The following is a 230686-nucleotide window of genomic DNA, read 5'->3' as shown; positions in this document are numbered from 1 at the left end:
CGGGCATCGACACGCTCTTCGTCGAGCATGCGAAAAGCTACCTGGATCACGAGCCGAAGCTGCCACAGCCGGTGTATGCGCCCGAAGTGGTCGCGAAGGCCATACTGCACGCCGCGGTTCATCCGCAGCGGGTCATCTATGCGGGTGGCGCGTCGCGCGGCATGGCCTGGTTCGGGCGATCGGCGCCGCGCGTGTACGACGCCATTACGAGCCGGCTCGGTATGAAGGCCCAGCTCACGAGCGAGCCCCGGCGCGACGGCGATAGCCTCTATGGAAGCGGCACCGGCCTGAGCGAGCGGTCCGGACGACACGGCCGGGTCCGCGAACGCAGCTTCTACACCGATGCGCATACGCATCCCACGAGTGCGCGCGCGGCGCTCATGGGGATGGCCGGTGTGCTGCTGGTCGCGGCGGCGCGACGCTATGTACGCGAGACACAGGGACGTCGACTCCCGCGCTTCCTGCGCTGAAAGTGCGGTCATGAAAGGCCGCGTGCGAATCGGCATCTCAGGCTGGCGCTATGCTGGCTGGCGCGGCGTGTTCTATCCGCCGAAACTTGCACAGGCGCGCGAACTCGAGTTCGCGTCGCGCCGGGTGCAGAGCATTGAGATCAACGGTTCGCATTACTCGCTGCAACGTGCATCGAGTTGGCGTGCATGGCGCGACGCGACGCCCGATGAATTCGTTTTCAGCGTAAAAGGTCCTCGTTATCTCACCCACATGCTGCGCTTTCGCGACGAAACGGCTATCCCTGCAATGGCAAACTTCTTCGCGTCAGGCGTACTCGGTCTTGGCGAAAAGCTCGGCCCATTTCTCTGGCAGTTCCCGCCGAGCTTCGCCTTTCATGCGGAAGATTTCGAGCGCTTCCTCACGCTGCTGCCCATGGATACGGTCTCCGCCGCGGCATTCGCCCAGCAGCACGACGCGCGAGTCAAGGAACCGTGGTTCGATGCGCCAAGGAAAAAGCGAGCGTTGAGGCACGCGGTTGAAATCCGGCATCCGAGCTTTCTGAACGAGACCTTCGTAAGCTTGCTGCGCAGACACGGCGTTGCGCTGGTGGTATCGGATTCCACGGCTGGCTGGCCGTACGCGGAGGACGTGACCGCCGATTTCTTCTATATGCGTTTGCACGGCACCGAAACCCTTTACAGCGGCGCATATTCCGACGAGGCGCTCAACGCCTGGGCGCATCGCATCATGGCCTGGGCAAAGGGAACGCAGGCCGCGGACGCACGGCTTATCACGGCGCGCAAGCCGCGAAGACGCGCATCTCGCGAGATCTTCTGTTACTTCGACAACGATCAGAAAGTACAGGCGCCGTTCGATGCCGAACGGCTCCGAGAACTTCTCGAAGGAGGTCCCTTCAGCGCTTCACCGCGCCAATGAGATCGTCGATGAAGCCATCAATTGGCCAACGCCTGGCGTTCGAGTTCGTCCAGCGGAAGGTGACGCACGTCGCGGCCCTTGACGACATACACGAGAAACTCAGCGATGTTCTTTGCGTGATCTCCGATCCGCTCGAGCGCTTTGGCGATGAACAGGTATTCGAGCGCGACCGAGATGGTTCCGGGCGCTGCGTTCATCTGCATGGCGAGCCTGCGCGAGCACGAGCGGAACAGTTCGTCAATGGCTCTGTCGTCGCGCACAATCCGCGCGGCGTCCACCGTGTCCATTCGCGCGAACGCGTCGAGCACACGATGCAGGACGGAGTGAACCATCTCGCCGCATTTCTTCAGTTCGGCCACCTGGAACAATGCCGCTTCAGCACTCTCGGAAATGCGCCGCATCCGTTTCGAGATCTTTCGTGCTTCGTCGCCCATGCGTTCGAGGTTCGTCACGCACTTGGACATCGCCATTAGTAACCTGAGATCGCACGCAGCCGGCTGTCGCCGGGCAATCACATGTTGTATCTCATCGTCGATTTCAATTTCACGCGAGTTGAGAAGCCGCTCGCTGTCGCGAATTTGCAGCGCGAGCGCAGGATCGTACGCGTTCAGCAGCCGCAGGCAGCGTTCGATCTGCATTTCCACGAGACCACCCATCTCCAGGAGATGGGTCGAGAGTGCATCGAGCGAGGCGTCGAATGCGCGCGAGAGATGTTTGTCAGGCATGGCGAATAGCTGGTTCACGTCCATCATGGTGAGCGCTGAAGTCGTCCCGAGGTCGGGCTTCACGTTGTGGTGTTGGCATTAACGGTATATACCGTTTCATGGCAACTGCGCAAGCAGATAATCGCGCTCGAGGAGCGTTCATTTCGCTAAGCAGATAGGGATTTGGCGCGATGCGCGTTGAGCGAGCCGATGTCTCGTGGCGTATGTCCGGAGGACGCTCCTTTCGGACGCGAAATGGCTCGTGAGGCACGCGCGATGTGGTACGTAGAGTGCTCGAACCAAAGCATTCTCCTGTGTCGAAAGTTCCGGCTAATGCGGGTCTCCGGCGCTGTATCTGTCGCCGCGGTCGAGGCAACCACGCGGGTCGTCGCTTATAGGTCTTAACAAAATGAGTTCCTCAATCTTCGCCAACAGATGATGCAGGAGGCGAGTTTCATGAAGGCCTCGTGGATGAAAGCGAGCCGTTCGAAGCGGATGCGTAGCCGGCGAAAGTTGTGAAGCCACGAAATGGTTCGCTCCACGACCCAGCGTGTTTTGCCTAGCCCGCTGCCGTGAGGCTGACCGCGCCGAGCGATTTCGGTTGCAATGCCGGCGGCATGTAGTGGACGTCGATATTTGTCGTGGTCGTAGCCTCTGTCACCTTGAACGACCCGAGGCTTCGATAGTGGTCGGCCACGCTTGCCGCTGATGGGCGGGATAGCCTCGACCAGCGCTTGAAGCTGAGTGACGTCGTTGCGGTTGGCGCCGGTCAGTATCACCGCGAGCGGGATGCCCTGCGCTTCGGTGATGAGGTGGTGCTTTGCACCGGGTCGCGCGCGGTCTGTGGGATTCGGTCCCGTTTTTGACCTGAGCCCACAGCACGGATTGAAGAGGAGTCGACGATGACGCGAGACCAGTCGATTTGGTCGGCGGCACGTAGCCGCGCAAGCAGCAACTCGTGCAACTGGTCCCAGACGCCTGCCTCCTGCCAGTCACGCAGGCGGCGCCAGCAACTCATACCGCTGCCGCAGCCCATTTCACGAGGTAGCAGGTCCCACCGCAGGCCGGTCTGCAAGATAAAAAGGATGCCTGTGAGCACCGCACGATTGTCGAGCGGCTTGCGTCCTGGGTAACGATGGCGCCGCAGTTTTGGAGGGGGCAGCAACGGTTCGATGAGTGCCCAAAGTTCCTCGTCGAGTATAGGTTTAGCCATTTCCCTTTCGTCGTCGAAGCAATGAGCAGGTTAATCTATGGTCACCCCCGTTTTTGCAACAGTGATCTTGATTGGTGGATGGCTTGCACAAATCTATCCGGCGTCGTTGTGAGGAATAGTCCCCGCGCCACGATGAGAATCGCGCCTGACGGTCCTTATAACAGCAGCAGCATCTGGAAGCTTGCTAACCTGCCAGGGTGTCCGTCAGGCCGTTTGGCCGTTCACGTCATCAATTATCAGCAGTCGCAAAACCTGATGGGTTGACTCTAAAGTTGCGACTCTACGTCCGTCATGCGGCGGTAACGGATGCTTGTCGCTCGAATACCGTGTCATGGCTCACTATTGCGCACGCAACTCGCGCAAGCTTGCTGGCGAGCGCGCAAGCCACCACGCTCGAGTGGCGTCGCGCCAGCATTGCGCGAGTCCAGTCGGCGATCCGACCATTTTGTTTGTCCAGGCGCAGCATGAATGCCCGTGCACATTGGACGAGCAAGTGACGGATATTCTTGTCACCGCGCTTGGATATTCCGAGCAGGTTCGACCTTCCGCCTGTGCTGTATTGCCTTGGCACCAGTCCGACCGACGCGGAGAAGTCGCGACTGCACCGATATTGCTTGCGACACCGAGTTCGGAGGCGAGCAGACTTGCCGTAACTGGTCCGACACCTGGAATTGTCAGCAGACGCTGACCGATCGGAGGATGCGCCCATCTCCGTTGCGGAGCTCGGCGCGTCCGGCGATCTGCGTCCTTATCCCGATCCCGAATGGAATATCTGGCGCAATGCGCGCCGCGACGAAGTCACGCCGCAGGATCATTGGGGTATGCGTGCAGTCCGTCGTGGCGGACAAGCATGGCAACCTCTGGGTCAATCGATCCGGGCGCGCCGGCGCAATCGCTCGTCGTGCCCGGCGCGCCGAAGCTCGTGCGGATCGCCAACTCATCTGGGGAATGCGCGAATCGGTGATATAGATCGTGCCGTCGGCGCCTTCCGAGAACGTGTCGGGCCACATCAAAGCGTGATTCCGTAGCAGCGTGTCGATGCGCTCGCCGTCACGCACGTGAATCCCATGATGCTCGACCGATGAAACATAGAGACGTCCGCGCTCGTCGAACCAGAGCCCGTCCGCGGGTCCGTCGATGCCTACCGCCTCCACGCGCGCCGAGACCTGCTGCGGACTGAGCTGCGCATTCTGCAGCGCATCGGTTGTGATGCGATAAGGCGTTTTGCCCTTGACCGCCTGCCAATAGAGGTAACGCCCGTCCGGCGTCAGCGCGATACCGTCCGCGGAAAAGCTCACACGCCTGCCACCCGTCTGTTGCAGCGGCTTGCCATCGACCTTCACGGTGACGGTCTTGTCGGCCTGCGTGCTCGGATCGCCGTCGGAAACGCGTCGTGCGCTGCCCGACCCCGTGTCGAGCACGACGATCGCTCCGCGCACGCCAGAATCGGTGATGTAGACGAAACGCCCGTCCGGACTGATACGCACGTCGTTGAGATAGCTTCCTTGTGGCGCGATGGGTTCGATCCGCAGAGTCCGAGCGCGCTGCCGACGCGGCTGTATGCGATTCGAGGACGCTAGCGCCGGCGACGCCGGACTCGGCGTTACTCGCAATCTCGCGTCGAACCACGTCGCGCAAGTCTTGTGACGCATTGTGTGTGGCCCGACGCATCGTCGCAGGAAAGGCCGAGCATCCGCTACACGGCGCTCGGCGCGACGATCCACATGGGCAGCGCGGTGTTCTGGGGCGTGCTGTTCGAAGCGCTGTGCGGACGACGGAGCCGTCCCGCGGGAATCGTAAGCGCTGCCGCGGCGACCGCGCTCGTTGCTTATGTGGTCGACTACCACGTCGTGCCGAAACGCTTCACACCGGCTTTTGAGACGCATTTGCCGAGGCGCGCGCTGGCCATGACGTATGTCGCGTTAGCCGCGGGATTCGCAATCGCCGCGCTGGCGCGACGCGCGCCCCGCTGAGGCCACTCGCCGCGCGACGCTTCGTGCTTCACTCCGCGAGCGGCGCAGCGAGCACGTGACGTGCGGCGATGACCGAGCGTTCGTTGATGGCGGGTGGTCGCGCCTTTCTCGGCCGGAAGACGGGATCGCCTCGCTTGATGTGCTCGCCGCTGATGGAGCAGACATCTTCCGCGCGTGCTCTGCCAAGCGACCAGACTTGTTCGGCGAGGCAACCCAGTTGTGAGTCCGACCACGACACGCTCGCCGTGAGGGACGCGTCATGCCAAAACAGCGCACGGCGCGACGCATGGTCGTGTCCGGAAGCTTCCGGTATCAAACGGGGGCTTGTTGCGGGACGCGACCGGACTCCAATCCGCGATCCACGCGCAGTTGCGGTCTCGTCGGAAATGGAGCGGCCACGCATGTCATGGTTGTCCAGAGAAGCGTTACGTCGAACCGCGATTCGCGAAGTACCGGTGCAGGAGCGAGGTCGCGCTCGCGCCCTGAAGGACGACGGAAAGGACAATCGTCGCGAGCACGACCGGCGCAATCGGCCGGACGTGTTCCCTGCCGGCCTGTTCGAGCGCGAAGAGCAGGTAGTAGAAGGCGCCGACGCCTCGTATGCCGAGCCATCCCGCAAGCAGGCGCTGCGGCCGGTCCATGCAGGAACCGGCGAGCGATATCGTCGCGCTGAGCGGACGGGCGACGAAGAACAGAAAGAGCGCGGGCCATATGACCTGCCAGTGAAGAAGCGCCTGCCAATGCGCCGACGCGACGCTCCCGATCAATAGCATCAACGCGAATTCGACCAGCCGTTCGAACTCGAGCGCGAACGCCATCATCGTCTCGGCCATGTAGGCATGCGCGAGCTCGGGATCGCGGGCGGCTTCCTCGCGCTCGCCGCGTTCGACCGATTCGAGCGCCTTGCTGGGCGAGGTCTTGCCGGTTGCGGCGAGCTCCTGCCGGCGCAAGGCCACGCCGGCCGCGAACACCGCGATGAACGCGTAGCCGTGCACGAGCAGCGCCGCGCCATAGGCAAGCGCCATGAGCCCGAGTGCGATGAAGCCTTCGAGCCCGAGCGCCTGCCGGTAGCGCGTTCGCAGGCGAATCACGAGGCGCACGACTCCCGATCCGATTCCCCAGCCGATGACGAGCGCACTGACGATGCCCCAGGCGATCGCCGCAGCGAAGGTCCACGGATTGCCGCTGCCGGGGCTTGCGCTTCCGCATAGCGCGAGCGCGATCAGTGCGAACGGGTACGCGGCGCCGTCGTTGCAGCCGCCCTCGGACGAAAGCGCGAAGCGCAACGGCTCATCGTCGCCGGCCTTGCGCACGCGCAATTCGTTGGCGAGCACGGGATCGGTCGGGGCGAGTATCGCCGCGAGCAGCAGCGCGGGTCCCGACGCGAGGCCGAGGCCGAAGCCGAAGGGCGCGGCGACATACACGAGGCCGATCGTCAGTATCATCGCCGGGCCTGCGAGAGCAGCGTGAGCCGCCAGAGTTCGTTCGAAAGCGGCACGCGCAAATGCATGCCGATCGCAAACAGCGAGACGACGAGACCGGCTTCCGTCAGCACGCGCAACAGGCGCAGATTCCCTTCGATGTCGGGCTCGAGCAGGCCGGCGCCGGCCGGGCCCAGCGCGAATCCCGCGATGAGATAGACCATGGCGCCGGTCATCGGCAGGCGCGAGATCACGCCACGCATGACGGCCATGAGAATCAGCAGCGCGCCTACCACCATTAACCAGACCGCCTCGATGACCACCGCTGACTCCTTGACTTCGTTGAGCGCGCTTGCCAGCGACACACGCTCGTCGGCAACGCGGTCGAGCAATCGACATTCCAAATCGCGCCCGTCTCGACGTGTGAACGTCGATTGAATCGTCGCTCTTCGATGGCGGCCGCGACGACCTACTTGTGCAGGTTGCTGCGCATCGACGCCACATCGTTCGTGGTGATCGGACGCGCATCGTTGCCCCAGGACGCGCGCACGTACGTCAGCACTTGTGCGATCTGGACATCCGTCAGGCGCCCGGCGAACGGCGGCATCGCCTGACGCGGCGGACCGTGGATCGTCCCGGGACTGTTGCCGCCTTCCACGAGCAGCCGTATTAGCGAAGTCGTGTCCTCGCCGATGACGGACGGATTGCCAGCCAGCGCCGGAAATACCTTCGGCACGCCTTTGCCGTCGTCGCGATGGCACTGCGCGCAAAAGCCTGCATACACCGCCGCGCCCTGTGCGGGCGGAATATCGGTCGCGCGCGCTTTCAGGCGTCCGGGCTGCGCATGCGCGGGATCGAAGACACCGTCGGCGGCGCCGGTCGCGGGCAGGCTCTTCAGGTACACGGCGATCGCGCGCAGGTCGTCATCGGTCAGATATTGCAGGCTGTCTTCGATCGCTTCGACCATGCTTCCATACGCGGCCATGCCCGCGCCGTGACCGGTCTTCATGAACGCGGCGAGGTCTTCCGCGGTGACGCGGCCGAGCCCTGAGCCGGGGTCGGCTCGCAGATTCGGCGCGAACCAGTTGTCGTTGATGCCGCCGGAAAGAAACGTTTTCGATGATTCGTCGTAGCCGCGCTCCTGATAGCCGATGCCGCGCGGCGTATGACACGAGCCGCAGTGCCCGAGCGACTGCACGAGGTACGCGCCGCGATTCCAGTCGGCATCGTGGCCCGGTCGCGGCGCGAAGCGGTCCTTCGGTGCAAGCGCCGCGCGCCATAGACGCAGCGCCCATCGCTGGTTGAACGGAAAGGGCACCTTCGTTTCAGGCGGCCGGTGATTTACGGCCGGCACGCCGTGCATCATGTAGGCGTAGAGGGCGCGCATGTCGTCGTCGCTGATCTTGACGAAGGCGGGATAGGGCATCGCCGGATACAGGCCCTTGCCATCGCGTCGCACGCCTTCGCGCAACGCCTTCGCGAAGTCCTCGAAGCTGTATTGGCCGATGCCCGTCTCGCGGTCCGGCGTGATGTTGCTGCTGACGATGGTGCCGAACGGCGAAGTCATTTCGAGCCCGCCGGCATACGGCGCTCCGTTCGATGACGCGGTATGGCAACCCGCGCAGTCCGCGGCTTTCGCAAGGTACGCACCCCGCGCGAGCAGGTCGGGCGAGGGCGCTGCGTCGTCCGCCATGGCGGCGAGGGGCCACAGAAGCAGGACGAGGAAAATGCGTGGGACGTTCATCGTCATTGGTGATGCAGATATGCGGCGATGTCGCGGGCGTCGATCTCGCTCACGGCGAGGTCGGGCATCGCGTTACCGGGTGCGATGCGTTGCGGGAAGCGAATCCACGTCTGGAGATTGTCCGGCGTGTTGGGCAACTTGCCCGCCACGTAAGCGCGCTCGCCGATGTTCTGCAACGTCGGGCCGACCTTGCCGTATGCGCCCGGCACGCCGTCGATCCGATGACACGCGCCGCAGCCGTAGCGCTGGATCGCATCGAGGCCGCGTTGCGGATTGCCTCCCGTGATCGAGTCGGAAGTAGGCGGCTGGCCCTTGCACGCAGCGAGCGCGACGACCGGCAACAGCGCGACGATAACTTTGCGCATGCTCTCATCCCTCTCGGGCGATGCGCTCGCCTAAGCGCGGCGGCGGGCGTCGCATCAGCCAGCGCGCACCGACGATCAATCCGCCGATCAGATAAGCGAGTCCGCCCGGCACCCACATCACGAGGCCGCCGAGTTGCTGATCCTGCAACGGATCGAAACCGAGCGCGCGCGTCGTCTCGATGCACGACGGATACCAGATGCCCGGCGCCAGCGTCAGCAATGCGCCGAGCGCGCCGGTGTGAACCATCGTCGTGAAGAGGGAAAGCATCGCGTGCGCGTTCGACGTGCCTTCCGAGGCACCTGCCGATACGCGGCCGAACACGGCCCACCAGAAGAGCAATGCGCTTGCGAGGAAACTCGCATGCTGCAACGTATGGATGCCGGGCCGCGCGAGCGCCGCCTCGAAGAAGCGCGGCGCATGCCAGACCCAGAGCGCGGCGGCGTGCAGCGTCCACGCGACGAGTGGCAATGTGAGCCAGCGCCACGGCAATCTGATCCAGCGCGAGCGCGTCGCCGCGCCGATGCGTACTCTCGCGTTCGCGGGAAACGCCCAGAGCCACACGCCGAGCGGCCGGCCGATGACGAGCAGCGGCGCCGCGACCAGCATGAAGAGTTCGTGCTGAAGCATGTGCGCGGAAAACAGCCATTCGCTCAGTGCGTGCAGGGGCGACACCAGCGCGACCACGAGCGGGAGCCATCCCGCGATGAATGCGGCAAGCCTCGCGGCGCGCTTTCCGCGGCCTTGCGCGCCGCGCCTGCGCAGCTTTACATATCCGACGAGATAAAGGACCACGCTCACCGTCAGCACGATGACGACCCACGGCTCGAACGTCCACGCGAGAGGCGACGTCTCGGGCGTGTCGGCGAGGACGTGCGCGTTTGCATCGGCACATGCGAGCAGCGCACAGAGCGGTGCGAGTTTCAACACGCGGACAGGAACCATTGCGGTATCGATATGGCGATGACGGACAAGACCGACAGCGCGCCCACGCCTGCCGCGACCGCGGCGATGAACGCCGGGCGCGCGGGACGAGCGGCGGTATCGGGTGTCGGCAGGGCGAGCGCACGCCGCGCGTCGCGCCAGCGCTGCCAGGCGAGCAGCGTCGCGGCCACGCACACGATCGCGCTCGCGCCGCTCACACCGTGCAGCAACGCCAGGCCTCCGAGCCGGCATGCCGGCGTCACCAGCGCATAGTTCACGCTGAGGCAGCCGAGCACGACGGATGGAGCGCCGAGCAGCGCGAGCCAGGTCTGCATAGCCGCGCCGCCCAATAGATCACGCCGTAGATCGGCAGCCAGCTCAACACGACGAAGTACCAGTAGAGCGCGTTCTCGCTGACATCGACGAACCGCTTGCTCTCGAACGGTCCGGTGAACAGGAGCACGGTGAGCACGGCGGTATCGACGGTATCGGTGATCAGGTGCGTGGTGTGCAGGCCGAGCAGCAGCCAGACGACCGATCCATACGCGTTCGTGTACCAGCTCACGTGCAGCGAAGCGAATTCCAGTCCGCGTAGCACGAGAAACGCCAGAGAGGCGACGAGGCAGACGGCGAGCCAGATGGCGGCTCTCGTGCGCTCGCCGCGTTCGGCCGCTTTCTTCGCAAGCTGGTTGGGCCACAGGCTCACGAGCAGCACGGCGGTGTTGAGCGTGCCCCACAACAGGCGCGGCGCGTCGACGGCCATCGGCCACGCGGGCGCGCGCGAGCGCAGATAGAAGTACATCATCACCGCGATGGCGAACACGGTGCCTTCGATCAGCATCAGGCCGGCCGTGCTCCACCACATCAGACTGCGGTGACTGAAGGCGAAGGTGGGCAGCGCGCGCACGTCGAGCGAGAACTCGCCTGTATTGCGCCGGTCGGGCCGCGGCGTCGCGGCGCGGGTATTAGTGTTCATGGCTGACGCTCCCGCGCGACGGCGAGCCGGTTATCGGCGCGGTTCGGCCAGAACCACCCGATCATCGCGACCGCAACGGGCAGCGATGCCCATACGATCGCCCACGGTGTATAAATGGAGCCGATGAAAAGCACGGTCGTCGCCACTGCGCTCACGAATGGCCAGAGGGATGGCTTCGGAAACAGCGGACGGTGATCGGGCTGCGCATCGAGGACGCTCGTGACCAGAACCTCGCGTGCATCCGCAGCAAGACCCGCGACGAATGCGGGCTGCGCGGCGGGTTCCCACAGCGGATCTCGGCCGTGCACCACCGGAATGGCATCGAAGTTATGCGGCGGCGGCGGCGACGGCACGCTCCATTCGAGCGTTCCCGCGCCCCACGGATCGGCGGGAGCGCGTTCGTCGCTCCTCACGCTTCTGACGACATTGACGATGAAGAGCAGCACGGAGAGCGCGATCATGTACGCGCCGACCGTCGCGGTGAGATTCATGCCGTCCCAGCCGAGCCCGTGCGGATAAGTCCACACGCGTCGCGGCATGCCTTCGAGACCGAGCAGGTGCATCGGGAAGAAGGTCACGTTGAAGCCGATGAAGAACAGCCAGAACTGCCACTTGCCGAGACGCTCGTCGAGCATGCGCCCCGCGAACTTCGGGAACCAGTAGAAGAACGCGCCGAAGAGCGGAAACACGCCGCCGCCGAACAGCACGTAATGCAAATGCGCGACCACGAAGTAAGTATCGTGAACCTGCAGATCGAGCGGCACGGACGCGACCATGATGCCGGTCATGCCGCCCATCACGAGTATGAAGAAGAACGCGAGCACGAAGAGCAGCGGCACGCGCAGATTCAGCTTGCCGGTCCAGAGCGTGCCGATCCAGCAGAAGATCTGAATCGCAGACGGAATCGCGATCATCAGACTGGCGGCGGTGAAGAAGCTCTTGCCGAGCTCGGGGATGTTCGTCGCGAACATGTGATGCACCCACAGGCCGAACGCGAGGAACGCGGTGGCGATCAGCGACAGCACCATCGCCGGATAGCCGAACACCGGACGGCGCGCGAAGGTCGGAATGATCGACGAAATGAAGCCGAGCGGCGGGATGAAGACCAGATACACCTCCGGATGACCGAAGAACCAGAAGAGGTGCTGCCACAGCAAGACATCGCCGCCTTTCGCCGGGTTATAGAAATGCGTGCCGACGAGCCGGTCAAGAATCAGCGCGGTGCTGCACAGCATGACGGCGGGCATCGCGAAGATCACCATGAACTGCGTGACGAGCGTGGCCCAGGCGAACAGCGGCATACGGTTGAGCGACATGCCGGGCGCGCGCATCTTGAAGATCGTCGTGATGAGCACGACTGCTTCGAGCAAGCCGGACAGTTCGGTGAAGGTGATCATCTGCGCCCAGATATCCGCGCCCTTGTTGGGCGAGTAGTCGGGACCGGCGAGCGGCACGTAGCTGAACCAGCCGGCGTTGGGCGCGGTGTTGACGGCGAGCGCGCCGAACAACAGCAATCCACCGAATAAAAAGACCCAGTATGCGTAGGCGTTCATGCGCGGAAACGCGATGCTGCGTGCGCCGATCATGAGCGGCACGAGATACGCCGCGACGGCCTGCATCACCGGCACGGCGAAGAGGAACATCATCGTGGTGCCGTGCATCGTGAAGAGTTCGTTGTAGAGGTTTGGTCCGATCAGGCGCTGATCCGGACGCGCGAGTTGCGTGCGCATGATGAGGGCGAGCAAGCCGGCGAGCAGGAAGAACACGAAGGTCGTGACGATGAAACGCCGTGCGATCGTCTTGTGGTTGATCGCGCTCAACATGCCGATGAAGCCGGGCGGATCGCTCCAGGTTCTCGCGAGCGCCTCGCGCACTTCGGGCGCGGCGTGCGGACCGTCGGTCAGCGGCGTGTCCGTCATTTCAAGGTCTCCAACCACGTTAGGAGCGCCTGCAGGTCGTCGGGCGGCAGGCGTGTGGGCGGCATCGCGGTGCCTGGCTTGAGTGTTTGAGGATCGAGAATCCAGCCGGCGAGATTGCCGCGATTGTTCGCGAGCGTGCCGGCAGCGATGAACTGACGGCTTGCGACGTGCGTCAGGTCCGGACCGATGGTTCCCTGCGCCGGTGTGCCCCGGATGCTGTGGCAGCGAGCGCAATCCTGCGTCAGGAACACGTCGCGGCCGCGCGTGGCGACGGTGTCCGACGTGTCCATCGCCGGCTCGCGCTGTCGCGCGGCCCAGGTTTCGTACTGCGCGGGCGGATCGGCGGTGACCGAGAAGGCCATCAGCGCGTGTTCATAGCCGCAGAACTCGGCGCACTGACCGCGATAGACGCCCGGCTCGTCCGCACGGAACTCGATGGTCGCGTCGCGTCCGGGAATCATGTCTTTCTTGCCGTGCAGGTTCGGCACCCAGAACGTATGAATGACATCGGCCGCTTTCAGCGAGACGACGACGGGACGACCTACGGGAACATGAAGTTCGTTGGCGAGCGTGAAGCCGGGCGCGCCGCCATCGGACAGATAGCGCGCCTGCCACCACCACTGGTAGCCGGTCATTTCGATGCGCAGCGCGTTGTCCACCGGCAAGCGGGACAACGCACGGTCGGTGAGCACATCCGCGAGCACGAGCCCGACTAGAAGCAGCGCGGAGAGCCCGGTGGCCGCGGTCACCCACAGGCGCATGCGCGGCTGCGGGAGATTCACTGTAGACACATCAGCCGGCGTCGCGCGGTTGGCGCGCGGGGCGCGCAGCAGCGAGATCAGACACGCCAGCAGGATCGCCGCGAAGACTGCGCAGCAGACCGCGATTGTCAGATGCCAGAGATCGAGAATCCGGGTGGCCTGAACGCCGGCGGGGATCAGGGCGCTTTGCATGGTACGTCGGCCAACTTCTCAAGCGTGTTGCGATTGGTCGGAAATGGACAGAAACCAGACAGCCACGCTCGATTAAGCAATCGCTGTTCCAGAAAATCGCGAGTATCGTGCAGGACCGCGGTCGCTTTGACGAAGGCCGTCGAAAGGGAACGCCATTTGCTCACGCGTGGTGCAAATACATCGAACACGTGCGAGGCAAAGGACATGGCCGAATCAGACAACAGCGTTCGCAAGAGCGCCGCATACCCGTATTCGTCGGGTGGATGGGGATCGCTGAAAGCGGTCACGGGCGCGCTCGTTCAGGAGAAGGTGCCGCTGAAGGAAATCACGGTCTTGCTGAAGCAGAACAAGCCCGATGGCTTCGCCTGCGTGAGCTGCTCGTGGGCCAAGCCGGCGGACCCGCATACCTTCGAGTTCTGCGAGAGCGGCGCGAAGGCGACCGCGTGGGACCTGACCGCGAAGCGCATGACGCCGCAGTTCTTCGAGCTGCACACGGTGACGGAGCTATGCGCATGGCACGACCACGATCTCGAAGACGCGGGGCGTCTCACCGCGCCGCTGCGCTTCGACGCCGCCACCGACAAGTACGTGAGCGTTACCTGGGACGAAGCATTCGAGGATATCGGCCGCGAGTTGCGGGCGCTCGATCCAAAGCGCGTCGCGTTCTACGCATCGGGAAGGGCATCGCTGGAAACGTCGTACATGTACCAGCTTTTCGCGCGCATGTACGGCACCAACAATCTTCCCGACAGCTCGAACATGTGTCACGAAAGCACGAGCGTCGGGTTGAAGGCCGCGATCGGCGTGGGCGTCGGCACGATCAGGCTCGAGGACTTCGAGAAGACCGATCTCATGTTCTTCTTCGGGCAGAACGTCGGGACCAATAGTCCGCGCATGCTGCATCAGCTCCAAGACGCAAGAAAGCGCGGCGTGCCGATCATCACCTTCAATCCCTTGCGCGAGCCTGGGCTGATCAAGTTCGCCAATCCGCAATCGCCGCTCGAGATGATGACGCCGGCGCATACGGTGATTAGCACGCAGTATCATCAGGTGAAGACGGGCGGCGACACGGCCGCGATGCTCGGCCTCTGCAAGGCCGTCATCCATGTCGACGACGACGCGAAGACACGCGGCGAGCCGCGCGTGCTGGATGTCGACTTCATCGAAGCGCATACGACCGGCTTCGAAGCCTTCGCAGATTACGTGCGCGCCGCGTCCTGGTACGATATCGAACGCGTGGCAGGACTGCCGCGCACCGATCTCGAAGCCGCTGCCGCGGAATACATGCGCGCCAACGCGGTGATGGCGCACTACGGGATGGGCATGACGCAGCACAGGCAAGGCGTGCAGAACGTGCGCATGCTGTGCAATCTACTCTTCCTGCGCGGGAACATCGGCAAGCCGGGCGCGGGGCCGTCGCCGGTGCGCGGGCATTCGAACGTGCAGGGGCAGCGCACAGTGGGCATCACCGAGAAGCCGGAGCTCGCGCCGCTCGACAAGCTCGCGAGCCAGTTCGGCTTCGAGCCGCCGCGCGAGAAAGGCATGAACATCGTCGAGACCTTCGAGGCGATGCTCGATGGCAAAGTAAGCGCGGTCGTCAATCTCGGCGGCAATCTCGTGCGCTCGGTGCCGGACCGCATGCGCATCGAACCGGCGTGGCGGAACCTGAAGCTCACGGTCAATGTCGCGACGAAGCTCAATCGTAGTCATCTCGTGCATGGGGAGAAGTCATACATTCTGCCGTGCCTGAGCCGTATCGAGATCGATACGCAGGCAAGCGGCGCGCAGGCGGTGTCGATGGAAGACAGCACGGGCTGCTTTCACGGCTCGCGCGGCGTGGCCGAGCCCGCATCGGCCGATGCGCGCTCGGAGCCGTATATCGTCGCGGCGCTGGCGAAGCATACGCTCGGCGAGCGCTCGACCGTCGACTGGGAACGTTGGCGCGACGACTATGCAGTGGTGCGCGATGAAATCGCGAAGACATATCCCGAGACCTTCCACGACTTCAACGAAAGAATGTGGACGCCGGGCGGCTTCCCGCGCGATCTGCCCGCACGGGAGCGCAAGTGGAAGACGAAGAGCGGCAAGGCGGAGTTCTTCGTGCCCCAGACCATCGGTGAAGACCCGGACATGCCCGAGCGCGAACCGCAATCGCTGCGGCTCATGACGCTGCGCAGCGACAGCCAGTTCAACACGACGATCTACAGCCACGACGACCGCTTTCGCGGCATCGGCGGCGGCCGCATGGTGATCCTGATGTGCGAGGCGGACATGACGCGCCACGGTCTCAGGAAGGATGACCGCGTGACTTTGCGCACGATCGCCGACGATGGCTTCGAGCGGCGCGTTGCGGGTCTGCGCATCGAACCGTACGACATACCGCAGGGATGCATCGCTGGCTATTACCCGGAATGCAATCCGTTGCTGCCTCTATGGCACTACGCGAAGGAAAGCAAGGTGCCCGGCGCGAAGTCGATCCCGGTTCATATCGTCGAGGTGAACGGCACGCCGCGCGAACCTTGAGCGCCGTTACGCGCGATATCCGCGGCGCCCGGCAGCGGGCCGCAGACAGTGCGCGAGCGCGAGCGCGCCGATCGACATCAACGCAAACGATGCGAGCGGAAACGTGCCCACGGTATTCGCCGCGATCGCGCCGGGCCGGTGTTGCGCGACGAGCTGCATGCGGCGCTTCGTCATGCGCATGCCGAGCTCGGATAACTGCGAGGCGAGCGCGCGTTCGGCCGTCGGAAGCAGCACGGTTTCCTCATCCGCGACGTGATGCATCACTTCACGCATGAGCTGCATGAAACGGGAGTCGTAGGCGGCATCCTCCGGACCCATCGAACGCAGCTTCGCGATATCTTCGCGCATCTTGTCGTGCTCGGGCTTGCTCTTCGTGAGTCGCTCGTCTCCGGCCATCGCTTCGCTGAGCGCCGGATAGAAGATCTCTTCTTCGAGTTGCGCGTGTATTTCCAGCGCCGTGCAGGCGAGCTCGACGATAGCGCGCTTTCTCCACCACGCTGTTTCCACGTGATAGCGATGAAAGGCGGCCATCACATGCGTGTGATCCATGCGGATCATCGTCGTGATGGAAGGCGAGCAGAATGGCATGTCCACGATGACCCCTCAGTCGCGTTTCAGGGTGATGATGACGCGGATTCCCGCGTTACCGCTCGGCTTTTCCTGAACATGGTAGGCTGCGGTCCCGTCAGCTACGCTCCCTCAGGGCTTAAGGACCACCTTGATACAACCATCTTCCTTGTCGCGGAACGTTTTGTACATCGAGGGACCATCGTCCAGCCGCATGCGGTGCGTGATGACGAACGAAGGATCGATCGGTCCTTCCTGGATGCGGCGTAGCAGATCATCGGTCCAGCGGTTCACGTGCGTCTGGCCCATGCGCCAGGTGTGTCGCGGCCGACCTCGACCACTTCGCCCATGAATTCGTGACCCATCACGTCGCCGGATTTCATGCCGGGCATGAAGCCGTCAAACAGATGGAGGTCCGAGCCGCAGATTGCGCAGGTCGACACCTTGATGATCGCGTCGCGGCCATGCTCAATGAGCGGGTCGAGAACCGTGTCGTATCGGATATCCCTCTTGCCGTGCCAGATGAGTGCTTTCATGGACGCCTCGGGCGACTGCGCTGCAATGGCGGGTACGCTGTCGTGAACCTAGGCCTGGCTGTCGGCCTTTCCGGGTCTGCCGCTGCGGCTCGAGGGCTCGAGGTCGGGATCGACATGATCGTGCTCGGGGACATACGGACCTTCTTCCGGATGATCCTTTCCTTTGGGCACCAGAGTCGGGTCGATGTTGCCGTGCTCACGCTGTTCGATGGTGCCGTCGCCCTTTACCCTTACATCGCCTTCGCCAAGCGCTTTGCGGCGCTCGTCCGCACGCTCGACGGGATCAGATGGTTCGTTTTGCATCGCCTGCTCCTTCAGCACTCTTGAGGGTGTTGCGGTCCATTCGAGCAATCGGTATGCCTCGGTCACCGAGCGTGCAGGCCGTAGGTGCACGCTTCATCGCGGAGCAAGACGCATTTCGATGGAGTGCCCGGGTGTTGACGCGATTGCCGGGCGGCACGGAGCGTTGCGCACTTGCATGGCCTCGATCACCCCGCGTAAACGCTGCGCCGTGCGTAGCAATCCGTTGTCGAGCGAGGTCGTCGGCGACCAGCCGGGCGCCTCGAGTAGCGCCATATCCGGCTGTCGATGCCACGAATCATCCATCGTCGGAGATTTGAACACGATCTCCGACGACAACCCTGTCAGCTCGATGATGCGCCGCGCGATATCGAGCATCGAAAGCTCGTGGCAACCTCATCGGCGTGAAGTTGAATCGATAGGTTGTACGTATTGCATGTGCTACAGGGAATCACATGCCCCGGCGCTTTTCAGCGGTTGGCGGTCGCAGGCATCGTCGAGCGCCTGCGCGACGCGCGGATGCACGCCCCGCGAGTTCCTGGCGTACGGCGCGACGCCGAATGCGGCGCATGAGACCAGCACGGCGGCGACCGTCGCCGCGGACATGGGCGGTTCGCGCAGCGCGAGCACGAAGCGGCCGCCGCCGTTGACGAGGGACACGAATGCATCCCGACGCGCGAGACAGACGATGGCAAAAGCCCATTACCGGCGCCATCTCCAGGACGCTATGCAGCATTTGTTCGACGGACACGTTGACGCGAGCCGCGGACGCGTAACGGAGATCGGCAGAAACGGTCAGCTCGTGAAGCACGATGAGCGCCGCGATCACGCAGATCGCGGATGCGTTGATGTCAAGAAAGAGCGCGCAGAGCACGATGCCCGCGCCTTCGGTCAGCTGCGCGATATGCATCAGCGATTCCTGCACGCTCGCGTTGTCAGGGAGGTTGGCTCACCCGTGACAGAGCGCGTCGGCGGTGCCGGCGGCAAGCCATATAGGGAGAACGCAATAGAGCAGAAATTGTTGCGCGACTTTCGGGTTCATCTGTACAAGCCCTTGGGACAACTTTCGCCAGAGCAAGAGCGATACCATGCTTCGATTTGGCGTCGGGCTCGTTGCAACGCTGCATCGAAACGCGCGAAATAAGCGACATCCGCAGAAAAATGCTCGCCATGCTGCGGGGCGGGCAAATCCCACTTGGAGATGAACATGCGCCGTCGAAAGGCGCATCTTCAGTATGCTACGTTCGGAGGCGTCCGTCGCTGTACGGAAAGCGTGCCGCTGTGCAGTGCCGGCGTAATGGTAGCCGGATGAGTCGGCAGTCGATCCGCTCGTTGGCAAGGCGGCCGCACGCTCGGATGCATCCCGCGCGCAGTACACGGTCTAGGCAGGAATGATGCGCTCGCGCTTCAGGCGTTGGAACAGATCGGTAAAGGCCTCGGGCGTGCTTTGATATATGGTCGAGCAGGATTCAAGCTGCCGTAAACGCCTCACCAACTCGTAACCATCAAGATCGGGCAAAGGCGGATTCAACCGGTCGTCGCAACACCTTTGATCGAGGAGGTGTTTATGGGACGACCAGCGGGCTGGATGCGTAAGTTGACAGGGCGAGGAGCGATGCGCTCGCCAGGTGCGCCGTCGCATCGACGTGAGATCGAGCGGCGATTCTGGGAGCAAATCGCAACAGGTATTACGAGCGAGAAGGCTGCAGAGGCGGTTGGCGTGTCGCAGGCAGTAGGCACTCGCTGGTTCCGTCATAATGGCGGCATGCCACTTTCCATGTTGAGCCCGATATCCGGGCGGTACCTGTCGTTCGCGGAGCGAGAAGAGATTGGACTACTTTCGCATCAAGGCGTCGGGGTGCGCGATATTGCTCGTCGTATCGGACGCAGCCCATCAACGGTCTCCCGGGAATTGACACGTAACGCTGCAACGCGTGGCGGGCAGCTTGAGTATCGGGCTTCGGTTGCGCAGTGGAAGGCGGAGCTGGTTGCCAAACGACCTAAACCTTCGAAACTGGTGACTAACCCACGGCTGCGCCACTACGTGCAGGACCGTCTGGAGGGCAAGGTTCGCGACGCTGATGGCCGTGAGATTTCTGGGCCCCGGCAAGCACCATTCAAAGGGAGAAACAAACCGCATCGCGGTGCCCGTAAATGGGTCAATGGCTGGTCGCCTGAACAGATTTCCAACCGGCTGCAGACCGACTTCCCGGATGATGAAGCCATGCGCATCTCTCACGAAGCCATTTACCAGGCTCTCTATATTCAGGGCCGAGGTGCTCTCAAGCGCGAGCTGGTCAGCTGTCTGCGCACTGGGCGGGCGTTGCGCGTGCCGAGGGCCCGGGCACAGGCCAAGGCTTGGGCGCACGTTAGCGAGGACGTGATGATCTCCAGCCGGCCTGCAGAAGTGCAGGATCGTGCCGTGCCAGGGCATTGGGAAGGTGACCTTATCATCGGCCTGAACCGGTCCGCAATCGGAACGCTGGTTGAGCGGACAAGCCGGTTCACCATGCTCGTCCATCTACCTCGCGAGGAGGGCTACGGGCTGATGCCCAGAACGAAGAACGGTCCCGCGCTGGCTGGCTACGGAGCTGTCACGATGGCCAATGCGCTCAAGAAGACCGTGACTGACATGCCTGCCCAGTTGTGGCGGTCATTGACTTGGGATCGTGGAAAAGAACTATCTGATCACGCCCGCTTTACGGTTGAGTCCGGGGTAAAGGTATTCTTCGCCGACCCGCACAGTCCATGGCAGCGCGGCACGAACGAGAACACGAACGGCCTTCTGCGGCAATACTTTCCAAAGGGCACAGACCTGTCCCGGTGGAGCGCTCGAGAGATCCAGGCCGTCGCCAATGCACTGAATTCCAGACCCCGGAAAACGCTTGGTTGGAAGACACCGGCCGAAGCCCTGGACGAATACCTGAGTTCTGCTCAATAATCGAGTGTTGCGACGACCGGTTGAATCCGCCAAATGAACGTCGGTAATAACGAGGTCAAACTGCGACTGCTGTGCCGACTCCAGGGCTTGTTGCGCATTTGGTGACGTACTGACCTCTGCTTCATAAAGAGCAAAGAGCTCCGCCATTGCCTGCAACGAATCTTCAGAATCTTCGACGACGAGTACACGGACGCCTCTGAAGATCGACGGGTCTGCGTGCGAGCCGCTGGCTTGTCGATGTGCGAGCGAGGCATCAGTTGGCAGCCAAACCACGAAACGCGATCCTCGGCCCTCGCCTTCGGACGATGCTTCTACCGCGCCACCATGAAGCTTGGCCAGTTGGCGTACAAGGGACAGCCGATTCCCAGCCCGGCGGATCGAACACGAGACGGAACATTGGGCGCCTGCTGGAAGATATCGAAGATCGAGTCAAGCAAATCAGGTCCGATGCCGACCCCGGTATCGGACACTTCCAGGCGCAGCTTGTTTTGCTCCGGGCGAAGCTTGACAGTGACCGTTCCGCCGGCAGGCGTGAATTTCAAGGCGTTGCTCACGAGATTCCAGATGATCTGTTCAATCCGAACGGCGTCGGCACGAATTACGCGGGGCTCAGGAGGCACGTCCATCTCGAGCCGGATTTCGCTCGCGGCAAAATCATGGCGCATTGCTTCAGCTATCGACCGTGCAATCTTCGCGACGTCAGTCGGTGCAAAGCGCAGCGAGAGCTTGCCGGTTTGAATCCGTGAGAAGTCCAGCAAGTCGTCGATGATTTGTGCCTGGCTCAGGACCGACTTTTGAATCGCGTCGGCGATCTCCTGAATGCGGCTGACGTGCTGCGCTTCGGGCATTCGAGCGAGAATCTCTGCTTTCACGTGAATCAGGTTGAGAGGATTCTTGAGTTAGTGAGACAGCACCGCAATGAATTCGTCTTTCAGGCGGCTTAATTTCCGAATCTCGGTGTGGTCTGCGCGCTCCCGAGCGAGGGCCATGTCTTTGCGACCTTCGATGAGCTTTCGGTTGGTGGCGTCGTGCACGATCTTGGCGAAGCCTGGAAACCCCGGCACGTCGATGCGGCTTAGGAAGCCACTGCAGAAGACGCGCTCGCCGCTTTTTGTGACGTGCCAGCGCTCGTCCTCCGCGCGCCCCGTGCTCCGCGCCTTGCTGCATTCTTGGGCAGGCATGCCGGCCGCAACGTCTTCACTAGTAAAGATCGCATCGAGCGGACGACCCTGCATCTCTTCGGTCTGGTACTCGAAGATTCGGCTCGCGCCGACGTTCCAACTTACGACCACGCCGTCATCACTCAGCACAATGATCGCAAAGTCTTGGGTTTCCTGCGCGGCGAGCTTTAGCTTTTCCTCGCTCGCCCGTGCCTCGCTCTGTGCGGCTTTCTGTTCAGAAATATCGATGAGTGCGAGCACGGCCCCGTCAATCCTGTCGTCGTCGGTGCGATAGGGGATGACGCGTGCAAGGAAGGTTCTGCCATCGTTGCTCCGCACTTCTTTCTCGACTGTCTTGAGGGACAGGAACGCGGCGCGCAGATCGTCGATCATCTCCGGATATTCGAGTCTGTGCGTCAGATGCTCCAACAGTCGGCCGGTGTCGCTTGGCAAGATGTTGAATAGGGTTTCCGCAGGCGAAGTATGTCGCTTGATGCTGAGGTTGCGGTCGACAAATACTGTAGCCACGCCCACCAGAGCGATCAGGTTCCGCAGATCGTCGCCGGCCCTTGCCGCCTCCTGAACCTTCGCGAGAAGTTCGGAGTTGACCGTGACCAGTTCCTCATTGAGGGACTGCAACTCTTCGCGACTCGCTTCCAACTCTTCGGAGGCGGAACGCAACTCTTCGTTCATGGCCTGCAGTTCTTCGTTGGATGCGCGAAGTTCTTCGGTCGAACTTCGTGCGTCTTCCAGTGAACTGCGCAGGCGATCTTCGCTTCCAGCAAGCGCTTGCCTCAGAGAATCGAGCGTATCCTCACCAGGCTCGCGGCTCACGGTGACGTCGACCGTGGGAAGGGGCGTGGGTAGATCGCATGTAAGCGAAACAAGATCTTCGTCCCGTGCGAGGTCGCGATATGGCCGGAACGAAAGGTTCACCGCGATCTCGCCCGACGCCGTCGCAAATGGAACAGCTTCCTCTTCGACGCGATGTCCGGAATCGATGCAGCGCTGAATCGCCTGGCGCACTCGAGCGTGGGCGTCGTTACGAGCGACATCGACAAGATTCGATGCACGCGTGCGCCTCAAATCTTCCGTCAGCCTGTTTGCATTCGCAGAACGATAGACAATGGCCCCGTCAGTGCGTACAACAATCACCGGCGGTCCAAACAAGTCAAGCGATTGCGCCTGCGTCGGAGCGGTCGAAGGATTCGGCTTGTCGGGCGGCAAGTGGAAAAACGTCTGACCCAAACCGATAAATGGTTGAACCTGAAAGTTCGGATAGGTGGCCACACCGTTGGATGCCGCTCTCGGTATTGCCCGATAGATCTTCTTCTGCTTGTTCAGCGGCGTGAAGAATTCTTGGGCGAAGTCGGCCGATTCTGCTGTGCCGAGGAAGAGCGGCCCCCCTGGGTGCAGCGCGAAATGAAAGGCTTCGACAACCCGCGCTTGAGCCGGACGGTCGAGATAGATGAGCAGATTCCGGCAAGATATTAGGTTTATCCGAGAAAACGGTGGATCGCGCAGGAGATTATGGGCGGCGAAAATGACTGTATCGCGCAAGGATTTGGCCAGCCGATAGCGGTTCCCGTCCTTGTGGAAATAGTTGGCCAGCCGAACCGGGGAGACGTCGTTCGCGATCGCCGCCGGATAGCTCGCGGCTCTTGCGATCGCGATCGCACGTTCGTCGATGTCGCTCGCGAAGACCGAGACACGAGGCCGGTTAGGCAGTCGACGGGCCACTTCATCGAGCACGATCGCAACAGAGAAAGCCTCTTCCCCGGTCGCGCACGCCGGTACCCACGCACGCAGATCCTCGAGCCCGTATTTGCCGTTGATGAGCTGATTACGCAACGCCTCTTCAAGCGCCTCGAAGGCCGTCGGGTCGCGAAAGAAATTCGTTACGCCGATCAGCATGTCCGCTAACAGTCTGGGTGTCTCATCAACGCTCCCGGTCAGAAAGGCTTTGTAGTCGGCCAAAGTCTTGAGCCCGTTGACTTGCATGCGGCACTCGATGCGACGCACGATCGTCCCGCGCTTGTAATTCGAAAAGTCATGCTGGGTTCGTGCTCGCAACATTTCCAGCACTTCGTCGATGGCGTTGGCATCTGGAATGAGCGAATCCGTGCCACCGGACGCTTCGTCGGGGTCCGACGGGGCCGGCAGTTCGATCTGCGCGGCGTTTCTCACTAAGCCAAGGAGTCGCGGAACGATTTCGGCCACCGGAAGCACGAGATCGACGTCCCCGGTTGCAATGGCGCTGCGGGGCATTTCGCCATACTCGGCTTCTTCCGGTCGCTGCGCGATCGTGATGCCACCCTGTTCGCGAACGCGGGCAATGCCAACCGAGCCGTCTGTTCCGGCACCGGAAAGTACGACGGCGACAGCGCGTGCTCCGTGGGCATCGGCCAGGCTACGAAAAAACACATCGATGCTGGTAGGCGGCGAGCGCGGCGGTTCGGCGTCGCTTAGGCGAAGGTATCCGTCGACCATCGACAGCAGCTTGCCGGGCGGAATCACATAGACGTTGTTCTTCTCAAGCGGCACTGGACCACTTACTTGCTGGACGCGCAGGCCAGTCACGCTCTGAATGACATCGTGAGCATGGCTTGTATGATCTGGTGATAGATGTAACACCACGACGAACGCTACGCCCGCAGACGAGGGCGCGGTTTCGAAGAGTCGTAAAAGAGCTTGTACACCGCCTGCGGAGGCGCCGATCCCGACGACGGCGAAATCCGGCCCGACCCGCTTGCTATGTCCCTTATTTGTCATGCCGCATGGTTCCTTGCCCAACAAGCGAAGCGCCCGATGCCCGGACGACCGTCCCGCGTTCAACCACAGATAACCCGGCCCCTTGCAGGAAGGTCTTGTTTTTTGCCCCAACTACAGCGGTGCAACAAGCGCATCATAGCGAGTAACGGTGCGACCCCTTTGCCTTTTCGGTAAAACCCGTCAAAACCGACTTTTATTCCCATCGGCTTTACAACGCCTTCGTTAATGTACGCTATCAAAACCGCATCGCCGGCGTGGCTGGTAGCGTGAAGACGCGCCGCGAGTTCAAAGCCGTCTGGCCACGGCATATTGATATCGAGCACAGCGACGTCGGGCGTCCACGACTGGATGCGCTCGAACGCCATGTCAGCGCTGAAAGCGAAACGCGCTTCGTGACCTGCTTGCGACAGCGCGAGAGCGATCGCCTCGGCTCCGAGGGCGTAGTCGTCAACGACTAGGCGCAGAACTACATTTCCAGCCGGAGCCGATTGATTGAAAGACCGTCGGCACACATCCGAAATCGCGGCTCAACGGCGTCGTGACGGATCGCGATATCGTGGTTCGCGCGGTATCGGCGGGCAAGGTAGCTTCGTGCGCCGTGCAGGAAGTGGCGAGCGAGCCGGTGGAATGGTGCTTTGAGAGCGACGACATTGAAGACGCCATGCGCCAGATGGAACCGTTGCAGATACGGCGCATGCCCGTCGTGAACGGCGAAAAGCAACTGGTCGGGATGCTTGCACTGGGGGACATCGCGACTTGGTCGGACGGCGAAGCTGCGTCGACGCTCGGCGCGATATCGACGCCGTCCGTGCCGAGCCGCGAACCGAGATAGCGCCGTTGCGAAGTCCGTCCGAGAGGTACGGGACTTGCTCATGTTGCTGCAGGATGCGCGCCTTGTCAAACACCGGGGGCTGGCCGCAGTTGGCCGGAATCGACAGTGCTGTTTCTGTTCGTCGAAGATGATGCAAACGTCGCAGCGGCGTTCGCCGAACTGGCCGCCTCGCTCGGCCATCATGCGCACGTCGCGCGTACCGGCGGCGAGGCGCTGCGCATGACAGCCCAGACTCGCTACGACTCCGTGTTCATGGATATCGGCTTGCCGGATATCGACGGACGCAAGCTTTGCGAATTCGTGCGCTGCGCGGGTGCATCTACGGCGGCGTGCATCGTCGCGGTGACAGGCACGCGTGGATTCGACATGGATTCATCGCGTCAATTCGACGGCTATCTGCGCAAGCCCGTTACCGCATCGGAACTCACGGAAGTCATCCGAAGCTGCTGAGGCGCCCTTCGTGCAACTTTGCGCGGATCGCGCGGCAACGTATCCTGCATAACATTCGCTTAAGGTAAGCCACGCTACGATCGCAGCACGACAACGCACGTGCTGCCTTCATGAACCGATACTTCACCAACAAGCAGGGCGCCATCCGCCGCATCATCGACCTGAAGCGCAACGTGCCCGAGGCGAGCCGCGCGACTGTCGTCGGCCAGCAGAAGGACGGCGGGGAAGTCCACGGACTCGAGCAAGTGCTTCTTCACGTGCGGATCGGACGGATCGCTCATTTCACTTGCAGCGGCTCATACGTCCAGGAGATCGTCTTCGTCAGCTAGTGGATGCAGACAATCGTTAGGTTCCCTGATTGCATAGAGCCGCGTCGGTAACGCGACGGGGCTTTGCGGGTCGAACCAGCTCATGTCGGGAATGCGCGAATCGGTGACGTAGATTGTGCCGTCGGCGCCTTCCGAGAACGTGTCGGGCCAGACTACATGCTTGTCGCGCAGCAGCGTGGTTAAGCGATCGCCGTCGCGCACGCGGATCGCGTGATGCTCGACCGACGACACGTAAAGCCGTCCGGGCTTCGACTTCTGGGCGCTCGGGCCGCATCTCGATCTGCTCGTCATTGTCGGCATATAAATGGTGCTGCCATTCGTGCTGCGCACGGGCACGTGGGGCGCGACGATGTACGGCCAGCTCATGGGCCGCGTGATCTTTCATCGGCTGAAATAGGAAGGGCCGTTCACGCCGCCGTCCGACCAAGGCACGCTCGACAGACGTGCGATTGGCTCGAAAGGGCTCGGCTGTCGTGGCTCGCTGAGCAGGTGGCGCGAATACGTGATCGACGCGCTGCAGGCATCCGGCAAGCCGATCTGGATCAATGAGATAGGCATCCGTCCAGACTTCCCCGGAACGCCGGATCGGGCCGTGACCTTCCTCTATAACAACTTGCTAGAGGCGCTGCTCTCGATCGCACCGAAGTACGACATCGAATCGCTGCAGGTCTTCGAGCTCTACGACGATCCTCCGACCGGGCAGGGTGCGTACGGCATCATTCTGAACGATGGCGTGACCTTCAGGCCCGACTAAGCCGCGGTCAAGAACTTCATCGCCGCGAAATCGAAATAGATCCGGCGAGCCGAGCTTCAGCCCGTGAAGCCCGGCAGGCCCGCCGCCGCCTTGCTGCGCGCGAGGCCGAGCGCGGGCGCGATCAGGGCGTCGAATTCCGCGTCGCTTTGCGGCGGTGCGAAGTGCGCATGAAGGAAATCGGCCCAACGAAAATCCGCGAGCGGCACGTCGGTTTTTGCGTAGCCTCCGGCATCGCGCACGAAGGCCGCGAGGCTGCGGAACTCGTCGTTCACGGCATCCCCCATGTGGCGCGGCATGTCCCTGAACGGCACGCGGCGGCGCGCGGCGTCGTACGGATAGACCCATGAACGGTTCTCGAGCGTCACCCAGAAGTCCGCGACCGACAACGCGGACAGATCCCTGACCAGGACAAACGGCACGCGCGTCACGCCGATCCGCGACAGCGCGCACGCGGCATGATGATGGTCGATCACGAACGGCTCGCTGCCCGGCCCAAGCACCACCGCAATCGGCTTCTCCGCGATGGCCATCTGGAGGTCGTGGCCGCTCATCGCCTTGTATTCGGCGGTCTTCCGCCTGATCTGGCGCTCACCGTGCGTCATCTGGGTCGGGCGCAGACGATCGATTTCGAGCGTGTTCATGACCCGTTCCCCTTTGAAGAAAGACTAGGCTTGCCTGCGTCAGGCAAGCCGCGTTCCCGGTGTGAAATCGCGCTTGCTACCTGCGCATTGCAGGATCGAAAAATGAATACCGAAGCCGGTCACCGAGGTCATACCAATCACGAGCCGACGCCCACGCCGATGCCCAGGCACGCGATGACGAACCCGCTACGCTGGATCGATGGGCTGGCCGTGGTGCGCGCGTACGAGCCGCGCTGGCTCGTGCACGACTTCATCGGCGGGCTCTCGCTGAGCGCGGTGCTCGTGCCCGCCGGCATGGCGTACGCGGAAGCCGCGGGGCTGCCGGCGGTGAACGGCCTGTACGCGTCCGCCGCCGCGATGCTCGTGTACGCGCTCTTCGGTCCGAGCCGCTTTCTCGTAATCGGTCGGACTCGGCGCTCGTCGCGCTCATCGCGGCGAGCATCGTGCCGCTGAGTCATGGCGACGCGCATCGCGCGCTGCTCGCGGACGGCAAGCTCGCGGTGATGGCGGACGTGATCTAACATCGTGATTGGGCGATGCAAGCTAGGCTTCGTCACCGAGCTTCTGTCGCTGCCGATCCGGCATGGCTTTCTCAACGGCGTCATTGTGTCGATCATCTTCGGACAGCTGCCGAAGCTGCTCGGCTACAAGGGCAAGGGCGAGTCGTTCTTCGAGCAGCTGCGCGATCTGATCGGCGGCATCGCGGCGTCGAAAGTGAACCTGACGTCGTTCGGCATCGCCATGGGCGCATTCGCGCTGATCCTGCTGTTCAAACTCGTCTGGCCGAGTTCCCGGCGTGCTGATCGCGGCGGGCGCGGCGACGGCGCTCGTTAGGTTCATGGACCTGCGCGAGATTCACGGCGTCGTGCGGCTCGACCGGCTGCGCAAGAGCGAATTCGTTCAGGCGCTCGTGTGTTTCGTGGGCGTGGTGGCGCGCGGCGTGGCATCGCGCTGGCGCTCGCGCTGACCGTGCCGTCGTTCCTGTGGCGCGCATTGACGGCCTTACGACGCGGTGCTCGGGCGCATCGACGGGCGCGACCTATCCTGTGGTGCGTTGGCAACTGACGGTGCATTGAGAAACGCTTTGCGGCATGCAGGGGACGGCTTTCGGCAGGTCCACAGCATGGCCCCGTTCAGCAACCGCTCTACGTCACGATGCTACCTAGAGCCAGACGAGTACCGAGTGGCGGAAGAGGGTTCGATAGTGATGGAACGGGGCGCGACGGATCAAGCCATTCGTCGTTGCTTTGAAGAAACGAATGTCATCCCCGCAATTTGCCCTGAAACTGAAAACGGCCGGCCACCTCCCGCAGCACCAGCGAAGAGAACCAATGCGACTGCGCCGCCTCCGTCATGCTCGTATGCCCACGGTCGTGTCGAGTCGCCGGGTGGCATCTTGCAGCGGATAGTCAAGGGGATGACGACCGATTGTCGATATGCCGAAGCAATCGTCGAAGCCGGTCTCGTTGTGCTGGTATCAAGCCCGGAGTCTCTAGTGCTTGCAGCACACGCTCCCGCCAATAAGTTCGTGCAAACGTGGAATGCGCGCCTTCACCCGCCAGAATCCGCTCCAGGTGTTCAATCTCTCCATCGAGGGTGAGGGTATGACAGCCCCATATGCCTCGGATTTGGGTCGACGTTCTTCTCATTTGCTCCCTCGGTCTGCCGACAACAGGCTAACCCATTCGCCTCTCAATAGGTCCATAAACAAGCATTGAGTCTACATATTTTTAGGCGAGTGCTAACCCTGGATTTATAGGGGTTTTACCGGCTACCAGCGGCGACCACGGCCCGCTGCGGTCGCAGGACCCTATGTCCGCGCGACGTCACGTTGATGATGGTCGGAATCGCCGCTTCGCTGTCATCGTGTATGGCGCAACGTCTGTCATGGACGTCTTCAACTGCGTTGAGCCTGTCACGTTGAAGCGATTCGAGCGATAGCGAACTAGTGAGGGTTTTAGCGGGTGGGAACGCGACAGCGAGGTCATTCACGATGGAGCCAGAGCCCTATGCCTCGAGTAAGTACTAGAGTTGTTGATTCTCGGCGCCGCTTCGCCCCTCCTTCGACTGCAAACGGGATGCGGGCTGACCCGGAAATGTGCGGCACAAGGCTCGGCTGTCTTGGACGTCGTTTTGGGAGTAGAGACGAGTCTCACTTCGTCGCCCTGCTTGCCCATCGTCCACTGCATCGAATGCTCAGCCACAAAGAGCCACATAAAGCCATGAGCACCCAAACGCCCGACATATTGATCTCAAGCAGCCGGCTGGACACTCCTCTCCTTTGAGAGGCTGTGACCAGCGGTGGCCGGCAAGGGCATCACGTACCAGCGAGTAAATCTCGACGCGGCGTTTTCCCGCTTGGTTGGCCCATACGCTTTGCAAGCACGATGGAGACCCGCGTCAACGTCGTTGTGATGAAAAGCGCGCCGAGGATCGAGCCGCAGCCGTCGGAGATCAATGGTGCGATGCATGTCCAAGCAGCGAAGCTGATGCGTTCTATCACAGCCCCTGCCACGGCGCCCGCCTCAAGATGAGTTAATCGATATGACCCGCTTCGTCGGACTCTGCGCTAAGGGCAATAAGACTGACTTCGCTGACGTAGACGCGATCTGTCAAGCTGCCTATTAGGATCGCGTATTAACATGCGCGGCACGAGAACGGGTCCAAGTCAGCCGTCATCAAATCCAACGGAAAACGAGATTCTCCAGCACGACCTGCAGCCTTCGATGCAGTCGCCCGAACTTTGCCGCTTACGACGAACAGGTTCCAGTTGCCGTGAGACTCAGAACACCGGTACCGGCCCATTGCATCCGACGTTCGGTCAAAGCAAGGCTTCGGTAATCGTTCTTCGTTGTGGAGACAGCCGAGAGGGATGGCAGCATGATCGCGGTCAACTACCTAGGCTGCGTCATTGTGCCCGGGGCAATGTTCGACTGCGCCCGTACGCAGCGATTGTGACCATCATTTGCGCCAGCATCGGCCTTCGGCGCGTAAGCGACGTGCTGGCCATTTTCCTTCGCCGATGACGCTTGCGCCTGCGCGCTGACGGCCGGCAATCACGAAGTCAATCTCCGTTGCTGGCTTCGCCGGCCGCTGCGTGAAACTTTTCCGCTCGGACCGCATCGCCATTCGTCCGGAAATCATGGAGTTTCGCGCATTGGTGCGGGCTTATCGCTGCAATGCCTCTACGTAAGGACGCCGCCCTCCGACAAACGGATCAAGCCGCTCGTCGCCGAAGGGGTCGAATTGACCGGTCGGGAATGTAAGTCCAGCCCACATTAGACCGTAAGTCGCCGCATTACATACAATACAACGTGGTCCGTTGAAACCCTCGGCAGCGAATGCGCATGGACGTGGTCGGCGCGCTCCTCGCCAGCCGGTTCAGAAAATACAAGCGAATCGTGGTGGGTAAAACCCGAAGGAACTTCAAACATGGCCAATGGTCGTTCGAAGGCGGCGCCGTCCAAAGACTTTGAGCCTCTGGCCTTTGCCGTGGTCGGCATGGGCGCGTCGGCGGGCGGCATCGAAGCCTTGCTCAATTTCTTCGAGAACGCGCCGTCCGACATGGACATGGCGTTCGTCGTGATCGTCCATTTGCCGGCGGATCACATGAGCCGCGCGGACGAAGTGCTGCAGCGCGTAACGGACATGCCCGTCAAGCAAGTTTCCAGCACGTCCGCGATCGAGAAGAACCACATCTATATCAATGCGCCGGGCAAGCATCTGGAGATGTCGCAGGGGCAACTGGAAGCGCTGGACCGTGCGGGCGCGACCGGCTCGACCACGACGATCGATCACTTCTTCGCGACGCTCGCGACCGCGCACGGCCCGCGCTCGATCGGCATCGTGATGTCGGGTTCGGGGTCGGACGGCGCGGCGGGCCTCCTGCGCATCAAGGAGATGGGCGGCATCACGGTCGCGCAGAAGCCCGAAGACGCGCATTTCGCCGAAATGCCGCAACACGCGATCACCACGCGCCAGGTCGATTTCATTCTGCCCGCGGCGGAAATGCCGGAGAAGCTGCTCGACCTCTGGAACAACGCGAAGAACATCCATCTGCCGATTTCCGAAGGCAACGAGGCCGCCGAGAAAGATCTCGCGCCCGCGGCGGGCGGCGCCGAGCGCGCGCTCTCCGACGTGCTCATGCAATTGCGCGTGCGTACCGGCCACGACTTCCGCCATTACAAGCGCGCAACCGTGCTGCGGCGCATCGAGCGGCGCATGCAGGTGAACGGGCTGCGCGACATCGGCGCATACCGCGACTATCTGCGCGCCAATCCCGACGAAACCACCTCGCTGCTCGCCGACATGCTGATCGGCGTGACGCAGTTTTTCCGCGATCGCGAGGCGTTCGACGCGCTGCGGCGCGATGTCGTGCCCACCTTGCTCGATGCAACGAAAGGCGAAGCGCAACTGCGCGTCTGGGTGCCCGGCTGCTCCACCGGCGAGGAAGCCTATTCGCTTGCGATCCTGCTCGCGCAGGCGCGCGAAGCCGCGGGATTCGAGACGACCTATCAGATTTTCGCGACCGATATCGACGAGCCGGCCATTGCGCAGGCGCGCGCCGGTTCCTACCTCGGTTCGATCTCGGCCGACGTGCCCGGCGATCTCCTGCGCCGCTATTTCAAGCAGGAAGGCGGCCGCTACCAGATCGTCAAATCGGTGCGCGAGCGTATTCTGTTTGCCGCGCACAGCCTGCTGCGCGATCCGCCGTTCTCGCATCTCGACCTGATCTCGTGCCGCAACGTGCTGATCTATCTCGATCGCGCCGTGCAGCGGCAAGTGCTCGAACTCTTCCATTTCGCATTGCGCGCGGGCGGCTATCTCTTTCTCGGCACGGCTGAATCCGCCGATACGGCCGACGACCTCTTCACCATCGTCGATAAGAAAAGCCGCCTCTACCGCGCGCGCACGGTGCTGAACCGCGTGAAGCCGCCGGTCGCGTTTCCGTCGCTCGGGCCCGCGACCCTGGCGCAGCGCGAGGATGTTGTTTCGGCGGCGGTGCAGGCGAGTATCGCGAGCGGGCCGGAGACACCGGAGCGGCGCAATTTCTCGTTCGCGGCGCTGCATCAGCGCGTGCTCGAGGAATATGCGCCGCCGAGCGTGGTCGTGAACCGCGATTCGGAGATCGTTCATCTTTCCTCGACGGCGGGCCGTTTCCTGCGCCACGGTGGCGGCGAACCGTCCTCGAACATCATGGCGCTCGTGCTGCCCGAGCTCAGGCTCGATCTGCGCACGACGCTCTTTCGCGCGCATCAGACGGGCGGCAGCGTCGAGGCGCGGCGCGTCAAGCTCAATCAGGACGGCCGCGCCGTGTGGGTCAACATGACGGTGCGCCCCTTCCACGACGCGGGCGTGAGCGCGGATTTTTTCCTGGTTCTGTTCGACGAAGTGCAAGAGCATATGGCCGATGAAGGACTGCCCGAAGGCAAGGGGCAGGACCCCCTTCTGGTGCAACTCGAACGCGAATTGCAGCATACCCGCGAGCAACTCGCGACGACCATCGAGCAGCACGAGACGACGGTCGAGGAGCTGAAGGCGTCCAACGAAGAATTGCAGGCGATCAACGAAGAACTGCGCTCCGCCACCGAAGAGCTCGAAAGCAGCAAGGAAGAACTGCAATCGGTCAACGAGGAGCTGACCACGGTCAACGCCGAACTGCAGGCGCGCGTCGAAGATACCGCCAAGGCGAACGACGACCTGCAGAACATCATCGCATCGACGGAAATCGCCACCGTGTTCGTCGACAAGCAGATTCGCGTCAAGCGCTTCACCACGAGCGCGACGCGCGTGTTCAAGCTGATCGATGTCGATATCGGCCGCTCGCTGTTCGACATCACGCATTCGCTGCTGTATTCCTCGCTCGCGGACGACGTGAAGCAGGCGTTCGAGACGCTCAAGCTGATCGACCGCGAAGTCGAAAGCTCGGACGGCCGGTGGTATCTCATGCGCCTCCTGCCGTACCGCACGGCGGACGACCGCATCGACGGCGCGGTGCTCACGCTCATCGACATCACGGCGCGGCACAAGGCCGAGGAATCGGCGCGCATCGGCGAGCAGCGTCTGCGGCTCGTCGCGCAATCGACCAACGACTACGCGATCATCGTGCAGGACCCGGCCGGCGTGATCGTCACATGGAACGCGGGCGCGGAGCGCATCTTCGGTTTCTCCGAGAAGGAAGTGGTCGGCAAGAACATCGCGCTGATTTATCCGCCGGAAGACCGCGCTGCGAAGGTGCCCGCGCTGGAGCGCGAGATCGCCGCGCGCGAGGACGCGCCGACGACGAACGCTGGCACGTCACGCGCGACGAGCGCCGCGTGTATTGCAGCGGCGTGGTCACGCCGATCTCGGACCCGTCGTTTACGGGCTTCGCGAAGATCGCGCGCGATCTGACCGAACGCAAGCTGCGCGAGGATGCGAACCGCGAGGCGCTCGCGCACGAGCACGCCGAGCGCGAGAAGGAAACGCTGTCGAACCAGCTCAAGGACGATTTCATCGCGATGCTGTCGCACGAGCTCAAGCATCCGCTGAACCTGATCGGCATGAAGGCGGAGATCCTGCCGCGCCTGCCGGAAACGCGTGGCATCGGTCCGGACCGGCACGAAGAAGAAAGCGCGTAACGGCGCCGCGCGCCCGCGAATTGCTTGCCCTTACATGGTAAGGAGGGCGTATGGCGGAACGGGACATCGTGGTGATCGGCGCGTCGCGGGGCGGCTTTCAGGGACTGAAGATGCTTGTCAGCCAGCTTCCGGCCGATTTGCCCGCGGCGGTTTTCATCGTGTTGCATATCGGCCGGCACGCGAGCGTGCTGCCCGATTTGCTGAGCGCCTGGGGGCCGTTGACCGCGCGCTATGCCACGCATGGCGAAACGGTCCAGCGCGGCACGATTCGCGTTGCGCCGCCCGACCGGCATCTCGTGCTGTCGAAGGGCCGCGTCTGGCTCAACGACGGCGCGAAGGAAAACTTCGCGCGGCCCGCTGCCGATCCGCTTTTTCGCAGCGCCGCGCTCGAATACGGCCCGCGCGTGATCGGCGTGGTGATGAGCGGCGATCTCGACGACGGCGCGGCCGGACTCGCGAATATCCGCGCGCAGCAGGGCTTCGCCATCGTGCAGGACCCCGCCGATTGCGAATCGCCCGGCATGCCGCGCGCCGCGCTCGAATCGTGCGGCGCGGACGCGTTGTGCCCCGAACACGACCTCTCGCGGTGCATTCTGGACGCCGTCAAAGGCGTGCAGGCGGGCGGGGTATCGAAGGAAGCAACCATGAGCAAGGACGTGTTGGCACAGGAAGCTCGCATTGCCGCGAGCGGCATATCCGATCCCGCCGCGCTCGACGAAGTCGGCGAGCGTTCGGCGCTGACCTGTCCCGATTGCGGCGGCGCGCTGTGGCGCATCCAAGGACGATCGTCCGATGCGTTATCGCTGCCATACCGGGCACGCGTTCACCGGTCTTTCGCTGGAAGATGGCATCGAGTCGCGCGCGGAGGAGGCGGTCTGGTCCGCCATTCGCGCCGTGTACGAACGTGTCATCTTTGCAATGGAACGGCAACGCTGGGCGGAGCGCTCGGGCAATCAGGAACAGATCGAGATCGAACAGGCGCGCATCGAGGAAGCGGAACGGGTCGCGGACCTGCTGCGCGAGGCGATGCAGGTCACGACGCCGTCGCCGGAATGAGCGCGGTTCGTCGTGCGGCCGGACCCTAAATAATGGGCTTGCCGCCCGTCACCGCGACAGTCGCGCCCGAAATGTAACTCGCTTCGTCCGATGCCAGCATCACATAGACGGCGGCGAGTTCGGCGGGCTGACCGGGGCGTTTCATCGGCGTTTGCATGCCGAAGTTTTCGACGCTCGACGGCGGCATCGTCGAGGGAATCAGCGGCGTCCAGATCGGTCCCGGCGCGACGCAGTTCACGCGAATGCCGCGTTCCGCAAGCAGTTGCGCGAGGCCGCCGGTGAAGTTCTGGATCGCGCCCTTCGTGCTCGCATAGGCGATCAGTCCGGGGTTCGGCGCATCGGCGTTGACCGAGGTCGTGTTGATGATCGCACCGCCCGCGTTCATGTGCGCGAGCGCGGCCTTCGTGATGCGGAACATCGCGCCGATATTGGTCGAATAGGTCTTGTCCCATTCGTCGTCGCTGATGTCTTCGAGCTTGTCGTAAGTCGCCTGATACGCCGCGTTGTTCACGAGCACGTCGATGCGGCCGAACGCTTCCGCGGTCTTCGCGACGAGCTCCCTGCAATGCGCGCGGTCGGTGATATCGCCGGGCAAGAGCAGCGCGCGGCGTCCGGCCTTCTCCACCCAGCGGGCGGTGTCCTGCGCGTCCTCGTGCTCGTTCAGATACGAGATGGCGACATCCGCACCTTCGCGCGCATACGCGATCGCCACCGCGCGGCCGATGCCGCTGTCCGCGCCCGTGATGAGCGCCGTCTTGCCTTCGAGCCGGTTACTGCCCTTGTAGCTCGATTCGCCGTGATCGGGCGGCGGGTCCATCGGCGCGGTCAGTCCGGGACGACTGTCCTGCTGCTGCGACGGCAGCGGCGGGCGGGGATAGGCCTGAGTGTCGGTCATGATGATGAGCCTCCTTGAGTTCATCATCGCTACAGCATCGAGCGTTCCAGTTCTTTTCGAATGGGCGAAATGTTAAGGATGACTACGTGTGTGTGTCTTCCGCGAGCTGCAGGGACACTTCCAGAACCTCCCCGCTGTGTTCGACCAACTCGCGCGCCCAAGAGACGATCGCCGATCCCGCCGCCGCCATCGTCGGCATGAGGATGTGGCTGGGCAGCGTCACCTTCGTCACGCTCGCGTGTCGCCGGTAGTCGTTGCGGCGGGAAAAGCGTGCGAAGCCCGTCCAGCCGTCGCCGGGCAGCGGCTCGGGAAGGATTTCGATGAAATAGTTGCCCATTGCATACATGGCATCGCCGCGGAGTTAGTGTGCTTCTTTCGTGAGCATAGAACGATCCACGTTTGCTGTGTGGTTCCGTGCACGCGCGGAGCGGGCGGGCATAGCGGTTGCGGCGCAGATACGAGTTGGCAGCCGAGGAATGACCCATGAATCGCATTAATCGATCGGCAATCGCGCTCGTGCTCGCTGGCGCATGCCTGTGCGGCGCGGCGGGCGCCGGGGCGCAGCAGAACGGCGCGCCGCCCGGCAACAAGTCGCCCGACGACGGCGCATCGGGCAAATCCGCTGGCGTTGCCGGCGGCGCCGGTGCGGCAGGGCAATCCGGCACCGATCCCGCAACGCTCAAACGCGCCGAGGAAGCCCGCGTGCAGCAGAAGCACGCGCCCGGCGCTTCCGCTCCCGGCGCGGCGAAGCGCAAGGACTGGAAGGAGTGACGCCTCACGCTGCATCCGGCACGTCCGATGCGCGGCGCGCTCAGGTGCGCCGCCGTATCGCCGCCGATCTGTGGCGCGCGGTCTGGGCATGGCGCTATCAGACGGCTGCCGCGATCGTCTTGATGATCGGCGCTCGGCTCGCGGTCGTCTCCGTGCCGATGATGCTCAAGCGCGTCATAGACGAGTTCAGCCATCCCGCGACGAGCGCCGTGTTTCCCGTGTTTCTTGTGCTCGCCTACGTGCTGCTGCGCTATCTCGGCGACGTGCTGAACGAGGCGCGCGACATCGTCTTCAGCATCGTCACGCAGCGCACGGTGGCGTCGTTCACCGAGCGAACGTTCGCACATCTTCATGCGCTCGGCGCGCGCTTTCATGCGCAGCGCGAAACGGGCGCGGTCGTTCGCGACGTGCAGAAGGGCGCGGACGGCATCGGCTTTCTGCTCGGCACCGCGTTCTTCACCGTCGTCCCGGTGATGATCGAGATCGGCACGGTCGTCGCGGTGATGGTGAGCAGCTACGCGATCGAGTTCATGGTGATCATCGCCGTGACGTTCGTGCTGTACTCCGTGTGGACCCTCATCTTCACGCGCTATCGCATGCGCTTTCAGCGCGCCGTGAACAAGCTTGAAGCGAAATCCGACAGCCGTCTCGTCGATAGCCTGCTCAACTATGAGACCGTGAAGTTCTTCGCGAGCGAGCGCATCGAAACGAACCGGCTTTCCACCGTGCTGGAAGCGTGGGTGCATGCGCGCGTCGCCAATCAGCGCGCCCTTACGCTGCTGCATGTTGGGCAAAGCACCATTATCGCGGCGGGCATCGCGGCGGTGATGCTGCGCGCGGCGCAACACGTGGTTGCAGGCACAATGAGCGTCGGTGATCTCGTGCTCGTCAACGCGTATATCGTGCAGGTCTGCAATCCGCTGAACACGCTCGGCTTCGTGTTTCGCGAGACTAACGATGCGATCGTGAACGTGGAGCGCATGTTCGCGATTCTGCTTTCGCGCGGCCGCGTCCGTGAGGACGTGGACGAGAAAGCCGCAAAGCCGCTCGTCGTGACAGCGGGCGAGATCGAGTTCGATCATGTCGAATTCGGCTACGACCCGGCGCGGCAGATTCTGCGCGATGTCGATTTTCGCGCGCATCCGGGCAAGAAGCTCGCGGTAGTGGGCGGCAGTGGATCAGGCAAGTCCACGCTCGTGAAGCTGCTGTTCAGGCTGTACGAACCGACCGTCGGCGCGATTCGCATCGACGGGCAGGACATCGCGCAGGTCACGCAGAACAGTCTGCGCGCGATGGTCGGCATCGTGCCGCAGGACACCGTGCTCTTCAACGATACGATCGCCTATAACATCGGCTATGGCCGTCCCGATGCGACGCGCGCCGATATCGTGCAGGCCGCGCGCGCCGCACAACTGGATGGGTTCATCGAGCGGCTGCCGGATCATTACGACACGCGCGTCGGCGAACGCGGCGTGCGGCTTTCGGGCGGCGAGCGGCAGCGCATCGCTATCGCACGCGCCATCCTGAAGAACCCGCGCATCATCGTGTTCGACGAAGCGACCTCCGCACTCGATACGCGCTCGGAACGCGCGATTCAGAACGAGCTCGATCGTCTTGCGAAGGGACGCACGTCGATCGTGATCGCGCACCGGCTTTCGACGGTCGCCGATGCCGACTGGATTCTCGTGATGGAACATGGCCGCATCGTCGAGCAGGGACAGCATGACGAATTGCTCGCGCGCGACGGCGTCTATGCGCGCATGTGGTCGCTGCAATGGCAGCAAGGCGAACTGGAGCATGCGCAGCGCAAGGTGTCAGCGCAGGCTGTCGGCCTCGATGCGCTCGTGGCCGGCGTTGTCGATGCGCTGCATGAAGAGATCGCGGAGCGCGGCGTGAATCTGTACACCGTCATCACCGAGCCGGGCTTGCGCGTGTCGGGCGATGCGAGCGTGCTGCAGCAGATCGTCGCCGAATTGTGCCGCGCGCAGATGAGCGCTGCGACGCGTGGGGAGCGTATCGAGTTGCGCGTTTTTCGCGAAGGCAATCACGCGAGCCTCACGGTGATGGGCCAGCGCCCGACTCCCGCCGAACTCACGCCGCAGCAAGTGCGCCGGCTCGAAAGCGCGCTAACCGAGACGGGCGGCAGTCTTGCGCCGCGCTATATCGACAAGCATGTCGCCTATGTCGCGACGATGCCCCTTCGCCCCGTACTCGACGACACCAGCACACACGAAGCCGCGCACGGCGAAGCGTTGCGGGGCGTCACGGTGATGGTGCTCGACGATCAGGAAGAAGCGCGCGACGCGCTGGAAGCCGTGCTCGAATCCGTGGGCGCGCATGTGGTGCCGTGCGCGTCGGGCAGCGAGGCGCTCGAACACTTGCGCGACTCGCCGACGGCGCAATGGCCCGACGTGCTCTTATGCGACATCGTGCTCGGCGGCGAGCTGGACGGGTATGAGGTCTTGCGCCAGATACGCGAGGAAGAGGCGAGCCGCGGCGCATCGCTCGCCGAGCGTATGCCCGCGATCGCGCTGACCGGGCATACGCAGGCGGAAGCGCGCTCCCGCGCGCAGGCGGCGGGCTTTCAAGCCCATCTGACGAAGCCCGTGCCCGCGCCGAAGTTGATCGGGACGATAGGGGGGGTAACGGCGAGGACGTCTTAAACTTTCTGCATCGCTCGCGCCTGCGCCGCCTCGATCACCGTGCGAAAATGCTGCGCCGTGCGCGTGAGCCCTTCATCGAGCGCTGTGGTCGGTTGCCATCCGAGCAGCTTACGCGCGAGCGAAATATCCGGCTGGCGATGCCAGGGGTCGTCCATCGGCAATGGCTTGAAAACGACCTCCGACGATGATCCCGTCAACGCGATGATGCGCCGCGCGATATCGAGCATCGAGAGTTCATGAGGGTTCCCGAGATTCAACGGACCGGTGAAGTCGTCGGGTGTGTCCATGAGGCGAACGAACGCGTCGATCATATCTTCGACGTAGCAGAACGAGCGCGTCTGCGTGCCTTCTCCGTACACGGTGATCGGCTCGCCGCACAGCGCCTGCATCATGAAGTTCGAAACCACTCGGCCGTCGGATGGATGCATGCGCGGTCCATACGTATTGAAGATGCGCGCGATCTTTATCGACAAGCCATGCTGCCGCCGGTAATCCATGAAAAGCGTTTCGGCGCAGCGCTTGCCTTCGTCGTAACACGAGCGCGGACCGATCGGGTTCACGTTGCCCCAATACGCCTCCTGCTGCGGATGGACATGCGCATCTCCATACACTTCGCTCGTCGATGCCTGGAAGATGCGCGCATGAACGCGCTTGGCCAGCCCCAGCATGTTGATGGCCCCATGCACGCTCGTTTTCGTCGTCTGCACGGGATCGTGCTGATAATGGATCGGCGACGCGGGGCAGGCGAGGTTATAGATCTCGTCCACTTCCACATAGAGCGGGAAGGTAACATCGTGACGCATCAACTCGAAGTTCGGGCTGTCAAGCAGATGCGCGATATTGTCCTTCGTGCCCGTGTAAAAGTTATCGACGCATAGCACATCGTGACCTAGCGCCAGCAGCCGCTCGCATAAATGCGAGCCGAGAAAGCCTGCGCCGCCCGTCACCAGAATCCGCTTTCTATGCGCTTCTTTCATCTCGTCATGTCCTCTCAGGATGTTTCGTTAGCTGCACACGTAGCGCAACGCCTCGTCCCAGTCGCGGGCGAAGCGGTCGATGTGAAAGCGTTCAAGCGCCGTGCGCCGCGCACCTTCGCCGAGCCGCCGCGCGTGCGCCGGATCGCGCAGAAGCTGCTGCATTGCGTCGATGAGCGCGTGCGTGTCGGTATGGATAAAGCCGCTCTCGCCGTTGCGGATGACGGTAGATAGCTCCGTCGTCGCCAGTCCGACGATCGGCATGCCGATCGTCATCGCCTCGACGATGGCAAGCCCGAGGCTCGTCCAGCGAATCGGATTGAAGAAGAAGCGATAGCGCGCGCTAAAGGCCGCCAGCTCGAGATTGCCGACCTCGCCGATGCCGCCCGCCGACTGCGCACTCATGCCGACGAGGTCGAGCGGCACGCGCGCGGCGGCTTCTTCGTAGATATCGTTGCCGAGCCGCCTGCCGCGCTGGCGCAAATGATTGATCACCGCGATGCCGCGGTCCAGTTCGCCGCTGTAACGCACGTGGTCCGGCACGATCACGCCATGCTCGATGACGCGCGTGGGCGTCTCGCCGCTGTCCCACATCAGCCGGTTGAAGTGCGTGACATGCACGAGCAGCGTGTCGCGCTCCCGCACCCAGTGCTTCTGTTCGAAGGGGTTTTCCTGCGGGGGATCATGCTCGATATACACGCGCGGCAGACGCCGTTGCGCATCGTTGAGCAGGTTGAGACGGTCATCGTCCCATTGCTGCCTGTGCTGAAAAAGCACGACATCGAAGGATTGCGAAGGTACTTCGCTGGTCGGAATCTCGTGCACGTTCGCGCCAAAAGGCAATGCCCCGGCCGTGCCCGCATAGCCCGGCGGGTAGCCGGGACGCGTGACGAGATAGAAGTCGTGCGGCGCCTGACTCAGGTAATAGAGGTAATTCCCGTGGATATGCCATGTGAGCACGCGCAAGCGCCGGGAACTAGTCGTGGGCATAGTGAAGCGTCTCCTCTAGAACGATGTTTTCAAGCTGCGCGCATGCCGCATCGAGCACGGCTTGCACGCTTATGTTGAATGCGCATTCGTGGCCATAGGGACAGTCGCGAAAGGCACAAGGACGGCACGCAGGCCAATCCGCGAGCACGCAATGCCGCGCACGATCGAGCGGCGCCCAGCGGCGCGTATCGCTGCCCGACGCGATTACGACACTGGGCGTGCGCATCGCCGCCGCCACATGGGAAAGCCCCGTGTCGTTGCAGACGATGAGCCGCGCCCGCGCGACGAGCGCAGCCAGCGCGCCGAGCGACGTGCGCCCGGCGAGATCAATCGCCCGAGCGCCCGCATCGCTCGCGACGCGCGCAGTGAGCGGCGATTCGCCCGCGCCGCCCGTGACGGCGATCTGCCAGCCCGCGTTCGATAACGCGCGCGCCACGTCGCCGAAGCGCTCGACGGGCCATCGGCGGGAAGGCAATTGCGCGCCAGGATGAACCAACACGAGCTTGCCGCGATCGATAGCGCACGCGTCGATGAGCGCATCGCATTCGCGCGTGTCGTCATCGGTCAGGGGAATGTCGAGATCGAGCGCGTCGGCGTCGATGCCGAGCCGTTGCATCAAGGCGGTATAGCGCGCGGGTTCGGGCAGTTCGTCGGGCCACGGCATGAATGTGCCTTCGCGCATGGGTTCGTCCGGCTTGAGGAAGCCCGCGTTCATGCGCGCACCTATGCCTTCGACGATATCGTTCGCCACGCCGCCGCTGCCATGCAACTGGATCGCGAGATCAAAGCGGCGCTCGCTCAGCGTGCCGAAAAAGGCCGGCAGATGAGCATCAGTTTCTTCCTGCTCGGGAAAGCCGATCGCGCCTGGAAACACGATTAGTTCATCGAGCAGATGCGCATATCGTTCGACGAAACTTGCAGCCCACGGCAAGCCGGCAAGCGCGATATGCGCATGCGGATGCGCACGCCGCAAGGCACGCAACGCGGGCACGGCGCATAGCATGTCGCCGAGTTGCAGCGCGCGAAAAATAACGATGCGTTCGATCATAGAAAGAACACCCTGAACTTGAGCGCGCCGCGAATGCGCCAATAGATCGACAGGTACGGAATGATCGCGGATGTCCATATCATCTCGGCGATATGCGCGGGCGTGCGCGACGTCGTCTTGAGCCGTTGCGCGGCGAACCAAAGTGTCATCGCGGCCCATGCGAGCGCTGCGAACGCCGCGATGCGGCTTCCGCCCGCGATCAGCGAGACGACCGCCACGACGAGCACGGCGAGCATCGCGTAGTAAAGCAGCGGCGGACCGTGACGAATGCGCTCGCGAAAGAGCGCGCGATGCTTCTTGTAGAGCAGGGCGTCGAACTGGCTCTTCTTCTGCTGCGAGATGCACACGCCCCAGCGCGCCGGGCGCACGGGATGCAGCACCATCGCGTCGTCGGCGCGGGCGATCCTGAATCCCGCGTGGATCAACGCGAATTGCAGGTCGGAGTCTTCGCGCCATGCGGCGGTGAAGCGCGCATCGAAACCGCCGGTGCGTTCGAGTGCCGCGCGTGTCGCAAAGGTATTCGCGGTAGCGAACTCGGCGCTCGCAAGTCCCGCCGCGTCCAGTTCATAGTCGCTCGGACGCTCCGGCAGCGGCACCACGATGCGTCCCGAAACCGCGTCCGCGCCCGCATCGAGCGCGCGCACGCCGTTCGCGAGCCAATTCGCATCGGGGATGGTGTCGTCGTCGGTGAAAGCGATGCGTCTCGCGAGAGACGCGTGCCAGCCCGCATTGCGCGCGCCCGCCGGACCTTGTGTGCCCGTCACCGCCACATACCGAATCTTCGGGCCGCGCGGCGCGTGCGCTGCGGCAAGACGCTGCACGCATGCTCGAGTAGCGTCGTCGGGACCGTCGTCACACACGATGATCTCGTAGCGGGCCGCGTCGTAAGCCTGCGTGGCGAGCGCGCGCACGCAGCGTTCGAGCATCGCGGGCCGGCGATACGTCGGCACGACGACGGACACGTCCGGAATGAAATCGTCGCGTGCGGCAGAGCGCGTATCGCTAGCGTGCATCTCGCCGCTTTCGAAATGGCCCGCATACGTGCTCATGCGCGCGCACCCGGCTTTTCGACGAGGAACGAACCGATCACGAGCGCATCGAGCGGGGACGTCCAGAACGATTCGAGCGCATCGCGCGGTGTATTGACCATCGGTTCGCCGCGCGTGTTGAACGAAGTATTCACGAGCACCGGCACGCCCGTGCGTTGCTTGAACGCGGCGAGAAGATCGTAGTATAGAGAATGCTGCGCGCGATTGACGGTCTGCACGCGCGCGGTGCCGTCGATATGCGTGACTGCCGGAATGCGCGCTTTCATCTCATCGCGCACATCGAACACGAAGAGCATGAAGGGCGCGACGCGCGCATCCACGAACCAGTCGATGGCGTGCTCTTCCATCACGACAGGTGCGACCGGACGAAAGTCCTCGCGATCCTTGATCTCGTTCAGACGCGCCTGCATGTCCGCATGAATCGGCGACGCGAGAATCGAACGCGCGCCGAGCGCACGCGGACCGAATTCGGTGCGGCCCTGATACCAGCCGATGACGCGGTTCTGCGCGAGAATCTCCGCCGTTTCTGCGGCGATATCCGTGAGCTTGCGATACGGCGCGCGCGTCCATTTGAGGAACGCTTCGATTTCATCGTCCGCGAATTGGGGGCCGAGATACGCGTGATCCATGCGCCATTTACGGCCACCATCGCCCGCCTTGGCGCGTTCCCGATAATCCGTCCACAATGCCGCGCCCAGCGCGGTGCCGGCGTCCCCTGCGGCGGGCTGTACCCACACTTCATCGAACGGACCGCGGTCGCGAAGGCGTGTGTTCATCACGCAATTGAGCGCCACGCCGCCGGCCATCGCGAGATTGCGCAGCCCCGTTTGTTCATGTAGCCACTTCGCGAGCTTGAGGGCGGTTTCTTCGAGCACGGCTTGCAGCGAATGCGCGATATCGAAGTGATGCTGCGTGAGCGGGCCGCCGCGTTCGCGCGCGGGACCGAAGCGTTCGACGAGACGCGGCGCATCGACGGTGTAGCTGCCATCGTGTCGATACTTCACGACCTCGCGGAAATGATCGACGTACACGGGCTTGCCGAACGAAGCCAGCGCCATCACCTTGTACTCGTCCGACGAATGCAGAAAGCCCAGATAACCCGTCACGGCTTCATACAGCAAGCCGAGCGAATGCGGCAGCTCCACCTGCTTCAGCCGCTTGTATTCGCCGCCTTTGAATTGCCCGAGGCTCGTCGTCACGCCTTCGCCGCGTCCGTCCATCGTGAGCACGGCGGTGTCGTCGAACGGCGCGGCGAGAAACGCGCTCGCTTCATGGCACAGATGATGATCGATGTTATGCCACGCGAAGCGCATCGCACGCCCGCCGCTCGCAAAGCGCTGCTTCAGATGATGCGGCGCGCCGTCGAGCAATTGCGCCCTTGCATTGACGATGTAGCTCAGAAATAGCGGGTCCCACGGCGATTCCGACGGATTGCTCAACGCCTGCGCGGACGGCATTATCGGCAAGGCGATGCTCGCCTTCATGTCGTTCGGCATGCCCGAGAAGAGATGCGGGTCATACGAATAGGCGATCTGATCGACATCAGCGAGTTCGATGCCCGCTTCCTTCAGGCAATAGTCGATCGCATCGAACGGAAGCTGCCAGGTCGAGAAGGGCACGGGGCGCTTCGCGTGCTTGACGTGCGTGAAGCGTTCGTCCTCGGCCGCCGCGATAACGACGCCGTCCTTGACAAGCGCCGCGGCGCTGTCGTGATATACCGCGTTGATGCCCAGTGTGTACATGGCTAGCTGGCCTGTAGGGTCGAGTTGATGAGCGATGGGTCGGCTTCCGTCAGTTCCAGCACGGCGGACACGACTTCGTCCACGCTGACCTGAACGAGACACGCGTGATGCCCTTCAGGGCACACGCTGCGATAACACCAGCGGCACGGCACGTCGTGATAGAGCACGCGATGCGGCGTTTGCCACGGCATGTGCTGCGGATTCGTGAGCGCATACAGATCGACGACGGGCGTGCCGAGCGCGGATGCGAGATGCACCGGTCCGCTGTTGTTCGACAGAAGCACCCGTGCACGGTCGATCAGCGCCGCGAGTTCGCCAAGTTCAAGCGCGCCCGAAAGGTCGATTGCGCGAGCATTTGATCCGCATGCTTCGCGGCATAACAGGCTTTCTCCTCGTGAGCCGGTTACCAGTATCGGCCATTGCAGGTGCGCGCCAAGACGCTGGATGACCTGCGCAAAGCGTTCGACCGGATAGCGGCGCGAGGCGGCGCTCGCGCCCGGATGCACGATGATGAACGGCGCATGCGGATCGACGCCGCGTTCGCGAAGCTTTATCGAGAGCGACTCGACATCGTGGTCATGCACGGCGAAGCGCATGCGCGTATCGCCGGTGCGCGCGCCGACTCGCGCGACGAGCGCGAGTTGCCGCTCCACCTCATGCCGCGTGCCATGCTGCGGCTCGGTTTCCTGTGCCCAATCAGTGAGGAGGCCGTATGGGTTCTCGCGACAATGCGCGAGCCGTAGCGGAATGCCCGCGAGATGACACAGCATCGCGGCAGGCAGCGGATTTTGACTGTAGACGCTGAAGATCACGGCCGCGTCGAATTGCGAGGCTGCGAGGCGCGCGCGCATCGCGAGATCGGCGAGGGCGTCGATGGGCGCATCCTGCTTGACCCACGGCGCGTCGTATTCGATGACGTCGTCGATTGCATCGATGAAAGGCGCCGCCCCCTTGCCCGCGCGCGATGCGAGCAAGGTGAGATGTCTTCCCGGTTGCGCTCCGCGCAATGCGTGCAGCGCGGGCGTGGTCATCAGCACGTCGCCGAGATTGTCGAGACGGATGCACAGAATGCGCTTCACGTGCGCGCCCCAGTCGCGTGCTTCGCTTGCCGCGCTCTTGCGCGCGTGCGCCTCGACAACCGGTGGCAGCGTCGATGGATTCGCCGGATCGCGCTTCATGCGGGACACTCCGCCGCGACGATCGCAAGCGCCGCTTCACGCATGTCTGTGACGACGATATCCGGTTCGCGCCCGTCGCCGCGCAACCATTCGGTTTCGTTGCCGTTGTCGATGAGCACGCAGCGACATCCCGCGCGATGGCCCGCTTCGACATCGTCGAGGATGTCGCCGATGAACCAGCTCCGCGAAAGATCGATGGCATGCTCGCGCGCCGCGCGCAGCACCATGCCGGGCGCGGGCTTGCGGCAGTCGCAGACGCGCGTGTATTCCGGCGCGACGCCTTGTGGGTGATGCGGGCACCAGTAAATGGCCGTGAACCTTACTCCCGCTCGTGCCGCGAGCGCTTGCAGACGCGCTTCGACCGGATCAAGCGCAGACGGCGCGAACTTGCCGAGCGCGACGCCGCTCTGATTGCTGATGACGAAAAGCGGCATGCCGAGCGCCGCGAAAACGCGCAGCGCATCGAGCGCGCCGGGCGCGAGGCGCATGCGGTCCGGATCGACGTTCCAGGGGACGTCGTCTAGAAGCGTGCCGTCTTTGTCGATGAAAGTGGCTGCGCGCGTCATCGCGATCCTCCGCCCATTGCGACGCGGGCGGCGTCCTGCGATTCTGCGCCGCTCACGCGTGCATAGACGTGCGCGAGCGCATGCACGACGCTCGACCACGTAAACATCGCATTGGCGCGCGCGAGCCCCGCATCGCCCAGGCGTCGCGCAAGTGCGGCATCGCGCTTGAGCGTGGCGATCGCTTGCGCGAGCGCGCCCGGATGCTTCGGCGGCACGAGCAGGCCGGTCTCGCCATGCGCGACCGAATAGCGAATGCCGCCCACGTCCGCGCCGATGACGGGCGTGCCACACGCCATCGCTTCGAGCGGCGTGATGCCGAACGGCTCGTACCATGGCGTCGTCACGAACACATCGGCGGCGTTATAGAAGTGCTTCAGCTCGCTTCGTCCATGACGTCCGGCAAAATGCACGTGCGCGTCGATGCCGCATTCGCGTGCGATGCCGCGCAGCCTGCCGATCTCCGGCGTCGCGATGTCGTTGGCTTCGTCGGAGTTGCCGCCGACCACGTACAGATCCGCGCTTTCTCCATGTTCCGCGTGGCACACGCCGAGCGCACGCACGACGTTGTCGATGCCCTTGCGCGGCACCATGCGCCCGAGTTGCAGCACGATAAAGCGGTCGTGCGGCCAGCCGAGCCTGTCGCGCGCCTCGCGTCTGTCGAGCGGATGAAACTCCGCGCGGTCGAAACCGCATGGCACGAGATCGATCCGCGCGGCATCGGCATCGTAGAGATGAATCAAGTCGCTTTCGTCCTGCGGGCATTCGGCGATTACCGAGTCGGAACGCCTGACGAGTTCGTCTTCGATATCGAAGCGCGCATCGGGAAACCCGTCCGCTTCGCCCTGATGCAAGCGCCGCACGCGCCCTAGCGCATGAAACGTGGTGACGAGCGGAACGCCGAGCGCATCTTTAATGCGCAAGCCGACGAGGCCCGACATGAAGAAGTTCGCATGCACGACATCATAAGGCTGCGCTTCCTGCTGCATGAAGTCGATCATGAAATTCGCGAACGCATCCATATACGGCAGAAGCTGTTCCTTCGGCAATTGCACGGGCGGCCCGGCCGGCACGTTGATCACGCGGATGTTTTCGAAGCGCGAAACGAGCGGCAGCAGCGAGCGATCGCAGCGCGTGAAGACATCGACGTCGTGGCCTAGACGCACGAGCTGGCGCGCGACATTCGCCACGTAAATGTTCTGTCCGCCGCTATCGACGCCGCCCGCTATCGCCAGTGGCGATGCATGTTCACTGATCAAACCGATCTTCACGAATGCCTCCCTGTTATGCGATCCCCTTCCGACGTGTACGCGCGGCGCGCAATCGCGTGGATCAGTCACAAGGATTCAGCATTCGCTGTGCCACTCGTTGTGAGTGTCGGAGGAAGTGCGAAACGATTTGCGGTTCGTTGCGCAGTGAACCAAATTTCGTTTGTGCGTTGCGCCCGCACGCGCTTTTACGTGGCGCGTGTAGAACCGACAGGGCCTCTATCAGCCGTCTGCGCTTCGCGGCGCGCGTCGTCTTCATGGACGAGCTCACGCATCTGCCTCACACGTTCGTCGATTACGCGCCGCCTGGCGAGCGCCCAGGCGACGCCCTGGAGGAGCGCCATCACATCGGATCGCGGCCACGGTTCCGCGCGCATGAGCCTGAACGCATCGTAGGTGGCGCGCAGCGCTTCGGCCAAAGGCAGACGCATCCACGCGACCCACGCGGCGTTTCGCGCGAGCAGTCTGCGCCGTTGCGCGCTGTCGCGCAGCGGTGACGGATGATGATGCAGCACGAGTTCATCGATATAGACGATCTCGTGACCTGCACCAAGCACATCGAGCGAGACGAGCATTTCTTCGCCGCCGATGAAAAGCCTCGGCTCGTAGCCGCCCGCTTGCCTGAAGACTTCGGTGCGAAACACGCATGCACCCGCCATGAAGCCGATGAGGGCGGGGCCGGGCAGCCCATCGCGCGGCAGCGGGCTGTCGCGCATGCGCTCGCAGGTATCATCGGCCGCGCCGTGCTCGCCTACGACCACGCGCGCATTCAGCACGCCGACGCGCGGCGCGGCATCGAGCACTTCGACCGCGCGTGTCAGCGCGCCGGGACTCCACCACGTATCGTCATCGCAGAATGCGACGTATTCCGTGTGCACGCGCGCGACGCCGAGATTGCGCCCCGCCGCGCCGAGATTGCGCGGCGCGACAACGAGCTTCACTAACGGAAAGTTCTCCGCAATGCGCGCGGCGGCGCCATCGGTAGAGGCATTATCGACCACGACGATATCGATGCGGTCGGGCAGCGCGGCAAGTCTTGCAAGCGTGTCGAGCACCTGATCGGCACGGTTGTAAGTCAGCACGACGACGGAAAGCCGCGCGCAATTCTCGTCGGCATTAACGGCTCGTTCAGCGGTCATACCTTGGGATCTGAAGCGTCCAGAAGCGCTCGGGCGCGAAGACATCGTCGTAGCCGCTAGGGCCGAACGCTTTCAGTTGGCTGTGGTAGCAGCTCACCGCGCGCTGCTTCGCTTCGTGATGACGTGCGAGCGATGCCGTATCGATGCGGCACGAAACAGGCGTCGCGACGATGCCGTCATTGGCGAGAGCGGCGAGGCGCGCTTGCACAAGGCCGTCCATGCGCCGGTATAACGCGTCTTCGTACGCGATGCAGTGAAGCGCCGGATCGGCTAGCCATGCCATACGGGATGCGCGATGCACAAGATCGTGGTCCGAATGGAAGAGGCCGAGCGGAATATAGACCGCGCGGCAGGCCGTCGTGCAGATCACATCGACCAGCGCCGCGACAATGGCATCGGGTATTGCAACGTCGTCGCCCGCATATTGCGAGTCGAGAAAGTGGAGGTGAACGGGGCGCGCGCCGAGCGCGTCGAGCGCGGCGGCGTCTTCCTCGCGGCGCACCCGCATGGCCCAATGCGCGTTCGTGAAGCCACATTGCATGTCCCATCCGGTGACGTGCGCTTCGCGCGGCGCGCCCGCGAATACTGTGCAGACAATTGCGCCCGGCGCGCCGGCAACGGCCTCGCCGCAACTGAAGACGGCGTCGTCGAGATGGGGGGAGATGATGAGCAAGGGGTCATCGGTGCGCGCCATGGCGATCGCATTCCTGGTCGATATGCGTGGCAGTGCGCAAAGCCTGTGCCGCTCGGCTTGCCACTTTCACGGTCTGAGCACAACCTTTACGCAGCCGTCTTCTTTGTCGCGGAATGTCTTGTACATATCGGGTCCATCGGCGAGCGACACGCGATGCGTGATGACGAACGACGGATCGATCTGCCCTTCCTGGATGCGCCACAAGAGATCGTCGGTCCAGCGGTTGACGTGCGTCTGGCCCATGCGCCAAGTCAGGCCTTTGTTCATCGCCGCGCCGAACGGAATCTTGTCGATGAGGCCGCCATACACGCCCGGCACCGAGAGCGTTCCCGCGGGCCGGCATACGTAGATCATTTCGCGCAGCACGTGCGGCCGGTCCGATTCGAGCATCACGGCCTGTTTGGCGCGATCGTAGAGCGCGTCGAGGGAGCGCGGCGCGTGCGACTCCATGCCGACCGCATCGATGCATTTCTCTGGGCCTTTGCCTTGCGTCAGTTCCTTGAGGCGGTCTAGCACGCTCTCTTCCTTGAAGTCGATGCCGACCGCGCCCGCGGCACGCGCCATCGCGAGGCGCTCGGGGACGTGATCGATCACGACGACCTGCTTTGCGCCGAGCAGGATCGCGCTGCGCAGCGCCATCTGTCCGACTGGCCCCGCGCCCCAGATCGCGACGGTGTCGGTCGGCTCGATCTCGCATTGCACGGCCGCCTGCCAGCCGGTCGGGAGGATATCGCCGAGAAAGAGCACTTGTTCGTCGGTCAGGCCGTCCGGAATCTTGACGTGGGTCTTATCGGCGAACGGCACGCGCACGTATTCGGCCTGCCCGCCGGGATAGCCGCCCGTCAAATGGGTATAGCCGAAAAGGCCAGCAGTAGCGTGACCGAAAACCTTGTCAGCGTCTTCCTTGTTACGGTTACTGCGCTCGCAGACGGAGAAGTTGCCGCGCCTGCATTGATCGCATTCGCCACAGACGATCGTGAAAGGAATCACGACGCGCTCTCCGATTCTAAGCGCCGCATTCTCGCTGCCCACTTCGACGACTTCGCCCATGAACTCGTGGCCCATGATGTCGCCGGACTTCATGCCGGGCATGAAGCCATCGAACAGATGCAGGTCCGAGCCGCAGATCGCGCACGTCGAGACCTTGATGATCGCGTCGCGCGGATGTTCGATGAGCGGGTCCGGCACAGTCTCATAGCGAATGTCTTTTTTGCCTTGCCATACGAGCGCTTTCATGACGTGCATCCTCCGAGTGTGAGCAGTAGCAGCTTCCAGCAATGAGCGTACCGATCGCGCCCGGCGCGCCAGTACGAAAGCCGTGCCTTTCCAGCGCATCGCGTGGCTGGCGTGCATGGCGCAGGTTGCTATCTCGCGCATCGCAATGCGCGGCGCATCGTTGCCCTCTGTCGAGGCAACGAAACGCGAGGCGGTTGCGGAAGCGCCGCCTCTCTCACGCCACGCATGCAAAACGCACAGAGTGCGTTGCAAAGAGCACACTGGAGATGCGCGGCTCGACGGGCCCCATTTCACCGTCCCAGCAAGACGAGACAGCAGCCACGCGTGATCGGTGTGCCAGCGCGGACAGGGAACTCCAAGGGGGGCGCGCGAGCGAGCAGCACCATCGCCGCTGCTCCGAGCGCCTCGCCTCCTGTCGGGGTCGTAGACTACACCGCGGCGGCCTTGGCGCAAAAGGGGCTCTCGATCAGCCACAATCAACGGTACGCGCTGTGCCCGCGTTGAGGCGCCTCGTTGCGAACGGCAGATCGGTTCGAAATCCGGTTCGAGATCCGGGTCCTTGTGATCGTGTTCGGGCGTATAAGCGCCTTCTTCGGGATGATCCTTGCCTTTCGGAACCAGGCTTGCGTCCATGCTGCCGTGTTCGCGCTGGCGGATGGAACCGTCGGGCTTCTGCTCGACATCGCCGGCGCCGAGTTCCTCGCGCCGCTTGCGCCCGTTCGACGGGATCGGAGGGTTCGTTTGTCATGTTTGTCATTCCTGCGGGTTGAACGAAGAACGTCTGAGACGTTCAGGGCGTCAGGCGTTTCACCACTTCACCTTGCGCATCGAGAATCACGCTCGGGCGCGGTGCGACGGCGTCCGGAACGGTCACAACGCTGTCGTCGCCGACGAGGCGCGCAGGCCGGCCGGATGGCGCGCAGAGCGTCTCCGCGACGTCCGCCGCCGCGGCATGCACGGTCGCTAATGCTTCGGCCGCGTAATTTAGCGCATAGCTCGGCCAGCGCGCCAGCAATGCGGGCTGATAGGCACCGCCGGTGCGGTACTGAATGCTCTCGCCGGCCAGCGCAGTGTCGATCGTCTTCCGGTTGAGTTCGCTGAATTGCCTGAACGCGTCGTTGATGGTCAGCGTGAGGCGAAGACACGTTTCGACATTGGCGCGTGCAAGGTCGAGGCCCGGCAGGGCAAGCGTGAGTAAAAGCATGATTGCTCCTAGAAGAGATTCAGTGGATCGGCCGGTTTTCGGCGTTTCAGCGATGCGAGAGCCCGTGGGGACGAATGCTGACGAAAGCGCGGATCAACATGACGATGCCGGCCAGTCCCACCAGCACGTAGACGATGCGTGCGCCCGCCGTGCCCGCGCCAAAGAGGGCCACGACGAGATCGACATTCGCGAGGCCGACAAGCCCCCAATTCAGCGCGCCGATGATGACAAGCGCGCCTGAGATCCAGTCGATCGGGCTTCGATGCACGACGACGGTCCCCTTGGATGTCACGGTATTCATGTTTCGTTTCCTTGCGTAATGGGCGGGGGCAGCAGTCGCCGCCCCCGCACTGCGAGTTTCAATTCAGAGCGTCATCAGACCTGATTCGCTTTGCCCGCGCCCAGTTCCGCGCCGGTGGTCGGGTCCGCAGCCGGGTCCGACGCCGTGCGCGACGCCATCGCTTGCAGTGTTTGGATGTCCTGCTCGGAGACGTTCACGGTGGCCGTGCCGTCGCCGCCGTCGACCGCAGGCTGCGGGTCCTCGATGAACTGCCAGTCGGCTCCTTCGTTCCACGGGCCGCGCGCGTCGTCGCCCTTGGACATGTTGAAGTACACGCTCGTGAACTCCGGATTGCCGGGCAACTTGCCTTGCGGGAAGTTCGGCTGGATCGAATGCAAGGCCTTCTCGAACGACTTCTGATGCGCGATTTCACGGGTCATCAGAAAGCCCAGTGCCTCCTTGATGCCCGGGTCGTCGGTCACGTTGATGAGGCGTTCGTAGACGATCTTCGCGCGTGCTTCGGCGGCAATGTTGGAGCGCAGGTCGGCAGTCGGCTCACCGATGGTGTCGATATACGCCGAGGTCCAAGGCACGCCCGCCGAGTTCGTCAGCGGTGCACCGCCGCCATAGAGAATCGAGGTGATGTGCGAGTCATTGCCCGCGCCGGTCAGCGAACGATACATCTCCGCTTCGGACTGGACGCCCTCGGCCAACTGGCCCTTGGCGCCCTTGTTCAGCATGGCGACGATCGAACCGATCACTTCGAGGTGGCTGAGTTCTTCGGTGGCGATGTCGAAGAGCAGGTCCTTGCGTCCCGGATCGTCTTCGGCGACAGCCTGAGTGAAGTAACGGCAAGCAGCGGCGAGTTCGCCTTGCGGCCCGCCAAATTGCTCGAGTAGCAGGTTGGCAAGTCCGGGATTCGGAGACGCAACGCGAACGGTGTATTGCAAGCGCTTGTTGTGCACGAACATGGAGAAACTCCTTTTCGTAGGGACGAGCGAAGTCCTTGCGTGGACCGCGCAAGCGTCGATTCATGAAATGTGGGTGCTCAAAACGACTGGGAGGAGCGCCGTGGCGTCACTTGCAGTCCTGCTGTTTCGAGCCTCAGCGCAACGAATGCGCGCTGGCGTGATGCGGCAATGCCGCCGGTGTACAAGGGCGAACCACGCGTTGGCTACGATGGCTCGGTTACGGGGTCATTCGAGCAAAGGGTATGCCCACGCATGGAGCGGCCCGCGCGCTCGTGGGGCTAGCGGCCCGGCATGGGCGTTGGGCTGTGTATCACGAGGCGGGTCCGCTTCCTTCCCCGCCGGCACACGCCTGGTCACGAGTGTTGTTGCCCATGCCCGGTTCGTTCGCCAGTTGCTCCTGTGCCATCGCCCAGAAATCGCCAGAGCGCTCATCCGGGCTGCCGGCTTCTTCCCAAAGCCGATAGGCGAGTGTACGGACCTGCTCTTCGGTAGCGGGGACATTCATTCTCTTCTCCTGTGGATGGATGTTGATCGGCAGGGAAACGTCACGCTCAACGCGAAACCAGCATGCCCACGACCACGCCAGCCAGTGCGGCCATCGTGATGGCTTTCCACGGGTTCTCATGCACGAAATCGTCAGTCGTGTCGGAGGCGATCCGGTGCCTTTGGCTGATGGCGTCCTGCACCTCTTTTGCACTCGCGCGTAAATTGCTCGACGACGAACCGTCGCCTCCCGCGTCCCACGACTTGGATGCTTCACGAAAATTGCGCTCGTCGTTTTTCGCGGAGGCTTGATTGTGTTCGCCAGAAGCCATGCTTGCGCTCGTTGGAAAATCGTAGGTACTGTCGGCTCGTTCGGTCTTCAGAGCGTCGACGGGGTCGTTGTCGGTCATGCTTGCCTCCCATGTGCAAAGTGGAATACGGTGAGGCGCGGACCACTTCGACTAGTACGTATCGAATATTGAACGCGATCCGCGCATAGGGCATGCGCACCGGCGCAATCGGCGTGCCGCCGCCCCGGTTTGGCGCCGGAATGCAACGCCGCTTGTCTTTAACGATCGAGACATGGAAGACGCCCAGTTGACCGTAGGTCCATCACTGCCGCCGACAAGCGTGATGCGTGCGAGCGGCTTCGTACCACTGTGGACGGCCGGCGCGGTGTCGGCTTCGATGATGTGGCTGGAAATGCTGGCCGCTGCGCTGTTCACTTTCAATGCGACACATTCCGTCGTGGAGGTTGCAGTGGTCTCCGCCTGCCGTAGTTTGCCGCTTCTTTTGAGTGGCGCGGTCATGGGCGTCATCGCCGAAGCGGTGGACCGAAAGAAAATCGTGCTTCTCGGTCTTTTGTTGACTGGCGCTTCATCGACGACAGTCGCGGTCCTGTCTTGGCTCGGGGTGCTGTCTACGTGGCACCTATGCGCTGCCGCGTTGGTGAGCGGTGTCGTCTATGCCACCGAGATGCCGGCACGACGGCGCATGATCGCCGAGACGGCAGGCGCGTCGATGGCCGCTCGTGCGGTCGCCATTGACAGCATGACCAACTACGCGACGCGATGCATCGGTTCTCTGCTGGGTGGCTCGGTCTACGGAGCGCTTGGAATCGCAATATCGTATTGTCTCTCTGGGACGGCGTCTCTTTGCGCCGCTGTGCTCGTGTCCAGGCTCACGACCGGGCAGGCGTCGACGGCGCGACTCTCCTTGCCTCAAACGCGCCGAGACCTCATCGAAGCATGGCAATATGCCCGAGACAGCAAAATGATTACGGCGCTTTTGATCGTAACGGTCGTCACAAACTTGTGCGGTTACAGCTACAACGTCCTACTTACACCTCTCGGACGAGATACCTTCAACTTCTCGGCCTTGATGATCGGCGTGCTTTCCTCGGCAGAGCCGGCCGGGTCTTTTGTCGCCGCAGCGGTGATCGGAAGCGCTCGCATGCGTGGGCGATCTCTTCCCTGGTTACTCAGCGGGTCGATCCTGCTTTTTCTCGCGATCGCGATTGCCGGGGTCGCGAGCGCGCATCGGTGTTCGCTGGTCTTGGTGCTTGCCGTTTTCTTCATCGGCGGACTGGGAAGCGCCGCGTACAACATCCATCAGACGACCGTCGTGATCGAGTCGGTTCCCGATGGCATGCGCAGCCGTGTCTTCGGGCTGGTGACCGTCGGAATCGGATGTTGGCCAGTCGGAACGTTGTTTGCGGGCGGGCTTGCTAGCGGACTTGGACCGAGTGGAGCGTTAATGGTGCTGGGCTTGGTCGGCATCGCCGGTAATTGCCTTCTGGCAGTTAGCGTCGCGCGGGCAGGAATGCTTCGGTAGGACGGCTTTGGCGACGCAAATGCCTAGCCGCGCACTGCATGCTTCAGTCGAGAGCCAGCGCTGCGCGACTCGATTACCGGCGAGGGAGCATGTCTTTATGCTTCGCTGCGACTCGCGGAGGGAATTGCAAGAGCGGTTCTGTCCGCGCCGTTCGTTCGCGCGCGGCATAGGGATTGCGAACAAGCGCGGGCGCGGTCTTGCGCCTTACATCAACGGAGAATCCCGTGCCGACCAAACTCTCAATGATCTGTTCATTCATTCGCTCTCGGACGTCTACCGCGCAGAAAAGCAACTGACGAAAGCATTGCCGCGGCTCGCTCGCGCCGCAACCAACGAAGACCTGGCCGCCGCTTTCAGAACGCACCTCGAAGAAACGCAAGGGCAGATCGAGCGGATCGAGCGGATCGATCAGGTGGTGGAAAGCGCGGGGATCGAGCTGAAGCGGATCAAGTGCTTCGCGATGGAAGGACTGGTGGAAGAAGGACAGGAGCAGATCGAAGAAATCGAGAAGGGCCCCATCCTGGACGCCGCGCTTATCGCAGCCGCGCAGAAGGTCGAGCACTATGAAATTGCGACCTACGGGACGTTAGCCACGCTCGCGAAGAAGCTTGGCTACAACGACGGAATGACGCTGCTTCTGGAGACGCTCCAGGAAGAGAAGGCAACGGATGAAAAGTTGACGCTGTTGGCCAAGCAGGAGTTGACCGAGCAGGAAGTCGGAAAGTAGACCCATCGCACTCGCCGACGACGCCACGCGGCGTGTACGCGGAGACGTCGTCGAGCAGCGTAATTGGGAGGGTAGCAATTAGCGCGAGAGGCTGATTTCACGAAGCGGATCCGGATTCCGTAACTACAAAGCCGCGTGCCAACGTAGGATCACCTACGGTAGCTGCCTTTCGTTGCCTACCAAGCGACTGTAGGAAGAGCCGCGTGCGACAGTTCGCGGGGTAATCGTGGCGAGTCCTCGCCGCTCCCATCTCCATCTTCGGCAACCGGCCAATTGCGGACTTCCTTAGGTCCCGTCAGCCTGCCCCTCGGATGACCGCTCCTCGTTGCTCAGCGGCCCGTCAAAGCTGCGGTGCAGCTGCGCACTGCGAGTGCGACGAAGCGTCGACATGGTCGGCAGAGCGCAGCGCGCGACTTAGTCGTGCCGTACTGGCTGCGTCCGTCCTCGTGCCAACATTCTCCGTCAAGGGTTATTCTCCCGCGCTTTACGAAGCGCTGCCTCCAACTGGTCAACGGCGTAGGGCTTGCGAAGGCTTTGCCAATGAAAGTCGCCGGGGTCGATGTCTTGAACCGTGTCACGGCGATGTCCCGAAGACAGTTGAAGGTTGGGACGGCGGGTGCGGCATAGGTTAGGCAACCTTCCGATCATGGTCAATTGATTTCGAGCGTGACCGTTTCAAGGCCGCAGCGAGAATCCAGAGTTCATTCACGCCGAGGATTTTTCGGAAGTGCTTCTCAGCTTCCAGGAAGCCCGCGGCTGTCCAGCGCAACGCCATGTCGGCGTCGCGATAGCGCTTCACGCGCCCCGCGACACGGCGCACCGCGCCGTTGGGATTCTCGATGATGTTGGTCGTCGACAGCCCGCGCATGAGCGCCGGCGTCAGGCCCAGCTTGTTCACCGTGAAAGTTTCCTCCAGCCCCTCGAGCAGTGCGGCCGAGGCGTCCGGATAGTCGGCCTTGAGCCACGCCGCGTGCGTCTTGAGCTTGGCGATGCCATCGTCGGTCGACAACTTGTAGGCGGCCTTCATGATCGCGGCGGTTTGCGAAACGCTCTCCTTGGGCAGGCGCTCGAGGACGTTGCGCTGCTTGTGCACACGGCAGCGCTGCACGTGGGCGCGTTCGCCGAAGAACTCCTCGATGGCCGAGCGCAGCGCTTTGGAACCATCGATCACGAACAGGTATTCGCGATCCGCAGGCACGCCGCGCTCGATCAGTCCGCGCAACAGATCCTTGACGACCTGGGCGTTCTCACTCGACCCGCTCGCGAGACCCAGGAGGTGTTTCTCGCCGGGGCTGTCCACGCCGATAGCGGCGATGATGTGACGTGAGTCGACGATGATGCCGTCAAGGTAGATCGCCAGAAAGTCCTTGTCATCGAAGCGCCGCCCCATCAGCTCGGTGAGCGCCGTCTGGCTGGCCTTGATGAACTCGCGCGAGACGCTGCTCTTGGAGATGCCAACGGTGCCGGCCATCTCGGGCAGGACCTTGGCATATTTGCGCGTCGACACGCCCGTGACCATGATCTCGTGCACGCGCTCGGCGAGCCGCGGATTCTCGTTCAATTGCTCGTAGGCGGGGACCGGCACTTCGCCGCCGCCACGACGCCGAAGGCGCGGCCGCTTCACGTTCAACTTGCGTTCGTCCATCACAATCTGGCCTTGCTGCGAGCCGTGCCAGCGGATCTCGCCGCCTCTGCGGCCCGGATGCTTCTCGCCGGCGACTTCCGTCGCCGAGATCACCAGCAGTTGCTCGACAAGGCTACGGCCGGCTTCGTGCATCAACTCGTCGATGCTCGCGCGGGTGTTCTGAATCAGATCGAGCATGGGCAACAGGAGCTGACTGTTCTCGGCAAAACAGGCACGCAGTCCTTCCGGGTCCTGCTTGGGCACCACGTGCAACGGCGCGCTGGCGCTTTGGGGCTTCTTCTTGGTACGCTTCATTTGGCGGTTCTCCTTGGTTCCCTGTCCGGGAAGTTGGTCGTCGAAACCCGATTCTCTCGGATTTCCAACGGGGAACCGCCGCCTTCAACCTTCAACTACGCCCGGGACATTGCCCGTGTCACCGGATGCGAAAATAACCGAGATACCCCTGTGCACCGTCGCGATGCGATGAGCTAATTCGATACCGGAAAGGTCGGGCAGGTGCACATCGGTAAGAAGCACGTCGAACGGGGTTTTATCGAATGCGTCGAGTGCGGACTGCGCGCTGGACGCGGTTGTCGGGCAATGCCCTAACATTCGCAGCAGTTCGCTTACCGCATCGCGCGTCGGCTCGTCATCTTCTACGACCAGCACGCGAAGAGCTATGCGCTCCGCGACGTCGGGCGTGCTTGTAGAAACAGAGTCTGCGCCGTCTTTCAGAGGCAGTCCCTCGGAGCCCAAGACCTGTCGGACTTTGGCCGCGAGCTCCTTGCGGCTGTACGGCTTACTGATGAGCTCAACGTTGGGGTCAAGCCGGCCGCCGTGAACAATTGCGTTCTGCGTATAGCCGGAGGTGAAAAGAACGCGCAAATGTGGCTGCAGCTGAACAGCACGTCGTGCCATTTCGGGACTCTTCAACGTTCCCGGCATCACGACGTCTGTGAAGAGAAGATCGACGTGAACGCCGCTGCTGAGCACTGCAATGGCTTGATCGGCGTTGTCTGCCTTCAACACGGTGTAGCCAAGGTCGGTAAACATCGCGATTACCGTCGCTTGCACCTTAGTGTCGTCCTCGACGACGAGCACCGTCTCACTGCCTCCCATGGCGGGAGCATTAAGTCTAGTAGTCGCTTCGCGCGCTTCGGCAGACGTTCGCGGCAGGTAGATCCGTACCGTTGTGCCATGCTGCGGCTCACTGTATATACGTATGTGTCCGCCACTCTGCTTCACAAAGCCGTAAGCCATGCTGAGACCCAGCCCGGTTCCTTGGCCTTCAGGTTTCGTGGTGAAGAACGGGTCAAAGGCTCTCTCGAGCACATCGGCCGACATGCCGCATCCGGTGTCGGTCACGCCAAGCAATACATATTGACCAGCCGGCACGTCTGAAAGCGAGCGCACGTAGTCGTCGTCAAGCATCGCATTCGACAATTCCAGCGTCAGCTTGCCGCCATCGGGCATCGCGTCGCGCGCGTTGATTGCCAAATTTAATAGGACGTTCTCAAGCTGGTGAACGTCGACGAACGCATTCCAGAGGCCGCCGGACACCACTGTTTCCACTTCGATGGTTTCTCCAAGTGCCCGGCGCAGCAGATCATCCGTGCCGCGGACCATAGCTGCGAGGTTGACGGGCTCCGGCCGAAGCGCCTGGCGCCGACCAAACGCCAGTAATTGCGAGGCGAGCGTTGCGCCGCGCTCGACCGCCTGAATCGCGTTTCCGAAGCGCTCCATTGACCACTGATCCCGGGCGCAACGGGTTTGGAGCAGTTCGAGATTGCCACGCAAAACCTGCAGCACGTTGTTGAAATCGTGGGCCACGCCTCCTGTCAGCCTGCCGATCGCCTCCATCTTTTGCGCCCGAAAAAGCGCGGCTTTTGTCTCCTCGAGAAGCTTGTCGGCTTCTCGCTTCTCTGTGACGTCTCGAGTAATTTTCGCAAATCCAAGCAGGGTGCCGGAGTCGTCGCGAATCGCATCGACGACTACGTGGGCGACGAATCGTGTCCCGTCGCGGCGCACACGCCATCCTTCTGATTCGAAACGTCCCTCACGGGCTGCAATCTCGAGTGCACGTTGCGGCAGGCCGGCGGCGGCGTCTTCCGGCGTGTAGAACGTGGAAAAGTGCGAGCCCAATATTTCCTGCGCGCTGTAGCCCTTGATGCGCCGTGCGCCGTTGTTCCAGTTGGTGACAAAACCGTCTGGCGACAGCATGTAGATCGCGTAGTCAGAAACGCCGTCGACGAGTAATCGGAATCGTTGCTCGCTTTCGATTACCGCCTCGTGAGCCTTCCGTTTCTCGCTTTCGTCGCGTACAAGCTTTGCGAAGCCAACTGGGGTGCCGTTTGGATCCATGAGCACAGTTGTCACGACGCTCGCCCACAACACCGATCCGTCCTTTCGTTTACGCCAGCCCTCGATCGCGGAGCTACCTTTTTCTCGCGCCTGGCGCAGTTCAGCTTCAAACGCCTCTCGCTCCTTTGGATCATCGGGAAGCAAGACGGTCGAATGCGCTCCGATGATTTCGTCGGGGCGGTAGCCATAGATGACCTCCGCTCCGGCGTTCCAGGTCGAGATGATGCCATCGGGCGTTATGGCGAATACTGCGAGTTCTGTGACGGACCTGGCCCACTCCGTTGCCCAGTGCTCAGCGGCGGGACCATCCGGGTTCTCGGTGCGAGACATATCGTTCATTTTTTGTACATGGACGCCGTCCATTCTACAAGCGCCAGCGACAACTCAATCGCGCTGTCCACATATTGCGCCGCTCGCCGCCGTGCGTTCTGTTTCTTCCGCCAATTCCCAGATTGAAGAGCATCGATCGGTAACGGCCTCAATGCCGGGGTGAGGCGGCAGCCTTGGCAGGCTTCTGTCGCAAACCCGAGCCCTTTGGAACCTGACCGCGGCCTTGAGGCTTGTCCGCGGTTGATCCTCTTGCCGTTGCGCCGGCTATTCGACCAAGGCGCCGCGACGCGATGGGCACCAGGATTGCGTTCCTCGAGTAGAAACATATCAGGACGCAAAGGATGAGAGCAACAATTTGGGGACATAGTCAGCTACCGGAAGGGCATCAGGAGATTCATCGCTTTGCCTTCGAGCTGCACGATGGGAGTGCGGCTCCGCCCGTCCGCGAATCCATTTCTCTGCGTACTGCTCGGGTTGTCGTAGCACACCTACAAGACGGCAACGCCTTGATTCGAATGTTCAGAGCCATCGTCGAAAGCGAACCGGCGGACTATGATCGCTTGGTCGGACAGACCTTTCAGGATGATTTCATCGAAAATGGTCCGAGCGATCGCGTCGATGATTCGCAGGAATGGCAGAACGCCGATCGCTGACGCCCTGACATGACGACATTTGGACCGCGAGGCGCATGTCGGCGGCGGATTCAACCGGTCGATGCAACACCTAGAATCTGCATGAGCAGCGGAGGTGTTGCAAATGAAGCAGCGACCGAGAATCTACTACTCCGAGACCCAGAAAGCGCTGATGTGGGACCGATGGCGCAAGGGCGATACGATTCATCAGATTGCCAAGCTGTTCGATCGCGGGCATTCTTCGATTCAGCGGATACTATCGGAGACCGGCGGCATCCAGCCGGTGCAAAGGCACCGCGCGCCACAGGCATTGACGCTCGCGGAGCGCGAGGAGATTTCCCGCTTCCTGGTGTCCGGATTATCGATTCGGTCGATCGCAGCCAGGCTGGGACGCGCTCCTTCCACTATAAGTCGCGAGTTGCAGCGCAACGGAGGCGGCCAAGGCTATCGAGCAAGCCAGGCGGATGCGATCGCGTGGGAGCGGGCGCGTCGGCCGAAGGTTTGCAAATTGGTGCGCAACCAGACGCTGGCGCGAGTCGTCGCTGCAAAGCTCAACCTGCAGTGGTCCCCTGAGCAGATTGCTGGTTGGCTCAGACATGCTTATGCGGTCAACAAGGACTATTTGGTGTCGCACGAGACAATCTATCGGAGCCTCTATATTCAAGCTCGTGGTGCCCTGAAAAGGAATTGCTTGAGCACTTGCGACGCTCTCGAACCATGCGCCGGTCCCGTCATCACACACTGAAAACCGAAGGCCGCACGAACATTCGCGACGCCGTGTCCATTAGTGAACGCCCTGCTACGGCGGAGGATCGCGCAATCCCCGGGCACTGGGAAGGAGACTTGTTGTATGGCAACGCTACGAGCCAGATTGCAACTCTCGTCGAACGTCAAAGTCGATTCGTGATGCTGGTGAAAGTCGCCAGCAAGGACTCTGAGGCTGTGGTTGACGCGCTAATACGACACGCCAGCAAGTTACCCCGGGAACTGTATAAATCGCTGACGTGGGATAGGGGTTCGGAAATGGCCGATCACAACCGCTTTACTGTCGCTACCGACATTGAGGTCTATTTCTGCGACCCGCAGCATCCCTGGCAACGCGGTTCGAACGAAAACACGAATGGGCTTCTGAGGCAATACTTCCCTAAGGGTACCGATCTATCTGCCTACTCACAGACTAAGCTAAATGCCGTAGCCAGGCGGCTCAACGAACGTCCTCGAAAAACCCTAAACTTCGATACACCAGCTGAGCGATTTAACCAAATCGTTGCATCGACCGGTTGAATCCGCCGCCAGTTTTAGACATTCGCGATCTCACCCGCGAGGACGCTCACACGGCAGTTTGCCCCGTAAGCGGACACGCAGATTTTTTTATCGCGCCGAATTATGATGACCGCCGCTGGCAATGGCTTGCACCTCGGTCAGATTGGTAACCTTGGTCGGCTCTGCTCTCTGGATCGTGGTGCCGTCGCCCGACTGTCCCGAATAATTCGAACCCCACAAGCCCGTGCGGAATGAAGCCCCACCGTGGGGCGTTAGCCGAGTTAGGTTGCAAACGGCTAACGATTGTATAGGATACGTTACAAGGGTGTTTCCGGCCCGACTCGCTTTGCCCCTAAGCCGCAGCTGCAGCAAACTGGCAGCCTCGTTATGTTACGGACCTTTTTGCTTGCCGTACTTCTTCTGACTAGGGCGGCCTGCAACGCCGAAACTCCGCCGCAAGTTTTGCCAGCGTTAGGAGACTGCAAACCGGACCGTGCCTTCAATCCGGAGGAGGCTGGGATTGTCATGGTGCCGCGCCCTAAAATCTCCGACGTTGAAGTTGATTTTCAAACATTGGTCAGCCTAAAAAAAGCTCCGCAAGGCAACCAATTCTTAGGATGGTGGACGTGGCGTCTAATCGGCTACGAATACCCCTCGTTGGTATCGCTTGAAACGACAGGATATGGTCCCCAAAAGCCCGGACCTAATATTCCTACTGATTATGTGAGAGGCCATAAGACCATTGAGCAGGCTCGCGTCTGGACTTGCGAGGAATACCGACGGCTTGCGGTACCGGTCTATACCGCCGATACGATGAGAAAAGCTTTCGACGCGCTTGAAAAGGAGAATGAAGCGTTGCGAGCAGTGCTGCGGACCGCCGCGAGTGACGCGGCCGCCTTGTCTGCTAAGGTCAATGCGCTCGGCAGTCAATTAGATGCCCTTCGTGCGGACGTCCCAGGGGCGAAATCGGCAGTAGCGGCGTCGGGGGCTCGGCGCGGTCAAGCCTCCCCGGCACGACAATGACTTTTCGCGGCCTGAATAGCAGACGCTGGCCTTACGCTATTGGCGTTGTCAGTCTGCTTGGGATTTCATCCTCGGTTGCCCAATGCGAAACGCAGAACAATGGTTCGCGCGAACTCGCAGCGAGATTATCACCTACAGCGTCAGTACCTGCGCAGATGCTGATGTATCGCAAGCGCGATCTATATGTTGACCCGACGACAGGTCGGGAGCGACCAGTAATTTCTATGCCCAAGCAGACGTCTGCCAGCCAGGCGTTGCAAGAGCGGCTGGTGCTCGAACGACAGAGCTTTGAGTCTGACACGGGATACTGGAAGGGAGTCGAAGAACGGGCCTCGATAGCTGAGCTCGGCGCTACGGCGATATCCATGACAGGCTGGGGCTCGCTGCCCGGAACGATCGGCAACGTCGGTTTCGCTGCGGTGGGAAATGCCGCCAAAAGTGCCACGGACGCAGCGGTGATGAAGCACCGATCTAATATCAAGGATATTTACCGAAGTTACGGCGCGCAACTGAGAGCGAAACGACCGAAAGAGTATAGGGATACTCTAGCGATGCTATGGAGAAACAATGAGAGCGATCGTAGGGAAGCATTGAGATCCATTGCCGGTGGCATCGCGGATATGTTCGATCAGCGTCCACCGCACAGTCTAAGCGAATCAGAACTTATCGCTGCCACGCCAGATTTCATCGATGCTCTTCGCGAAGGATTGGTGAACACTCGACTTCTAAGCAAGGAGGAAATACGAGAATTAGGAGACAGAGTGTCTGCTGGAGAGGCTGCGCTTGCTAAAACCGGAGAGGCGGTATCGTATTGGCGTCGAGCTGCCGCGAACCAGCGAAAAGAAGGCGAGTACCTGCACGCGGAAGTCAGCAGCATGAAAACGTCGCTGCAGACGACTAATGGTCTGTTGTTTTCGCGCATGTCAGCCAGCGAGCAATCGCAAGCACTGAAATCAGGGATGGATCTAGGCCTTTCTGAAAAGCAACGTAACGAATTATTGAGAAAAATTGAGCCGATTGTCGACGAGGAAAATCGCAAAGCGTCCATATACGCTAGGCAAGAGACTGTCGGTAATGTAGTGACCATCGCTACGACAACCTTCGGCCTTATACGCGCCGTCGGAGGAGAAGTGCCTCCACACGTTGAGAAAGCTGTAAAGATTGGTCAAGGCTTATTTAACGTAGCTACTGGCTTTGCGTTGAATCCTATGTCTGGTATCACTGCACTTGGTGGGGCACTGTCTTTGTTCGGGCAACCAGGGGCGCAGGCATCCGATCCCGCTCTGCGACAAGAGATGAGCGAACTTAGAAAGGGCATGGAGGAAATAAAAAGAGTGCAGTTGGAGCAATTGACTCGTCTTCGGCAAATCGACGAACGTCTAATAAAGCAACATCGCGAGGTGATGTCTGAACTCGAGAAGATCAATGCGAGACTTATAACGTTGATAGCCTTCGCAATCAGACCGGTTGAGGACCGACTAGAAGCCTGTCGCTCCGTGACTAGGAAGCTCACGGATCTCGCCTCTGATTCGGCGTCCGACTCGTTCACTTATGACGTCTTCAAGACCGCCTTCGACGAAAATCCCGAACTCCGCAGCGACTTCGGCAGATGTAATTCAGTGTTACATACTCTGAGCTCTCTTTCACAGCAAGTGCCAAGTCCGTTTCTCACTCGCGGCCGTCTGAACGGAACAAATGATGCGGTGCAACAAGGCACGAGGACTGATACTACCTTCTATCGCCCGGCGTTCGACTTGATGGACCGTGTCAACAAATCCCACTCCGACTGGTGCGATGCGCACGTACGTGTATTAGCGGCGATGCCGGGCACCATGGAGGGAATCGATGATTTATTGGGAACGTGTATCAGTGATGGAAATTACGATCCGTCACATCATCTTGAGATGGTTTCGCACGGATTCGCGATCCATAACTACCGGGAAACGCTCTCGCTGTACGTACATCATGATGCACCGCTTTACGGACCGGGAGCGGACCAGGTACCGTTGCTCGAGCTTCTTCGGCGTTACCAGAGCGCTATCGCACCGCTCTATGAGGCAGTCGATTCCAATACGCAGCTCAGTAACGTGCGATTATTACCAGCCAAGACGCTCGCGAAACGCAAAGCATCGCCATCGGCCCTCGCGTCTGAACGGCTTGCGAGGATCTATGATCTTGCGTCGTTGGCGGCCGTTCAGGAATCGATGATGGCGGGCATTGGACTATTTTCTGAGCTCAGCGAAGCAGTCGATGCCGCCGTTAGAATCTCAGTGGATGGCAACGGCGTTACTAGCTCTCCCGTAGAAAATCTGGCTCGTCCGGCCTTAGCAGCTAGCGATGCTTCGGTGGCCGAAAAAGATTCTGCTAATGCATCGATTCAGGCGTTCGACGAACGATGTGATATACGGATTGACAGCCCTATTGATGCCGCCAGGTTAGCCTGTTTGTTTGAGCGCCATCCGCAGATGCTGATGAACACAGTCGTCTGGAAAGTGCGGAAGGCATTAACGTCGCCCAGTCAGAAAAGCGCTACCGACGCCGCAAACTTCTACCTCTATGGCCTCGCGCAGCAAAATGGGAGCCTATCCGTTCTCAACGAACTAACGTCGGAATCCAAGCATCCTATCCGCTGGGTCGAAGACTCGGCTCGAGCATTTGGCTTTGTGGTCAGATACGATTCAACCACTTTCGTCCCGCCCGGACAAGCACGCCCCGCAGCTGGAGCCTATTTCAAGTTCAAGAAGCTCGATAATTCTTTATGGTATCTTCCGTCGCCCGGACGATCGGATGTTGAGCGCGGAGTAATCCGGTATCGGCCAACGGCGTATTCGTTAGCTGCGACGCGGGCAGCGACTGAGGAAGAGTACTTGTTGTATCGAGTTCATCTGACAACGAAAAGGCGCGCTCCGGTGCCCCCAGAGTCCCGATCCACCGCCGCCTACATGGTGGAGGCTCTAACCTTCTCTGAAAAGCGATAAGGAGTTCCACCGGTAACAACGCCTCCATCCAACGGTCACAGGAACCGTAAATGGTGAGCACCATAATGGACGGGCGCGAAGTGATTGCAAGATTGTAAGAACGTTTGAGGCGGCCTTGGTAGACGTCCGAAGAAGTGTCGCTAACCGTCGCTCAGGCCGCGTAATGCTCGAGGCGAAAGCGCAGCTTCGCGTGTTAGCGTCAGCGAACGCAACTAATTGTCTGCGCTTCCACGCGCCTTAGAATACAAAGAGCTCGCTAATTTCAAGACCTGTCTGCAGGAAGAGGGGCTGGACAATCAACCACCGGAAAAATCACCCTCCGTCAAGCGGATAGGGCGCGTTGAGCGCGCAAGCAGCTTTCGTCGCGCGACCGCTTCGATCCGAGCGAACCCGTCCCTGAACACGCTTACCAGTCGGCTATCGTCCGCGTTGGGCGGGAGCCAGAAAAACACTTCCAGGCACCTGCGTGGCACGACGCACGTTACGCTTTCTCCGCGCCAGTCGATCACGAAGCTAAGAGTCTGTTTGTCGGTCGAGATCTGGGGTGCGGGCACAGAGACGTTCATGAGCAGAGTGGCGGTAGGCGGACGGAATCGGCAGCTGCACCCTTCGGGATGGGTTGGGTGGTCTCGCTCGGTTTCACCAGTCTACCCGGTGCTTTTCTTCGGTTTCCTGATGACGCCGATCGCCGTCGACGTGCAAGTAAATGCTGGTCGTCGTCAGCGAGGCGTGGCCGAGGTTGTCGCGCACCATGCGCAGGTCAATTTTTTGGTCGGCCATGTGCGAGCCGGCGCTGTGTCTGAGCCAATGCGCGGATGCCTTTTCGAGTAGATCAGCTCGCGCGCTTTGCGCCTCGTCGCGCTCCCGCAGACGCGCGGCGGCACCCGCGAACACGTCCTTCACGATGGCGTGCAGCGCCGCGCGCGTGAGCGGCGCGCACGTCTCGGTGCGTTCGTTTGACGCCGTGGCGCCAATCGGCAACACGAGCGGTGTGTCTTCGTTCGGCGACGGCAGCGCGCTCAAGCCGAGGTGCTGCCGATAGCGGGACAGTTCCATCATCATCTCGCGGGTCGCGGGCACGAGCCGTTGCTTGTCGCCTTTGCCTTGAACGGTCAGCCACCAGCGCAGCGCGCCGTCCGCATCGTGTCTTACGAAGAACTGGCCCATGGTATTCGCGCCGACCTCCGCAATGCGCAGCCCGCCGAGATAGAGCAGGGTGAATAACCATCGAACGCGGTACGCGTGAAACTTTTCCCGGTCCGTTTGCTTGGGCATCGTCGCGATGAAGTCCTTGACCTCCTGCCACACGCTCGGCTCCAGATAACGGGTGATGCGAGGCGCCGCGTGGCGCGTGCGTTGCCGTGAGAGCGACAGCGGATTGCCGGCCAGGTAGCCAGCCTGCACCAGCCACGAGAACATCACGTTGAGGATGACGGTCGCCTGGCGTTGACTGGACGGCGACAGCGGACCGTAGAACGGCCGCCAGCGCGCGTCGCTGCGCGGATGCTTGCGGCCGCCCCCGGCCACCCATGTGCCGGCAGGCTGCGGGTCGGCGAGAAACTGCTGATAGCGCAAGCAGTCTTCATGGGTCAGAGAAGAGAGGGGTTTGCCCAGCGCGACGACCGACCAGAGCAGGAGCCGTTCGGCTTCCTTGCGGTAATTCTCGAAGGTGGTTTTGGTGTCGACAGAGCGTGACAGCCATGCACGGATCGCATCGAGGTCGTGATCGGCGGCAATCTGGGCGCGCCCGGTCACGGCCCGATTCAGCCCCGCGGAGCCGTCCAACTCGGCGGGAATGACGAGCGTCTCGAGTGGTGTCGGCTGCAATGCGTACGGTGGGGTCGGCGCAGCGGGCTTTGAAGTCACGGTCGTTTTAGCGGGGGCTCAGCATGAAATTATCAACATTATACGCGTAATGTCAAATAGAAGCGCGGTATTAGTTAGGTTCAATTCGAAATACGTTGTATTATGACCGCTCGATTCCGCCCACATGATCCATGTCCGACGCTCATCCTCCAATCCCGTCCGACGAAACCCGCCTCGCGGCCGATATCGAGCGGCTCAAGGTCGAATTCCCCAAGACGCGGGAGCTCTACCGCGAGGTGTGTGCCCTGCTGTTCTTCCGCTTTGGCGTTGCGCCGACCGCCAATCGCCTCTACAACCTGGTCCGCCGCGGCACCATGAGCACGCCGGCGTCGGTGCTGAGCGAGTTCTGGGCCGAGTTGCGTGAGAAAAGCCGGGTACGCATCGAGCATCCGGACTTGCCGAAGGATTTAAGCGAAGCGGCGGGCGAATTGATCGGGACTCTCTGGACCCGGGCGGCGACGTCTGCACAGGCCGAACTGACGTTCCGGCGTGATGAAGTCGAGGCGCAGCGTGCCGAGACAGAGCAAAAAGTCGTCGCTGCACGGGAAGAACTGGGCCGGACGGAAACGGCACTCGAGCAGCGTACCGCGGCACTGCTGGCGGCCCAGGTTGAGATTCGAGAACTGGAGCGGCAGCAGGCAGAAGAGGCCGCCACTCGCAAGGCGCTCGAGGCGGAGATCAAGCGTCTCGGCGAGGAGGCGATCGCGCGCGAGCGGGAACTGGAGAAGGTGCGCGACACCTTCTCGCGAGATCTGGAGAAGCTCCGCGAGACCGCCAGCCGTGCCGAAGAGCGCTTACGCGCATCGGAAAAGCGCGCGCTCCTGGAGATCGATCGGGAACGCAGCGCTACGGCCAAGGCTCAGAAGGAATTGGCCGAGGTGGCCAAGCGGGCGGACAAGCGAGAGGCCGAGCATCGTCGCACCGTCGAAGCGCTGCAGGTGCAGCAGGGCGACACGCGCCACCAGAACGGGGTGCTTCAAGGCAAGCTCGCCGCGCTCGAAGCGGCGCATCAGTCACTTCAGGAGCAGTTGAAGTCGCTGCACACCGCGGCGCGGCCGCCTACGCGCCGCGTACCCGCCGCCGAAGTCAGTCCGCCCACCAGGCGAGCCGCCCGAAAGTCAGTGGCTAGCAAAACGGCGAGAGTGAAAGGTCGCCCGTAGATAATGACCGGATCGCGCCGGAGGGGTTGCGCAATCCAAGGCCTAATGCGCGCCATGCGCGTTGTCGGCCCAAAGGAGCGAACAGATGAGAAGATCGGCAGAGAATAAGTTGAGGGTGGTGGCGGTGCGCATCGACCCCGTCATCGAACAGCGGTTGCGGGTGCTGGCAGAGGCAACGGGCCGGAAACAATCGTTCTTTCTGCAACGCATGATCGAGGAAGGCCTCGATGCGATGGAAGAAATCTGGCTGTCGCCGGACACGCTGACGAAGGTTAGAAATGGTGCTCTGCCCGACCTGCTCGCCGCACAGGGCACCACCTCGGATCTGTTTGATCTGGATGCGACCGACGTAGCCTCGTAGTAGCGGCGGGTGGCCACTTTTCATAGCCGATCACGAAGATCGGGTTTGTTTTCAATAGAGAGGAAGATTCAATGAACAAGCAGGAACTGATTGACGCAGTTGCGTCGGAGTCGGGCACGAGCAAGACCGTCGCTGAAGAGGCGATCAACGCGGTGTTTGAGACGATTTCGAAAACGGTGGCCGCGGGAGACACCGTTCAGCTGATCGGCTTTGGATCGTTCGGAACCGGCCAACGCGCCGCGCGGACCGGTCGGAATCCGCAGACGGGTGCGGCGATCGAGATCGCAGCGGCCAAGACGGTGAAGTTCACCGCCGGGAAAGGCTTCAAAGACGCCGTCAATCAGGCGTGAGCGCCGCGACCACCGAGTGACGCGAGACGACTGCAGGTCGCTTCGCCCATTTGACGGGGTCGCGATCGATCAGAAAAGCTGAGCCTCGAGCGGTGTGAGGTTCACCCATTTCACCGCGGTGCGGCGCTCCTGCCCGTCCGGGTGAATCGAGCGAATCATGACGCGTTGCCCGCGCGCTTCGCCTAGAACTTCCGCAATCCGATCTTCGTAGCGCACCAACGTGCCGCGCGCCGGCTTGCGTTTAAGTTTCGTGCGACGAGGCGGAGCGGACATTTCTTGACAGGCTGACGTGCGATGATGCGATTATGCCTGTCGTCACCTCAGCGCAGATATTTTCGTTCCTTCTCACGCCAGAGTCTCAACCATGCGCCGCATTGCAGTCCGTCATTCGCCCATTCATGGTCGCGGTGTGTTCGCCGCCGTGACAATTTCCTCGGGTGATCCGATCCTCGAGTACAAAGGCGAGATCATCTCGGCAAAAGAGGCACAGCGCCGGTATGAACGGTCGGCCGCAGAAGACGGACATACGTTCTTCTTCGGACTCGACGACGGACGCATGATCGATGGCGCACGAGGCGGCAACTCCGCGCGTTGGATCAATCACAGTTGCGCGCCGAACTGTGAAGCCGAGCAAGAGGGCGACCGGGTCTTCATTCGGGCGACCCGCAGGATTGAAGAGGGCGCCGAGGTCTTCATCGACTACGCACTGGATGTCGAAGGCCGCCGAACGGCGGCGCTCAAGCGCCTTTACGCATGTCGGTGCGGCGCTCGCCTCTGTCGAGGCACCATGCTGGATGCGCGTCGGTAGGCGCTTTGTTGTGAGGCGCACCTGCGGCACCAGGTGGCCCGTGAAAAGACCGCCGAAAGCATCGGCAACCGCTTCCTCGATGCGTCGAAATGAATTAGCCTATTCGCTCTCATCGACGACATTCCTGAGCGCGACGACCATGCCGCAAAGCATGCAACAGCTCGATATATTTGCGGACAGCCGCGACGTGGTACTGCGCAATGACGTCGTGGAGCAATTGCAGCGTCGCCATGCGGAGGACGCGCGAGCCGCACTGACGCAGCTTGCCAGCGAATACCCTGACGACAGCGCGCTGCCAGCGATGACGACGCTTGTTCGGGAACTCGAGAACGGGTCAAGCCTTCCACTGACCGACCACGCGGAGCTGGCCGCGGTCCGTCGACACCTCGAGGATGCTGTGATACCTGCGGCCCAACGGGTGCTGCCCGCACAGGACGTTCACGCGTGGACGACACCTTGCTGGCGCTCGCTCGCTCAGCGTGCTGCACCGCTGGCGTTCTGCGCGACCCACAGCGAAAGTCACGCCGCGCCGCTATGGCTTCGAGCAGTGAACTGGGCGGCGGCCACCGACGCCGTCAACACGATCGAATCGTGGTGGCGCATCCCGTCGCCACTCGGCTGGATGACCGAAGCACGCTATCGAGCGGGCGGTCTCGATGCGGTATGGCCGCTGTTTGCAGAATTGGCGTGGCTGGCACCGTCACGGTTCGCCGCATTGATTGCCGGGCTTCGGGACGCTTCGCTCGATGCGCTGCGCCGGCGCTTCGATGCTGACTTCTCCGGCACAGGCGAAATCGAGGACTATATGTGGTTTCCGGCGTGGCTGCTGGTCGTCAAGCCAGCGCTCGCAAGTCGGCTGTGCGAGGCGCGCGTCCAGCGACATTTGCCGGCGTCGCGTGCGACCGCCCTGCTCGGGGAGATTCTGCGGCGGGAACATGAGGGCGACCAGTATGAGCTGGTGACCTTACGCGAAGAACTGAGTCGGCTGCATACCGGGCTGTTTGACGCCTACATGGCAACACGGAAAGTGCAGCATCGGTGACGTGGTCTGTTTGCGTCACCGGCCTGACTTTCGCGTGGCCGCTGGAGATTTTTTGTCGGACGGAAACACAAACACGCGCTGCGATGTTGCCCGTAGCGTTGCCTCTGCCTGCTCGAGCACTTGCGAGACCAGAGGATCCTTCGTACCGAGCGAATTACTTGAGTCCGATACGGCGTGGCTTTCGGCAGGATCCTGATGCTTCTGCGTCAACGACTCGATCAGGTGCGCAAACCCTCGTAGTCCATGCGGTGATGTCAAAGGTTCCAATGCGGTCGTCCGTGGATGTCGAAGTGCTATCGTAATACGCCAAAGTGATGGTTGCTTTCTCGGCCAGCAGTCGCCGACTGGCTTCGGGGTCGCTTGTGATTTTTCTTCGAGCGGCTTTCATGCTTCACCCGGTTCCTGGCCCACGTCTTTGAAGTCGTCCCTCGGGTCATCGCCGACCAAGTCTTCGAGTTCAAGTTCGTCGATGAACTCGTCAAGCGAGACATCGACGATGTTCTCAGGGAACGATTCGAGCGTGTCGAGCCATTCTTTCACGGCCGTGCCCTTTTCGCCGTCTTTCCAGTCGTCCGAACGCTCGGCGTAGGGTTTTTCGAGTGGCCGGTACACATTCTCGAAAGCCGCGCGCACATCTCGACCCTGCTGATTGTAGTCATCGACCGCGGCCTGAAGCGTCGCGCACGCGCAGACGAGTGCTTCATTGAACACGCCCACCGCGTGTCCCAGTCTGACGCGCTGCGTGCTGAGCATATCGAGCCCCTCTTCCATGCGCTTGAGGTCCGCTGCTTTGATCTTGAATGTCATGGTTATTTGATGGTGGCGCAGATTCATTTCCCACGCTGTCGCACTGCGGTGTGTCCTGCATAACATTAGCTTAAGGGCGGCCGCGCTACCATCGTGTGAGCAAAGACGACGCGAACGTTCATGAATCGATACTTCACCACTCGGCAGGGCGCGATTCGTCGCCTCATGGCGATCAAGCGAGAGGGAACCGAGGCGTTTCGTGCGACTGTAATCGGCAGGCAGAGGGATGGCAGCGAAGTCTTCGGGCTCGAACGAGTGCTGCTGCAACTGCGGGTCGGGCGCATCGCGTATTTCTCGTGCGGAAATTCGGCCGACCACGACATCGTCTTCGTCAGCTAGACGACGGCGGTGTGCTGCCGGATTGTCATGCCGTCCCTTTTCGCCTCGGGCCGCGTTACCTGCACCGCCCCGATATAGTGACCCTAACATGGATCGACAACGATAGGTTTTTCGCATCGTACACGAAGTATTTTCCTTTTAGTCCGAATCGCCGATTGCCTTGGCGTCCATGCGCGGCCAAGATAGCGGCGGCGTCGCGAGGGCGGCGCCGTGTTTTTACTTTTAAGGTCAAACTGAAAATGGCAACTGGTACGGTTAAGTGGTTCAACGACGCAAAGGGTTTTGGTTTCATCACTCCGGATGCAGGCGGCGAAGACCTGTTCGCACACTTCTCGGAAATCCAGTCGAACGGATTCAAGTCGCTCGCCGAAGGGCAGAAGGTCACTTACGACGAGAAGATGGGCCCGAAGGGCAAGCAGGCTTCGAACATCAAGCCGGCATAAGTTGTCGCGCCCGATGGTGCGGTAGCCGTTCGGAGGCATCATCGTGAGCGCCTGACGCGGGTTCGCAAAATCGCGCATCAGGCCATCGAGCACGACTGCGCTCCACAGCTCGTGCTTGATGCGCAACACCACTCGCCTGCGCTGCACGGCCGCCGCCGCTGACTCGTCAACGATCACGGCATGGCGCACGGACCGCTTCCGAGTGCTGGTCCGGCCGATACAGCCTGCCACCGATCCAACCGGTTCCGCGCCCGTTCCTCAAGCACCGCATGCTGGAGATGATCGGGCACGAGCGGATCGAGCGGCACCGCCGCGCATTGGTCCGGCTTGCCTGTGAATGGGCCGCGCGAAGGCACCATGCCCGCACGCGGGCCGTCGCGCCACCTGGCCGGCAGATCCGAGTAACGTTCGCATCGCTGCTCGGCACCGAGCGGCGCGAGCGTACGTGCGTGCAAGATTGCGCTGATAAGCCGTGCTCGTCGTTCACCGCAAGCGCGGCACCGAAGCCAGCCGCGAACAACGCGACCGTCAGGGCGCCCGCGCCGCCCAGGGTTTTCCAGCGCCTCCTTCATCGCGCGCTCAGTAGTAGCCGCGCGGCCGCAGCGGTTCCACGCCACCCACCGAACTCATGTAGCTGTTCCATTGCTGGACCAGACTGTCGATGATCGGCGGATTCTGCGCCGACACGTCGTTGTTCTCGGCGCGTTCGGACTGAAAATCGAACAGGTGCCAATTCCCATCGGCGGGGCCGGTCGGCTTGCGAACTGCATCAACAGGATTTGCCCGGCCACAGGCTTGGTACTCGCCCTTGACTTTCCGTGAGCCTGCGTACGCTGATTTCAACGAAATCAGCGAAAGGCCCTACGTATGAAGACGAATGTCGCGAATCCCCTCCGGCGAATCCGCCCGCCGTCGCCCGAGCCACGGAAACGGACTTCCCTCGAAGCCGATCGTGAACTTGCCCATATACAGGCAGTAGTGCGGGCGGTGCGGGCATCAAAGAAAGCTACGTTGCCCATAAGCGCTTGCTACTGGAGGGCACGCCTCCGTGATCTGCGTGTCGGCTATGCATTGCTCCCCGCACAGCTTGCTCTGCTGTCTGCGCTCGAGTTTTGTGTCGACGATATCGAACAAGCAACAAGGGAGATCCACCCGAATCACACGCGCCGCGTGGCGTAGATTCGCGATGCCCATTGATCTATTGAACGCAAATTGGTATGTAGTACCTATGAGTTGAACCGCCGGCCGACCGAATGGACTCGCTCCGACGATGCTTGTCGTCAATGGCAAGCACCACCATTAAACTCAAGCGTGCTAATACGACTTATCACGCTTGAAATGATGTCCGCCGGTGCATGGGGAGGGCGTTGGAGCGCCGCCGCTTCCCTCCCACACCGTGCAATCCCGTCAGACGAGTCGATTAGCGATTGCCCGTCTGCCGTCCTGAAAACCAGCGGACCGGAAATCACCGAGTAGGCGCCTTCGGTGGCGTGATCGCGGGAACGCCCAATCGGTTGCCCTCGGCGAGCGCCGTCGCGGGCGCAAGGCACGACGCCTGAAACGGAACTGGGCCCACGACGCGGGGACCTACGCGCCCGGGCGCATGAGCGGCTCGGACATCGACAACCGCGCGCGGGCGAGTCGCGAGAGCGTATCATTTGGTCTATAATGAAGGATCAGATGATCCATATGGAGGTTGGCATGCTGTTGGTCTCGCCGGAACAGATCGCAGCCGTGATGGCGCTGCCGCGCGTCCCGCACTCGGTGGCCGAGCTCGACGCGCAGGTACGTGAGGGCCTACCAAAGTCTGCGCTCAAAGAAGGCGTCGAGCACGCGGCGCGCAGCGCCGAGGAACGGCGGGCCTTGCTCGCGCGCATCGTGCCGGAGGCGACCTTCAAACGTCGCCGCGACAAGCTCAGTCCCGACGAGTCTGAGAAGACGGAGCGGCTCGCACGAATCGTCGCGACCGCGCGTTATGTATGGGACGACGAGGGTGATGCGCGGGAGTTTCTAAATACGATGCACCCGTTGCTCGAAGGGCGCACGCCAGTGGAGGTCGCCTTGAGCGAGCTCGGCGCGCGGCGCGTCGAGGAATTGTTGTGGAAGCTGTTCTATGGGCTGCCGGCATGACCTCCTGCATGGAAGTCGTTGAGGTGCCAGACTGATGCGGATTTTTAGAATTGCGGATCGGCGTCATCCGGTGTGGAGTGGCACTGGGGCGATGCTGGTCGGCGGCCGCTTCAACAGCCCTGGCCGTCCAGTCATTTACGGCGCGCTGAATTTCGCGGGGGCGATGCTCGAGGTGCTGGTGCACGCGCGGATCGGTAAGGTACCCAAGCACCACGTATGGGTCGAGGTCGAGGTCCCGAAGGACGTGACAATCGAGCGCGCCAGCGTCGAAGACTTGTCAGCGGGCTGGGATGCGCCTGATGCGAAGGTCGCGCGCCGTTTCGGCGACAAGTGGATCGAGGAGGGAAGATCGGCGGTGCTGGTGGTCCCGTCGGTCGTGGCGCGAGCGGAATGGAATGCCGTGGTCAACCCGGCACATCCGGATGCCGGACGTTTAGTCGTCTCGGCGCCGCAGCCTGTCGTGTGGGACCAGAGGCTATTCGCACGCGGACCGGACGTGTCGCCCGAATAAGTTGAGCCGTGTCCGCGCCACAGAGGAAGTCCGCTACCAAGAAGATCGTGTTCCGGCGTCTCGGGCTTGAGGAATCAGCGAACCTCGACAACAGTGCCAGCCAAGAGTTTTTTGGCGGTGGTCGTCGATCGTTGCCTTGGCAAGACGCATCACGCGCAGCGCGAACGGTGACTCGAGAAGCGCCGCGTTTAGGACTGCCCTCGACTCGTCAAAGCAGAACTGCTTGTTGCAACAGTTCGAGTGCTTTCAATTCGTCCAACCGTCCTGTGCGCGCCTTGCCGGCAAGCGTCTTCAAAAGAGCCTCTGCTATCGGTGCTATTCCGTCAAGACCGTCCAGGCGGGTTTGCAACGTTGAGATGGCGGGCGCGGCGGTTCGCGGGGGTGCAGCATGGGCGAGCGGTGACTCCGCTGGTCGAGCAACGGCGTCTGCAACTTTACTTTCGTCTGCGCCAAAACGCTCGTCGGCGGGAGCGGCGACTGCCTCGTTGAGTTCATTTTCCTCACGACCAATCACGCCGCCTTGCCCGCCCGGCGCATCGGTCGGCGATGCCGCGGCTTGCGCGTCGCTCGGGGTGCTAGACAGGACCACGTCGCTCTGGCTTGCGGGAGCGGCTGCGTCAAGCGCGTCGTCGTTCGGTGCGGCGGCGGATGCCGGCAGCGCGGGACTGTGCCCACGGGCGCGTGATGCAGGTGCGAGAAGCAGCACCACCGACTCGGGGATGTCGGTCTCCGAACGAAGCGTGTCTAGCCAGCCTTCGGGAAGACCCAGCCGTTCGGTGAAGCGCTGTGCTTCAACGTCATCCATGCGCTTTTTGCCGTGCAGCCGATGAGCCATATTCGATCCGGTCAGTCCCATGACTGCGCCGAGCTTGACCTTGGAGCCGTTGCGTCCGGTGAGGACGTGAAGGTTGGCCCGCCTGATCCCCTCGACCGTGGCCGCGCCTTCCGAGTGGGCTCGTTCTCGCTGAGCCGCTTGACGCGGCCCGTTCTGGTTTGAAGCACCTCCAACAATAGATGGTCGGCCGCCTGCGTGCTTAGGGGTCTCCGCTGACCGGGCCTTAACCGCGGCAGGCGCGCCCTTCGAACTCTTCGATCGCATTTTTGCTTCCTCGGACAAACTGCTCGCAGGCAGTGACGGCTTTTGATTATTCGGGAGGAGGGAGGTCTCTTCAACGTCGCCTTCATCGCTAGCCTCGTCTACGCGCACGAATTCGAGCGGCGACTTCAGGCGAGCGATCACTTCCGGTGCAAGTGCAGGATGAGGTTGGTCGAAAAAGCCGGAAGGCAGCCGGAGCGCAGTTTCCATGTGGAAGGCGGTCTCGGGCGTGAAACGTTCGCCCCGCAGGAGTTCTCCTATCCGCGTCAAGCTGGAATCTAGGCCTAACGCTATATTCTCCGCGCCGACGGCATCGACGAGAAACAAATGATGGACGCTTGGGCGGGTGCGCTATCGCTCGATTTGAAGGGCGGTTGGACCCGTCCAGGGCGACTAGAGCTAGCCGGATGTTGAGGTTGGCGCCGATTGTTGGACTTGCCTCGATATCCCGCATTCGGCCCGCGGGGTTGACTCATGGTGGAACTCCGATGCAATGCGTGAGTTTCAACGCTAAGGTTATATCGGCGATCGTTGTTACCGAACGGTTGTCGCTGAAAGCGTCGGTCGCTGCTTCAATTCAATAGGCTTAGACCTAGCCGTCCGTCAGCGTTCGGCAGGCGGCTGTGACTCGCGCGACTACTGGGGCGCAATCGCCGGTGGTCGAATATATTCACTTTAATGACCAGGGGCGGCGGACATCAACGGGGAGCCGCGCCCGCTCGCGGCAAAGCGCTTGAGCCTCTCCCGCGCTTCATAATGAACGTATCGGGGCGCAACGGCTAGTTGGCGATCGGCCTCTTGCAAGACCGCCTCAAACAAGGGCAGTTCGGCCGCACCGATTGTCCATACTCTCTCCGTTTGCGCCCGCTGCAGGCAGCGCTCCAGAGCCGCTTCGGCGCGCCCATAGATGATGACCTCCGTCTCCCCGTAGCCCGCATCTTGCACGAAATAGGTGACGTAGACCAATTCGATCAACCCGTTGACCAGATACGCAGATCCAGCGCCGGCGCGACAGGCTGCGAAAGTCAAATGGTTTGACAACGCAACGGTGCGCGCCGCGGATAACGGCAGAGGCAGCAACATCTCTTTACTGAGGGGTTTGCGGGACGGCGAACGAGATACTTGCGAGCGAGGGTTGCGATAAGACATGCTGCAATAAGAGAACGAAAGGAGTCCGCGTTCAATGGGTACCCCGGAATGATAGCAGGCCGCAGGAGTCGCCACTGTGGCGCGCGCATCGCTGCACGCGCATCAGTCGGCCACTCCTTCGGCGAGGTTGAGCGGCGGCGAGCGATGTGGCCGCACGGCGGCCGCGAAAACGGTCAGAACGGCCATTAAGGTATTCAAAGAAGCGATCAACGGCGCGTGAACGCGCTAGCGAGCGTGGGTGGGCGGGGACTGGTCCGCGACTTAAAAGAGCTGGCTATCCAACGGTAGCAGATTGACCAGTTTCACCGCAGTGCGGCGCTCGGCTCCATCCGCATGGACGGACCGGATCATGACGCGTTGGCCGCGGGCCTCGCCCAGCACCTCGACAATTCGTTCTCGATAACGAGCCAACGTGCCGCGAGGCGGTTTGCACGTAGTGGTGCGGTTTGTCGTCGAGCGAGACATAGGCATATCGCAGCAGAGGCGTTGTCCCATTATGCAACGTTGCGGGCTTCACCGCGACGCATTTTGTCCACTTCCGCATGCGAGATGCGTACTGCTGCTCGCGTCGCCGGGACCATGACCGGGGTCCTTCTCACGTTGACCGCCAGGTCACATCTATTCGACCTCGCCAGTTCCGCTAGATGCAACGACTTCCAGCTTCTTGCTGTCACTCAGCGTCCTCATACGTTCCCAAGTCTGCACGCTTAGCGTCTGCTACGAGTTCCTTTAGTGCTTCAATGCCAGCGTCAGTGAAGGCGGTGATCGAGATCACCTCGTCGGGCGGCACGTCAAGGTCACTATGACGCCCAAGCAGCCGTCCTCCGGTTCGAGGTTCATATTGGCCAGTTCTTCAAGCCATTCTCAGGTTCATTAAGCATCTTGGCTACGCACGAGATGGTGTAGACGTGAGATGGGGCCGACATTGCATGCTCCAGTTTTGTGAAAGCCGAGGTTCAGCCGGATATGACGACCGTCATCAACGTGCGCATCGCTCTCGGATGCGACGCCATCCGTTGCGAGCCTGGATTGCATCCGCAAGGATGGCCATATATTCGTCATGGTCGACGCGCTCATCCGGAGGCAACCCGTATTCTTGGTGGCGGCTCAGGGCCGCTTGCCGTGCGGCTTTTCCGACAGCTGACACGAGTATCCGGCTGTATGCTTCACAAGCATAGGCGAACGTTTCCCGCTTGCTAAATGCAATGTCGAGCAGATTCGGACATTTCCTGGATTCTGCCAGCCCTATCGCTGCGCGGCGGCAGTTGTGCAGCACATGGGCCGCTTCATGGACGACGTAGTCAGCGAAGGGATCGGTATCGCGAAAGTAGGTCAGGGAGACATAGCAAGTAGTGTCCTGGCTCATGCCGACAACGCGAGCGGACACCTCTCGAAGCGGAATAGCACCCAGACTGTCCAAATAGATGTTCGCCAGTTTCCACGCGGTAGATAGCCACCTCTCCCTGGTCAGTACCTGTACGATGTTGCTTGGCGTGAGAAAGACGATGCCTCCTACGAGTGTGCGGAGAACGACCTCCCGTTCGATGGCGGAAAAGAGGCCATACACCATGGGCTTGAGCTTGTCGCGAAGCCACGGCTCTATTGGCTCTGGCATCGAGCTCGGATGGTCGAAATCCCGCGCGCGGAGCAGAGTGTCAGCGATGAGCGCAGCGCGCAACTGCTGTGTGGCGCGTGAAGCAGTGATATTCAAAGCGTCCCCTGGCCAGCCGACGAAGACGCCGTCATAGTCTCCGGTCGTGAGGTAGTGCCGAATCTGGGTCTCAACCCATTCTGCAGAGCCGATCTTCGGAATGGCCATTGAAAGTTCCCAGGTATCCGGGTCGAAGCGGGACCGCAGGCGCTCAGAACCCCAATCCCAATTGCCGGTTGAGCACAAAACGAGGGACGCTCGCGTTAAAGACCGATCGTGCAGCGTCGTGGCGGACCGATTTTCGATCGCTAACATGATATGCGAAGCTGGTGATCCGGTACTCAGCAAGAAGGTATCAGAACGCGATCGGCGCGTCAGCCGCGATGTTGATGCCGGTCGCTTGTCGGCCTTTGCTGACGTTCAGCGTTCAGCCGCCGACCGACCGCTGCAGGTCGCTCTACCGTCATTTGAGACGCGGCGCACTTGAATGCCGGCCTCCGCAAAGTCCGAATGAGTCTTCGCGACCCTCTACGGCCGTTGCAAGTCACGAGAGGTGAACGGCAGCTTTCAAGGTCCTTGGGACGCTCACGTCGTCGCAGGTATGCGACCTTTCACCAAACCGCTGACGCCGTAGAGGTAGGTAAGCCTGCGGTAGCGCACGACTGCTGCGCCTTTTTGATGGCCCATCTCGCGATTAAGACTGAAGCGATGATTTCGGAACAGTTTCGCGAGCTCGCGCGCCCGCGCTGCATGGAGGCATCGAGGATGTGTCCTTAAAAAGGAGGCGAAAAAATTTAGGCCATGAAGGTCCTGGAAACACGCCAACAATACCTCAGGGGCAAATAGGCTGCGGTTCCCCTCATCTAATCAATCGCCGAGCGACACAACCTTCGATCGACGAACATCACGGTGGCCCGATGTAAACCGTGAGACACGACGAAAGTGTCCGGCTTACAGCGACAAAAGCTGAGCGCGCTCTGTTTCTCCCGCGGGCTTCGTGCGGCGGGCCCGTCCCCGATCTTGTAACGACACCGTTCGAAACCGGCATTTATCGAGCGTTTTTTTGCAGCTCTGCTGAAGCCATGTGCGCGCAATCCCAACGGCCCTGACGCATTCGATGCTACAACGTGGGCGCTTCTTGGCAGTCCCATCGTCCGTTGTCCATACGCACGCGTTCTAGCAGGCTTTTGATGGCAGCGCCTGTTCACCTGTGTAGAAAGCGGTGGCGCCCAACTCCGCTTCAATCAACAACAGTCGGTTGTATTTGGCCGCGCGATCCGAGCGACACAGCGAACCTGTCTTGATCTGAGTTGCGGTGGTGCAGACGCTGAGGTCCGCAATCGTCGTGTCCTCAGTTTCTCCTGATCGATGAGAAATCACCGAGGAGTAGCCTGCTTCCTCAGCCAACGAAATGGCCGCCAAGGTTTCAGTTAGCGTGCCGATTTGATTTGGTTTGATCAAGATTGAGTTGGCAACTTTTCGCTCGATGCCTTCGGCGAGGATGGCCGTATTTGTCACGAAGAGATCGTCGCCGACGAGTTGAACGCGGTCGCCCAGGCGTTCAGTCAAGAGTTTCCAGCCATCCCAGTCATTCTCGGCCATGCCATCTTCAATCGACACGATCGGATAGCTTTCTACAAGATCGGCAAGAAACTCGACGAAGCCGTGCGAATCGAAAGTACGGCCTTCGGCCGCGAGCTCGTATTTTCCATTGGTGAAGAACTCAGAACTTGCGGTGTCGAGCCCCAGAGCGATGTCGCTACCCGGCTTGTAGCCAGCCTGTTCAATGGCCAGCATGATCGTGTCGAGTGCAGCCCGATTCGACGAAAGGTTGGGCGCGAAGCCACCTTCATCGCCGACCGCTGTCGAAAGCTGCTTCTTCTTCAGCACGCTCTTCAGCGCATGGAAGACTTCGACGCCCCAGCGCAGGGCTTCTGAAAAGCTGGGGGCTCCAACGGGCAGGATCATGAACTCCTGAAGGTCGATGCTGTTATCTGCATGAGCGCCACCGTTAATGATGTTCATCATCGGCAGAGGCAGGCGGGGCGCGATTGTCGTCGTAAGGTAGCGATACAACGGCACACCGGAAGACGCTGCACCGGCCTTCGCCGTAGCGAGTGATACGGCGAGAATGGCATTGGCACCAAGCCGTGCCTTTGTTGGCGTTCCATCCAGCTCGATCATGCGATTGTCAATCGCTGCCTGGTTGGCCGCCAGGCCCAACAGCGCTCGCCGAAGTTCTCCGTTGACGTGACTGACCGCCCGGCGTACGCCTTTCCCGCTATAACGCCCAACGTCTCCATCGCGCAATTCAAGCGCCTCCCGCGCTCCCGTGGACGCGCCTGAAGGGGAAATTGCAAAGCCTTCGGCGCCGTCAGCGAGAGTAACGCGCGCTCCGACGGTGGGGTTTCCTCGGGAATCGAGCAGCTCGAAGCCCTGGATGTCTTTGATCGGTGCCATGTCGTGCCTCACTGAATTTGCGCGATGCGCAGAAGGTTCGTGGTACCGGGCGTGCCAAACGGCATGCCCGCGGAAATGACGACGGTTTGACCCGATTCGCCAAAGCCTTCCGAACGAACTGTCTCGCATGCCAGCTCACTGACTTCGGCCGCGTCGACCAACTCCTTGCATAAGACCGAATGGACGCCCCAGGCTAACGCTAGACGCCGAGCCGTTCCCGTCTCTGGGGTCATGCCGATGATCGGCGCGCAGGGCCGTTCGCGCGCCATGCACAGAGCTGAGTAACCGGAACTGGTGTACGCGACGGTCGCAACGGCGTTGAGAAGGCCCGTCACGTGCCGCATCGCATAACCGATGGCATCCGATGGCGTCGCGCGCGGTTTGTCATGAGACGCGGCAATCACCTCGCGGTAGTAAGGATCATGCTCGGTCTGTGAGATGATCAGATCCATCGTCCGCACGGCTTCGACGGGATATTTCCCGCTTGCCGATTCCGCAGATAACATGACCGCATCTGCACCGTCGTATACGGCGGTGGCGACGTCCGACGCCTCCGCTCGGGTCGCTACCGGCGCATTCACCATCGACTCCAGCATTTGCGTTGCAACGATCACTGGTTTGCCGGCCTTCCGACAGGCGCGTACGATCCTCTTTTGGATAGCCGGCACTTGCTCCGCAGGCATTTCGACGCCGAGGTCCCCCCGCGCGACCATCACGGCATCTGCCTCTTCGACGATCGCATCAAGGCTGCCGATCGCCGCCGGCTTTTCGAGCTTAGCCACAATGCCAACTCGGTCGCCGACGATTCCTCTAACTTCTCGGATGTCTTCGACGCGTTGTACAAAAGACAGCGCGAGCCAGTCGATGCCTAGGGTCAGGCCGAATTCGAGATCACGGCGATCCTTTTCTGTCATCGCCGAGAGCGGCAAGACCACGTCCGGCACATTGACGCCCTTGCGCTCCGACAGTGGTCCGCCCACGACCACAGTCGTTTCCGCGAAGTCCGGTCCGCACCGCTCGACTCGGAGTTGAACCCGGCCATCATCGAGCAAAAGGTTAGTCTGCTCTTTCAGCGCGGCGAAAATCTCGGCATGCGGGAGCGCGACGCGCGTCACGTCGCCCGGCGTACCGGTGTCGAGATCGAGTCGGAACGACGCACCCTTCGCAAGTGATATGGGGCCGCTCGCAAATGTGCCAATCCGTAGCTTCGGCCCTTGAAGGTCAAGAAGCACACCGATCGGCCGACGTAAGTCTTTCTCGATTGACCGGATGACTTCGAGCCGACGTTGGTGGTCCTCATGGGAACCATGACTGAAATTCAGCCGAAAGACGTCGGCACCAGCCTTGAACAGCGATTCGATGATGTCTCGGCTTGTGCTAGCCGGTCCCAGTGTCGCAACAATCTTCGCATTTCGAGTTCGGCGCATCGTTATATGCTCCTTGAAAGGTCGCCACGCTGAGCGGCGATGTAGATGGCACGAAAGTCATTCACATTGGTCAGCGTCGGGCCGGTAATAACCGAGTCCCCAAGTGCTTGGAAAAAGCCGTGCGCGTCGTTGTTCTGCAGGCGATCGGCCGCACGCATATCGCGCTCTCTGGCACGCTGCAAGGTATCGGGCCGCAGAATGGCGCCAGCGATTTCTTCCACGCCATCTACGCCGTCCGTATCGCCCGCGAGCGCATATATTCCGGCTTCACCCTTTAGGGCGATGCCAAGCGAAAGAAGGAACTCGACGTTACGTCCGCCGAGACCGTCCCCTCGGATTGTTACGGTTGTCTCGCCGCCCGACAGAAGAATGCATGGTGCTTTGAATGGCTGGCCGCGTCGGCTTACTTGCTTGGCGATCCCGGCCATGACCGCACCTACGTCCCGAGCTTCACCTTCGATCGCGTCGCTAAGGATGTGCACATCAATGCCCGCGTTGTGCGCTTTGAGGGCAGCCGCTTCGAGCGCGAGTTGAGGCGTCGCGATCAAGTGCGTTTCTATCTCAGGCAAGCGCGGGTCGCCCGGCTTCAGGCTCTCGGATAACCCCTCTTCAAGGAGCGCAATGGCTACAGGAGACGCACATATCTCGTAACGGCGCAGGATGGCCAATGCATCTGAGCACGTTGTCGTGTCGGGAACCGTCGGACCCGACGCGATATCGGTGGCGGCATCCGCCGGGACGTCCGAGATAATCAGGTTGACCACGCGCGCCGGATAACAGGCAGCTGCAAGCCGGCCGCCCTTCACGCGCGACAAGTGTCGGCGTACGCAATTCATCTCGGATATCGTGGCGCCACTGTCGAGGAGTGCCTGATTGATTTCCTGCTTGTCCTGCAGTGTGAGTCCCTCCGCGGGAAGTGGGAGTAATGAAGAGCCACCGCCTGAGATAAGGCAGATGACGAGGTCATCCGCAGTCAGCCCCGAGACAAGCCGCATCATGCGCTCGGCTGCTTCCAGACCTTGTGCGTCGGGCACGGGATGTGCAGCCTCGACGATCTCGATTCGATCGCATGCGACTGCATAGCCGTAGCGGGTGACAACGAGACCCTCGAGGGAAGTGGTCCAGCGATCTTCCACGGCTTTTGCCATGGCTGCCGAGGCTTTTCCGGCGCCGATAACGATCGTGCGCCCACGGGGAGGCTGCGGAAGAAAGTGAGGCACACGCAAAGCCGGCTGCGCTGTCGCGATCGCGGCATCGAACATGTCTTTTAGAAGACGATCCACGTCCGCGCCTTTAATCTCGGCCGGCAGACCTTTGGGTTGGATGGGTTTCATTGCGGCTCTCGCGGGTTGGCTCGGGGCCTGGATCGAAGCGAGCTGACGCTACGGGTCGGTCCGCGCGCATTACGATATTTTTTCAAACGCTTAGAGAACGTCAGGACGAGCTACATCGTCCGGCTTTGTGCGGCGCGGTGACTCGTACTTTCAGGTACGCGAACTTCTTCCGCGCCCGCCGTCGTGCACAGCGAGCGCGGAACCCGAACGGACCTTCGCTTACGCAGCTTGGCTGGCAGCCGTCTTTTGGACTTGCGCGCAGACCGCTTCGGTGACTTGCGCCGTCGTTGCGGTACCGCCAAGGTCTCGCGTATGGAGCGTCTTATCAGCGGTCACCTTTTCGACTGCCTGCATCACGCGCTTGGCAGCATCGAATTCGGCGAGGTGTTCAAGCAGCATCACCACCGACCAGAACGTGCCCACCGGATTGGCGAGACCTTTGCCCATAATGTCAAAGGCGGAACCGTGAATCGGCTCGAACATCGACGGATAGCGGTGCTCAGGATCGATGTTGCCGGTCGGGGCGATGCCGAGACTACCGGCGAGCGCGGCAGCCAGGTCACTCAGAATATCCGCGTGCAGGTTGGTTGCGACAATCGTGTCAAGCGTATCAGGGCGGTTGACCATGCGCGCGGTCGACGCGTCGACGAGTTCCTTGTCCCATTTGACGTCAGGGAACTCCTTCGAGATTTCCAGCGCGATCTCATCCCACATGACCATTGCGTGGCGTTGCGCGTTGCTCTTCGTAATAACGGTAAGCAGCTTGCGCGGACGCGACTGCGCTAACTTGAATGCGAAGCGCATGATGCGTTCAACACCGGCGCGAGTGAGGATCGACACGTCCGTTGCGGCCTCGATCGGATGACCTTGGTGCACGCGGCCGCCGACGCCCGAGTATTCGCCTTCCGAGTTCTCGCGGACGATTACCCAGTTCAAATCTTCCGGCTTACAGCGTTTGAGCGGTGCATCGATGCCCGGGAGGATGCGCGTCGGACGCACGTTCGCGTACTGATCCAGACCTTGGCAGATCTTCAGACGAAGACCCCAGAGCGTGATGTGATCGGGAATATCCGGATCGCCTGCCGAGCCGAACAAAATGGCGTCCTTGTCACGGATCGCATCAAGACCGTCCTCGGGCATCATTACGCCGTGCTTGCGGTAATAGTCGCCGCCCCAATCGAAGTTTTCAAACTCGAAGGCAAACGACTTGTCGGACTTGGCAAGCGCTTCGAGTACTTGCTGGCCAGCGGGAACAACTTCTTTGCCAATGCCGTCACCGGGGATGGTTGCGATGCGATACGTTTTCATATCTGTCTCCGTCCTTCATGGGTTGAGTGTGTACAGTGCCTCGTTCAAGGCCGCCAGGACAAACGCCCCGGAGCCACCTGAGCGAGGACTTACTTGATGAAGCTGAGTTGGGCGCTGATCTTTTCGAGAATCGGCTTCTTCTTTTCGTTGAACACAGCCTTGTTTTGCGCCATGAGATTGTTGCCCTTGGTGTCGATGGAGATGATCAGGGGGCCGAACTCTCTGACACGATTGATCCACAACGTTTCAGGCATGCCTAGGTCCTGCCACTCTGCGCCCTCGATCTCCTCAACGAGAGTCGCAGCCAAAACCGCACATCCGCCCGGGAAGATGGCATGGACGGCTTTGTGCTCTTCGCAGCCAGCCGCAGTCTCAGGACCCATGCCGCCCTTTCCCACGATCAGCTTGACGCCAGTCTGCTCGATGAACTCGCGTTCGAATTTCTCCATCCGCATACTCGTGGTCGGGCCGATCGAGACCATTTCAAAGCTGCCATCTTCCTTCTTTCGAACAATCGGGCCAGCATGAAAGATCGCACCGCCCGCGAGATCGACAGGGAGTTCTCGACCTTGTTCGATGAGTCGGCGATGCGCCACATCGCGACAGGTCACAAGACGACCGGTGAGATAGACGACGTCGCCAACATTAAGATCTTCAAGATCTTCACTCTTGATGGGTGTGGTGAGGACCTTTTTCACAGAGCCACTCCTTCATGCGACAAGATTTCGTAGGACGCGTCGGCATTGATGCGAATCTTTCCGCGCCGGTGTGCCCAGCACCCCGTGTTGATCGCAACGCCAATGGTTGATGGATGACGTGCCGACGATTCGATGTTCACGCCCATTACGCTGTTGTTACCCGTCAGCCCCTGCGGCCCGATGCCGATCTCGTTGAGTCCTTCTTCGAGCAGCTCCTCCATCAGCGCAGCCCGCGGGTTTTCGCTTTTTGAGTTGACCGGCCGCAAGATCGCCAGCTTGGAAAGACGCGCCGCGGTCTCCACAGACGTCGAAACACCGACACCAACCAACAGTGGGGGACACGCATTGATGCCACGTTCGGTAATGACGTCCATCACGAACTCCGCCACGCCTTCGTAGCCCTGCCCCGGCATGAGCACTTTTGCCGCTCCCGGCAGAGTGCAGCCGCCACCGGCCATATACACGTCGATCGTGCAGCTATCGCTTTCCGGAACAATGCGCCAGTCAAGCCAGGGAATTTGCGTCCCGGTATTCGTGCCCGTGTTTTTCTCGTCGAACGTCTCGACTGCGTTGTGGCGCAGCGGTCCCATCTGCGTGGCGCCTTCAGTCGCTTCGCGCAGGATCTCTTCCAACTCTCCCAGCAGCGGAAAGTTGGCGCCGGCCTCAACAAAGTACTGGATCACGCCAGTATCTTGGCAACTCGGACGGTTCAATTTGTCGGCCGCTTCTTGGTTACCGTTCATCGAGTCGTAGATCGATTTCGCCAGCGGGTTGGTTTCCAGCGTGCGCAGTTCGGCCAGCTTTGCCTTGACGTCCGTCGGCAGACGTTTTCCGATATAGGCAGTGAATTTGGCCATGGTGTCCGTCACAGACTGAACGGCTGCTTCCTTGTCCATCTTGCATTCCTTTAAAACTTGATGATTGGGGACGTTCTTAGTTTTCAGTGCGCGGCGGCGTTGCCGGGCGTGATCGGCGCTTTTTGTGTGCGGGCAAGCAGCAAGGTAAGCACAGCGGAGAGCACCAGCAGGCCTGCAACGAAGTAGAGTCCGCCTGCGTAACTGCCGGTCTGATCTTTGACCCAACCGATCATCGCCGGCCCAGCGAAGCCGCCGAGGTTGCCGATCGAATTGATTGTCGCGATGCCGGTAGCCGCTGCGGCGCCCGAAAGGAACATCGTCGGCATGGTCCAAAGCGGCGGCTTGGCGCAGCTGATGCCGATATTGACGAGCGTTAGGGCGGCAATCAGTCCTACAACGCTGTTGGCAACGGCCGCAATCGCCAGACCGACGGCCGCCGCAACACACGCCAGCGCGACGTGCCATGTACGTTCGCCAGTGCGATCCGAGTGGCGTGACCAGAAGATCATGGCAACGACCGAGACCACCGGCGGGATGGCGTTCAGTACGCCAACCGTCATGGACGACACGCCGAGCTGCTTGATGATTTGCGGAGCCCAGATGCCCAGCGTATAGAGGCCTGCGGACGTTCCGAAGTAGATCAGCGACAAGGCCAATACGCGGGGATTAGCCAGACCACTGATGATGCCGTGCTTGGCGGTGGTGGATCGCTTGGCAGCTTCATCGTTCATGACGTTGACGAGCCAGGTGCGTTCGTCGTCCTTCAACCATTTCGCCTTCTCAGGTTTATCGGTCATGTAGAAGAACACGACGACACCCAGAACTAGCGCAGGAATGGCTTCCAGAATGAACATCCACTGCCAGCCGTGCAGACCCATGACGCCATTCATTTCGAGCAAGGCGGCGGAGAGCGGCGACCCCAGCGCAGTGGACAGTGGCGCAGCCGCCATGAAGAAAGCCACCACCCCCGCGCGGTGACGCGCCGGGAACCAATAACTGAGGTACAGGATGATGCCCGGAAAGAAACCAGCCTCAGCGGCGCCCAGCAGGAATCGGATGATGTAAAAGCTCGTTGGCCCTTTGACAAAGGCCATTGCGGCCGAAATGATGCCCCACGTGACCATCACCCGAGCGATCCACATCCGGGCGCCGACCTTGTGCAGGATGATGTTGGAGGGCACTTCGCACAGGAAATAGCCCCAAAAGAAGATGCCGGCACCAAAGCCGAGGATCGAGGCGGAGAAGCCCAGGTCCGTTCGCATCGTGAGGGAAGCGAAGCCGATGTTGACCCGGTCGATGTAGGCCACGAAGTACAGCAACATGATGAACGGAACGATGCGCCAAGTAACCTTGCGCAGGGTGCGTTTTTCCAAATCCATTTCCATGGATGTCTCCTGTTTCGATTAGCTGTGTCGCCGTCTACCGCGGCTTTAAGGTCCATCTCCGAAGGGCGGAGTGGCAATGTGGCAGTTGCCAGAACCAAGATTAAAACCAATGCGCAGCCATATGAATCGAGCTAAACTTAAAACATCATTGCAAAAAATTCACGAATCATGGACACGGAGCTCGGCTTCTTCTGCCTGTTGGTCAAACAAGGCAGTCTGGTGGCGACGGCGCAGGAGCTGAACTTGACGCCGCCTGCCGTGTCACGGCGGTTATCGGCGCTGGAAAACCGTTTAGGGGTCCGGCTGCTCAACCGGACCACAAGGCGTATCAGTCTGACGAATGAAGGCGAGGTCTACTTCGCTAATGCGCAGCGCATATTGAGCGACATCGACGACGTCGAGCGCCTGATTTCGAGCAGTCGCGCAGCGCCCCGGGGACTTTTGCGAGTGAATGCGCCACTCGGCTTTGGCCGTTCCTATATCGGCCCCGCAATTTCGATGTTTGGCCAGAACTTTCCTGAGGTGGAAGTACAACTGCATCTCACGGACCGGCCGATTAGCCTGCCAGACGAAAGCATCGATGTCTCAGTACGGTTCGGTGAGATACCAGACTCGCGGCTCATCGCCAAAAGGATTGCCGCCAATCGCCGCCTTTTAGTCGCTTCGGCTAGCTACTTGCGCAGCGCCGGGGAGCCCGCGTATCCGCACGACCTGACGCAGCATCAATGCATCGTTTTGCGTCAAAACGAAGCCGCCTACGGCAACTGGCGTCTGAGTCGCGCCGGGCGCACCGAGACGATCAAAGTGCATGGCAAATTGAGCACTAACGACGGGGAGGTTGCGCTTAACTGGGCGCTTGAGGGACACGGAATACTGATGCGTGCCGAATGGGATATCGCTAAATACCTTCGTAGTGGACGGTTGGTGCAGGTATTGGCGGACTACGAAACTCCGCCCGCTGACATCTACGCTGTCTATCCAGAGCGGCTGAATCTTTCAGCGAAAATCGCTTGCTTCGTCGAGCACCTGCGCAACTATCTGGGCCAACACGCGGACGGCCCTTCTCCAACCGGCTCGCCTTGGTAGTCGCGGGGAAAAGCCCTCATTAAGCATGATATGTCGGCGTGTCGGCACCCCTGCGAACCAGAAAAATCGGTTGTCGCCGTCGAAACCATAGGCAGGCAGCCGGAGAGTTTTAGCCTTGCCAAGAGTCGCAGAGCTTTGTCCGTTTATAGGGGCACGCCGTCGTTCCAACGACCATGGACGAAATCCCATGAACGACCGGAGCTGGCCGAGAGCGCCAGCTCGATGAACGGTCTCCAAAGCGGATGTTCAAGTCATCCACGTGAGCCTGTGGGCAATGCGTCCAAACGCGAACAAACGGCCATGAAGCGACGATCGCGGCGGTGCGCTGCACGGCCGTTGTAACCTCCATACCGGACACCGCATTTCGGGTGAACGTGTCACACCCACTTGTCGACATTCGCGCAGCCTGCGTCTCGGAAAGACGCTGGACTTGCCCCCGCATAACCGGACACCCGGTCACGCTTAGGTTGGAGAAACTGCTTGCCGACGAAACTCACGAGGCGAGCGGTATTTCAGGGCGCTGTGCGGGTGTGACTCGTTATAGTGGTCGAACGCGATGGCCAGGTTTTGCAACGCCGTCCTGGCGTCGGGTTTCGGCATCCACGAAACGTAATCACGCTTCATCGTTTTAACGAAGCTCTCGGCCATCCCGTTATCGTAAGTCAGCAACTGCTTGTCGTGATGACGGTTGCGCGACTGTAACGGTCGAGATCACCCACCCATTTCATCCCCTGCGCGGTACCCGAATCCAGTTGGCTACTCGCCGTCAGAACTGGGGAGAGGATCGTGTGATGTTCTATGACGAACATGGCCGGCTAGTGTCGATACTGGCCTCATGGACTGATGTGGACGAACCGGACGCGTTCGCTCAGACCGCAGCGGGACGCTCCGAGTTTCGTGTCGAGGACCTCCGAAGGCTGCGCGCGCTGATCGACGACTTGAAGCTGGAGGTCCTCGGCCGTGTCAAATAAATTATGCCGTCTATGTAAGCTAAATAACGCCGCTACTGTGGTGCAGGCGCTTGGAGGCGGTGACGGGAATACCGTTAATACGGTGGGATTTCTACGATTTCATGGCTGGTCAGGCCTTGACATTGAAATAAATGCGGCATATTTTAAATTACATATCTCTAGCCGGCGCAGTGACCTTGACCAAGCTCGATTCGAAGCAGGACCGCCTCAGGCGACTCGGCGTGCTGAACCCTCATCCCGAGCGGGTGCGAGCTCCTGGTTTCAGTCGAACGATTTCTTCGACGCCCGCGATCTGATCCAGGTCAAGTACGAGATGCTGCGCCACGTCAGCGTCGACGGCGCCTCGAAGGCCGACGCTGCAGAGCTGTTCGGCGTGTCCCGCCCGACCTTCTATCAGGCCGAGGCAGCATTCGCGCGCGACGGCCTGGCCGGACTCATGCCGAAACCGCGTGGGCCCAAGGGCGCACACAAGCTCAATCTCGAAGCGATGGCCTTCGTCGAACGACATCTCGAAGGAGACGGCTCCATTCACGCCCGCGCACTAGCCGAGCAACTGGAATCCGAGCTTGGCATCTCGGTCCACCCCCGCAGCATCGAACGCGCGATCGCACGCAAAAAAAAACCGTAGAACCATCTGTCGCCACCCATCCCCTCGCGCAAACCTTGACTGCTGCCTACGAGGCGCTACGCGACGCGGTGATAGAAGGCGCCCCTTGCCCAGAGGGTATGGCGGCGATTCGTTACCACGGCATGCTGCATGGACTTTCCATGCTTGCGATGACGGCCCCTGCGACCAGCGACGCTCCTGAATCTCGCAAAGAGGAACGCATGGGCGCACTCCCATCCAGCGACGAATTGGTACGTCTGTTGGCCAATCTCGTTCTGCGCACCCATTCGGAGCTCGCCCATGTCTACTGACCCGTACCAGAAAGTCACGGCCGACCACTTGCGCCGCGACGCCTTTCTATACGTGCGGCAATCTTCGCTGCGACAGGTATTCGAGAACACCGAGAGTACCAAGCGCCAGTACGCATTACGCGAGCGTGCCGTATCGCTGGGCTGGCCCATCGAACGCGTGCACGTCATCGACAGCGACCTGGGTCTGTCCGGCGCGAGCGCAGAAGACCGGGACGGTTTCCAGCAACTGGTCTCGGAGGTCGCCATCGGTCACGCCGGCATCGTACTCGGACTGGAGGTGTCACGTCTCGCGCGCAACAACGCAGACTGGCATCGGCTCATCGAACTTGCCGCATTGACCCACACTCTGATCCTTGACGAAGACGGCGTCTATGATCCGGCTTACTTCAACGACCGCCTGCTGCTCGGTCTGAAGGGAACCATGAGCGAGGCCGAATTGCACGTTCTGAACGCGCGGTTGCAGGGTGGGATGCGCAACAAGGCGCGACGTGGCGAGCTCGAACTCCCGCTGCCCATCGGACTGGTCTACCATCCAAATGGATCGGTTGTACTTGACCCTGATCAGCAAATCCACGCGAGCCTGCGACTGTTGTTCGATACTTACCGGCAAACGCACTCGGCAAGCATGGTTGTGCGCCGGTTCCGTCGCGAAGGCTGGGTCTTCCCGCGGCGCATCCGCCGCGGCATCGGCAAAGGCGAAGTGCAATGGGGCGGGCTAAACACATCGCGTGTCCTGCAGATTCTGCACAACCCCCGATACGCTGGGGCCTTTGTGTATGGGCGGACACGTATTGGACGCAAGGCTGACCTGACGAGCACGCAGTTTAAGGTTGCACAATCCGACTGGCAGGTGCTCATCCGCAGCGCTCACGTCGGCTATATCGACTGGGACGAATTCGAGCGCAATCAGGTTACGCTCAGGCAAAGCGCAAACGGATTTGGTTCGCTCGCACGAGGCACTGTCCCTCGCGAAGGCGATGGACTTCTACAAGGGCGAGTCATCTGCGGGTTGTGCGGAAATCGCATGCGGGTGCGCTACCAGAAGGTAAGCGGCAGGCTTGAACCGTACTACGTATGTCATGACGTCGCTGCCCATGATGCTGGCAAGCCGTGCCAGTCGGTACGTGGACGCGCAATTGATGATGCCATCAGCGCATTACTGCTTCAGACGGTTGGGCCGGCAGCCATCGAAGTGGCGCTAGCGGTCGAGGACGAGATCGCCGGACGCATTGAGCAGGCCAACTCCATGCGCCTGAAGCAACTGGAACGCGCGCGTTACGAAGCTGAGCTCGCGCGCCGTCGCTACATGAATGTTGACCCGGCAAACCGGATGGTTGCCGACGCGCTTGAGGCCGACTGGAATGATCGCCTTCGTCGACTGGACGTGCTACAGCAGGAACACGAACGCCAACGCCGATCGGATCAGGATCTGCTTGGCGACGAGGCTCGTGCACGCATTCGGGCTCTCGCGGATGACTTCGCCGTCGTGTGGAACGACAGACGTATCGAATCCGTCGAGCGCAAGCGTATGCTAAGACTGCTCATCGACGACGTCACCCTGGTGAAGTCGGAGAAGGTCTCGATCCATGTGCGCTTCCGCGGCGGCCGCACGATCTCACTCGCAGTCGACAAACCCAGGTCGATGGCACTTGTACGCAAGACACAACCGGCGGTCGTCACCGTCATTGATGGGCTTCTGGAAACGTGTACCGATCAGCAGGTCGCCACACGACTCAACGAGCTCGGATATACAAACTGGCAGCACCAGACATTCACCGCGCGGAAGGTGGCGCTGGTACGGACCACCTATGGGCTGCCGAGTCGATATGAGCGACTACGCGCGCGTGGCTTGCTCACCGGCGCCGAACTCGCCACGCAACTCGAAGTTAGCCAAACCACGATCCACCAATGGGGACGGCAAGGGCTTCTACGGCGGCACGTTTACGGGCATGATCACCGCTGCCTATACGAACCTCCAGGGAATGTCCCGCTCGTAAGAGGCACCGCTGGACGCAAAGCTACACAAGCAACCTTCATCGCCGCTCCAACTACCGGACAAGGTGCAATGTGAAACCTACTCCTTGCTTTGCGGGCTTCTGACGGGTGTCGTGACCGGCTTCAGTCCGATTTTCCGAGAGAACTTTAATGTGTCGTCGGCAATGTAGCAGGAACCATTGTCGCTTAACCACTCGACTTCGGTTTCGGTCTTCAACGCGCCGGCGAAGCGGTTCTCGACGGCTTGAAGCATGACGTCACGCACCATGTCGCCAGTGTAACCGCCTGTGCTTGCGGCCCAACTCATGGCTTCGCGGTCGCAACAGTCGAGTGCGAAGACGACACGCAATGGAGCACCGTCATCGCAGCGGAACTCGAAGCCATCCGAGCACCAGCGCACGTTGCTTCTGTCCACCGCGACCTTGCCATCATGCCGACGCGTAGACGAGACTTGACGAGGGCGACGTTCAAGCAGCAGGCCGTGGCGACGCATCACGCGATACACCCGCTTTGCATTGACGCGCGGTTGAGCCAGCGCATCCCGGCTTCGCCTCAGCAGCGCCCAAGCCCGTCGGTATCCATATGTCGGCACGTCGCCTAACAGCTCGTGAAGTTCGGCGACAAGCGCCATGTCGTCGAGGACCGGCATCTTGCGCCGGTCGACCCAATCAGCCGACCGCTTCGATTTGACTGCGAGATTCGAGCGCGACACACCCAGGACTTCACAGACCGTTTTCAACGGTCGTCCCCCGGCAGCAATGGTGAGCGCGCAGTCAATTTTTTTGCTCGACCATACTCCACTGCTTCACGGAGGATTTCTACCTCCATCGTCTTCTTTCCCAGCAATCGCTGCAGCTCACGAATTTGCTTCATTGCTTCGGCGAGGTCTGATGCCGGCACAACCTGCTCGCCGGCAGTGACCGCCGACAGACTCCCGTCCTGATAGAGCTTGCGCCAGCCGAAGACCTGGTTGGCATTTACTTGATGCCGGCGAGCGACGCCAGAAACGGTCGCGCCGGGCTCGAACGTCTCGCGAACTATCGCGAGCTTCTCTTCAACAGAACGCCGGCGGCGCTGCTCCGGCTGGGTCAGAACTTCTAGTGGTTCCACGTTGTGACTAGGCTTAAACATAGGCAGAAGACTACCTCAAAATTTAAGCGTTGCCGCATGTCCGGTGTTTGCGGGGGCCGGCCCAAATTGCTCTTGGGCCATACAAAAATTGGAAGCACCGTGCGATACCTCGGGATCGAGGTAGACGATGCTCTCGAAATGGCTGAGCAAACCGAAGTGTGATCGCCGGTGGCCGGCGAGCGTGCGCTTGTCGGCGGCGGATTCAACCGGTCGATGCAACGATTTGGTTAAATCGCTCAGCTGGTGTATCGAAGTTTAGGGTTTTTCGAGGACGTTCGTTGAGCCGCCTGGCTACGGCCTTTAGCTGGCGATGTCCCGAAGACAGTTGAAGGTTGGGACGGCGGGTGCGGCATAGGTTAGGCAACCTTCCGATCATGGTCAATTGATTTCGAGCGTGACCGTTTCAAGGCCGCAGCGAGAATCCAGAGTTCATTCACGCCGAGGATTTTTCGGAAGTGCTTCTCAGCTTCCAGGAAGCCCGCGGCTGTCCAGCGCAACGCCATGTCGGCGTCGCGATAGCGCTTCACGCGCCCCGCGACACGGCGCACCGCGCCGTTGGGATTCTCGATGATGTTGGTCGTCGACAGCCCGCGCATGAGCGCCGGCGTCAGGCCCAGCTTGTTCACCGTGAAAGTTTCCTCCAGCCCCTCGAGCAGTGCGGCCGAGGCGTCCGGATAGTCGGCCTTGAGCCACGCCGCGTGCGTCTTGAGCTTGGCGATGCCATCGTCGGTCGACAACTTGTAGGCGGCCTTCATGATCGCGGCGGTTTGCGAAACGCTCTCCTTGGGCAGGCGCTCGAGGACGTTGCGCTGCTTGTGCACACGGCAGCGCTGCACGTGGGCGCGTTCGCCGAAGAACTCCTCGATGGCCGAGCGCAGCGCTTTGGAACCATCGATCACGAACAGGTATTCGCGATCCGCAGGCACGCCGCGCTCGATCAGTCCGCGCAACAGATCCTTGACGACCTGGGCGTTCTCACTCGACCCGCTCGCGAGACCCAGGAGGTGTTTCTCGCCGGGGCTGTCCACGCCGATAGCGGCGATGATGTGACGTGAGTCGACGATGATGCCGTCAAGGTAGATCGCCAGAAAGTCCTTGTCATCGAAGCGCCGCCCCATCAGCTCGGTGAGCGCCGTCTGGCTGGCCTTGATGAACTCGCGCGAGACGCTGCTCTTGGAGATGCCAACGGTGCCGGCCATCTCGGGCAGGACCTTGGCATATTTGCGCGTCGACACGCCCGTGACCATGATCTCGTGCACGCGCTCGGCGAGCCGCGGATTCTCGTTCAATTGCTCGTAGGCGGGGACCGGCACTTCGCCGCCGCCACGACGCCGAAGGCGCGGCCGCTTCACGTTCAACTTGCGTTCGTCCATCACAATCTGGCCTTGCTGCGAGCCGTGCCAGCGGATCTCGCCGCCTCTGCGGCCCGGATGCTTCTCGCCGGCGACTTCCGTCGCCGAGATCACCAGCAGTTGCTCGACAAGGCTACGGCCGGCTTCGTGCATCAACTCGTCGATGCTCGCGCGGGTGTTCTGAATCAGATCGAGCATGGGCAACAGGAGCTGACTGTTCTCGGCAAAACAGGCACGCAGTCCTTCCGGGTCCTGCTTGGGCACCACGTGCAACGGCGCGCTGGCGCTTTGGGGCTTCTTCTTGGTACGCTTCATTTGGCGGTTCTCCTTGGTTCCCTGTCCGGGAAGTTGGTCGTCGAAACCCGATTCTCTCGGATTTCCAACGGGGAACCGCCGCCTTCAACCTTCAACTACGCCCGGGACATTGCCTAGCTTAGTCTGTGAGTAGGCAGATAGATCGGTACCCTTAGGGAAGTATTGCCTCAGAAGCCCATTCGTGTTTTCGTTCGAACCGCGTTGCCAGGGATGCTGCGGGTCGCAGAAATAGACCTCAATGTCGGTAGCGACAGTAAAGCGGTTGTGATCGGCCATTTCCGAACCCCTATCCCACGTCAGCGATTTATACAGTTCCCGGGGTAACTTGCTGGCGTGTCGTATTAGCGCGTCAACCACAGCCTCAGAGTCCTTGCTGGCGACTTTCACCAGCATCACGAATCGACTTTGACGTTCGACGAGAGTTGCAATCTGGCTCGTAGCGTTGCCATACAACAAGTCTCCTTCCCAGTGCCCGGGGATTGCGCGATCCTCCGCCGTAGCAGGGCGTTCACTAATGGACACGGCGTCGCGAATGTTCGTGCGGCCTTCGGTTTTCAGTGTGTGATGACGGGACCGGCGCATGGTTCGAGAGCGTCGCAAGTGCTCAAGCAATTCCTTTTTCAGGGCACCACGAGCTTGAATATAGAGGCTCCGATAGATTGTCTCGTGCGACACCAAATAGTCCTTGTTGACCGCATAAGCATGTCTGAGCCAACCAGCAATCTGCTCAGGGGACCACTGCAGGTTGAGCTTTGCAGCGACGACTCGCGCCAGCGTCTGGTTGCGCACCAATTTGCAAACCTTCGGCCGACGCGCCCGCTCCCACGCGATCGCATCCGCCTGGCTTGCTCGATAGCCTTGGCCGCCTCCGTTGCGCTGCAACTCGCGACTTATAGTGGAAGGAGCGCGTCCCAGCCTGGCTGCGATCGACCGAATCGATAATCCGGACACCAGGAAGCGGGAAATCTCCTCGCGCTCCGCGAGCGTCAATGCCTGTGGCGCGCGGTGCCTTTGCACCGGCTGGATGCCGCCGGTCTCCGATAGTATCCGCTGAATCGAAGAATGCCCGCGATCGAACAGCTTGGCAATCTGATGAATCGTATCGCCCTTGCGCCATCGGTCCCACATCAGCGCTTTCTGGGTCTCGGAGTAGTAGATTCTCGGTCGCTGCTTCATTTGCAACACCTCCGCTGCTCATGCAGATTCTAGTGGACTGTAACGTTTAAATGGGAAGTATCATTGCGTCTTGGGAGGACGCGATGAACTTGACCGAAAGCGAAATCATGGAACTGCAGCGGCGAGCCAGTGCGAGGACCGTGCGAGCGGATTCGGCACGTCGCGCTCGCCTGATCTTGCTGCTCGCTGACGGGCTGACCTGGTCGGAGATCAGAGCCAAGCTCGATTGCAGCGACAGCTACATCGATCGCTGGAGCAAGCGCTTCGCTGCGGAGCGGTTGGCGGGCTTGTTCGCTCGTCACACCGGGCGCGAACGCTACAAGGTGACCGATCGCGTGGAAGCACGAGTGCTTGCGCGTACGACCAGGCACACGCCCGCGGACGGCTCCACGCACTGGTCCACGCGCAAGCTCGCGGCCGAACTCGGCGGCGACATCTCGCACATGACTGTGGCCCGCATCTGGGCCAAACACGGCATCAAGCCGCATCGGCTGGAGGGCTACCTTGCCTCCAATGACCCGGACTTCGAGACCAAGGCGGCCGATGTCATCGGGCTGTATCTCAACCCGCCGCAGCATGCGGCCGTATTCAGCGTCGACGAGAAGACTGCCATTCAGGCGCTCGATCGCAAAGACCCTGTGCTACCCCTGTCGCCGGGACGCGCCGAGCGTCACGGCTTCGAGTACCTCAGACACGGCACGCTTTCGCTGTACGCCGCCTTCAATACAAAGACTGGCGAAGTCCTCGGCAAGACGGCAACGCGGCATACCTCGGCCGAGTTCGTAGCGTTCCTGAGCGACCTCGTGGCCAACCAACCCCGCGGCAAAGAAATTCATGTCATTGCCGACAACCTCTCGGCGCACAAGACCCGGCAGGTCGATGCGTTTCTCAGCGAGCACCCGCAAGTTCATATGCACTTCACCCCGACCTATTCGTCCTGGCTCAACCAGGTGGAGTTATGGTTCGCCAAGATCGAGCGTGACGTGATCTCGCGCGGCGTGTTCACCTCGGTACCCGATCTCAAGCGAAAGCTCATGCGCTACATCCGCAAATACAACGAGCAACCCAAACCCGTAAAGTGGAAGTACTTTGACCCAACACGTCGAATTACTCCCGTTTCAATCGTTACAGGCCACTAGGTGTTGCATCGACCGGTTGAATCCGCCGCCAACTCCGGTCGTCCGGTTGATCGAAAACGCGGTCACTGCAATGGCTCGATTGATCCAAGGTCGGCCAGTCGTCTGAAGGAATTCTCGCATTGCTTCAGTGCAATGGAGTTCGGATCAGACAGCTCATCCAGAAGAGAGTGACTGGAGTTTCTCGCGCTTCTATGTTCCGCGGGCGTCAATTCCGGTTTTCGGCTCGTCAACAACGCTGATACGTTGCGTAGATCTAGATGAGCCAGTTTCGCCACGATGCACGGTTGTTCACGTGGCTGTCGCGGCTCGTGCCCAACGAGTGTTACGCGCGATTGCGGGGCTCGGCGCGGCGTCACAATGTCATTCCGATTGTGGATGCGCCCGACTACGTCGAACGGGCCGATGCCGTGATCACGTGCGACGACAATACCTTCGATAAAGCCGCCCGCTCGCAGGTTCGCGCGCCGCTCGAACGCAAGGTCGATGTATTGCCCGAGTCCGTTCGTGTCGCCTTTGTACTGCGTTCGATCGAAGAGATGAGCGTCGAGGAGACTGCGGACTGCTTGAATACTCCAGGGACAACTGTGCGCAGCCGGCATTTTCGCGCCCGCAGCATGGTGCGCGAGTCCTGGCGAAGGATTCGATCTCGCCGAGCACGATGTATTTGAACGTATGGCGCGAACTGCGGCGCGCCCGCCGGCAATGCGACCGGCGATCTTGTGCGTCAACGCGATGGCAGCGATACATGTAAGTACGTGCGCGACCAAATGAGCATTGGTTACTCGGGGCGGTACGGTCAGACCGATCTGCATGCCGACTGGCGCTGCAACGGCATCGAGGCCCACACGACGATTCTTGGTGCCGGAGCGAACGCAGATAGTACGATTGTGCTGAGCGGCGTCTAGCAGAACGGACCGGGACACTGATTGACCTCACAACCATGGACGCCTCCGCGAAAGCGACACCACGCGCTGCGGGTCCGGCGGACGTAACACTCGGCGTCTCAAAAGTCAACCCTGCCGACCTTCGGTTCGCGTGTCGGGCGAGGTCCGTTGTCTCGGGTCACGGCCGCTCCGCCACATTTCACCTCGGCGGCATGCCGAAGCATCCATCGTCACAAGTGCGGAAAGGGGATCGGCAGTCTTTCTGACTTGTGTTGCAGAGTCAGTTCGATCTACCTTGGCGTAGTTTGCACGAGGACACGCCAGCGTCTGAGAAGACGCGTCGAATTGATTCCTGGCATGAGCTGATCTAATTCGAGCGACCTGAAACGGTGGGCGCTCGTTCCCACGATGCGTAAAATTGGAAGCTCAACAAGCGATCGCACTGGACCGGGGCCGGCATCATGGTCGACATCGACAAAACACTAGGTGCTGTGGGTGACACGGAAGATCAGTTCCGCATCCTCGTTCAAGGGGTCACCGACTACGCCATTTACTTGCTCTCCCCGGCGGGCATTGTGACAAGCTGGAATGTCGGCGCCGAGCGGATCAAAGGATACAGCCACGCCGAGATCGTCGGCCAGCATTTCTCATGTTTTTATACAGACGAGGACCGGGCAGCGGGGGCGCCTGCGTCTATTCTCGCGACGGCTGCGAGGGAGGGGCGCGTCGAGCGTGAAGCATGGCGCGTGCGGAAAGATGGCAGCCGCTTCTGGGCCCATGTGGTGGTGGATGCGATACGGGATGAAGCCGGCACGCTGATCGGCTTCGCCAAAGTGACGCGCGACATCACCGAGCGTAAGGAGGCGGCAGCCGCGCTCGAGAAGGCGAATGGGGCGCTTTTTCAGGCGCAAAAGATGGAGGCCGTTGGACGCTTGACCGGCGGCGTGGCGCACGATTTCAACAATCTCCTTGCGGTACTGTCCAATGGTCTTCAGGTGCTAGCCATGCAGTCGCGCACGCCACTCGACATGAAAATGATCGAGGGCATGCGGCGCGCGATCGACCGCGGCGCCGCACTCACGCAGCAGCTCTTATCCTTCGCGCGGCAACAGCCGCTACAGGCTGAAGTGCATGATCTGGCGGCTTTGATCCGTGATTTCGAACCCATGCTGGTGCGTGCCGGGACGCGCACCGCCTCTTGCGAAGTGAAACCATCGGATCAGCCAGCCTTCGCCTCCGTCGATGCGCCACGCTTCGAGGCGGCGCTGCTCAATCTCGTGGTGAACGCGATTGATGCCATGCCAGACGGTGGCACCGTGACTGTAGCGACCGAAGTCATCGGATCGAAGGCGCCGACGTCTGTGTTACCAGCCGGCCGCTATGTGAAAGTGTCAGTGTCGGATACAGGAACGGGTATGCCTCAGGATGTGTTGGCTCAGGCGTTCGAGCCGTTCTTTACTACCAAGCCGGCGGGCAAGGGCACGGGTCTTGGGCTGAGCCAGGTGTACGGGTTCATTACTCAATCCGGCGGTGATGTCGTGATCTCTAGCCAGGAAGGCGTCGGCACGACCGTCGACCTATTGTTGCCGATGGCCGAGTCCGTGGACGCGGTGGGCGCCGTCTCAACACCGAAGGTCGAGACGGTGCTCCTCGTCGAAGACGAGCCGGAGGTGCTTGGTCTTGCGGCGGAGCTTTTTCGAAGCATTGGGTACGAGGTCGTAGCTGCGAGCAGCGCCTCCGAGGCGGCTGAGATACTCAAAGAGCGGCATGACATCGACGTCGTCTTCACCGATATCACCATGCCCCACGGGATCAGCGGCTTGGAGCTGGCTTGTGTGGTCCGCTCACGGTTTCCCAATATAAAGGTCGTTTTGACTTCAGGCTATCCACTTCCGGCGCTGCGAAGCGAGCACGGCTCGATAAGTGACTTCACCTTCATGCACAAGCCGTACCGCTTGGCTGATCTCGCGAAGGCACTAAGAGCCTGAGAGGCAAATGCCGACCCGGTCGCATTGCCGCAAGACACCGCAGCAGTGTCCGAATATCGGAGCCCCGGGTAGGTCGACATTGCCAAATCGCTAACTGGCAGCCTGTTCCTGCCGTCCGGCGCCGGTGTCCCTCGCTAGCTGGTCTTGCGGCAGGGTCCAAAATTCGTCCGAGCGGTGGCCTTCAGGGCTGCCCACTTGTTTCGACAACTGGTCGTTGAGGCGACTCTAGGTGCGTTGACGCGGGCTGCAGGTGACAGAAACGCGGCTCTTTGACCTGACCTCTAACGTGACATCCGGATTAATTCCCATGAGATGCTCGACCAATCGAATTAACGGTAATAGAGCCGGCCTATCAGATCCGGGGCGCGAGCGGACCGATGAGCGTGCGCGCATGTTCAACAAGCGTCTCAAATGCCACCGGCTTTGTCAGGCAGCACTCGAATAGCAAGCCTAGCGCGCCCTTTTCTTTGAGTGGACGCGTAGCGGCGGTCCAAAGAATGATCGGGATCTTCGCCAGATCTGGGTCCGCGCGCAATGCCCTGCAGAGGGCCAGGCCGTCCATTATCGGCATCATCAAGTCGGTAATAATCAAATGGGGACATGTCGCTTTCGCAAGCTGGAGGGCTCGGTTACCGTCCGAAGCGGTGTGAACGCTGAATTCATGCAGGGAAAGGAGCAAGGCCCACGCTTCGAGCGCGCTTGCCTCATCGTCGACGAGCAGAAGAGTAGGGGAATCAGGCGAAGTAGAAGGATAGTGGTTCACAGCACGCTCGGCATACCCTGGCGAGCGTCATTGCTCATGGCCCGAAAGCTTGCCGGATACCTATAGGGTAGCAATCTGCGCGCCGCGCGAGAAAATATCCACGGCAGGTTCGCCCCGTGCATCGTCTGCGCTTTCTGCATCGCGTTCTTGTTTGCTGTTGCGACGACTAGACGGTTGACGGCCGGCGCCTCTCAATTTCTTCAAGCCATGAGGTAGGCTACTCGAAATGATTCAGTACAATTCGTGCCACGTGGATCGACGAGGTGACTCAATCAGCGTTGGGTTAGTCGCACTCGACCTCAAGGAATTTACCGCCGATATGTATAGGAACCCTGGCGGGCACCCAAACTCCCCTATATGAACGGCCCCTTTTGCGCCAGGTTTTCTCATGTTTTGACGAGCAGGATAGGTTGCAGCTCTATATGCGACCTTGTTGCAGCCCATACCGCCGCTGCGGGTCCCCATGAAATCCGCTGACTCGTGCCTCATTCCAGGGAAGAGCTCGAAGCTCGTTGGAATTTCCAGGTTTCACGAGTCCCGGTCTTACCTGTTCAGTCATTACACTTGATTGCCAACGCAACTTTTGACGGGGGCTATCCTGTATCAGAGAGTTTGTTAAAGACAACAAAGCCTCAAGCCGGCTTAATGCTCACGTGATCTTTGCTGTAAGGTCGATCGTGCGCAAGTATGGCCCAGATGATTCGTGCCATCTTGTTGGCGAGTGCGACTGCCGCGACCTTCAGTGGCCGCCGCTTCTTCAGCTGCTCGAGCCATATTCCAGGCTGTTTGGTATTGCATAGAACGCTACGCGCACCATGGATCAGCAACGTTCTCAAATAGGTGTCGCCACGCTTGCTTATACCCAGCAGCTGAACTTTTCCGCCGGTTCCTGTTTGTCCGGGTACCAGACCGAGCCACGCGGCAAACTCACGGCCCGACTTGAACGACCCGGGATCACCCATCGTTGCGACAACTGCGGTCGCGCTCAACAGACCAACGCTGGGTATTTGAGCTATCGCCCGGGATGCCTTGTCTTCCTTCATCCAAGTCTGCAGCCGTCGTTCGATTTCAACGATCTGCTCGTCGAGCTTGGTTAGGCCTTTCCACTGTTCGCGGAGCGTATCGATCAGCATAGCCGGCAGCCGCTCCGACAACCTGGCCAAAACATCCGGTATTGCCTTGTTCAGCGCGCTGCGAGCCTTGCCCATCACTTCGCCATATTCGGTTAGGAGTCCACGCAGGCTGTTTATCTGCATCGTTCGGAATTTCACCAGTTGCTGCCGCATGCGATGCATGGCGAGGACCGCTTGCTGGCCCTCAGTTTTGACGGCTACGGATTTACGCGGCATCTGCGCTGCCATCCAGATCGCTCGCGCATCTGCGGGATCGTTCTTGTTACCGATGTTGAATGCCTTGACGAACTTTGCGGGCATCAGTTTGACTTGGTGCCCCATTTTAGTGAGAGCGCGAGCCCAGTGTTGAGCGCCGCCACATGCCTCCATCCCGATCAGGCAGGGTGTGCGGTTCGCGAAATGCTCGAGAAACGCTGTGCGCTTGATCGATCTGTTGACAACCTCACCGGTGTCGGGATCGATCCAATGCATCTGCATCACGTTCTTGGCGATGTCCACGCCGACGGTCGTATAGTTCACTTTGGATCCTCCGGGTTGCCTGTGAAGATCTCATGATTTTCCAATCTGGGCACTCTGATGCCGTCGGCCCGTGAGGATCCACCCCACGCACGCCTTCAAGAAGGCCGGGGCCGTTCATATCATTCCAGGGATGGGCACTTCAATTTCCCCCACCCGATGACCACCGGCTGAACTGCTGAGCGGTCGCTAACGATGCTGCAGGACGTCTATTTTCTTCTCCTTCGAACAAGAAGGAGATCAGGGAGTGAACGTTTTGAAGCAGCATCTCCAAAGCACGATATTCACGTTGCTCGAGCGCGGCGCGAGCCAGCACAAGATCCATGAGCTCACCGGCGTCGATCGCAAGACGATCCGGCGCTATCAGGCGATCTACGAATCCCAACAGGCGGTCGGCGCAAATTCCCCCACCTCCGCGCCCACCAGCGTGGCTGAGCCGGCGGGCGCTCGAATTCCTCCACCTCAAACTCCTCCATCCCCGCGCCCACCGGCTCCTGCTCGGGCAGCGCCGGTCAAACCCTTCAATTTCGCCCGCTCGTCCAGCGAACCCCATCGCGAATGGATCGAGCAGCAGGTGCGCCTGCAGCGCAATGCCCAAGCCATCTACCAGGATCTGGTTGATCAGTTCGGCTTTACCGCGAGCTACCACAGCGTCAAGCGTTTCGTGCGCGCCCTGCGTCACGTCGACCCCGAGCCGTTCGACCGTCTTGCATTTATCGTCGGCGAGGAAAGTCAGGTCGACTACGGTGAGGGCGCCCCAGCTCTCGATCCAAAAACGGGGCGATACCGGAAACCGCGTCTGTTCGTCATGACCCTGCGGTACTCGCGACGCAGCTTCCGACGCGTGGTGTGGAAGTCCAGCAAGCAGGTGTGGGCACAGCTTCACGAGGAGGCCTTCCGGTACTTCGGAGGTTCGACGCAATACGTAGTCCTTGACAATCTGCGCGAGGGCGTCATCACACCGGACCTGTACGAGCCGGAAATCAACCGGCTCTATGCCGCGATGCTCGAGCATTACGGGGTCGTCGCGGACCCTGCACGCGTAAGGGATCCGAATCGCAAGGGTACCGTGGAACACGCGATCAAGCATACGCAGGACACGGCCCTTAAGGGTCGCCGCTTCGAGTCCATCGAAGCCCAGAACGAATTCCTGATGCACTGGAAGGAGAACTGGGCCGCCAGACGCATCCACGGCAGCGCGCGGCGGCAAGTCCAGGCGATGTTCCAGGAAGAGAAGCCGCATCTGCAGGCGCTGCCGCTCACCGGGTTCCGTTACTTCAAGGAGGTCGTGCGCACCGTCAACGAGGACACCATCGTCAGCATTGACCGCAGCAACTATGCCGCGCGTCCCGCGCCCATCGGTTCTCTCGTGTGCGTGCGCGTCTACGACACCACCCTGGAGATCCGCGATCGCCGCACCCAGAAACTGCTGCGCACGCATCCCCGCCACACCGAGCCCGGCTCGCTCGGGCTTCCCGAGAGCGAACGCCCGTTCAACCCGTCACGCCAGACAAGCCTGGCGCTGGCCAGCGCCGGCGACATCGGACCGAGGGCAAAGGCACTGTGCCAGCACCTGTTCGACGCCGAAGGTCGCGTCGGCCATCGCGGCATGTGGGGCATCGTCGCGTTGGCGAAGAAGTACCCCACTTGGCTCGTCGAACAGGCCTGCGACCACGCCTTGCGTCATCACCTCTATCGCTACCGGCAGGTGCGCGCCGTCGTCGAGCGGCTGTTCGAGCAGGCGCTCGAGCGCCTAGATCGTGCGCCGCAGCTCGCCTTGCCACTCACCCAGGAGCATGCCCTGATCCGGCCCGCCGCCGAATACGGCGCGCTCTTCAACGCCGGCGCGCAGCACAGTGCCGGCACCCACCCCTCCACAACGGGAGAAACTGAATGACCACCACGCTACCCGACATCGAACGCGCACTCAGGCTGCTACGCCTGTCGGGCGTGCGCGACACGCTCGAGACCCGGGTGCTGCAGGCACAAGGCAGCCAGCAGCCGTTCCTCGAGACCTTCGCGCTGATTCTGCAGGACGAACTCGACCGGCGCCAGTCGCGGCTCATCGAGCGACGCTACCAGCAGTCCGGACTCGAGGAGAAGCTCACGCTTGCCGAAATCGACTGGTCCTTCAACCCGAAGCTGCCGCGGCAAGCCTGTTTCCAGCTGCATACCCTGAAGTTCGTGGCCTGCGGCGAGAACGCGCTGATCATCGGCAAAACCGGCACTGGCAAGAGCCACGTTGCGAAGGCCGTGGCGTACCAGGCTGTCCTGCACGGCCACAAGGTGCAATACATCGAGACGGACGACTTCTTTAACCGATACGTGCTGAGCCCACCGGCCCAGCGCGAGGCGAGGCTACGGGCCATCCTCGAGTGCGATCTGCTCGTGCTCGACGAGCTGTTCCTCTCGCGCACGATCCCCGACAAGGCGGGGACATTGCTGCAAACGCTTATCCATCAACGCTACAAGCTGCATCGCAGCGTGGCCGTCACCTCAAACCGGATCGTCCAGGACTGGGGTGCCTATCTCGGCGACAACACGATGAGCACCACAATCCTCGACCGGCTCATGCATCATTGCCACCTGCTCGAGTTCGACGGGCGCAGCTATCGCCTCAAGGAGGCCGCCGAAACCCTTGCACGAAAAACGAAAGCGAGCTAAATAACGATCTCGTCCTGCTTCACGGGGTGGGGGAATTTACGCGCCCATAAGTAGGGAAAGTTGAACTGCCCGCCGGGGTATAGGAAAGATCCACTCAGCGAATCCTGGAAGAATTGCGAGAGCTTGGTGTGCGAGTAGACGAAGCCCGCCACTGCCGGGCCGAAGGTGTAGTTCACACCGGCGCCGAAGGTCTTCTGGGTGCTTGCCGAACGGCTAAAGGCACACCCGTCCGGCGCAAGCGCACCCTGCGGGGACGCGCCGGTTGGCTGGAAGGCGTGTCCGGAAGTATGGGCGAGTCACGTACAGGAGCGCGACGACCGCATCGTCGATCGCAGTAGTGTCGATGTTCATGACGTTCAGCGAACTCCGCGGAGCCGTATAAAGAACGAGCCCTGAACGCGTAGCTGCAAATTTTGGCGCACAGCGGCCGTTATCGCTGGCGGGTGAGCGTCAAAAGAATGTCCGAATACCAGGCACTGTTCAGACCGAGTGTCTCATCGATTTGCACGTCCCGCGTGCCCATATCGATGGTCGACGAATGAACTCCAAGAAGCACCCAAGGCAGACCCGAGCTTTTTACCGGACGTCCGTTGGAAGAATCGCTCGTCACAACCGGCGCGCCGCTCGTGCCCCGCTGCGTTCGCGCGTCGGTGATGAAGCATCCTCTTCCTTGGAAGCGGAGGCCGAATGCCGACGCTATGACGCCTTGTCTAACGACAGGGAGATCGTGCGGCGAATCGTGAAACCCTAAGGGAAAGCCGGCTATTAGCACGCAAGTGCCAATCGGCTTCACACCGTCTGCCTTGGGAAGATGATCGGGACCAAACGCGTCGAATGTCGCGGTCTTCGGTAGCCGATCCCTTCGAAGCTCCAAAACGGCAACGTCGATCTCGCCACCGTCATCTGAGCCTTCTCGCCAAAGGCCAACGCCCTTCGCGTACAGAGGTATAGAAAACCATGTCGAAGCGCCCAGATTGTCACCATCACCATGCAGTTTTATCTCAATCCACTCAGGAAAATGTTTGCTAGCCTCGTCTTCGACAACGTGACGGCTCGTCATGAGAAAAAGCCGCTCATCGCGAGCGAAAAAAAATCCGCTCGCGTTAGTTAGATGTCGATTTTGTGCGAAGGTCCTGATGCGCGCCACTGTGAGCAGAAGCGCTTCGGCAGCGTGTTTCGAGACCCCCGCGCTTTCATCGGACAAGCAACGACTCGAACTCGAGCCACTGAGAACGAGTTGCTGAATCAATTGAAGCATAGCGTCGCGTAGCGGCGTTGCTTGATCCGATGACAGAAAATCTACCACGGACATCTCCGACGCATTGCCGCCCGAAGCGGCGTTCGGAACATGGCGCACAACAGGCCGTTCGTCGGCGCCGATATGCAGCAGCCATCTTTCGCCACCGGGGCTTGCGTATAGTTCGACAGAGTTCGTTTTCATGAGTGCGTGTCCTCTTGAGGGGTCTCGCGCGATGGCCGTGGAAAAGATTGGTGGCTCGGCTCAGAGGCGACAGCATATTGCGTGCAATGTAGAGACGATATAGACGCTTGCCGCTATTCGTCGTCTGCGGGACCGAAGCACGTCAATTGCCGCTTGGCAGGCGCACTCAGTGATGAGACAGCACCGCGATGGGGGACGGGCAACTTCACTCGCGATGTGCAAGCGCGGTCTGGAGCCACCATTGTCCGCGTTCTTTTCAACGGCTAAGGACTTCGGCCGAAAACTCGCGGTTTAACAAACGCTCCCGCTGTCGGGAAGAAGGAAGGCGCTGGAGCGTGACGAACTTCACGAGGGCTCAAACCGATCAGCACGCCAATAACGCAGGAGGCGGTTTGCCATATGTCAGAACCCTCATCTTGCACGACTCAGAAAAAGTCGGTGTTCAGTATCTTGATGGGTGAGCTAAAGCCACGTTTCGCTTTGCAGCTTGCCACCGCAACGATTCGCAAAAAGTGCGTCTGAAGTGCAGCTCTATCGCCTTCCAGGGATCCGTCCGAATCGAAGACCTCGACCATGCAGTTTCGCGTGACCTGGACCTGGAAGGACCTGCATTGAATCTCGTGGCGGAAAAAGAGGTCACCGCCAAGCCGTAGGATCGGCCTTGTTGGCGAGCAAGGCGCGGACAGTTCCGGCTGCTGCAAAGAAACGTGGCCCCTCCTTCCTTCGTTCACCAGCCTGTTGCGTCGCCTGCAGACAGGACAGACGAAATAGATGCCGAAGGCATCGATCGCCGGCTCAACGCTTTGAGCGGGTAATTCAAGCAGGCAACGGACGCACTTCCACATCGTGACCTCCCGGTCGTTGGCAATCCTTGCGAAGCGAGAAGCAACAAAATTCTACCTCTGCTCGTGCACGATCATCTCGCGTAGACGTTTCGCATCCGGTTTCGGACGAGGGAGCCGCGCGAGATGCAATTCGAGCCACGTCGTCACGGCGCACATGATGTCCCGGTGCGCTGGTGACCCGGAATGAAGACACGTGCTTCATCGATCCATTGATGAAGTGCGCGGCCCACTTCTTCGATCGGAAGTGCGGCCATGAACCTAACCGACCCACATGCGTGTACCCTTTGTTGATACCATCGCCTCAGCGATCGACCGCAATCGCAGAGCACCAGGCAAGCTAGCCGCGAGCCATGCTGCTGCAGCATCCTCAGGCGTCGCATCCGCGCAGCGGAGTGACGTCACCCGGCCCGATACCAAAGCACAAGCCGAATCAGTTTCGAGCCCACTGGTTGGCATGGTCAATGGCCTCGGCGCGCGAGTCGAACTCTGCCAGATCGCCGCTCAGGACGACATCGGTTGCACTTCCGTAGGCACCGCTGATGCTTATCCTCACATGTGCAATAAACTCGCCGTCGGCACTGCGTGGAGTGGGATCGACCTCGAACCGTTCAAGATTGCCTTGCATTGAGTTCCCTTATTTCAGCCTACAACGACAGCGAACAGTTGCAGTTCATTCGCGGCGAGTGCCCATGGGCCAAGCGCAAATGTCGCGCATAGCACGCCCAAGGCGCAGTCACCGCAAATGTCGTTTGTACGTGAGCGAATGGGAGAGCTGTTCGATCGGACTTACGTGAAGCGGTTTTGACCGCTTTGCACGGTCTTCGATGTGATATCGGTACATTCCTACCGGGCGCTGGAAGGCAGTGAGATTTGGCCGCTACAAAGTCAGTAGCTTCATCCTACCCTCGCTGTGAATTTTGTACAGCGGAATCTGCACGTCGTCATGCATGGAAATGGCAGCCCAGCGATGTCGATATCTAGCTGCGCTCTGTCCGCTCCGGCTCGCGCGACGGTCGCTTAGCTGCCTGGCCATTTTGCCTTGCCTACCGGCCGGTGCGGGCCGAAGTTGGGAGTTCACTCATGTTGATGCCGACATCCCATTGATCCGTATGCCAGCATCGCACTGAGCCGTCTTTTCCCGCGAACTCCTGCCCGCAGCGACGATTCGACATCGAGCGCGCCGGACCACACGAAGTTCGGCATGTGGATCAAACGGGCATTTGCGTCAACAATCTAGCCGATCGAGCTTGAAGACGCGGCTCGTGCCAGCCTCCCCAATGTCTCCGGGCGACAGATGCGAATCGCGACATCGTAGCCTTCGTCGTAGCGCGAATGCCTGTCGAAGCGGCTGAATGCGCGCGAGAACACGGGAGAATGAAGTTCAGCCCTTTTAAAGAAGGGGCGGGGATGCTGACAGGAGCGTCTCCTCGAGGTTGAAGATCCACTATACCTGCAATGCCGGTGAGGGTCGCGCGGTAAACGGGATGTGCTGTCCCGGACCCGCGGACCCATCGGGGGCAAGGAACGTGCAGTTAGACGAATCGCTTCGGTGCCCATCCGGTTCATCCGGCCAGCCGAAAGACCTTGACGGTTTTCGAGGCGAGGCGTAATTTTCCTTGGGAAGTCTTCAAGAAGCGCGATTGCTGCTCATCATTGACCGCAGCCTGCGGTGTTCGTTGTCCTCTCCCTCCTTGATCCTTTATTCCGGGACTTGTCTCGCGGTCCCATTTGTTCGTCCATCTTCAGGAGAGTTTCATGGATACCGGCACCGTCAAGTGGTTCAACGACAGTAAGGGTTTCGGGTTTATCACACCCGACAAGGGTGGCGATGACCTGTTCGCGCATTTCTCGGAGATTCGCGCCGAAGGCTTCAAGACGCTCGCAGAAAATCAAAAGGTCAGCTATGAGACGAAGAGCGGCCCTAAGGGTCTGCAAGCCGCGAACATCACGCCGATCTAAGTAGCCTTCCTGCCGACTCCGCGTGGGGGAGCCGGCAGTTTCGTGCTGGGGTAATCAGACTTCGTCCGCCTGCTCGACCGGGTATTGCCCGTCGGGCCTTGAATAGTACTCCTGAGGACTTGGATATCGTAAAGGCTAAGACCCCCGAGGGGTTACCTCGGGATCGGCATAGGCCTTTGGTAACCGTGCGAAGCCGCGGCGACCAGAGTGCGGGTTGATTCTTCATCGCGTGGTACGATGGCTCACCACTACTGGAGTTCTCGATGTCACGCATGTTGAAAGTTGGAAACCATGAATTCCATATTGTGGTTCAGCCGCTTACTGACGGTGGCTTCACCTACGCGTGTGTCGATGTAGATTTGAGCGGTTCAAACGTCAGCGAGATCCGCTATGACAGTCATCTTCGCTTTGAGACTGAGGACGAGGCCTATGAAGGCGGCTCGGCTCACGCACGACGGCAGGCGGTGAGGGTAAGCCGTTAGCCGGCCCCAATGGAGTTGATCTAGCGGCTCACGTTGGCATTTCCATCATGCGATCTGTCTGTAACCGTCCTCTCCTTCGGTCGGACGGCGACCTTATCGTCCGGCAAACGATCCCGAACAAGCGCTTCCAGGCCGTGCTGCTCTTAAAATGCTCGACGCATCTCGCCAAAATAACCGGAATGGCAGAACAAGTACGTCGCGGCGATACATCGTCTGAGGGAAGCTTTGAAGCGATCTAGTCCGTCGATGAGAGAAAACGCCACTTCGCGGCATTGACGTCGATGCGCGCATCGTTCTCAAGTCGCTTTTCGGCACGGTCGGACTCTGCCTGCCGCAAGGCTTCTGCGCGAGCCTTTTGAGTTGCCGTGAGGTCTTGCTTTCTGAACGGCGCGGCGGGGTCGGTCGGGATTCGTTTTTGCATGTTGATGTTCGAAAATAAAAGGGAAGGTTGGTGAAGGCCGCAGCGTGTGCAGTCAGCCAGACGAGCGTGCGCCGCATGGCGGAACAAAGCAAGAACAATCGTCAGACTTCGACGGGCGATACATCGAGAGAATTTGCGGACACGGCTCTCGGGGCTTGTCGTCGAGCCAATTAAATAGATCGCGACAGCGATTAAAAATGCGCTCAGAATGGACCAAATGGCGGTCCGTTCCGTGGCCGACACACAGGGGCGCAAAAATGGCAAAAGGTCAAATGCGAAGTAATCGCGAAGCAAAAAAGCCCAAACAAACAAAAAAACTGTCATCTCCGGTGGCCGATCCGTTCAAAATCCCGTTTCTGAAGACTTCGGGATCGACGAGCGCTACGAAGAAGAAATAGCCGAAGTGCCGCCGTAACTTGCATGCTCTCATGCGTGGGTCAGTCTTACCTCATGTCGGCGCTTTCGAAGGTATTATCGTGCCGTCCGGTAGAAGCTGCATTTTTCATTCGATGTTCCGGGTATTTGACGCGCTTCCGAGTCTCGGTTGATTCATTGGCGCATTTTCCGTGGATCGACCCCTTGGGAGCGAAATGGTCGCCAAGTCTCGTCATGGCGTGACGCAATGAGCAGCCCCCAAACGTCTCACAGTGCCACATTAAGGCATTAAGGCGCCTATCGTTACTCAGAGCCTGTGCGCTTCGGGGAACATCGCATGATGTTCCGCCCGCGTGCGAGTCATGATCTACGTCTTCTGAGTACGCAGTTGCTGATTAGCCCGACGCCCGATCGCCTGCATTGGTTGCATGATGTATTCGACAATTCGGTCGCAGTCGTCACGTTCTCGGGTGAGGCGTCCGAATTAGTCTTCCGAAGCGAGGTGACACTCGAACACTACGAAGCGCCACGCCCGATTATTCGCTGGAAGGGTACCCGTCGAAGTGGCCCTTCGCGTACACCAGCGAGGAAGCGTCGAATCTCGTGAACGCGCGAAGCCGGCCGATCCTCACCGACGATGTGGACGGATGGGCGCGACGTTTCATCAGACCGAGCGGCTCGACCGAAACGATGACCTTGCTGCGCAGCATGACGCTCGAGATCAAGAACAGCTTCACGTACGTGCGGCGAGTCGAGAAGGGCGTCAACCAACCCGCCGAGACGTTACGGCTGGGCAGCGGCAGTTGCAGGGATTTCGCGGTGCTCATGATGGATGCGGTCCGCTCGCTGGGCCTGGCGGCACGATTTGTCAGCGGCGATATCTTCGTGCCGCACCACGACACGACCTTGGGCGGCGGTGCGACGCACGCATGGTTGCAGATTTATCTTCCCGGTGCCGGCTGGGTAGATTTCGATCCGACCAACAGCATCATCGGAAACCGGCATCTGATTCGTGTGGCTGTAGGATCGAATTCGGATCAGGCGCTGCCGCTGTGGGGAACATGGCACGGCGCGATGCATTCGTTCCGGAGTCTCGACGTAGACGTGAGCGTAACTGAAGACAATTGATGGAAACATCTTTGCGCCTCCGCGCCCCATGACTTCTCAATGCAAGGATGGTTCGATGAAACTCCGCGTGGGCTATGAACTGATCTATGAATGTGCGCAGCCGACCCCGATGATGCTGATGTTGAACACGCACTTCTCCCGCGCGCAGGACGTGCTGTCAGGTGATCTGCTGGTGGTCGATCCACCCGTGCCGATCACGCAGTATCGCGACAGCTTCGGTAATCTGTGCAGCCGAATCGTCGCGCCGTCGGGGCTGATCTCATTGTCCACCAGCGCATTGCTTGAAATCTCCGATCGACCCGAGACGCGCGAGCCGGTCGGGCATCAGCATCCTGTCGAGACGCTGCCGGATGAATGCCTGGTGTTTCTGCTCGGCAGCCGATATTGCGAAACCGACCTGTTGTCCGCCATGGCGTGGAAACTGTTCGCCCCGACTGCTCCAGGGCGTGATCGGGTGCAGGCGATCTGCGACTACGTGCATCACCACATCAAGTTCGGATACGGGTTCGCACGACCGACCAAGACCGCGTTCGAGGCGTTTGAGGAAGGCGAGGGTGTTTGTCGCGACTTCGCTCATCTGGCCGTGGCGCTGTGCCGCGCGATGAATATTCCGGCGCGCTACTGCACCGGCTACATCAGCGATGTCGGCGTGCCGCCACCGTATAGCGCGATGGATTTCGCGGCCTGGTTCGAAGCCTATGTGGGCGGTTCATGGCAGACCTTCGACCCGCGCAACAACGTGCCGCGTATTGGCCGCGTGCTGATGGCGCGAGGTCGCGATGCCGCCGATGTCGCCATCAGCAATACGTTCGGCCCGACCAAGCTGATCAAGTTCGACGTCCACTGCGCACCCTTGTGAGCCCGAACGACTCGGTTGCGGGGTGAAGCGCACCGGGAATCTCGGAGACCGTTTTGCTGGAGTTACGCAGCCATCGGCACTCCAGCGAGTTGCTCATAGTAACGGGCTTCCGCTTCGGCCGGTGGGATGTTGGCGATAGGTTCAAGCAGACGTCGGTGATTGAATCAGTTCACCCATTCAAGCGTCGCCAGTTCGACCGCCTGCACATTACGCCACGGGCCACGGCGATGAATAACTTCTGCCTTGTATAGGCCGTTGATCGTTTCAGCGAGCGCGTTATCGTATGAATCGCCTACGCTGCCGACTGACGGTTCAATCCCTGCTTCAGCTAGCCGGTCCGTGTATCGAATGGAAACGTATTGCGACCCGCGATCCGAATGGTGTACCAAACGGTTAACCTTCTGCTGGTCGGGCCTCGTGTAGTGCTTGCTCCAGCGCATCCAATACGAAATCGGTACGCGCTGAACTCGACAACCTCCATCCCACGATGCGTCTCGCAAACACGTCAACGATGAAGGCAACATACGCGAATCCTTGCCAAGTCGCGACAAAGGTGAAGTCGGAAACCCACAGTGCGTCGGGCTTTGACGCCTTGAACTGACGCTGCACATGATCAAGCGGACAAGGCGCGCTTTCATCGAGCACGGTGGTTCGCATCGACTTACCCCGCTGTACACCCTGCAGGCCCAGTCGCCTCATCAACCGTTCAACGGTGCAACGCGCAATTCTGAATCCTTCGCGCAGCAACTGTCGCCAGATCTTGCGCGCACCGTACACGCGAAAGTTCTCTTCCCAAACGCGGCGGATGTGCTGGCACAACAAAACATCACGCCGTTGCCGCGCTGGCAGCCTACGTGGATCAGCGCGCCGCGACGCATACAGGTAGTGAGTCGACGGGGCGATCGGCAATACTCTGCAGATCGGCTCGACTCCGTAAGCCGACCGGTGATCGTCGATGAATGCGATCATCGCTTCGGTCGGCGGTCGAGCTCCGCCTGTGCGAAATAGGCCGAGGCCTTACGCAGGATCTCGTTCGCCGGGCGCAGTTCCCGGACCTCTCGTTCAAGCTCGCGGATCCGATCTTCCTCTTGCCTCGCAGGGCCTGCTCGCTCACCACGATCGCTCTCAGCTTGACGGACCCAATTTCTTAGGGTCTCGCGCGAACGCCCATCTTCCCGGCGATCGACTGAATCGCTTCCCACTGCGTGGCGTATTCCGAACGGTGCTCGAACACCATACGAACCGCTCGCTCGCGCACCTCGGCCGAACACTTCGGCGCTGTCTTCCGTGTTGCTTTGTCGATGTTTTCCATTTCCTCATTCTCTCAGGAGTTGAGGTCTCCGGAAAACCCAGTGCGCTTCAAAGCGTAATCGAGTGCTTGTCTCCGGTAAGCATTCGACGGGACGTCAGTTTTTACTACCACCGGCATCGGTGCGCGCATGTTTAAAGTAGCCCGCCTTGCGTGGAAATATCCACGGAAGACGACGGCGAATGAAGAGGGAGTGACGGCTTTCGGGGAAAAGGTGAACAGCAAGAAAGGTTCAGTCAATGAGGGTGTTGGCAAAGCAACGGACGATCCCGTTCTGGACGCCAAGCGTGACGCTCAACGGGTCGGCGGCCAGGCCAGAAAGCAGATGGATGATCTGAGCGAAGATGCGAGTCACACCGATAGCGCGAGTTGGACCGTACCTATTGCTGCCCGGTCCGAGGCGAAGAAGGCTTGACGCAAGAGCAGGCGAGACCCAGCGCCGTCTGGCGTGTGGCGGCCGTCGATCTATCGGGCAGGTTTGCGACGGTCTTATCGTACGGGCGACCGCCAAGGGCAGCATCGCGGTCGCCGCGAAGCAAGGCGTCCTCGGCAGATTGGTCTTCGCTGAGCTTGGGGATCTCGGGTTCGTTGCTCTCGGCTATGCTGATTCGTTTTCGGTCGGTCATTTAGATTGCGGATGTGGCATATTCAATAGCGCTTGGATGCGCACATGGCCCTGAATTGGAGCCTGCGGTTAGTCCGCGCTCGAGGGGCCAAGCAGCGCGTCGATCGCAGCTTGCCCGGCGCTTTCCGCAATGAGATAAGACCATCTCCGTGTGAACGGGCCGTTATGAATTTTGATGCTGTGGCCGCGCGCTCCGAGTACGCCGAGATTGCCACCGCCCTTAATTTGTAAAGTCACGTCATACAAGTCTTCGGCGGATACTGCTAACGCGACGTGAATCTCGAAGCCACGATAGGGAATGATGCGATACATGAGACGCTCCTTGAAGTAAATCACGCGCCTCTTTATGGGGTTGTGCGGTAGCGGTTTTGATTATCGCCAGTTGTGCATGCGCATGCGCATGCACAGGCGCTATGGCCGGACCGAATCGCGCGAAGCGCATCGGCTTTCGCAAGACATTTCGTTATCCAAACTCTCAAATACGTAGCGCTCTCGCTTGATTCAGTCCAGCGGCCAAGGGCAAGCGTCTCGCTCGATCAAATGGCGGTGATAAGGTGTTCATGTGGTTTGGACGTATAGAAAACCTGAGGTTACAGATCGCTGACGTCCGCGCCATCAATCTTTCCATCGATGATGTCCTCGCCTTGCTGCCATGCGGCACGTCGTGCAGCGCCGAAATCTGAGATTGCCGCCGCCAGCTTCAACCGGAATACACGGCTCGCGCCGGCCGCGCCAGCGGCCTCTTGACGGGACACGCGTACCGCGACCTCAAAGCCTTCGTCATAGCGGGAATGCCGGTCAAACTGATCGAATTTGCGTGCGAAGACAAGGGGGTGCAGCTCGAAGCCCTTGTAAATGCGAGGCGGCAAGGTTGACATGATCTTTCTCCAAGGGCGTTCCCACTATACCCGCAAATGCGTGCCCGGATTAAATTTCGCGCGGGTAGCGGTCCGCTTCGGCGGAGTCAGCGTTACGACTACCCGCAGTTGTCAACCCAGTTTTGGGCCCAATCAGAGGAGTGTCGGATTGCCTCACGTTCGCTGGCGAAATAGTCGAGCGAAAAAAATCGGTACTGCGCATCGGCAGACCCCGACCGCAGGCGTGACAACAGGAGGTTCGACGAAAACGAACCGTCTGGCAGGCGATGCGCAGATGGATGAACGGCGTAGCCGCGATAGTGATGATGGGAATTTTGGGTTTGCATTTTGTAGTTCTATATATGGAGGATTACGCGCGCCGCGCCCCATGATCGGCGCATGGATCTGCATCGGGCGGCACGCGTCGTGATAAGCGAGGGCGTCTTTAGAGCGCGTCCTACCAGGGTAGGAGGAGACGCAGAGGGCGGGGGAGGCGGGGTTCCGCTCGGCGGCGGGCGATGAGCCCGAGCGTCCACGTCGCGACGCCGGGCGAAACATTGCGTTAAAGCGGCTTGATATTCGCTGCCTGCAGACCTTTGGGGCCGCGCTTTGTTTCGTAGCTCACTTTCTGGTTCTCGGCGAGCGTCTTGAAACCTTCGCCGCTAATTTCGGAGAAGTGTGCGAAAAGATCGTCGCTGCCACTATCCGGGGTGATGAAGCCGAAGCCCTTGCTGTCGTTGAACCACTTTACGATGCCGGTGTCCATGATCGTCCTTGAAAAAATAGAGATATTGCTCCACGAGGAGCAGCGGAAGCATCAAGGAAGGAGAGGGCAACGAATACCGCGGAGGGGAACGGAACTATTGATGAACAGCAATCGAATTCTTGAATTTTCGCGACCCACAATATCACCTCGGCGTCGGTGCGTCAAGGACCCTGTTTTATTCACATTGTCGACTTACACGATCGCCTGGCCTTAAGATGGCGGCGCGTTGCGATTCGCTGTCGGCGCTCAGGGCGGATATTTCAGATTCGGCTCCAACACGCGAATTGCACATCAGCGGCGCTGCGTCAAACGGACTCGAAAGAGTATTTATTTCGTTGATCTAAAGTGTCCTGGGGCGAGCGTGTTACGGACGGCGTCACAACCGGAATACCGAGCCCTTTCTTGGAATTCTTTCGGCGACCAGATTCTGGCTCGCTGTCAAATCCGAAGGGCGCGCAGGTCGAACAGTCCTTGCCGACGAATGCAGACGCATTTCCTCGAGCAAGTGCGAGAAGCCTCTAAGCCCGCGATCGTGAACAAAAGTCGCCTGGGTTTTCATTGTATCCGCCTGGGGCATTGTTCCACTTGTACATTGTCAGAAGTATCGACGCTTGTCAGTCTAACAGGTCGAGATTCCCGATTAGGACCGGCGTGCCGACTCTCGCGCGTTTAGAGAGCCGAGTCAGATGATTCTGAGCTACAGAACAGCGCGCAGGCCCACCGGCCCCCACTTTGTCCACGATGACGAGGATTCAGAGAGAAATTTCGCTATACAAAATCTTCGAACGGCGTAGGATGGGTGAATCCAGAGAGCCGAGCGCCTTTTCGCAGCATTCGTCAGCGCTCAACCGCCGGCCCTAAACGGGATCGGCGTCAGATCGGAGACCGTGCAACGCGGTCAGTTTTGCCAGCATTGCCGATACTGCTCTGCTCACCTTTACCTATTTGCCGCATGAGTGCGGCGCGAGATCATTCAATGACACCCGAAGTCCGTCTTTATCGTGGCTTAGAAATTTATCCGCTCGTCTTTCCGCATCGGCCCACCGTCGCCAGACAGGCACACCACTACGACGACGAATTTGATGCTGCCGTGCGCATTCAGGAACCATCGGCGAAGCCCGGCACATCGCGCGGTCGTGTTTTCAAGATAAGTCCTGACGAGCCGTTCCAGAGCGCCGGCGACGCGCGGCGCGCATCGATTGCATACGCCGAGCAGATGATCGATACATGTCCGCAGGAAAGGACGTTCCTTGACTAGAACTGCGAGTACCCTTCGCGGCGTCAAATACTACACGGAATGGCCAGCACGACGTGAGTCGCTTCAATCGAGACCTGCTGGAAAGCCTCGTGTCGTAACCAGTAATAGCCGCGATTCGGAGCTTCTCGCGGCGATCAGGGAGGAAACGATATGCAACCCAACACCTGCAACTTTCGCATCGATCCGACACCACGCCGAGCCGATGGGGAGTATATGGCGCATGCGCGCATTTGCACCAACAATGAGGACGGAGGTGAAACGGAGCTTTTTGTGAGCGGCGACCTCGCCGGCTTCGACCTGCGTGATGAAGCCGTTGCCTTTGCCAAGAACTGGGCGCAGGAATGGCTTCAAGTTCGTTTCGGTTGAGTTGGCGTCCGTGGATTGAAACGCCGTGATCTCGTCTGCGAAGGCCATCACGCCTCTGGTTGACGTTCTCACATTAGCAAAGACGCTCGTCGTGAGAAGAGAATGTCCAGTTCGCATCGAAAGGAAGCAGCGGAAGATCCGCAAGCTACGCGCAAAATGTCAGCATCGCGACGATTAAAAAGGGCAGGTTGGCCGCTGGTCGAAACGCCTATTTCTGCAGATCCCGTGAAGTCGGATCGGCAGCAAGGCACAGACGAACACGAATGGGCGATACGCGCCTTGATCCGTATCGGCAAGGATCAAGGCTTTGTCACACATGCCCAGATCAATGATCATTTGCCCGGCGACCTTGCGCAAATGACCATGGTCGAAGATATTTCACGCGCCTTCCATGAAATGGGTCTCGCCGTCTACGAGCACGCGCCCAGCACCGAAACGCTGCTGCTCGACGACGCGGTTTCGAACGATACCCTTGACGATCAGTCGGGCGAAGACGATGAATTTGCGCTTTCCGCTGTGGATAGCGAATTCGGCCGGACCACCGATCCAGTGCGCATGTACATGCGCGAGATGGGCGCAAAGCAGTTGCTGACGCGTAAGGCCGAGGTTGAGATTGCCCGGCGTATCGAAGATAGTCTGAATGAGATGATTCAGGCGATCGCGTCCTGTCCCCCCACTATCTCGATGATCCTCGCAAGCGCTCAACTAGTTGCGGAGGGCAAGCTTGGCATCGACGAAATGATCGACGGTATCGATGACGAGAGCATGCCAGCAGCGGCGGAGGTCGACGAATCTGCGCCCCACAATTGCCAAAGCGACTCTGAAGCCGAGGACAATGCGGACCAGTTGCGGTTGACGCGACTAATGACCGACGGACTTGCGCTCTTTGGGCGGGTACGCGAGTGCGTCGATCAGTTGCGCGAAGCGGGAGAGACCCATGCCCCGAATGCTCTAGAGACCATTCGAAAGGAACTGGGGCGCGTGCGCTTCACAGCTCGCATAGTGGGCCAGGCTTGTGACGACATGCAGCAGCGTCTGGCGCGCGTGCGTCAAATCGAGCAGCGAATATCCAGCATTGCGATCGACCGGTGTAGCATGCCGCGTGAGCAGTTTATTGCATTGTTCCCCGGCCACGAAACCGACCTCGACTGGACGACCAAAACCGCTGCGAAATCGCTCGATTATGGCGCTTCGCTGGAACGCAGCGTGGCCGCTGTTCGGGCCGAGCAGTACCAATTGATGGATATCGAACGGCATGCGGCAATGCCGATTCAGCGGTTAAAGCAAACCAGTCGGCATCTGCTCGCTGCTGAATCACGCATGCGGCGCGCAAAAGACGAGATGATCGAGGCCAATCTGCGCCTCGTGATCTCGATCGCCAAGAAATATGTGAATCGCGGCGTACATTTTTTGGATTTGATTCAGGAAGGCAACATCGGCCTGATGAAGGCCGTCGACAAGTTCGAATACAAGCGCGGCTGGAAATTCTCGACTTATGCAACTTGGTGGGTTCGCCAGGCGGTCACGCGCGCGGTCGCGGACCAGGCGCGCACCGTCCGCATACCTGTGCATATGATGGAGATTATCAACAAGCTCAACCGAATTTCGAATGAACTTCGGCAGCACACTGGCAAGCCCGCGCTGCCCGCAGCTTTGGCCGAACGTATGGAATTACCAGAGGCTCAAATCCGGGGCATTCAGAAGATGGCGATGCATCCGATCTCGCTTCAAACGCCGGCGAATGATGACGCTGACGCAACGCTCGGGGACCTGATTGAGGATGCGAACGTGAAATCGCCTCTTGAGGTCGTCGTGCGGACCGGAATGCGTGTCGCCATCGACGATGCGTTGAACACGCTTTTGCCACGCGAGGCAAGAGTGCTTCGCATGCGCTTCGGCATCAATGTGCCCACCGAATTCACACTTGGCGAAGTAAGCTCGCATCTGGGCGTGTCGCGGGAACGCGTTCGTCAGATCGAGAGCCAGGCTATCCGCAAACTGATGCATCCTAGTCGCGCAGATAAGCTACGCTCGTTCATTGATCGCTAGACATAGGAGGGCGTCAATGCAAAGGTTCGCTTTTGACCTATCAACTGTCTTTACAGCGAGGAGAAAATCGTGCAAGAGAGCGACATCGTAGACCATTTGGTAGCTGCTCACTTGATACGCTCGTTCTCCACTACAGGGGTTCGCAATTTCACAGATGTTAAAAGTTTGAAGCCATGATTCCATGTTGTTGCTCAACCGCTAGTTGCCGGTGGCTTCACTTATGCATGTGTCGACGTTGATTTGAGCGGGCCAAACGTCAGCCAGCTTCGTTGCGACAGCCACCTTCGCTTTGAGACGGAGGACGAGGCCTACGAAGGCGGCTCAGCTCACGCGCGACGCCAGGCGGCGAAGATGAGGCGATGAACGTCGAACACTTCTTTAACGCCATTGCCCCCAAACTTGCAATGCGCCGCTCCTTTCTGTCGTCGGATTGAAATTACTCACCGCCGCGAAAAGCGCTGCAGGAAGGTGTCCGTTCTCGTCGATAACAGAAATTGGCAGACACCGGTCTCAATGATTTCGCAAGTACTTCGAGAAGTAATAGCGTCCAATATTTGACATAAGTAACATGCATTCGTACTTCGAAATACATGAAGCGGAATTGGAAACGGCAAACGAGATCCATTGATTCTTCAAACGTGCTCGACGCAGCGATTTGATACAGCTGAATCCATCTGAGGCTAGGGCGCACGACAAGCGATGATTGATCGCAATTTTACGCGACGCGGTTTGATGTCTGCCTCCGCGGAGGGCAAAGTTTGATCCGATATTTGAAGGCAAGCGGCCCTGAAATTCTTGGCTATCGACCTCGCTGAGTTGGACGAGTCGGCCAAGGTTCGCGTCGGTCAAACGGCATTGGGTGCGCGTGGCGTTGGCATACGGCAATCGATCGCCCAGCGATCCACACAAATCGTCTAACTTGAGGAAACACGCGTCTGGATATACAATTGTCCCTACGTGTATCCAAGGAGCTGATCATGCAGGTCGCAAAATGGGGTAACAGTCTTGCCGTGCGACTGCCTGCGAGCGTCGTCGACGCCCTCGATTTGAAGGAGGGAGACGATATCGAGATTTACGCTCACAACACTGGCGCATTTTCGGTGATGAGAAAGCCGACCGTTGCACAACGTATCGAGCGCCTGCGGCAATATCGGGGACGGCTCCCCGCGGACTTCAAGTTCGATCGGGAATCGCTCAGTGAACGGGATAGCTCCGAATGACAGTCGCGGCGCCAAACCGATTTGCCGTCGATAGCAATGTCATCGTCTATTTGTTTTCTAACGATGCTGCGAAGGCTGACAAGGCTGAGGAGTTAGTGGCTGGCGAGAAGTCGAAACCAGTCATTAGCACTCAGGTGATGAATGAGGTCACGCTCGTGATGAGCCGGAAAATGGGCCTTCCGTGGCCGGAAATCGAGAGCATTCTGGAAGATGTCGAGGTGCTTTGCGAAGTCGTGCCGCTGACTCTCGAAGTTCACAAAGAAGCACGCCGCGTCGCAGCGCACTACGGATTTAGGTTCTATGACTCCTGCATTATCGCGTTCGCGCTGCTCAACGATTGCGAAGTTCTCTACAGCGAGGACATGCACCACGGTCAAGTCATTTTCGACCGATTGACCGTGATTAATCCCTTTCTTTGAACACACCAAAGAGGGTTCGATCGGTATCGAGGAAAGCATTCCTTGCATTTGGACGCAGTGGGGACCGACAGAGGTGTTGTGCGGGGCAACCCGTATGTTCGGTACGGACTCACGGGCGCCGAGACATGTTCGTGTGCCGAGAGGAGCAACATCATGTCAACGCTGCTACTGCACACTCGAGCGAAGTGAGCGGTGCTCGCTACACGATCTCCTGAACCCTTCTTCCCCGAAACGCGCGCTGCAGACGTCCTCTACTTCTTGTTCAGAGGGAACAGGAGAGGACGGCAAGTGATCTATTGCAGCGCTTGAAGTCGGCGTAGGCACCTTACGTCATTACCTGCGCGTCGATACATCTGGATGGCCTTCTGACGATTGAGCGTCGCTCCCGTGCCCGGTGCGCCCCATGCTCCCTCCCAATACAACCCCAAGTTATGTGCGGAAGCCTTGTGGCCGAGATCCACTGCCCGTTCCTACAGCGTGCGCGCAAGATTTGCGTCTGCGTCTATGCCCCGGCCGATCCGTGCACTGTCTGCGAGCTGCCGCGGCGATGCCACGAAGCCGAGCCTCGGCGGTGTCGTCCTTTCACATCTTCAAGGATCGCGTTGCCAGTTGTGTAGTCCGCGTGTTCGCCGGTCGATGTGACTAGCGAGATGGCAAGTGCGACGCGCAACGTCGGATGGCGATTCACACCTACCCGATCGAGAAGGCGACGCCCCAGGAGTGGTGCGCCCGAGAGGGTGCTGGTCAAGAGCGCGTTCGCTATGGCGGCCAGTGACTCAAGCGAGAGAAAGCCGGTCTTGTTCGCGGCAATCACGTGCTTGAAGAATTTCTCGACATCCAGTATCGGGTCAGCGCTGCGAAGTTGTTTCCACTCACGTTCAATCTCTCCTACCCAGCTTTCCATCTGAAATGGTGAGGTGCTCTTTGGTGACGACTGCACCGTATTCTAGCTCACCACAAAGCTTGAAGTAGCTAATAAGTTTCGGCGTTGACGTCACGCGTAGTATCGATATTGATTCCGTCGGCGAGGCGAGGAAGCCCGATGTCCCGATTTCCGTCGAGCTCACCACTTTCCGCTTTCGTATCCGCCCGTGAAGTCGACTATCGGAGCGGCCGTGAGGTTGTAGCTGACCAACGTCCCCGGCAGCATCAAAAACGTTAGCTGCTGATACTCTCGGATGGCCGTGTCGTGGTCCAGGGCCAGATAGAGCGCATTGAGTCCGACACGATTCGCGCGACCGCCATGCGTTCCCGCACCCGCGCCGCTGGTCGGCGCAACAGCCCACCTGGGAACATGCATACGATAGACAGTTACCCCGGCCAATTCTGTGAGTATCATCCTGCCGCGCCCGCCTCGAGCGACGAAACGTAGCGAAGGACGTCATCGGCCCGACCTTCGGACACCAATTGCTCGGCGGTTTTGTAGGTGAACACGGGCAGCGGTTCGTTTCGATACCAGAACAGCGCCTTCGTGACGTCGCCTGAGATATCCGTGGCCGCGCGAATGACCCGCAGAGCGTCGCGGAGGAATCGTTGTACGCTCTCGGATGCAGGCTGCCGGCTGATCGTGTTCCGATGTACGTGTGCTTGCTGGGCAAGGGTTTGCAAGTCGATATGCAAGGCTTCGCCGAAGCGTCGAGCGGAGACAATCGGAGCCGGGTCTTCGGGATCGCGTAATGACGCCATGAAACGGTCAAAGCTCACATCCGCACTGGGAATGGCACCGGTATCCGAATTCATGGTTCGCTCCAAGCACATAATTAGCACAATTTTAGCATAAATATAGGGTGCCACTTTCGAGCACTAATATTGGCGTTTCCGTTATCGACGGGCACGTGCTGACGCGTCGGCTAAACATCGGAAGCCAGATCCGCCAGAATATGGACAACAAAAGGTCGATCAGTGCATTTTTTGTGCTTTTTTGGCGCGTGAATAGTGACATTTCACGTGAAACCATGCACGGTCAACGGAACCATCGAACTATACATCTGCATACTTAATAAATGCGATAATTCCTTTTATGTCAAACGTAGCTTGCATTGCGGATAACAGCCGGCGGATAGCTCGATTTTATCGACTCGATATTCAGAAGCAGGCGACCTGTTCTTCCGTTTCCGTCAAAGAACGTATGGATCCTGACGAGCCGCGTATGAAGTTCCGCTGCGTGCTCGATGGGATGCAGGTCCCCTGCTCTCACATGCCACTCGACGAACGCTGCCAGTTCGGCCCGGAAGATCCAGGAAGTCAGGCGGCGTGGTTCGCGCGTCGGCGATCGCCACATTCACATGACGGTAGCGACAGGCCTCCTCACCGACGCGGCGCTTGGGCACGGCGTTGTGGATGTTGCGGATCTGCCAGGTCGAGATTGGCTCTTGGTTGCGAGGAACTTCTCGATGTAGCGCATCGCGTTGGAACGGCCCATGATCCCGCAGTGCTGCCGTAGCGACTTGTCGCCAATCTTCAAATTGTCGAGTACGACCTGGGCATCGCGCAGTGAGAGCGTGTGGTGCTCGGTTGCGTTCGCATCAGGCGTCCATTCGAGCCTCAGCCTTTGCTGCAGCGATGCCACGGCGGGAGGGGAAAGCGGGCGTGTCGCGTGCAGTTGTGCCTTGTTGGTGTCGATCGCTTCGAGCATGCGTTGTAAAGCCGAGTGCATGGTGAACATTCTCCGCCATGCGCTTGTTCTGATTCATGTCGAGCAAGTTGCCGTCCGTCGCAGTCTGCTTCCGTATCGATCTCCTGCTGAACAACCAGATTGCCTGGCTTGACGAGATTGGCGATTTTTCACTGGCCGTCGCCGGCATTCCCGCCTCGAAGCTGCGCTCGCTCGCGAATCAGACGATGGCGCTCGATGCGTCGGCCCTCAGGAACGACACACTGCCCGAGAAGCGCTACACATTGATCGTCGCGCTGCTCAACCGCATGCGCGTGCGCGCCCGCGACGATCTCGCCGACATGTTTGTTCGGCGCATGGCCGCCATCCACAAGCGCGCGAGTGACGAGCTGGACGTGATCCAGCGCAAACAGCGTGATCAGTTCGAGGACCACGTCGCTGCCGCGAAGCGGATGCAAGCGAACCGGCTATTTGATCGTGTTCCGAGTCGAGCTGCAGTTTCGTCGCGCGGGATTCTCCTTCTCCTTTTGATCGTCGCAATGCGATGCTTCGCCGTTTCTTTCGCGCGCCGCTTTCACTTCGGCGGCGCCTTCGGCCTCGGCCTTAACATCACCGTTTACTTTTCCAATCGCTTCCTTAACGGAGCCCCGCGCCTCACTCGGCAAGACCTTCTTTCGGCGTTGCACAACGACCTCCAACTCACTTTCGACAGCAGGCACTGTAAATACTTCTCAATTAAGCAGAGCCCGCCGCAATTAGGGCCGACTACCAAAAGTCAATGTGCAAATGCACCCAAAATGGTAGGTGCATCTGACTCTATCGGTAGGATTTTCCTTCGCACATAATTCCTGCCACACTCAAAGTCGCGCAGGACTTGTTCCTGTGCTGCGGCCCCGCTCAAGATGCGCCGCGCGGGCGGAAGGAAAGTGAGGCACCCGTCAGCGGTGCGCACTATAGGAAGGTAGCTTGATGGATTCGCCCGCACAACGCCCACATACCGACCGCCACCAACTCCAGCAGATCATCGCGGGCTTGAGTGAAGGTGTCATCCTGATTGAGCCCGACCAAAAGATTCGCTGGGCCAACCAGGCTGCCCTGGATATGCACGGCGTGGAGCACATCGCCGAACTGGGGACAACGGTCTCAGAATACCGTCAACGCTTCCAGTTGCGGTACAGAAACAATCACCCGGTTCGATCAGGAAACTATCCGCTGGACCGGGTCGTAGCGGGCGAGGAATTTAGCGACGTACTAGTGGAAGTCGCACAGGCCGACGAGGAGGAGCCGCGCTGGGTGCATCGAGTCCGCAGTCTGGTCATCACCAATTCGGAGGGCGAGCCAGATTGCCTTGTGCTTGTCATCCATGACGCAACCCAGTGGGCGAGCGCCGAGGAACGGTTCGAAAAGACGTTCGGCGCCAACCCCGCCCCCGCCGTAATCTGCCGGCTGGATGACCTTCGTTTCGTGAAAGTCAACCAAGGCTTCCTGGAGATGACCGGCTACGCGCGCGCAGAGGTCCTCGGCAAGTCCGTCTATGAACTTGATGTTCTTGATGGCGCGCATCAGAAGGAGCTTGCGATCGAGAGACTGACCGCAGGCCGGACCATTCCGCAAATGGAGGCCGTGCTTCGGCTTCCGAAGAGCGAGACGAAGCTTGTCATCGTCGCCGGCCAGCCCATGGAAATGGGTGACGACCCGTGCATGCTTTTTACCTTCATGGATCTCGAGCCGCGCAGAAAGGCGGAGGATGCGCTGCGACGGAGCGGGGAACAATTTGCAAAGGCGTTCCGGATGGCACCCATCCCCATGATCGTGTACGCCAGAGATACATTGAGCCTTCTTGAGGCCAACGATGCATTCCTCTCTTTCACGGGCCTCACACCCGAAGAAATACTTGGTCATACGTTGGGCGAGTCGAGTTTTTGGGATCAACTGGACGCGCAGTCCGACATCGAGCAAGTGCTGGCTAAAGGTGGAAGCCTCCGCAGCGCCGAGTTCACTGTGAGAACCCGGGAGGGATCAGCACTGGACTGCCTCGTTTCTGCCGAGGCTGTTCCTATACACGGTCAGGAATGCGTATTGATGGTCTTCCAGGACATCACTGATCGCAAGCGCACAGAGACGGACCTGATCACGGCGATTGAAGCCGTTATGCAGGATGCTTCATGGTTCAGTCGTTCAATCATTGATAAGCTCGACACTCTGCGCGGAAGCAGACCAAGCGGAAAAATCGACGCTGAGCTCTCCGATCTGTCACCACGCGAGCGTGATGTTCTTTCTTTGCTCTGCGAAGGCTTTACTGACAAAGAGATCGCAGCGCAATTGAACGTTTCTCCGAATACTGTTCGCAATCGCGTGACCTCCCTGTATGCAAAGCTCGGCCTGCATCGACGTAGTGAGGCAATCATCTGGGCCCGAAGGCGGGGGTTTCCTGATGGCTCCCCTGCCCGTCCAATAAAGAAAAGTCGCAGCCGTCAAAAGTCGCCTTGACGCTCGCAGGCGCCGCCGCGATTTCCGCAGCAAAACGGGAGCCGCCGCCTTTCCGGGTGGGCATCTGGGGATTCTGCGGGTGGTTAAGCCAGGATATTTTTGCAAGAGGTGCCGGAGTTGAACAATGAATTTGACACAATCGACGCAGCAACTGGCGTCCCAGGCCTCGACGAAGTCACCTCGGGCGGCCTTGCCCGTGGCAGGGTCTTTCTGCTCGAAGGCAATCCAGGTACGGGGAAAACGACGATAGCATTGCGTTTCCTGCTTACCGGCGCCGAACAAGGCGAACGCGGGCTCTATGTCAGCCTGTCGGAAAGCGAAGATGAGCTCCGCGCAGGTGCCACATCCCACGGCTGGACGCTTGGCCCGGAAATCGACATTTTTGAATTCGCTCCAGAAGGTGTGGAAACCGACCAGCATCAGACGTTGTTCCATTCATACGACCTCGAGCTTGGGGAAACGGTGAAACGGATCTGCGACAGGATAGAAGAGATCAAGCCCGCCCGCATCGTGCTTGACAGCCTGTCGGAGATCCGCTTGCTCGCTCAGAATTCGCAACGCTATCGCCGACAGGCGATGGCGCTAAAACGCTTCTTCTCTCAGTATCACGCCACGGTGCTGCTGCTGGACGACCTGACCACGGAGGGCGTAGACCGTACCGTGCACAGCGTAGTCCACGGTGTGATGAAGCTCGAGGAACTGGCCCCCAGCTATGGAGCCGAGCGACGACGCATTCGCATATCCAAGTACCGTGGTCGCGCGTATCGTGGCGGCTTCCACGATTTCACTATCAGGACAGGCGGTGTGCACGTGTTTCCCAGACTCGTGGCATCAGAACATCGTGCTCAACACAAGCCGCGGACCATCGAAAGTGGGATTGCGGAACTTGATACTCTGCTCGGCGGTGGGCTGACTCAAGGTTCAAGCGCGCTGATCATCGGGCCGTCCGGTACAGGCAAGAGCACTTTCGTTCTTCAATATATCGCGGAGGCCGTCCGGCGGGGTGAAAAGGCTGCCTACTTCATCTTCGACGAGGAACTCGGCCTGTTGTTCGACCGGGCGAAAGGTATGGGCTTTGATCTTCGCACGATGCGCGATGCCGGGCAATTGCACATCGAGCAACTCGATGCCGCCGAACTGTCGCCAGGTGAGTTCGCGCATCGCGTGCGCGAGACGGTCGATCATGCTCAGGCGAAAACCGTCGCGATCGACAGTCTGAACGGCTATCAGGCGGCTATGCCCGAAGAGAATGCACTTATTCTCCACATCCATGAGCTGCTCCAGTATCTGAACCGCACCGGGGCGACAACGTTTCTGACCGTCGCTCAACATGGTCTTGTCGGCGACATGAAATCGCCCGTCGACGTGACCTACCTTGCGGACACGGTCATACTGCTTCGTTATTTCGAGGCCATGGGAAAGGTGCGTCGCGCAGTGTCGGTAATCAAGAAGCGCACGGGAACACACGAGGACGCGATACGGGAATTTCGGATTGGCGGCGCTGGCTTGTCGCTAGGCGACCCGCTTAACCAGTTTCAGGGCGTTCTGCGCGGCGTACCGACATTCGTAGGCACGTCGGCGCCACTCATGGAATCCCGGACAGAAAACCATGGCAGAACCTGAACCAAGCTTCACGTGGGCAATCATCTTTGCGCCCCGTGGACGGGACGGCTTGCTTGCAGCCAATCTGTTACGCGATGCTGATATCCCGTCAGTCGTGTGCCATACATTTGGCGAATTCGAGGGCGCGATCGGAGATCACGCCAGTTTTGCGGTAGTGACAGAGGAAGCGTTGCGTCACGCCGATATGCGCCGCGTCCATGCCTGGGTGCTTGCGCAGCAAAGCTGGTCCGATTTTCCCTTCATCCTCCTCACGCAGCACGGCGGCCGCCCGGAGCACAACCCCGCAGCAAATGAGTTGCTGGAGATCCTGCACAACGTAACCTTCCTGGAACGTCCATTCCACCCGACGACATTCCTCAGCGTCGCGCGCACTGCGTTGCGCGAGCGCTTGCGCCAATACGAAGCACGCGCTCGAATTGACGAATTGCGCCTGCTCAATGACTCGCTTGAGGAGCGGGTAAAGGCTCGTACCGCGCAGCTAGAAGAGGCGAATCGATTGATGTTCGAGGAAATGGAGCAGCGTCAAAGGACCGAAGACCTCCTGCGTCAGGCACAGAAGATGGAAGTGATGGGGCAGCTGACTGGCGGCGTGGCTCATGATTTCAATAACTTGTTGATGGCGATTATCAGCAATCTCGAGCTACTGTCAAAACGTGTAGGCGACACCGGTTCGCGCCGCCTTGTCGCGAACGCGCTACAGGGGGCGGAACGTGGTTCAGCGCTTACGCAGCGCTTGCTCGCCTTTGCCCGCCGGCAGGAGTTGGACGTCAAGCCGCGCGAACTCGTTGCCCTGTTACGCGGCATGGCCGATCTGATCGTTCGCGCGGCCGGGTCCAATATCGAGCTCGCTCTGCGTCTTCCGTCATCGCTGCCGCCGGTGCTCATCGACGCAAACCAGGTCGAGCTCGGCATCTTGAACCTCGTGGTAAATGCGCGCGACGCGATGCTTGGCGGCGGCAAGCTGTCGATCGTTGCTGAGCTTGTCTCCCTGGACCATGACATTGAACTTCGACCCGGGACTTACGCTCGGCTCGCGGTCATCGATTCCGGCACCGGAATGGATCCTCAGACGCTGGCGAGGGCGCGAGAGCCGTTCTTCTCGACGAAGGAACTTGGCAAAGGGACCGGCCTGGGTCTATCCATGGTACATGGCCTTGCGATGCAGCTGCACGGTACATTGCGGCTTCATAGCAAACCCGGCGCGGGCACGACCGCCGAAATTCTTCTGCCGGTGGCTGCGGATGTCCACTCGGTTCCCCTCCGCCAGGAGACGTCGTCACGCCGGGCTGAGGCCCGTACAGCCCCACTTACTGTCTTGCTTGTCGATGACGATCCGCTTATTCTCGACAGCACCGCGTTCCTGCTCGAAGACATGGGGCATAGGGTAGTGCCGACAAGCAGCGCCGATGCCGCCATGACGGAGCTGGCGGACGACGCCTCAATCGACATCATCGTGACCGACTACTCGATGCCAGGAAAGACGGGCGCGCAGCTCGCGGAACTGGCTCAAAAGCTACGACCTCGCATCCCGGTCCTGATCACGTCCGGATACGCAGAGTTGCCGGTCGGCGACGAAGAGAGATGGCCAAGACTGAACAAGCCATACCAACAGCATCAGCTGTCGAGCGCACTTGCCCGATTACTGATGGAAGCAAGCGGCGTTGATCGGAGGGCACATACAGGCGATCAACCTGTCAGTCGATAGAGATCTGCGCGCGCGGCTTGTCCGCAAGGGGGTCTCTTTCATGCATCGACGACAATGCGCTTCACTGATGGAGATGGAATGGACGCCTGCCCTTCCTGCTGATCCTCTACATCGTGTCGTTTCTCGATAAGGTGAACGTCGGCTTCGCGAAGGCGGGCATGTCGGTCGAACTAGGCCTGACCGACCGCGCTTTCGGCCTCGGCGCGGTCATCTTCTTCATCGGCTACTGCCTCTGCGAGATTCGCAGCAATCTCGCGCTGCAACGCTTTAGCGCACGCGTGTGGATAGCGCGCATCATGATTGTCTGGGGCTGATTTCCGCCGTCAAGATGTTCGTGCCGACCGAGCAGCAATTCCTGATCGCGCGCTTCATACTGGGCGTGGCGGAAGCGGGCTTTTATCCGGGCGTTGTCTTCTATCTGACGTTCTGGCTTCCGGCGCGGCCGCGCTCGCAAGTCTGCGCGCTGTTCTTTCTCGGCATTTCGCTGTCGGGTGTGGTGGGTGGTCCGCTGTCGAGCGCGAATCGCGTTTCCCACGATTCGTGGAGGCGAAGTCACCCGCCCCGTCTGCCTTTAAAATCTGCGCTGGTTCGCGGAGACCCTGATGGGATACTCGATCGTATTGAGTGTGGGTTTGATGGCTGGTGTTCTGAGCGGCGTGATCGGCACCGGCTCGTCGATGCTGCTGATGCCCGTACTCGTGATCATCTACGGCCCTCAACAGGCCGTTCCGATCATGGCGATCATGGTCAATCTCGGCAAGGTTTTGTCGTGGTGGCGTGAGATCGACTGGAAAGCGCGCGTCGCGTATAGTGCGACGGCCGCGTCCGGCGCGATGCTAGGCGTTCGCACACTGCTCGCGCTGCCGCCGCACGCGGTCGAACTCGCGCTCGGTCTTTTCTTTCTGGCTATGGTGCCCACGCGGCGGTGGCTTGCCCGTCGAGCCATGCGCCTCCCAGTTTTCCAACTCGCTTTCATCGGCGCGCCGGTCGGATTTTGGACAGGTATCGTCGTATCGACCGGACCGATCACGGTCCGCTTTTCATGAACTAGGGTCTTGTGAAGGGCGCATTTCTCGCGACCGAAGCAGCCGGTTCGCTGACTGTGTACGGTGCGAACGTCACCGCCTTTCACCACTTCGGCGCCCTGCCGGCGCAAATTGTCGTGCAGGGGTTGATCACCGGCGCGTCGATCATGGCGTGCACATTTTGCGCGCGCAGCATCGTCGCGCGCATGTCGGCAAACACATTCCGAGTTCTGGTCGATGCGCTGATGGTGTCTTCAGGCCTGTCGTTGCTGTGGGCCGCCACTCGCTGAGATTTAGGCGCACCCTGCGCAAGACATCAGTGCCAAGTCAGTCGCCTCGAACGACACGGTTGCGAGTCGCGAGCTGAAATGATCCGGGTCGACAAGGCTCGCTCAAGGGGCGACGCAACGCGCGAAGGCGCCCCCGCACTTCAGCTCAGACATCAGCTAGTACTGCAGGGCTCATACCGTTGGTATTCGCGCTCGCGTTGGTGAAGGCCGTGGCTCCTTTCCGCCCTTCGATGAGCGGAGTCTCCCACCGAGTTCTCCTCCGGTTGACGGCTGGTAGCGCGGACTTGGCGCCAGCTTCGCAGCGACCACGTCGGTTTCCTGGCTTGAGCCAACTTCCTGAGGATTGTGAGAGGAGCTTTTCGCGTGACCGGACCAACTTGCCACTTTGGAAGTTTCGTAGAATGTCGATTGCGCTTCAGAAATGGAGCGTCGGTGCCGTTATCGAGACATGGATACCCGCGACAGCAACATCGTCGGCGCATTCGAACTCCGTATGATCGACGCCGACATTGCCCACATTCGACTTGCCATCGAAGCGGTCCTTCACGAGCCCAATTCGGCTCTCCCGCTTCTTTATTGGCGCAGGCGCCTCGAGCAACTTTTGCTAAGCCGTCACCTTCTGCGTCACCAGTTCTCCGCAGTGGCCGACCTACTCACGAGGCTCGAGAAGCTCAACGAAGACTTGACTTGCCTCGCCTTCTCGCCCGAACAGGTCGACGAACGACGTCCTGGTCGTTCGAGCCTTCTTTAAGGCATGCCCGATCTCTGCCGACGGGTCGCGCAGCCGAGATACAGTTTGCAAGCGGCGCACTTGCGTTTGCAACGCCGCGGGTTGCTCCGCGTAGTCCGTTTGGCCCCACTGTGGCGCCGCCGGCTCGGCGTAGGCGTACGTTCGCGAGAAATCCAGCCGTTCTAGAATTCCAAACCGCCTGCGTCAAGGTTTTGCTCCCGACGTGTTCCACCGGTCTGTTGGCCCGAAATTCCTTGATTTTTCGGTCGCTTTCGGATCATCCGCCGCTTCATGTACGACGCGTGTTGCCTGTGATTCGCCTTCGTCGCCGCTGTGGTTGGACTCGAAATTCCTCGATTGCGACCTTCGAGAGGGTAGATAGCAAGCAATTGATTTTATTTGAAATATATTTAGGGACGCAGGGCAAAGCCTTATCAGGCGTGGTCGTCCCTAACCCGGAATCTGCAAGGAAATCAAGGCGACCCCAGTCCGCGTATTCCTGATTTGTCGATTCGTTGAAAGCGCCGGCTTCGTTCTGATAGGTCTTCTGATTCATCGATTCATCTCGCCTCCTCGACCGCAGGGTTATCCGCGCTGGCTAGAGTTATAGGCTCTTTTTTTGCCGAAGTGGGCTTGAATTCATCTACATGTGCGTGATTCGCGCTTCTTCGAACACGTCGCTGCGGCGCTCCGCTTAGGGATGCGTCTTGGACTTCAGCGAGCCGCTTCTGACAAGGTGTCGTCGTTCGCCCGGGGGCGGCCCTTGAGCCGGTACCGAATGGCCGCTGAAGCTCGTTGGGGAGTCATGCGACGGGGGCAGGCCCAGTGACCGCTCCGGGTCGGGCTGCGTCAGTCCGCTCTGCAAACTCATCGCTGGAAAGCGACCAGTGAAATTCAGCGATCAAAGAAAATCTTGAAGTGCTCTTCACCGGTCATTCCCCTCGTCTTCGCCTACTGGTTCTGGATTAACCCTCGCGCAAAATAGCTACTTGTCTAATTTCTCAGCCTCGCTCGGCTCCTCTCTGGGCTTGTAGCGCGGCGTGGGCTGTGGCAGCAAAAAGAAGGCGACGCACAGCAGTGCAATGGCCACTCCGATGCGCCACGCCGCGATCACGACGGGAACTGCAGCGATCTGGACCAGCGTCGCAACGCCGTAGCGGCGCGTCATCTGCTGGAGGAAATCGGGCGCGAGCCGTTCGTCCATCAGCCGGCGGCCTGGCATTGCATAGAACCACTTCGCCATCCAGGTGCAGGCGGTCAGGGCAAGACCGGCAACCAGGGTCACTGACGCAGCGGGCTCGAAGCCCGTGCCGAGGTGGAAGCACCAGACGCGGATTGGATAAGGAATGACGACGATCGCCAGCAGGAACAGGAGGTTGATCATGCCGAACCAGTGATCACTCTTAGCATAAATGCGACCCGAATAATGGTGTTGCAACCAGTAGGCCCCGATCACGACATAGCAGAGAACGAGCGCGAGATATTCGCGCCACTGCTCCGCCATGGCGCTTGCCAGGTCGCTGTAGCCATGCGTGCCCTCGGGAGATCCGGGGACCTTGATCTCGACGATCAGCAGGGTCAGCGCGATTGCGAAAACCGCGTCGCTGAATCCCTCGAAGCGGTCAAGTCCGCGCTCGGCACCATGCGTTTCCGCGCCGGTAGATTTACGCGTATTAGGTAGCATCTTGTGAGTCCTTTCGGGCACGCCGGAGCCGCACCTCGCGGCACAGCACCCACGATCTTTGTTGGACGATCTGAATTACATCCTGCCATGGGAAAGTTGGCGCTTCGCCGCGCGCGATCGGCGCGAGCAGGTCGGCGACGCGCGCGAGCGGCATCTGCGAGAATTCGGCGATATCGAGCGCCGCGAACGTCACCGAAAACGCCTCGCGCTTTAACCGCATGCCGTTGCACGTCGGGCACACGTTGCCGACCATGTATTGCGACACGCGCTTTTTCATCAGCGCGCTCTGCGTGTTCGCGAACGTGTGCAGTACGTACCGGCGCGCGCCGGTGAACGTGCCCTGATAGCTCGGCTCCAGCTTGCGTTTCAGCGCGACGCGCGTTTCCCCGGGCGTGAGCCGGGCGTAGACCGGAACCGTCGGCGTTTCGTCAGTGAAGAGAATCCAGTCACGCGCCTTCTTCGGCAGGTCGCGCCACGGCGTGTCGACGTCGTAGCCGAGCGTCACCAGAATGTCGCGCAGGTTCTGACCATGCCACGCGGGCGGCCAGGCGGCGATCGCCCGCTCGCGGATGGTCAGCGAGTCGCCGGGCACCATCGATTTCTCGGTGACCTCGTAGATGCGACCGAGCCCGTGGCACGTCGGGCACGCGCCTTGAACCGTGTTCGGCGAAAAGTCCTCGGCGTAGAGCATCGGCTGTTTCGGCGGATAGTGGCCGGTGCGCGAATAGAGCATACGCACGAGGCTGGAAAGCGTCGTCACGCTGCCGACCGAGGAGCGCGTGCTCCGCGTGTCGCGCTGCTGCTGAAGCGCGACGGCGGGCGGCAGCCCTTCGATCGCATCGACCTCGGGCACGCCGACCTGCTCGATCAGCCGCCGCGCGTAAGGCGCGACCGACTCGAAATAGCGCCGCTGCGCCTCCGCGTAGAGCGTGCCGAACGCGAGCGACGACTTCCCAGAGCCGGACACGCCGGTAAACACGACGAGCGCGTCGCGCGGAAGATCGACATCGACGTTCTTGAGGTTGTGTTCGCGCGCGCCTCGTACGCGCACGAAGCCGCGCAGGCTTTCCGCAGTTTTATCGACGGGCAGGGTGTTCATGCGTTGCAACGCAAGGAAGTCCCGCACTCGAACTCGACGCGGCTACGATGGCAGCTTCGCCGCGAGTACATCGATGTTCATGATTTCCGGCGGTTTGCCGAAGAGATCGGGCGCCTTCGCCATCAGCGCCTCGGCTACTTTGCCCGAGAGATGCGCCTGGCGGCCGGCGTCGTCGGGGAACGCATCGAAGATGCCGTACACCGACGGCGCGATTTTCAGCCCGAACCACGCGATCGTCGCCGGTTCCTGCTCGACGAGCGGCAGTCCGCCCATCAGGAAGCTTTCCACTTCCTGCTCCTTGCCCGGCTTCGCTTCGAGCCGGACGAATAACGCTGTCCTGACCATGCCCTGCCTCCTTGTTGATGGCGTTTTAGGGTATCGACGACCCCCTACGGATCTCTAAACGCGGCGGCACGGTCGGCCTCGTCGATGTACCAAGTGCCCCGCCCGATTACCGCGACGTCGCGCATTGTGGAACCGAGCCGGCGCAGTTCCACGCTCTCGCTTGCGCTCCCCACGATGTCATGCAGCACCCCGCCGCCCGCGCGCACTGCTGAACAGCTTGATCATTTCTGGGTTGAATGCGGGGATATCGTCGGGGTTGCGGCTCGTGACTAGCTTTTGGTCGACGACGACCTCCTGATCCACCCAGTCCGCTCCGGCATTCTTAAGGTCGGATTTGAGCGATGGCCAAGAGGTCATGCGCCGGCCGTGCGCCGCGCCGGTCTCGATGATGGTCCACGGGCCGTGGCAGATCGATGCCACCGGCTTGCCCTCATCGAAAAAAGCCTTTGCGAAAGCCACCGCTTTGGGCTCCGTCCGAAGCGCATCCGGGTTCAAGACGCCGCCGGGCAGGAGGAGCGCGTCGAAGTCTTGCGGCTTGGCCTGGTCGAGGGCGACGTCGACCGGGAACTCGTCTCCCCATTTCGTGAAGTTCCACGCGCGCACGTGCTTATTCCTGGGCGAGACAATGCGCGTCTCGGCGCCGGCTTCGTCGAGCGCCTTACGGGGCTCGACCATTTCGACTTGCTCAAATTCTTCCTCGATCAGGATCGCGATCTTCAGTCCCTTGAGAGTTTCATTCGTCATGTTTCGATCTCCTATGATGAGCTTTCGCTTCCAAACCCACTTCGTCTGCGGCTAACCGTCTGGCCCGCACTCCGGCAGCGATCTCGCCGTGGAAGCCAGTCGGCAGGATGTCGGTCCGCAGGGGGAGGTCGCGGATCATATCCTTCCGTAGGCCGCATTAAATCTGTCACCATGGCGACATAAAAGTGTCACCGCGCGACTGTGAAAACATCGACAGATCCCGTCACTGCCGCGGCCCCGTCCCCTCGATGCGCCATAGCTGCGTCTCGAGGCGCGGGCCGGTCTCGAGCTTGAACCAGCTCATGTCCTGGATGCGAGAGCTGGTGACATAGATGGTCCCGTCGGGTCCCTCCGAAAACGTATCCGGCCAGCGCAGCCGCTTGTCCTGTACGAGGGTAGTGACGCGATCCCCGTCACGGACCTTGACTGCGTCCTGCTCGATAGCGCTCACATAAAGCCGCCCGCGCTCGTCGATCCAAACCCCGTCCGTCGGCTCTGTTTCGGCGACGCGCTCCACGCGGGCTACGAGGTCCTTCGCTGACAGACGCGGGTTCTGCAGGGCGCTCGTCGCGATGCGATAGAGCGTGCGGCCGGTCAGGGCTTTCCAATAGAGCGTCCGTCCATCGGGGGAAAGGGCGAGGCTGTCAGCGGCGAATTCGACCCCACGGCCGTCGGGTCGGCGCAACTCGTGCCCATCGGTCTTCACCACCACATCCTTTTCCGGTTGCGTGCTCGGGTGGCCGTTGAGCACCCGTCTAGCCTTGCCGGTCCGTAGATCCACCACAACGAGAGCTCCCTTGGCCCCAGCATCGGTCAGGTAAGCATGCCGCCCATCGGGCGAGAACCGCACATCGTTCAGGTAGCTGCCCTGAGGTGCGACCGTCTCGTCGAAGCGGATCACCTGCGCAACCTTGTTCGCATTAAGGTCGATCCTCACGAGCTTGGGTCCACCCGCCACAATCGATGCTGTGGCTGGCGCGGCCGGATCAACGACCCAAAGGCCGCCGTGCGCATCGGTCACGACGCTCTGGACGCACACGAAATGATCTCCGGCGGACATCTGGTTCTTCTTGTCATTGCGCCAAGAATTCCACTCCTCGTCCGGGTAAGGTTTGATCTGGCCGTCGCGGGTCACCTCGGCAACCGAGATCGGTGCATCTTCTGTCCACCGCGGGAAATTGACAAAAATGCGGCCATCCTTCGAAACGGTCACTCCTGTGACCTGGTGCTCAAAGCTGGCGACCTGCTGCAGCCGCGCCGTGTCCGGCGAAGCACTAGATCGCTCCTGGGCGAAGGATGCGTTCGCAAGAAGTGTCATCGCCACCACGGCGGACGCGGCTTTAAATCGGGTCATGAATTCTTCTCCTCATGCGGCCATTGCGATGTACGGCGAACTCACGGCGCGAACACCGCACGGACGCAGCCGTCGGTCTTATGCTTGAACATGTCGTAGCCGCGCGGCGCCTCTTCCAGCGAGAAGCGGTGGGTGGCGAGGTAAGCAGGATTTAGTTCGCCTTTCTGTGCGTGCGCGAGCAGCCGGTCCATGTAAGCTTGCCCGTGCTGCTGGGCGCTGCGCACCGTCATCCCTTTGTTCATGATGGCGCCCATCGGGAACTTGTCGATCAGCCCGTAGACGCCGAGCACCGACAGCGTGCCACCTTTGCGGCAGGCCATCACGGCCTCACGCAGCGCCTGTCCGCGGTCCGTCTCCAAGCGCAGGGCCTGCTTGACGCGGTCATACGCGTACTGCGGCCCGGTGCCATGCGCCTCCATCCCTACTGCGTCGATGCACGAATCAGGGCCGCGCCCGCCCGTCATCTCCTTGAGCGTTTCCAAAACACTGCTCACCTGCGTGTAGTCGATGGTGTCGGAACCGGCGTGCTCGCGCGCCATCTGCAACCGCTCGGGGAAGCGGTCAATCGCGATCACCCGCTCCGCGCCCATCAGTCGTGCGCTCTGCTGCGCCATCAGGCCTACGCCGCCGCAGCCCCAGACCGCGACCGTGTCGCCCGGCTGGATGTTGCAGAAATCGGCGCCCATGTAGCCAGTCGGCGCCGCATCCGAGAGAAACAGCGCCGTCTCGTCCGCAACGCCGTCGGGAACCTTGAAGCAGTCGTTGTCGGCAAACGGTATCCGCACGTATTGCGCGTGCGCGCCCGCATAGCCGCCGAAGGCGTGGGTGTAGCCGTAGATGCCTGCCGTGGTATGTCCGCCGAAAAGCGGCGCCTGCAGTTCGGGCTTGGGATGCGTGTTGTCGCACAACGAGTAAAGGGAATGCTGGCAATACCAGCATTGGCCACAAACGACGAATGAGGGAACAACGACGCGGTCGCCCTTTGTTACCCGCTTCACTTCAGGGCCGATCTCCTCGATCACGCCCATGAACTCGTGGCCGATGACGTCGCCGGGCTTCATCGTCGGGATGTAGCCGTCGATGAAGTGCAGGTCCGAGCCGCAGGTCGTTGACATGCTGACGCGCAGGATGGCGTCGTGGGGGTTGACGATCTCGGGGTCCTTTACGGTGCCGACGCGCAGGTCATTCACGCCGTTCCAGTAGAGTGCTCGCATGTTGAGTAGTCTCCTTAGCGCTGGTTCGCGCGAGCAGCGGGCTGTCGCTCTGTGGTCGGGATCTCACCGGTTTCGACAAGACTCTTGAAGCGCCGCAGCGCCCTGTCAGCGACCAAGTCCAGCGGTGTGGTGCCCAGGAGCTTGAGCAAGGCGTCACCCAAGATGCCGCCGGGCGGGTCAAAGCGAACGTGCAGCGTCGCTACGGTGCCGCGGTCGGCCGGGGCGGGGTCGAAGCGGACGGATCCCTCGTTCGAAATGGCGGCATTAGGAAGCGAGCGCCAACCGATGCCTTTGCCGGGCCCGTCGACAGTCTCGGACTCCCATTCGTAGGCGCGACCGAACGGCGCCTCTAAGATCCAGTGCGTGCGGCCGTCGCCGGCCGCGCGCAACGTCGCGAACCCTGCCATGACCCGCGGCAGCGTCCGCGGGTCCAGCCAGCAATGGCGAAGCTCGTCCACCGTCTTGCCGATCGTGATCGCGCGCTCCACCTCTGGCTTGACGCCGGTGATGCCCTGACCGTCGCTGTCCGCTCTGCCCCGATGGAGCGGGGCGCCGCGCACCGCACCCACCGCGGCCACGCCCGCGAAAACAGTGACCGCGAGAGCCACCGCGCCCTTCCTCCGGCCAGCGAGCCCGGACACAATCAAGGCCGCGCTGAGCGCGACGGGGATCCAGCTAACGCGTTGCCTTGGCTCACCGGCCGAGGTGCCCGAAGAAGGGCGGCCGCGCCGCAATGAGCCGCTCCCTTGCATAGCACCGATGCCGCTTGCCATGATGAACCCCTCCCATGAGTACTGCCGCGCTACGCGGACTGGTCCGTGCAACTGGTCGCTGAGAAATGTTTGTGACACTTGCGCCCCACTCCACGCATGTCCACGAGTCGCGGAACTGCACCATGGGCTGCATCGCCCCGATTCAACTGGCCGGTTCGCGCTCCTAATTGCGGATTTCCATGACCTCCCTGCTCGGCTACCATCGCCGCTTGGCTACGTTAGGCTCCGGGGTGCAAGACCACCTTGGTCCAGCCGTGCTCGCGTACGTCGAAGTGTTGGTAGGCGTCAGGCGCGTCGTCGAGTTTCAACTCGTGAGAAACAATGAACGATGGCTTCGCGCGGTCGGCCTGAATAAGGTCGCGCAACTGCCGGTTGTATGCCTTGACGTTGCACTGGCCGGTGGCGATGTGCTGGCCTTTGAACCAGCACTTGCCCCAATCAAATGCAATTTGACCTTTCTTCGCCAGTTCGTCCTGCGCGCCCGGATCCTCCGGAACAAACACGCCGACCACTCCGATCCCGCCGGTGAACTTGACCGACGACACCAGATTGTTCATCGTGAGGTTGGGGTGTTCGTGGCGTTGCGGAGCCGGATCGTGGCACTGGTAGCCGACGCATTCGCATCCCACATCCGCGCCAATGCCGTGCGTCAGATCCATGACCCGCTGCACCGGATCTTCCTTCGAATAATCGATCGCAATCGCGCCGATCGACTCTGCGAGCTTGAGCCGGTCGGGATGGCAATCGACCACCATGACGCTGCGGGCCCCCTTGATCATGGCCGAGTGCGCGGCCATCAGACCCACCGGTCCCGAGCCATAGATGACTACCGCGTCGCCGGGCCGCATGCCGGCGAGTTCGGTCGCGTGCCAACCGGTGGGGAAGATGTCGGAGCACATCACGTAGTCGGTCTGCTTCTGCTCTGCGTCTGGCGGCAGCTTCAAAGACATGAAGTCCGCCCAAGGTACCCGAAGATATTCGGCCTGTCCGCCCGGCCATGGCCCCATGTCCGCAAAGCCAAAGGCACCGCCCGCAATGCCCGGCTGGTTGGCGCTTAAGCAAAACGCCGTCAGGCCGCGCTCGCAGTTTTTACAGTGGCCGCAGCTTATATTGAATGGCAGGCACACCCAGTCTCCGGGCTTGATCCGCTCCACGGCCGGTCCCACCTCTTGAACCACGCCAAGATTTTCGTGACCGAAGATGCGACCTTGCTCGAAGTCGGTTCGGCCCTCGTACATGTGTAGGTCGGACCCGCAGATGTTGGTACTGGTGATTCTGACGATGGCGTCGGTCGGACGCTCTATCTTGGGATCCGGCACATCTTCTATTGCGACCTGGTGAGGACCTCGGTACACAACGGCTTTCATATTCTTCTCCTGAAGGCGACTGCAAAAAGCATGAGCCGCATCGAACGCTCGGCGATGACGGCGTCGGGAAACCCGCAGGCGTACCTGTGGGACCGCTGGTCTCCTGCATTACCTCAGCACTTCTTTGCTGGCTGACGTCCTATGGTGTTCGTCCCGGTCCTTCCCTGCTAGACCAGCACCTTCCAAATAGCGTCGTACTATCAGCGGTTGAGATCGGAAAGCCGCTAGGAACCGGAAATCCAAGCGGTGATGTTTTGCGCTTATTCATGATGGTGGGTGCACATCCGGAGCCATCCGTGTGCCCGCTTCATGGATGCACTACTAGCACGTAGTCTGCTCGGGGCAGTTACCGGACCACGGGCTCGCCGCCCTGCTCGGTCGATATCGCTTTTCCGCGCTCTCATCCGGGAGCGATCGGCGAACGAGCTATCGCGTAGAATCGCGTTTACTGGGGAACGCTTTGTAGAAAAGCTGCAGATTTTGCAAAAAAGCGATGCGAGGCGCTCTTGTCCTTTCGCTATCCAGTCTCGCTGCTTTTGCGCTGGCCGAAGCATCTCTCTGATTGTCTTTCCTTCAGACGGTCGCGCGTTGCGGCCGTCGCTCCGTTTGTCTGTTCCCCCTTCTTCGTATTCGCCCAGCGCGCTACGCACGTGCGCCCAAGGATCCGGCGTTTGACTCAAGCCCTTTCCACCCTCAACTCCATTGCCGGTGCTCTCCGTGCTCCATATCGTGGATCCCGCCAGGCACACGTTGAATTGCACGTATAAGTCCCGCAGCCCGTTTCCGGTGCATGAAGCACCATGATCCGTCGGGTTTTGCACCAACAATCAGCGAGTTATGAACGCTTCTTTGGTGTCGTGTCGATGCCAAAAAGTGGCGTCCGAAGTGAAAAAGCCGACGTATCGGGGTTTATACCTGTGTCCACAATACGGAATTGTTTGTTTTAGGCGTTATTGCAAACGAATACGGCGGCTCTATAGTTGACTCACGTAAATAGCGTGGCCGACCAAGACAGACGCACTTCCGTGATGCCCCGTTCCGTCCACACGGAGCAGCGGCGGAAACAGACGCCTAGAAATAGTTCATATTGAGGATTCCACAATGAGCAACATCAGCATCAACACGCGCAAAGTCGTTCTAGTTACCGGGGCCGGTATCGGGATCGGGCGCGCTACCGCCAAAGCGTTCGGCGCTCTCGACTACACGGTGATCGTGACCGACGTCCTCAAAGCCGAGGGCGAAGCAGTCGTGGCGGAAATTCGCGACGCCGGTGGAGACGCCACGTTCTACCAACTCAACGTGCGCGATACCGCGGCCTGCGACGAGATCGTGGCGGCCGTTGAAAAGAAGTACGGAGCGCTGGACGCAGTGGTCGCGAATGCGGGTATCGCCCATAAAGTCCCCCTGGACGAATTGACGGACGAGAAGTGGGATCTCACCATGGATATCGACCTGAAAGGTGTCTTTCGCATCGTCCGCGCAGCGCTACCGGGCATGAAGCAGAGGAAATCAGGCAGCATCGTCGCAGTCTCCTCCATCATGGGCGTCGCATATGGGTGGGACGAACATGCACATTATTCAGCAGCTAAGGCTGGCGTGGTCGGCTTGGTACGCGGCCTGGCAGTGGAGTTGGGGCGACACGGTATCCGCGTGAATGGGTTGGCGCCCGGATTTATCCGAACGGCGCAAGCGCTCTCTGAGCAGCACTCAAAAGGCGAAGCGGGCCTGGCGGCTGTATCGGCCTCAATTCCGCTGGGCCGCGTTGGCGAGCCTGAAGATATGGCAGACGTCATCACATTCATGGCTTCGGATAAAGCCCGGTACCTCACGGGCCAAACCGTTATGGTCGATGGCGGTCTCGCCATCCAAAGCCACTAGTCAACCATCTCATATCTGTTCGGAGGATTTATGGGCAACCTAACTGGCAAGACGGCTTTGGTCACGGGCGCCGCGCGTGGCATTGGCCAAGCGATCGCATTTGCGTTCGCAAAAGAAGGCGCGGACGTCGTGGTACTTGACCGCCGGAAAGAAGATGCGGAGCAGACTGCAGCGAAGATTCGCGACTACGGCGTGAAAGGCATCGCCATCGCGGCGGATGTTGGCGAGGAGTCGCAGGTCAATGCAGCCGTCGACGCCGCGATCTCCGCACTTGGCCGGATCGACATCCTTGTCAATAACGCGGGGATCGAGTCCGCTTCCCTCGTGTCGGAGATGCCCACGGATATGTGGGACAAAATGATGCTGATTAACCTGCGCAGCGTCTTCTTGTGTACTCGAGCGGTTCTACCCGGGATGCGGGAGCGCAAGCACGGCAGAATCATCAACATCAGCTCGCAGCTAGCGCACAAGGGCGGGAAAGAGCTCGCTCATTACGCTGCGGCAAAAGCTGGCGTAATCGGTTTTACTCGGTCGCTCGCGTACGAAGTCGCTGATCAGGGGATCACAGCGAACGCAATCTGTCCCGGCCCGGTGGATACGGAACTGTTTCGCAGCCTCCCCGAAACGTTCCGGCGCGCGAAGCTTGCTGAGCTGCCGATCGGCCGGGCAGCCTCGGTAGACGAGATCGCTCCCGCCGCAGTGTTACTCGCATCCGACAACGGCTCCTACTTCCTCGGCGCGACCATCAATCCCAACGGCGGCGACTACATGATCTAACCGGTTGCCGTGACGTAGGCGTCGCACCCGTACGTTAAGCCTGGGTGAATATCAACGTACCGGTATATGTCTTTATATGTAGTCCTATTTACCCCAAAATTCGGAATCAACTTTTCCGTAAGGGCGATGGAGTTAGTCAAAATGGCTAAGTACACGAATCCGTACGACTTCAAGGTCGAACCAATATTGCCCACTGACGTAAAGCGAGCAACGATCGTTGCCTTCTTTGCGTGGGTCTTCGCGGTCTACGATTTTATTCTTTTCGGCACTCTTCTCCCGGAGATCGGTGCGCATTACAAGTGGGACCCCGCCGAGCAAGCAGCGATCGCAACGTGGGTTGCTGCCGGTACCGCATTGATCGCGTTCGTCATTGGACCGATTCTGGACAAAGCTCGCGGTGTTTCTGATCTTCATCTGCTCGGCGATCGGGCAGGCGGTCGAGAAGCGCATCGCGCGAAAATGGCGGCAGCGTGTCGGTTGCGTGGCGCTCGTCGTCGGTCTGGTGTGTCTAGCCGTGTGCGCGTGGCAGCGTTCGACCACTGCGTTCTTGGTCGGGACGATGCTGTGCGGAATCGGGCAGGGAATCAGCTTCCGGGCGTCATTGGCTGAGCTGTCGAATCGCAGCCCGGCCGAGCGCAAGGCCGAAGTGATATCGGCGTTCTTCGTGGTGCTTTATGTGGCAATATCCCTGCCGGTGATCGGGATCGGAATCGCGGTGCAAGGCCTCGGCATCGCGCGTGCGACGATGACGTTCGCCGCGATCACGGTCGTCATCGTCCTGATATCGCTCGTTCTGCTGCGGCGCGTCGAGAAAGCGCAGTATCGGATTGATTTGCGAACTTGAGCCACTCGTAGACGAACAACGCGCCAAATACGACACGCACCGAGAGACGCTCGAGTCCGAGGGCTTGGTAGTCGTCATCGACGATATCGATACAGCGGACGTACTTGAACAGCTCGAAACGTGGGATTGCTGAACGCACGGAACGTATGCGTCCGCGGATCCCGTGTTGACAGGACTTCGATCAGATATCCACGATTTTCCGCAGTAGACCGTACGAGACGCGCCGGTTTCCTTCGGAGTCTATCACGGCAATCGCGGTGAGCGCCTCATGGCCCGCCTCGCTCAGCAGCGTGACGCGCCCTGGCGGGCACCTAAACTCGCCCAAGATGGGCACTTCAATTCCCCCACCTGATGACGACCGGCTGAGCTGCTAAGCGGTCTCTAACGATGCTGTAGGACGTCTCTGTTTTCTCATGCTTCGAACAAAGAACGCGCCGATCAGAAAGTAGCCTGATCGCGAACACTCGCCGTACAATCTAAGCACTACGCAGCACCTCCCTCCTGGCCTGTTCGACTTCACCGAAATGGGAGTTCAACCTCCCGAAATACGCAAGCTTATCAAGATTCGGAGACTAAGCCTGCGCTGACCGGATTTAAGTGCTCGCAGCGTTAGTGCGCCGCGCTTCGGCTCGCGCTTATTAGCGGGCCAGCGACGGAATCAGACGTTACCGTAGCTGCTGAGCGTAGCCCGCCGGCGTCCTTGCGTTTCATGGATTCCACCAACCGCTTGCTCGCGCTTATTTCTTCTCGAGATCTGTGACAGGAGGGATAGTATTTCCGACAACGTCTAACCACGTATTTTCACAATACGACCAAACAGCTCCTCGTCCATCAGCTCGCGCGGTGGGATCGTCCGCGAGACTTTCTGCCGGTAATAGATCGACGTCGTCGAGATTGACGCGTGGCGCAGGTTATCTCGAACGATCGTCAGTTCGGCGCCGTCGAGCGACGGTATATCCGGCACTCACGGCAACGATCATACGCACCGTACCGCGGCGTAGTCCCCACTCTTTCGCGGTCTCCATGTGACCACCCTAGCGTAGGCGGCACGCCGCTTTGTCAACCGGGCTCGGAGTAGAACTCGGCCTCCACCCCTTGAGCAATTGCGAGCACCCGATGATCATCGAGATGTCGGCCAACAAGCATGAGTCCGACCGGCAATTCCCCGGGGCGTTGGATCGGCACTGTAGCAGCGCAGCAGTCTAAAAAATTGAACAAGGCTGTATTGCGTGGCAGAAGCGCGTTATTCAACCAGAACGCCGTGTCTTCCGCTTCCAATTCGTCTATGCGGGGAGCAACAACGGGACAGGTGGGAACAAGTAGCGCGTGATAGGCGCCCATTTGTACGGTCGCACGCTCGATGAGTGACGCACGCTTCCAGCACAAGCGAACGTAGTCGGATGCGCTTAGGGTCGCACCGCGTGTGAAGCGCTCGCGAGCATGTGGGTCATATAGCGCCCCACGGCGCGTCATCAGGTCCTGGTGCTGAGCCCATGCCTCCGCGACAGGAAAGCCTCCCTGGCGATTGGCGTCAACAATTTCGTTCAACAGTGCGAGATCGATGTGTGTGATGCAGGCGCCCGCGCGGCTGATTGTGCCCAGAGCCCTTTCGAACGTGCTCGCGACATGCGCATCTAGGTCATCCAGCACCAGCCTGTTTGGCACCGCAAATCGAAGGCCCCGCATGCTCGCCTGCCCTGCTTGCGTCGAGCTTTGATCAGAAAGAATCTGGTCGAGCAGCACGCAGTCGGTGACGGTTCTCGCGATCGGCCCCACTGAATCCAGCGTGGTCGACAACGGAAAGACGCCATCGAGCGGTACGCGCTTCTGGGTGGGCTTGAAGCCGGCGAGGCCGCACAACGCCGCGGGAATACGGACCGAACCGCCCGTGTCCGATCCGATGGCTGCCGCCGCCATGCCGTCCGAAACCGACACCGCAGCGCCCGAGGAGGAGCCGCCAGGCACGCGTGCGCGGTCCCACGGATTCCCAGGCGTGCCGTAATGTGGGTTAAGGCCCACGCCGGAGAATGCAAACTCCGCCATGTTGGTGCGGCCGATCAGTATCGCGCCAGCCGCCTTGAGGCGTCGCACGACTGTGGCACTGTGAATGGCTGGCGGGGCGTCAGCAAGCACCTTGGAGCCCGCCCGCGTAGTTTCCCCAGCTACATCGAACAAGTCTTTGATCGAGATCGGGATACCCGCGATCGCGGACGTGACGACGCCGGTTTTCCTGTGGCGGTCGTGTGCGCGTGCCTGTGCCAGCGCATCGTCCTCCCATAGTTTGATGAAAACCCGATGGCCTTCACCATCGGGGTCGGTGGCACGCGCCAGGCACTGTTCGACCAGCGCGCCGCTCGTTATGCGACCGGCGGCGAGATCCGCGGAAAGACCGGCAAGATTGGGCAGAGCAGCCATCGGGTCTCGCAGCTAAATTGAGAGCGAACGTCGTCGCGTCGCACGTGGACTGAACTCGATCACCGAGCCGCTCAGTCGATCACCACCAGATCGTGATCAAGACCGGATAGCGACTCGCCGCCGCCCGCCGTACACAGAATCGTGCTACCCATCTTGTAGCCGAATCCCTCGTCAGGCAACGAGAGATTGGGTTCGATCGTGAAGCTCATGCTCTCGCACAGCGTATAGGGATCGGAGTCTTCCAGCGCCATCGCTTCGACCCACGCCGGAGGAAATCCCAACCCGATCGAATATCCGACCCGATGCACCCGCCGGCGCGCGAGGTCGAGCCGGTTGAGCTTTTCATCTGCAACATGCTTCGGGACGCGGGTGAGTTGGCCGGCGGCGGCGGAAGCAATGGCCGCCTCGGTTGCCTCCTTGACGCAATCCGCCACGTCGCCCAAGCGGCGCGGCCGGCGGCCGATGATCGCCGTGCGCATCAGCACCGCGTGATAGCGATGATACACACCCGCGAATTCCATCGTGACCAGATCCCCGGCGACCAGAGGCCGGTGTCCGGGCAGACCATGAATCATCGTCGTGCGGGGGCCTGAGGCGACCATCACCGGGAAGGCGGGATACTCGCCACCCACGTCCGCCATGGCCTTCGATATTACACCGGCTATTTCGATTTCAGTGACGCCCGGACGCAATGCCCCGTAGGCCGCCTGCATCGCATGATCGGCAATGCGCGCGGCGTTACGCTGGAAACTCACTTCTTCCGGTGATTTGACCAATCTTTCCTCCAGCACGATGTTTGATGCATCGTGAAAGAGCGTATTTGGCAGCACTTCCTTGATGCGATCCCAATGCGCGGGGCGAATGTTGAACGCCTGCATTTCAATGCCCACGCGCTTGGCCGCCAGGCCATGCTTCGTCAGGAATTCGACAAGCATTTGAATCGGGTCGTCGAAGTGCATCCTGTAGTAGATCGTTCCACGCAATATGGATGTCTCGTCGACGCTGGCTTTTTCGCTAATGCGTGTAATCAGTACCGGATGTTCCAGACCCGGCGCGATGATGAGCGCCTGATACCAGTAATATCCGATCGATTCATGCCCGCACAGATAGCTCAGGTTGTCGGGAAGATTGACGAGCAGCACATCGAGGTCGCGTTGTTTCATGCGTTCCAGCACGCGCTGATACCGCTGATCATAAGTGTCGAGACTGAACGGCAGAAGCATAGTCACCCTCGCGGTGTTTGGATATTTCAGGATTTCACGTACTTGAGCAGCAAGTCTGTGATGTGGTTGAGCCGGTCACGCATGCATTCCTCGCTCTCGAGGTCGCGATTGAGCACAGCTGAGAGCGTATGGACGTTCGAAAAATAGAACATTACGAGGGAAAACATCGAGACATAGAACTGGACCGGATCGATTCCCCGGACAAAAGTCCCGTCCTGTTCCCCACGGGTGAGCAGGACCGATATCGTGCTGACCAGGGGCTCGTTGATCGCGCGGATATGCTCCCGATTGAGATGCATTCCCTGATGGCGGTTCTCCTCCATAATCATCGCGATCAATTCCGGAGATTGATGCAGGTCATAGAACGTCAGCTCGATCAGGCTTTTCAGGCTTTCTTCCGGTGAAGCAGCATGGACATCAAATTCTCGGTCGCGTCCGCGAAATTGGCGATAGCCGCTTTCGAGCGCTACCCGGAACAGCTCCTCCTTGTTACCGAAATGATAGTAGAGTGCCTGCTTGTTGATGCCGGCGCTTCGCGCGATCTCGTCGATGCGCGCACCCCCGAAGCCTTTCAGTGCAAACTCTTTGCGTGCCGCCTTCAAGAGTACGTCGCGTGTATGATCCGGATTCCGCATCCAATATTCCTGATTTATTCAAATGTCCAGCGCCCGAACTGGACTCTTCGCGCGTGAAACGCAGGGCATCAGCTTATCGCACGCGTTTCTCCGCTTCGGTTAAAAACACATCCCGACGTTCAGTTACACCCTCCAGGACGCCAGTGTTGGTACCTCATCAGAGAGCGAAAGTACGGAGCCCCTCATTGGATGAAGTTGAAATCAAGTGGCACACTCACAGTTCGCCTTCTATCTTCCAGTTCCAAGCGTAGATGAATACCTAAACGACAAGCGACGCGGCTTACAGGTCGAGTACGAGCAGCAGGCTTTTCGCACGGGAAACGCAAGGCATTATCTTGTCGCAGGCTTGTTTCTCCGCGTCCGTCAGGAACACGTCCCGATGATCGGGAACCCCGTCCAGCACGCCGGTCAGGCAAGTGCCGCACACCCCTTGCTCGCAGGACGTCTCGATGTGAACCCCATGCTCGGCGAGCACCTCGACGATTGACCTGCCGGCAGGGACTGCGAATGTGGTGTCGGAACGCGCAAGCCTGACCTGAAACGTTTCCTGCGACCCGGTCAACGACATGGGGTCGGCGGCGAAGTATTCGAGATGAACCGCCTCCGGCGGCCAGGTGGGCGCGGCAGTGGTTTCCACCAGGTCCATGAACTGGCGCGGTCCGCACAGGTAGAGATGCGCACCCTCGGGACGATGCCACAGCAGCTTGCGCAAGTATGCCCGAAGCGCATCAGGCTCGATGGCGTAATGGAAAGTCACCCGCCTCTTGAAATCCAAGCCGGACAACAACGCGTGAAACGCCGTATGCTGGATCGAACGCGTGAAATACTGCAGTTCGAATGATTCGCCTGCAGCAAGCAGGTGACGAGCCATAGAGAATACTGGCGTTATGCCGATACCACCCGCAAGAAGCAGATGATGCTTGGCCTGCTGCTCGATAGGAAAGTTGTTGCGCGGTGCGCTGACGGCAATGACATCGCCCTCCCTGATCCGTTCGTGCATGGCCCGCGAACCGCCCCGGGATTCGGGCTCTTTCTTCACCGCGATCAGGTAGCGATCCGTCTCATCGGGACCGTTGCACAAGGAGTACTGGCGGATCAGCCCGGAATCGATGTGCACATCGACGTGGGAACCGGCCGCAAAGGGCGGCAACGGATCGCCGGTCGCGCTAATCAGCTCGAAGGACTTAATATCGAGAGATTCCTGCGCGACCCTGTTGACCTTGACAGTTAGAGTAGCCATTTGCTATTTTCCGTGTCCCGCGTCGCCGGAGGTTCCGGCGGCTTCTTTGGTGGGAAATGCACCACCCCGCGTGCCTTTCGGCAAGGTGCCCTGCATGCCTTCGAACCAGTTGATGCTCTTGATCTGATCATCGGACAGAGCCGTCGCTTCGCTCGGCTAGAATGAACTGTTTTCGGGTGTCTCTTGACGGGTCCGCTGCACGATTGCCGATAGCGTCTCAATGTTCCTTCAGTCTCCATGGTTCGCTGTTACGAGTCGTCGGACGAACTCCATACACAATAGGTGGCGCAGAACTCAGGGCCCTTCGGCCGCTGCCGCTTCCTGCCTCAGCATACTGAGGAGCTCGGTCTTGTATTGGCAGAACATCGCACTCGTTGTGATTTCATAGGTGCGCGGACGCGGCAGGTCGACGTTCAGGACCTTGAGCCATCGTCCCGGCCGCCGCGACATCATGAAGACCCTGTCTGCAAGGAACAAGGCTTCGTCCAGATCGTGCGTGATAAACAGAATTGTGGTCTTCACCTCGCGCCACACGTTTAACAATAGCTCTTGCATTTGTGTTCGTGTTTGCGCGTCCAGCGCGCCAAAAGGTTCATCGAGCAACAAAACTGTCGGTTGCGGCGCAAGCGCACGCGCCAAGGCAACACGTTGTTGCATGCCGCCGGAAAGCCGGCGCGGATAGACGTCTTCGAAACCGTCCAGGCCCACCAGGCGGATCAGATCTCGGGCTCGATTGCGTCGTTCCTTCTTACCCCATCCGGCAAGTTCGAGCCCGAACTCCACGTTGCCCAAAACGGTGCGCCATTCATAGAGGCTGTAGCTTTGAAACACCACCCCCCGGTCCGCGCCGGGACGGTCCGCGAGCTTGCCTCCGACCAGGACCCGACCACTGGTCGGCTCGACCAGGCCGGCGGCAACGCGAAGTAAGCTGCTCTTTCCACAACCTGACGGACCGACGATCACAACGAAGTCGCCGCCCTCCAGTTCAAGGTCGATATGGTCCACGACGTTCAGCGGTGGCTGGCCATGCGGGGCTTTGTAGTCGACAACCAGTTGCTCGATCGACAGCGCTTTCATCGTCCGGCCCCTCCACTGTAGTTGAACAGCTTTCGATACAAGACGCGCATCAACACATCGGTGCAGACACCCAGCAGGCCAATGGTCAATATCCCGACCAGAATGCCGTCGGTTTGCAGATAGCGCTGCGCGACTATAATGCGATAGCCGATGCCGCTTTCCGCAGCGATGATTTCGGCAAGAACGAGATAGGTCCACGAGTAGCCGAGAGTAATCCGGAGCGTGTCGAAGATGCCCGGCAACGCTGCCGGAACGAGCACTTTCCAGAAAACCTCCCGGCGCCGCGCACCGAGCGTGTAGGCGACCTGAATCTGCTCGTGCGGCACGTTCTTGGCCACGGCGGCCACGAGCAGCGTCAGCGGAAAGAACACGCCAATCCAGATCACACTCCACTTCTCTGTCTCGCCGATACCCAGCCAAACAATGAGCAATGGCACGAACGCCACTGGCGGCATATACCGTATCGCACCGATCAGCGGCTCGAGGAGGGCGGCAGGGGCTGCGAAAGCGCCGATCACGATTCCCAGCGGCACGGCCACGATTGCCGCCGCCAGGAACGCGCCACAGACTCGCACGACGCTCACCCGGATATCCGTGAGGTAGCCCTCGTGCAGATACACCTGTATCGCTCGGCTCAGGACAGCCGACGGCGTCGGCAAAAAGAACGGTTCGACGAAACCAGAGTATGACAGCGCGGCCCAGATCGCCAAGACGACTACCATCGCGACTACACCGAGTACCACAGCGGCTGAACGCCCGACCGTAACGTTCGGCCACGTGTATTTCTCCATTCGGGAGAGAAGCAAGCGAAGGGCCGAGAGCCAGGCGGTCCGCGGGCCATGGTTGATCACTTGCTGCTGGGCTTGACTCATCTCAATGGTCCTCAGGTCTTCCTTGGAGTGACGCATGGTGCCGTCCAATCATGCATCGTCGGGCCCGGAAGACGTGGTGTCTCCGAACCACATCTACTCGACTACGGGCCGCTTCGGGCTCGCTTCTTTCAATGGCGTCTTTCATTTTGCGAGAAATAACGCGTTAATGACTTTGCCCGAGGCCTTGATCGTTGAAATCTGCCCAGCCGCTTTCCAGAATTCTGCGGCGTTCTTGTAGACGGCGGAAATGCTGGGAGGCCCCTCTGCGTCGACATACGACCTCATCTCGTCCCGGCGGTAAAAATGCACACCCTTTGCCTGCGCCTCGAAGTCCGCGGGCGACAGCCCGACGAACTGGCCCATCACGGCCGCGGCGTCGTCGGGTTGCGTGTGCATATAGTCGACGGCGTCAAAATAGCCGGCAACAAATGCTTTGACGGAATCGGGGTGCTTGGCGATGAAATCGTTCGAGAAAGCAACCGCATCGACAATCAGACCCGGGTAGTCGGCGGAGCTGACGATGACCCGTCCGCCCGCCGCGCTCGCCTTGGAAAGCCAGGGTTCGAACGTGACTGCGACGTCAACGCGGTGTGCGACGAACGCGGCACCTGACGCGCCTCCGTCCAGATCGACCGGGATGATGTCGTGCATGGTCAAACCAGCGCTCTTAAGCACTGTTCCAAGAAGAAACTCGCTGCTGATCCCAGACTGGAACGCGACCTTCTTGCCCTTGAAGTCTTTTACATTCTTGATGTCGTTGCGGGCCACTATCCCGTCCGCGCCCTTCGATTCATTCAACACCAGGACGATTTGGGCGTCCGTACCCAGGTTAAAAAATCGTGCCCACGCGTCGGCCGCAAGCCCTGCGGCGTCGATGCCGCCCGAACGCATGGCGGCAACCCGGTCGCTGCCGCCTTGAATGCGAACGATGGTCACGTCGAGTCCCCGCTTCGCCCAAAACTGCTTCTGCTGTGCCAAATACAGCGGTGCGACTCCGATCCATGTGACGACCCCGATCTTGATCGGGGTCAAGGCTTTTGTTTGCTCGGTCGAGACTGCATTGGACTCCGCAGCCTGCACCCAGCTCGGAAGAATGAAAGCGAGCAGCAGCAAAGCCGCGCCAAGGAGCCAGCCAGCCTTCGTCTTGAGTTTCATTTAACCACCCGCTAGGAAAAGATGGAGGGCAAACTTGGCCCTCATTCAGTTGCGTGTGTGGATCGGCGCGTCAATCCCGAGCGCTATCCGGCGCCGGCCACATAAACATTCTTGCGTTGCCTCGCGACCAATCGCGATGCGGGTCGCGTGTTCAACGCTCGTCTGTCGATGCTAGCGCCGAGATGATTTCGCGGCAGAACGCGGGCAGGTCGTCCGGCGCGCGCGACGTGATCAGGTTACCGTCCCGGACGACTTCCTGATCGACGTACCGCGCGCCGGCATTGGTGACGTCGGTGCGAATGGAACTGGCGCTTGTCAAGGCGCGACCTTTGACGATCTCGGCCGAAATGGGAACCCATGGCCCGTGGCAGATCGCCGCCACGATTTTGACGGCGTCGTTCATTTCCTTGACAAACCTGACGAGATTGGCATCGTCACGCATGTAGTCCGGCGCATAGCCGCCGGGGATAACCACCGCATCGAAGTCCTGCGCCGCGACCTCGGATGGAGTGAGATCGCGCTTCTGAGACGGGTAGCCGTGTCGCGTCAGATGAGTCTCCGCGCGGGATACGACCTTCACATCTGCCCCTTCCTCTCTCATGCGGTAGTACGGGTACCAGAACTCGACGACCTGATAGAAGTCGTCAACGAAGATTGCAACTTTCTTTCCCTTCAGCTTCATTTTTCGCCCCTGTTAAGAGGGATCCGAATCCCTATTCGAATCCATAAGATCACAAACTGATACGCAGCACTAACGGTCGGTTTCGACGCTTGATTCCTGCTCCTGTCGAGGATGGCGATATCCATCTCGATAAGTGCCATCGAGGGTTCTTGCCACCAGTTCTCGCTCAACTTCATCAATCAAGGCCGCATCGTCTGCAAGGGTGCTGGCCTGTGGAACTGGAATCGCAGTATTCGAGGCATACGTCTCGAGCGGACGGGTCACACGAGATACCAGCCCTTTGGGATCCTCGCCAGCGGCCACGGCGCGAATGCCGTCTCGCAGCATGCCGCGATACCTCACGATGGCGCGGTCGCCGGGCACAAGGTGCTCGAGCGCATGAATATGAATCGGCCCCTGGGAAACCCATGCATCCCAGTCCCCAGGGATGCGCTGGCGTTCGGCATAGGACCGTTCGCCGTCCTGGCCGAAGGTGAAGTTCAGTTGTGGGTGGGTATAGAGGTCGTGCCCGGCTGCACGTTCCCGATCCATATAGGCGTTTAACTTCTTGTCGGGAAGATTCGCCGCCACGGTATTCCAGCCGATCACGAAGCAGTTTTCATCGTCCACGGGCACCGACCAGTGGACGATCGGACCGCGCCTGTCGAAGACCATGTTGCCTTGACCGTCCTCGATACATGCGATCCGAGACAAGTTCGGCAGGATCATCGCGTTGATCCGCACAAATATATTCTTGCCCACTCGTCTGCTTTGCGTGGTGATCAGACCGCTGTGCGTCTCGAACAGATTGATCTTCGCCAGTTCCTGGTGGGCGGTCGTGAGCTGGATGCCTGCCATCACGGTGTGCAGGAAATAGCCATGATCATTGTCGACTTCGTTGTCGCGTGTCTGGATCCAGTTGCAGGGTGATGGCCGCTTGTAAAGGATCCGGCCTTCGACGTCATCGTCGAAGAAATCAAAATGAGGGAAATCGGGGGTTCGATCCGGCGGTCCCATATAAGCGAAAATGAGCCCAGCCGATTCACGTACAGGGTAGGCGGCATGAAAGAGCCTGCCGGCGTATCTCGCGTCGGGCTGGACGGGAGTTTCAAGCAACGTTCCGTCGCACGCGAAGTGCCAGCCGTGATAGCAGCATTGAATTCCGCATTCAGTGATCTTGCCGAATTCGAGCGAGGCACCGCGATGCGGGCAATGTTTGTCCAGGAGCCCCAAATTGCCAGACAGATCGCGGAAAAGCACCAAGTCCTCGCCGAGAACGCGCAGCGCGACAGGACGATCCTGGACCGACGACGACAGTTCGATCGGATGCCAAAAGCGACGCAGATATTCGCCGCCGGGCGTATCGGGTCCCACTTGCGCGAGTTCAAGATTGGGTCCGACCTGATTGCGGTGATAGCCGCTGTACGCCCGCTTTAAGGTTTGATAGCGCTCCGCCATGGCTCTCGTCCTCTTGATCACGTACGTTTGTGAAACATCGCCGGTCAACTGCTCGACACGGTTAACACATTAGGCGATAAAAAGCGGTTGTCAACCAAATAGTTGGTTTAATTCTTGTCCGATTATTGGACGCGCTCCGCCCGCAACAGAGCGCCTCGGCTGCCGTCGCTTCGCCCATCACAAGCCCTTGCAGGGGAAGAAACTGCACGCTGTGCCGCAAGTGTTCGCAAGACCATGTTAACGCTTGCTCAAGGCGCAGTAGTCTGCGTCCATGGCCGGTATCACCTCGCCCGTTCGTCGACGAAGCGTTCGCGAGCTAGTTTAGGCTTTTGGGCGTGTCACGGCGCGTCTGCGGACTTGGACGGGAACGCTGCTACATGCAGAAGGAAGCCTTCGAGCAGCCTCAGGCAGTCGCTGACACCGGTCCCCGGTGTGAACTCAGCGATGCCCGAACTGTTCGAGAAGGTGCGTACCGCGTATTCTGGTTCGAAGCGAATGCGCCAGTGACATTATATAAAGCCGGCGCGAAGGTCAGCCCCGCGCGCTGTGGAAGACCATCAACAACACCCCAATCCAAATTGGGATATACGTCTGCAGTTGAGACGACGTGATGCTCTCCCCAAGAACCAGAACGGACACCGCTATCAGCAGAATCGGCTCAACGTATCCGAGCATCCCGAAAACCGCCATCGGCAGCATTCTGCTTGCCTTCAAATAGCTGCCCAGCGCCAACGTTGAGATGACTCCCAGCCCAGGCAGCAGGAATAAGCACAGGCCGAACTGATTTGGAGCCTTGAGCTGACCGGAGTTCGACCAGATGACGAAGCATGCTACTGGCACCATCAAGGCCATTTCGGCGGCTAATAGAACGAAGGAGTCGCCCCCAATCTTGCGTCGAAGCATCAGATACGGTGGATAGCCGAGGGAAACGAGCAGCGTTGGCCATGCGAATGACCGGGTGACGAAAAATTCATGTATTACGCCAATCGACGCGCATCCGACGGCTATCCACTGCAACTTCGAAAGCGACTCGACATAGAAGACTCGGCCGACGATGACCATTATGATGGGTAGCAGGAAGAATCCCATCGACACATCCAGCATCCGCCCGTGCTGCGGCGCCCACAAGAACAACCATGTTTCCACGCCGAGAAGTGCCGCGCACGTGAGGAGCATCGCAGCAAATTTTGGCTCACACAGGCCGCGTATTGTTAGTGCTCTAAGCGATGCAAGGCTTCCGCGAGCAGTGACGAACAATATTGCGCACGGGACTGTCCACACCACTCGCCAAGCAAATATATCTAGTCCGGAGAGCGGCGATAGCAGTTTCGTGTACGCGGTCATGACCGCAAAGAGGACGGAAGCCGTGAGCGAAACGAGCATCCCTCGACCGAGGGGATATGAATCTGGCATTGTTTTCTAAAAGGTCACCGCTCTCTTTATCGAGCTTCGTCTAGAAGCGACGGTTCGAACTCGTCCGGACACACGGCAATAACCGTTCTCAATATAAGGGCCTTCGCTAAACGCATCAATCGATGATGCGACAGTGACCTGCTCCCCGCGATTAGTACGCCCGCGGCCTCTTGACTCCTTGAGTGACCATCTTCCCTTGCGACTATCGTTCGACAGCGCCTGCGGTGTACGCCTGATGGTCGGCGTGATAGCTCGAGCGCACCATTGAACCAACAGCCGCGTGCGTGAAACCCATCTTGTAAGCCTCCTCCTCATACATCTTGAATGTGTCAGGATGCACGTAGGCACGGACCGGCAAGTGATGCTCCGACGGCTGCAGATATTGCCCAATTGTAAGCATCTCCACGTCATGCGCCCGCAAGTTTCGCATCACCTGCAAGATTTCCTCGTCTGTCTCGCCGAGTCCTACCATGAGGCCCGACTTGGTCGTGACTTCAGGATGCAACGCCTTGAAGTTCTTCAGCAGCTTCAGGGAATGGTTGTAGTCCGAGCCCGGTCGCGCTTCCTTGTAAAGGCGCGGTACGGTCTCAAGGTTATGGTTCATGACATCCGGAGGCGCGGCGGTCAAGATGCCGATTGCGCGGTCCAGACGCCCACGGAAATCAGGCGTCAAAATCTCGATGCGTGTGTTCGGTGAATGTTCGCGCACGTGTCGAATGCACTCGACAAAATGTCCTGCGCCGCCGTCACGAAGGTCATCCCGGTCAACGCTCGTGATCACGACATACTTCAGCTTCAGCGCGCCGACAGTTCGCGCGAGATTCAACGGCTCGTCCGGGTCTAGTGGGTCCGGACGGCCGTGACCGACGTCGCAGAACGGGCACCGGCGAGTGCACTTGTCGCCCATAATCATGAACGTCGCTGTGCCCTTGCCAAAGCACTCTCCAATGTTTGGGCAGCTAGCCTCCTCGCAGACCGTGTGGAGCGCGTTCTCCCTCAATATCCGCTTAATCTCGTAGAACCGAGAATTCCCCATCGCAGGCCGGACTCGAATCCATTCGGGCTTGCGCAATCGCTCCATCGGGACGACCTTGATGGGAATGTGGGCCGTCTTAGCTTGAGACTTCTGTTTCACCGTCGCATCGTAACGCAGCGCCTTATTGCTCTGTCCGGCGGGAGAGCCGCCGATGCCGGACGCAGTGCCTCTAGCGATTGAATCTTCCATCTCAATGCTCCAACAACCTAGTCAATTACGAAATGAGGAGAACGCTGCCAGACAAAGGGTCCTCAGAACTTGTGCCGGATGCTAACCATCACGATTTCCTGAGTGGACTTTCCGCCCTCGGTATAGCTGTCTGCGATGACCGCTTGAGCCGGGCCCAACCCGTTAGAACCAGACGCGTGGCCATAGCCGGCCGAAGCGTCGATGTCTGTCCGCTTGCTCAACAGATAATCCGCCGCGATTGTCGCCTGGTGGTACGTGGCTGACGAGTCGCCATGCGACTTCAAATAGTTGTACCGGACCTCCAGCGAAACGTCCGGCACCGCCTGCCAATAGGCGAAGGCCGAACCGTTGTTGAAACGCTCCGCCGACGAGAAGGTCGCGGAGCCATCGGCCAGGTATTGCGAATAGCTGTAGTAGCCACCGACCGTCACCGGCCCTATCACGTATGCGGCACCGGCTCGGGCGATATTGAACTTGCTCGCACTCGCATAGGCGGCGTTCACGGGCGTGAAGAAAATGGAAGTCATGCTGCCTGCGCCCCGCGTCGAAAAACTGGATTGCCATTGTCAGCATGAATGTAGCCGGCCGCGAGTGTATGAGGACCAGTCACATAGTTGACCGCTGCCGAGTACGACTGCCGGGAACCCGTCGCGCCAGCCACCTTCCCGAAGTCGTACATTGCCGCAACCTGAAGGCCACCCCAGACCGGGCTTGTCCACTTCACCGGATTGCTAACCTTGACGGAACCATCAGACAGGTCAACATCGCCCGGCGCCGTAAGAAATTCGAGAAAATTGTCGCCTTGTACGGGCACGACCAGGTCTTGAAGGACGTCCATCTGACATCCGAGAGTGACCGTACCTAAGCTCGTGTGCGACAAGCCCACATATGCCTTCCGGTCGAACAGCACTCCGCTGCTCGACAGCGCGCCATTGTTCACGTCGAACCCGCTTTCCAGGGTGAAGAGCGCGCTCAAGCCTCCGCCGAGGTCTTCAGTTCCTTTCAGGCCCCACTGACTGATCGACATTTGGCCCGCCTGCATCTTTATCTGATTACTTTCGCCACCCGTGTTATGAGTGTACTGAATCGATGTATCGATGATTCCATAGAGCGTGACGCTCGACTGAGCGAAGGCTTGCGACGCCATCGCAAATGCGCTCAATACCGCGATCGACATCAGAACTTTGCGCAAAATTACTCTCTCTTCCTTCTATTAACAGCTGATTTCTTGAATTTATTTGATTCCAATCTCACAAGATAATCTTCGTTATCCTATTTTGTATGCATAACCCTCCGAATTCCGCACCGGCAAAGCAAATCAACCTTACTAAACCTGAGAGTCGACCTGCGACGTAACGCGGACCGTGACCGCCTTGACTTGACGCCATGCAAATAAGCGCCTTGCAATCTCTACCCCGATAGAGAGTCCGAACCCGTCCGCTACGCCCTTCACAACCTCGTAGATGCATTCGTAGTCGAAGACGTCAGTTATGCTATCCGACGCCGACGGCGAGAGCTCATAGGGAACGAAAACATCGATATCAAGGCTCTCGCCCTTCGAAGCGCTCGACAGTCGACGGAAGAAGATGCGGCGGCAGTCCGGAACCACGCGAACCTGTGAATCTAATTCTGTAAACGAGTCGGCACCGTTTCGAACCGCGGAGAAGGACCGCTGCCGAGCTTCAACATTCGATGACATTGACCGCAAGGCCTCCCCGAGCAGTCTCTTTGTACTTGGTTTTCATATCCGCGCCGGTCTCCGCCATCGTCTTGATGACACTATCCAAGGACACATAGTGCTGGCCATCGCTTTGCAGAGCCATTCGCGCCGAGTTGATTGCCTTGATTGAGCCCATCGCATTGCGTTCGATGCATGGCACCTGAACCAATCCACCGATGGGGTCGCAGGTCAGGCCGAGGTTGTGCTCCATCCCAATTTCTGCTGCGTGCTCGACTTGCTCGGGAGAGCCTTTCATTGCAGCGACGAGTCCGCCGGCCGCCATTGAACAGGCGACACCAACTTCTCCTTGGCAACCGACCTCGGCACCAGAGATGGAGGCATTGAGCTTGTAAAGCATGCCAATTGCCGCCGCAGTTAACAGGAAGCGAATAACGCCTTCTTCATCCGCGTGCGGGACAAATCTCGAGTAGTAGTGCAGCACGGCGGGTACGATGCCAGCAGCGCCGTTGGTCGGCGCAGTCACGACTCTCCCACCGCCAGCATTTTCTTCATTCACTGCCAATGCATAGAGGTTGACCCAGTCCATGACCGAGAGACTGTCCTGCATCGCTTTCTCCGGAGAAGCTGTGAGTTTCCGGTACAGCGCAGCAGCCCTTCTCTTTACCTGCAATGGCCCGGGCATTACGCCCTCAGTCGTGCATCCACGTGCGACACACTGTTGCATCACCCCCCAAATCTCCAGCAGTCGCGCCCTTACCTCGTTTTCCGGTCGCCAGGTGGTCTCATTGACCATCACAAGCTCGGCAATGCTCTTCGTTTCCTTTTGGCATATCTGCAAGAGCTCGACCCCAGTGCTGAATGGGAACCGAACTTCCTGCGATTCCGCGGTCGCGACGACGCCACCGCATGATGCATTGACGATGAACCCACCACCAATTGAGTAGTAAGTCTCCTCCCGCAGAACCGTCTCGCGGTCCTCTCCGATTGCGAACAGCTTCATGGCATTCGGGTGAGCGGGAAGCGACTTTCGGAAGAAAACGATATCCCGCCTCTCCTCGAACTCGATGGTCCGTTTCCCGCCGAGCTCGATGGAGCGAGTTTCCCGCGTGCGTGCAATCGACGGCTCAATGGAATCGACGTCGACCGTCTCCGGATGCTGACCCTCCAGACCCAGAATCGCAGCAGATACCGTCCCGTGCCCCCTACCAGTGGCACTGAGCGACCCGTAGAGCTCAACCCTCACACGACAAACGCGCGCGAAGAGCTGAGCGTCGTCCTCAATTCCCTGGACAAACTGAGCTGCGGCCTGCATCGGGCCCACAGTGTGAGAACTGGAAGGGCCAATGCCCACCTTGAAGAGGTCGAATACGCTCAGCGCCATTTTCGCCCCCTTACTTGCGCTGAGCTGCTTGGGGGTAAACCGGGAAATCCCGGCACAGTCGCGCGATGTCCGCCTTGACCCGCTCGTTAACCTCCTGATTTTCGAGGTCGTCAAGGATGTCGCAAATCAAACCGGCGACGAGAACAGCCTCTTTCTTGCCCATCCCACGCGTGGTGAGTGCAGGTGTACCAATTCGAATGCCGCTCGTGACGAACGGCGACTGCGGGTCGTCTGGCACCGCATTCTTGTTGACCGTGATGCCGGCTTGGCCCAAAGCTGCGTCGGCCGCTTTACCCGTGATTCCCTTGTCAACGAGGTTGACAAGGAACAGATGGTTTTCGGTGCCACCCGAGACGATGCTGTAGCCACGGCCGATGAAGGCATCTGCCATCGCTCGCGCGTTTTCGACCACCTGCTTCTGATACTCGACAAAGTCCGGCTGCATCGCTTCTTTCAGGGCTACAGCCTTCGCGGCGATGACATGCATAAGCGGGCCACCCTGAGCGCCTGGGAACACCATCGAATTGATTTTCTTCTCAATCTCAGGATTTGCGCGCCCCATGATTAGACCGCCGCGCGGACCTCGAAGCGTCTTGTGGGTCGTCGTCGTCACAATATCGGCGTACGGCAACGGGGTTGGATAGACGCCCGCAGCGACGAGACCGGCCACGTGCGCCATGTCGACCATGAGTAGCGCGCCCACCTTGTCTGCAATGGCTCTGAAGCGCGCGAAGTCCAGGTATCGCGAATATGCTGAGAACCCAGCGACCAGCATTTTCGGTTTGCATTCGGCCGCGATGCTCTCAAGTTGGTCGTAGTCAATTCGACCAGACGAATCGATGCCGTACTGCACCGCCTTATAGATTTTTCCGGAGAAGTTCACGGAAGCGCCGTGCGTCAGGTGGCCACCGTGAGCCAGACTCATGCCAAGGATGGTGTCGTGAGGCTGCAGAAGCGCCATGTAGGTCGCAGCATTCGCCTGAGAGCCTGAGTGCGGCTGCACATTAGCCCAAGTAGCCCCGAACAAAGCCTTGGTACGGTCAATGGCGAGCTGCTCGACCACATCGACGAACTGGCACCCGCCGTAGTAGCGCTTATTGGGATATCCCTCCGCGTATTTGTTGGTTAGGACGGTGCTCTGCGCCTCCAGCACGCGTGAGCTCGCGTAGTTTTCCGATGCGATGAGTTCAAGGTGCGACTCTTGGCGATGCGTTTCTGCGTTGATTGCGTCGCCGAGTTCCGGGTCAAACTGCTGAATGCTCAATCCGTCGCTAAACATCTTCATCTCCTGAATACGTTAAATCGGCTCGCTCATATCGAACGACGACAGAATCAATAGGCATCCATCGGGGCACACGCGCAGAACAGATTCCTGTCGCCGTAGCTGTTGTCCGCGCGACCTACCGGTGGCCAGTATTTGCGGGCTGCAACCGATGCAATCGGATAGGCGGCTTCTTCGCGAGAGTATGCGTGTGACCATTCATTGCTCGTCACGCTCTGCGCAGTATGCGGTGCGCATTTCAGCGGATTATCGACTTTGTCGAATGCGCCGGTTTGGACCTTCTCAATCTCGCTCCGGATAGCAATCATCGCGTCGATGAACCGGTCGATTTCCTCAACCGACTCGCTTTCCGTCGGCTCAACCATGAGCGTGCCGGAGACCGGAAAGCTCATCGTGGGAGCATGAAAGCCGTAGTCGATGAGACGCTTCGCGATGTCTTCGTTCGTAATTCCGGTTGCTTTTTGCAACGGCCGAATGTCCAGGATGCACTCATGTGCGACGAGTCCCTTCTCTCCGGAGTACAGCACCGGGAAATGCGGGGCGAGTCGCTTCGCGATGTAGTTAGCGGACAAAATCGCCACTTCTGAGGCTGCCTGAAGTCCAGCCGCGCCCATCATGGCGATGTACATCCAGGAGATGGGCAGAATACTTGCCGAGCCGAACGGAGCTGCAGACACGGCGCTGATGCCTTCCGCCTCGCGCTCATATCCCGTGCAATGCTGGTTCGGCAAATACTTCACCAGATGCGGGCCCACTGCAACCGGGCCAACGCCGGGTCCCCCTCCGCCGTGCGGGATGCAGAACGTCTTGTGCAGATTCAGGTGAGACACGTCTCCGCCGAAGCCGCCGGGCGCCGCCAGTCCAACCATCGCGTTCATGTTGGCGCCGTCGACGTACACCTGGCCGCCGTGCTCATGAACAATCTCGCAAATTTTCCGAACGTTGGCTTCAAATACGCCGTGAGTCGACGGATACGTAATCATGATGGCAGCGAGCTTCTGGCTATGTTGCTCGGCCTTCGCCCTCAAATCCGCAAGGTCTACGTTCCCGTCACGGTCGCACGCGACAACCACGACTTCGAATCCCACCATCTGTGCGGATGCGGGATTCGTACCATGAGCCGACGACGGAATCAGGCAGATGTTTCGGTGACCTTCGTCTCGGTCCTCGTGATAGGCCTTCACAATCAACAGTCCCGCATATTCCCCTTGGGAACCAGCGTTCGGTTGAATGCTCACGCCAGCATAGCCGGTGACGGTGCACAGCATCGCCTCGAGCTGCCCAATCATCTCGCGATAGCCAGCCGTTTGCGACTCGGGTGCGAACGGGTGAATCGATGAGAACTCCGGCCACGTCACCGGGACCATTTCGCTCGTGGCGTTCAACTTCATCGTGCACGAACCCAGCGGAATCATCGACCGGTCCAACGCCAGGTCCTTGTCGCCGAGACTGCGGATATATCGGAGCATTTCATGCTCCGAATGGAAGCGATTGAACACCGGGTGCGTCAAATAGCTGCTGACGCGATGCATGTCTGCGCCGAAGCCTAGTTCGGCTGCGCCCTCACACTCGCCAAACGAAGGCACCGGTCGAGCTTGAGCAAGGACCTCCAACAGCACCAATACGTCCGCTCGCGTCGCCGTCTCGTCGAGCGAAATGCCAACCTGATGGTCGCTGACTCGACGAAGGTTCACCCCTCGGCTTTCGGCTGCCGCGTGAATATCGCTGGTTCGTCCGTTCGAGGAGATGGTGAGCGTGTCGAAGAACGTCTCGTTCTCGATTTTGTAACCGAGACGCTTGACCCCCGCTGCCAACACCGAAGTCAGGCGATGAACTCGCGTCGCAATCCGTCTCAGCCCTTGGGGGCCGTGGTAGACCGCATACATCGACGCAATCACCGCCAATAGAACCTGCGCCGTGCAGATATTCGACGTTGCCTTCTCGCGACGGATGTGCTGTTCGCGAGTTTGCAGTGCGAGTCGATACGCGCGGTTCTGATTCGCATCAATCGTGATTCCGACAAGTCGACCCGGCATGGAACGTTTGAAGTCGTCCTTCACTGCCATGTAGCCAGCGTGCGGACCACCGAAGCCAAGCGGCACGCCAAAACGCTGGGACGTCCCGACTGCAACGTCAGCACCCCAGTCGGCGGGACTCTTGATGAGAGTAAGGGCGAGCAGGTCCGCAGCCGCAACCACAAAACCACCTTGCACATGCACCTTCTGCGCAAGCTCGCGGTAGTCAATCACATCGCCGTTCACGCCCGGGTATTGAACGAGCACACCAAAGGCATCTTGCGCAGCAAGCTCATTCGCCGGACACACTCTCACCTCGATACCCAGAGGCGCGGCACGCGTCATCACGATTTCGATGGTCTGTGGCAAGACATCATCAGCGACCGCGAACACGTTGGAATCGCTCTTGCCAACTCGCCGCAGGAGTGTCATGGCTTCTGCTGCCGCCGTCCCTTCGTCGAGCATCGACGCGTTTGCGACATCAAGGCCTGTCAAGTCGGTCACCATCTGCTGAAAGTTCAGCATTGCCTCAAGTCGACCTTGAGAAATCTCTGGCTGATATGGCGTGTATGCCGTGTACCATGCCGGATTCTCCAAGATGTTGCGCAGAATGACCTTCGGCGTGTGCGTGCCGTAGTAGCCCTGTCCAATGAAGTTCTTCAGAACCTTGTTCTTTTGTGCAATCTGCAGCAAGGAAGCGAGCGCCTCCTCTTCCGGCAGACCTCCCGCAAACTGTTCGAGCGCGAGCGGCTCGCGTCGGCGGATGGCTTCGGGCACGATGTCGTCAATCAACTCTGCCCTCGTTCGATAACTAAGCTCGCGAAGCATTGCTTCCTGGTCTTCCAAATTCGGGCCGACATGTCGGGCAACAAATGCATCGCGCGCTTCGAGCGACTCGAGCTGCTCGTCGTGCAGAAACTTCGGATGTGGTTCGTTCATAGTCCCTTACCTATAGAGTTACGAATGGGCGCGCGAACTTATTCGAGGCCGTGGGCGTAGTCATCGGCAGACAAAAGCGGAGCGAGTTGCTGCTCGCCATCGAAGGAAATCTTGAAGAGCCAGTTCTCGTAGGGCGCTTCCATCATGGTGTCGGGCGAGTTCTTGACGGTCTCGTTGATGGCCGTTACCTTCCCCGTCAGCGGAGCATAAATGTCAGACGCAGCCTTCACCGACTCGACCAACGCGCAAGCCAAACCCGCAGTAACATCCGCGCCAACGTTCGGGAGCTCCACGAACACGATGTCACCGAGTGCCTCGCCAGCGTGCGACGTCAATCCGATGGCAGCGATACCGTCGGGTTCAACTCGAATCCACTCGTGGGAGGCGGTGTAACGAAGCTCTTGCGGAAAATCCATGTTCTTCTCCGATGTTCTTTGTATGGCACTCGTACAAGAGGCCGTTATAAGTGAGGCTCAGACTTGTGAGAGGACGCCGCCATTTCGGACGAACGGCAAGCGGACGGCGACGGCGGCCAGTTCTCTTCCTCGAACGGAAATAACCAATTCGTCGCCCGGCTTGACCGACATGGGAACTCGAACTATTGCAATTGGACGTTGCATCGTGGGACTAAAGGTGCCACTCGTTACGACCCCTTCCCCACCTGCTACGTGAATGGCCTGTCCCGCTCGCGGAACCCCGCCTTCGCCGAACACGACGGCACCTATCGTCTGCGCTGAAACGCCGCGATGTTCAACGCCTTGTCGACCCATGTACTCACGGTCTGATTTCAAATCGACGGTCCATGCAAGGCCGGCATCGAGCGGGGAGACTGTCTCGTCCATGTCTTGGCCATAGAGATTCATACCTGCTTCAAGCCGCAAGGTGTCACGCGCGCCGAGGCCGGCCGGACGGATGCCGTTTTCAGACAGCGTCTTCCAAAGCAGCGGAGCGGCATCGGCCCTCGAAACTATCTCGAAGCCATCCTCCCCGGTGTAGCCAGTTCTCGAAACCATGAGTTCGCCGAAGGTCGAATCACTAACGAGGGCTGCATTGAATGGCTTCAACTCATTTGTGAGGGATTTTGTCGTTGGAACCGCACGCCAGAACTTCTCTCGAGCTTGTGGACCCTGCACCGCGATGATGGCGAGCGCCAATTCCGGGCTGGCCAAATCGCCGCGGCGCGGTACGAGCGTCACCTTCAGATTGCTCCGTGCTATGACAGCTCGAATCCAGGAAATATCAGTGATTGCGGTGGACGCGTTGATGACGAGACGAAACCAGTCTTCATTCAGGAAAGTGATGATGAGGTCGTCTACGACGCCGCCCTGTTGATTGAGCATGCATGTGTAAAGCGCCTTACCTGCAACCTTGAGCTTATCGACGTTGTTCGCGACGAGCCTGCGAAGAAGTTCTCGCGTATCGGGACCGCTCAAATCAACGACGCACATGTGCGAGACGTCGAACATCCCGGCGTCAGTGCGGACCGCATGATGTTCTTCAATCTGGGAGCCGTAATTGACGGGCATCTGCCACCCGCCAAAATCGACCATTCGTGCACCGGCCTCTGTATGGCTAGCTGCGAGCGGCGTGCGCAGCAAACTGCTAACGGTATTGGTGGCCATATCTCTTCGAGGTTGACAGAATGAAACGCATCCATACGGATGTCTCTTTCTCTGTCCTTGGTACCTGAGAGATTAGAGTCGCTTCGCGACCTTGCCCCTTCGGTGGACCTGATTCAGGCCTCTCTCCAGAGATTTCGCTGACGCATAATTGCAATCAACAACCAAGCCGTCCTTTTGCCTGAGAGTTTTAAGTCCCCTTCGGCGACGCTCTGCGTTCTCTCCGGCTTGGTTAAAACAACTATATTTGACCCTTGCCATCCAAGTCAAGTAACTTGCCTTGGAGGAAACACCTATTCCTCGCGTTTCGTCGCAGGGGCCTCTCGAAAGGACTGGCGTCCCCTCTGCGAGAGGCTCTTTAGAGCGGGTCGTTACTGATGCTTTGGATGATGGAGCGATAGAGCGTCACGCTCTCGGCAATTTTGTGCACGTAGCAATACTCGTCTGTCTGGTGAGCCATCTTGGGCTCACCCGGTCCCAAAATAATTGTTGGCGGATTTCCGGTTGCAGGTAACAAGACGCTGCCGTCAGTAAAGTACGGCACCGCGCGAGCAACGATAGGCTGGTGATGGAGCGATTCGCATAGCCCGAACACCCTCTTGACCGCCAACGCTTCGGGGTCGGTACTTAACGGCGGCACATCGACCATCGACGTCAGGCCAATGTCATCGGTCAAAAAACGAGACAGTCGTGTGCAGACGCATTGATGGTCCATGCCCGGAACTGTGCGGAAGTCCACCTCGAATTCCGCTCGGTCGGGAACAGAGTTCACGTTCGTGCCGGCCTTGAAGGTGCCGACGTTCATGGTGGCGTGGCCCATCAACGGATGCGTCGACTCCTCGATTCCAAAGCCGCGTATCTTCTGAATGGCCTGAGTCGCCTTATAGATAGCGTTGTCGCCCTGCTCCGGCATAGCGCCATGCGCTGTCTTGCCGGTAGCAGACGCACGGACCCAAAGCGCCCCTTTGTGCCCGACAAAAGGATAGTTCGCCGTCATTTCTCCGACAAGGAGAAGACTGAGTGGCTTCAGCAGCCCGGAGGAGCCCGCAAGCGCCTTCGCGCCATCGCATCCGGTCTCCTCACCTCCCGTGATAATCAGTTGGACGCCGTTTCCCTCACGTAGCTCCTCGATGCTTTGCGAGCAAGCAGCGACGAACGCGGCAATGCCTCCCTTCATATCGCTGGTTCCACGGCCGTACACACGCCCTTCACTTTCAATCGCGCCAAAAGGGTCGAAGTTCCATTTCCGCGTCCCCAACGGCACAACATCAAAATGCCCCGTAAATCCGATGGGTTTCCCACCTTGCCGGCCGTGGATGTTTGCGACTAGGTTAAATCGACCAGCTCCGAACGAATGCAAGTGGACTTCGAAACCAATGTCAGCGAGCACTTCCGCAAGGTATTTCGCGCATGCTTCTTCGTTGCCAGGGGGATTTATTGACGGTATGCGGACAAGGTCCTTAGTCAGAGCCAGTGCTTCAACGGGCGTGGCCGTAAGCAGTTTCACTGAAGCATCCATTTGACTATCTCCGTAAATCGTTCTTTTCGGCAACACTCAGCCATCCGCCAAACAGCGTTTGGCGGAGGTAATCTCTAAGGTTAGTTCAGTGGCAGCGAGGGGTTACTTCATCCATCTAGGAGCACCTGGGCGGCGAACCGGTCGACCGCCAATTGTCCTGCCGGCTCCGAGTGGCATCGCTGCATTTCGACCCTCATTTCCGAGCCCTTTCTCTCCCGCGAGTCGCATGAAGACACGAAGCGAACGCTCGATGAGGGATGCTTCGAGGTTGTTGACGATGAATGTCAGGTGGGATTGCTGCGGCGTCGCTCCCCATTCGTTATGGTGCTTCGGAGGAAACACCATATGCTGTACAGCATGAAACTCGACAGGGCCGCTTTCCGATTGCGAAACCCACAAAAGTCCCTTCACTCGCAAGACATCCGAGCCATGCCGGTGGAGCAACCACGTCAACCAAACTCCAAAGGCAGTCCAATCGAGTGGCTGCTCAATAACCAGCCCGAAGCTGGTGATACCGGTGTTAAGCAAGTGAACGCGTGTGCCCGAGAGATTCCGAGCAGGCTCGATATTCCGAGCGGCACGGACTTGGTCCAAAAGCATCGAGACAACTTCGTTACGCTCCGGCGTTTTCGGAACCAGTACCTTTGCGTCGGCGTTGACTGCCTTAATTTCGGCAGCAAGTCGCTCGACATTACCTGGCGCATCGCAAAGGTCCATCTTGGTGACAATCACAACATCAGCAAGCGCGACCTGACGAGCAGCGTCCGTGAAACGATTGAGCGTCTCCGTGCCCAACGCCGCGTCGACGGTCGCAACTACACTCGTGAGCTCGAAACGCGACCGGAGTACGGGCGACGACTGAAAGGTTTGAATTAGCGGAGCGGGGTCCGCCAGTCCACTCGTCTCCACATACAAGTGCTCGAACGGAGGAATCACCCCCTGTTCTTCCTGCTCAAGAAGATGTCTGACGGCTTCTTCGATGTCTTCCCGAACCGAACAGCAGATGCAGCCGCCGGCCACGACAGCTACGCGTTCCGACGTGAATCGAAGGAGGTGGTTGTCAATGCCGACCTCGCCGAATTCGTTGACAAGAACGGCAGACCTCGCGTTCTGCGGATGCACAAGCATCTGGTTCAAAAGCGTCGTCTTACCGCTTCCTAGGAACCCTGTTATGACTGTCGCTTCGCGGAGACTCATTGCTGCCCCAACATGGATTTTTCGAGGCTGTTGAGGAGATTCTCGTCCAGCGGGTCAGTCGGAAGTGCGGCGACCGCATCCGCCGCATTCCAGACCCCACTCAGATTGAAGACGTTCGCGCTTTTGCCATCACGATTGGTGACGACGTAAGAGCTGCCGCCCCAGTCATTCACGGAGATTCCATAGTGGGCTAGTGTGCGATTCACGATTCCCACGAGAAAGTCTCGCTCCTCGCGACGGGTCATCGGTCTGCCGTTGACAGCAAACTCAGACTTGCCAGCAACGTCGTTCCACCCATTGCTAGCGTTCAGCGCAGCACACAGCCCACACATGGAATCCTCCCCTACGTCGATTAACGCGACTTCTGGAAGTAGTCGCCAGAGAGCTCGGGGAGACGGCCTTCGTAGAACGGCAGATGGTCGACGCGCGGGTCGTACTTCCCTTCGTCAATCATCTTCTGCACATATGCAGCCACTTCTTCACCGGTCGCGAACCACACGTTGCCCTTGGCCTGCATCTTGCCAATCATCTCGGAGAACATCATCATCCGAGCGACCTGCCCCGTACAGAACGGGTGGAAGCAATTGACCCAGATGCCGCCGTGCTCCCACATTGCATAGAACTCGGCCATGTAGACCTCCATCGCGTATTGCGGCGATGCAATCGGCATCATGAAGTCGAGGTCATGGTTGTGAACGAACTGCGGCCAGTCGTCCAGTTGCCAACGAGACGGCAGTTCGATGAGGCTTCCCTTCGCGGATTTGATGACATACGGATTGTCATCGCCCATCAACGACGTGTCCCACTTGAATCCTTCTTCCGCGAGGATATCGGTGGACACCTTCGAGTACTTGTACCAAGGAGCGCGGTAGCCAACCGGACGCTTGCCGGCAATTTTCGCGATTGCGTCGGCGCCCTTGACCGTCCAGAAACGCTCCTCTTCTGCCGACAATTCGTTGGGGTATTCGTGCAGATAGCCATGCAGCGCCACTTCATGGCCGTTCTTCACCATGAGTTCGATGGCTTCCGGGTATCGTTCTGCGCACCAGCCCGGAACGAAAAACGTCTGCTTGACGCCGAACGACTTGCAAACGTCGATGATTCGCGGCACGCCAATTTGCGGGCCATAGCGAAGCATGGAGTTTGTCGACAGACGCGTGTCGGCGTCGTTCGGATGAGCGAGGTGCAAAATGCTGTCCGAGTCCATGTCCCACGTGAACACGACTGCACAGCGAGCCCCGTTCGGCCAGGGGAAGGGATTCTTAATCATGTTTTCTCGGTCCTATTGGTGAACTGTTACTGGTTGGTGACTGCCACGCCGTCGACCTGGACACGCTGGCCCGGACGAGGCAAAGCCTCGACTCGTACGATGGAGACTACCGTCTTCCCTTTTTCAAGGAAGTTCTCCAGCGTGCCGGCAACAAGTTCCATATCTCGAGCCGCTGACTTCGCGTCGCCGCTCACATAAATGTTGAGCTTCACGAGGTCACCGAAATCGGAGGACGCCGCACGAAGGGTTTCTCCGACGCGACCCATCGATGCCTCCAATTGGGCGTCGAGAGAGGCCCCGCCAGGAGCGGAAATGCCGCCGAGGTAAATCTCGTCACCGACTTGCCATGCAATCTCGAAGTTGTCTTCAGGTGCCTTCCACGTCTGACTCCCAGGTGCATTGAGCGCGCGACGTTCGCTTCCCTTAACCGCGAGTGCGTCAATCTCAAGAACAAGGCATTCGTAAAGCAGGTTCACTCCGAATGGAATGAGCGCGGGCTTGTTGTTGGGAAAGAGCTCTTCTGCCTGCTTGATGATTTCCTGGAGCAGCGCGCGACTTTCGGTGTCGTCCCCGGTGTGCTGGTACGCAATCTTGAGCGTGACGACGTCGTCCCAATTCGAGCCCGCGTCCATGAGCACATGGCGAATGTACTCAAGCGCGTTCTTTGCTTGCGCAACCACATCACCGGCAGCAAGAGCCTTGCCTTGCCGGTCGGCAGATATTTGGCCACCAACGTAGACCTTTTTGTCGCCGACCAGCCACCCTTGCGAAAACGGTGTGGGGATACTCCAATCCCACGCGTGGTCCGGCATGATTCGCTTTTTGGCGCCGCCAACCTCGCCGATGCCATCCGCACCGATGAGCGGACCCGCGGGCCACAGACCAGCGATACGAAGTGCGGTTGCTGCCGGACCGGGGTTAGCCAAATACTGGAGGCGGACTGCCGTCATCTGCTCCCAATAATCCGTGACATCTCGGCCCTCTCCCTCGAATTGATAGTACGTGTGAAGCTTCGTCAGGTCACTCATCGAACCGCCCTGGCTTTCCAACGCGGAAACCAAAGACTTGAACACGTGATGCGTCTGGTCTTCGATGCTGGAAAGCTCCGCGCCCGGAACCTGCAGTCCGACATAGATTGTCGAACCCACCCTCCGAACCTGCGGGAACGCCCAACGCTGCTGCTCCTTTGTCGATACTGCGGCGATGTCTGTCATAGCGTGCTCAATAGCTCTCAAAGATTTCAGAAAAAGCGGTCGTAGTGGACCCGTTCGGCAGCCACGGAATGCTCGAGCAACAACATGCGTCGCACGGCGTCGACCATCGGCGGAGGTCCAGCCATGTAGAACTCGCAATTCGCAAATTTGTCTGCAAGGTTCTTCGCAACGCAGTCATGCACGAAGCCGCGCTCGCCAGTCCAGTCCTCGAGCAGTTCTGGCGCACAAGAGCAGGCTGGGACAAACTCAAGCCGATGCTGTGCCGCGGCCAACTCATCGAAGAGGTCCAACGAGAAGATGTCCTTAGGTTCGCGACCACCGTAGTACAGGTGGACTCGAACGTTTTCGAGAGCCGATGACGCCAGTGCCCCTCGAACGACCGAGACCATCGGCGCCAGACCCGAACCGCCGGCGATGCAGACAATCTCTCGCGTCGTGTCCTCCCGAAGGAATGCGGAGCTGTAAGGACCGTCGATTACGCAATCCGCGCCCTCTTGCAGGTCTTCGAAGAGAACTTTCGTCGCCTTCCCGTTGGGGACACGTCGAATCATGAACTGCACGATGCCATCCTCGTTCGCCAGATTTGACATGGAATAAGACCGCCTTCCATTCACACCGGGCAATGACAGCAGGGCGTACTGCCCGGCGATGAAGTTCATTCCGCCAGAAACACGGAAGGTGAACTCACGCAGGTCATGAGTAACGGCGCGAGAACCCACGAACGTCGCAGTTGCAATCCGGGGTGCAATCTTGGGAATACACTCCGCGTCCTCCTTGAACGACACGGCGCATGGGCCGGTCGGCTTACATTGACAGGCGAGTACCTTGCCCCGCTCCCGCTCCCTCGGCTTGATGCCTGGAGCGTCAGGCTGCATGTCAAAGACATCTCCCGATTCGAGAAGTACCTTGCAACTTCCGCAGCCACCGGCATTGCACTCGTATGCGAGTCCGATGCCGGAGCGCAGCGCGGCCGACAAAATCGTGTCGCCTTCGTCACAAAAGAACGACTTGCCGTCCTTGCATGAAATTTCGACGCGAGAGTCCGCAACGACTGCTGCCCCGCCCTCTTCGATTGTCATCCCTGTCTCCTTCGGCGCATCAGGTGGAACTCAGCTCAGGCAAGCCCGGCCTGGCTGTGGAAATGAGTAACCGCACGCTTGGCAGCGACAGCACCCGTTTCACCTGACAGCGAACTGCAATACGCTTCGAGGGCCTTCGATTCAAGCGGCTCCCACTTCGCCTTCCACTGAGCCAGCACTTCCGCGTTCCCTGTTTGGCCGAGGGCGTGCTTCAGCCAAGCCGAGGTCCAACGGCGCGAACGCTCGGCGTCGCGGAGCTGTGCGTCGCACAGCATTGCCGTCAGCGTGTCGCCGTTGGCTTGGGCCGTGTGTCCGAGTTGACGAATTGCTTCGTCGATTGCTCGCGCAGCAACGACGTTGATGGCAAAGAGGTTCTCAGCCCAGTCGTAGGTCGCAAGTGCCTTCTCCATCAGCTCTCGGAAGCCTTGCCATGCTTCGTCGTCTTCCCAAGCGCCGCGCTCACTGGTTGCGAAGCCAACTTCGGGGTAAGCGAGCGACAACTGCTTCGTACGATATGCCGTACGGGAGAGCCACCGGAACGAGTCCGCTTCTTGAAACGCTGCGCAGTTGGTAATCGTGCTCGCTGGTGCCATCTGCACGATGTACGCGCTGCCCATCTGCAGCGTCGTCATCAAGTAACGCAGCGGGGTGTAGTGCGACTTCAGCTTCTCCACCCATTCGGATTTGAGCTTGCTGTCGTGGCCGGTGTCCGTATGGTTCTTGAGCAGGCCATCGACGTACTCTTCGTGAGCGTCTTGCATCGCAGTGTACGAGCGGTACGTGACCTGGTCCGGGTCACGGAACGCGTCCCAGTCGTCGTGCTTCAACAGCGAGTCGCGTACATGCTTGCGATACCACCGGTTCATCATACTGTCCGGGCTCTGCTCGTAGGCAGCGTCCGGTTTGCGATTACGGTAATGCAGCTTGTACGTGACGATTTCGTACTCGCTCGGGCGCTTTTTGTTACCAGCCAGCGCGCTCCACGTCTTCAGTCCACCGCGTTCGATTCCCATGTCACTGCCCCTTCTTTCTCGAATGTGCCAAGAAGCTGATTGCGTCGTCGGAGGTTCGGATAAAGCCCGCGAATCCGGGCATCGAACGCTCAAGGTCGCCCAAGCGGAAGTCGCGGCCGAGTACCTCGGACATCGTCTGGACAGTCAACGTGCACTCGCCGCGCGCTTCCACTCGTACATAACCCGAATTTTTTTCGATGCGAACTTCTCGCCCCGGGTTGTCGATGTAGACAGCTTCAGCTGCAGCATCTGCGATTTCGCCAAGACCAATGATTGGCCCTACGAAATCGGCATTGTGGTGGTCACTCATGTTTTCCTCCGTTTCGAGCCCAGTCAGGTGCCGGAAACTTCCAAAGATTGTTCGACATCGACCATGACTTCGTCGCCCTCAACGGAGCACGCGAAACCACGAAGCTTGCAACCAGCGGGATTCACGCCCTTACCCGTGGTCACATCGAACTGCCACAGGTGCGCCGGACAAGTCAACACATTACCTTCGAGCGTAGCTTCTCCGAGACTCTGGTCTTGATGAGGGCACTTGGATTCAAAAGCACGGAATCCACCGCCCTCGACATGGACCACGATGACATCAATGTCCTTTACCGCGAACTCTTGGAACTCGCCTTCCCAGACATCTTCAGTTGTGCAGATACGTTGCAGCATTTTTGTAGCTCCCTATGTCGCGCTTGGAGCCAATCAGCTCTTCACGTGCACAATGTCAACCGTCTCAGCCTGGATGAAGCCGGCCGCCGAGATAGTCATCGATTCGGGCAAGAACTCTTCTTCGCCGTGTCGGCGGACACGCAGTTTCGTACCAGGCAGCGGCTCTGGAACGAAGACGCCGGCGATGTTTTCCTTCGCGATACGCGCGACGTCTTCCATCGAGTAGTCGTCGTCCAACATGAGGACCTTCATCCCGTAGTCGCCTTCGTAGTTGCAGACCAGCGCGAAATTCGACATATCTAACTCCATCCTTGTCAAAATCAGGCCGCGCGCTTAATAGCGTTTGCCCATTTGAAGTTCTCGCCGCAGGTTCCACGTTCTTCCGGCGACATGCTCATGTATTCGAAAACACCGTCCGGTCCCGGCGGCATCATGCCGGCGACGACGCGGTCGATGAAGCCTTTGTAGCCCTTGTAGCGGCTCGGCTCTTGCTCGAAAATCCACTTGTCGACCGGCGAGCCAAAGTGATAGCGATGGCCTTCGAGGTCGAGCGTGCATTCCTTTACATTCCACTTCTTGCCCGGGATGCCGGTAAGTTCGAAGCCGGTCATCGCGCACATCATCGGCAGAGGCTTCGGCGTGAGACGGTCCATGCGTCCGTTTTTGAGGTTGTCCGTAATGACGTCCCACACCTGACCGAACGTGTCGTTCCATCCCGGATACTTCGTTTCCAGCCACTCACGCTCTTCCGGCGAGACGCCTGCAATCGGGTCCCACCACTCGGTGTCGCGATACATGTAAATGCCAATTTGCTGAGCGTGATGGTACGTGGCGACGTCCGGGAGGAAGTACTGGTCCCAGTACCAGGGCTTCTCGAGGCCGAGCGCTTCCAGGTTGCGTAGGAACTGCGTCGTTACGAACTCGTGCACGAACTCTTTGAGCGAGAACTCACGCTTGTCGAGCGGCGTGTAGTAGTCGAACGCGATGCCGCTCAGCGCCGAGAATTGCTTCCACACGCGCCAGAACGAGATGTCAATCAGCTTCTGCGCCTCAGCCTTCTTGCCGTTCTCAACCATGATTTGAATCAGTGGCTCGCCAATTTGCGAGTGGCGTGCTTCATCGGACTGAACGGTCTGGAGCATCGTCGCGAAACTGAAGTCACCATAGCGACGCGCATCGGCCGAGAGAGCCACGAACTGAAGGTTCGTGAAGCCCTGCTCGAACGAGAAATTGGTCATGATGGCCGCAGACACTGCGTCACGCGTATGCTCAACGTCGTCGAAGCAGTGACGTTCGCTCATGACGACCCAGTTGTCGCTATTCGGGGCTTTCTGAGCCCAGTCGAACGCGCGGTCGACGCTCAGGAACTCGTAACCGAAGAACATCTGAATCTGCGTATGGCGAATCTCGTCGAGCGTGCCGAAGTTCGCCATATTGCGCATGCCGGGGCCCTTACCGAATCGCGTGATGCGGGCGAAGGCCGAAACCGAGCCGTACTCGACAAACGGAATGGTTCCGAAATGCATTTGCAGCAGAGCCTTCCAGCCCGGGTCCGACTTCTTGTAGAAGTCGACGCGCGAGAGGGCCGCCTTGACCGAGTATGCGCCGACGTCCTTCTCCCGCTGCGTCTTCACGTACTCGCGATAGGTGACCTTGTACGGCTCGTCGAACGTCTCCCACGCGGAAACGGGAATGCCGTAGGGGTCGCTAAACTGCGGCGGGAACAGCTCGTCCTCGGTCACGTACTTCGGAGTCCAGTTCGTGTCCCGCGCAATCTCGTACCAATCAGAGTTCTTCAATTCCATGGGGTTACGCTCCTTGCCTTTCAAGTTGGATTGAGGCGCCGTTCGCGCCAGCTATCGGAGTTGGGTTGCTGTGTCCGCCTTGCCGTTGTTGCATTTTAGTTAAGTCACTTTCCTAAAGTGTACGCCCGTCAGGCGTTCTACCAACCCTCGTTAACCCGATACGTACGAGAGCAAAACGTTGATTTTTGATTCTGGTCATGAGATGGCTGCACGCTCGGCAGCCCTCCGGGCTTGCAAAAATTGACTTTTAAGCAAGTTTGTTTCAGCGGTCGAGCATGGCCCTCGCCGCTACGCGATGCGCCCGTTGCGCTTTTCGAGAACGTAGAAAACCAGCCCGCCAACTGCGCCAGCGAAGACCCATTCGAGACTCACGCCGCCCACGAGGTTCGACAACGGGCCGGCGAAGAAGTCCGTGTGAACGAACATAAGCCCAACTATCAGCCCAATCGCCCACGCGATAAGCCCATTCACGTTCCAACCACTCGAAAACCAGTATTGGCCACCAGCCCGCTCGCCAAAGCGGAACAACTCGGCCGATTGGTAGCGGCCTTTCGCGACAAATCGGTAGCCCACCAAGTTGATAACGAGCCACGGCGCCAAGGCACATTGGTCGAGTGCCAGGAACGCGATAATCATGTTGGCCATGTTGACGCCGTAGATGCCGGCGAAAACCAGCGCCATTGCCACGGCACTGAGAACGACTGTCGCGCCGATACGGCCAAGTCGCGGAAACAATGTTTGAAGCCCTAGGCCAGCGCCGTAGATACAGAGACTGCCCTGTGGCTGGCTCCCGATGATGCCGACGAGTGCGAGCAACGCGACGCCCCACCACGCGACCATGCTGACCAAGCCGCCAACAAAGGGTGTATCAACGGCCTTGAACATGGTCGTGACGGCCGCTGCGAACACCAGCGCAATCCAGCAGCCAACGAACATTCCACTTCCGGCCGCGAACATCAGCTTCTGAGAACTGATGTCCTCCGGGATGTATCGCGTGTAGTCGTTAAGGAAGATGCCATACGACACCGGCAAGGCAGCTGCAATGGCCATAGACAGGAACCAAGTCGAACCCACGCTCCCTAACAGTGGCGTTCCACCTGCGTACGACGGATGAAAACCAGAAAACAGCGAGATTCCCACTACGACAAGGGCGGCCGCGACACCGTAGCTAACCAGTCGTTCAGTTGCGACGATGATGCTGTGACCAATGAGGGCGACGAGAATCACGAGGGCGCCGATGATTGCCGCTCCGACTGCAAGCAGGTTCGGCGTAATTGGCCAACCCCAGAGCCGTGCTGCGGCCGTGGCGATTGCCTCGCCTCCTGTCCAGACTGTTAGCGCCGTAAAGCCAAGTCCTGTGAAGATTGCGATTGCGGTGCCTATGACCCGGCCACGAACACCGAAATGTGCTCCGCTCGCGATGGAGCCGCTACAACCAGTGCGCGCGCCGAATGGTGCGAGCAGCGCAAAAAGCATCGAACCGACGAGCAGACCCGCGGTGATGGATGTGACTGAATTCCAGAAGCTCAACCCGAACGTGACTGGGAGCGAGCCGATGACGATAATGCCGAAACACATCTGGGACCCGACGAACACGAAAAACAGGTCCTTCAGAGTCGACGTTCGTTCGTTGGCCGGTATGACATCAACTCCATGCTGCTCAACCGATAGACTGTCCTCGGGGTGTGCTTCACTTGCCGAAAATTGGCTGACGCTTCGCTCACTCATCTTGCACTTCCTCCACTACCATCTTGAAAATTAAGAAAATGGTGTCCCCCCGCCTGAGGGAGCGCGGATTTGAGCTGTAAGCAAAAGGGTCTGCTATGCAGTCAAGTTACTTTCTTACGAGGACAGATAGTTTCATGTCGGGCAACTCTTAAAGCGAACTTCATGCCAGTTGAGATTTTGTCTAATTCAGGCAAGAAGCTTGACTGCTATTGCAACGACCCGGTGCATCTGAGCGCTTCAGCGCACCGAGTTGGAGTTCTCCGCCCCGTCGGAGCGCGTTAAATGCTGGCCGCTTGGCTCTGGTTGGCAAGGAACCGTCCGATGCCTCTCACGCAGTCTTCCCCAAAAGCGCGCACAGCATCAGAGGCTTGGTCGTCAGTGAATCCTGGCTGCACTTCAAACGTACCTTGGTACACGAATTTGCATGTGCGGGCGCCAGTCGGCTCAACCGACAAAGTTCCCACGTACCCTACGCCATATGGACCCGACAGCGATTTCGTGTCGAAAATCTTGTAGCTAAGGGTTCGGTCTGACTCGGAGAAGGAAAGGAGGCGCTCCCAGAGGATGGCGCTCCCGGCAGTCAACTGGCGAACGCGGCCACCGTCATGAAGAGTGCACGTGTCGGTGCCCGAACTGATGGCTTCGAGCGTGCCGAACGACCCAGCGACCCGCCAGACTTGCTCGGCGGGGTAGTCGAGGCCAAAAGAATGTTTAAACGTGCGCGACATTGGCTGCTCCGTTGGTTATCGTTGAACCAAGGATAGATTCAGCCAAAAAGTTGGTCAAGTTACTTTCCAATAGGGAAAGCACTAGGAAAGCATCCAGTTTTCCGGCACCTCTTAAGCTTAGAAGGTTGGAGGAGTGTTTATCCAAACGACTTTCGTAGTTACCTTGCCTGGATTTCGGTACCCATGCGGGAGGTGGCTTTGGAAGAAGAACGAATCACCGGGATGCAGAAAGTAGGTCGTGTCCTCGATGGTCAACTCCAAGTCGCCTTGAAGTATGTAGCCAATCTCTTCACCCTTGTGCTCAATCTTGCCGTCGCTGCTCCCTCCTGGCTCGACTACATGGATTGAGCCGAATAGCAGGCTCATCGTAGCTGCGGGCACGAGACTTTCGAGCGTGATGCCCGGGCCGCTGCGCAGCCCAGCGGTCCCAATGGTCGGTCGGTCCGCCACGCGCATGATTCGATGCTTGTCGTCCGCCTGCGCTGAGAAGAGCTCGCCGATAGACGTGTCGAGTATAGATACGATGCTATGGAGCATTTGAAGCGAGGGACGAACCTTGTCGTTTTCGACCTTTGACAGAAATCCCTCTGAGCAGCCGACCATGTCGGCCAGCTCCTTTAGCCGCATCCCTTTCACGCGTCGGGCGTGCTTCAACTTCACCCCAACCTGCAAGTCATGCAATTCATCGAGCACAGTGGCCCCCCGCGATGTCAGCCTATGACCCGACTTGGTCAAACCGGACAAGAACCCATTTGAATCGGTCAAGTCGCCTGCCTTCATTTTACACCTTGGGCTATACACTTGCCTTATTGGCAACTTCCGCAAGTTTGTCAAAAAACGACTTTTCCTCCGGGCGGCAGGAAACCACACGAGCCGCATGTCTCTAGACTCCAGATTGTTAAAGAACGCCGGTCGCTGGTTAGCTCGCCGCGCGGCCCACCACGACAAACGCACTCACAAGGACCACCGAGCACGTATTTTAAGGCCTTCACGTCGACTGGCGGTGCCGCTGGCGCCGAGTTGCCCGCGTCGAACACATCGGCAACCCGCTCCGTACTGCACGCGAAGATCGGGCAGTTGACGCTGGAGAACGATTTTTTAGAAAGCGCGCTCAGCAAGGCGGGACTGCTGAGCGTAAGGCGATGATCGATCGTGATCACGCCCTGCCGGTGACACAGCAGGCGCGGCTGGTAGGCATCAGCCGGTCGAGCGCCTATTACCAATCGCGCGGGGTCAGCGAAGCGGATCTGAAATTGATGCGCCGGATTGACGAGCTCCACCTCGAGCATCCATTTGCGGGGGCGCGAATGCTGGCACGGCTGCTGCGTCGCGAAGGTATCAAGGGCGGACGCAGACACGTCAGCACCTTGATGAAGCGCATGGGTGTCGAAGCGCTGTATCGCAAGCCAAACACGAGCCGCAAGCATGCAGCCCACAGGATCTGGCCGTACCTGCTTCGCAACCGGAAAATCGACCGGGCCAATCAGGTCTGGGCGCTCGATACGAGCTATATCGCGATGGCGCGCGGCTTCGTATATCTGACGGCTGTCGTGGACTGGGCGAGTCGTCGGGTGCTGGCACACCGGGTGGCGATCACGCTGGAGAGCTGCCATGCTGTCGAGGTGCTGGAGGAAGCGTTTGCGAAATACGGCCTGCCTGAGATCGTCAACACGGATCAAGGCAGCCAGTTCACCGCGACCGAATTCACCGACGCGGTGCTCAGCCGGAGCGTTCTTCTGTCCATGGATGGACAAGGCGCCTGGCGTGACAACGTGTTCGTTGAACGGGTGTGGCGCAGCGTCAAATATGAAGAGGTCTATCTGAAAGCCTACGACTCGGTCAGCCACGCCCGCCGCTCAATCGGCAACTACCTGAGCTGGTATAACTAGAATCGGCCTCATTCCAGGCTGGCCGATCAGGCACCGGATGAAGCATACTTCGCCACGCTGCCAGCGATAAAATCGGCAGCTTGATTGCCTCAGCGATTCCACTCAAAAACTGGTGGATCCTGTCCGAACGAATGAGGCCACCTCTCTCGGCATCCCTCGTCTGCGGGATCGGATTGTGCAAAGGGCGATGCTGATGGTAATGGAGCCTATCTGGGAGAGTGACTTCCATTCGGGGCGGATTCAACCGGTCGATGCAACACCTAGAATCTGCATGAGCAGCGGAGGTGTTGCAAATGAAGCAGCGACCGAGAATCTACTACTCCGAGACCCAGAAAGCGCTGATGTGGGACCGATGGCGCAAGGGCGATACGATTCATCAGATTGCCAAGCTGTTCGATCGCGGGCATTCTTCGATTCAGCGGATACTATCGGAGACCGGCGGCATCCAGCCGGTGCAAAGGCACCGCGCGCCACAGGCATTGACGCTCGCGGAGCGCGAGGAGATTTCCCGCTTCCTGGTGTCCGGATTATCGATTCGGTCGATCGCAGCCAGGCTGGGACGCGCTCCTTCCACTATAAGTCGCGAGTTGCAGCGCAACGGAGGCGGCCAAGGCTATCGAGCAAGCCAGGCGGATGCGATCGCGTGGGAGCGGGCGCGTCGGCCGAAGGTTTGCAAATTGGTGCGCAACCAGACGCTGGCGCGAGTCGTCGCTGCAAAGCTCAACCTGCAGTGGTCCCCTGAGCAGATTGCTGGTTGGCTCAGACATGCTTATGCGGTCAACAAGGACTATTTGGTGTCGCACGAGACAATCTATCGGAGCCTCTATATTCAAGCTCGTGGTGCCCTGAAAAAGGAATTGCTTGAGCACTTGCGACGCTCTCGAACCATGCGCCGGTCCCGTCATCACACACTGAAAACCGAAGGCCGCACGAACATTCGCGACGCCGTGTCCATTAGTGAACGCCCTGCTACGGCGGAGGATCGCGCAATCCCCGGGCACTGGGAAGGAGACTTGTTGTATGGCAACGCTACGAGCCAGATTGCAACTCTCGTCGAACGTCAAAGTCGATTCGTGATGCTGGTGAAAGTCGCCAGCAAGGACTCTGAGGCTGTGGTTGACGCGCTAATACGACACGCCAGCAAGTTACCCCGGGAACTGTATAAATCGCTGACGTGGGATAGGGGTTCGGAAATGGCCGATCACAACCGCTTTACTGTCGCTACCGACATTGAGGTCTATTTCTGCGACCCGCAGCATCCCTGGCAACGCGGTTCGAACGAAAACACGAATGGGCTTCTGAGGCAATACTTCCCTAAGGGTACCGATCTATCTGCCTACTCACAGACTAAGCTAAATGCCGTAGCCAGGCGGCTCAACGAACGTCCTCGAAAAACCCTAAACTTCGATACACCAGCTGAGCGATTTAACCAAATCGTTGCATCGACCGGTTGAATCCGCCGCCGACATCGGCATTTGAGACCGAATAGTCAGCGCTTCACATTCGGTGCGCAGATCGCTGGTGCGCCGGATACCAGCCTGTGAACTTCATTGCCGCATAGAGCGCCGCAATCGTGATGACGATGCCCGCCGGGTGCGGCACCGATGGCACATAGGCCATCAACAGATCGGCCGCGACCATCGCTGCGAACGCTAGAGCCCAGGCGGATGTGATCGCATAGTTCACGTGGATGAAACTCGGCGAAGTCCAAAGTTCAGGGGCGACTTTCTCGCGTGCGTATTGCAGTGTGAACGGCTGACGCAGCGCGATCGATGCCAGCACGATCAGAAGCAGTCCGCCATCGACGCGCAGTCGCACCGCCGGCACCGACCACGACGCGCCGTACGCGACCGCGTATAGCGTCAGCGCACCGAAAAGCAGAAACGTGCCAAGTTCGAGAATCTTGGTGCGCCGCCCGGGCGACAGAAAATCTCGCGCCAGCATCACGCCCGACACGACTGCGCCAGCCGCAAGACCCGCGGACAAGCCGACGGTGCGCTCGATCACGACGAACGCAATGAAAGGGGCGAACGCCAGCAACATGTTCATCACACACTCCCGTGCAATGAAAGATGGAATTGAGCAAGCTCAGACAAGTTCGCGCTCGTCGATCCAGCTACCGAAAAAGCCGTTCGGCACACAATAATGCACTGCCGCGGTCGCGATCTGTCCGACCGACACGGTCGTCGCATCGAGCACCGGAAGATCGCTGGGCGCTTCCCGGCCGCGAGTTGCAGCCGCGATACACAGCCGCGAGGATCCAGCCCTCGCCTTCGGCGCATCGGACGACCACGGCATGAACACCGGCTGAGGGGGTTGCATTGCAAATGCGCAGCGTCCAAATGTCCGCGTCTGTGGGGCGGTCGTGATCGACGTGCGCGATCCGCGAAAACGTCGCGCCCGGCTCGTCGCCGCGCGCGGCCAACCATCCATTTCGATAATGCTGCCCCATCATACAATCGTCAATGCGCGACAATTCGTCAGTCAGGTCGCCCAGCGGTTCGCTCGCGGCGCACGCATCGGTCTGGGACGGATCGAAGATCCAGCGAGCCAGCCGCGCGTCCGCCGTCTGCTCGACGGGCCGTCCGTCCGGCCAAGTGCCGCCTTCGTTCCCAGACAGCCGCGCGTGAGCATCTCACCGGTAAGTTTGGTAAGTCGAAGACATCGATGATCTGCTCGCGCGAGTCGCTGATGTGCGCACCCTGCGCCGCGCTACCAGCACGCGTATGGCGCTGACCACGCGTTGGAGAAGCGAATCGGAGCGTTCAAGTTTCACCTTTTTGATGGCTGAAGGAGTTGTCGAACACGGCCGCAAACGGTCGCAAACCAATTGATGATCGAGGCAATAAGGTCGCAAGCGAAGCGCGTCTCGGTACGACGCGACCGCATCAGACAACCCTTCGGACGTGGCTGAGCAGTTCACCAATGATGGTTCCTTCGAAGCCGCAACCGATGGCAAGCACAACGAGGCCGGTACTGTCGCATTAACCGAGCACTCTGTTGCGCTTCGACAGGGAGTGTCTAAAGAGTACTTTCGACGTCGGTGCGGAACAGAATCGCCTAAACCATCCTTCAATGGCGATAATCGTGCACCAGCTCGTCGCTTTCCGTGTCGCACAGGCGCGTCTTGAGCATTTTCGACGGCTCGCCGCTGCGTTGATAGCACGCTTCGACCGGTGGCTACACTCGCAGTCTTCGGCTTTCCCACCTTGATCGGGCGTCATGGACCTCAAGCAAATTCAGTATTTCATCGCCCTCTTCGAGGATGGCTCTGCCACGCGCGCGGCCAAGCGCCTCAATATCGTGCAGCCCGCGCTCAGCATGCAGATTTCAAAGCTCGAAGCCGAACTGCGACAGACCCTCTTCGAACGCGGCCCGCACGGCATGGCGCCGACCGAAGCAGCGCGCCTCATGTATCGCCTGTACACGCCGATCATGCGTGACATCGAGCACGCGCATGAGCAGTTGAGCCGGCGCGACGTGATCATCACGGGCCGCGTTTCGCTCGGAATGGTGGCGTCGGAAGCAGAAAGCGTCTTGCCGGAGTCGCTCGCGAGGTTTGATGCGCTCTTTCCGCAAGTCGAGGTTTCGGTGGCCGACGGCTTCAGCGCACAGCTCATCGATGCGGTCGAGGCAGGCCGGCTCGATGCCGCGATCATCAACAAGCCGCGCGGTCGCCTCGCCCTCGATGTCGAGCCATTGCTGGTCGAGGAAATGGTGCTCGTGACGAGTGCCGCACACGGCGTCGCGTTGCCGCCGGAGATCGATCTCGCGAATATGTCCGGCGTAGAACTCGTGCTGCCGACGCGCCGCAACGGCCTGCGCGGCGCGCTCGACGCCGCGCTAATGGCCGCCGATATCGTCATCAAGCCGAAGTTCGAAATCGATTTGCTCAGCTCGATCGTGCAGTTCGTCGAGCAGGGAAATATCGCGACGATCCTGCCGCGCGTGGTCGTGCAGCGCAAGGTGGATGAAGGCGTGCTGCGCGCACACACGATCACATCGCCGCCGATCGTGCGGCACATCATCCAGGTTACGCATCCAAAGCGGCCGATCGGTCCCGCCGCACAGGCGCTCATCGCAATCATCACTGACGAGATAAAGCGCGTGACGACGGGTGTATTGGGCAAACAAGCGCCTTAGCGGCCGCGTTCCAATGGTTCGCGCGCACTACTCGGAACGTCGCTGCGCGTGCCAAACAGCGTGTCGCAGATCGGGAACGTGAGGTTGAAGTTCTGTGTCGCCATCACTTCGGGATCGTGGTGTGTAGCGTGCAGGCGCCGCACTGTGTTGACGAGCGGAACGCGGTCGAGGAACGGGCTGTCGGTGAAGTGTGAGAGCGTATGCAGGCCCTCGTACATCAGAAAGTACGCCGCCATCGTGAACAGCGCGATGTAGCCTGCGTTGCGGGAGAATACGAACCCGATCACGAGCGCGAACGGCACGGCCGCCAGCACGAACGCGACCGGCGCGAAAGGCGGAAACAGCAGCGCGCGCCAGTGACGGTGGCCCTTGTATTCAAGCGTCACATGCGTGAAGAAGCGGTGATGAACCGCGCAATGGCGCTTGTAGATCATGCTGAAATACTTCGTCGGACGATGCAGCACGTAGCGGTGCGCCGCCCATTCTGCCCAATTGCCGAACAGAAAGAGCGGAATGACCGCCAGCCATTCCGCGAGCGTCGGCGCATGAAGCTGCATCAGGCAATACACGATCACGCCGCCGGTGAAGAGCAATGTGAAGCCGAGGTGCATTTCGCCGCGATACCACCATGGCGTGGCATTCACATACTCGTCACGAAACTTGTAGGAACGCGCGCGAACGTCTTCTTCGTATTTCATCGATGTCTCCGGCTGTTATGAAGGCGTGCGCCCGTTGGCGTCCGCCGTTATGCCCAATGACTCAGGTGGGATTGCGCGCGGAACCGCTTTCGAGCTTGCCGAGCGTCTCGGGGACGACGAATGCGCCCACGAGAAAGATCACGCTGATCGCGCCGATGAAGATCGCTAGCGTCATCGGCAACTGGCTCGCGTCCTTCGCCACCAGCGAAACGGCCGTCGGCATCATCCCGCCGATCGCGAAGCCGATATTCCAGGAGAGGCCCGTGCCGGTCGCGCGGATCGAGGTCGGGAAGCGTTCGTTCAGGAAGATCAGGATCGGCGCATAGCCGGCGCTGCCGAGCGCGCTGAGAAGGACTGCATAGACGCCGACCATCATGATGCTGTCGGCGGTAGGCAGCAGCAAAAACAGCGCGGGCAACGCGATGAGCCGGATCAGCCCGATCCACACGAACGCACCCTTGCGGCCGATGAACGTGCTGAGGTGCCCTGCCGCGATCGACGCGATCACTACCGCAATGCTGCAGATCATCAGGATCGCCGCGGCCGCACCGTTGGGTGCGTGGCTAACTACCTTCAGGAACGTCGGCAGGTAGCCCGATGTCAGGTAATAGCCGCTGCCGCCGCCAATCGTCAGGAGCAGGTTGACGAAAAGAATCTTGCGATAGTCGCGCGAGAACAGCGTCTTTAGCGGCGAGCGCACGACTTCGACGGGCGCGCCCTTGAGCTGCGCGGCGGCCTTCGCAGCCTTTTCGGCGGCGAGCTTCTTCCACAGCGGCGACTCTTCAAGGCTGTTGAACACGAAGAGACCGAGCACCGAGCTGATGATGCCGGTGAAGAACATGCAGCGCCAGCCCCATACGTCAAAGGCGTCGCCGGGGAAAAGCGCCGACATCGCGAGGAACGTTACGGACGCGAGCAGCGCGCCGAGCCCGGCCCCGCCGCCGCCGATCAGTCCCGACACCGCGCCGCGATACTTCGGCGCGACGGATTCGGTTCCGATGGTGTGCGTGGAAGCAACCACGCCTCCGACAAACACGCCCTGGATGAGGCGCAGCAAGAGGAAGAGAATCGGCGCGAGCAGGCCGACTTGAGCGACGGTCGGCAGCAGGCCGAACGCGGCCGTCGACAGGCCGACGCCGACCACCGCCACGATCATCGCGCCTTTACGGCCACGGCGATCGGCGTAAGAACCGAAGAGCGCGGAGCCGAGCGGGCGCATCAGCAGTGTCACGGCGAACGATGCATAGACGGCGGCGAGAGAAAGCATCGCGTGCTCAGAGGGGAAGAACAGACGCCCCACCACTGGCGCGACATATAACAGCACGAACAGATCGAACAAATCCAGTGCCCAGCCGAGACACGAAGCTATCACTGCGCCCATCACCTGCCGCTGATCGACAGCGGGTGCGGCGGCGCCATTTTGCGCTGCTACGGACATTTCCATCTCCTTGAATGTCACCGGGCCATCTCTCGATCGACCCCGTGTTGAAGGCACGTAGTTGTGGCGTGCTCTTATTGCCGTTAAAGAAACTTGTCAGTGCGCGGCGGCGAGCGGCGGCGTCGTCGATGCGCTGCCTGCGCGTCGTCCCGTGACCATCGCGTCGGCGATCTTCTCGGCAATCATGATGGTCGGGATATTGGTATTCGCCGAAGGCAGTCGCGGCATCAGCGATGCATCAACCACTCGCAAGCCTCGCGTTCCGTGCACTCGGCCCTCGGTGTCGGTCACGGCGCTGCGCTCGCGCGCGTCGCCCATGCGGCACGTTCCGCTCGCATGCCATACGCCGAAGACGTTCGCGCGGATGAAATCCGCGAGCGCGCGTTCATCGGCGAGCAGCGCGGAAATCCTGAGCCCCCGCGTGAAGAAGCGCTCGATCAGCAGGCGGCGGATCGGCGCGGGTGTATCGAGCAGCGTGCCGAGCATCGAAGTCAGCAGCGCGTTGCCCTCGCCAACACGGCTTAGCGCCTTCACGCGCGGCGAAAAAGCCGCGGGAAAGAAATCGCGCTGATCGTGACCGAGGCCCGATGCCGCGACGACCTTCGCGAGCACCCGTACGCCAACCGCAAGCCGATCGAGATCGCGTTGATCGTCGAGCAAATTGAGCTCGACACGCGGTGCGACCGCCGCATCGGATGAAACGAGTTGCACGCGGCCACGCGAATACGGCCGGTTGCACCAGAGAAAGAAAAGACCAAGCCGATTGCCGAGCGAATGCCACGCGGCACGCGTCGCGCTCGACAGATACAAATCCGACGATTCGCCGCCATCGACGCCCGACGTGAAACGAGCTGCTGTCATGCTTGCGCGGCGCCGGGAAAGTGGCATACGAAAGCGCGGTTCGAGAAAATGGCAGAAGGTGAGCGACGGATGATCCTGCAGATTGCGCCCGACGCCTGGCAGGTCGACGAGGCATCCAATGCCGAGCTCGCCGAGCTCATGCTTCGAGCCGATGCCCGCGCGCATCAGCAACGCGGGCGACTGGAGCGCGCCCGCACAGATCACGACCTCATCGGCGTCCAGATGCACCCGCTCGCCGTTCGAAGCCACCGCGACCACGCCCTGAGCGGCGGTCCCTTTCATCACGATCCGCTCGACACGCAGGTTCGGATACACAGTGAGATTGGGCCGCTTACGCGTCGCTTCGTCGAGGTACGCGACAGCGGTAGACACGCGCTTGTCGTCGATATTTGAGAACGCCCCTGGAAACAAGCCGTCGCCGAACTCGGCATTCTGGTCCTGCAAGGTGGCGAAGCCGTTCGCGCGCAGACCATCGGCGAACGCGTGACAGAATGGGGGCCAGTCTTCCGGCATGATGCGGCGGATCGGCACCGGACCATCGCTGCCATGCAACTCGCCAGAGGGAAAATTCACATCGCGCTCGAGCTTGCGAAAATAGGGCAGCACGTCGTCCCATGCCCAGCCCGGCGCGCCGTTCGCGGCCCACTCGTCGTAGTCGCGCGGCAGGCCGCGATTCGCCGACTGCACGTTGATACTCGACCCGCCGCCCATCACACGGCCCTGCTCATACACGCGCGGCGCCGATGTCTTCGTCGCCTTCGCTTTCAGATCCGGCCAGATGTAGGTATCGCCGCAAAAGACGGGCATTGGATAGCTATCGAGGATATGCGTGGGCACCGCGCCCGGCGGTGTATCCGCGCCCGCCTCGATCAACGCGACGCGCAGCGACGGCACCGCCGACAGCCGATGCGCGAGCACGCATCCCGCCGATCCGCCACCGATGATCACGTAGTCGAAACGATCCATTTGCCTGTCTCCTCGTCTTTTGCGGGCTTCTCAGGAACCGCGGAACACCGGCTTGCGCTTGCCATGGAACGCTTCGACGCCTTCACGGAAATCGTCCGAGGTTCGCAGACGGCTATAGCAATGCCCTTCGAGTTCGATCGCGATCGAGAGCGGCGTATCTTCGGAATCGTTGAGCAGCTTCTTCGCCGTGCGTTGCGCGAGCGGCGAGAACGTGCGCAACTCGTTGACGAGTGCATCGGTAGCGGCTTCCAGTTCCGCATCCGGCACGCACTCGACCGCGATGCCCCACTCGTACGCCTGCTTGCCCGGGATGCGGCGCGAGCGCATCACGATGTCCTTGGTCCTGCCGATGCCGACCATCTGCTGCAAGCGCGCCGATCCGCCCGAGCCCGGAATCTGCCCGAGCTTCTGTTCGGGCAGCGCATAGAACGTGGTCTCGCTCGCTATGCGGAAGTCGCACGCAAGTGACAACTCGAAGCCCACGCCGAAGCAGAAACCGCGATTGGCCGCGATCACCGGCTTCGAGCAGCGCGCGGGCGCGGCGATATTCCAGGCGAGCTTCGAGACATGCTCGGGCGAAGCTTCGAGAAAGCCCTTGATGTCGCCGCCGCTCGAAAAGTGCTCGCCCTTCGCGCGCACGACGATTACGCGCACGCGATCGTCTTCGTCGAGCGCCTCGAACGCGACGCGCAACTGGTCGCGCGCGTGCATCGAGATCACGTTGAACGGCGGGCGATGCAGGATGATGTCGGCGCGCTCGCGCCCGGCGTCTATCTCGATCGAGAAGCCGTCGAGGTCCTGCAGCAGTGCCTGGCCGCGATGGATCAAATCGGTCATGTTGGTCTACTCCTTCGTGATTTCAGTGTGGTGTGCAGCGGATGCGGACGGACCGTCATCGCATTGATATTCGCCTGCGGAAAGCTTGCGGCGCAGGATCTTGCCGACCGGCGACTTCGGGATGTCGTCAACGAACACGTAGTCGCGCGGACGCTTGAAGTTGACGAGGTCCGACTCGCGGCACCATGCGTCGAGCGCGGCTGAATCGACGTACTCGCGGCGCTTGATGAACGCGACCACGCGCTGGCCCCAGCGCTCGTCCTTCACGCCCGCGACGGCCACTTCATCGACCGACGGATGCAGCGAAAGTACCGATTCGATATCGACCGGCGAGATGTTCTCGCCGCCGCTGATGATCATGTCGTCGACTCGTCCGGAGACGTACAGGTCGCCGTCTTCGTCGAAGTAGCCGGTGTCGCCGGTGAAGTACCAGCCTTCGCGCAGCGACTTCGCGTTGGCATCGGGGCGGTTCCAGTAGCCTTCGAACGCTTCGTCGCCGAGCAGGTCCGCGATGATCTGACCTTCCCCGTTCACCGGCGCGAGATCGTCGGGCGACTTCGCGTCGAGCTTCACGACGCGAAGTCGCGTGTTGATGCCCGCGCGTCCCGCGCTGCCCGGCTTTTTCGTCGCGTCCTGGTCGATGCTGAACGTGTAGACCTCGGACGAGCCGTAGTGGTTGACGAACAGTTCCGGCTCGAACGCGCCTGAGAGGCGCTTGAGCAGGCCATCGCTCATCGGCGCGCCCGCGAAGCCGAGCTTCTTCACCGACGAGGTATCGATGTTCGCGAAGGCGCCATCGGCGAGCAGGTCGTGATAGAGCGTCGGCACGAGATACAGGCACGTGAGGCCGTGCTTCGCGATGGACTCGAGCGCGAGCCGCGCGTTCCAGCGCCGCACACAGACGAAGAGACCATCGACGAGCGCCATCGAGAGCAGCGAGCGCACGCCCATCGTGTGATAGAGCGGCATCACCCCGAGCGTGCGTTCGCCGTGCCGGTACAGGTTCTGCGCGACATGCGCAAGCGCGCCCGCGCGTTCGTGCCGGTGACGGCGCGGCACACCCTTCGCCTTGCCGGTCGTGCCCGATGTGTAGAGAATCAGCGAGACGTCGTCTGCATTCGCGTCGGTGGTTTCGCCTGTATGCGCGCGTTCGACGAGCAGCGTGTCATAGGAGGTCGTGCGGCCTTGGGCATCATCGAGTCCGATGCGCGGCACGTTTTGCGCCGCGCTGCTTTGCATGACGGCATCCGCGCACACGGGTTCGTAGACGATCGCCTTCACGCCCGCGTCAGTCACACAGTAGTCGAGTTCGTCGGGTTTGGCGCGCCAGTTGAGCGGCACGATCACGATGCCCGCGAACTGGCAGGCCCAGTGCAGCGTCGCCATCTCCCAGCGGTTTTGCAGCACGACGAGCAGCCGGTCGCCGCGTGAGAGACCGAGTTTGCGCAAGCCTTCGGCGACATCGAGGATGACGCGGTGCCACTGCGCGTAGGTGAATTGCGTATCGCCATCGACGAGCGCGAGCGCATGCGGGCTGCGCTCGACGCTTTGCAGGAACGTGCGGCCGAGATCAAACATGCTCGACCTCCTGGCCTTGTTCGCCGCGGACGCGACCATTGCGACATGCCGCAACGTCGAGCACCGCCTCGACGATCGGCGTGTAGCCCGTACACCGGCAGATATGGCCCGAGAGCATCTCGCGCGCCTGCTCTTCACTCGGATCGGGCACGCGTTGCAGATAGTCCGCACACGACATCAAAATGCCCGCGGTGCAGAAGCCGCACTGCAGCGCGTGATGCCGCTGGAATGCCTGCTGCAAGTCGCCGAGCGTCTGGTCGGGTGCGAGACCCTCGACCGTTTCGACACGCCTTCCTTGCACTTGCACCGCGAGCATCAGGCACGAACGCGCCGCAACGCCGTCGATGTGCACCGTGCACGCGCCGCACACGCCGTGTTCGCAGCCGACATGCGTCCCGGTCGCGCCGAGTTCGTGCCGAATGAAGTCCGACAGCAGTTCGCGCGGCTCGCAATGGCCGCTGCGTTCGCGGCCGTTGAGCGTCAGCGTGATGCGCTGCGCTTCGCCTTGCCGCAGGATGTTCGTCGATGTCTTGCTCACTTCGCCTCCTCAATCACGCGCCATCCCAGTTGCCGGACCAGATGCCGGCGATATTTCGCGCTGATGTGGGCGTCGTCCTGCGCGCCCAGCTTCCAGCTCAAATCGTTCAATGCCCCGCGCAGGTCGTCGCCTGAGAGGCGCGGCCAATGTTCGACCGTCGGCCGGTCCGCGACGCCGCCCACCCCGATGCGGATCGCGTCGTCCGTCACGACCGCCGCGCACGCGACCATCGCGAAGTCGCCGTGACGCGCGGAAAATTCGGTGAACGCGTACCGCTCGCCCGGCTTCTTTAGCGGAAAGCGCACGGACTCCACGAGTTCGTCCGGTTCGCGCGCCGTCATCAACATGCCTTGAAAGAAGTCCTGCGCCGCGAGCACGCGCTTTTTCTTCTTCGAGCGCAACGTCACGTCGCCGCCGAGCACGGCAAGCACGAGCGGCAGTTCGGCGCTCGGGTCCGCATGCGCGATCGAACCGCACACGGTCCCGCGATTGCGGATCTGAAAGTGCGAGATATGTGGGAACGCCATCGCGAGCATCGGCACTTCGTCGAACAAGCTCTTGCGCCATTCGACGCACCCTTGCGTCGCCGCCGCACTCACGCGCAATTGCCCCGTCTTGTCGTCGGCATGAACCGCGTTCAGCTCTTCCGTACGCGAGATGTCGACGAGCACGCGCGGTTGCGCGAGCCGCATGTTGAGCACCGCCATCAGCGACTGTCCGCCCGCGAGCACGCGCGCGTCCTCGCCGAATTGAGCGAGCGCATCGAGTGCATCGTGCGTCGACATAGCGCGCAAATAATCGAACGGGGCGGGCTTCATGTGCGGCTCCTGAAACGCGCGATGAAGCGCGATAGCCATGAACCGCCCGCTTGCACCGGCCGGCCGGCGGCCTGTCTTCCGAGCGATTCGAAGAGCTGCTTGAGCACCACTTTCGCCGCGCCTTCGAGCATGCGGCCGCCGACCGCCGCGACCTTGCCCGACACCTGCGCTTCGTAGTCGTACGACAGCCGCGTACCGTGGTCAGTCGGCGTGAGTTCAACGAGTCCATTGCCGCGCGCGCTGCCAAGCGGCGAGATGCCCGCGCCCGAAAGCCGCAGCCGATGCGGCGCGTCGATCTCCGACAAACCGATACGCGCTTCAAAGCGCGCCTTGATCATGCCGACGCCGACGGTCACATCCGCGCGATACTGGTTCGGCGCCGTTTCGTCGAGCGCATGGCAGCCGGGGATGACCTTCGCGAGCGCTTGCGGGTTGAGCAAGACGGCGAAGACCGCTTCGGGCGTCGCGGGCAAATCGACCGTGCCTTGCGCCGTCAGCGCCTTGCCGCCCGGCGTCGCCGGCTTCTTCGCGGGCGCGTCGCGCAGTTCGGGCCGCGACGGCTCCGGATCGTCGATGCCGATTAGCGCCATCACCTTCGACGGCGTGAGCGGCAGGCGAATATCGTCGACCCCGAGCGCATCGGCGACTGCATTCGCGATGCACGGCGGCGTGCTCATGTTGTTGCCCTCGCCAAGACCCTTCGCGCCGAGCGGCGTGAACGGCGACGGCGTCTCCAGATGCACGATCAGCGGATCGGGCACTTCGCAGGTGGTCGGCATCAGGTAATCGGCCAGCGTGCCGGACTGGAAACTGCCGTCCGCGCCATAGCGGAACTCTTCCATCAACGCCGCGCCGAGACCTTGTGCGAACGCGCCGCGAATCTGGCCGTCGGCGAGTGCGGGGTTCAAGAGCGTGCCGGCATCGTGCGCGGTCACGTAGCGGTCGATTCGCACGCGGCCGGTCGCGCGATCCACTTCGACGCCGCACATATCGAACGCGAACCCATACGCCGCCGACGTGTTGATGCGATCGTTTTCGTCGGGCGCTTCCATGTTCGGGGGCGTCCAGAAGACGGTCTCGCGCAAGCCCGGTTCCTCGCCTTCGGGCAGGAGCGCGGGCGCCCAGTGCGGCGCGTTGCTTGCGGCGCGCGCAAACGCCAGCGCGCGATCCTCAGCTCCCTTCATATAGATGCGCGCGCCATCGAAGCAGACTTCCTCGGGCGCGCAGCCGAACTGTTTCGCGACGATGCGCGAAAGCTTGTCGCGCACCCGTATCGCGGCGAGATGTACGGTGCCCGCCACTGCTCCCGCAAAGCGGCTCGAATAGTTGCCCGACGCAACCGACCACGCGTCCTTGTGCGTGTCGAACTCGACGTTGACGACGATGTCTTTCGGATCGAGCCCGAGCACATCCGCGACGACTTGCGCGCACACGGTCATGTGTCCCTGCCCCGCCGGCGTCGACGCCACCGTCACAACCACGCCGCCGAGCAGATCGACGCTCACCGTCGCGCTTGCGATCGCGCCGCTCTTCGGACCGGCTTTCCTGCGCGCGTCGGCGGGCATCACGGTCGTGATGTAGCCCATGTTCGACATGGAAGGCTCGACGATTGCCGCAAAGCCGATGCCATACAACCGCCCTTCGTTGCGCGCCGCCTCGCGCCGCGCGACGAGTTCGTCGTAGCCGCCTTCCGCGAGCGAGCGGCGCAAGGCTTCCTGATAGTTGCCTGAGTCGAGCAGCGCGCCCGCCGCCGCGCGATATGGAAACGCATCGGCAGGAACGAAGTTGCGGCGGTACACGTCGAGCACGTCGAGCTTCAGTTCGATCGCGATACGCTGCATCAGCCGTTCGAGCGCGAAGTAGACCTGCGGACCGCCGAAACCACGCACGAGTCCGGTCGGCGTCTTGTTGGTCAGCACGACGCGATTGCGCACGACGAGGTGGTCGATGGCATACGCGCCCGTCAGGCAGCCGTGCATCCGGTAGAACGTCGCGGGTTCCGGCGCGCGCACGTAGCCGCCGACATCTTCGAGCTGATCGTATGAGAGCGCAGTAATGCGTCCGTCGCTTTCGACGGCGGCTTCGATCGTGGAAAAGCGCGCGGTCGCCGAAGTTGCCGCGCTCAGATGCTCCAGCCGGTCCTCGACCCACTTCACCGGCGCGCCCGCCTTACGCGATGCGAGGCACATCAGCACGACATAGGGAAACACCGCCTGCTTCACGCCGAAGCTGCCGCCCGAATCGCGCGGCGCCTTGTGACGCAGACGATTCGCCGGCACATTGAGCGCCATCGCCATCACGGCGTGCAGCGAAAACGGACCCATGAAATTCGAGGTGACGTCGTAGCCTTCGTCGCCCGACAGATACTCCGCGATCACCACGCCGCATTCGATCGGCGCACACGTATTGCGCGGGTAGTGCGCGACCAACTTCACCCGATGCGGCGCCTTTTCAAACGCTGCTTGCGGATCGCCGTAGCGGAAATGCCGGTCGCTGATCACGTTCGTGCCGACGCGGTCGTGCAGCACCGGCGCATCGTCCCTGATCGACTCTTCGATCGATGTCACCGGATCGAGCATCGCGTATTCGACCTTGATGAGATCGAGCGCATCTTCCGCAAGCGCCCGCGATTCGGCCATCACCACGGCCACCGGCTCGCCGACATAACGCACGCGATCCATCGCGAGCGACCATTGCTCCATGGGGGACTTCACGCCGACGACAAACGGCCGCGACCATGCGTGCAGATCGTCGCGCGTAAGGACAGCGCGAACGCCCGGCAGCTTCGACGCCGCTTGCGCATCGATCGATACGAGCTCTGCGTGCGCGTGCGGCGAGCGCAGCACTGCGGCGTGCAATGTGCCGGGCTTGATCGCGATGTCGTCGCCGTAGCGGCCGCGGCCGGTCAGGATCGCGGGATCTTCGAGGCGCTGCATCGAGCGGCCGACGTGGCGCTTCGCAGGTGGCTCCTGCTCGGCGCGTGCGTCGATAGTCGCGAAAGAGGTCTCGCGCTGGTTCATCGCGCGGCTCCTTCGTCGCAGCTCGCGAACTCGTCGGCGAGACCGCTCCAGCGCCGCGCGATCTCGCCGTGCTCGATGCCGAACAAATCCAGAATGCGGCCGACCGTGTGATCGACCACGTCTTCGATCGTCTTCGGATGCGCATAGAACGCCGGTACCGGCGGCATAACGATCGCGCCCATCTCGGTGGCGAGCGTCATGTTGCGCAGGTGCGCGAGGTTCAGCGGCGTTTCGCGCGCGACCAGCACGAGGCGGCGGCGCTCCTTGAGCATCACGTCGGCGGAGCGCGTGAGCAGGTTGTCCGCGAAACCGTTGGCGACGCCTGCGAGCGTCTTCATCGAACACGGCGAGATCACCATGCCGTCGGTCAGGAACGAGCCGCTCGCCACCGCCGCGCCGATGTCGCGCACATTATGGACGACGTCGGCGAGCGCATCGAGGTCGCCGCGTCCGAGACCAAGCTCCTGCGCCGCCGTGACCGCGCCCGACGCCGACACGATCAGATGCGTCTCGTGCGTGCCGAGCCGGCGCAGCGCGGCGAGCAGGCGCACGCCGATTGCGGCGCCGCTCGCGCCCGAGATGCCGACCACGATGCGCGACTTGTTTCGCTCAGTCATGATCGCGGCCCAGGTAGGCTTCGAAAGCGGCGTTGTCGCGGGCCAAGAGCGCGTCGAGGTCGACCGTGTCCTGCCCAGGAATGCGAACGCGCGTGAACACATGTTCCGGATAGACCACGGGGCGCGTCGCGTCGAGACCCATCTTCGCGCTCACGCCTTGCAGATGCGGCGGCGCGTCCGCCGGCTGGCCCACCGTCGTGGAGGGATCGAGCGGCGAACCCTGCGCCCCCTCGATCACGACGAGATCGCGATCGGCCTGAAAGCGCGTCGCGATCGCCCATTCGATTTCGGCGGGATCGTGCACGTCCACATCGGTATCGACGACGACGACCTGCTTGATGTCGTAATGCGCGCCGAACGCGCACAGAATCACGTTCTTCGCTTCGCCTTCGCGCTTCTTTTCGAACTGCACCCAGAGGTGATAACGACACACGCCGCCGACCGACAGATGCACATCCGTGACACCGGGATGGCTGCGTCGCAGATGCGCGAGCAACGTCGCTTCACGGGGAATCGCGCCGAGTAACAGATGTTCCATCTCGGCGGGCACGATCGTATGAAAGACCGGATCGCGGCGATGCGTGAGTGCCGTCACCTCGATCACCTCGCGTGCTTCCTTCGCGCTGTAGTACTTCGGGAACTCGCCGAACGGGCCTTCCGGCTCGCGAACGTTCGGCAGAATACGCCCTTCGATGACGATCTCGGCGAACGCCGGCACATGCACGCCGCTCGTCACGCATTTCACGACCGGCAGCGGCGCGCCATGCAGCGCCCCGGCGATCTCCAGTTCGTCGTGATCGATCGGCGTGATCGCCTGCGAAGCGAGCATCGTCAGCGGATCGACGCCGATCGCGACCGCCACGTCGAGCGCATCGCCCGCTTCCTCCGCGGCTTTCTGGAAGGCGTACAGATGGCGCGGCAGCAGCAGGATCGCCATGCGGTCCGGACCGTGCACCTGAATGCGGTTGATCGACACGTTCTGCACGCCGGTGCGCGGATTGCGCGCAATGACTAGACCGGCCGTGATGTACGGACCGTTGTCGTGTTCGCTGTGGGTGGGAATCGGCAGCAATGCGTGCAGGTCGATGCCGTTCGTATGAACGATCTCCTGACAGGGCGCGTCCGCTCGATCGACCACCCTCGATGCGACCGGCTGCGCGACCGCCGCCGAAAAGCGCGCGAGCAGTCCCGCTTCCTCGACGCCCATCGCCTCCGCGATCCAGCCGCGCTTCGACATGAAGCCGGAGACGACCGGCACGTCCTTGCCGCCGGGCTGCGTGAAGAAAGCGGCCTTCGTACCGTCGAGCCGTTTGGCGATCGCAGCGAGCTCGTGTTCGAGCGCAACCGGCCGTTCGATGGTCGCCAGGCGGCCGGTCTTCGCGAGATGCGCGAGCCAGTCGCGCAGCGTGAGCGCTGACGTCGCTGAACGATTCGAAGCCCACGGAAGAGCAAAAGTGGAAGAGGTGCCGTGCGTCGCGGCATCGCGAATATTCATCTGCGTCTCCATCTGTCCCCTGCGTTTTTGCGGCCGGAGCGCCGCGCGGCAAGGGGTGAAATGAAGGTTAGCGAGATCGCGATATAAGTTCTAATAGTGTTTTTTGATGTTTTGAATCATTAATGTTGATATCAGCGTTAGCCCCGATGACACCGGACTTTCAGATCGATATCAATACACTGGTGACGCCTGTACGCACGGCAGAGCATTACGGGAAATGGCCGGCAAGCCAGGCGGCGCACGCCGACTGATAACGCGACAGAATGTCATTAGTCTTATTGATGTCAATCCGAACGAGAAATGGACCTCAAACAAATCCAGTACTTCATCGCGCTCTTCGAGGACGGATCGGTCACGCGCGCGGCGAAACGGCTGAACATCGTGCAGCCCGCGCTCAGCATGCAAATCGCGAAGCTGGAGGAAGAGTTACATCAGCAATTGTTCGAGCGCGGCGCGCACGGCATGGCGCCAACCGCCGCTGGACGCCTGATGTATCGCCTCTTTCTGCCGATCATGCGCGACCTCGCGCACGCGCGGCAGCAGCTTCAGCAGCGCGACGAAGTGGTGACGGGACATGTGAGCATCGGGCTCATCGCATCGGTGACGGAAAGCGTGCTTGCCGATTCGCTCTCGCGCTTTCATGCGCGTTATCCGCATGTCGAAGTGACGGTGGCGGACGGCTTCAGCGCGACCTTCATCGACTGGGTCGCGGGTGGCCAACTCGATGCGGCCCTCATCAACAAGCCCCGCGCGCGCCTGTCGCTGGATTCGCAGACGCTGCTCGATGAAGAAATGGTTCTCGCGACGAGCGTGCAGCACGGCCCAGACCTGCCGCACACGATCGAGCTTGCGCAGTTACCCGAACTCGAACTCGTGTTGCCGACCAAGCGCCACGGCCTGCGCGGCGTGCTCGATACCGCCGCACAGCACGAAGACGTGCTGCTTGCGCCGCGTTTCGAAATCGACGTGCTCAGCACGATCGTGAAGCTCGTAGAGAGCACTCGCTTCGCGACGATCCTGCCGCGCATCGCCGTTGGGCGGGCCGTGCAGCGTGGGACGCTGCGGGCCTATCCCATTCTCGCGCCACGCATCGTGCGGCATATCGTGCGCGTGAGCCATCCGCGCAGGCCATTGTCCGCTGCGGCCGAGGCGCTGATCGAGATCATCGCCGACGAATTGCATCGCGTGTCGAACGCGTCCGGCACAAACGCCCCTCTTACCTCCAAGGAAACTGCATGAAAGCACCACACTGGATAGCCGGCGCATGGGTCGGCATGCCGTCGGTCGACAGCATCGACCCCGCTACGGGCGAAAGCATCGGCCAGTTCGCCGACGGCGGGGCGGCGGAAGCCGATGCGGCCATCGCCGCGGCACGGAACGTGTTCGACCGCACGACATGGGCACAGGACGCGCGCCTGCGTCAGGACGTGCTGCTCGCATGGGCCGGCGCACTCGATGCGCAACGCGAGCCGCTTGCAACCCTTCTTACGCGCGAAAACGGCAAGGCTATCGCGCAATCGCGCGGCGAGATCGCAGCCGCGATTTCCGAAGTCCGATATTACGCGGGACTCGCTCGGCACATCGCGGGGCACGTGCTGGAATCGGAACCGGGAACAATCTCGACGATGCTGCGTGAGGCCGCTGGCGTCGCGGCCATCTTTGTGCCCTGGAATGCGCCCGCGGTGCTGCTCGTGCGCTCGCTCGCGCCGGCGCTCGCCGCTGGCTGCACGGCGATCATCAAATCCGCCGCACAGACCCCGCTAGTCATCGCAGCCATGCTGCGTTGCTTCGAGCAGACCGCGCTGCCGAAGGGCGCAGTGAACCTCGTCAACGAGATCGGCTATGCGGCGGGCGAACGGCTGGTCGAGTCGCATGACGTCGACGTGGTGAGTTTCACCGGATCGACCGCGACGGGCAAGAAGATCATGGCCGCCGCCGCCGAAAGCATGAAGAAGCTCTCGCTGGAACTCGGCGGCAAGTCGTGCTGTGTCGTCTTCGAGGATGCCGACGTCGCCGCGATCGCGCCGCGTATCGCGCGCGCCGCGACGATCATCTCAGGTCAGCAATGCACTGCCGCGCGCCGGGTGCTCGTGCATGCCCGGCGAGCGGCGGAGATGCGTGAGCATCTGACGCGTGCGCTCGAAGCGCTGAAAGTGGGCGAAGGCATCAACGAGGCAATGGACATCGGTCCGCTAATCGACGCGGCCACCCGCGACGCGGTCGATCGAACCATTGCCCGTGCCTGCGACGAAGCGGATCGCGTACTGCTGCGCGGCACGCGCTCAGGACACGCGTTCCTCTCGCCGACGCTCGTCGAACACAGCGACCCGAAAGCGTTCTTCTGCCAAGAGGAAATCTTCGGACCGTTAGTCACGCTGGAGACGTTCGACACTGAAGCGCAGGCAATCGACAAAGCCAACGACACCGTATTTGGCCTCTCCGCGAGCGTGTGGACCAACGACGGCGCGCGCACCTTTCGCATCGCGCGCGCGCTGCGCAATGGCACGGTGTGGATCAACGACCACAACAAGCTCTTTGCCGAAGCGGAAACCGGTGGCTACCGGCAAAGCGGTCTTGGCCGCCTGCACGGCTACGATGCCCTCGCCGATTTCACGGAAATCAAGCACATCTGCATGCCGGCAGGCGTCGCCGATGGCGTGACGCCGCTACGCTGAGTGAGTTGGCGGGCGGTCAATTCCGCCTGCTTCTCAACGTGGCGAAACCCGAATGGCGGCCATCGAAAATTAGTGCAGTGTCCAACCTTTTTGAGAAAGCAGACGAAAGACACGCTCGTTCCGAAGGCGCATCTCTCATGAATAGACACCTTGATGTGATCTCGCTCATACTGAATGAAATGAACGCGTCCCACCCGTGATCGTATGCGCGGAGGCGTGGATCCTCACGGGCTAACAGCATCAATGTGCCCAGGTGGAAAATGCAAGCATTTCCCGGCAACCGGAGGATCCACCATGAATAGTATGGCCGTAGGCGTTGACATCGCCAAGCAGGTTTTCCAAGTGCACTACGTTGATCCGGAAAGCGGAGAGATCGTGAACAAGCCGATCAAGCGAGCGATGTTTCTAGAACACTTCGCGAATCGTGCGCCGTGCCTAATCGGAATGGAAGCATGCGGCGGTGCGCATCACTGGGCACGGCAGCTAATCAAAATGGGGCACGAGGTCAAACTGATACCAGCGGAATTCGCCAAGGCGTTCAACATTCGCAACAAGAGCGATGCCGCTGACGCGCGCGCGATTTGGCTCGCCGTTCAGCAACCGGGCAAGCCAGTCGCAGTGAAGACGAGACGCAACAGGCGATGTTGTCGCTGCATCGGATGCGCCAGCAACTCATCAAATTTCGCACGATGCAGGTCAACAACCTGCGTGGATTGCTAACGGAGCACGGCGAGATAATGGGCAAGAGTCGTGCTGCTCTTGACCGGGCGATTCCCGCCGTACTTGAGCGAGTTGCCGAGCGATTGCCTGCGGTTGTTATCGACTCACTTCGCGAGCAGTGGATTGGGTTGAAGAAACTCGACGAACAGGTCGCGCAGATTGAACGCCAGATGCGGGAATGGAAGAAAGAGGATAAGGCGGTTAAGGCCATCAGCGAAATCGCGGGCGTCGGGTTGCTGACCGCGACAGCAGCCGTCGCGACCTTGGGTGACCCGAAGGCATTCAGTTCGGGCAGGGAGTCTCGGCGTGGGCTGGTCTTGTACCCTAGCAAACGGGTCCGGGGGTAAGGTGATCTTGCACGGCATATCGAAGCGCGGCGACACATACCTGCACGCTGCTGATTCACGGTGCGCGATCGGTGTTGGAACACGGGAAAGAACCTGGTCCATGGGTCGAACAGATGATCAAACGTCGACCCAAGAACGTGGTGATCGTCGCGCTTGCAAACAAGATGGCACGCACAATCTGGGCAGTGCTTGCGCACGACAGGCCGTACCGGAGGGACTACGTCTGTGTGAAGCCCGCATAAATCGTTGCGCTTCGTGTAGACGATCAACGTTAGAGCACCAGGTGAACATCGAAAGTTTGCGCAGCGATCGAGTGTGATGACTAGTCAGTAGGACCTGGGACTCGCTAACCTGCATACTGACTCGAGCTTCGAGCTCGTTGCAAGAATGAGGAATGAGTCAGCGGATTTTATAGGGGCCCGCAGCGGCATTATCGGCTGCACGAAGGCCGGATAGAGAGCTGCAACCCACCCTGTCATTCTGAACAACCGAAAGTTGTTGCAAAACGGGACGCAGGTACGCATCTACACCATCAGTGGCGACACTCTGACGCTCAAGACGGAACTAAACAGGAATTCCGTCGATGAGCGCGAAGGAACAGGCATCTTGACGTTCGAGCGAGTATAAGGATCCGCGCCCGCAGTGACGCCGTACTGCACTGCGATCAAGATGCTCCATCTCTTCATGCATGTCCTTGCTCAGGCAATCCAAACTAATCTGGCCGAGCACCGAATCGTGCGAAGGCGCGACCGCATGAACCCGGTCTACCACTGGCAACAAACGGACCCAAGGCTCATGGCCAAAAAGGGGCATTCAGCCGGTGCAGTCAGACGGCGTTTCGTTAGCGAATCTCTTTCGGAATTCCCCGAGCGGCGACAAATGCATCATCGGATACCGGGTTGCTTCAGACCTCAGCGCGACCATACCCCGCCGTGCTCACGGAGTGCGATAAAGCAAGCCCAACCCATACGCTCGACATCAGGTTGCTCCGACGGCTGACCCGGCCTTCCAAGCGCTGCGGAAGACAGGGCCCTTCATTTTCTGGGCGGCGATTCCGGGCTAGGATCCGAACGTTTAATTCTAAAGACCTCGGCGGTTTGCTCCTAGATAGTTCATCTCATACAAAGGAGGTGAAGGATTCTAGTCTTACTGTGTCATAAACACATGGCATTATAGGAGCTTCTTCATCCTTTGCATGAGGAAGTGATGGACTGGGAGACGTCGTTCGACGAGTATTTGGAACATCTATGTGAGGCAGTCAGACATAGCGATCGCCACTCCGGGTTGATTGGCTATTGCCAAGGCTTGATGCTGCCGATCCGGCGCAAGAGCGTGGAGCCGCTGGCAGCACATCTGGAACCTCAGCGCGTGAGTGCGCGGCACCAATCACTTCATCACTTCGTGTCGAAGTCGGAATGGTCTGACGCCGCGTTACTCGAACAAGTGCGTCGCTGGGTGCTGCCGCACATGGATCCGACAAAGGGCCTTTACTGGATCATTGACGACACGGGCTTCCCGAAGAAGGGGAAGCATTCAGTTGGGGTGGCGCGGCAATATTGTGGGCAACTGGGCAAACAGGATAACTGCCAGGTGGCCGTGAGCCTGTCGGTGGCCACCGAAGAGGCAAGCCTGCCGGTGGCTTATCAGCTTTATCTGCCACAGGAATGGGCCGACGATCCGCCACGGCGGGCGCAGGCTGGCGTGCCCGATGAGATCGGGTTTGCGACCAAGCCGCAGATCGCACTCGCGCAGTTGCGCGAGGCCCGGCAAAGCGGTGCACCGGACGGTGTCGTACTGGCCGATGCAGGATACGGAAACGACACTGCGTTTCGCGATGCCCTCAGCGAAATCGGCTTGCAATATGCGGTGGGTATCCAATCGAGCACCCGTGTATGGGCGCCAGGCACTGCGCCGCTGCCTGCCGAGCCATCCAGCGGCAAGCCTGGCCGACCGAGAAGTCTGCAGCGCCGTGTACCGCGGCATGAACCGGCATCGGTCAAGGAGTTGGCCGTCGGGCTTGACGCTTCCCGCTATCGTACGGTTTCGTGGCGTGAAGGCACGCGCGCTACGCTCAGTTCGCGATTCGCAGCGGTGCGGGTGCGCGCCTCACACCGCGATTACTGGCGGCCCACGCCGCGCGACGAGGAATGGCTGCTGGTTGAATGGCCCGATGGCGAGCCCGAGCCAATCAAATACTGGCTCTCGACGCTGGCCGCAGGCACGCCTGTGGACCGCCTCGTTCAGGTTGCAAAAATGCGTTGGCGCATCGAGCGTGATTACCAGGACCTGAAGCAGGAATTTGGCCTCGGGCACTTTGAGGGGCGCGGCTGGCGCGGGTTTCATCACCATGCATCGCTATGCATTGCCGCATACGGCTTCCTCGTTGCTCAGCGCCTCATTCAGGGAAGCGGTAAAAAAAACGCTGCGATCCGCGACACATCTGGCTTACCCTCGGACTACGTGCCACGCGGCTCCCCAGCGCGCGCAGCGCCACGTGACTGACTCGATCGCCACGCTGCGCTGGTGCATCGCTGCGCACGTCGCTAAGCGGCTCCAGCGATGCCCATTCTGCAGTTCTGCGTCGACACATTTTATGACACAGTAAGACTAGCAGGCTGTTGAAATACCCTCTGCGCGGGTCATCCGTGCGCAAGGGAGAAACGTTGATTTAAAGAATCGAACGACACTGAGCCCAAAGCGATGCGCGGCCCCGACGGCTATACCGAATCGATGTTCACGATGTCCAGACTGGACGATTTCGTTCCGGCCAATCATCCGCTGCGACCGATTCGCCTGTGGCTGAACGAGGCGCTCACGCGCATGGACGAGGTGTTTTCGCGCATGTACGAGAGCGAGGCCAAGGGCGGTCGCCCGAGCATCGCGCCGGAGAAGCTGATACGCGCGCTGTTGCTGCAGGTGCTGTATTCGATTCGCAGCGAACGCATGCTGATGGAGCAAATCTCCTACAACATGCTGTTTCGCTGGTTCGTCGGACTGGCGATGGACGATGCGGTCTGGGACCACTCCACCTTCAGCAAGAACCGCGACCGGCTGATGGTCCACGATGTCATGGTCAGCCTGTTCAACGAAACTGTCGAGACGGCGCGCGTGCGAGGTCACCTGTCAGGCGAACACTTCAGCGTGGACGGCACGCTCATTCAGGCGTGGGCGGGGCACAAGAGCTTCGTGCCCAAGACGAAACCGGATGACGATTCGCCGCCTGCGGGCGGGGCGGCTCGCAGGAGAACTGGCGCGGCGAGAAACGCAGCAACGACACCCATGAATCCAGCACGGACACTCAGGCGCGCCTGTTTCGCAAGAGTCGTGGCACGGGCGCGGTGCTTTGCTACATGGGTCACGTGCTGACCGATAACCGGCATGGTCTGGTGGTGAACGCACAAGTCACGCAGGCCAACGGCACGGCCGAACGGGACGCGGCCGCGCAGATGCTTGGGGATGCTGCGCGATTTGCCGGTAAGACCATAACGGTCGGCGCCGACAAGAACTACGATACGGCCGGATTCGTGGCGACGTGCCGGGAGAACAACGTGACACCACACGTGGCGCAAAACGATGCACGCGCGGGCGGTTCTGCGATTGACGCTCGAACCACCCGATGGCCCGGCTATGCAATCAGTCAGTGCAAACGCAAACGCATCGAGCAGGTGTTTGGATGGGGCAAGACAGTCGGCAAGATTCGGCAGGCGATGTATCGAGGTCTGAAGCGAGTCGACCAGCTCTTCGTGCTGACTCAGGCGGCGTACAACTTGACCCGCATGCGAACGCTTGCTGCCAGGGCAGCTTGAAAGAGTAAGCGAGAAGGAAAGCGGCATCGGCAGCATCTGAATCACAGAAAAGTCGGCGTCAATTCATTTGGAACACTGCATCGCGCTAGCTCTTCCGAATAATCGAGTGCGCGTTCACGAAGGGATATTTCAACGGCCTGCTAGATCACCCGATACCAGCCGCGATGTAAGCGGTTTTCACCGTCGTGAAGAACTCTTGCGCATAGCTGCCCTGTTCTCTCGCTCCGTAGCTGGATTTTTTCCGGCCGCCGAACGGCACATGGTAGTCGACCCCGGCCGTCGGCGTGTTGATCATCACCATGCCGGCCTCGACGTTTCGCTTGAAATGGCTTGCGTACTTGAGCGACGTCGTGCAAATTCCTGCGGACAATCCGAAGCGAGTATCGTTCGCTACGGCAAGGGCCTCGTCATAATCGTTGACCCGAATGACCGACGCAACCGGGCCGAACACTTCTTCCTGATTGATCGTCATGGATGGGTGCGTTCCGGTCACCAACGCAGGCGTGAGAAAAAATCCTTCCGTGTCGGCATCTACACGGGCACCGCCGAACACGCTTCCGCCTTCACGCTTTGCGAGTCGAATATAATGTTCGTCCTGCGCTAGCTGTCTCGCATCGACGACCGGCCCTATTTGCGTTTGAGAATCCAGCGGGTTCCCCACTTTGAGCACGCTCATGCGTGCATGCATTGCTTCGACGAACTCGTCATGAATGCCGCTGCCGACGATCAGACGACTCGATGCAGTACAACGTTGCCCCGTCGAATAGAAGGATCCGTTGATGCAGGCTTCGACAGCGACGTCCATATCGGCGTCGTCGAGCACGACCATGGGATTCTTTCCCCCCATTTCAAGCTGCACCTTCTTCCCGCTCGAAACGCATTTCTCGGCGACAGCTTGACCCGTCATCGCCGATCCCGTGAAGCTGATTGCATCGACATTGGAAGACCGCACGAGCGCTTCGCCCACGGCCGCGCCGGGTCCCATCAACAGATTGACGACACCAGGCGGAGCCCCGGCGTCGAACAGGATTTTCACGAGTTCCCACGCACACCCCGGCACCAGCTCTGCCGGCTTGATCATGACACAATTGCCATATGCAAGAGCCGGTGCAATCTTCCAGGCCGGTATTGCGATCGGGAAGTTCCACGGCGTGATGAGTCCAACTACCCCTATCGGTTCCCGAGTGACCTCAACCGTCAGACCGGATCTGATCGATGGAAGTATTTCGCCATCGGTTCGCAACGCCTCTCCAGCGAAGAACTTGAAGATCTGTCCCGCTCGCTGCACTTCGGCGGCAGCTTCCGAAAGCGTTTTGCCCTCTTCTCGCGATAGCAGCGTCGCCAGCTCCGCCTTCCGAGACAGGATGATCGAAGCCGTCTGATCTAATAAGTCAAAGCGTTCCTGTGGACCACTCTTTGACCATGAGCAAAAGGCCTGCCGTGCCGCAGCGGCCGCGATCTCGGTCTGTAGCACATTGGCGTCGGCGTATTCACCGATTACATCGTTGCTATCCGACGGACTTACGTTGGGTCGCCAGTGTTCGCCAGCTACCCACTCACCGTTGATCAGGTTTCTATACTGATTCATTTAACTTCGCCAAATGAAAGAAAGTCTTCCGTGTGCCGGAAATCTTATGGAACGGTTATACCGGCCTGCGCAAACTGGTTACGTCGCGAGCGGCGGTGCCGACACGGCGACCTTCGGCTCGTCGACGCGCTTCCCAACCATCAGTGCGTAGACGAGCGCAGCCAGGAGCGCGATTCCAGCACTGATAAGGAACGCGTCGACAAACGAATGCGTCCGATCGACGACAACACCGGTGACAAAAGGCGCGAACGAGCCGCCGAAATAACCGCCGAAGTTTTGAATGCTCGCAAGGGATGCCGCCATGTGCCGCGGCGCAGCCACAGACACAAGCGCCCAACTCGCGCCACATGCCATCTGGACAAAGAACATCGCGACGCAGAGATAGAGAATCGCAAGTGTCAGATTCGGTGTGAACGCAGCGGGAACCGTAAATAAAGCCCCACCAATCAGACCGACACAGATAGGCCACTTTCGGCTTTTAATCGGCGCGATACCGCGGGCCTGCAACGCATCTGCAACGAATCCGCTCGATAACATGCCAATCGTGCCGAAGAGATATGGGATGGACACCAGCCATCCGGTGCTTGCGAGCGACAGATGACGCTCACGCTCAAGATACGCAGGCAGCCATGTCAGGTACAGCCACAGCATATAGATGATGCCCGCATTGCCGAGAATCATGCCCCAGGTGGTACGCGTCAGAAACAAATTACGCCATTCCGACATCGTCATCTTTCGCTCGACCTTGGTGTCACTTGCACCTTCGTTCAGATAGGCGGCTTCTCCGTCCGAGAGCGTCACGTTTTTGCGGTCACGATAGATCAGGTACCAGCCGATCGACACCGCGATTCCGAAGCCACCCATGATCATGAACATTTGTCGCCAACCGCACGACAGCATCATGACAGTCAGAATCGGGGGTGCAAGAGCCGGCCCGATCGTCGACGAAGTAATGAAGATACCCGTCGGCCGACCCCGCTCACGAATTCCAAACCACTCGCTAATCACTTTCGCGCCAGCCGGAAAGTTTGGCGATTCACCTACTCCGAGCGCTATACGCGCAATGATGAACTGATGGAGGTTCGTTATCAGCCCTCCACTAAATTGAGCGGCGGACCAGACAAACATTCCCAGTCCGAGCATCACTCGCGAACCAAGCTTGTCGAGAAGCACCCCGACCGGCAGTTGCGCAAAGGCGTAAGCGAACGAGAAGGCAGACAGCAATATTCCCATCTGAGATGCTGACAACCCGAGTTCACTGCTGACGGAATGGTTCGCGATAGACAATGTGCTCCGATCGAGATAATTGACAATCCCTGCCAGCGTCAGAAGCGCTATTGACGCCACCTGTATGCGCTTTAATTTCTTCGACTTCTCGATCATTCCGTCTCCTTATATTTTCGAAAAATAGGTATTTGCTTTCACATTGAACAGCGCTACGTCCCGAGCTACATCTAATGACTATCGGCGGTAGATGTTCGCGAGCACCTGCAATGGATGACGAAGCGTCTTGCCTCGCAGACGCCTGACCTGACAGCGACAGGAATAGCCTGTCGCCAGGACCTCCCGGCTTTCCTCGTTTCTGACCGGGCAATCGGATTCAGGAATCTGGTGCGCCCACGACAGCGCAAAGATGTCGGTCGATGTAGTCACGTTCCTCGCTTCATGACCGTAAGTGCCTGACATCCCGCAACACCCTGTTGAGGGCATCACCACGTCCAGACCTGCTGCGGCAAAAACCGCTTTCCAGAGCGCTGTAGCTTGCGCGGCGTTGGTCTTCTCCGTGCAATGAGGTAGTAACTTGAACGACGCGCGTGCCGCTTTGGGCGTGTGCGACGAACTGATCGCAGTCGCGAGCCACTCCTGTGGCAACAACACATTCGGGACGTTTTCGCTTCCGAGTACCTTGGAATATTCCTGGCGATACGTCAGCGTCATGGCCGGGTCGACCCCAACCAGCGTGACACCCGTATTTGCAATATCGAGCAGTGTCTGGGCGTTCTTGCGCGCGGCCTGCGCGAACCGTGTCAGAAAGCCCAGAACGTGGAGAGGCTTCCCATTCGGATGAAAGGGCGCAAAAAATACACGAAATCCCAAAGAATCCGCGAGCTCGACAAATGCGGTCTCGACGTCGCCACTAAAAAAACTTGTGAAAGTGTCGCGGACCATGACCACGCAACGTTTCCGTTCGCTTGCATTCATCCGCATCAGAGTCTCAGGCGTCGCGATAGCACATCGGTTCGACTTGCTGGCTTCGCTCTGGGCAATGATCGGTGTGTCGACTACTCCGACAAAGTGCTTAAGCAACAGTCGCGCGAACCGGCTGTCCACAACGCCGTTGTAAAACTGTCGCCCCCCGGGCACGGAGACCAGCTGTGGAATCGTGTGTTCGAGAGAAGCAATCATGTAGTCGCGAGCCGGGCGAAGATATCGTGTGTGGTAATGCTCCAGAAATCGTGATCGGAACTCCGGCACGTTAACCTTGACCGGACACTGAGCGACGCAAGATTTGCAGGCGAGGCAGCCGGTCATCGCCTCATACACCTCGTTCGAAAAATCATCTTTGTTTCGACCGCGACGCAGCGAATTCAAAAAACGTACGGGCAAGCGCTTCGCACGCGGTCGAGCGATCAGATCAGTACCTGCAGCTGCCTGCAGACGTAACCACTCACGCATCAACGACGCACGGCCTTTCGGAGAATGAATGCGTTGACGTGTCGCTTTCCATGAAGGACACATCGAATCGTCCGGATCGAAATTAAAGCAAGCGCCATTGCCGTTACATCGGACGGCGTCACCGTTCGCTTCCCACACAGCGTCGCTGATCTCGCGATCGAGTTCACCTCGCAAAGTGGTGGAGTCAATCTTGAGAAGTGTGCTATCAGCGCCTGTCGGTACGGCGATCTTTCCGGGATTTAGCTGGTTATATGGGTCAAACGCTGCCTTGATTCGCTGCAAGGAAGGGTAAAGGCTCCCGAAGAAGGTCGGTGCGTATTCCGAGCGCACGCCTTTCCCGTGCTCTCCCCAAAGAAGTCCGCCGTACTTCATGGTGAGCGCCGACACGGCATCCGAGATGGGCCTGATCAAGGCAGCATCATCGGGGTCTCTAAGATCGAGCGCGGGACGCACGTGCAGCACGCCGGCGTCGACATGGCCGAACATTCCATACTTCAAACCGTGGGAATCGAGCAACGCGCGAAACTCTGCGATGTACTCCGCGAGCTGCTCCGGAGGAACAGCCGTGTCCTCGACAAACGGCTGAGGCCGCCTTCTATCGCGTACGTTGCCAAGAAGGCCGACTGCGCGCTTTCGCATTGCATAAACACGGTTGACCGCCACATGTCCCCAGGCGATCGTGTGGCCAAGACGCCGAACGCTCCGGTCCGTGCTGATGTGCTCTGCAAATTCAGCGACACGGCTTTGCAACTGACCGAGATCATCGGCGCTGAATTCAACGAGGTTGATACCTTGAGCGCTTCGCTCGTCGTTATAGTCCGGAAAGAACTCGGATATCGAAGTCCAGACAACGTCATCGCGAGCTAGCGCGAGTACCGTAGAGTCCACCGTCTCAATGGACAGCGGCCGATGTTCCATCAGAGCGCGTGCATCCCTCAGCGCATCCATGAATCCTTCATACTGGATATTCACCAGCGCCGAATGAAGCGGTATCGGCAACACGTTCATTGTCGCCTCTACAACGAAGCCGAGCGTACCCTCCGCGCCGCAAATCAGGCTATTCAGGTTCAGCCTTCCGTCACGCTCGCGAAGATGCGCGAGATCGTATCCCGTCAGGCAGCGATTAAGCGGCGGGAATGTGTCTCGTATGAGTTCAGCCTGATTGTCGGAAATCTCGCGGGCTGTTTTGTAGGCCCGTCCAACAATATCCGTCCGTGCGCAAAGCTGTTCCAGTGCTGCATCGTCGACCGGCTCGGAGACGAGCGGAACGCCTCCAAGCAACACGCTCTTCAGAGCGATGACGTGGTCGCGCGTTTTCCCATAGGTACAGCTGCCTTGTCCGCTGGCGTCCGTGCTGATCATTCCGCCAATCGTGGCGCGGTTCGACGTGGACAGTTCCGGAGCAAAGAATAATCCGTGCGGTTTGAGAGCCGCATTCAACTGGTCCTTGACGACGCCTGCCTGAACCCTTGCCGTGCGTTTAATCGGATCGATTTCAATGATGCGGTTCATGTGGCGGGACAGGTCGACGACGATACCGTCGGTCAATGACTGCCCGTTGGTCCCGGTGCCACCGCCCCGGGGCGATACCACGACGCTTCGAAATCGCTCCTCGGCGAGCAGCCGCGCGATGCGCTCAACGTCAGCGGCGTTGCGAGGGAAAATCGCAGCCGTGGGTCTGCGCTGATAGATCGAATTGTCCGTTGCGAGTACCGTGCGCGTCGCATGGCTGGCGTCGACCTCGCCCTCCAGACCCGCAACGTGCAGAGCTTCGAGAAACGCTGCTTCGGAAATAGTCTCTCGCGCTTCTTCTAGTTTTATCTTTATGACCTTCATGTCGCTTACCTTTCATGCGTCCTTGTGCGGCACTTGCGTACGTATCGCTTCACTTGCGTCCATAGAGCAATAGGCCTGACGCGTCGTTGCGATGGCCGCATTCGGAGAGAAAACGCGAGGTCACGCGTCGGCGACACTCAGGAGATAAGGCTTACCCTGTTGATGTGACTTGCCGCTGCTCGCCAGGAACATGCGTCCTGGCGAGCGACGCGCGCGCAAGTTCAGCCGATCTGAACTCTGTCGAGAATCTCGTCTGAGCCAACCTCGAGAGGAAGGAAATTGATCGAGCGCACATAATCCGGTCGCGGCTGTTCGACTTGTTCAGGCTTGTTCTTCACCTGGTTGTAGACGATATAGGCCTGCCATCGATCGTCACCGGACAGGTTGTGACCCGAGGAATGCACGATGTTAGCGTCGAAGAACACGACTGTCCCCGGGCGGCCGATAATAGGCACGGCCTTGGGATGGCTGGACAAGATATCGAGCATCGTCGGCTTGGGTACCACGTAGAAGCGGTAACCGGTTGCCTCGTCGAACGTCGGATCGAGTGAACCGAGTTTATGGCTTCCCGGGATGAAGTAGAGACATCCGCCCATTTCGGTCGGCTCATCGAGCATGACCAACGCGGTTGTCATGTGCGGCTCTTTCACGCCGTCGATATGCCAGGTGCCGAAGTCCTGGTGCCATTGCCATACGGAACCGTCGATTGCCGTCTTCAGATTGCACTTCGTGTGATAGACGTAGAGTTCGGGATCGTCAATCAGTTGTTGTGCCGGCTCGAGCAATCTGGGGGAGCGCACGGCGGAGTGAAAGACCGCCGATGCCGTCGGACTTTCGGTTTCGTGAACTTTGTAGATCGTCTTTGCGATGCCTCCCGTTTTTTCACGGACGAGATGGTCGGTGTCGATCTTCTGGATCCGGCGCAACTCGCTCTTCATATGCTCGACTTCTTCTTCCGAGAAAAGCTCCGGGAGGACAACGAATCCGTCGCGTTCGTACGCTTCCAATTGTGACGCGGTAAGTTTCATAAGGGCATCTTCTGATTTATTGATGTGATGTCATGATCCTACGACCCGTCGCGCCCAATGTAAAAGATATAATAAGTTGCGTATCAATACCTAGAAGGTTTCAAATGGAGCTGCGTCATCTTCGCTACTTTCTGACGGTGGCCCGCACACTTAACTTCACGAAGGCGGCAGAGGAACTGCACATGGCCCAGCCGCCGTTGAGCCGGCAGATACGGGAACTGGAAGAAGAACTCGGCGTGGCGCTCTTCGAGCGCCGGGGCAAACGCGTATTCCTTTCATCGGCGGGCCAAGTTTTCGAAGAACGGGCCAGGCGAATTCTGGCGGACACAAACTCCGCGATCGTGGATTCGCAACGCGCAGCAAGAGGGGAAATCGGCCGGGTGGCGGTCGGGTTCTTTGAGCACATCGCGTACACGCTGCTGCCGCCGCTCTTGCGTGAATTCCAGCAGCGTTACCCCGCGGTGACAGTCGAACTTCGATGGTTCTCCTCTGCGGAACAGATCAATGCGCTGGATCGTGGGGACGTCGATCTGGCCTTCGTTCGCTCTTTGCCGTCGGATATCCAACTGAACAGCGTCTTGTTGCTTCAGGAGCCGTTTTACCTTGCCATCGCGAAGGACGACCCTCTCGCAGCGAAACGGCAGATTTCCATCAAGGACTGTATGCACCTGCGCGTCATCAATTACCGGAAAGATGTCGCGCCGGACTATCACGCCACCATCAACCAGTTGTGCGCCCTGGCGGGCTTCTCTCCTTCCGCAAGCTTCGAAATGGGACAGATCTACGCGTCCCTTGGCCTAGTAAGCGCCGGGTTTGGTGTGACGCTCGTACCTGCGTCGGTTCAACGAACGCACATGGACAACGTCGTTTATCGTCCGCTGCGTGAACAGCACGCGCAAAGCGAACTCTACCTTGCTTGGAAGGAACCTCACCCGTCCGCTGCGCTAGGCTCTTTCGTCCAACTCGCGTGCGAAATAGCAGCGCGCGCACCGGGCAAAGTCAAGATCGAGTAAGACAAGCGGCACGACTTCAATTGCGATGAACTGTCAGCATAACTCAGTTGGTTTGGGCCGCCGTATGTAGCGGTGGTCTGACTGCTTGTCTGGTCGCATTAGAAGACAGTGTGAAGCCGCTGAGGCAGCTCATCTAACGTCATGTCTCGCGTTGGCATTATCCGCATTAGCTAGGACAGCGGCTAAACCGTTGAGGGATACGTTCGACGCACGGAGATGTCTTGATCACAATGGCTGGGTGACGGACAGCTATACGGTGCAAAGCCGCCGTTCGACTGTCCTTCATGCCGTGGAAACCAACGACTGCACATGGCCGACAAGCGCACGCTCGCCGGCCACCGGCGATCACACTTCGGTTTGCTCAGCCATTTCGAGAGCATCGTCTACCTCGATCCCGAGGTATCGCACGGTGCTTTCGATTTTTGTATGGCCCAAGAGCAATTGAACCGCGCGCAAGTTCTTGGTGCGTCGATAGATCAACGACGCTTTCGTTCGTCGCATGGTGTGCGTACCGTACGCGGTGTCATCAAGCCCGATCGACGCGACCCAACGATGAACGATGCGCGCATACTGGCGCGTCGACACGTGCGCTGAGGCATGCAGTCGACTGGGAAACAAATAGTCAGCGGGCTTCAATCCCCGCGCCGAAATCCAGGCAGAGACACTTTGACGAGTCTGCTCCGTGATTTGGAACTGCACTGGTCGGTGCGTTTTCTGTTGCATGAAAGTCGCGCGAGCTACGACATGACCTCCCATGTAGACGTCCTGCACTTGCAAGCGCGTCAAATCGCACGCTCGAAGCTTACTGTCGATCGCAAGATTGAACATCGCCAACTCGCGAGCGTTGGACGACATCTGCAGCCTTGTTCGAATCGCCCAGATTTCCCGCAGCTTCAGCGGAGGCTTTTGGCCGGTTAGCCTTCCCTTATTCCACGGCACCCGACGAGTGCCGGAAGAATTAAGCGTTTCCATGACAATCGCCTCTTCAACGAAGAGAGATCGATTGTGCGCTTTGCGGAACGGTCAAACTTCGACCCGTTTCAGTCGTTCGACCCTCGGTACGCCGAGTGTCTCTTGACAAAGTGCAGCGGCCGCTCACTAGTGGCCTGTAACGATTGAAACGGGAGTAATTCGACGTGTTGGGTCAAAGTACTTCCACTTTACGGGTTTGGGTTGCTCGTTGTATTTGCGGATGTAGCGCATGAGCTTTCGCTTGAGATCGGGTACCGAGGTGAACACGCCGCGCGAGATCACGTCACGCTCGATCTTGGCGAACCATAACTCCACCTGGTTGAGCCAGGACGAATAGGTCGGGGTGAAGTGCATATGAACTTGCGGGTGCTCGCTGAGAAACGCATCGACCTGCCGGGTCTTGTGCGCCGAGAGGTTGTCGGCAATGACATGAATTTCTTTGCCGCGGGGTTGGTTGGCCACGAGGTCGCTCAGGAACGCTACGAACTCGGCCGAGGTATGCCGCGTTGCCGTCTTGCCGAGGACTTCGCCAGTCTTTGTATTGAAGGCGGCGTACAGCGAAAGCGTGCCGTGTCTGAGGTACTCGAAGCCGTGACGCTCGGCGCGTCCCGGCGACAGGGGTAGCACAGGGTCTTTGCGATCGAGCGCCTGAATGGCAGTCTTCTCGTCGACGCTGAATACGGCCGCATGCTGCGGCGGGTTGAGATACAGCCCGATGACATCGGCCGCCTTGGTCTCGAAGTCCGGGTCATTGGAGGCAAGGTAGCCCTCCAGCCGATGCGGCTTGATGCCGTGTTTGGCCCAGATGCGGGCCACAGTCATGTGCGAGATGTCGCCGCCGAGTTCGGCCGCGAGCTTGCGCGTGGACCAGTGCGTGGAGCCGTCCGCGGGCGTGTGCCTGGTCGTACGCGCAAGCACTCGTGCTTCCACGCGATCGGTCACCTTGTAGCGTTCGCGCCCGGTGTGACGAGCGAACAAGCCCGCCAACCGCTCCGCAGCGAAGCGCTTGCTCCAGCGATCGATGTAGCTGTCGCTGCAATCGAGCTTGGCTCTGATCTCCGACCAGGTCAGCCCGTCAGCGAGCAGCAAGATCAGGCGAGCGCGACGTGCCGAATCCGCTCGCACGGTCCTCGCACTGGCTCGCCGCTGCAGTTCCATGATTTCGCTTTCGGTCAAGTTCATCGCGTCCTCCCAAGACGCAATGATACTTCCCATTTAAACGTTACAGTCCACTAGTGGCTTCGCCGACGCGTCGTGTCCTTGCGACCCGCACGAAGTGGGCGTCGAGGACGAACCGGGCGAACGCATCGTCCTTACGCATGCGAATGGCTATGGCCCAATCACGTCGATTTCGCGTATTCGGGTATCTTGATCTGGTTGCGGTCGCATCGGCGAGAATAGGGCTCGGCTTGACCGTCGAAACGCCGGGCGCGCATGACTGCCGCCAGGGAGTCGATGTGGGACGACGAGGCGCGCATCGGCAAGGGAGCCCGTCGCGCGCGTGCAGGCGTTCGGCCGGGAACAACCGCTCACAACGCAGTCGCGTCCTCAGCCGGCCAAGGCCGTGCAGCGCGTCGCGGAATCGAGATAACACAGGACATCATGGAATTCGCGGCTATCGCACAACGCCATGTAGCCGCGATCATCGCGATCGCGCTTTTCGGCGGTCCGGCGCTCGTGGCCGGCGCGTGGACTCTGGCCGCGCGCGGACGGCGCGCTTCTGCCGCGGCTGTCGCGGTCGCGGCGGGCATCGTCAGCGCAACGGGCGCGGCGGTGTTCATCGCCATCGCGGCACGAATCGCGCGGGGCACCGCGTTTTCATCGGCGGATCAGCGCATGGTCGACGCCCTGCGCGACGGTACTCCCGCACTCGCCGCGCGATGTTTCGCCGCGCTCACGCATCTCGGCGATCCGTGGTTCCTGACGTTGCTGTCCGCGTTCATGTGCGCGTGGCTGCTGCTCACGCGTCGCTTCGCTCTCGCTGTCTATTTCGCCGCGGTCACGAGCGCGGGCGGCCTGCTCAATCAGGCGCTCAAAGCGATGATGCGCCGCGACCGTCCCACCGGCGCGGGCGTGCCGCTGCCCGAAAGCTTCGCGTTTCCGAGCGGGCATACGTTCGGCTCGATCGTCTGCTATGGAATGTGCGCCTACGTGTTGCTGCGCCTTGCGCCGACGCGCCGCGATCCGCTCATAGTTGCGCTTGCCTGCTTCATCGTGCTCGCGATCGGTGTGAGCCGCGTGGTGATCGGAGTGCACTTTCCCGGCGATGTGATCGGCGGTTTCGCGTCGGGCGGCGCGTGGCTGGCGGCGTGCATCGGCGCCGCGGAGTTCGTGCGGCGACGTGCCCGCGCGCTTTCGGATCATTTCGAATGACTTTGCGAGCTGAAACGATGCGCAAATCGAAAGCAAGTGGCGCAGCCATCCTGGTTTTGGCGCGGATCGGGTCTGAAAGTATGTTCGGCCTTCAGCAAAGATCCTGCTCGGGAGGAGTACGTGAGCCGAGTGAAGATCTACTTGACGCGCGCGAAGTCGAAGCCGATCTCGGCCCGCCGGACGGCAACTGGCGACCGTGGCGTGACATTCGCTGTACACCGAATACCCGTTCCCGCTGCGAGACCGTGTCTGACGCGGTCGTGGGCAGCGCCGGAGCACCGTCCGGCGCCGAAAAAATGCGCATGGGCTTCGAACGCCCCCTCACACCTTGCCTTCCTCGACAAAGCGGTCCGTTTCGGCGAGTACATTTACCGCGTCCCGATGATGATGGATAGCGTAGGCGGAGTAGAGCACGTCGAGCACCGCGATCTGGCCAATCTTGGCGGTGGTGGACTCGGGCGCTTCGGGGCGGTCAATTGCATCGGCCTGCTCCGCGGTGATGAGCGAAATGTCCGCGTAACGGGTGATCGGCGACGATGGGAAAGACGTGATGCAGACCGTATGAGCCCCCCGTTGCCGCGCGATCTGAAGCGCGCGCACCGTGGTCTTCGTGCGTCCGGAATTACTGATGCCGAATACGACGCATTTGTCGTCCAAATTCACAGATGCGAACTGCTGGATGCTCTGATCGCGGTAGAAGATGCACTTCTTGCCGACTCGAAAGAATCGCACCACGCCGTTTTCTGCGGCAAGCGCTGAGGTGCCGGTCGCAAAGAAGACCACGTATTCGCATTCACTCAATGCTTGCACGACGCGCGCGACGACCTCCGGCTGCAGCTTCGCCATGGTTTGGTCGAGCGTCTCGCGCAGCGCGCCGTGCACCTTGCGCAGGATGATATCTAGCGAATCCCCAGGCTTGATGTGATCGTATATTTCACGCGTCTCGCTAGCGGGTAGTTCCTGCCGGCGGCGTGACAGTTCTTCGGCCAGCGATATCTTCATGTGCTGGAAACTGTCGAAGCAGAACTCTTTCACAAAGCGGGTTACCGTGGCTTCCGACACTTCACACTTCTCGGCCATTTCGCGGATCGTCATCGACTTCGCCTGGGCAGGCGCGCGCACGATATGCAGACCGATCCGCCGCAGCGCCGGGTTCAGTTCCGGCAGGCGCCCGCGTATGAGCGCGATGGTTCCGTTGGCGGAGTTCATGGATCGAGTTTGTACTGGTAGTTAAGGCCGGATTCAAAGGAAGACCGTTGACACCGCAGGCACTGCCGCGACCACTGCCAGCCCGACAATCAGTGCCGCGAGATAGCCCCAGATTCGGCGCATTGCGAGCGAGGGCTCGACGCGGCCGATCGCGCATGCCATGTAGTATCCCACTCCGAAAGGCGGCGCGAACAGGCCGACTCCCATAGCCAGCACGACGACCATCGAGTACTGTACCTCGTTGATACCGAGCGTGCGCGCAACGGGAAACAGCAGTGGACCGAACAGGACTATTGCGGGGATGCCTTCCAGTACACTGCCCAACACGACGAATGCGGCGACTGACACCACCATGAAAGTCGCAGCACCGCCAGGGAGATGCGACATGGCGTCGGCAAGGTCATGCGAGAAGCCAGACTGTGTTAGCGCCCAGGCCATGCCCGTCGCCGTGCCGATGATAAGCAGAATCGAACCTGAGAGTGCGGCGGTGTCGACGAGCATTGCTTTAAGTCTTCGCCATTCGAACTGTCGATAGATCAGCAGCCCGACCACCACCGCATATATCACGCCGATTGTCGACACCTCGGTCGCCGTCGCCACGCCTTCTACTACTGCCGTGCGAATGACGACGGGCAGTAGCAGTGCGGGCAGCGCGATCACGAGACTGCGGCCAATTACATTCCAGGCAGGGCGCGCCGCTTGTTCCTTCGTCTCGCTGCGGCTGCGAAACCATACTACGACGCATAACGCGAGCCCCAAAATCACTGCCGGCAGCAAGCCGCCGGTGAACAGCGCCGTGATCGAGACGCCTGTTACGGAGCCGATAGTAATCAGCACAATACCCGGCGGGACGGTTTCCGTCTGCGCCCCCGTCGCTGCGAGCAATGCGGTCAGATCACCGGGATCCGAACCGCGCTTGTGCATTTCAGGAAACAGCACCGGTGCTACCGCGGCCATGTCCGCAGCTTTCGAACCTGAAATGCCAGACAGCAGGTACATCGCGCCGATCAGCACGTACGAAAGGCCACCGCGCACGTGCCCGAGCAGATTGGCGAGGAATGCCACCATTGCACGCGCGATGCCGGTCATTTCCATCAAGTGACCCACAAATACGAAGAGCGGCACAGCCAACAACATGACATGCGACATACCCTCATCCATCCGACTGACGACTACCGTAAGCGGCATCGATGTTGTCAGCGCGAGATAGCTGAAGGTAGCGAGACCAAACGCGAACGCAATGGGAACCCCTGCCAGCACCGTCACCGTTACGATGCCCACGAAGAAAATCACCAGGTTGTAATTGCCCAGTTGGCCAAGCAAGGGACGAGCGATAGCCAGGACTGCGCCAATAGCCACGACCATCATCACGGCGGCCAGCGTCGCGCGCCAGTTGGCGACGCGCCTAAGCTTTAGAACTGCCGACAACGTCATCAGCGCGGCACCTGCGGGCATTGCTGCGGCTCGCCACATGGACGAGAGTTCAAGCACCGGCGTCGCGACATCAGCCTCGTGATACGCATAGCCCAACGCGGGCGCGAGAATCAGCAGCAGGAAGCCGAGGGACGCCGCTATCGCGAGAACATCGAAAAAAGCGCGGGTTGTGGCGCTGACCCGATCGACCAGTGCTGTCATTCGCATGTGGTGGCCACGCCAGAACGCAATGACAGATCCGAGCATGGCGAGCCATAAGAACAGAAGCGACGCCAGTTCGTCCGACCAGTCGAGCGGACGGTGCAGCGCGTAGCGCGAGACAACACCACTAAACAACAGCACGACCTCCGCTAGTACGAGCAATGCGGCCGCCGCTTCTATTGCCCAGACGAGCGCGCTCTCGATCCTCGCCGCGAGGTTGTCTGCGGGCGCCCGAAAGGGCGCGGTTTGCGTCATGTGGGACTTCATCATCGGTCTCCTGGCCTTCACTTAGGTACCTGAATTCGCAAGCGGCTCGCCTCAGCCAAGCTTACCCACGGCTTGCTCCAGCAACGCCCAGTAGTCGTTGCCGTACTTCTCACGCGTATCGGCGTAGAAACGTGTCTTCCCAAGTGCGGTGCGGAAGGCGGCCGGATCGACCGTCGAGAATTGCAGCCCCCTCTTCGAGAGGTCCGCTTGAAGACTTTTGCTCAGCGCGACAATGTCGGCTCGCTGGTCCTGAACGGAGCGAGCGAACTCGGTCTGGACGATCTTTTGCAAGTCGGGCGGCAGACGGTTCCACGCGTCTTTGTTGGCGAGCGTCCAGAAGCCGTCCCAGATGTGGTTGGTCAGGCTGCAGAACTTCTGGACTTCGTAGAACTTTCCGGAGTTGATCAGCGCCAGAGGATTTTCCTGGCCGTCCACTACGTGCGTTTGCAAGGCGCTGTAAAGCTCGTTGTAGTTGAGCGGCGTTGGACCCGCGCCAAGCGCACTGAAGAGCGACGTGTAGGCGGGATTAGGCGGCACACGAAGCTTCAGGCCGGCGAGATCCGCCGGCGAACGCACCGGACGCAAGGACGAAGTGACTTGCCGGAAACCGTTGTCCCATAGTCCGCCGATCGCGACTATCCGTCCGGTGCGGTTGACATCGTCGCGAATCTTGGCGCCGAGCGCGCCGTCCATGGCCTTCCACACCTGTTCGTAGTTGGTGAATGCGAAGCCGGTGCTGGCGATTCCAGACGACTTCACATAGTTGCCGAGATTGCCGTGGCCGAGCGTCATGAACTCGACCGCACCACTGCGAGTCTGCGAAAGCGTGTCCGCATCGGAACCGAGCTGGTTGGCGGGGAAAAGCTTGATGTCGACTCGTCCACTCGTGGCGGCCCGGATTCGCTCGAGTGCTTCGCCTGCGCGCTTGTTGAGCGGGTGCCCCGCATCGAGCGCCGTCGCGAATTTGTAGTTGAACTCGGCCGCTCGGACGCCGCGCGGCAGAATGGCAGCAAAGCCCGCCGTGATGCCCGCCGCTACGCTCGCTTTGAGCACCATACGGCGGTTCGAGCCGCGCGGGTTTTTCATGTGCTGGTCCATCGTTGTCTCCTGGGCGCGCTGACGACGCCTGTCTGTTTTTTGTGGCTGCGCGCGTGCCCGCGCTAGCCGTGAAGGCTGCTAACGTATTCCGCGAACGCTTCCGGTGGCGTGGCGACCACCGGCTCGAATGTCCGGTGCGCGATAAACTCCGGCCGGGTCGGCTTGCGAATGGCATTCGTGACCGCGCTATACGTGACATATACGATGCGGCGGGGCAACGGCGTCATGTTGCCCGCGGAGCCGTGCACGGCATTGCCGTGAAACATCAGGACGCTGCCCGCGCCACCCGTCGCCACTGCGATATCGCTACCGGAGCGAATCACGTTCTCCACGTCTTTCAAGTCCATCCAGCGGCGGTTGTTTTCCTTCGGAGTGGTCGGAATCATGCCGCGTTGATGACTGCCAGGCACGAACATGAGCGCTCCATTGGTCGGGTACACGTCGTCGAGAAAGATCGCGATATTCATCGCGCGCGCCTCGGGCATGCCGTCGTCCTCGTGCCACGTGACGAAGTCCTGATGCCACGGAAACGTATCGCCATCGAACGCGACCTTCGGATTTACCTTGAACTGGTGGATGTACAGCGACTCGCCAAGCAATTGTTCGACGGGCTGCACGAGGCGAGCGTCGCTGGAAAGAGTGCGGAAAATATCGCTGTACTTGTGGCAGCCGAACGCCGTGCGCGGCGCGCCGTTCTTCTCGCGCCAGATTTCGGGGCGCTGCACCTGGGTGATATCAGCGGCTTCCCGACGCAGCACGTCCACTTCATCGGTTGAAAAGATGCCTGGTAAAACCAGAAAGCCGGCTTCGTTGTATTGACTGATCTGGTCCTGGCTGAGCTTCATTGCTGTGTCTCCTGTTGGCGGGTGCGCGCACCCGGTTTTATTGGCTGGAATAGCTTGGCCGGCCCTTCGGTCATCGCCAATGCCGGCCCTCGCGGGCTAGCACGAAATGATCGTCGTCGCCGTTCTGGCCGGCTTTCAGCAGCACCTGTGCGCCATTAAGCGCTGGGTCCGCGGCGTGGATGCGCATGAAAGCGTCCTGGGAAGTCGGGTTGATTGCATCCACGCTGAGCGCGTCGATGCCGAGCCGACGCATCGTCTGGCTCGAGGTATCCCCGCCGGCCACGACGAAACGCGGCAAACGCCGCCTCGCCGACACCCGCCGCAGCACCGCACCATACAGTGCACCGATGAGCGCCGACGACTCGGCGCCCAATTGCTCGCACACTTCGGTTCCCCTCGCGATGCTCGTGTCGTCGAGACCGGCAGCTGTACAAATCACCACGCTTTGCTTACGCTCCAATGCGTTACAAATCTCGAGCGCCAGCGAATCGGCGAGCTCATTTTCTCCACGTACCGCGATCTCTGCGAGCGCGAGACGCCGCACCAGCCATCCTTGCGATCTGGCATAGGCAATCTGCGCCGCAGTGTGCGGGGTGCAGCTACCCGACAGCACTACGATGCTGTCCACCGGACGTTGCGGCGCGCCAGCATCGGATTGCGGACGTTGCTCGCTTAAGTGCGCGGCGAGCCCCGCCGCGAGGCCATGCGAAGCAATCGCGAAAAGAGGGCGTCGTGCCGATGCATACCAGACGGCATGCGCTATCTTCCGCAGGTCGGCAGCCTCGATCGCGTCGAACAGGGTGGCCGCCTTTGCGGTGGTCGCATTCGCATCGAGCTGGTCGATCAACGCGACGATCCGGTCCACCGGAGCGCGACGCAGTTCCGTAAAATCGCATATGCCGATCGGCAACGAGGTCTGCCGCGCAAGATGGACTCGCAGATCGGCCTCGTGCATCGGCGTGGCGGGATGAGCGGCCATGCTCGGATGCCGGTCGAGGCGAAAGACTTCGCCACGATAAGTTGCAAAGTGATGGCCGAATGCGGTATATCGGCCGAAGTCCGGATGCGCTGCAACGATCGGCACGTTCTGGACACCGAGGCATTGGCGCGCCAGTTCCAGCACCGTGCCGAAGCTCCCCTGCTCAGGCGACGAATCGAAGGTCGCGCAGATCTTGTACTGGATGACTCGCGCACCGGCCGCCTCGAACAGCTTCAAGGCCGGCTCGATTTCGGCCGCCATCGCGTGCGGCGGCAACGATCGCGCAATACCCGCCACGCCTGCGACGTCCAAGTCAGCGGTGACTTCCTTGAATCGTTCGAAATTCGGAGTCTCGACGAATAGAATGCCCCGTAGACCTCTGCGATGAAATTCAAGCAGATTGGCCGCCGCTCCGGTGAAATCGTCGCCGTAAAACGCGATCGGAGCACAGCGTGGTCGGTGCCGAATGGACGCGCCGTGCATGGCGCTCACGCTGCAAAAGAGCCAAGCGCACGGGCGAGCGCGGGCCGTGCGCGCGCATAGTCCTCGAGCGGGACACCCTCGATCGCCGCCGCCCAGGCGTCCTTGATGCTCTCCACGCCCGATGCGATACCGTCAGGATGACCAAGGATGCCACCGCCGCATGCATAGATCAGATCCGTCGAGTTCGCCACACGATAGGTGTCGAGTGCCTGCCAGACTGTTTGCTTCGACGAGAAAACCGGCATGACGGGCCACGCGGGGCCGCCATCGGCGAACACCGACGCGGCGCAAGCCTGCGCGGAGCGCACCACCGATTCGTTTGGCTCATAAAACTTGTTGTCGAGGCCATTCACGTGGATGTGGTCAGCACCGGCGATACGGAACAGCTTGTGCCATGCGCGAAAGTCGACGCCAAAGCCCGGCGCCCGGCTCATCGTGCCGAAACCGTTGCGATGCCCGTGAATCGGAAGTTGCGCATACCGTCGCAAGTGAGCCAATGCCGACACGCCGATCCAGTTGAGGCTGACCATCACGCAGTTTCCGCCGGCCGCCAGGACCTTGTCGTGACGCCGCAGCATGTCATCGATTTCGCCGGTGATGTTGAACGCGTACATCACCTTGCGCCCCGTGCGTTCAGTGTAGCGACGCAGCACGGCAAGCACGGCGTCGACGCGCTGATCGAACGGACAGTGCGGCGGATCCGCCATGAGTTCGTCATCTTTGATGAAATCGATCCCGCCATCGGCGAGCCGCTCCACAAGGCAGGCTGTTTCGTCGGGCGTCAGTCCGACGCTCGGTTTCACGATGGTGCCGACGATGGGCATGTGCTCGATCTGCGTGAGCCGTCGCGTACCTTCCACACCGAATTGGGGACCCCTGTACGTATCGGCGAGCACCGAGGGCAGCTCGACGTCGATGAGCCGCAGTGCATTGACCGACTGCACATCGAAGATGTTGCCCGCAAACGTGGCGAGCATGTTCGGCAGTGATGCGCCGGTGTTCTCCAGCGGCCACGAAAGCTTGACCTCGCAGCGGCGCACCGACGCGGCCGGCGGATGGGCAATAGGACCCGCCGACGGCGTTTCAACGTCGACGATTTGATCGACGCGTGCGCCGTGCATTTCGGCAATCGACGCACGTTCGCCGGGAATCGCAACAAAGGTGGCCGTCGACGACTCGCCAGCCATTTCAGCGGCGGCATCTTGCGGATCGAGTGAGGTTTCGACCAAATATCGGGCAGCGAATCGATGTGACACAGCAGTCTCCAGCGGTTTTTAGGAAGTGTGGCTATATGAAATATTATTTTTCACGTTGCGTCAAAGGAAATTTAATTTGATGTAGTCGTTTTCGGGTATGTCCTGAGTCGGCGGTAGCTCTGGCAAGCGAGCGATCATGCAGCGTTAGGAAAAGTAGGTGTCGGGCAACGCACTGGCTAACGCCACCCCGATCGCGGCGATGGCGTATCCGCCAACCAACGTGAGCGCGTCACTCCTGCTCGTCCCCTTGCACTACGAACGCCATGCCGTGTGGACTCAGCAGGCTTCAAGCCGTCGTTGTGTCGCGCGACTTGGTACCTCTTCAGGAGGTTGCCGCCCAGCGAGGAAGCCCGGTCGCGCACTCGCGGACAGGGTGTCGCCAATATGAGCAGTGCCATGTCTCGTAGCGCGGCGTGACATCTTCGGCGTCCGGGGTCGTAGCCACGACCACCCCGCGTGTGCGGGGTTATACGACGGATGAAATCGACAAGCCCGGTAGCCATTTATTTGGTGTTTTCCGGGCCCTTGCGAGTTGGACGCCATCATTAAGAGCGGGAATTTTTGGGGCCGGCCTGTTTCCAACGCGAAAACAATCGCTGATAAGTTCGCTCTGCCTGTTCAGCGACCGCGCGTTCCTGGTCCCGTACGCTCTTTAGGTTATAAGCGGCGGCTGAACCCTTGCGCCCCCCGCGCTGTGAAGACAGTCCGGCCTGAAGCTCGAGCGAGCGGAGCTTGTGGGCGGTGAGCGCAGGACGGTCCCACGCAAACGCCGCATCACGTGTGAGCACGTACCAGACCGTGATCGCAATCTTACTCGCGGTAGCGACAGCGGCAATCTGCTGTCCGCGTCGATCCTTTATGCGCAGGAAGAAGGCGCGCAACGGCCCGGCCGATTGCGCCGCCGCCCACGCCGCTTCGACTAGCATGGCGCGCGCATAAGAGCGACCGCGCTTGCTGATATGCCCGTGCCTAGCCGGCTGCGATCCGGACTGGTAGACACAGGGATTGAGACCAAAATAGCTGACAAGTTTCCCTGGCGTACGGAATCGCCCGATATCCCCAATGGCAGACAGCAGGCCGATAGCCACCGTCGTGTTTATACCGGCGATCGTAAGCATCTTGCGTAGTCGCCCATCCTCCATGACCGATTGTGCCAGCACGCGCTCGATTTCGCGGAGGTCCTCACCAAGCCGATCGAGTTCGCGTAGCCGTTGCTCGGCGCCCATCCGCTCGTCGGTGGGCAGAAGCTGATTACTCAGCCACCCCCGCCCTTTCTTGCCGAACAGGTCCGTTGCCGGGCACCTTTCGATCAAGTGTGCGGCGAGTACCGCATGGACTTCATTCTTCAGGCGCGTCCGCTGGCGCACGATCTGCGCGCGGCGCGAGACCTGCCGACGCATGGCCTGCGTTGCTTCATCTGGAATCCATACTTCCGGCAGGAAGCCGCTGGCATACAATTGGGCCAAGATGGCTGCATCGATCTTGTCCGTCTTGACTCGCGCTTCGGCGATCAGCCGTACTTGCAGGGGATTGGCGACAATCACTCGCCCGACATGCGCCTGCAGTACGCTGACAATAGCGGCAGTGTTACCGGTGGCCTCCAGCACTACATGATCATCCGGCCGGAGTTGAGAGGCAAATTGCTTAAGCTCGTCGCGTCTTAATCCAACGCGACCGCCGGATTTCAGTATTCCATTCTCGAGATACGCGACCTCGGCCACCGATCTCGATACATCCAGACCAATGATTCGCATAACTGTCTCCCATGAAACGTTACCTTGGGAGCCGGTGGGACAGCACGACAACTACGGATTCGCGCTCGCAGCGTAACCGGGCGGGTCGCAGGGGCGGCCAACTACTAACACGAGCTCACGGCTCATCGTACGATCAACGGCCTGCCCACCCGAAGTGCTCCCCGGTGCCCCTGTCCCGGATGGTCGCACCATACGCCAAAATCGCGGCAGGGATGGATGAGGCACCAAGCCCTATCATGCCGGCTACAAACGCCATCGAGAGCATGCACATGCAGTTGCGCAAGATCGTCGAGAATCGCGGCCACTTCCCGAGCGACGAAGCTGCCAGCAAACTGCTGTATCTGGCCTTGCGCAACATCGAGAAGGACTGGAAGATGCCGCCTATAACCTGGCGGCAAGCAGGGACTCCATCGGGATCCCAAGCTTCCCCGGCAGATTGGCCTTATGGTGCGCCGTCTCGAATGCGTTCCACAGGGTATCGGCGTCACTGACCAGTCGATATCCCGCATCAAACGCCTGCGGAACGTAGAAGCGTGTAAAACTCCATTGGCTGCCTTCGGGATAGGCAGTCTGATCGTAGCCATTCAGGCATGTCGCCACGTCCTGTGCATTGCGAATGCCATAAAAAGCCAACTCCTCGACCATCAGACGCGCGACGATCTGCGTCTTGCCCGCGGCCTGCATTGCAGTTCGTCTAACGCGTCGGGTGAACGCACCGCCGATGCTGTCCGTCACCCGTAACTCTGCTCATGAAAGTCCCCGTGCCCGAACCCCAGATCTCAACAGACAAACAGGCCCTCAGCTTCGACATCGATTGGCGCGGAGAAAGCGTCACGTGCGTCGTGACGCGCGGGTGCTTGGAAGTCTTTTTTTCTGGCTCCCGCACGACGCGGACGATAGCCGACTGATGAGCGTGTTCAGGGACGGTTTCGCGCGGATCGAAGCGGTCGCGCGGCGCAAGCTGCGGGCGCGGTCAACGCGCCCGGTCCGCCTGACGCAGGCTGATTTTTCGAGTGGTTGACGGTCTAGCGCCTTATTTTGCTGAGAGATACTGAAACGCCCACCCTCGCCGTAGCGCGAAGGTGCATTAAAAGATTGACGATTAGTTGCATGCGACGGAAGGTGAGACGGCGCCAGACCGACCATGCCCGATGCCACACCGCAGGTATCAGAGCGGGAACGGACATTCCGTGCTGTCACCTAAGGACACCGGCCAAAGCCGACAGTAAGCGATGGCGTCCATGAGCCGGTAGGAACACCAGGTGTCTCCGCACGTTGAATAAGCAAAAAAGCGCGCGATGGCTTACGGCAACGTCGGCGGTATAAAATTTCGATTGGCGACAGGCACGGCCGCAAGCGCTGCCAGTTCACGCGACGCTTCGTCGTAGAAGATTGCCTCGAAGCGTTTCGTCATTGCTTCTTTGAGTGCGGACTTTGGCACCACGAATGGCCACGTCGAAGTCTTTATCCGTGGCAACGTGACGATGATCGACGCTCACCAACCAGCTACCATTGGCAAGACACCAGCGAATGCGGCGCTCCTCGACAAGGTTCGCAAACCATCGCCAGATGTCCGCATCTTCGGCGTTCGCCGCAA

General features: G+C 60.2%; 208 protein-coding genes, 19 pseudogenes, 2 riboswitches and 1 other annotated feature (2 of these 230 only partly in view). Of the genes and pseudogenes, 76 read left to right on the top strand and 151 right to left on the bottom strand.

Annotated features, from left to right (window positions below; translation table 11 throughout):
• Positions 1 to 470: the 3' portion of an SDR family NAD(P)-dependent oxidoreductase gene (locus tag LY284_RS34515; RefSeq protein ID WP_233392083.1), read on the top strand. It extends 451 nt beyond the left edge of the window; the window shows 470 of its 921 coding nt (coding positions 452–921); its start codon lies off the left edge, out of view; its stop codon occupies positions 468 to 470.
• 10 nt (positions 471 to 480) lie between these two features.
• Positions 481 to 1386 carry a DUF72 domain-containing protein gene (locus tag LY284_RS34510; RefSeq protein WP_233391552.1) on the top strand — a complete coding sequence of 302 codons (906 nt, stop codon included), beginning with the start codon at positions 481 to 483 and terminating at the stop codon, positions 1384 to 1386.
• A gap of 17 nt (positions 1387 to 1403) precedes the next feature.
• Here the strand turns inward: LY284_RS34510 and phoU are convergent, their stop codons facing one another.
• The 4 genes and pseudogenes from phoU to LY284_RS34485 all read right to left on the bottom strand — a co-directional run bounded on the left by phoU (position 1404) and on the right by LY284_RS34485 (position 4955).
• Complete coding sequence (phoU, locus tag LY284_RS34505; RefSeq protein ID WP_045463328.1) at positions 1404 to 2111, bottom strand: phosphate signaling complex protein PhoU; 708 nt, start codon at positions 2109 to 2111, stop codon at positions 1404 to 1406.
• A gap of 380 nt (positions 2112 to 2491) precedes the next feature.
• A protein-coding gene (locus tag LY284_RS34500; RefSeq protein WP_233391550.1) for an IS5 family transposase occupies positions 2492 to 3303 on the bottom strand; the annotation gives its coding sequence in 2 pieces (ribosomal slippage) (positions 2492 to 2955 and positions 2955 to 3303; 813 coding nt in all).
• Positions 3304 to 3592: 289 nt separating this feature from the next.
• Positions 3593 to 3996 (bottom strand): annotated as a pseudogene (locus tag LY284_RS34495) (transposase); the annotation flags it as partial.
• Positions 3978 to 4955, bottom strand: a complete 978-nt coding sequence (locus LY284_RS34485) for an SMP-30/gluconolactonase/LRE family protein (protein ID WP_375294327.1) — start codon at positions 4953 to 4955, stop codon at positions 3978 to 3980. The gene LY284_RS34485 and the pseudogene LY284_RS34495, both read right to left, overlap by 19 nt.
• On the opposite strand from LY284_RS34485, the gene LY284_RS34480 reads away from it, so the two are divergent.
• On the top strand, positions 4947 to 5276 hold the full coding sequence (locus tag LY284_RS34480) for a hypothetical protein (protein ID WP_233391548.1): 330 nt from the start codon (positions 4947 to 4949) through the stop codon (positions 5274 to 5276). The two genes, LY284_RS34485 and LY284_RS34480, sit on opposite strands and share 9 nt — an antisense overlap.
• Before the next feature lie 28 nt (positions 5277 to 5304).
• Here the strand turns inward: LY284_RS34480 and LY284_RS39165 are convergent, their stop codons facing one another.
• From LY284_RS39165 to LY284_RS34435, 10 genes are all read right to left on the bottom strand, one after another.
• Complete coding sequence (locus LY284_RS39165) at positions 5305 to 5514, bottom strand: DUF3331 domain-containing protein (protein WP_233391546.1); 210 nt, start codon at positions 5512 to 5514, stop codon at positions 5305 to 5307.
• Between the two features lie 187 nt (positions 5515 to 5701).
• Positions 5702 to 6721: a cation:proton antiporter gene (locus tag LY284_RS34470; RefSeq protein WP_309243240.1), complete on the bottom strand. Its 1020-nt coding sequence runs from the start codon at positions 6719 to 6721 to the stop codon at positions 5702 to 5704.
• Positions 6718 to 7089 (bottom strand): hypothetical protein, encoded by a 372-nt coding sequence (locus LY284_RS39160; RefSeq protein WP_309243239.1) that lies wholly within the window; start codon positions 7087 to 7089, stop codon positions 6718 to 6720. Before LY284_RS39160 ends, LY284_RS34470 begins: the two co-directional genes overlap by 4 nt.
• A 77-nt stretch (positions 7090 to 7166) precedes the next feature.
• On the bottom strand, positions 7167 to 8441 hold the full coding sequence (locus LY284_RS34465; RefSeq protein ID WP_375294326.1) for a c-type cytochrome: 1275 nt from the start codon (positions 8439 to 8441) through the stop codon (positions 7167 to 7169).
• Positions 8442 to 8443: 2 nt separating this feature from the next.
• Complete coding sequence (locus tag LY284_RS34460) at positions 8444 to 8806, bottom strand: cytochrome c family protein (protein ID WP_233391544.1); 363 nt, start codon at positions 8804 to 8806, stop codon at positions 8444 to 8446.
• Positions 8807 to 8810: 4 nt separating this feature from the next.
• Positions 8811 to 9749, bottom strand: coding sequence for a cytochrome c oxidase assembly protein (locus tag LY284_RS34455; RefSeq protein WP_233391542.1), 939 nt, complete (start codon positions 9747 to 9749; stop codon positions 8811 to 8813).
• Positions 9728 to 10063: a hypothetical protein gene (locus LY284_RS34450; protein WP_233391540.1), complete on the bottom strand. Its 336-nt coding sequence runs from the start codon at positions 10061 to 10063 to the stop codon at positions 9728 to 9730. Before LY284_RS34450 ends, LY284_RS34455 begins: the two co-directional genes overlap by 22 nt.
• Complete coding sequence (locus tag LY284_RS34445; protein WP_233391537.1) at positions 10003 to 10704, bottom strand: cytochrome c oxidase subunit 3; 702 nt, start codon at positions 10702 to 10704, stop codon at positions 10003 to 10005. Before LY284_RS34445 ends, LY284_RS34450 begins: the two co-directional genes overlap by 61 nt.
• A complete protein-coding gene (gene ctaD, locus LY284_RS34440; RefSeq protein WP_233391535.1) occupies positions 10701 to 12623 on the bottom strand; it encodes a cytochrome c oxidase subunit I in 1923 nt (640 codons plus the stop codon). The genes LY284_RS34445 and ctaD overlap by 4 nt, the downstream gene beginning before the upstream one ends.
• Positions 12620 to 13576, bottom strand: coding sequence for a c-type cytochrome (locus tag LY284_RS34435; RefSeq protein WP_233391532.1), 957 nt, complete (start codon positions 13574 to 13576; stop codon positions 12620 to 12622). The genes ctaD and LY284_RS34435 overlap by 4 nt, the downstream gene beginning before the upstream one ends.
• A 204-nt stretch (positions 13577 to 13780) precedes the next feature.
• Here LY284_RS34435 and LY284_RS34430 point away from each other — a divergent pair, with 204 nt between their 5' ends.
• Positions 13781 to 16099, top strand: coding sequence for an FdhF/YdeP family oxidoreductase (locus tag LY284_RS34430; protein WP_233391530.1), 2319 nt, complete (start codon positions 13781 to 13783; stop codon positions 16097 to 16099).
• Positions 16100 to 16105: 6 nt separating this feature from the next.
• Here the strand turns inward: LY284_RS34430 and LY284_RS34425 are convergent, their stop codons facing one another.
• The 6 genes and pseudogenes from LY284_RS34425 to LY284_RS34405 form a co-directional block, all read right to left on the bottom strand.
• Entirely contained in the window at positions 16106 to 16687 is a 582-nt protein-coding gene (locus tag LY284_RS34425) for a hemerythrin domain-containing protein (protein WP_233392079.1), read from the bottom strand.
• Between the two features lie 111 nt (positions 16688 to 16798).
• Positions 16799 to 16960 (bottom strand): hypothetical protein, encoded by a 162-nt coding sequence (locus LY284_RS39395; protein ID WP_375294325.1) that lies wholly within the window; start codon positions 16958 to 16960, stop codon positions 16799 to 16801.
• A gap of 26 nt (positions 16961 to 16986) precedes the next feature.
• Positions 16987 to 17202: pseudogene (locus tag LY284_RS39390) on the bottom strand (alcohol dehydrogenase catalytic domain-containing protein); the annotation flags it as partial.
• A gap of 48 nt (positions 17203 to 17250) precedes the next feature.
• Positions 17251 to 17505: a hypothetical protein gene (locus tag LY284_RS34415; RefSeq protein WP_233391528.1), complete on the bottom strand. Its 255-nt coding sequence runs from the start codon at positions 17503 to 17505 to the stop codon at positions 17251 to 17253.
• Between the two features lie 93 nt (positions 17506 to 17598).
• Complete coding sequence (locus LY284_RS34410) at positions 17599 to 17880, bottom strand: hypothetical protein (RefSeq protein WP_233391526.1); 282 nt, start codon at positions 17878 to 17880, stop codon at positions 17599 to 17601.
• A gap of 63 nt (positions 17881 to 17943) precedes the next feature.
• Entirely contained in the window at positions 17944 to 18162 is a 219-nt protein-coding gene (locus tag LY284_RS34405) for a hypothetical protein (RefSeq protein WP_233391524.1), read from the bottom strand.
• 28 nt (positions 18163 to 18190) lie between these two features.
• On the opposite strand from LY284_RS34405, the gene LY284_RS34400 reads away from it, so the two are divergent.
• Entirely contained in the window at positions 18191 to 18646 is a 456-nt protein-coding gene (locus tag LY284_RS34400; protein ID WP_233391522.1) for a hypothetical protein, read from the top strand.
• A 444-nt stretch (positions 18647 to 19090) separates the two neighbouring features.
• A complete protein-coding gene (locus tag LY284_RS34395) occupies positions 19091 to 20443 on the top strand; it encodes an IS30 family transposase (RefSeq protein WP_233392076.1) in 1353 nt (450 codons plus the stop codon).
• Between the two features lie 42 nt (positions 20444 to 20485).
• Here the strand turns inward: LY284_RS34395 and LY284_RS34390 are convergent.
• The 4 genes and pseudogenes from LY284_RS34390 to LY284_RS39385 all read right to left on the bottom strand — a co-directional run.
• Positions 20486 to 20590 (bottom strand): annotated as a pseudogene (locus LY284_RS34390) (hypothetical protein); the annotation flags it as partial.
• A 164-nt stretch (positions 20591 to 20754) separates the two neighbouring features.
• Positions 20755 to 21315, bottom strand: a complete 561-nt coding sequence (locus tag LY284_RS38990) for a HAMP domain-containing sensor histidine kinase (RefSeq protein ID WP_233391520.1) — start codon at positions 21313 to 21315, stop codon at positions 20755 to 20757.
• Between the two features lie 27 nt (positions 21316 to 21342).
• Positions 21343 to 24375 (bottom strand): chemotaxis protein CheB, encoded by a 3033-nt coding sequence (locus LY284_RS34380; protein WP_233391518.1) that lies wholly within the window; start codon positions 24373 to 24375, stop codon positions 21343 to 21345.
• Positions 24376 to 24434: 59 nt separating this feature from the next.
• Positions 24435 to 24887 (bottom strand): response regulator, encoded by a 453-nt coding sequence (locus LY284_RS39385; RefSeq protein WP_175585720.1) that lies wholly within the window; start codon positions 24885 to 24887, stop codon positions 24435 to 24437.
• A 26-nt stretch (positions 24888 to 24913) separates the two neighbouring features.
• Here LY284_RS39385 and LY284_RS34370 point away from each other — a divergent pair, with 26 nt between their 5' ends.
• The 3 genes from LY284_RS34370 to LY284_RS34360 all read left to right on the top strand — a co-directional run bounded on the left by LY284_RS34370 (position 24914) and on the right by LY284_RS34360 (position 25986).
• The gene (locus LY284_RS34370) at positions 24914 to 25207 is read left to right on the top strand and encodes a CBS domain-containing protein (protein ID WP_233391515.1); all 294 of its coding nucleotides are present in this window, start codon (positions 24914 to 24916) and stop codon (positions 25205 to 25207) included.
• A gap of 105 nt (positions 25208 to 25312) precedes the next feature.
• A complete protein-coding gene (locus tag LY284_RS34365; RefSeq protein ID WP_233391513.1) occupies positions 25313 to 25657 on the top strand; it encodes a response regulator in 345 nt (114 codons plus the stop codon).
• Between the two features lie 110 nt (positions 25658 to 25767).
• Positions 25768 to 25986 (top strand): hypothetical protein, encoded by a 219-nt coding sequence (locus tag LY284_RS34360; RefSeq protein WP_144404163.1) that lies wholly within the window; start codon positions 25768 to 25770, stop codon positions 25984 to 25986.
• Here the strand turns inward: LY284_RS34360 and LY284_RS34355 are convergent.
• Positions 25954 to 26217 carry a hypothetical protein gene (locus LY284_RS34355; protein WP_233391511.1) on the bottom strand — a complete coding sequence of 88 codons (264 nt, stop codon included), beginning with the start codon at positions 26215 to 26217 and terminating at the stop codon, positions 25954 to 25956. The two genes, LY284_RS34360 and LY284_RS34355, sit on opposite strands and share 33 nt — an antisense overlap.
• 271 nt (positions 26218 to 26488) lie before the next feature.
• Here LY284_RS34355 and LY284_RS34350 point away from each other — a divergent pair, with 271 nt between their 5' ends.
• Complete coding sequence (locus LY284_RS34350) at positions 26489 to 26740, top strand: hypothetical protein (protein ID WP_233391509.1); 252 nt, start codon at positions 26489 to 26491, stop codon at positions 26738 to 26740.
• Positions 26741 to 26796: 56 nt separating this feature from the next.
• On the opposite strand, the gene LY284_RS34345 is transcribed toward LY284_RS34350, so the two are convergent.
• Complete coding sequence (locus LY284_RS34345; RefSeq protein ID WP_045462697.1) at positions 26797 to 27381, bottom strand: ParB/Srx family N-terminal domain-containing protein; 585 nt, start codon at positions 27379 to 27381, stop codon at positions 26797 to 26799.
• Positions 27382 to 27483: 102 nt separating this feature from the next.
• On the opposite strand from LY284_RS34345, the pseudogene LY284_RS34340 reads away from it, so the two are divergent.
• From LY284_RS34340 to LY284_RS34325, 5 genes and pseudogenes are all read left to right on the top strand, one after another.
• Positions 27484 to 28215: pseudogene (locus LY284_RS34340) on the top strand (SulP family inorganic anion transporter).
• A gap of 4 nt (positions 28216 to 28219) precedes the next feature.
• Complete coding sequence (locus LY284_RS38875; protein ID WP_255727888.1) at positions 28220 to 28348, top strand: hypothetical protein; 129 nt, start codon at positions 28220 to 28222, stop codon at positions 28346 to 28348.
• Between the two features lie 2465 nt (positions 28349 to 30813).
• Complete coding sequence (locus tag LY284_RS34335) at positions 30814 to 33774, top strand: CheR family methyltransferase (protein WP_233391507.1); 2961 nt, start codon at positions 30814 to 30816, stop codon at positions 33772 to 33774.
• The gene (locus LY284_RS39380) at positions 33714 to 34001 is read left to right on the top strand and encodes a hypothetical protein (RefSeq protein WP_233391505.1); all 288 of its coding nucleotides are present in this window, start codon (positions 33714 to 33716) and stop codon (positions 33999 to 34001) included. Before LY284_RS34335 ends, LY284_RS39380 begins: the two co-directional genes overlap by 61 nt.
• 50 nt (positions 34002 to 34051) lie before the next feature.
• Positions 34052 to 35086, top strand: a complete 1035-nt coding sequence (locus LY284_RS34325; RefSeq protein WP_309243238.1) for a chemotaxis protein CheB — start codon at positions 34052 to 34054, stop codon at positions 35084 to 35086.
• Here LY284_RS34325 and LY284_RS34320 read toward each other — a convergent pair.
• Positions 35083 to 35952, bottom strand: coding sequence for a glucose 1-dehydrogenase (locus tag LY284_RS34320; protein ID WP_233391503.1), 870 nt, complete (start codon positions 35950 to 35952; stop codon positions 35083 to 35085). The genes LY284_RS34325 and LY284_RS34320 overlap by 4 nt on opposite strands.
• An 82-nt stretch (positions 35953 to 36034) precedes the next feature.
• Positions 36035 to 36298, bottom strand: a complete 264-nt coding sequence (locus LY284_RS34315) for a hypothetical protein (protein WP_233391501.1) — start codon at positions 36296 to 36298, stop codon at positions 36035 to 36037.
• A 137-nt stretch (positions 36299 to 36435) separates the two neighbouring features.
• On the opposite strand from LY284_RS34315, the gene LY284_RS34310 reads away from it, so the two are divergent.
• Positions 36436 to 36723, top strand: a complete 288-nt coding sequence (locus LY284_RS34310; RefSeq protein WP_045462703.1) for a hypothetical protein — start codon at positions 36436 to 36438, stop codon at positions 36721 to 36723.
• Positions 36720 to 39386 carry an ATP-binding cassette domain-containing protein gene (locus LY284_RS34305; protein ID WP_233391499.1) on the top strand — a complete coding sequence of 889 codons (2667 nt, stop codon included), beginning with the start codon at positions 36720 to 36722 and terminating at the stop codon, positions 39384 to 39386. The genes LY284_RS34310 and LY284_RS34305 overlap by 4 nt, the downstream gene beginning before the upstream one ends.
• Here the strand turns inward: LY284_RS34305 and LY284_RS34300 are convergent.
• From LY284_RS34300 to LY284_RS34225, 16 genes are all read right to left on the bottom strand, one after another.
• A complete protein-coding gene (locus LY284_RS34300; protein WP_045462709.1) occupies positions 39383 to 40363 on the bottom strand; it encodes a UDP-glucuronic acid decarboxylase family protein in 981 nt (326 codons plus the stop codon). The genes LY284_RS34305 and LY284_RS34300 overlap by 4 nt on opposite strands.
• A gap of 27 nt (positions 40364 to 40390) precedes the next feature.
• Entirely contained in the window at positions 40391 to 41350 is a 960-nt protein-coding gene (locus LY284_RS34295; RefSeq protein ID WP_233391497.1) for a glycosyltransferase family 4 protein, read from the bottom strand.
• Entirely contained in the window at positions 41337 to 42398 is a 1062-nt protein-coding gene (locus tag LY284_RS34290; protein ID WP_045462715.1) for a glycosyltransferase family 9 protein, read from the bottom strand. The genes LY284_RS34295 and LY284_RS34290 overlap by 14 nt, the downstream gene beginning before the upstream one ends.
• Positions 42395 to 43411, bottom strand: a complete 1017-nt coding sequence (locus LY284_RS34285) for a glycosyltransferase family 2 protein (protein WP_233392074.1) — start codon at positions 43409 to 43411, stop codon at positions 42395 to 42397. The genes LY284_RS34290 and LY284_RS34285 overlap by 4 nt, the downstream gene beginning before the upstream one ends.
• 32 nt (positions 43412 to 43443) lie before the next feature.
• A complete protein-coding gene (locus tag LY284_RS34280) occupies positions 43444 to 45189 on the bottom strand; it encodes a carbamoyltransferase C-terminal domain-containing protein (protein ID WP_233391495.1) in 1746 nt (581 codons plus the stop codon).
• 2 nt (positions 45190 to 45191) lie between these two features.
• Positions 45192 to 46367 (bottom strand): glycosyltransferase family 9 protein, encoded by a 1176-nt coding sequence (locus LY284_RS34275; RefSeq protein ID WP_233391490.1) that lies wholly within the window; start codon positions 46365 to 46367, stop codon positions 45192 to 45194.
• Positions 46364 to 46933 carry an HAD-IIIA family hydrolase gene (locus tag LY284_RS34270; RefSeq protein WP_233391488.1) on the bottom strand — a complete coding sequence of 190 codons (570 nt, stop codon included), beginning with the start codon at positions 46931 to 46933 and terminating at the stop codon, positions 46364 to 46366. The genes LY284_RS34275 and LY284_RS34270 overlap by 4 nt, the downstream gene beginning before the upstream one ends.
• Complete coding sequence (locus LY284_RS34265) at positions 46930 to 48201, bottom strand: glycosyltransferase family 1 protein (protein ID WP_233391485.1); 1272 nt, start codon at positions 48199 to 48201, stop codon at positions 46930 to 46932. Before LY284_RS34265 ends, LY284_RS34270 begins: the two co-directional genes overlap by 4 nt.
• A gap of 185 nt (positions 48202 to 48386) precedes the next feature.
• The gene (locus LY284_RS34260) at positions 48387 to 49337 is read right to left on the bottom strand and encodes a glycosyltransferase family 2 protein (protein ID WP_233391483.1); all 951 of its coding nucleotides are present in this window, start codon (positions 49335 to 49337) and stop codon (positions 48387 to 48389) included.
• A complete protein-coding gene (locus LY284_RS34255) occupies positions 49327 to 50031 on the bottom strand; it encodes a PIG-L deacetylase family protein (RefSeq protein ID WP_045462731.1) in 705 nt (234 codons plus the stop codon). The genes LY284_RS34260 and LY284_RS34255 overlap by 11 nt, the downstream gene beginning before the upstream one ends.
• 66 nt (positions 50032 to 50097) lie before the next feature.
• Entirely contained in the window at positions 50098 to 51267 is a 1170-nt protein-coding gene (locus tag LY284_RS34250; protein ID WP_233391481.1) for a zinc-dependent alcohol dehydrogenase, read from the bottom strand.
• A 790-nt stretch (positions 51268 to 52057) separates the two neighbouring features.
• Positions 52058 to 52471 (bottom strand): hypothetical protein, encoded by a 414-nt coding sequence (locus tag LY284_RS34245; protein ID WP_233391480.1) that lies wholly within the window; start codon positions 52469 to 52471, stop codon positions 52058 to 52060.
• Between the two features lie 46 nt (positions 52472 to 52517).
• Positions 52518 to 52772, bottom strand: a complete 255-nt coding sequence (locus LY284_RS34240) for a DUF378 domain-containing protein (protein WP_233391478.1) — start codon at positions 52770 to 52772, stop codon at positions 52518 to 52520.
• A 74-nt stretch (positions 52773 to 52846) separates the two neighbouring features.
• Complete coding sequence (locus LY284_RS34235; RefSeq protein ID WP_045462740.1) at positions 52847 to 53722, bottom strand: manganese catalase family protein; 876 nt, start codon at positions 53720 to 53722, stop codon at positions 52847 to 52849.
• Positions 53723 to 54032: 310 nt separating this feature from the next.
• The gene (locus LY284_RS34230) at positions 54033 to 54227 is read right to left on the bottom strand and encodes a DUF2934 domain-containing protein (RefSeq protein WP_045462742.1); all 195 of its coding nucleotides are present in this window, start codon (positions 54225 to 54227) and stop codon (positions 54033 to 54035) included.
• Between the two features lie 46 nt (positions 54228 to 54273).
• A complete protein-coding gene (locus LY284_RS34225) occupies positions 54274 to 54615 on the bottom strand; it encodes a YqjD family protein (RefSeq protein ID WP_233391475.1) in 342 nt (113 codons plus the stop codon).
• A 172-nt stretch (positions 54616 to 54787) separates the two neighbouring features.
• Here LY284_RS34225 and LY284_RS34220 point away from each other — a divergent pair, with 172 nt between their 5' ends.
• Both LY284_RS34220 and LY284_RS34215 read left to right on the top strand, forming a co-directional pair.
• The gene (locus LY284_RS34220) at positions 54788 to 56038 is read left to right on the top strand and encodes an MFS transporter (protein WP_083973415.1); all 1251 of its coding nucleotides are present in this window, start codon (positions 54788 to 54790) and stop codon (positions 56036 to 56038) included.
• Positions 56039 to 56135: 97 nt separating this feature from the next.
• A complete protein-coding gene (locus tag LY284_RS34215; RefSeq protein ID WP_233391474.1) occupies positions 56136 to 56765 on the top strand; it encodes a ferritin-like domain-containing protein in 630 nt (209 codons plus the stop codon).
• Positions 56766 to 57393: 628 nt separating this feature from the next.
• On the opposite strand, the gene LY284_RS34210 is transcribed toward LY284_RS34215, so the two are convergent.
• Both LY284_RS34210 and LY284_RS34205 read right to left on the bottom strand, forming a co-directional pair.
• Positions 57394 to 58704, bottom strand: coding sequence for an IS256 family transposase (locus LY284_RS34210; protein ID WP_008345072.1), 1311 nt, complete (start codon positions 58702 to 58704; stop codon positions 57394 to 57396).
• A gap of 84 nt (positions 58705 to 58788) precedes the next feature.
• Positions 58789 to 61080 (bottom strand): PAS domain S-box protein, encoded by a 2292-nt coding sequence (locus LY284_RS34205; protein WP_233392071.1) that lies wholly within the window; start codon positions 61078 to 61080, stop codon positions 58789 to 58791.
• A 341-nt stretch (positions 61081 to 61421) separates the two neighbouring features.
• Between LY284_RS34205 and LY284_RS34200 the strand changes: the two genes are divergently transcribed.
• Positions 61422 to 61733, top strand: coding sequence for a hypothetical protein (locus LY284_RS34200; RefSeq protein WP_233391472.1), 312 nt, complete (start codon positions 61422 to 61424; stop codon positions 61731 to 61733).
• Between the two features lie 103 nt (positions 61734 to 61836).
• Positions 61837 to 62996 (top strand): annotated as a pseudogene (locus LY284_RS34195) (IS30 family transposase).
• Positions 62997 to 63083: 87 nt separating this feature from the next.
• On the opposite strand, the gene LY284_RS39375 reads toward LY284_RS34195, so the two are convergent.
• Positions 63084 to 63215: a hypothetical protein gene (locus LY284_RS39375; RefSeq protein ID WP_375294324.1), complete on the bottom strand. Its 132-nt coding sequence runs from the start codon at positions 63213 to 63215 to the stop codon at positions 63084 to 63086.
• Positions 63216 to 63500: 285 nt separating this feature from the next.
• On the opposite strand from LY284_RS39375, the gene LY284_RS34190 reads away from it, so the two are divergent.
• Together LY284_RS34190 and LY284_RS34185 are read left to right on the top strand one after the other, a co-directional pair.
• Complete coding sequence (locus LY284_RS34190) at positions 63501 to 63998, top strand: hypothetical protein (protein WP_233391469.1); 498 nt, start codon at positions 63501 to 63503, stop codon at positions 63996 to 63998.
• Positions 63995 to 66976 carry a hypothetical protein gene (locus tag LY284_RS34185; RefSeq protein WP_233391468.1) on the top strand — a complete coding sequence of 994 codons (2982 nt, stop codon included), beginning with the start codon at positions 63995 to 63997 and terminating at the stop codon, positions 66974 to 66976. The genes LY284_RS34190 and LY284_RS34185 overlap by 4 nt, the downstream gene beginning before the upstream one ends.
• A gap of 296 nt (positions 66977 to 67272) precedes the next feature.
• Here LY284_RS34185 and LY284_RS34180 read toward each other — a convergent pair whose 3' ends face one another.
• Both LY284_RS34180 and LY284_RS34175 read right to left on the bottom strand, forming a co-directional pair.
• On the bottom strand, positions 67273 to 67542 hold the full coding sequence (locus LY284_RS34180) for a DUF1488 family protein (RefSeq protein WP_233391465.1): 270 nt from the start codon (positions 67540 to 67542) through the stop codon (positions 67273 to 67275).
• A gap of 73 nt (positions 67543 to 67615) precedes the next feature.
• A complete protein-coding gene (locus LY284_RS34175) occupies positions 67616 to 68842 on the bottom strand; it encodes a tyrosine-type recombinase/integrase (RefSeq protein WP_233391463.1) in 1227 nt (408 codons plus the stop codon).
• Between the two features lie 131 nt (positions 68843 to 68973).
• Between LY284_RS34175 and LY284_RS34170 the strand changes: the two genes are divergently transcribed.
• The 3 genes from LY284_RS34170 (at position 68974) to LY284_RS34160 (ending at position 70713) form a co-directional block, all read left to right on the top strand.
• Positions 68974 to 70002, top strand: coding sequence for a DNA-binding protein (locus LY284_RS34170; protein ID WP_233391460.1), 1029 nt, complete (start codon positions 68974 to 68976; stop codon positions 70000 to 70002).
• A gap of 85 nt (positions 70003 to 70087) precedes the next feature.
• On the top strand, positions 70088 to 70363 hold the full coding sequence (locus LY284_RS34165) for a hypothetical protein (protein ID WP_233391458.1): 276 nt from the start codon (positions 70088 to 70090) through the stop codon (positions 70361 to 70363).
• Between the two features lie 71 nt (positions 70364 to 70434).
• A complete protein-coding gene (locus tag LY284_RS34160; protein ID WP_233391456.1) occupies positions 70435 to 70713 on the top strand; it encodes an HU family DNA-binding protein in 279 nt (92 codons plus the stop codon).
• A 69-nt stretch (positions 70714 to 70782) separates the two neighbouring features.
• On the opposite strand, the gene LY284_RS34155 is transcribed toward LY284_RS34160, so the two are convergent.
• Positions 70783 to 70932 carry a hypothetical protein gene (locus LY284_RS34155; RefSeq protein WP_233392109.1) on the bottom strand — a complete coding sequence of 50 codons (150 nt, stop codon included), beginning with the start codon at positions 70930 to 70932 and terminating at the stop codon, positions 70783 to 70785.
• Between the two features lie 145 nt (positions 70933 to 71077).
• Here LY284_RS34155 and LY284_RS34150 point away from each other — a divergent pair, with 145 nt between their 5' ends.
• Both LY284_RS34150 and LY284_RS34145 read left to right on the top strand, forming a co-directional pair.
• Positions 71078 to 71521, top strand: coding sequence for an SET domain-containing protein (locus LY284_RS34150; RefSeq protein ID WP_233391454.1), 444 nt, complete (start codon positions 71078 to 71080; stop codon positions 71519 to 71521).
• Between the two features lie 151 nt (positions 71522 to 71672).
• On the top strand, positions 71673 to 72563 hold the full coding sequence (locus LY284_RS34145; protein ID WP_233391448.1) for a hypothetical protein: 891 nt from the start codon (positions 71673 to 71675) through the stop codon (positions 72561 to 72563).
• 384 nt (positions 72564 to 72947) lie between these two features.
• On the opposite strand, the gene LY284_RS34140 is transcribed toward LY284_RS34145, so the two are convergent.
• The gene (locus LY284_RS34140) at positions 72948 to 73688 is read right to left on the bottom strand and encodes a hypothetical protein (RefSeq protein WP_233391446.1); all 741 of its coding nucleotides are present in this window, start codon (positions 73686 to 73688) and stop codon (positions 72948 to 72950) included.
• A gap of 260 nt (positions 73689 to 73948) precedes the next feature.
• Here LY284_RS34140 and LY284_RS34135 point away from each other — a divergent pair, with 260 nt between their 5' ends.
• Positions 73949 to 74152 (top strand): cold-shock protein, encoded by a 204-nt coding sequence (locus tag LY284_RS34135; RefSeq protein ID WP_053572711.1) that lies wholly within the window; start codon positions 73949 to 73951, stop codon positions 74150 to 74152.
• Positions 74153 to 74731: 579 nt separating this feature from the next.
• On the opposite strand, the gene LY284_RS34130 is transcribed toward LY284_RS34135, so the two are convergent.
• Positions 74732 to 74995 (bottom strand): hypothetical protein, encoded by a 264-nt coding sequence (locus tag LY284_RS34130; protein WP_233392107.1) that lies wholly within the window; start codon positions 74993 to 74995, stop codon positions 74732 to 74734.
• A gap of 858 nt (positions 74996 to 75853) precedes the next feature.
• On the opposite strand from LY284_RS34130, the gene LY284_RS34125 reads away from it, so the two are divergent.
• Both LY284_RS34125 and LY284_RS34120 read left to right on the top strand, forming a co-directional pair.
• Entirely contained in the window at positions 75854 to 76282 is a 429-nt protein-coding gene (locus LY284_RS34125) for an antitoxin Xre/MbcA/ParS toxin-binding domain-containing protein (RefSeq protein WP_233391441.1), read from the top strand.
• A 34-nt stretch (positions 76283 to 76316) separates the two neighbouring features.
• Positions 76317 to 76793, top strand: a complete 477-nt coding sequence (locus tag LY284_RS34120) for an RES family NAD+ phosphorylase (protein ID WP_233391440.1) — start codon at positions 76317 to 76319, stop codon at positions 76791 to 76793.
• A 208-nt stretch (positions 76794 to 77001) separates the two neighbouring features.
• Here LY284_RS34120 and LY284_RS34115 read toward each other — a convergent pair whose 3' ends face one another.
• From LY284_RS34115 to LY284_RS34065, 10 genes are all read right to left on the bottom strand, one after another.
• Positions 77002 to 78216 (bottom strand): hypothetical protein, encoded by a 1215-nt coding sequence (locus tag LY284_RS34115; protein WP_233391438.1) that lies wholly within the window; start codon positions 78214 to 78216, stop codon positions 77002 to 77004.
• Positions 78217 to 78564: 348 nt separating this feature from the next.
• Positions 78565 to 78972, bottom strand: a complete 408-nt coding sequence (locus tag LY284_RS34110) for a hypothetical protein (RefSeq protein WP_233391436.1) — start codon at positions 78970 to 78972, stop codon at positions 78565 to 78567.
• Positions 78973 to 80017: 1045 nt separating this feature from the next.
• Entirely contained in the window at positions 80018 to 80857 is an 840-nt protein-coding gene (locus tag LY284_RS34100; RefSeq protein ID WP_233391432.1) for a hypothetical protein, read from the bottom strand.
• Between the two features lie 1008 nt (positions 80858 to 81865).
• Positions 81866 to 83149, bottom strand: coding sequence for a phosphopyruvate hydratase (gene eno / locus LY284_RS34095; RefSeq protein ID WP_233391429.1), 1284 nt, complete (start codon positions 83147 to 83149; stop codon positions 81866 to 81868).
• 8 nt (positions 83150 to 83157) lie between these two features.
• Complete coding sequence (gene pyk / locus LY284_RS34090; RefSeq protein WP_233391427.1) at positions 83158 to 84576, bottom strand: pyruvate kinase; 1419 nt, start codon at positions 84574 to 84576, stop codon at positions 83158 to 83160.
• A 2-nt stretch (positions 84577 to 84578) separates the two neighbouring features.
• Positions 84579 to 85910: a glycerate kinase gene (locus tag LY284_RS34085; RefSeq protein WP_233391425.1), complete on the bottom strand. Its 1332-nt coding sequence runs from the start codon at positions 85908 to 85910 to the stop codon at positions 84579 to 84581.
• 219 nt (positions 85911 to 86129) lie between these two features.
• The gene (locus LY284_RS34080; protein ID WP_233391423.1) at positions 86130 to 87218 is read right to left on the bottom strand and encodes a tartrate dehydrogenase; all 1089 of its coding nucleotides are present in this window, start codon (positions 87216 to 87218) and stop codon (positions 86130 to 86132) included.
• Between the two features lie 89 nt (positions 87219 to 87307).
• Positions 87308 to 87916 carry a L(+)-tartrate dehydratase subunit beta gene (gene ttdB / locus LY284_RS34075; protein ID WP_014253294.1) on the bottom strand — a complete coding sequence of 203 codons (609 nt, stop codon included), beginning with the start codon at positions 87914 to 87916 and terminating at the stop codon, positions 87308 to 87310.
• The gene (ttdA, locus tag LY284_RS34070; RefSeq protein ID WP_014253295.1) at positions 87913 to 88812 is read right to left on the bottom strand and encodes a L(+)-tartrate dehydratase subunit alpha; all 900 of its coding nucleotides are present in this window, start codon (positions 88810 to 88812) and stop codon (positions 87913 to 87915) included. The genes ttdB and ttdA overlap by 4 nt, the downstream gene beginning before the upstream one ends.
• Before the next feature lie 44 nt (positions 88813 to 88856).
• Positions 88857 to 90158 (bottom strand): MFS transporter, encoded by a 1302-nt coding sequence (locus tag LY284_RS34065; RefSeq protein WP_233391422.1) that lies wholly within the window; start codon positions 90156 to 90158, stop codon positions 88857 to 88859.
• Between the two features lie 168 nt (positions 90159 to 90326).
• Between LY284_RS34065 and LY284_RS34060 the strand changes: the two genes are divergently transcribed.
• Entirely contained in the window at positions 90327 to 91244 is a 918-nt protein-coding gene (locus LY284_RS34060; RefSeq protein WP_233391417.1) for a LysR substrate-binding domain-containing protein, read from the top strand.
• A 462-nt stretch (positions 91245 to 91706) separates the two neighbouring features.
• Here LY284_RS34060 and LY284_RS34055 read toward each other — a convergent pair.
• Positions 91707 to 91898, bottom strand: a pseudogene (locus LY284_RS34055) (integrase core domain-containing protein); the annotation flags it as partial.
• 56 nt (positions 91899 to 91954) lie between these two features.
• Between LY284_RS34055 and LY284_RS34050 the strand changes: the two are divergent.
• From LY284_RS34050 to LY284_RS34035, 4 genes are all read left to right on the top strand, one after another.
• Complete coding sequence (locus tag LY284_RS34050; RefSeq protein WP_309243244.1) at positions 91955 to 92215, top strand: DUF5372 family protein; 261 nt, start codon at positions 91955 to 91957, stop codon at positions 92213 to 92215.
• A 313-nt stretch (positions 92216 to 92528) separates the two neighbouring features.
• On the top strand, positions 92529 to 92843 hold the full coding sequence (locus tag LY284_RS34045) for a helix-turn-helix domain-containing protein (protein WP_233391410.1): 315 nt from the start codon (positions 92529 to 92531) through the stop codon (positions 92841 to 92843).
• A 35-nt stretch (positions 92844 to 92878) separates the two neighbouring features.
• On the top strand, positions 92879 to 93133 hold the full coding sequence (locus LY284_RS34040) for a hypothetical protein (RefSeq protein ID WP_233391158.1): 255 nt from the start codon (positions 92879 to 92881) through the stop codon (positions 93131 to 93133).
• Complete coding sequence (locus LY284_RS34035) at positions 93123 to 95204, top strand: recombinase family protein (protein ID WP_233391408.1); 2082 nt, start codon at positions 93123 to 93125, stop codon at positions 95202 to 95204. The genes LY284_RS34040 and LY284_RS34035 overlap by 11 nt, the downstream gene beginning before the upstream one ends.
• Before the next feature lie 12 nt (positions 95205 to 95216).
• Here the strand turns inward: LY284_RS34035 and LY284_RS34030 are convergent.
• The 3 genes and pseudogenes from LY284_RS34030 to LY284_RS34020 all read right to left on the bottom strand — a co-directional run.
• Positions 95217 to 96259: pseudogene (locus LY284_RS34030) on the bottom strand (IS3 family transposase); the annotation flags it as partial.
• Between the two features lie 356 nt (positions 96260 to 96615).
• The gene (locus LY284_RS34025; protein WP_008345072.1) at positions 96616 to 97926 is read right to left on the bottom strand and encodes an IS256 family transposase; all 1311 of its coding nucleotides are present in this window, start codon (positions 97924 to 97926) and stop codon (positions 96616 to 96618) included.
• Between the two features lie 105 nt (positions 97927 to 98031).
• Positions 98032 to 99102, bottom strand: a pseudogene (locus LY284_RS34020) (IS30 family transposase); the annotation flags it as partial.
• 83 nt (positions 99103 to 99185) lie between these two features.
• Here LY284_RS34020 and LY284_RS34015 point away from each other — a divergent pair.
• The 3 genes from LY284_RS34015 (at position 99186) to LY284_RS34005 (ending at position 103113) form a co-directional block, all read left to right on the top strand.
• Positions 99186 to 100241 (top strand): IS630 family transposase, encoded by a 1056-nt coding sequence (locus LY284_RS34015; RefSeq protein ID WP_233384792.1) that lies wholly within the window; start codon positions 99186 to 99188, stop codon positions 100239 to 100241.
• 257 nt (positions 100242 to 100498) lie between these two features.
• Entirely contained in the window at positions 100499 to 100909 is a 411-nt protein-coding gene (locus LY284_RS34010) for a sigma factor-like helix-turn-helix DNA-binding protein (RefSeq protein WP_233391406.1), read from the top strand.
• A 677-nt stretch (positions 100910 to 101586) separates the two neighbouring features.
• The gene (locus LY284_RS34005) at positions 101587 to 103113 is read left to right on the top strand and encodes an ATP-binding protein (RefSeq protein ID WP_014253238.1); all 1527 of its coding nucleotides are present in this window, start codon (positions 101587 to 101589) and stop codon (positions 103111 to 103113) included.
• A 352-nt stretch (positions 103114 to 103465) separates the two neighbouring features.
• Here the strand turns inward: LY284_RS34005 and LY284_RS34000 are convergent, their stop codons facing one another.
• Both LY284_RS34000 and LY284_RS33995 read right to left on the bottom strand, forming a co-directional pair.
• Positions 103466 to 103876, bottom strand: a complete 411-nt coding sequence (locus LY284_RS34000) for a response regulator (protein ID WP_041733684.1) — start codon at positions 103874 to 103876, stop codon at positions 103466 to 103468.
• 632 nt (positions 103877 to 104508) lie between these two features.
• The gene (locus LY284_RS33995) at positions 104509 to 105528 is read right to left on the bottom strand and encodes an IS110 family transposase (protein WP_014253237.1); all 1020 of its coding nucleotides are present in this window, start codon (positions 105526 to 105528) and stop codon (positions 104509 to 104511) included.
• Between the two features lie 244 nt (positions 105529 to 105772).
• On the opposite strand from LY284_RS33995, the gene istA reads away from it, so the two are divergent.
• Both istA and istB read left to right on the top strand, forming a co-directional pair.
• Positions 105773 to 107422, top strand: coding sequence for an IS21 family transposase (gene istA, locus LY284_RS33990; RefSeq protein WP_375294323.1), 1650 nt, complete (start codon positions 105773 to 105775; stop codon positions 107420 to 107422).
• A complete protein-coding gene (gene istB, locus LY284_RS33985; RefSeq protein ID WP_014253233.1) occupies positions 107419 to 108189 on the top strand; it encodes an IS21-like element helper ATPase IstB in 771 nt (256 codons plus the stop codon). Before istA ends, istB begins: the two co-directional genes overlap by 4 nt.
• Here the strand turns inward: istB and LY284_RS33980 are convergent.
• The 4 genes from LY284_RS33980 to LY284_RS33965 form a co-directional block, all read right to left on the bottom strand.
• Positions 108186 to 108365 carry a hypothetical protein gene (locus LY284_RS33980; protein ID WP_041733683.1) on the bottom strand — a complete coding sequence of 60 codons (180 nt, stop codon included), beginning with the start codon at positions 108363 to 108365 and terminating at the stop codon, positions 108186 to 108188. The genes istB and LY284_RS33980 overlap by 4 nt on opposite strands.
• 254 nt (positions 108366 to 108619) lie before the next feature.
• Entirely contained in the window at positions 108620 to 109630 is a 1011-nt protein-coding gene (locus LY284_RS33975; RefSeq protein WP_175582572.1) for a serine protease, read from the bottom strand.
• A 425-nt stretch (positions 109631 to 110055) separates the two neighbouring features.
• Positions 110056 to 110475, bottom strand: a complete 420-nt coding sequence (locus LY284_RS33970; protein ID WP_041733681.1) for a hypothetical protein — start codon at positions 110473 to 110475, stop codon at positions 110056 to 110058.
• Between the two features lie 430 nt (positions 110476 to 110905).
• Entirely contained in the window at positions 110906 to 111100 is a 195-nt protein-coding gene (locus LY284_RS33965) for a hypothetical protein (RefSeq protein ID WP_081478309.1), read from the bottom strand.
• A 1130-nt stretch (positions 111101 to 112230) separates the two neighbouring features.
• Here LY284_RS33965 and LY284_RS33960 point away from each other — a divergent pair.
• The gene (locus LY284_RS33960; RefSeq protein ID WP_008344589.1) at positions 112231 to 112434 is read left to right on the top strand and encodes a cold-shock protein; all 204 of its coding nucleotides are present in this window, start codon (positions 112231 to 112233) and stop codon (positions 112432 to 112434) included.
• 263 nt (positions 112435 to 112697) lie between these two features.
• Complete coding sequence (locus LY284_RS33955) at positions 112698 to 112916, top strand: hypothetical protein (RefSeq protein ID WP_041733679.1); 219 nt, start codon at positions 112698 to 112700, stop codon at positions 112914 to 112916.
• 235 nt (positions 112917 to 113151) lie between these two features.
• Here LY284_RS33955 and LY284_RS33950 read toward each other — a convergent pair whose 3' ends face one another.
• Complete coding sequence (locus LY284_RS33950) at positions 113152 to 113661, bottom strand: hypothetical protein (protein WP_233392106.1); 510 nt, start codon at positions 113659 to 113661, stop codon at positions 113152 to 113154.
• 388 nt (positions 113662 to 114049) lie between these two features.
• Between LY284_RS33950 and LY284_RS33945 the strand changes: the two genes are divergently transcribed.
• Positions 114050 to 114319, top strand: coding sequence for a transglutaminase N-terminal domain-containing protein (locus LY284_RS33945; protein WP_309243237.1), 270 nt, complete (start codon positions 114050 to 114052; stop codon positions 114317 to 114319).
• Here the strand turns inward: LY284_RS33945 and LY284_RS33940 are convergent.
• Positions 114249 to 114422: a hypothetical protein gene (locus LY284_RS33940; RefSeq protein ID WP_233392104.1), complete on the bottom strand. Its 174-nt coding sequence runs from the start codon at positions 114420 to 114422 to the stop codon at positions 114249 to 114251. The genes LY284_RS33945 and LY284_RS33940 overlap by 71 nt on opposite strands.
• Between LY284_RS33940 and LY284_RS33935 the strand changes: the two genes are divergently transcribed.
• Positions 114403 to 114840 (top strand): transglutaminase family protein, encoded by a 438-nt coding sequence (locus LY284_RS33935; protein WP_233391404.1) that lies wholly within the window; start codon positions 114403 to 114405, stop codon positions 114838 to 114840. The two genes, LY284_RS33940 and LY284_RS33935, sit on opposite strands and share 20 nt — an antisense overlap.
• Positions 114841 to 114895: 55 nt before the next feature.
• Positions 114896 to 115699 (top strand): transglutaminase family protein, encoded by an 804-nt coding sequence (locus LY284_RS33930; protein ID WP_233391402.1) that lies wholly within the window; start codon positions 114896 to 114898, stop codon positions 115697 to 115699.
• 62 nt (positions 115700 to 115761) lie between these two features.
• Here the strand turns inward: LY284_RS33930 and LY284_RS33925 are convergent.
• Positions 115762 to 117011 (bottom strand): annotated as a pseudogene (locus LY284_RS33925) (IS3 family transposase).
• Positions 116594 to 116710: a sequence feature (AL1L pseudoknot), on the bottom strand. (Overlaps the previous pseudogene by 117 nt.)
• Before the next feature lie 127 nt (positions 117012 to 117138).
• Between LY284_RS33925 and LY284_RS33920 the strand changes: the two are divergent.
• The gene (locus LY284_RS33920) at positions 117139 to 117423 is read left to right on the top strand and encodes a CsbD family protein (RefSeq protein ID WP_041733674.1); all 285 of its coding nucleotides are present in this window, start codon (positions 117139 to 117141) and stop codon (positions 117421 to 117423) included.
• Between the two features lie 279 nt (positions 117424 to 117702).
• On the opposite strand, the gene LY284_RS33915 is transcribed toward LY284_RS33920, so the two are convergent.
• The 4 genes from LY284_RS33915 to LY284_RS33900 all read right to left on the bottom strand — a co-directional run bounded on the left by LY284_RS33915 (position 117703) and on the right by LY284_RS33900 (position 119256).
• Positions 117703 to 117945, bottom strand: a complete 243-nt coding sequence (locus LY284_RS33915) for a hypothetical protein (RefSeq protein ID WP_014253227.1) — start codon at positions 117943 to 117945, stop codon at positions 117703 to 117705.
• Positions 117946 to 118223: 278 nt separating this feature from the next.
• Positions 118224 to 118511 (bottom strand): hypothetical protein, encoded by a 288-nt coding sequence (locus LY284_RS33910; RefSeq protein ID WP_014253226.1) that lies wholly within the window; start codon positions 118509 to 118511, stop codon positions 118224 to 118226.
• Between the two features lie 98 nt (positions 118512 to 118609).
• The gene (locus tag LY284_RS33905) at positions 118610 to 118837 is read right to left on the bottom strand and encodes a hypothetical protein (protein ID WP_081478308.1); all 228 of its coding nucleotides are present in this window, start codon (positions 118835 to 118837) and stop codon (positions 118610 to 118612) included.
• A 215-nt stretch (positions 118838 to 119052) separates the two neighbouring features.
• A complete protein-coding gene (locus LY284_RS33900; RefSeq protein WP_008344606.1) occupies positions 119053 to 119256 on the bottom strand; it encodes a cold-shock protein in 204 nt (67 codons plus the stop codon).
• A gap of 976 nt (positions 119257 to 120232) precedes the next feature.
• Here LY284_RS33900 and LY284_RS33895 point away from each other — a divergent pair.
• The 5 genes from LY284_RS33895 (at position 120233) to LY284_RS33875 (ending at position 124568) form a co-directional block, all read left to right on the top strand.
• Positions 120233 to 120514 (top strand): hypothetical protein, encoded by a 282-nt coding sequence (locus LY284_RS33895; RefSeq protein ID WP_014253225.1) that lies wholly within the window; start codon positions 120233 to 120235, stop codon positions 120512 to 120514.
• 150 nt (positions 120515 to 120664) lie between these two features.
• A complete protein-coding gene (locus LY284_RS33890) occupies positions 120665 to 120880 on the top strand; it encodes a hypothetical protein (protein ID WP_014253224.1) in 216 nt (71 codons plus the stop codon).
• A gap of 102 nt (positions 120881 to 120982) precedes the next feature.
• Positions 120983 to 122929, top strand: coding sequence for an RNA polymerase sigma factor RpoD (gene rpoD, locus LY284_RS33885; protein WP_014253223.1), 1947 nt, complete (start codon positions 120983 to 120985; stop codon positions 122927 to 122929).
• Between the two features lie 977 nt (positions 122930 to 123906).
• A complete protein-coding gene (locus tag LY284_RS33880) occupies positions 123907 to 124149 on the top strand; it encodes an AbrB/MazE/SpoVT family DNA-binding domain-containing protein (RefSeq protein ID WP_014253222.1) in 243 nt (80 codons plus the stop codon).
• Positions 124146 to 124568 (top strand): PIN domain-containing protein, encoded by a 423-nt coding sequence (locus LY284_RS33875; RefSeq protein WP_014253221.1) that lies wholly within the window; start codon positions 124146 to 124148, stop codon positions 124566 to 124568. The genes LY284_RS33880 and LY284_RS33875 overlap by 4 nt, the downstream gene beginning before the upstream one ends.
• A 502-nt stretch (positions 124569 to 125070) precedes the next feature.
• Here the strand turns inward: LY284_RS33875 and LY284_RS33870 are convergent.
• The 5 genes from LY284_RS33870 to LY284_RS33855 form a co-directional block, all read right to left on the bottom strand.
• A complete protein-coding gene (locus LY284_RS33870) occupies positions 125071 to 125472 on the bottom strand; it encodes a hypothetical protein (RefSeq protein ID WP_233391400.1) in 402 nt (133 codons plus the stop codon).
• 159 nt (positions 125473 to 125631) lie between these two features.
• Positions 125632 to 125907: an RES domain-containing protein gene (locus LY284_RS33865; protein WP_081478307.1), complete on the bottom strand. Its 276-nt coding sequence runs from the start codon at positions 125905 to 125907 to the stop codon at positions 125632 to 125634.
• Complete coding sequence (locus tag LY284_RS33860; protein WP_014253220.1) at positions 125904 to 126308, bottom strand: MbcA/ParS/Xre antitoxin family protein; 405 nt, start codon at positions 126306 to 126308, stop codon at positions 125904 to 125906. The genes LY284_RS33865 and LY284_RS33860 overlap by 4 nt, the downstream gene beginning before the upstream one ends.
• A 283-nt stretch (positions 126309 to 126591) precedes the next feature.
• Complete coding sequence (locus LY284_RS39370) at positions 126592 to 126849, bottom strand: Fic family protein (RefSeq protein WP_375294322.1); 258 nt, start codon at positions 126847 to 126849, stop codon at positions 126592 to 126594.
• Positions 126850 to 127233, bottom strand: coding sequence for a hypothetical protein (locus LY284_RS33855; protein WP_233391399.1), 384 nt, complete (start codon positions 127231 to 127233; stop codon positions 126850 to 126852).
• Between the two features lie 83 nt (positions 127234 to 127316).
• Between LY284_RS33855 and LY284_RS39365 the strand changes: the two are divergent.
• The 8 genes and pseudogenes from LY284_RS39365 to LY284_RS33815 form a co-directional block, all read left to right on the top strand.
• Positions 127317 to 127619: pseudogene (locus tag LY284_RS39365) on the top strand (transposase); the annotation flags it as partial.
• A 532-nt stretch (positions 127620 to 128151) separates the two neighbouring features.
• Positions 128152 to 129672: a helix-turn-helix transcriptional regulator gene (locus LY284_RS33840; RefSeq protein WP_233391394.1), complete on the top strand. Its 1521-nt coding sequence runs from the start codon at positions 128152 to 128154 to the stop codon at positions 129670 to 129672.
• Positions 129673 to 129789: 117 nt separating this feature from the next.
• On the top strand, positions 129790 to 131295 hold the full coding sequence (locus tag LY284_RS33835; RefSeq protein WP_233391393.1) for an ATPase domain-containing protein: 1506 nt from the start codon (positions 129790 to 129792) through the stop codon (positions 131293 to 131295).
• Complete coding sequence (locus LY284_RS33830; protein ID WP_233391391.1) at positions 131282 to 133000, top strand: ATP-binding protein; 1719 nt, start codon at positions 131282 to 131284, stop codon at positions 132998 to 133000. Before LY284_RS33835 ends, LY284_RS33830 begins: the two co-directional genes overlap by 14 nt.
• Positions 133001 to 133113: 113 nt before the next feature.
• The gene (locus LY284_RS33825) at positions 133114 to 133314 is read left to right on the top strand and encodes a hypothetical protein (RefSeq protein ID WP_233391389.1); all 201 of its coding nucleotides are present in this window, start codon (positions 133114 to 133116) and stop codon (positions 133312 to 133314) included.
• Between the two features lie 14 nt (positions 133315 to 133328).
• On the top strand, positions 133329 to 133781 hold the full coding sequence (locus LY284_RS39360) for a hypothetical protein (RefSeq protein ID WP_375294343.1): 453 nt from the start codon (positions 133329 to 133331) through the stop codon (positions 133779 to 133781).
• Positions 133678 to 134315, top strand: a pseudogene (locus LY284_RS33820) (sulfite exporter TauE/SafE family protein). The gene LY284_RS39360 and the pseudogene LY284_RS33820 overlap by 104 nt, the downstream one beginning before the upstream one ends.
• A 448-nt stretch (positions 134316 to 134763) precedes the next feature.
• Positions 134764 to 135066: a hypothetical protein gene (locus LY284_RS33815; RefSeq protein WP_233391382.1), complete on the top strand. Its 303-nt coding sequence runs from the start codon at positions 134764 to 134766 to the stop codon at positions 135064 to 135066.
• Between the two features lie 964 nt (positions 135067 to 136030).
• On the opposite strand, the gene LY284_RS33810 is transcribed toward LY284_RS33815, so the two are convergent.
• The 8 genes and pseudogenes from LY284_RS33810 to LY284_RS33775 form a co-directional block, all read right to left on the bottom strand.
• Entirely contained in the window at positions 136031 to 136729 is a 699-nt protein-coding gene (locus LY284_RS33810; protein ID WP_233391381.1) for a TMEM175 family protein, read from the bottom strand.
• 97 nt (positions 136730 to 136826) lie between these two features.
• Positions 136827 to 137828 (bottom strand): annotated as a pseudogene (locus LY284_RS33805) (excinuclease ABC subunit A); the annotation flags it as partial.
• A 42-nt stretch (positions 137829 to 137870) separates the two neighbouring features.
• A complete protein-coding gene (locus LY284_RS33800; RefSeq protein ID WP_233391379.1) occupies positions 137871 to 138173 on the bottom strand; it encodes a putative quinol monooxygenase in 303 nt (100 codons plus the stop codon).
• Between the two features lie 177 nt (positions 138174 to 138350).
• Entirely contained in the window at positions 138351 to 138917 is a 567-nt protein-coding gene (locus LY284_RS33795; protein WP_233391375.1) for a type 1 glutamine amidotransferase domain-containing protein, read from the bottom strand.
• A gap of 223 nt (positions 138918 to 139140) precedes the next feature.
• Positions 139141 to 140271 carry an SMP-30/gluconolactonase/LRE family protein gene (locus LY284_RS33790; RefSeq protein ID WP_233391373.1) on the bottom strand — a complete coding sequence of 377 codons (1131 nt, stop codon included), beginning with the start codon at positions 140269 to 140271 and terminating at the stop codon, positions 139141 to 139143.
• Between the two features lie 41 nt (positions 140272 to 140312).
• Positions 140313 to 141485 carry a zinc-dependent alcohol dehydrogenase gene (locus LY284_RS33785; RefSeq protein ID WP_233391371.1) on the bottom strand — a complete coding sequence of 391 codons (1173 nt, stop codon included), beginning with the start codon at positions 141483 to 141485 and terminating at the stop codon, positions 140313 to 140315.
• 14 nt (positions 141486 to 141499) lie between these two features.
• Entirely contained in the window at positions 141500 to 142258 is a 759-nt protein-coding gene (locus tag LY284_RS33780) for an SRPBCC family protein (RefSeq protein WP_233391369.1), read from the bottom strand.
• 218 nt (positions 142259 to 142476) lie between these two features.
• Positions 142477 to 143625: a glutathione-independent formaldehyde dehydrogenase gene (locus tag LY284_RS33775; protein ID WP_233391367.1), complete on the bottom strand. Its 1149-nt coding sequence runs from the start codon at positions 143623 to 143625 to the stop codon at positions 142477 to 142479.
• A gap of 1101 nt (positions 143626 to 144726) precedes the next feature.
• Here LY284_RS33775 and LY284_RS33770 point away from each other — a divergent pair.
• The 4 genes and pseudogenes from LY284_RS33770 (at position 144727) to LY284_RS33755 (ending at position 147124) form a co-directional block, all read left to right on the top strand.
• A complete protein-coding gene (locus LY284_RS33770; RefSeq protein WP_233391365.1) occupies positions 144727 to 145503 on the top strand; it encodes an SDR family NAD(P)-dependent oxidoreductase in 777 nt (258 codons plus the stop codon).
• Positions 145504 to 145533: 30 nt separating this feature from the next.
• Positions 145534 to 146280 carry an SDR family NAD(P)-dependent oxidoreductase gene (locus LY284_RS33765; protein ID WP_233391363.1) on the top strand — a complete coding sequence of 249 codons (747 nt, stop codon included), beginning with the start codon at positions 145534 to 145536 and terminating at the stop codon, positions 146278 to 146280.
• Positions 146281 to 146421: 141 nt separating this feature from the next.
• Positions 146422 to 146670, top strand: a pseudogene (locus tag LY284_RS33760) (hypothetical protein); the annotation flags it as partial.
• A gap of 7 nt (positions 146671 to 146677) precedes the next feature.
• A complete protein-coding gene (locus tag LY284_RS33755; protein ID WP_233391360.1) occupies positions 146678 to 147124 on the top strand; it encodes an MFS transporter in 447 nt (148 codons plus the stop codon).
• A gap of 1059 nt (positions 147125 to 148183) precedes the next feature.
• Here LY284_RS33755 and LY284_RS33750 read toward each other — a convergent pair.
• The 32 genes from LY284_RS33750 to LY284_RS33600 all read right to left on the bottom strand — a co-directional run bounded on the left by LY284_RS33750 (position 148184) and on the right by LY284_RS33600 (position 182411).
• Positions 148184 to 149539 (bottom strand): amidase, encoded by a 1356-nt coding sequence (locus LY284_RS33750; protein ID WP_233391358.1) that lies wholly within the window; start codon positions 149537 to 149539, stop codon positions 148184 to 148186.
• Between the two features lie 71 nt (positions 149540 to 149610).
• The gene (locus LY284_RS33745) at positions 149611 to 150762 is read right to left on the bottom strand and encodes a Xaa-Pro peptidase family protein (RefSeq protein ID WP_233391356.1); all 1152 of its coding nucleotides are present in this window, start codon (positions 150760 to 150762) and stop codon (positions 149611 to 149613) included.
• Between the two features lie 26 nt (positions 150763 to 150788).
• Positions 150789 to 151397 carry a TetR/AcrR family transcriptional regulator gene (locus tag LY284_RS33740; RefSeq protein WP_233391355.1) on the bottom strand — a complete coding sequence of 203 codons (609 nt, stop codon included), beginning with the start codon at positions 151395 to 151397 and terminating at the stop codon, positions 150789 to 150791.
• 280 nt (positions 151398 to 151677) lie between these two features.
• Positions 151678 to 152637, bottom strand: coding sequence for a PDR/VanB family oxidoreductase (locus LY284_RS33735; protein ID WP_233391352.1), 960 nt, complete (start codon positions 152635 to 152637; stop codon positions 151678 to 151680).
• Between the two features lie 294 nt (positions 152638 to 152931).
• The gene (locus tag LY284_RS33730; RefSeq protein ID WP_233391350.1) at positions 152932 to 153714 is read right to left on the bottom strand and encodes an ABC transporter ATP-binding protein; all 783 of its coding nucleotides are present in this window, start codon (positions 153712 to 153714) and stop codon (positions 152932 to 152934) included.
• Entirely contained in the window at positions 153711 to 154634 is a 924-nt protein-coding gene (locus tag LY284_RS33725) for an ABC transporter permease (protein ID WP_233391348.1), read from the bottom strand. The genes LY284_RS33730 and LY284_RS33725 overlap by 4 nt, the downstream gene beginning before the upstream one ends.
• Positions 154635 to 154727: 93 nt before the next feature.
• Positions 154728 to 155741 carry an ABC transporter substrate-binding protein gene (locus tag LY284_RS33720; RefSeq protein ID WP_233391346.1) on the bottom strand — a complete coding sequence of 338 codons (1014 nt, stop codon included), beginning with the start codon at positions 155739 to 155741 and terminating at the stop codon, positions 154728 to 154730.
• Between the two features lie 151 nt (positions 155742 to 155892).
• Positions 155893 to 156423: a type 1 glutamine amidotransferase domain-containing protein gene (locus tag LY284_RS33715; RefSeq protein ID WP_233391339.1), complete on the bottom strand. Its 531-nt coding sequence runs from the start codon at positions 156421 to 156423 to the stop codon at positions 155893 to 155895.
• Between the two features lie 69 nt (positions 156424 to 156492).
• Positions 156493 to 157860, bottom strand: coding sequence for a Rieske 2Fe-2S domain-containing protein (locus tag LY284_RS33710; protein WP_233391336.1), 1368 nt, complete (start codon positions 157858 to 157860; stop codon positions 156493 to 156495).
• A gap of 531 nt (positions 157861 to 158391) precedes the next feature.
• Positions 158392 to 159273 carry an EamA family transporter RarD gene (gene rarD / locus LY284_RS33705; protein WP_233391334.1) on the bottom strand — a complete coding sequence of 294 codons (882 nt, stop codon included), beginning with the start codon at positions 159271 to 159273 and terminating at the stop codon, positions 158392 to 158394.
• 202 nt (positions 159274 to 159475) lie between these two features.
• Positions 159476 to 160498 (bottom strand): lipoyl synthase, encoded by a 1023-nt coding sequence (gene lipA / locus LY284_RS33700; RefSeq protein WP_233391332.1) that lies wholly within the window; start codon positions 160496 to 160498, stop codon positions 159476 to 159478.
• A 62-nt stretch (positions 160499 to 160560) separates the two neighbouring features.
• A complete protein-coding gene (locus LY284_RS39155; protein WP_309243236.1) occupies positions 160561 to 161025 on the bottom strand; it encodes a porin in 465 nt (154 codons plus the stop codon).
• Positions 161022 to 161675 carry a porin gene (locus tag LY284_RS39150; RefSeq protein WP_309243235.1) on the bottom strand — a complete coding sequence of 218 codons (654 nt, stop codon included), beginning with the start codon at positions 161673 to 161675 and terminating at the stop codon, positions 161022 to 161024. Before LY284_RS39150 ends, LY284_RS39155 begins: the two co-directional genes overlap by 4 nt.
• Before the next feature lie 505 nt (positions 161676 to 162180).
• Positions 162181 to 163560 (bottom strand): L-serine ammonia-lyase, encoded by a 1380-nt coding sequence (locus LY284_RS33690; RefSeq protein ID WP_233391331.1) that lies wholly within the window; start codon positions 163558 to 163560, stop codon positions 162181 to 162183.
• A 10-nt stretch (positions 163561 to 163570) separates the two neighbouring features.
• Positions 163571 to 164839, bottom strand: coding sequence for a serine hydroxymethyltransferase (gene glyA / locus LY284_RS33685; RefSeq protein ID WP_233391315.1), 1269 nt, complete (start codon positions 164837 to 164839; stop codon positions 163571 to 163573).
• A gap of 53 nt (positions 164840 to 164892) precedes the next feature.
• The gene (gene gcvP, locus LY284_RS33680) at positions 164893 to 167796 is read right to left on the bottom strand and encodes an aminomethyl-transferring glycine dehydrogenase (RefSeq protein ID WP_233391314.1); all 2904 of its coding nucleotides are present in this window, start codon (positions 167794 to 167796) and stop codon (positions 164893 to 164895) included.
• 38 nt (positions 167797 to 167834) lie between these two features.
• A complete protein-coding gene (gcvH, locus tag LY284_RS33675) occupies positions 167835 to 168212 on the bottom strand; it encodes a glycine cleavage system protein GcvH (RefSeq protein WP_233391311.1) in 378 nt (125 codons plus the stop codon).
• A 57-nt stretch (positions 168213 to 168269) separates the two neighbouring features.
• Positions 168270 to 169418, bottom strand: a complete 1149-nt coding sequence (gene gcvT, locus LY284_RS33670; RefSeq protein WP_255725297.1) for a glycine cleavage system aminomethyltransferase GcvT — start codon at positions 169416 to 169418, stop codon at positions 168270 to 168272.
• A gap of 41 nt (positions 169419 to 169459) precedes the next feature.
• Positions 169460 to 169557: riboswitch (glycine riboswitch) on the bottom strand.
• A gap of 17 nt (positions 169558 to 169574) precedes the next feature.
• Positions 169575 to 169652: riboswitch (glycine riboswitch) on the bottom strand.
• Positions 169653 to 169773: 121 nt separating this feature from the next.
• Entirely contained in the window at positions 169774 to 170934 is a 1161-nt protein-coding gene (locus LY284_RS33665; RefSeq protein ID WP_233391305.1) for a M20 family metallopeptidase, read from the bottom strand.
• Positions 170935 to 171036: 102 nt separating this feature from the next.
• Entirely contained in the window at positions 171037 to 172131 is a 1095-nt protein-coding gene (locus LY284_RS33660) for a GTP-binding protein (protein ID WP_255725296.1), read from the bottom strand.
• Positions 172128 to 172304, bottom strand: coding sequence for a hypothetical protein (locus LY284_RS33655; protein WP_233391303.1), 177 nt, complete (start codon positions 172302 to 172304; stop codon positions 172128 to 172130). The genes LY284_RS33660 and LY284_RS33655 overlap by 4 nt, the downstream gene beginning before the upstream one ends.
• Positions 172305 to 172483: 179 nt before the next feature.
• Positions 172484 to 173401 carry a polysaccharide deacetylase gene (locus LY284_RS33650; protein ID WP_233391301.1) on the bottom strand — a complete coding sequence of 306 codons (918 nt, stop codon included), beginning with the start codon at positions 173399 to 173401 and terminating at the stop codon, positions 172484 to 172486.
• A 26-nt stretch (positions 173402 to 173427) separates the two neighbouring features.
• Positions 173428 to 174615, bottom strand: coding sequence for a RidA family protein (locus LY284_RS33645; protein WP_233391299.1), 1188 nt, complete (start codon positions 174613 to 174615; stop codon positions 173428 to 173430).
• A gap of 26 nt (positions 174616 to 174641) precedes the next feature.
• A complete protein-coding gene (locus LY284_RS33640) occupies positions 174642 to 175694 on the bottom strand; it encodes a 2Fe-2S iron-sulfur cluster-binding protein (protein ID WP_233391290.1) in 1053 nt (350 codons plus the stop codon).
• Positions 175695 to 175729: 35 nt separating this feature from the next.
• On the bottom strand, positions 175730 to 176707 hold the full coding sequence (locus LY284_RS33635; protein WP_233391288.1) for a toluene monooxygenase: 978 nt from the start codon (positions 176705 to 176707) through the stop codon (positions 175730 to 175732).
• 1 nt (position 176708) lies between these two features.
• Positions 176709 to 177017, bottom strand: coding sequence for an MmoB/DmpM family protein (locus LY284_RS33630; RefSeq protein WP_233391286.1), 309 nt, complete (start codon positions 177015 to 177017; stop codon positions 176709 to 176711).
• Positions 177018 to 177040: 23 nt separating this feature from the next.
• Positions 177041 to 177370: a Rieske 2Fe-2S domain-containing protein gene (locus LY284_RS33625; protein ID WP_233391285.1), complete on the bottom strand. Its 330-nt coding sequence runs from the start codon at positions 177368 to 177370 to the stop codon at positions 177041 to 177043.
• Positions 177371 to 177403: 33 nt separating this feature from the next.
• Entirely contained in the window at positions 177404 to 177667 is a 264-nt protein-coding gene (locus tag LY284_RS33620; RefSeq protein ID WP_233391283.1) for a toluene-4-monooxygenase system B family protein, read from the bottom strand.
• A gap of 23 nt (positions 177668 to 177690) precedes the next feature.
• Positions 177691 to 179175 carry a toluene monooxygenase gene (locus tag LY284_RS33615; protein ID WP_233391281.1) on the bottom strand — a complete coding sequence of 495 codons (1485 nt, stop codon included), beginning with the start codon at positions 179173 to 179175 and terminating at the stop codon, positions 177691 to 177693.
• Between the two features lie 288 nt (positions 179176 to 179463).
• A complete protein-coding gene (locus LY284_RS33610; protein ID WP_233391279.1) occupies positions 179464 to 180903 on the bottom strand; it encodes a cytosine permease in 1440 nt (479 codons plus the stop codon).
• A gap of 278 nt (positions 180904 to 181181) precedes the next feature.
• Positions 181182 to 181631 (bottom strand): SRPBCC family protein, encoded by a 450-nt coding sequence (locus LY284_RS33605; protein ID WP_233391276.1) that lies wholly within the window; start codon positions 181629 to 181631, stop codon positions 181182 to 181184.
• Positions 181632 to 181748: 117 nt separating this feature from the next.
• Positions 181749 to 182411 carry a cupin domain-containing protein gene (locus tag LY284_RS33600; protein ID WP_233391275.1) on the bottom strand — a complete coding sequence of 221 codons (663 nt, stop codon included), beginning with the start codon at positions 182409 to 182411 and terminating at the stop codon, positions 181749 to 181751.
• 222 nt (positions 182412 to 182633) lie between these two features.
• Here LY284_RS33600 and LY284_RS33595 point away from each other — a divergent pair.
• The 3 genes and pseudogenes from LY284_RS33595 to LY284_RS33590 form a co-directional block, all read left to right on the top strand.
• Positions 182634 to 183604: pseudogene (locus LY284_RS33595) on the top strand (IS3 family transposase); the annotation flags it as partial.
• Between the two features lie 58 nt (positions 183605 to 183662).
• A pseudogene (locus LY284_RS39355) lies at positions 183663 to 183752 on the top strand (reverse transcriptase); the annotation flags it as partial.
• A gap of 61 nt (positions 183753 to 183813) precedes the next feature.
• On the top strand, positions 183814 to 184974 hold the full coding sequence (locus tag LY284_RS33590) for an IS30 family transposase (RefSeq protein WP_233391273.1): 1161 nt from the start codon (positions 183814 to 183816) through the stop codon (positions 184972 to 184974).
• Between the two features lie 43 nt (positions 184975 to 185017).
• On the opposite strand, the gene LY284_RS33585 is transcribed toward LY284_RS33590, so the two are convergent.
• Together LY284_RS33585 and LY284_RS39350 are read right to left on the bottom strand one after the other, a co-directional pair.
• Positions 185018 to 185569 carry a hypothetical protein gene (locus LY284_RS33585; protein WP_233391271.1) on the bottom strand — a complete coding sequence of 184 codons (552 nt, stop codon included), beginning with the start codon at positions 185567 to 185569 and terminating at the stop codon, positions 185018 to 185020.
• A 67-nt stretch (positions 185570 to 185636) separates the two neighbouring features.
• A complete protein-coding gene (locus LY284_RS39350) occupies positions 185637 to 186062 on the bottom strand; it encodes a carotenoid oxygenase family protein (protein WP_375294342.1) in 426 nt (141 codons plus the stop codon).
• A 680-nt stretch (positions 186063 to 186742) separates the two neighbouring features.
• On the opposite strand from LY284_RS39350, the gene LY284_RS33575 reads away from it, so the two are divergent.
• Positions 186743 to 187663 carry a LysR family transcriptional regulator gene (locus LY284_RS33575; protein ID WP_233391266.1) on the top strand — a complete coding sequence of 307 codons (921 nt, stop codon included), beginning with the start codon at positions 186743 to 186745 and terminating at the stop codon, positions 187661 to 187663.
• Here the strand turns inward: LY284_RS33575 and LY284_RS33570 are convergent.
• From LY284_RS33570 to LY284_RS33525, 10 genes are all read right to left on the bottom strand, one after another.
• The gene (locus LY284_RS33570) at positions 187660 to 188361 is read right to left on the bottom strand and encodes a sterol desaturase family protein (RefSeq protein WP_061127723.1); all 702 of its coding nucleotides are present in this window, start codon (positions 188359 to 188361) and stop codon (positions 187660 to 187662) included. The two genes, LY284_RS33575 and LY284_RS33570, sit on opposite strands and share 4 nt — an antisense overlap.
• Before the next feature lie 61 nt (positions 188362 to 188422).
• Entirely contained in the window at positions 188423 to 189799 is a 1377-nt protein-coding gene (locus tag LY284_RS33565; RefSeq protein ID WP_233391265.1) for an MFS transporter, read from the bottom strand.
• 96 nt (positions 189800 to 189895) lie between these two features.
• The gene (locus tag LY284_RS33560) at positions 189896 to 191626 is read right to left on the bottom strand and encodes a GMC family oxidoreductase (protein WP_233391263.1); all 1731 of its coding nucleotides are present in this window, start codon (positions 191624 to 191626) and stop codon (positions 189896 to 189898) included.
• Positions 191627 to 191656: 30 nt separating this feature from the next.
• Positions 191657 to 192463 carry an enoyl-CoA hydratase/isomerase family protein gene (locus LY284_RS33555; RefSeq protein WP_233391261.1) on the bottom strand — a complete coding sequence of 269 codons (807 nt, stop codon included), beginning with the start codon at positions 192461 to 192463 and terminating at the stop codon, positions 191657 to 191659.
• 6 nt (positions 192464 to 192469) lie between these two features.
• Positions 192470 to 194041: an AMP-binding protein gene (locus LY284_RS33550; protein ID WP_233391259.1), complete on the bottom strand. Its 1572-nt coding sequence runs from the start codon at positions 194039 to 194041 to the stop codon at positions 192470 to 192472.
• Positions 194034 to 194579, bottom strand: a complete 546-nt coding sequence (locus LY284_RS33545) for a (2Fe-2S)-binding protein (protein ID WP_233391257.1) — start codon at positions 194577 to 194579, stop codon at positions 194034 to 194036. The genes LY284_RS33550 and LY284_RS33545 overlap by 8 nt, the downstream gene beginning before the upstream one ends.
• Positions 194576 to 195397, bottom strand: coding sequence for a xanthine dehydrogenase family protein subunit M (locus tag LY284_RS33540; protein ID WP_233391256.1), 822 nt, complete (start codon positions 195395 to 195397; stop codon positions 194576 to 194578). Before LY284_RS33540 ends, LY284_RS33545 begins: the two co-directional genes overlap by 4 nt.
• Entirely contained in the window at positions 195394 to 198417 is a 3024-nt protein-coding gene (locus LY284_RS33535; protein WP_233391254.1) for a molybdopterin cofactor-binding domain-containing protein, read from the bottom strand. Before LY284_RS33535 ends, LY284_RS33540 begins: the two co-directional genes overlap by 4 nt.
• Positions 198414 to 199034 (bottom strand): UbiX family flavin prenyltransferase, encoded by a 621-nt coding sequence (locus LY284_RS33530; RefSeq protein ID WP_233391249.1) that lies wholly within the window; start codon positions 199032 to 199034, stop codon positions 198414 to 198416. The genes LY284_RS33535 and LY284_RS33530 overlap by 4 nt, the downstream gene beginning before the upstream one ends.
• A complete protein-coding gene (locus tag LY284_RS33525) occupies positions 199027 to 200529 on the bottom strand; it encodes a UbiD family decarboxylase (RefSeq protein ID WP_233391247.1) in 1503 nt (500 codons plus the stop codon). The genes LY284_RS33530 and LY284_RS33525 overlap by 8 nt, the downstream gene beginning before the upstream one ends.
• A 300-nt stretch (positions 200530 to 200829) precedes the next feature.
• Here LY284_RS33525 and LY284_RS33520 point away from each other — a divergent pair, with 300 nt between their 5' ends.
• The 5 genes and pseudogenes from LY284_RS33520 to LY284_RS33500 all read left to right on the top strand — a co-directional run bounded on the left by LY284_RS33520 (position 200830) and on the right by LY284_RS33500 (position 208077).
• Positions 200830 to 201768 carry a LysR family transcriptional regulator gene (locus LY284_RS33520; protein ID WP_233391244.1) on the top strand — a complete coding sequence of 313 codons (939 nt, stop codon included), beginning with the start codon at positions 200830 to 200832 and terminating at the stop codon, positions 201766 to 201768.
• Complete coding sequence (locus LY284_RS33515) at positions 201765 to 203204, top strand: aldehyde dehydrogenase family protein (RefSeq protein ID WP_233391242.1); 1440 nt, start codon at positions 201765 to 201767, stop codon at positions 203202 to 203204. Before LY284_RS33520 ends, LY284_RS33515 begins: the two co-directional genes overlap by 4 nt.
• Before the next feature lie 294 nt (positions 203205 to 203498).
• Positions 203499 to 204513 (top strand): annotated as a pseudogene (locus LY284_RS33510) (IS110 family transposase).
• Positions 204514 to 205477: 964 nt separating this feature from the next.
• The gene (locus LY284_RS33505) at positions 205478 to 206773 is read left to right on the top strand and encodes an IS701 family transposase (protein ID WP_045450144.1); all 1296 of its coding nucleotides are present in this window, start codon (positions 205478 to 205480) and stop codon (positions 206771 to 206773) included.
• 198 nt (positions 206774 to 206971) lie between these two features.
• A pseudogene (locus tag LY284_RS33500) lies at positions 206972 to 208077 on the top strand (IS5 family transposase).
• Between the two features lie 145 nt (positions 208078 to 208222).
• On the opposite strand, the gene LY284_RS33495 reads toward LY284_RS33500, so the two are convergent.
• The 4 genes from LY284_RS33495 to LY284_RS33480 all read right to left on the bottom strand — a co-directional run bounded on the left by LY284_RS33495 (position 208223) and on the right by LY284_RS33480 (position 215205).
• Positions 208223 to 209665 carry an aldehyde dehydrogenase family protein gene (locus LY284_RS33495; RefSeq protein WP_233391240.1) on the bottom strand — a complete coding sequence of 481 codons (1443 nt, stop codon included), beginning with the start codon at positions 209663 to 209665 and terminating at the stop codon, positions 208223 to 208225.
• A 78-nt stretch (positions 209666 to 209743) separates the two neighbouring features.
• Positions 209744 to 211048 carry an MFS transporter gene (locus LY284_RS33490; protein ID WP_233391238.1) on the bottom strand — a complete coding sequence of 435 codons (1305 nt, stop codon included), beginning with the start codon at positions 211046 to 211048 and terminating at the stop codon, positions 209744 to 209746.
• A gap of 78 nt (positions 211049 to 211126) precedes the next feature.
• Positions 211127 to 214177 (bottom strand): FAD-binding and (Fe-S)-binding domain-containing protein, encoded by a 3051-nt coding sequence (locus LY284_RS33485; RefSeq protein ID WP_233391236.1) that lies wholly within the window; start codon positions 214175 to 214177, stop codon positions 211127 to 211129.
• 221 nt (positions 214178 to 214398) lie between these two features.
• Positions 214399 to 215205, bottom strand: coding sequence for a phytanoyl-CoA dioxygenase family protein (locus LY284_RS33480; RefSeq protein WP_233391234.1), 807 nt, complete (start codon positions 215203 to 215205; stop codon positions 214399 to 214401).
• A gap of 104 nt (positions 215206 to 215309) precedes the next feature.
• Here LY284_RS33480 and LY284_RS33475 point away from each other — a divergent pair, with 104 nt between their 5' ends.
• On the top strand, positions 215310 to 216218 hold the full coding sequence (locus LY284_RS33475) for a LysR family transcriptional regulator (protein WP_233391232.1): 909 nt from the start codon (positions 215310 to 215312) through the stop codon (positions 216216 to 216218).
• Between the two features lie 345 nt (positions 216219 to 216563).
• Here the strand turns inward: LY284_RS33475 and LY284_RS33470 are convergent, their stop codons facing one another.
• Positions 216564 to 217190, bottom strand: a complete 627-nt coding sequence (locus LY284_RS33470) for a tyrosine-type recombinase/integrase (RefSeq protein ID WP_233391230.1) — start codon at positions 217188 to 217190, stop codon at positions 216564 to 216566.
• Positions 217191 to 217316: 126 nt separating this feature from the next.
• Positions 217317 to 218372, bottom strand: coding sequence for an IS630 family transposase (locus LY284_RS33465; RefSeq protein WP_233384792.1), 1056 nt, complete (start codon positions 218370 to 218372; stop codon positions 217317 to 217319).
• Positions 218373 to 218792: 420 nt separating this feature from the next.
• Here LY284_RS33465 and LY284_RS33460 point away from each other — a divergent pair, with 420 nt between their 5' ends.
• Positions 218793 to 219563: a phosphatase PAP2 family protein gene (locus LY284_RS33460; RefSeq protein WP_233391227.1), complete on the top strand. Its 771-nt coding sequence runs from the start codon at positions 218793 to 218795 to the stop codon at positions 219561 to 219563.
• Positions 219564 to 219884: 321 nt separating this feature from the next.
• Here the strand turns inward: LY284_RS33460 and LY284_RS33455 are convergent, their stop codons facing one another.
• The 7 genes from LY284_RS33455 to LY284_RS33425 all read right to left on the bottom strand — a co-directional run bounded on the left by LY284_RS33455 (position 219885) and on the right by LY284_RS33425 (position 229074).
• Positions 219885 to 220772 (bottom strand): MurR/RpiR family transcriptional regulator, encoded by an 888-nt coding sequence (locus tag LY284_RS33455; protein ID WP_233391224.1) that lies wholly within the window; start codon positions 220770 to 220772, stop codon positions 219885 to 219887.
• A gap of 33 nt (positions 220773 to 220805) precedes the next feature.
• The gene (locus LY284_RS33450; protein ID WP_375294321.1) at positions 220806 to 222677 is read right to left on the bottom strand and encodes a TRAP transporter large permease subunit; all 1872 of its coding nucleotides are present in this window, start codon (positions 222675 to 222677) and stop codon (positions 220806 to 220808) included.
• A 48-nt stretch (positions 222678 to 222725) separates the two neighbouring features.
• Positions 222726 to 223772: a TRAP transporter substrate-binding protein gene (locus LY284_RS33445; RefSeq protein WP_233391222.1), complete on the bottom strand. Its 1047-nt coding sequence runs from the start codon at positions 223770 to 223772 to the stop codon at positions 222726 to 222728.
• 62 nt (positions 223773 to 223834) lie between these two features.
• Entirely contained in the window at positions 223835 to 224617 is a 783-nt protein-coding gene (locus LY284_RS33440) for a phytanoyl-CoA dioxygenase family protein (RefSeq protein WP_233391218.1), read from the bottom strand.
• Between the two features lie 70 nt (positions 224618 to 224687).
• Positions 224688 to 226079 carry a four-carbon acid sugar kinase family protein gene (locus LY284_RS33435; RefSeq protein ID WP_233392060.1) on the bottom strand — a complete coding sequence of 464 codons (1392 nt, stop codon included), beginning with the start codon at positions 226077 to 226079 and terminating at the stop codon, positions 224688 to 224690.
• 5 nt (positions 226080 to 226084) lie between these two features.
• Positions 226085 to 227335 carry a ribulose-bisphosphate carboxylase large subunit family protein gene (locus LY284_RS33430; protein ID WP_233391213.1) on the bottom strand — a complete coding sequence of 417 codons (1251 nt, stop codon included), beginning with the start codon at positions 227333 to 227335 and terminating at the stop codon, positions 226085 to 226087.
• A gap of 545 nt (positions 227336 to 227880) precedes the next feature.
• Complete coding sequence (locus tag LY284_RS33425) at positions 227881 to 229074, bottom strand: IS110 family transposase (RefSeq protein ID WP_375294341.1); 1194 nt, start codon at positions 229072 to 229074, stop codon at positions 227881 to 227883.
• A 248-nt stretch (positions 229075 to 229322) separates the two neighbouring features.
• On the opposite strand from LY284_RS33425, the pseudogene LY284_RS33420 reads away from it, so the two are divergent.
• Positions 229323 to 229580 (top strand): annotated as a pseudogene (locus LY284_RS33420) (transposase); the annotation flags it as partial.
• Here the strand turns inward: LY284_RS33420 and LY284_RS33415 are convergent.
• Positions 229480 to 229785, bottom strand: a pseudogene (locus LY284_RS33415) (hypothetical protein); the annotation flags it as partial. The pseudogenes LY284_RS33420 and LY284_RS33415 sit on opposite strands and share 101 nt — an antisense overlap.
• 671 nt (positions 229786 to 230456) lie before the next feature.
• Positions 230457 to 230686: the 3' portion of a hypothetical protein gene (locus LY284_RS33405; RefSeq protein ID WP_233391206.1), read on the bottom strand. Its footprint extends 73 nt past the window's final position; only the last 230 of its 303 coding nucleotides appear in the window; its start codon lies beyond the right edge, outside the window; its stop codon occupies positions 230457 to 230459.

The organism is Caballeronia sp. PC1 (assembly GCF_021353155.1).
Taxonomy (GTDB): Bacteria; Pseudomonadota; Gammaproteobacteria; order Burkholderiales; family Burkholderiaceae; genus Caballeronia; species Caballeronia cordobensis.
Note: the sequence above shows the minus strand (reverse complement) of the source record. Positions and strands in the feature narration are given on the sequence as shown.

Excerpts from the sequence above, each read along its gene's own strand:
- LY284_RS34510 (WP_233391552.1), top strand. The coding sequence starts at position 481 with ATGAAAGGCCGCGTGCGAATCGGCATCTCAGGCTGGCGCTATGCTGGC.
- phoU (WP_045463328.1), bottom strand. The coding sequence starts at position 2,111 with ATGCCTGACAAACATCTCTCGCGCGCATTCGACGCCTCGCTCGATGCA.
- LY284_RS34485 (WP_375294327.1), bottom strand. The coding sequence starts at position 4,955 with ATGCGTCACAAGACTTGCGCGACGTGGTTCGACGCGAGATTGCGAGTA.
- LY284_RS34470 (WP_309243240.1), bottom strand. The coding sequence starts at position 6,721 with ATGATACTGACGATCGGCCTCGTGTATGTCGCCGCGCCCTTCGGCTTC.
- LY284_RS34465 (WP_375294326.1), bottom strand. The coding sequence starts at position 8,441 with ATGAACGTCCCACGCATTTTCCTCGTCCTGCTTCTGTGGCCCCTCGCC.
- LY284_RS34460 (WP_233391544.1), bottom strand. The coding sequence starts at position 8,806 with ATGCGCAAAGTTATCGTCGCGCTGTTGCCGGTCGTCGCGCTCGCTGCG.
- LY284_RS34455 (WP_233391542.1), bottom strand. The coding sequence starts at position 9,749 with ATGGTTCCTGTCCGCGTGTTGAAACTCGCACCGCTCTGTGCGCTGCTC.
- LY284_RS34450 (WP_233391540.1), bottom strand. The coding sequence starts at position 10,063 with ATGCAGACCTGGCTCGCGCTGCTCGGCGCTCCATCCGTCGTGCTCGGC.
- LY284_RS34445 (WP_233391537.1), bottom strand. The coding sequence starts at position 10,704 with ATGAACACTAATACCCGCGCCGCGACGCCGCGGCCCGACCGGCGCAAT.
- ctaD (WP_233391535.1), bottom strand. The coding sequence starts at position 12,623 with ATGACGGACACGCCGCTGACCGACGGTCCGCACGCCGCGCCCGAAGTG.
- LY284_RS34435 (WP_233391532.1), bottom strand. The coding sequence starts at position 13,576 with ATGCAAAGCGCCCTGATCCCCGCCGGCGTTCAGGCCACCCGGATTCTC.
- LY284_RS34430 (WP_233391530.1), top strand. The coding sequence starts at position 13,781 with ATGGCCGAATCAGACAACAGCGTTCGCAAGAGCGCCGCATACCCGTAT.
- LY284_RS34425 (WP_233392079.1), bottom strand. The coding sequence starts at position 16,687 with ATGCCATTCTGCTCGCCTTCCATCACGACGATGATCCGCATGGATCAC.
- LY284_RS34415 (WP_233391528.1), bottom strand. The coding sequence starts at position 17,505 with ATGCAAAACGAACCATCTGATCCCGTCGAGCGTGCGGACGAGCGCCGC.
- LY284_RS34410 (WP_233391526.1), bottom strand. The coding sequence starts at position 17,880 with ATGCTCGATATCGCGCGGCGCATCATCGAGCTGACAGGGTTGTCGTCG.
- LY284_RS34400 (WP_233391522.1), top strand. The coding sequence starts at position 18,191 with ATGGCAAAAGCCCATTACCGGCGCCATCTCCAGGACGCTATGCAGCAT.
- LY284_RS34395 (WP_233392076.1), top strand. The coding sequence starts at position 19,091 with ATGCGTAAGTTGACAGGGCGAGGAGCGATGCGCTCGCCAGGTGCGCCG.
- LY284_RS34380 (WP_233391518.1), bottom strand. The coding sequence starts at position 24,375 with ATGACAAATAAGGGACATAGCAAGCGGGTCGGGCCGGATTTCGCCGTC.
- LY284_RS34360 (WP_144404163.1), top strand. The coding sequence starts at position 25,768 with ATGAACCGATACTTCACCAACAAGCAGGGCGCCATCCGCCGCATCATC.
- LY284_RS34345 (WP_045462697.1), bottom strand. The coding sequence starts at position 27,381 with ATGAACACGCTCGAAATCGATCGTCTGCGCCCGACCCAGATGACGCAC.
- LY284_RS38875 (WP_255727888.1), top strand. The coding sequence starts at position 28,220 with ATGGACCTGCGCGAGATTCACGGCGTCGTGCGGCTCGACCGGCTGCGC.
- LY284_RS34335 (WP_233391507.1), top strand. The coding sequence starts at position 30,814 with ATGGCCAATGGTCGTTCGAAGGCGGCGCCGTCCAAAGACTTTGAGCCT.
- LY284_RS34325 (WP_309243238.1), top strand. The coding sequence starts at position 34,052 with ATGGCGGAACGGGACATCGTGGTGATCGGCGCGTCGCGGGGCGGCTTT.
- LY284_RS34320 (WP_233391503.1), bottom strand. The coding sequence starts at position 35,952 with ATGACCGACACTCAGGCCTATCCCCGCCCGCCGCTGCCGTCGCAGCAG.
- LY284_RS34315 (WP_233391501.1), bottom strand. The coding sequence starts at position 36,298 with ATGTATGCAATGGGCAACTATTTCATCGAAATCCTTCCCGAGCCGCTG.
- LY284_RS34310 (WP_045462703.1), top strand. The coding sequence starts at position 36,436 with ATGAATCGCATTAATCGATCGGCAATCGCGCTCGTGCTCGCTGGCGCA.
- LY284_RS34300 (WP_045462709.1), bottom strand. The coding sequence starts at position 40,363 with ATGAAAGAAGCGCATAGAAAGCGGATTCTGGTGACGGGCGGCGCAGGC.
- LY284_RS34295 (WP_233391497.1), bottom strand. The coding sequence starts at position 41,350 with ATGCCCACGACTAGTTCCCGGCGCTTGCGCGTGCTCACATGGCATATC.
- LY284_RS34290 (WP_045462715.1), bottom strand. The coding sequence starts at position 42,398 with ATGATCGAACGCATCGTTATTTTTCGCGCGCTGCAACTCGGCGACATG.
- LY284_RS34285 (WP_233392074.1), bottom strand. The coding sequence starts at position 43,411 with ATGCACGCTAGCGATACGCGCTCTGCCGCACGCGACGATTTCATTCCG.
- LY284_RS34280 (WP_233391495.1), bottom strand. The coding sequence starts at position 45,189 with ATGTACACACTGGGCATCAACGCGGTATATCACGACAGCGCCGCGGCG.
- LY284_RS34275 (WP_233391490.1), bottom strand. The coding sequence starts at position 46,367 with ATGAAGCGCGATCCGGCGAATCCATCGACGCTGCCACCGGTTGTCGAG.
- LY284_RS34270 (WP_233391488.1), bottom strand. The coding sequence starts at position 46,933 with ATGACGCGCGCAGCCACTTTCATCGACAAAGACGGCACGCTTCTAGAC.
- LY284_RS34260 (WP_233391483.1), bottom strand. The coding sequence starts at position 49,337 with ATGACCGCTGAACGAGCCGTTAATGCCGACGAGAATTGCGCGCGGCTT.
- LY284_RS34255 (WP_045462731.1), bottom strand. The coding sequence starts at position 50,031 with ATGGCGCGCACCGATGACCCCTTGCTCATCATCTCCCCCCATCTCGAC.
- LY284_RS34250 (WP_233391481.1), bottom strand. The coding sequence starts at position 51,267 with ATGAAAGCGCTCGTATGGCAAGGCAAAAAAGACATTCGCTATGAGACT.
- LY284_RS34245 (WP_233391480.1), bottom strand. The coding sequence starts at position 52,471 with ATGCTTTTACTCACGCTTGCCCTGCCGGGCCTCGACCTTGCACGCGCC.
- LY284_RS34240 (WP_233391478.1), bottom strand. The coding sequence starts at position 52,772 with ATGAATACCGTGACATCCAAGGGGACCGTCGTCGTGCATCGAAGCCCG.
- LY284_RS34235 (WP_045462740.1), bottom strand. The coding sequence starts at position 53,722 with ATGTTCGTGCACAACAAGCGCTTGCAATACACCGTTCGCGTTGCGTCT.
- LY284_RS34230 (WP_045462742.1), bottom strand. The coding sequence starts at position 54,227 with ATGAATGTCCCCGCTACCGAAGAGCAGGTCCGTACACTCGCCTATCGG.
- LY284_RS34225 (WP_233391475.1), bottom strand. The coding sequence starts at position 54,615 with ATGACCGACAACGACCCCGTCGACGCTCTGAAGACCGAACGAGCCGAC.
- LY284_RS34220 (WP_083973415.1), top strand. The coding sequence starts at position 54,788 with ATGGAAGACGCCCAGTTGACCGTAGGTCCATCACTGCCGCCGACAAGC.
- LY284_RS34215 (WP_233391474.1), top strand. The coding sequence starts at position 56,136 with ATGCTTCGCTGCGACTCGCGGAGGGAATTGCAAGAGCGGTTCTGTCCG.
- LY284_RS34210 (WP_008345072.1), bottom strand. The coding sequence starts at position 58,704 with ATGAAGCGTACCAAGAAGAAGCCCCAAAGCGCCAGCGCGCCGTTGCAC.
- LY284_RS34205 (WP_233392071.1), bottom strand. The coding sequence starts at position 61,080 with ATGTCTCGCACCGAGAACCCGGATGGTCCCGCCGCTGAGCACTGGGCA.
- LY284_RS34200 (WP_233391472.1), top strand. The coding sequence starts at position 61,422 with ATGAGAGCAACAATTTGGGGACATAGTCAGCTACCGGAAGGGCATCAG.
- LY284_RS34190 (WP_233391469.1), top strand. The coding sequence starts at position 63,501 with ATGGTGCCGCGCCCTAAAATCTCCGACGTTGAAGTTGATTTTCAAACA.
- LY284_RS34185 (WP_233391468.1), top strand. The coding sequence starts at position 63,995 with ATGACTTTTCGCGGCCTGAATAGCAGACGCTGGCCTTACGCTATTGGC.
- LY284_RS34180 (WP_233391465.1), bottom strand. The coding sequence starts at position 67,542 with ATGAACGTCTCTGTGCCCGCACCCCAGATCTCGACCGACAAACAGACT.
- LY284_RS34170 (WP_233391460.1), top strand. The coding sequence starts at position 68,974 with ATGTCCGACGCTCATCCTCCAATCCCGTCCGACGAAACCCGCCTCGCG.
- LY284_RS34165 (WP_233391458.1), top strand. The coding sequence starts at position 70,088 with ATGAGAAGATCGGCAGAGAATAAGTTGAGGGTGGTGGCGGTGCGCATC.
- LY284_RS34160 (WP_233391456.1), top strand. The coding sequence starts at position 70,435 with ATGAACAAGCAGGAACTGATTGACGCAGTTGCGTCGGAGTCGGGCACG.
- LY284_RS34150 (WP_233391454.1), top strand. The coding sequence starts at position 71,078 with ATGCGCCGCATTGCAGTCCGTCATTCGCCCATTCATGGTCGCGGTGTG.
- LY284_RS34145 (WP_233391448.1), top strand. The coding sequence starts at position 71,673 with ATGCAACAGCTCGATATATTTGCGGACAGCCGCGACGTGGTACTGCGC.
- LY284_RS34135 (WP_053572711.1), top strand. The coding sequence starts at position 73,949 with ATGGCAACTGGTACGGTTAAGTGGTTCAACGACGCAAAGGGTTTTGGT.
- LY284_RS34125 (WP_233391441.1), top strand. The coding sequence starts at position 75,854 with ATGCTGTTGGTCTCGCCGGAACAGATCGCAGCCGTGATGGCGCTGCCG.
- LY284_RS34120 (WP_233391440.1), top strand. The coding sequence starts at position 76,317 with ATGCGGATTTTTAGAATTGCGGATCGGCGTCATCCGGTGTGGAGTGGC.
- LY284_RS34110 (WP_233391436.1), bottom strand. The coding sequence starts at position 78,972 with ATGTTGCTGCCTCTGCCGTTATCCGCGGCGCGCACCGTTGCGTTGTCA.
- LY284_RS34100 (WP_233391432.1), bottom strand. The coding sequence starts at position 80,857 with ATGGCCATTCCGAAGATCGGCTCTGCAGAATGGGTTGAGACCCAGATT.
- eno (WP_233391429.1), bottom strand. The coding sequence starts at position 83,149 with ATGGCACCGATCAAAGACATCCAGGGCTTCGAGCTGCTCGATTCCCGA.
- pyk (WP_233391427.1), bottom strand. The coding sequence starts at position 84,576 with ATGCGCCGAACTCGAAATGCGAAGATTGTTGCGACACTGGGACCGGCT.
- LY284_RS34085 (WP_233391425.1), bottom strand. The coding sequence starts at position 85,910 with ATGAAACCCATCCAACCCAAAGGTCTGCCGGCCGAGATTAAAGGCGCG.
- LY284_RS34080 (WP_233391423.1), bottom strand. The coding sequence starts at position 87,218 with ATGAAAACGTATCGCATCGCAACCATCCCCGGTGACGGCATTGGCAAA.
- ttdA (WP_014253295.1), bottom strand. The coding sequence starts at position 88,812 with ATGGACAAGGAAGCAGCCGTTCAGTCTGTGACGGACACCATGGCCAAA.
- LY284_RS34065 (WP_233391422.1), bottom strand. The coding sequence starts at position 90,158 with ATGGAAATGGATTTGGAAAAACGCACCCTGCGCAAGGTTACTTGGCGC.
- LY284_RS34060 (WP_233391417.1), top strand. The coding sequence starts at position 90,327 with ATGGACACGGAGCTCGGCTTCTTCTGCCTGTTGGTCAAACAAGGCAGT.
- LY284_RS34045 (WP_233391410.1), top strand. The coding sequence starts at position 92,529 with ATGCTGCGCCACGTCAGCGTCGACGGCGCCTCGAAGGCCGACGCTGCA.
- LY284_RS34035 (WP_233391408.1), top strand. The coding sequence starts at position 93,123 with ATGTCTACTGACCCGTACCAGAAAGTCACGGCCGACCACTTGCGCCGC.
- LY284_RS34025 (WP_008345072.1), bottom strand. The coding sequence starts at position 97,926 with ATGAAGCGTACCAAGAAGAAGCCCCAAAGCGCCAGCGCGCCGTTGCAC.
- LY284_RS34015 (WP_233384792.1), top strand. The coding sequence starts at position 99,186 with ATGAACTTGACCGAAAGCGAAATCATGGAACTGCAGCGGCGAGCCAGT.
- LY284_RS34010 (WP_233391406.1), top strand. The coding sequence starts at position 100,499 with ATGAGCCAGTTTCGCCACGATGCACGGTTGTTCACGTGGCTGTCGCGG.
- LY284_RS34005 (WP_014253238.1), top strand. The coding sequence starts at position 101,587 with ATGGTCGACATCGACAAAACACTAGGTGCTGTGGGTGACACGGAAGAT.
- istB (WP_014253233.1), top strand. The coding sequence starts at position 107,419 with ATGACCACCACGCTACCCGACATCGAACGCGCACTCAGGCTGCTACGC.
- LY284_RS33975 (WP_175582572.1), bottom strand. The coding sequence starts at position 109,630 with ATGAAAACGAACTCTGTCGAACTATACGCAAGCCCCGGTGGCGAAAGA.
- LY284_RS33970 (WP_041733681.1), bottom strand. The coding sequence starts at position 110,475 with ATGTGGAAGTGCGTCCGTTGCCTGCTTGAATTACCCGCTCAAAGCGTT.
- LY284_RS33965 (WP_081478309.1), bottom strand. The coding sequence starts at position 111,100 with ATGCAAGGCAATCTTGAACGGTTCGAGGTCGATCCCACTCCACGCAGT.
- LY284_RS33960 (WP_008344589.1), top strand. The coding sequence starts at position 112,231 with ATGGATACCGGCACCGTCAAGTGGTTCAACGACAGTAAGGGTTTCGGG.
- LY284_RS33955 (WP_041733679.1), top strand. The coding sequence starts at position 112,698 with ATGTCACGCATGTTGAAAGTTGGAAACCATGAATTCCATATTGTGGTT.
- LY284_RS33950 (WP_233392106.1), bottom strand. The coding sequence starts at position 113,661 with ATGACAGTTTTTTTGTTTGTTTGGGCTTTTTTGCTTCGCGATTACTTC.
- LY284_RS33945 (WP_309243237.1), top strand. The coding sequence starts at position 114,050 with ATGATGTTCCGCCCGCGTGCGAGTCATGATCTACGTCTTCTGAGTACG.
- LY284_RS33935 (WP_233391404.1), top strand. The coding sequence starts at position 114,403 with ATGACCTTGCTGCGCAGCATGACGCTCGAGATCAAGAACAGCTTCACG.
- LY284_RS33940 (WP_233392104.1), bottom strand. The coding sequence starts at position 114,422 with ATGCTGCGCAGCAAGGTCATCGTTTCGGTCGAGCCGCTCGGTCTGATG.
- LY284_RS33930 (WP_233391402.1), top strand. The coding sequence starts at position 114,896 with ATGAAACTCCGCGTGGGCTATGAACTGATCTATGAATGTGCGCAGCCG.
- LY284_RS33920 (WP_041733674.1), top strand. The coding sequence starts at position 117,139 with ATGTTTAAAGTAGCCCGCCTTGCGTGGAAATATCCACGGAAGACGACG.
- LY284_RS33915 (WP_014253227.1), bottom strand. The coding sequence starts at position 117,945 with ATGTATCGCATCATTCCCTATCGTGGCTTCGAGATTCACGTCGCGTTA.
- LY284_RS33910 (WP_014253226.1), bottom strand. The coding sequence starts at position 118,511 with ATGTCAACCTTGCCGCCTCGCATTTACAAGGGCTTCGAGCTGCACCCC.
- LY284_RS33905 (WP_081478308.1), bottom strand. The coding sequence starts at position 118,837 with ATGCAAACCCAAAATTCCCATCATCACTATCGCGGCTACGCCGTTCAT.
- LY284_RS33900 (WP_008344606.1), bottom strand. The coding sequence starts at position 119,256 with ATGGACACCGGCATCGTAAAGTGGTTCAACGACAGCAAGGGCTTCGGC.
- LY284_RS33895 (WP_014253225.1), top strand. The coding sequence starts at position 120,233 with ATGACACCCGAAGTCCGTCTTTATCGTGGCTTAGAAATTTATCCGCTC.
- LY284_RS33890 (WP_014253224.1), top strand. The coding sequence starts at position 120,665 with ATGCAACCCAACACCTGCAACTTTCGCATCGATCCGACACCACGCCGA.
- rpoD (WP_014253223.1), top strand. The coding sequence starts at position 120,983 with ATGTCCAGTTCGCATCGAAAGGAAGCAGCGGAAGATCCGCAAGCTACG.
- LY284_RS33880 (WP_014253222.1), top strand. The coding sequence starts at position 123,907 with ATGCAGGTCGCAAAATGGGGTAACAGTCTTGCCGTGCGACTGCCTGCG.
- LY284_RS33875 (WP_014253221.1), top strand. The coding sequence starts at position 124,146 with ATGACAGTCGCGGCGCCAAACCGATTTGCCGTCGATAGCAATGTCATC.
- LY284_RS33870 (WP_233391400.1), bottom strand. The coding sequence starts at position 125,472 with ATGGAAAGCTGGGTAGGAGAGATTGAACGTGAGTGGAAACAACTTCGC.
- LY284_RS33865 (WP_081478307.1), bottom strand. The coding sequence starts at position 125,907 with ATGATACTCACAGAATTGGCCGGGGTAACTGTCTATCGTATGCATGTT.
- LY284_RS33860 (WP_014253220.1), bottom strand. The coding sequence starts at position 126,308 with ATGAATTCGGATACCGGTGCCATTCCCAGTGCGGATGTGAGCTTTGAC.
- LY284_RS39370 (WP_375294322.1), bottom strand. The coding sequence starts at position 126,849 with ATGTGGCGATCGCCGACGCGCGAACCACGCCGCCTGACTTCCTGGATC.
- LY284_RS33855 (WP_233391399.1), bottom strand. The coding sequence starts at position 127,233 with ATGTTCACCATGCACTCGGCTTTACAACGCATGCTCGAAGCGATCGAC.
- LY284_RS33840 (WP_233391394.1), top strand. The coding sequence starts at position 128,152 with ATGGATTCGCCCGCACAACGCCCACATACCGACCGCCACCAACTCCAG.
- LY284_RS33830 (WP_233391391.1), top strand. The coding sequence starts at position 131,282 with ATGGCAGAACCTGAACCAAGCTTCACGTGGGCAATCATCTTTGCGCCC.
- LY284_RS39360 (WP_375294343.1), top strand. The coding sequence starts at position 133,329 with ATGTTCGTGCCGACCGAGCAGCAATTCCTGATCGCGCGCTTCATACTG.
- LY284_RS33815 (WP_233391382.1), top strand. The coding sequence starts at position 134,764 with ATGGATACCCGCGACAGCAACATCGTCGGCGCATTCGAACTCCGTATG.
- LY284_RS33810 (WP_233391381.1), bottom strand. The coding sequence starts at position 136,729 with ATGCTACCTAATACGCGTAAATCTACCGGCGCGGAAACGCATGGTGCC.
- LY284_RS33800 (WP_233391379.1), bottom strand. The coding sequence starts at position 138,173 with ATGGTCAGGACAGCGTTATTCGTCCGGCTCGAAGCGAAGCCGGGCAAG.
- LY284_RS33795 (WP_233391375.1), bottom strand. The coding sequence starts at position 138,917 with ATGACGAATGAAACTCTCAAGGGACTGAAGATCGCGATCCTGATCGAG.
- LY284_RS33790 (WP_233391373.1), bottom strand. The coding sequence starts at position 140,271 with ATGACCCGATTTAAAGCCGCGTCCGCCGTGGTGGCGATGACACTTCTT.
- LY284_RS33785 (WP_233391371.1), bottom strand. The coding sequence starts at position 141,485 with ATGCGAGCACTCTACTGGAACGGCGTGAATGACCTGCGCGTCGGCACC.
- LY284_RS33780 (WP_233391369.1), bottom strand. The coding sequence starts at position 142,258 with ATGGCAAGCGGCATCGGTGCTATGCAAGGGAGCGGCTCATTGCGGCGC.
- LY284_RS33775 (WP_233391367.1), bottom strand. The coding sequence starts at position 143,625 with ATGAAAGCCGTTGTGTACCGAGGTCCTCACCAGGTCGCAATAGAAGAT.
- LY284_RS33770 (WP_233391365.1), top strand. The coding sequence starts at position 144,727 with ATGAGCAACATCAGCATCAACACGCGCAAAGTCGTTCTAGTTACCGGG.
- LY284_RS33765 (WP_233391363.1), top strand. The coding sequence starts at position 145,534 with ATGGGCAACCTAACTGGCAAGACGGCTTTGGTCACGGGCGCCGCGCGT.
- LY284_RS33750 (WP_233391358.1), bottom strand. The coding sequence starts at position 149,539 with ATGGCTGCTCTGCCCAATCTTGCCGGTCTTTCCGCGGATCTCGCCGCC.
- LY284_RS33745 (WP_233391356.1), bottom strand. The coding sequence starts at position 150,762 with ATGCTTCTGCCGTTCAGTCTCGACACTTATGATCAGCGGTATCAGCGC.
- LY284_RS33740 (WP_233391355.1), bottom strand. The coding sequence starts at position 151,397 with ATGCGGAATCCGGATCATACACGCGACGTACTCTTGAAGGCGGCACGC.
- LY284_RS33735 (WP_233391352.1), bottom strand. The coding sequence starts at position 152,637 with ATGGCTACTCTAACTGTCAAGGTCAACAGGGTCGCGCAGGAATCTCTC.
- LY284_RS33730 (WP_233391350.1), bottom strand. The coding sequence starts at position 153,714 with ATGAAAGCGCTGTCGATCGAGCAACTGGTTGTCGACTACAAAGCCCCG.
- LY284_RS33720 (WP_233391346.1), bottom strand. The coding sequence starts at position 155,741 with ATGAAACTCAAGACGAAGGCTGGCTGGCTCCTTGGCGCGGCTTTGCTG.
- LY284_RS33715 (WP_233391339.1), bottom strand. The coding sequence starts at position 156,423 with ATGAAGCTGAAGGGAAAGAAAGTTGCAATCTTCGTTGACGACTTCTAT.
- LY284_RS33710 (WP_233391336.1), bottom strand. The coding sequence starts at position 157,860 with ATGGCGGAGCGCTATCAAACCTTAAAGCGGGCGTACAGCGGCTATCAC.
- rarD (WP_233391334.1), bottom strand. The coding sequence starts at position 159,273 with ATGCCAGATTCATATCCCCTCGGTCGAGGGATGCTCGTTTCGCTCACG.
- lipA (WP_233391332.1), bottom strand. The coding sequence starts at position 160,498 with ATGGAAGATTCAATCGCTAGAGGCACTGCGTCCGGCATCGGCGGCTCT.
- LY284_RS39155 (WP_309243236.1), bottom strand. The coding sequence starts at position 161,025 with ATGACTTCCATTTTCTTCACGCCCGTGAACGCCGCCTATGCGAGTGCG.
- LY284_RS39150 (WP_309243235.1), bottom strand. The coding sequence starts at position 161,675 with ATGTCGATCGCGGTATTGAGCGCATTTGCGATGGCGTCGCAAGCCTTC.
- LY284_RS33690 (WP_233391331.1), bottom strand. The coding sequence starts at position 163,560 with ATGGCGCTGAGCGTATTCGACCTCTTCAAGGTGGGCATTGGCCCTTCC.
- glyA (WP_233391315.1), bottom strand. The coding sequence starts at position 164,839 with ATGTTTAGCGACGGATTGAGCATTCAGCAGTTTGACCCGGAACTCGGC.
- gcvP (WP_233391314.1), bottom strand. The coding sequence starts at position 167,796 with ATGAACGAACCACATCCGAAGTTTCTGCACGACGAGCAGCTCGAGTCG.
- gcvH (WP_233391311.1), bottom strand. The coding sequence starts at position 168,212 with ATGGATTTTCCGCAAGAGCTTCGTTACACCGCCTCCCACGAGTGGATT.
- gcvT (WP_255725297.1), bottom strand. The coding sequence starts at position 169,418 with ATGGCCACCAATACCGTTAGCAGTTTGCTGCGCACGCCGCTCGCAGCT.
- LY284_RS33665 (WP_233391305.1), bottom strand. The coding sequence starts at position 170,934 with ATGGATGCTTCAGTGAAACTGCTTACGGCCACGCCCGTTGAAGCACTG.
- LY284_RS33660 (WP_255725296.1), bottom strand. The coding sequence starts at position 172,131 with ATGAGTCTCCGCGAAGCGACAGTCATAACAGGGTTCCTAGGAAGCGGT.
- LY284_RS33650 (WP_233391301.1), bottom strand. The coding sequence starts at position 173,401 with ATGATTAAGAATCCCTTCCCCTGGCCGAACGGGGCTCGCTGTGCAGTC.
- LY284_RS33645 (WP_233391299.1), bottom strand. The coding sequence starts at position 174,615 with ATGACAGACATCGCCGCAGTATCGACAAAGGAGCAGCAGCGTTGGGCG.
- LY284_RS33640 (WP_233391290.1), bottom strand. The coding sequence starts at position 175,694 with ATGACAATCGAAGAGGGCGGGGCAGCAGTCGTTGCGGACTCTCGCGTC.
- LY284_RS33635 (WP_233391288.1), bottom strand. The coding sequence starts at position 176,707 with ATGGGAATCGAACGCGGTGGACTGAAGACGTGGAGCGCGCTGGCTGGT.
- LY284_RS33630 (WP_233391286.1), bottom strand. The coding sequence starts at position 177,017 with ATGAGTGACCACCACAATGCCGATTTCGTAGGGCCAATCATTGGTCTT.
- LY284_RS33625 (WP_233391285.1), bottom strand. The coding sequence starts at position 177,370 with ATGCTGCAACGTATCTGCACAACTGAAGATGTCTGGGAAGGCGAGTTC.
- LY284_RS33620 (WP_233391283.1), bottom strand. The coding sequence starts at position 177,667 with ATGTCGAATTTCGCGCTGGTCTGCAACTACGAAGGCGACTACGGGATG.
- LY284_RS33615 (WP_233391281.1), bottom strand. The coding sequence starts at position 179,175 with ATGGAATTGAAGAACTCTGATTGGTACGAGATTGCGCGGGACACGAAC.
- LY284_RS33610 (WP_233391279.1), bottom strand. The coding sequence starts at position 180,903 with ATGAGTGAGCGAAGCGTCAGCCAATTTTCGGCAAGTGAAGCACACCCC.
- LY284_RS33605 (WP_233391276.1), bottom strand. The coding sequence starts at position 181,631 with ATGTCGCGCACGTTTAAACATTCTTTTGGCCTCGACTACCCCGCCGAG.
- LY284_RS33600 (WP_233391275.1), bottom strand. The coding sequence starts at position 182,411 with ATGAAGGCAGGCGACTTGACCGATTCAAATGGGTTCTTGTCCGGTTTG.
- LY284_RS33590 (WP_233391273.1), top strand. The coding sequence starts at position 183,814 with ATGAAGCAGCGACCGAGAATCTACTACTCCGAGACCCAGAAAGCGCTG.
- LY284_RS33585 (WP_233391271.1), bottom strand. The coding sequence starts at position 185,569 with ATGAACATGTTGCTGGCGTTCGCCCCTTTCATTGCGTTCGTCGTGATC.
- LY284_RS33575 (WP_233391266.1), top strand. The coding sequence starts at position 186,743 with ATGGACCTCAAGCAAATTCAGTATTTCATCGCCCTCTTCGAGGATGGC.
- LY284_RS33570 (WP_061127723.1), bottom strand. The coding sequence starts at position 188,361 with ATGAAATACGAAGAAGACGTTCGCGCGCGTTCCTACAAGTTTCGTGAC.
- LY284_RS33565 (WP_233391265.1), bottom strand. The coding sequence starts at position 189,799 with ATGTCCGTAGCAGCGCAAAATGGCGCCGCCGCACCCGCTGTCGATCAG.
- LY284_RS33560 (WP_233391263.1), bottom strand. The coding sequence starts at position 191,626 with ATGGATCGTTTCGACTACGTGATCATCGGTGGCGGATCGGCGGGATGC.
- LY284_RS33555 (WP_233391261.1), bottom strand. The coding sequence starts at position 192,463 with ATGACCGATTTGATCCATCGCGGCCAGGCACTGCTGCAGGACCTCGAC.
- LY284_RS33550 (WP_233391259.1), bottom strand. The coding sequence starts at position 194,041 with ATGTTTGATCTCGGCCGCACGTTCCTGCAAAGCGTCGAGCGCAGCCCG.
- LY284_RS33540 (WP_233391256.1), bottom strand. The coding sequence starts at position 195,397 with ATGAAGCCCGCCCCGTTCGATTATTTGCGCGCTATGTCGACGCACGAT.
- LY284_RS33535 (WP_233391254.1), bottom strand. The coding sequence starts at position 198,417 with ATGAACCAGCGCGAGACCTCTTTCGCGACTATCGACGCACGCGCCGAG.
- LY284_RS33530 (WP_233391249.1), bottom strand. The coding sequence starts at position 199,034 with ATGACTGAGCGAAACAAGTCGCGCATCGTGGTCGGCATCTCGGGCGCG.
- LY284_RS33525 (WP_233391247.1), bottom strand. The coding sequence starts at position 200,529 with ATGAATATTCGCGATGCCGCGACGCACGGCACCTCTTCCACTTTTGCT.
- LY284_RS33520 (WP_233391244.1), top strand. The coding sequence starts at position 200,830 with ATGGACCTCAAACAAATCCAGTACTTCATCGCGCTCTTCGAGGACGGA.
- LY284_RS33515 (WP_233391242.1), top strand. The coding sequence starts at position 201,765 with ATGAAAGCACCACACTGGATAGCCGGCGCATGGGTCGGCATGCCGTCG.
- LY284_RS33505 (WP_045450144.1), top strand. The coding sequence starts at position 205,478 with ATGGACTGGGAGACGTCGTTCGACGAGTATTTGGAACATCTATGTGAG.
- LY284_RS33495 (WP_233391240.1), bottom strand. The coding sequence starts at position 209,665 with ATGAATCAGTATAGAAACCTGATCAACGGTGAGTGGGTAGCTGGCGAA.
- LY284_RS33490 (WP_233391238.1), bottom strand. The coding sequence starts at position 211,048 with ATGATCGAGAAGTCGAAGAAATTAAAGCGCATACAGGTGGCGTCAATA.
- LY284_RS33485 (WP_233391236.1), bottom strand. The coding sequence starts at position 214,177 with ATGAAGGTCATAAAGATAAAACTAGAAGAAGCGCGAGAGACTATTTCC.
- LY284_RS33480 (WP_233391234.1), bottom strand. The coding sequence starts at position 215,205 with ATGAAACTTACCGCGTCACAATTGGAAGCGTACGAACGCGACGGATTC.
- LY284_RS33475 (WP_233391232.1), top strand. The coding sequence starts at position 215,310 with ATGGAGCTGCGTCATCTTCGCTACTTTCTGACGGTGGCCCGCACACTT.
- LY284_RS33470 (WP_233391230.1), bottom strand. The coding sequence starts at position 217,190 with ATGGAAACGCTTAATTCTTCCGGCACTCGTCGGGTGCCGTGGAATAAG.
- LY284_RS33465 (WP_233384792.1), bottom strand. The coding sequence starts at position 218,372 with ATGAACTTGACCGAAAGCGAAATCATGGAACTGCAGCGGCGAGCCAGT.
- LY284_RS33460 (WP_233391227.1), top strand. The coding sequence starts at position 218,793 with ATGGAATTCGCGGCTATCGCACAACGCCATGTAGCCGCGATCATCGCG.
- LY284_RS33455 (WP_233391224.1), bottom strand. The coding sequence starts at position 220,772 with ATGAACTCCGCCAACGGAACCATCGCGCTCATACGCGGGCGCCTGCCG.
- LY284_RS33450 (WP_375294321.1), bottom strand. The coding sequence starts at position 222,677 with ATGATGAAGTCCCACATGACGCAAACCGCGCCCTTTCGGGCGCCCGCA.
- LY284_RS33445 (WP_233391222.1), bottom strand. The coding sequence starts at position 223,772 with ATGGACCAGCACATGAAAAACCCGCGCGGCTCGAACCGCCGTATGGTG.
- LY284_RS33440 (WP_233391218.1), bottom strand. The coding sequence starts at position 224,617 with ATGAAGCTCAGCCAGGACCAGATCAGTCAATACAACGAAGCCGGCTTT.
- LY284_RS33435 (WP_233392060.1), bottom strand. The coding sequence starts at position 226,079 with ATGCACGGCGCGTCCATTCGGCACCGACCACGCTGTGCTCCGATCGCG.